212 protein-coding genes, 10 tRNA genes and 11 pseudogenes (2 of these 233 only partly in view) are annotated in these 229,469 nt (G+C 58.5%); 85 read left to right on the top strand and 148 right to left on the bottom strand.

Annotated elements, in window-relative coordinates:
* The 20 genes from ACA051_RS12000 to ACA051_RS11905 all read right to left on the bottom strand — a co-directional run.
* On the bottom strand, positions 1-504 hold the 5' portion of the coding sequence (locus ACA051_RS12000; protein WP_497309971.1) for a CsgG/HfaB family protein. The gene continues 363 nt to the left of window position 1, outside the view; the window shows 504 of its 867 coding nt (coding positions 1-504); its start codon is at positions 502-504; the stop codon falls past the left edge of the window.
* A gap of 31 nt (positions 505-535) precedes the next feature.
* Positions 536-955 (bottom strand): curli assembly protein CsgF, encoded by a 420-nt coding sequence (locus ACA051_RS11995; protein WP_403105729.1) that lies wholly within the window; start codon positions 953-955, stop codon positions 536-538.
* Positions 952-1,344 (bottom strand): curli production assembly/transport protein CsgE, encoded by a 393-nt coding sequence (gene csgE, locus ACA051_RS11990; protein WP_497309969.1) that lies wholly within the window; start codon positions 1,342-1,344, stop codon positions 952-954. Before csgE ends, ACA051_RS11995 begins: the two co-directional genes overlap by 4 nt.
* A gap of 4 nt (positions 1,345-1,348) precedes the next feature.
* Positions 1,349-1,888, bottom strand: coding sequence for a type II secretion system protein (locus ACA051_RS11985; protein ID WP_497309967.1), 540 nt, complete (start codon positions 1,886-1,888; stop codon positions 1,349-1,351).
* The gene (locus tag ACA051_RS11980) at positions 1,863-2,237 is read right to left on the bottom strand and encodes a type II secretion system protein (RefSeq protein WP_042932745.1); all 375 of its coding nucleotides are present in this window, start codon (positions 2,235-2,237) and stop codon (positions 1,863-1,865) included. The genes ACA051_RS11985 and ACA051_RS11980 overlap by 26 nt, the downstream gene beginning before the upstream one ends.
* Positions 2,238-2,240: 3 nt before the next feature.
* Positions 2,241-2,714 carry a type II secretion system protein gene (locus ACA051_RS11975; protein WP_497374898.1) on the bottom strand — a complete coding sequence of 158 codons (474 nt, stop codon included), beginning with the start codon at positions 2,712-2,714 and terminating at the stop codon, positions 2,241-2,243.
* Positions 2,715-2,716: 2 nt separating this feature from the next.
* Positions 2,717-4,549, bottom strand: a complete 1,833-nt coding sequence (locus ACA051_RS11970; RefSeq protein WP_497374896.1) for a type II secretion system protein GspD — start codon at positions 4,547-4,549, stop codon at positions 2,717-2,719.
* Positions 4,546-5,064, bottom strand: a complete 519-nt coding sequence (locus ACA051_RS11965; RefSeq protein WP_497309961.1) for a hypothetical protein — start codon at positions 5,062-5,064, stop codon at positions 4,546-4,548. Before ACA051_RS11965 ends, ACA051_RS11970 begins: the two co-directional genes overlap by 4 nt.
* Positions 5,064-5,612, bottom strand: a complete 549-nt coding sequence (locus ACA051_RS11960; RefSeq protein ID WP_497309959.1) for a GspMb/PilO family protein — start codon at positions 5,610-5,612, stop codon at positions 5,064-5,066. The genes ACA051_RS11965 and ACA051_RS11960 overlap by 1 nt, the downstream gene beginning before the upstream one ends.
* Positions 5,599-6,144 carry a PilN domain-containing protein gene (locus tag ACA051_RS11955; protein WP_497309957.1) on the bottom strand — a complete coding sequence of 182 codons (546 nt, stop codon included), beginning with the start codon at positions 6,142-6,144 and terminating at the stop codon, positions 5,599-5,601. Before ACA051_RS11955 ends, ACA051_RS11960 begins: the two co-directional genes overlap by 14 nt.
* Before the next feature lies 1 nt (position 6,145).
* Positions 6,146-6,949, bottom strand: a complete 804-nt coding sequence (locus ACA051_RS11950; RefSeq protein ID WP_497374894.1) for a hypothetical protein — start codon at positions 6,947-6,949, stop codon at positions 6,146-6,148.
* Entirely contained in the window at positions 6,930-8,636 is a 1,707-nt protein-coding gene (locus tag ACA051_RS11945; protein ID WP_497309953.1) for a GspE/PulE family protein, read from the bottom strand. Before ACA051_RS11945 ends, ACA051_RS11950 begins: the two co-directional genes overlap by 20 nt.
* 84 nt (positions 8,637-8,720) lie before the next feature.
* Positions 8,721-9,254 (bottom strand): response regulator, encoded by a 534-nt coding sequence (locus ACA051_RS11940; RefSeq protein ID WP_497309951.1) that lies wholly within the window; start codon positions 9,252-9,254, stop codon positions 8,721-8,723.
* A 219-nt stretch (positions 9,255-9,473) separates the two neighbouring features.
* Positions 9,474-10,427 (bottom strand): peptidylprolyl isomerase, encoded by a 954-nt coding sequence (locus ACA051_RS11935; protein ID WP_497374892.1) that lies wholly within the window; start codon positions 10,425-10,427, stop codon positions 9,474-9,476.
* A 14-nt stretch (positions 10,428-10,441) separates the two neighbouring features.
* Entirely contained in the window at positions 10,442-11,989 is a 1,548-nt protein-coding gene (locus ACA051_RS11930; protein ID WP_497374890.1) for a cytochrome c/ABC transporter substrate-binding protein, read from the bottom strand.
* A gap of 9 nt (positions 11,990-11,998) precedes the next feature.
* Positions 11,999-12,619 (bottom strand): SCO family protein, encoded by a 621-nt coding sequence (locus ACA051_RS11925; protein ID WP_497309945.1) that lies wholly within the window; start codon positions 12,617-12,619, stop codon positions 11,999-12,001.
* Positions 12,616-13,272, bottom strand: coding sequence for an SCO family protein (locus tag ACA051_RS11920; protein ID WP_497309943.1), 657 nt, complete (start codon positions 13,270-13,272; stop codon positions 12,616-12,618). The genes ACA051_RS11925 and ACA051_RS11920 overlap by 4 nt, the downstream gene beginning before the upstream one ends.
* A gap of 13 nt (positions 13,273-13,285) precedes the next feature.
* Positions 13,286-15,238: a cytochrome D1 domain-containing protein gene (locus ACA051_RS11915; protein ID WP_497309942.1), complete on the bottom strand. Its 1,953-nt coding sequence runs from the start codon at positions 15,236-15,238 to the stop codon at positions 13,286-13,288.
* 180 nt (positions 15,239-15,418) lie between these two features.
* A complete protein-coding gene (gene mnxG / locus ACA051_RS11910) occupies positions 15,419-21,238 on the bottom strand; it encodes a manganese-oxidizing multicopper oxidase MnxG (RefSeq protein ID WP_497374888.1) in 5,820 nt (1,939 codons plus the stop codon).
* 205 nt (positions 21,239-21,443) lie between these two features.
* Positions 21,444-22,052 carry a lytic transglycosylase domain-containing protein gene (locus ACA051_RS11905; RefSeq protein WP_497309939.1) on the bottom strand — a complete coding sequence of 203 codons (609 nt, stop codon included), beginning with the start codon at positions 22,050-22,052 and terminating at the stop codon, positions 21,444-21,446.
* Between the two features lie 195 nt (positions 22,053-22,247).
* On the opposite strand from ACA051_RS11905, the gene gspG reads away from it, so the two are divergent.
* The 3 genes from gspG (at position 22,248) to ACA051_RS11890 (ending at position 24,610) form a co-directional block, all read left to right on the top strand.
* Positions 22,248-22,682 carry a type II secretion system major pseudopilin GspG gene (gspG, locus tag ACA051_RS11900; protein ID WP_497309937.1) on the top strand — a complete coding sequence of 145 codons (435 nt, stop codon included), beginning with the start codon at positions 22,248-22,250 and terminating at the stop codon, positions 22,680-22,682.
* 14 nt (positions 22,683-22,696) lie between these two features.
* Complete coding sequence (locus ACA051_RS11895; RefSeq protein WP_497309935.1) at positions 22,697-23,884, top strand: type II secretion system F family protein; 1,188 nt, start codon at positions 22,697-22,699, stop codon at positions 23,882-23,884.
* Positions 23,885-24,034: 150 nt separating this feature from the next.
* Positions 24,035-24,610, top strand: coding sequence for a hypothetical protein (locus ACA051_RS11890; protein ID WP_497374886.1), 576 nt, complete (start codon positions 24,035-24,037; stop codon positions 24,608-24,610).
* A gap of 147 nt (positions 24,611-24,757) precedes the next feature.
* Here the strand turns inward: ACA051_RS11890 and ACA051_RS11885 are convergent, their stop codons facing one another.
* Entirely contained in the window at positions 24,758-25,654 is an 897-nt protein-coding gene (locus ACA051_RS11885; protein WP_497374884.1) for a LysR family transcriptional regulator, read from the bottom strand.
* Positions 25,655-25,815: 161 nt separating this feature from the next.
* On the opposite strand from ACA051_RS11885, the gene ACA051_RS11880 reads away from it, so the two are divergent.
* The gene (locus ACA051_RS11880; protein ID WP_497374882.1) at positions 25,816-26,835 is read left to right on the top strand and encodes an alpha/beta hydrolase; all 1,020 of its coding nucleotides are present in this window, start codon (positions 25,816-25,818) and stop codon (positions 26,833-26,835) included.
* A 232-nt stretch (positions 26,836-27,067) separates the two neighbouring features.
* Positions 27,068-28,504 (top strand): mechanosensitive ion channel domain-containing protein, encoded by a 1,437-nt coding sequence (locus ACA051_RS11875; protein WP_497309927.1) that lies wholly within the window; start codon positions 27,068-27,070, stop codon positions 28,502-28,504.
* A 209-nt stretch (positions 28,505-28,713) separates the two neighbouring features.
* On the opposite strand, the gene ycaC is transcribed toward ACA051_RS11875, so the two are convergent.
* The 8 genes and pseudogenes from ycaC to ACA051_RS11835 form a co-directional block, all read right to left on the bottom strand.
* Positions 28,714-29,340: an isochorismate family cysteine hydrolase YcaC gene (gene ycaC, locus ACA051_RS11870; protein ID WP_010455729.1), complete on the bottom strand. Its 627-nt coding sequence runs from the start codon at positions 29,338-29,340 to the stop codon at positions 28,714-28,716.
* Between the two features lie 68 nt (positions 29,341-29,408).
* Positions 29,409-31,246, bottom strand: a pseudogene (locus ACA051_RS11865) (amidohydrolase).
* On the bottom strand, positions 31,243-31,836 hold the full coding sequence (locus ACA051_RS11860; RefSeq protein WP_497374880.1) for an antibiotic biosynthesis monooxygenase: 594 nt from the start codon (positions 31,834-31,836) through the stop codon (positions 31,243-31,245). Before ACA051_RS11860 ends, ACA051_RS11865 begins: the two are co-directional and overlap by 4 nt.
* The gene (locus ACA051_RS11855; protein WP_497374878.1) at positions 31,829-32,245 is read right to left on the bottom strand and encodes a DoxX family protein; all 417 of its coding nucleotides are present in this window, start codon (positions 32,243-32,245) and stop codon (positions 31,829-31,831) included. Before ACA051_RS11855 ends, ACA051_RS11860 begins: the two co-directional genes overlap by 8 nt.
* Positions 32,246-32,457: 212 nt before the next feature.
* Positions 32,458-34,224 (bottom strand): hypothetical protein, encoded by a 1,767-nt coding sequence (locus tag ACA051_RS11850; protein WP_497309919.1) that lies wholly within the window; start codon positions 34,222-34,224, stop codon positions 32,458-32,460.
* A 177-nt stretch (positions 34,225-34,401) separates the two neighbouring features.
* Positions 34,402-34,761: pseudogene (locus ACA051_RS11845) on the bottom strand (DUF6124 family protein).
* A gap of 938 nt (positions 34,762-35,699) precedes the next feature.
* On the bottom strand, positions 35,700-36,620 hold the full coding sequence (locus tag ACA051_RS11840) for a LysR family transcriptional regulator (RefSeq protein ID WP_497309917.1): 921 nt from the start codon (positions 36,618-36,620) through the stop codon (positions 35,700-35,702).
* A 47-nt stretch (positions 36,621-36,667) separates the two neighbouring features.
* A complete protein-coding gene (locus tag ACA051_RS11835; protein WP_497374876.1) occupies positions 36,668-37,654 on the bottom strand; it encodes an MBL fold metallo-hydrolase in 987 nt (328 codons plus the stop codon).
* 208 nt (positions 37,655-37,862) lie between these two features.
* On the opposite strand from ACA051_RS11835, the gene ACA051_RS11830 reads away from it, so the two are divergent.
* Positions 37,863-38,279: a helix-turn-helix domain-containing protein gene (locus tag ACA051_RS11830; RefSeq protein WP_497374874.1), complete on the top strand. Its 417-nt coding sequence runs from the start codon at positions 37,863-37,865 to the stop codon at positions 38,277-38,279.
* Positions 38,280-38,477: 198 nt separating this feature from the next.
* Here ACA051_RS11830 and ACA051_RS11825 read toward each other — a convergent pair whose 3' ends face one another.
* From ACA051_RS11825 to ACA051_RS11815, 3 genes and pseudogenes are all read right to left on the bottom strand, one after another.
* The gene (locus ACA051_RS11825; protein ID WP_497374872.1) at positions 38,478-39,920 is read right to left on the bottom strand and encodes a catalase; all 1,443 of its coding nucleotides are present in this window, start codon (positions 39,918-39,920) and stop codon (positions 38,478-38,480) included.
* A gap of 75 nt (positions 39,921-39,995) precedes the next feature.
* Complete coding sequence (locus tag ACA051_RS11820) at positions 39,996-40,820, bottom strand: alpha/beta fold hydrolase (RefSeq protein WP_497374870.1); 825 nt, start codon at positions 40,818-40,820, stop codon at positions 39,996-39,998.
* A 32-nt stretch (positions 40,821-40,852) separates the two neighbouring features.
* Positions 40,853-41,428 (bottom strand): annotated as a pseudogene (locus tag ACA051_RS11815) (flavodoxin family protein).
* A gap of 475 nt (positions 41,429-41,903) precedes the next feature.
* Here ACA051_RS11815 and ACA051_RS11810 point away from each other — a divergent pair.
* A complete protein-coding gene (locus ACA051_RS11810) occupies positions 41,904-44,756 on the top strand; it encodes an ATP-binding protein (protein WP_497374868.1) in 2,853 nt (950 codons plus the stop codon).
* On the opposite strand, the gene ACA051_RS11805 is transcribed toward ACA051_RS11810, so the two are convergent.
* Both ACA051_RS11805 and ACA051_RS11800 read right to left on the bottom strand, forming a co-directional pair.
* Positions 44,721-46,205, bottom strand: coding sequence for an ATP-binding protein (locus ACA051_RS11805; protein WP_497374866.1), 1,485 nt, complete (start codon positions 46,203-46,205; stop codon positions 44,721-44,723). The two genes, ACA051_RS11810 and ACA051_RS11805, sit on opposite strands and share 36 nt — an antisense overlap.
* A 185-nt stretch (positions 46,206-46,390) precedes the next feature.
* Complete coding sequence (locus tag ACA051_RS11800; RefSeq protein WP_497374864.1) at positions 46,391-47,341, bottom strand: GlxA family transcriptional regulator; 951 nt, start codon at positions 47,339-47,341, stop codon at positions 46,391-46,393.
* A 339-nt stretch (positions 47,342-47,680) separates the two neighbouring features.
* Here ACA051_RS11800 and ACA051_RS11795 point away from each other — a divergent pair, with 339 nt between their 5' ends.
* Together ACA051_RS11795 and ACA051_RS11790 are read left to right on the top strand one after the other, a co-directional pair.
* Positions 47,681-48,403: a pirin family protein gene (locus ACA051_RS11795; RefSeq protein ID WP_497309901.1), complete on the top strand. Its 723-nt coding sequence runs from the start codon at positions 47,681-47,683 to the stop codon at positions 48,401-48,403.
* Between the two features lie 298 nt (positions 48,404-48,701).
* Positions 48,702-50,033, top strand: a complete 1,332-nt coding sequence (locus tag ACA051_RS11790; RefSeq protein WP_497373144.1) for an IS110 family RNA-guided transposase — start codon at positions 48,702-48,704, stop codon at positions 50,031-50,033.
* A gap of 169 nt (positions 50,034-50,202) precedes the next feature.
* On the opposite strand, the gene ACA051_RS11785 is transcribed toward ACA051_RS11790, so the two are convergent.
* The gene (locus ACA051_RS11785) at positions 50,203-51,078 is read right to left on the bottom strand and encodes a LysR family transcriptional regulator (RefSeq protein ID WP_497374862.1); all 876 of its coding nucleotides are present in this window, start codon (positions 51,076-51,078) and stop codon (positions 50,203-50,205) included.
* Positions 51,079-51,190: 112 nt separating this feature from the next.
* On the opposite strand from ACA051_RS11785, the gene ACA051_RS11780 reads away from it, so the two are divergent.
* The 3 genes from ACA051_RS11780 to ACA051_RS11770 all read left to right on the top strand — a co-directional run bounded on the left by ACA051_RS11780 (position 51,191) and on the right by ACA051_RS11770 (position 54,603).
* Positions 51,191-52,432, top strand: a complete 1,242-nt coding sequence (locus ACA051_RS11780) for a YbfB/YjiJ family MFS transporter (protein WP_497374860.1) — start codon at positions 51,191-51,193, stop codon at positions 52,430-52,432.
* A gap of 112 nt (positions 52,433-52,544) precedes the next feature.
* The gene (locus ACA051_RS11775; protein WP_497309895.1) at positions 52,545-53,543 is read left to right on the top strand and encodes an NAD(P)H-quinone oxidoreductase; all 999 of its coding nucleotides are present in this window, start codon (positions 52,545-52,547) and stop codon (positions 53,541-53,543) included.
* Between the two features lie 106 nt (positions 53,544-53,649).
* Positions 53,650-54,603 (top strand): alpha/beta hydrolase, encoded by a 954-nt coding sequence (locus ACA051_RS11770; RefSeq protein WP_497374858.1) that lies wholly within the window; start codon positions 53,650-53,652, stop codon positions 54,601-54,603.
* On the opposite strand, the gene ACA051_RS11765 is transcribed toward ACA051_RS11770, so the two are convergent.
* The 3 genes from ACA051_RS11765 to ACA051_RS11755 form a co-directional block, all read right to left on the bottom strand.
* On the bottom strand, positions 54,575-56,389 hold the full coding sequence (locus ACA051_RS11765) for an ABC transporter ATP-binding protein (protein WP_497374856.1): 1,815 nt from the start codon (positions 56,387-56,389) through the stop codon (positions 54,575-54,577). The two genes, ACA051_RS11770 and ACA051_RS11765, sit on opposite strands and share 29 nt — an antisense overlap.
* 189 nt (positions 56,390-56,578) lie before the next feature.
* Positions 56,579-56,938 carry a DUF6124 family protein gene (locus tag ACA051_RS11760; protein WP_497309889.1) on the bottom strand — a complete coding sequence of 120 codons (360 nt, stop codon included), beginning with the start codon at positions 56,936-56,938 and terminating at the stop codon, positions 56,579-56,581.
* A gap of 401 nt (positions 56,939-57,339) precedes the next feature.
* On the bottom strand, positions 57,340-58,353 hold the full coding sequence (locus tag ACA051_RS11755; RefSeq protein WP_497309887.1) for an AraC family transcriptional regulator: 1,014 nt from the start codon (positions 58,351-58,353) through the stop codon (positions 57,340-57,342).
* Between the two features lie 165 nt (positions 58,354-58,518).
* On the opposite strand from ACA051_RS11755, the gene ACA051_RS11750 reads away from it, so the two are divergent.
* The 5 genes from ACA051_RS11750 to ACA051_RS11730 all read left to right on the top strand — a co-directional run bounded on the left by ACA051_RS11750 (position 58,519) and on the right by ACA051_RS11730 (position 61,859).
* A complete protein-coding gene (locus ACA051_RS11750; RefSeq protein ID WP_497309885.1) occupies positions 58,519-59,370 on the top strand; it encodes a 3-hydroxybutyryl-CoA dehydrogenase in 852 nt (283 codons plus the stop codon).
* Positions 59,357-59,962, top strand: coding sequence for a TetR/AcrR family transcriptional regulator (locus ACA051_RS11745; RefSeq protein ID WP_497374854.1), 606 nt, complete (start codon positions 59,357-59,359; stop codon positions 59,960-59,962). Before ACA051_RS11750 ends, ACA051_RS11745 begins: the two co-directional genes overlap by 14 nt.
* Before the next feature lie 143 nt (positions 59,963-60,105).
* Positions 60,106-60,519: a VOC family protein gene (locus ACA051_RS11740; protein ID WP_497309881.1), complete on the top strand. Its 414-nt coding sequence runs from the start codon at positions 60,106-60,108 to the stop codon at positions 60,517-60,519.
* A 116-nt stretch (positions 60,520-60,635) separates the two neighbouring features.
* Positions 60,636-61,064: a YajG family lipoprotein gene (locus ACA051_RS11735; RefSeq protein ID WP_497309879.1), complete on the top strand. Its 429-nt coding sequence runs from the start codon at positions 60,636-60,638 to the stop codon at positions 61,062-61,064.
* Positions 61,065-61,097: 33 nt separating this feature from the next.
* Positions 61,098-61,859: a bestrophin-like domain gene (locus tag ACA051_RS11730; RefSeq protein ID WP_497309877.1), complete on the top strand. Its 762-nt coding sequence runs from the start codon at positions 61,098-61,100 to the stop codon at positions 61,857-61,859.
* A 129-nt stretch (positions 61,860-61,988) separates the two neighbouring features.
* On the opposite strand, the gene ACA051_RS11725 is transcribed toward ACA051_RS11730, so the two are convergent.
* The 3 genes and pseudogenes from ACA051_RS11725 to ACA051_RS11715 form a co-directional block, all read right to left on the bottom strand.
* Entirely contained in the window at positions 61,989-63,215 is a 1,227-nt protein-coding gene (locus ACA051_RS11725) for an RtcB family protein (protein WP_497374852.1), read from the bottom strand.
* Between the two features lie 52 nt (positions 63,216-63,267).
* A pseudogene (locus ACA051_RS11720) lies at positions 63,268-64,014 on the bottom strand (ABC transporter substrate-binding protein); the annotation flags it as partial.
* 168 nt (positions 64,015-64,182) lie between these two features.
* Entirely contained in the window at positions 64,183-64,398 is a 216-nt protein-coding gene (locus ACA051_RS11715) for a TOBE domain-containing protein (RefSeq protein WP_027921432.1), read from the bottom strand.
* Positions 64,399-64,728: 330 nt separating this feature from the next.
* Here ACA051_RS11715 and ACA051_RS11710 point away from each other — a divergent pair, with 330 nt between their 5' ends.
* The 3 genes from ACA051_RS11710 (at position 64,729) to ACA051_RS11700 (ending at position 66,189) form a co-directional block, all read left to right on the top strand.
* Positions 64,729-64,932, top strand: coding sequence for a hypothetical protein (locus ACA051_RS11710; RefSeq protein WP_497309873.1), 204 nt, complete (start codon positions 64,729-64,731; stop codon positions 64,930-64,932).
* Between the two features lie 163 nt (positions 64,933-65,095).
* Positions 65,096-65,803 (top strand): metallophosphoesterase, encoded by a 708-nt coding sequence (locus ACA051_RS11705; RefSeq protein ID WP_497374850.1) that lies wholly within the window; start codon positions 65,096-65,098, stop codon positions 65,801-65,803.
* Between the two features lie 113 nt (positions 65,804-65,916).
* The gene (locus ACA051_RS11700) at positions 65,917-66,189 is read left to right on the top strand and encodes a hypothetical protein (RefSeq protein WP_497309871.1); all 273 of its coding nucleotides are present in this window, start codon (positions 65,917-65,919) and stop codon (positions 66,187-66,189) included.
* Positions 66,190-66,210: 21 nt separating this feature from the next.
* Here the strand turns inward: ACA051_RS11700 and ACA051_RS11695 are convergent, their stop codons facing one another.
* The 11 genes from ACA051_RS11695 to thrS all read right to left on the bottom strand — a co-directional run bounded on the left by ACA051_RS11695 (position 66,211) and on the right by thrS (position 74,975).
* Positions 66,211-66,417 carry a hypothetical protein gene (locus ACA051_RS11695; RefSeq protein WP_497310575.1) on the bottom strand — a complete coding sequence of 69 codons (207 nt, stop codon included), beginning with the start codon at positions 66,415-66,417 and terminating at the stop codon, positions 66,211-66,213.
* Between the two features lie 439 nt (positions 66,418-66,856).
* Positions 66,857-67,279, bottom strand: a complete 423-nt coding sequence (locus ACA051_RS11690) for an RDD family protein (protein ID WP_497374848.1) — start codon at positions 67,277-67,279, stop codon at positions 66,857-66,859.
* A gap of 240 nt (positions 67,280-67,519) precedes the next feature.
* Positions 67,520-67,596: transfer RNA gene (locus ACA051_RS11685), tRNA-Pro, on the bottom strand.
* A gap of 89 nt (positions 67,597-67,685) precedes the next feature.
* Positions 67,686-68,042, bottom strand: a complete 357-nt coding sequence (locus tag ACA051_RS11680) for a MerR family transcriptional regulator (protein ID WP_003179985.1) — start codon at positions 68,040-68,042, stop codon at positions 67,686-67,688.
* Entirely contained in the window at positions 68,023-68,325 is a 303-nt protein-coding gene (gene ihfA / locus ACA051_RS11675) for an integration host factor subunit alpha (RefSeq protein ID WP_002553164.1), read from the bottom strand. Before ihfA ends, ACA051_RS11680 begins: the two co-directional genes overlap by 20 nt.
* A 3-nt stretch (positions 68,326-68,328) precedes the next feature.
* Positions 68,329-70,710 carry a phenylalanine--tRNA ligase subunit beta gene (gene pheT, locus ACA051_RS11670; RefSeq protein ID WP_497309868.1) on the bottom strand — a complete coding sequence of 794 codons (2,382 nt, stop codon included), beginning with the start codon at positions 70,708-70,710 and terminating at the stop codon, positions 68,329-68,331.
* 26 nt (positions 70,711-70,736) lie between these two features.
* Complete coding sequence (gene pheS, locus ACA051_RS11665) at positions 70,737-71,753, bottom strand: phenylalanine--tRNA ligase subunit alpha (protein WP_007905876.1); 1,017 nt, start codon at positions 71,751-71,753, stop codon at positions 70,737-70,739.
* A 109-nt stretch (positions 71,754-71,862) separates the two neighbouring features.
* The gene (rplT, locus tag ACA051_RS11660; RefSeq protein WP_007905879.1) at positions 71,863-72,219 is read right to left on the bottom strand and encodes a 50S ribosomal protein L20; all 357 of its coding nucleotides are present in this window, start codon (positions 72,217-72,219) and stop codon (positions 71,863-71,865) included.
* A gap of 27 nt (positions 72,220-72,246) precedes the next feature.
* Positions 72,247-72,441: a 50S ribosomal protein L35 gene (gene rpmI / locus ACA051_RS11655; RefSeq protein ID WP_008145659.1), complete on the bottom strand. Its 195-nt coding sequence runs from the start codon at positions 72,439-72,441 to the stop codon at positions 72,247-72,249.
* A gap of 60 nt (positions 72,442-72,501) precedes the next feature.
* Complete coding sequence (infC, locus tag ACA051_RS11650) at positions 72,502-73,053, bottom strand: translation initiation factor IF-3 (protein WP_176469887.1); 552 nt, start codon at positions 73,051-73,053, stop codon at positions 72,502-72,504.
* Positions 73,053-74,975 (bottom strand): threonine--tRNA ligase, encoded by a 1,923-nt coding sequence (gene thrS, locus ACA051_RS11645; RefSeq protein ID WP_438661801.1) that lies wholly within the window; start codon positions 74,973-74,975, stop codon positions 73,053-73,055. The genes infC and thrS overlap by 1 nt, the downstream gene beginning before the upstream one ends.
* A gap of 373 nt (positions 74,976-75,348) precedes the next feature.
* On the opposite strand from thrS, the gene ACA051_RS11640 reads away from it, so the two are divergent.
* Both ACA051_RS11640 and ACA051_RS11635 read left to right on the top strand, forming a co-directional pair.
* Positions 75,349-75,651: a hypothetical protein gene (locus tag ACA051_RS11640; RefSeq protein WP_497309866.1), complete on the top strand. Its 303-nt coding sequence runs from the start codon at positions 75,349-75,351 to the stop codon at positions 75,649-75,651.
* A gap of 290 nt (positions 75,652-75,941) precedes the next feature.
* Positions 75,942-76,154, top strand: coding sequence for a cold-shock protein (locus tag ACA051_RS11635; RefSeq protein WP_007905882.1), 213 nt, complete (start codon positions 75,942-75,944; stop codon positions 76,152-76,154).
* Between the two features lie 72 nt (positions 76,155-76,226).
* Here the strand turns inward: ACA051_RS11635 and ACA051_RS11630 are convergent, their stop codons facing one another.
* On the bottom strand, positions 76,227-76,547 hold the full coding sequence (locus tag ACA051_RS11630; protein ID WP_497309864.1) for an I78 family peptidase inhibitor: 321 nt from the start codon (positions 76,545-76,547) through the stop codon (positions 76,227-76,229).
* A 167-nt stretch (positions 76,548-76,714) separates the two neighbouring features.
* A complete protein-coding gene (locus ACA051_RS11625; RefSeq protein ID WP_497309862.1) occupies positions 76,715-77,020 on the bottom strand; it encodes a hypothetical protein in 306 nt (101 codons plus the stop codon).
* Between the two features lie 132 nt (positions 77,021-77,152).
* Here ACA051_RS11625 and ACA051_RS11620 point away from each other — a divergent pair, with 132 nt between their 5' ends.
* Positions 77,153-77,365 carry a hypothetical protein gene (locus ACA051_RS11620; protein ID WP_094471650.1) on the top strand — a complete coding sequence of 71 codons (213 nt, stop codon included), beginning with the start codon at positions 77,153-77,155 and terminating at the stop codon, positions 77,363-77,365.
* A gap of 32 nt (positions 77,366-77,397) precedes the next feature.
* On the opposite strand, the gene ACA051_RS11615 is transcribed toward ACA051_RS11620, so the two are convergent.
* From ACA051_RS11615 to ACA051_RS11580, 8 genes are all read right to left on the bottom strand, one after another.
* Positions 77,398-78,426 carry a nucleoside hydrolase gene (locus ACA051_RS11615; RefSeq protein ID WP_497374846.1) on the bottom strand — a complete coding sequence of 343 codons (1,029 nt, stop codon included), beginning with the start codon at positions 78,424-78,426 and terminating at the stop codon, positions 77,398-77,400.
* A gap of 44 nt (positions 78,427-78,470) precedes the next feature.
* Positions 78,471-78,875, bottom strand: coding sequence for a D-ribose pyranase (gene rbsD, locus ACA051_RS11610; protein ID WP_497309858.1), 405 nt, complete (start codon positions 78,873-78,875; stop codon positions 78,471-78,473).
* A complete protein-coding gene (gene rbsK, locus ACA051_RS11605) occupies positions 78,872-79,789 on the bottom strand; it encodes a ribokinase (RefSeq protein WP_497374844.1) in 918 nt (305 codons plus the stop codon). The genes rbsD and rbsK overlap by 4 nt, the downstream gene beginning before the upstream one ends.
* 24 nt (positions 79,790-79,813) lie before the next feature.
* The gene (locus ACA051_RS11600) at positions 79,814-80,833 is read right to left on the bottom strand and encodes a LacI family DNA-binding transcriptional regulator (protein ID WP_497374842.1); all 1,020 of its coding nucleotides are present in this window, start codon (positions 80,831-80,833) and stop codon (positions 79,814-79,816) included.
* Positions 80,834-80,836: 3 nt separating this feature from the next.
* On the bottom strand, positions 80,837-81,814 hold the full coding sequence (locus ACA051_RS11595) for an ABC transporter permease (protein ID WP_497309853.1): 978 nt from the start codon (positions 81,812-81,814) through the stop codon (positions 80,837-80,839).
* A complete protein-coding gene (locus tag ACA051_RS11590) occupies positions 81,811-83,364 on the bottom strand; it encodes a sugar ABC transporter ATP-binding protein (protein WP_497309852.1) in 1,554 nt (517 codons plus the stop codon). The genes ACA051_RS11595 and ACA051_RS11590 overlap by 4 nt, the downstream gene beginning before the upstream one ends.
* Before the next feature lie 55 nt (positions 83,365-83,419).
* The gene (locus ACA051_RS11585) at positions 83,420-84,376 is read right to left on the bottom strand and encodes a sugar ABC transporter substrate-binding protein (RefSeq protein ID WP_497374840.1); all 957 of its coding nucleotides are present in this window, start codon (positions 84,374-84,376) and stop codon (positions 83,420-83,422) included.
* Positions 84,377-84,564: 188 nt separating this feature from the next.
* The gene (locus tag ACA051_RS11580) at positions 84,565-85,002 is read right to left on the bottom strand and encodes a hypothetical protein (protein WP_497374838.1); all 438 of its coding nucleotides are present in this window, start codon (positions 85,000-85,002) and stop codon (positions 84,565-84,567) included.
* A 346-nt stretch (positions 85,003-85,348) separates the two neighbouring features.
* Between ACA051_RS11580 and ACA051_RS11575 the strand changes: the two genes are divergently transcribed.
* The 3 genes from ACA051_RS11575 to ACA051_RS11565 all read left to right on the top strand — a co-directional run bounded on the left by ACA051_RS11575 (position 85,349) and on the right by ACA051_RS11565 (position 87,591).
* Complete coding sequence (locus ACA051_RS11575) at positions 85,349-86,437, top strand: asparaginase (RefSeq protein WP_497309847.1); 1,089 nt, start codon at positions 85,349-85,351, stop codon at positions 86,435-86,437.
* A gap of 169 nt (positions 86,438-86,606) precedes the next feature.
* Entirely contained in the window at positions 86,607-86,897 is a 291-nt protein-coding gene (locus tag ACA051_RS11570) for a DUF1654 domain-containing protein (RefSeq protein WP_497309845.1), read from the top strand.
* A 4-nt stretch (positions 86,898-86,901) separates the two neighbouring features.
* A complete protein-coding gene (locus ACA051_RS11565) occupies positions 86,902-87,591 on the top strand; it encodes an endonuclease (RefSeq protein ID WP_010455967.1) in 690 nt (229 codons plus the stop codon).
* A gap of 58 nt (positions 87,592-87,649) precedes the next feature.
* On the opposite strand, the gene ACA051_RS11560 is transcribed toward ACA051_RS11565, so the two are convergent.
* Positions 87,650-88,561, bottom strand: coding sequence for a siderophore-interacting protein (locus tag ACA051_RS11560; protein ID WP_497374836.1), 912 nt, complete (start codon positions 88,559-88,561; stop codon positions 87,650-87,652).
* Between the two features lie 101 nt (positions 88,562-88,662).
* Positions 88,663-89,028, bottom strand: coding sequence for an SPOR domain-containing protein (locus ACA051_RS11555; RefSeq protein WP_497374835.1), 366 nt, complete (start codon positions 89,026-89,028; stop codon positions 88,663-88,665).
* 250 nt (positions 89,029-89,278) lie between these two features.
* Here ACA051_RS11555 and csrA point away from each other — a divergent pair, with 250 nt between their 5' ends.
* Positions 89,279-89,473, top strand: a complete 195-nt coding sequence (gene csrA, locus ACA051_RS11550) for a carbon storage regulator CsrA (RefSeq protein WP_007938114.1) — start codon at positions 89,279-89,281, stop codon at positions 89,471-89,473.
* A 192-nt stretch (positions 89,474-89,665) separates the two neighbouring features.
* Here the strand turns inward: csrA and ACA051_RS11545 are convergent, their stop codons facing one another.
* From ACA051_RS11545 to ACA051_RS11535, 3 genes are all read right to left on the bottom strand, one after another.
* Positions 89,666-90,121 carry a DUF2214 family protein gene (locus ACA051_RS11545; RefSeq protein WP_497312458.1) on the bottom strand — a complete coding sequence of 152 codons (456 nt, stop codon included), beginning with the start codon at positions 90,119-90,121 and terminating at the stop codon, positions 89,666-89,668.
* 414 nt (positions 90,122-90,535) lie between these two features.
* Positions 90,536-90,730, bottom strand: coding sequence for a hypothetical protein (locus tag ACA051_RS11540; RefSeq protein WP_010455982.1), 195 nt, complete (start codon positions 90,728-90,730; stop codon positions 90,536-90,538).
* 81 nt (positions 90,731-90,811) lie between these two features.
* Complete coding sequence (locus ACA051_RS11535; protein WP_497374833.1) at positions 90,812-91,669, bottom strand: class I SAM-dependent methyltransferase; 858 nt, start codon at positions 91,667-91,669, stop codon at positions 90,812-90,814.
* Positions 91,670-92,092: 423 nt separating this feature from the next.
* Between ACA051_RS11535 and ACA051_RS11530 the strand changes: the two genes are divergently transcribed.
* On the top strand, positions 92,093-92,932 hold the full coding sequence (locus ACA051_RS11530) for an acyltransferase family protein (RefSeq protein ID WP_497374831.1): 840 nt from the start codon (positions 92,093-92,095) through the stop codon (positions 92,930-92,932).
* A gap of 303 nt (positions 92,933-93,235) precedes the next feature.
* On the opposite strand, the pseudogene ACA051_RS11525 reads toward ACA051_RS11530, so the two are convergent.
* Positions 93,236-93,425 (bottom strand): annotated as a pseudogene (locus ACA051_RS11525) (integrase core domain-containing protein); the annotation flags it as partial.
* Between ACA051_RS11525 and ACA051_RS11520 the strand changes: the two are divergent.
* Positions 93,400-93,864, top strand: coding sequence for a hypothetical protein (locus ACA051_RS11520; RefSeq protein WP_497374829.1), 465 nt, complete (start codon positions 93,400-93,402; stop codon positions 93,862-93,864). The pseudogene ACA051_RS11525 and the gene ACA051_RS11520 overlap by 26 nt on opposite strands.
* A 19-nt stretch (positions 93,865-93,883) precedes the next feature.
* Here the strand turns inward: ACA051_RS11520 and ACA051_RS11515 are convergent, their stop codons facing one another.
* Together ACA051_RS11515 and ACA051_RS11510 are read right to left on the bottom strand one after the other, a co-directional pair.
* Entirely contained in the window at positions 93,884-94,414 is a 531-nt protein-coding gene (locus ACA051_RS11515; protein WP_497374827.1) for a hypothetical protein, read from the bottom strand.
* Positions 94,415-94,541: 127 nt separating this feature from the next.
* Positions 94,542-95,237 (bottom strand): hypothetical protein, encoded by a 696-nt coding sequence (locus ACA051_RS11510; protein ID WP_497374825.1) that lies wholly within the window; start codon positions 95,235-95,237, stop codon positions 94,542-94,544.
* A 261-nt stretch (positions 95,238-95,498) separates the two neighbouring features.
* Here ACA051_RS11510 and ACA051_RS11505 point away from each other — a divergent pair, with 261 nt between their 5' ends.
* The 5 genes and pseudogenes from ACA051_RS11505 (at position 95,499) to ACA051_RS11485 (ending at position 98,483) form a co-directional block, all read left to right on the top strand.
* Positions 95,499-95,798 (top strand): phiTE_072 family protein, encoded by a 300-nt coding sequence (locus ACA051_RS11505; RefSeq protein WP_497374823.1) that lies wholly within the window; start codon positions 95,499-95,501, stop codon positions 95,796-95,798.
* Positions 95,746-96,525: pseudogene (locus ACA051_RS11500) on the top strand (DNA-methyltransferase); the annotation flags it as partial. The gene ACA051_RS11505 and the pseudogene ACA051_RS11500, both read left to right, overlap by 53 nt.
* Positions 96,526-96,580: 55 nt before the next feature.
* Positions 96,581-97,075: a hypothetical protein gene (locus ACA051_RS11495; protein ID WP_497374821.1), complete on the top strand. Its 495-nt coding sequence runs from the start codon at positions 96,581-96,583 to the stop codon at positions 97,073-97,075.
* Between the two features lie 35 nt (positions 97,076-97,110).
* Positions 97,111-97,344 carry a hypothetical protein gene (locus ACA051_RS11490; protein ID WP_497374819.1) on the top strand — a complete coding sequence of 78 codons (234 nt, stop codon included), beginning with the start codon at positions 97,111-97,113 and terminating at the stop codon, positions 97,342-97,344.
* Positions 97,344-98,483 (top strand): tyrosine-type recombinase/integrase, encoded by a 1,140-nt coding sequence (locus tag ACA051_RS11485; protein WP_497374817.1) that lies wholly within the window; start codon positions 97,344-97,346, stop codon positions 98,481-98,483. Before ACA051_RS11490 ends, ACA051_RS11485 begins: the two co-directional genes overlap by 1 nt.
* 8 nt (positions 98,484-98,491) lie before the next feature.
* On the opposite strand, the gene ACA051_RS11480 is transcribed toward ACA051_RS11485, so the two are convergent.
* A complete protein-coding gene (locus tag ACA051_RS11480; protein ID WP_497298494.1) occupies positions 98,492-98,875 on the bottom strand; it encodes a Rap1a/Tai family immunity protein in 384 nt (127 codons plus the stop codon).
* A gap of 315 nt (positions 98,876-99,190) precedes the next feature.
* Between ACA051_RS11480 and ACA051_RS11475 the strand changes: the two genes are divergently transcribed.
* The 6 genes from ACA051_RS11475 to ACA051_RS11450 all read left to right on the top strand — a co-directional run bounded on the left by ACA051_RS11475 (position 99,191) and on the right by ACA051_RS11450 (position 103,904).
* A complete protein-coding gene (locus tag ACA051_RS11475; RefSeq protein WP_465918617.1) occupies positions 99,191-100,147 on the top strand; it encodes a tyrosine-type recombinase/integrase in 957 nt (318 codons plus the stop codon).
* Positions 100,148-100,443: 296 nt separating this feature from the next.
* Positions 100,444-100,713 carry a hypothetical protein gene (locus ACA051_RS11470; RefSeq protein WP_497374815.1) on the top strand — a complete coding sequence of 90 codons (270 nt, stop codon included), beginning with the start codon at positions 100,444-100,446 and terminating at the stop codon, positions 100,711-100,713.
* 8 nt (positions 100,714-100,721) lie between these two features.
* Positions 100,722-101,132 (top strand): hypothetical protein, encoded by a 411-nt coding sequence (locus ACA051_RS11465; RefSeq protein WP_497374813.1) that lies wholly within the window; start codon positions 100,722-100,724, stop codon positions 101,130-101,132.
* Complete coding sequence (locus ACA051_RS11460; protein ID WP_497374812.1) at positions 101,132-101,422, top strand: hypothetical protein; 291 nt, start codon at positions 101,132-101,134, stop codon at positions 101,420-101,422. The genes ACA051_RS11465 and ACA051_RS11460 overlap by 1 nt, the downstream gene beginning before the upstream one ends.
* Positions 101,409-102,866, top strand: coding sequence for a DEAD/DEAH box helicase family protein (locus ACA051_RS11455; protein ID WP_497374810.1), 1,458 nt, complete (start codon positions 101,409-101,411; stop codon positions 102,864-102,866). The genes ACA051_RS11460 and ACA051_RS11455 overlap by 14 nt, the downstream gene beginning before the upstream one ends.
* Positions 102,867-103,553: 687 nt before the next feature.
* Positions 103,554-103,904: a hypothetical protein gene (locus ACA051_RS11450; RefSeq protein WP_339494595.1), complete on the top strand. Its 351-nt coding sequence runs from the start codon at positions 103,554-103,556 to the stop codon at positions 103,902-103,904.
* A 1,682-nt stretch (positions 103,905-105,586) separates the two neighbouring features.
* On the opposite strand, the gene ACA051_RS11445 is transcribed toward ACA051_RS11450, so the two are convergent.
* Positions 105,587-105,663: transfer RNA gene (locus ACA051_RS11445), tRNA-Val, on the bottom strand.
* Between the two features lie 183 nt (positions 105,664-105,846).
* Here ACA051_RS11445 and ACA051_RS11440 point away from each other — a divergent pair.
* On the top strand, positions 105,847-107,130 hold the full coding sequence (locus tag ACA051_RS11440) for an NAD(P)/FAD-dependent oxidoreductase (RefSeq protein ID WP_497374807.1): 1,284 nt from the start codon (positions 105,847-105,849) through the stop codon (positions 107,128-107,130).
* 120 nt (positions 107,131-107,250) lie between these two features.
* Here the strand turns inward: ACA051_RS11440 and ACA051_RS11435 are convergent, their stop codons facing one another.
* The 5 genes from ACA051_RS11435 to ACA051_RS11415 form a co-directional block, all read right to left on the bottom strand.
* Positions 107,251-108,222 carry an XdhC family protein gene (locus ACA051_RS11435; RefSeq protein ID WP_497374805.1) on the bottom strand — a complete coding sequence of 324 codons (972 nt, stop codon included), beginning with the start codon at positions 108,220-108,222 and terminating at the stop codon, positions 107,251-107,253.
* Position 108,223: 1 nt separating this feature from the next.
* Positions 108,224-109,459 (bottom strand): c-type cytochrome, encoded by a 1,236-nt coding sequence (locus ACA051_RS11430; protein ID WP_497374803.1) that lies wholly within the window; start codon positions 109,457-109,459, stop codon positions 108,224-108,226.
* A 2-nt stretch (positions 109,460-109,461) separates the two neighbouring features.
* Positions 109,462-110,001 carry a (2Fe-2S)-binding protein gene (locus ACA051_RS11425; RefSeq protein ID WP_010455997.1) on the bottom strand — a complete coding sequence of 180 codons (540 nt, stop codon included), beginning with the start codon at positions 109,999-110,001 and terminating at the stop codon, positions 109,462-109,464.
* The gene (locus ACA051_RS11420) at positions 109,994-112,825 is read right to left on the bottom strand and encodes a xanthine dehydrogenase family protein molybdopterin-binding subunit (protein ID WP_497374802.1); all 2,832 of its coding nucleotides are present in this window, start codon (positions 112,823-112,825) and stop codon (positions 109,994-109,996) included. The genes ACA051_RS11425 and ACA051_RS11420 overlap by 8 nt, the downstream gene beginning before the upstream one ends.
* 184 nt (positions 112,826-113,009) lie before the next feature.
* On the bottom strand, positions 113,010-113,951 hold the full coding sequence (locus tag ACA051_RS11415) for a LysR family transcriptional regulator (RefSeq protein WP_497309818.1): 942 nt from the start codon (positions 113,949-113,951) through the stop codon (positions 113,010-113,012).
* 125 nt (positions 113,952-114,076) lie between these two features.
* Between ACA051_RS11415 and ACA051_RS11410 the strand changes: the two genes are divergently transcribed.
* The 4 genes from ACA051_RS11410 to aldA are packed head-to-tail and all read left to right on the top strand — an operon-like array spanning position 114,077 to position 118,842.
* Positions 114,077-115,372 carry an MFS transporter gene (locus ACA051_RS11410; protein WP_497309816.1) on the top strand — a complete coding sequence of 432 codons (1,296 nt, stop codon included), beginning with the start codon at positions 114,077-114,079 and terminating at the stop codon, positions 115,370-115,372.
* A gap of 16 nt (positions 115,373-115,388) precedes the next feature.
* Positions 115,389-116,573, top strand: coding sequence for an L-rhamnonate dehydratase (rhmD, locus tag ACA051_RS11405; protein WP_497374800.1), 1,185 nt, complete (start codon positions 115,389-115,391; stop codon positions 116,571-116,573).
* A gap of 14 nt (positions 116,574-116,587) precedes the next feature.
* Positions 116,588-117,388 carry an aldolase/citrate lyase family protein gene (locus tag ACA051_RS11400; protein WP_497374798.1) on the top strand — a complete coding sequence of 267 codons (801 nt, stop codon included), beginning with the start codon at positions 116,588-116,590 and terminating at the stop codon, positions 117,386-117,388.
* 20 nt (positions 117,389-117,408) lie between these two features.
* A complete protein-coding gene (aldA, locus tag ACA051_RS11395) occupies positions 117,409-118,842 on the top strand; it encodes an aldehyde dehydrogenase (RefSeq protein WP_497374796.1) in 1,434 nt (477 codons plus the stop codon).
* A 118-nt stretch (positions 118,843-118,960) separates the two neighbouring features.
* Here the strand turns inward: aldA and ACA051_RS11390 are convergent, their stop codons facing one another.
* From ACA051_RS11390 to leuC, 22 genes and pseudogenes are all read right to left on the bottom strand, one after another.
* A complete protein-coding gene (locus ACA051_RS11390; RefSeq protein WP_497309808.1) occupies positions 118,961-121,384 on the bottom strand; it encodes a TonB-dependent siderophore receptor in 2,424 nt (807 codons plus the stop codon).
* Positions 121,385-121,451: 67 nt separating this feature from the next.
* A complete protein-coding gene (locus ACA051_RS11385; protein ID WP_497374794.1) occupies positions 121,452-122,402 on the bottom strand; it encodes a FecR domain-containing protein in 951 nt (316 codons plus the stop codon).
* Positions 122,399-122,908 (bottom strand): sigma-70 family RNA polymerase sigma factor, encoded by a 510-nt coding sequence (locus ACA051_RS11380; protein ID WP_497309805.1) that lies wholly within the window; start codon positions 122,906-122,908, stop codon positions 122,399-122,401. Before ACA051_RS11380 ends, ACA051_RS11385 begins: the two co-directional genes overlap by 4 nt.
* 248 nt (positions 122,909-123,156) lie before the next feature.
* A tRNA-Asp gene (locus ACA051_RS11375) sits at positions 123,157-123,233 on the bottom strand.
* Between the two features lie 105 nt (positions 123,234-123,338).
* Positions 123,339-123,415, bottom strand: a tRNA-Asp gene (locus tag ACA051_RS11370).
* Between the two features lie 55 nt (positions 123,416-123,470).
* A tRNA-Val gene (locus tag ACA051_RS11365) sits at positions 123,471-123,546 on the bottom strand.
* Positions 123,547-123,728: 182 nt separating this feature from the next.
* Positions 123,729-124,505: pseudogene (locus tag ACA051_RS11360) on the bottom strand (SDR family oxidoreductase).
* A complete protein-coding gene (locus tag ACA051_RS11355; protein ID WP_497309801.1) occupies positions 124,502-125,713 on the bottom strand; it encodes an O-succinylhomoserine sulfhydrylase in 1,212 nt (403 codons plus the stop codon). The pseudogene ACA051_RS11360 and the gene ACA051_RS11355 overlap by 4 nt, the downstream one beginning before the upstream one ends.
* Positions 125,714-125,884: 171 nt before the next feature.
* Positions 125,885-127,390: an amidophosphoribosyltransferase gene (gene purF, locus ACA051_RS11350; protein WP_123425738.1), complete on the bottom strand. Its 1,506-nt coding sequence runs from the start codon at positions 127,388-127,390 to the stop codon at positions 125,885-125,887.
* A 41-nt stretch (positions 127,391-127,431) separates the two neighbouring features.
* A complete protein-coding gene (locus ACA051_RS11345) occupies positions 127,432-127,992 on the bottom strand; it encodes a CvpA family protein (protein ID WP_219095883.1) in 561 nt (186 codons plus the stop codon).
* A 283-nt stretch (positions 127,993-128,275) separates the two neighbouring features.
* Positions 128,276-128,947, bottom strand: coding sequence for an SPOR domain-containing protein (locus ACA051_RS11340; RefSeq protein WP_497374792.1), 672 nt, complete (start codon positions 128,945-128,947; stop codon positions 128,276-128,278).
* Positions 128,931-130,238 carry a bifunctional tetrahydrofolate synthase/dihydrofolate synthase gene (folC, locus tag ACA051_RS11335; RefSeq protein ID WP_497309798.1) on the bottom strand — a complete coding sequence of 436 codons (1,308 nt, stop codon included), beginning with the start codon at positions 130,236-130,238 and terminating at the stop codon, positions 128,931-128,933. Before folC ends, ACA051_RS11340 begins: the two co-directional genes overlap by 17 nt.
* Positions 130,235-131,155 carry an acetyl-CoA carboxylase, carboxyltransferase subunit beta gene (gene accD, locus ACA051_RS11330; RefSeq protein WP_038980081.1) on the bottom strand — a complete coding sequence of 307 codons (921 nt, stop codon included), beginning with the start codon at positions 131,153-131,155 and terminating at the stop codon, positions 130,235-130,237. Before accD ends, folC begins: the two co-directional genes overlap by 4 nt.
* 208 nt (positions 131,156-131,363) lie before the next feature.
* The gene (locus ACA051_RS11325) at positions 131,364-131,987 is read right to left on the bottom strand and encodes a phosphoribosylanthranilate isomerase (RefSeq protein WP_497309795.1); all 624 of its coding nucleotides are present in this window, start codon (positions 131,985-131,987) and stop codon (positions 131,364-131,366) included.
* A gap of 63 nt (positions 131,988-132,050) precedes the next feature.
* The gene (gene truA / locus ACA051_RS11320; RefSeq protein ID WP_497374790.1) at positions 132,051-132,905 is read right to left on the bottom strand and encodes a tRNA pseudouridine(38-40) synthase TruA; all 855 of its coding nucleotides are present in this window, start codon (positions 132,903-132,905) and stop codon (positions 132,051-132,053) included.
* 166 nt (positions 132,906-133,071) lie between these two features.
* Positions 133,072-135,714 (bottom strand): FimV/HubP family polar landmark protein, encoded by a 2,643-nt coding sequence (locus ACA051_RS11315; RefSeq protein WP_497374788.1) that lies wholly within the window; start codon positions 135,712-135,714, stop codon positions 133,072-133,074.
* Between the two features lie 209 nt (positions 135,715-135,923).
* The gene (locus ACA051_RS11310) at positions 135,924-136,934 is read right to left on the bottom strand and encodes an aspartate-semialdehyde dehydrogenase (protein ID WP_497309792.1); all 1,011 of its coding nucleotides are present in this window, start codon (positions 136,932-136,934) and stop codon (positions 135,924-135,926) included.
* A gap of 269 nt (positions 136,935-137,203) precedes the next feature.
* A complete protein-coding gene (gene asd, locus ACA051_RS11305; protein ID WP_054052925.1) occupies positions 137,204-138,316 on the bottom strand; it encodes an aspartate-semialdehyde dehydrogenase in 1,113 nt (370 codons plus the stop codon).
* A gap of 69 nt (positions 138,317-138,385) precedes the next feature.
* Complete coding sequence (gene leuB / locus ACA051_RS11300; protein WP_497374786.1) at positions 138,386-139,468, bottom strand: 3-isopropylmalate dehydrogenase; 1,083 nt, start codon at positions 139,466-139,468, stop codon at positions 138,386-138,388.
* Between the two features lie 65 nt (positions 139,469-139,533).
* Complete coding sequence (locus ACA051_RS11295) at positions 139,534-140,301, bottom strand: class I SAM-dependent methyltransferase (RefSeq protein ID WP_497374784.1); 768 nt, start codon at positions 140,299-140,301, stop codon at positions 139,534-139,536.
* Between the two features lie 138 nt (positions 140,302-140,439).
* Complete coding sequence (gene leuD, locus ACA051_RS11290; protein WP_219095872.1) at positions 140,440-141,084, bottom strand: 3-isopropylmalate dehydratase small subunit; 645 nt, start codon at positions 141,082-141,084, stop codon at positions 140,440-140,442.
* Positions 141,085-141,095: 11 nt separating this feature from the next.
* Positions 141,096-142,514 carry a 3-isopropylmalate dehydratase large subunit gene (leuC, locus tag ACA051_RS11285; RefSeq protein ID WP_010456043.1) on the bottom strand — a complete coding sequence of 473 codons (1,419 nt, stop codon included), beginning with the start codon at positions 142,512-142,514 and terminating at the stop codon, positions 141,096-141,098.
* Between the two features lie 142 nt (positions 142,515-142,656).
* Here leuC and ACA051_RS11280 point away from each other — a divergent pair, with 142 nt between their 5' ends.
* Both ACA051_RS11280 and ACA051_RS11275 read left to right on the top strand, forming a co-directional pair.
* Complete coding sequence (locus ACA051_RS11280) at positions 142,657-143,547, top strand: LysR family transcriptional regulator (RefSeq protein WP_497374782.1); 891 nt, start codon at positions 142,657-142,659, stop codon at positions 143,545-143,547.
* A gap of 65 nt (positions 143,548-143,612) precedes the next feature.
* A complete protein-coding gene (locus ACA051_RS11275; protein WP_497374780.1) occupies positions 143,613-146,891 on the top strand; it encodes a PAS domain S-box protein in 3,279 nt (1,092 codons plus the stop codon).
* A 50-nt stretch (positions 146,892-146,941) separates the two neighbouring features.
* Here the strand turns inward: ACA051_RS11275 and ACA051_RS11270 are convergent, their stop codons facing one another.
* The 10 genes from ACA051_RS11270 to gltX all read right to left on the bottom strand — a co-directional run bounded on the left by ACA051_RS11270 (position 146,942) and on the right by gltX (position 153,005).
* Positions 146,942-147,385, bottom strand: a complete 444-nt coding sequence (locus ACA051_RS11270) for an Hsp20 family protein (protein WP_497374778.1) — start codon at positions 147,383-147,385, stop codon at positions 146,942-146,944.
* A 133-nt stretch (positions 147,386-147,518) separates the two neighbouring features.
* Positions 147,519-148,478 carry a tRNA dihydrouridine synthase gene (locus ACA051_RS11265; protein ID WP_219095870.1) on the bottom strand — a complete coding sequence of 320 codons (960 nt, stop codon included), beginning with the start codon at positions 148,476-148,478 and terminating at the stop codon, positions 147,519-147,521.
* Between the two features lie 172 nt (positions 148,479-148,650).
* Positions 148,651-149,088 carry an acyl-CoA thioesterase gene (locus ACA051_RS11260; RefSeq protein ID WP_017337624.1) on the bottom strand — a complete coding sequence of 146 codons (438 nt, stop codon included), beginning with the start codon at positions 149,086-149,088 and terminating at the stop codon, positions 148,651-148,653.
* A 48-nt stretch (positions 149,089-149,136) separates the two neighbouring features.
* On the bottom strand, positions 149,137-149,970 hold the full coding sequence (locus ACA051_RS11255) for an alpha/beta fold hydrolase (protein WP_497309782.1): 834 nt from the start codon (positions 149,968-149,970) through the stop codon (positions 149,137-149,139).
* Between the two features lie 31 nt (positions 149,971-150,001).
* Positions 150,002-150,541: a TetR/AcrR family transcriptional regulator gene (locus ACA051_RS11250; RefSeq protein WP_008151286.1), complete on the bottom strand. Its 540-nt coding sequence runs from the start codon at positions 150,539-150,541 to the stop codon at positions 150,002-150,004.
* Between the two features lie 183 nt (positions 150,542-150,724).
* Positions 150,725-150,800, bottom strand: a tRNA-Glu gene (locus ACA051_RS11245).
* Between the two features lie 80 nt (positions 150,801-150,880).
* Positions 150,881-150,956 (bottom strand) — tRNA-Ala (locus tag ACA051_RS11240).
* Between the two features lie 53 nt (positions 150,957-151,009).
* A tRNA-Glu gene (locus tag ACA051_RS11235) sits at positions 151,010-151,085 on the bottom strand.
* Positions 151,086-151,164: 79 nt separating this feature from the next.
* Positions 151,165-151,240 (bottom strand) — tRNA-Ala (locus tag ACA051_RS11230).
* Between the two features lie 283 nt (positions 151,241-151,523).
* On the bottom strand, positions 151,524-153,005 hold the full coding sequence (gene gltX / locus ACA051_RS11225; protein WP_497309780.1) for a glutamate--tRNA ligase: 1,482 nt from the start codon (positions 153,003-153,005) through the stop codon (positions 151,524-151,526).
* 220 nt (positions 153,006-153,225) lie between these two features.
* Here gltX and ACA051_RS11220 point away from each other — a divergent pair, with 220 nt between their 5' ends.
* Positions 153,226-154,275, top strand: coding sequence for an HlyD family secretion protein (locus ACA051_RS11220; RefSeq protein ID WP_497374776.1), 1,050 nt, complete (start codon positions 153,226-153,228; stop codon positions 154,273-154,275).
* Positions 154,265-155,815: an MDR family MFS transporter gene (locus tag ACA051_RS11215; RefSeq protein WP_497309776.1), complete on the top strand. Its 1,551-nt coding sequence runs from the start codon at positions 154,265-154,267 to the stop codon at positions 155,813-155,815. Before ACA051_RS11220 ends, ACA051_RS11215 begins: the two co-directional genes overlap by 11 nt.
* 147 nt (positions 155,816-155,962) lie before the next feature.
* On the opposite strand, the gene uvrB is transcribed toward ACA051_RS11215, so the two are convergent.
* Positions 155,963-157,978 carry an excinuclease ABC subunit UvrB gene (gene uvrB, locus ACA051_RS11210; RefSeq protein WP_497309774.1) on the bottom strand — a complete coding sequence of 672 codons (2,016 nt, stop codon included), beginning with the start codon at positions 157,976-157,978 and terminating at the stop codon, positions 155,963-155,965.
* Between the two features lie 336 nt (positions 157,979-158,314).
* Here uvrB and ACA051_RS11205 point away from each other — a divergent pair, with 336 nt between their 5' ends.
* Positions 158,315-159,511 (top strand): amino acid aminotransferase, encoded by a 1,197-nt coding sequence (locus tag ACA051_RS11205; RefSeq protein ID WP_497309772.1) that lies wholly within the window; start codon positions 158,315-158,317, stop codon positions 159,509-159,511.
* 224 nt (positions 159,512-159,735) lie between these two features.
* Positions 159,736-159,936, top strand: a complete 201-nt coding sequence (locus ACA051_RS11200) for a hypothetical protein (RefSeq protein ID WP_010456060.1) — start codon at positions 159,736-159,738, stop codon at positions 159,934-159,936.
* On the opposite strand, the gene ACA051_RS11195 is transcribed toward ACA051_RS11200, so the two are convergent.
* Positions 159,933-160,163, bottom strand: a complete 231-nt coding sequence (locus ACA051_RS11195) for a hypothetical protein (protein ID WP_010456061.1) — start codon at positions 160,161-160,163, stop codon at positions 159,933-159,935. The genes ACA051_RS11200 and ACA051_RS11195 overlap by 4 nt on opposite strands.
* A gap of 227 nt (positions 160,164-160,390) precedes the next feature.
* Here ACA051_RS11195 and ACA051_RS11190 point away from each other — a divergent pair.
* Positions 160,391-160,466 (top strand) — tRNA-Asn (locus ACA051_RS11190).
* A gap of 120 nt (positions 160,467-160,586) precedes the next feature.
* On the opposite strand, the gene ACA051_RS11185 is transcribed toward ACA051_RS11190, so the two are convergent.
* Entirely contained in the window at positions 160,587-162,104 is a 1,518-nt protein-coding gene (locus ACA051_RS11185) for a nucleobase:cation symporter-2 family protein (RefSeq protein WP_497374774.1), read from the bottom strand.
* A gap of 228 nt (positions 162,105-162,332) precedes the next feature.
* On the opposite strand from ACA051_RS11185, the gene ACA051_RS11180 reads away from it, so the two are divergent.
* Positions 162,333-162,644: a BrnA antitoxin family protein gene (locus ACA051_RS11180; RefSeq protein ID WP_497374772.1), complete on the top strand. Its 312-nt coding sequence runs from the start codon at positions 162,333-162,335 to the stop codon at positions 162,642-162,644.
* A gap of 103 nt (positions 162,645-162,747) precedes the next feature.
* The gene (locus tag ACA051_RS11175) at positions 162,748-163,200 is read left to right on the top strand and encodes a hypothetical protein (RefSeq protein WP_497374770.1); all 453 of its coding nucleotides are present in this window, start codon (positions 162,748-162,750) and stop codon (positions 163,198-163,200) included.
* Between the two features lie 67 nt (positions 163,201-163,267).
* On the opposite strand, the gene ACA051_RS11170 is transcribed toward ACA051_RS11175, so the two are convergent.
* The 3 genes from ACA051_RS11170 to ACA051_RS11160 all read right to left on the bottom strand — a co-directional run bounded on the left by ACA051_RS11170 (position 163,268) and on the right by ACA051_RS11160 (position 167,671).
* Positions 163,268-164,095 (bottom strand): arylamine N-acetyltransferase family protein, encoded by an 828-nt coding sequence (locus ACA051_RS11170; RefSeq protein WP_497374768.1) that lies wholly within the window; start codon positions 164,093-164,095, stop codon positions 163,268-163,270.
* Between the two features lie 112 nt (positions 164,096-164,207).
* On the bottom strand, positions 164,208-165,002 hold the full coding sequence (locus ACA051_RS11165; protein WP_497374766.1) for an exodeoxyribonuclease III: 795 nt from the start codon (positions 165,000-165,002) through the stop codon (positions 164,208-164,210).
* A gap of 98 nt (positions 165,003-165,100) precedes the next feature.
* A complete protein-coding gene (locus ACA051_RS11160; protein ID WP_497374764.1) occupies positions 165,101-167,671 on the bottom strand; it encodes a bifunctional diguanylate cyclase/phosphodiesterase in 2,571 nt (856 codons plus the stop codon).
* Positions 167,672-167,820: 149 nt separating this feature from the next.
* Between ACA051_RS11160 and ACA051_RS11155 the strand changes: the two genes are divergently transcribed.
* Complete coding sequence (locus ACA051_RS11155; protein ID WP_497310573.1) at positions 167,821-168,405, top strand: GNAT family N-acetyltransferase; 585 nt, start codon at positions 167,821-167,823, stop codon at positions 168,403-168,405.
* Between the two features lie 243 nt (positions 168,406-168,648).
* Positions 168,649-168,987, top strand: a complete 339-nt coding sequence (locus ACA051_RS11150) for a hypothetical protein (protein WP_497310572.1) — start codon at positions 168,649-168,651, stop codon at positions 168,985-168,987.
* 71 nt (positions 168,988-169,058) lie between these two features.
* On the opposite strand, the gene ACA051_RS11145 is transcribed toward ACA051_RS11150, so the two are convergent.
* From ACA051_RS11145 to ACA051_RS11130, 4 genes and pseudogenes are all read right to left on the bottom strand, one after another.
* Complete coding sequence (locus ACA051_RS11145) at positions 169,059-169,622, bottom strand: DUF1254 domain-containing protein (protein WP_497374762.1); 564 nt, start codon at positions 169,620-169,622, stop codon at positions 169,059-169,061.
* A gap of 142 nt (positions 169,623-169,764) precedes the next feature.
* Positions 169,765-171,336 carry a diguanylate cyclase gene (locus ACA051_RS11140; protein ID WP_497309761.1) on the bottom strand — a complete coding sequence of 524 codons (1,572 nt, stop codon included), beginning with the start codon at positions 171,334-171,336 and terminating at the stop codon, positions 169,765-169,767.
* Positions 171,337-171,401: 65 nt separating this feature from the next.
* A pseudogene (locus ACA051_RS11135) lies at positions 171,402-171,899 on the bottom strand (aldolase); the annotation flags it as partial.
* Between the two features lie 50 nt (positions 171,900-171,949).
* Positions 171,950-172,200 (bottom strand): annotated as a pseudogene (locus ACA051_RS11130) (HAD hydrolase-like protein); the annotation flags it as partial.
* 72 nt (positions 172,201-172,272) lie between these two features.
* Here ACA051_RS11130 and ACA051_RS11125 point away from each other — a divergent pair.
* Positions 172,273-172,740 (top strand): hypothetical protein, encoded by a 468-nt coding sequence (locus ACA051_RS11125; protein ID WP_497374760.1) that lies wholly within the window; start codon positions 172,273-172,275, stop codon positions 172,738-172,740.
* A gap of 80 nt (positions 172,741-172,820) precedes the next feature.
* Here the strand turns inward: ACA051_RS11125 and ACA051_RS11120 are convergent, their stop codons facing one another.
* On the bottom strand, positions 172,821-174,569 hold the full coding sequence (locus ACA051_RS11120; protein ID WP_497309757.1) for a L,D-transpeptidase family protein: 1,749 nt from the start codon (positions 174,567-174,569) through the stop codon (positions 172,821-172,823).
* Between the two features lie 81 nt (positions 174,570-174,650).
* On the opposite strand from ACA051_RS11120, the gene ACA051_RS11115 reads away from it, so the two are divergent.
* From ACA051_RS11115 to ACA051_RS11075, 9 genes and pseudogenes are all read left to right on the top strand, one after another.
* Entirely contained in the window at positions 174,651-175,355 is a 705-nt protein-coding gene (locus ACA051_RS11115) for a murein L,D-transpeptidase catalytic domain family protein (protein ID WP_497374758.1), read from the top strand.
* 160 nt (positions 175,356-175,515) lie between these two features.
* A complete protein-coding gene (locus tag ACA051_RS11110) occupies positions 175,516-177,216 on the top strand; it encodes a copper resistance system multicopper oxidase (protein ID WP_497374756.1) in 1,701 nt (566 codons plus the stop codon).
* A gap of 10 nt (positions 177,217-177,226) precedes the next feature.
* Entirely contained in the window at positions 177,227-178,114 is an 888-nt protein-coding gene (locus ACA051_RS11105; protein ID WP_497374755.1) for a copper resistance protein B, read from the top strand.
* A gap of 54 nt (positions 178,115-178,168) precedes the next feature.
* Positions 178,169-178,540: a copper homeostasis periplasmic binding protein CopC gene (copC, locus tag ACA051_RS11100; protein WP_497374753.1), complete on the top strand. Its 372-nt coding sequence runs from the start codon at positions 178,169-178,171 to the stop codon at positions 178,538-178,540.
* A gap of 3 nt (positions 178,541-178,543) precedes the next feature.
* Entirely contained in the window at positions 178,544-179,476 is a 933-nt protein-coding gene (gene copD / locus ACA051_RS11095) for a copper homeostasis membrane protein CopD (RefSeq protein WP_497374751.1), read from the top strand.
* 86 nt (positions 179,477-179,562) lie between these two features.
* Positions 179,563-179,955 carry a hypothetical protein gene (locus ACA051_RS11090; protein ID WP_497374749.1) on the top strand — a complete coding sequence of 131 codons (393 nt, stop codon included), beginning with the start codon at positions 179,563-179,565 and terminating at the stop codon, positions 179,953-179,955.
* A 100-nt stretch (positions 179,956-180,055) separates the two neighbouring features.
* Entirely contained in the window at positions 180,056-180,463 is a 408-nt protein-coding gene (locus ACA051_RS11085; RefSeq protein ID WP_497309745.1) for a hypothetical protein, read from the top strand.
* Positions 180,464-180,561: 98 nt separating this feature from the next.
* A complete protein-coding gene (locus ACA051_RS11080) occupies positions 180,562-180,831 on the top strand; it encodes a heavy-metal-associated domain-containing protein (protein WP_497309743.1) in 270 nt (89 codons plus the stop codon).
* Positions 180,832-180,990: 159 nt separating this feature from the next.
* Positions 180,991-181,488 (top strand): annotated as a pseudogene (locus tag ACA051_RS11075) (transporter substrate-binding domain-containing protein); the annotation flags it as partial.
* 33 nt (positions 181,489-181,521) lie between these two features.
* On the opposite strand, the gene ACA051_RS11070 reads toward ACA051_RS11075, so the two are convergent.
* Positions 181,522-182,747, bottom strand: a protein-coding gene (locus ACA051_RS11070; RefSeq protein WP_497303223.1) for an IS3 family transposase whose coding sequence is annotated in 2 segments (ribosomal slippage) — positions 181,522-182,396 and positions 182,396-182,747 — 1,227 coding nt in all. Because the reading frame shifts where the segments join, the coding sequence is not laid out codon by codon here.
* A 54-nt stretch (positions 182,748-182,801) separates the two neighbouring features.
* Here ACA051_RS11070 and ACA051_RS11065 point away from each other — a divergent pair.
* Together ACA051_RS11065 and dusA are read left to right on the top strand one after the other, a co-directional pair.
* A pseudogene (locus tag ACA051_RS11065) lies at positions 182,802-183,095 on the top strand (type 2 periplasmic-binding domain-containing protein); the annotation flags it as partial.
* A 126-nt stretch (positions 183,096-183,221) separates the two neighbouring features.
* Positions 183,222-184,217, top strand: coding sequence for a tRNA dihydrouridine(20/20a) synthase DusA (gene dusA / locus ACA051_RS11060; RefSeq protein WP_497374747.1), 996 nt, complete (start codon positions 183,222-183,224; stop codon positions 184,215-184,217).
* Between the two features lie 53 nt (positions 184,218-184,270).
* Here the strand turns inward: dusA and ACA051_RS11055 are convergent, their stop codons facing one another.
* Positions 184,271-185,101: an undecaprenyl-diphosphate phosphatase gene (locus tag ACA051_RS11055; RefSeq protein WP_497309657.1), complete on the bottom strand. Its 831-nt coding sequence runs from the start codon at positions 185,099-185,101 to the stop codon at positions 184,271-184,273.
* 500 nt (positions 185,102-185,601) lie between these two features.
* On the opposite strand from ACA051_RS11055, the gene ACA051_RS11050 reads away from it, so the two are divergent.
* The 4 genes from ACA051_RS11050 (at position 185,602) to ACA051_RS11035 (ending at position 189,596) form a co-directional block, all read left to right on the top strand.
* Positions 185,602-186,342 (top strand): winged helix-turn-helix domain-containing protein, encoded by a 741-nt coding sequence (locus ACA051_RS11050; protein ID WP_497309655.1) that lies wholly within the window; start codon positions 185,602-185,604, stop codon positions 186,340-186,342.
* A gap of 28 nt (positions 186,343-186,370) precedes the next feature.
* Positions 186,371-187,120 carry an EAL domain-containing protein gene (locus tag ACA051_RS11045; protein WP_497374745.1) on the top strand — a complete coding sequence of 250 codons (750 nt, stop codon included), beginning with the start codon at positions 186,371-186,373 and terminating at the stop codon, positions 187,118-187,120.
* 30 nt (positions 187,121-187,150) lie between these two features.
* Complete coding sequence (locus tag ACA051_RS11040) at positions 187,151-187,840, top strand: winged helix-turn-helix domain-containing protein (RefSeq protein ID WP_497374743.1); 690 nt, start codon at positions 187,151-187,153, stop codon at positions 187,838-187,840.
* Between the two features lie 361 nt (positions 187,841-188,201).
* On the top strand, positions 188,202-189,596 hold the full coding sequence (locus tag ACA051_RS11035; protein WP_497374741.1) for an undecaprenyl-phosphate glucose phosphotransferase: 1,395 nt from the start codon (positions 188,202-188,204) through the stop codon (positions 189,594-189,596).
* 262 nt (positions 189,597-189,858) lie between these two features.
* Here ACA051_RS11035 and ACA051_RS11030 read toward each other — a convergent pair whose 3' ends face one another.
* The 6 genes from ACA051_RS11030 to galE all read right to left on the bottom strand — a co-directional run bounded on the left by ACA051_RS11030 (position 189,859) and on the right by galE (position 195,966).
* Positions 189,859-191,937: a YjbH domain-containing protein gene (locus tag ACA051_RS11030; protein WP_497374739.1), complete on the bottom strand. Its 2,079-nt coding sequence runs from the start codon at positions 191,935-191,937 to the stop codon at positions 189,859-189,861.
* Complete coding sequence (locus tag ACA051_RS11025) at positions 191,934-192,680, bottom strand: capsule biosynthesis GfcC family protein (RefSeq protein WP_497374738.1); 747 nt, start codon at positions 192,678-192,680, stop codon at positions 191,934-191,936. Before ACA051_RS11025 ends, ACA051_RS11030 begins: the two co-directional genes overlap by 4 nt.
* 11 nt (positions 192,681-192,691) lie before the next feature.
* A complete protein-coding gene (locus ACA051_RS11020) occupies positions 192,692-193,357 on the bottom strand; it encodes a YjbF family lipoprotein (RefSeq protein WP_094471565.1) in 666 nt (221 codons plus the stop codon).
* Positions 193,358-193,371: 14 nt separating this feature from the next.
* Entirely contained in the window at positions 193,372-194,481 is a 1,110-nt protein-coding gene (locus tag ACA051_RS11015) for a polysaccharide biosynthesis/export family protein (RefSeq protein WP_497309644.1), read from the bottom strand.
* Between the two features lie 86 nt (positions 194,482-194,567).
* On the bottom strand, positions 194,568-194,810 hold the full coding sequence (locus ACA051_RS11010) for a hypothetical protein (protein ID WP_497309643.1): 243 nt from the start codon (positions 194,808-194,810) through the stop codon (positions 194,568-194,570).
* A 139-nt stretch (positions 194,811-194,949) separates the two neighbouring features.
* Positions 194,950-195,966 (bottom strand): UDP-glucose 4-epimerase GalE, encoded by a 1,017-nt coding sequence (gene galE / locus ACA051_RS11005; RefSeq protein ID WP_497374737.1) that lies wholly within the window; start codon positions 195,964-195,966, stop codon positions 194,950-194,952.
* Positions 195,967-196,276: 310 nt separating this feature from the next.
* Between galE and galU the strand changes: the two genes are divergently transcribed.
* Together galU and ACA051_RS10995 are read left to right on the top strand one after the other, a co-directional pair.
* Positions 196,277-197,110: a UTP--glucose-1-phosphate uridylyltransferase GalU gene (galU, locus tag ACA051_RS11000; RefSeq protein ID WP_109629047.1), complete on the top strand. Its 834-nt coding sequence runs from the start codon at positions 196,277-196,279 to the stop codon at positions 197,108-197,110.
* Positions 197,111-197,137: 27 nt separating this feature from the next.
* A complete protein-coding gene (locus ACA051_RS10995) occupies positions 197,138-197,545 on the top strand; it encodes a mannose-1-phosphate guanylyltransferase (RefSeq protein WP_497374735.1) in 408 nt (135 codons plus the stop codon).
* A 4-nt stretch (positions 197,546-197,549) separates the two neighbouring features.
* Here ACA051_RS10995 and ACA051_RS10990 read toward each other — a convergent pair whose 3' ends face one another.
* The 8 genes from ACA051_RS10990 to ACA051_RS10955 form a co-directional block, all read right to left on the bottom strand.
* Positions 197,550-198,701: an SGNH/GDSL hydrolase family protein gene (locus ACA051_RS10990; protein ID WP_497374733.1), complete on the bottom strand. Its 1,152-nt coding sequence runs from the start codon at positions 198,699-198,701 to the stop codon at positions 197,550-197,552.
* 37 nt (positions 198,702-198,738) lie between these two features.
* Positions 198,739-199,776, bottom strand: coding sequence for an acyltransferase family protein (locus ACA051_RS10985; RefSeq protein ID WP_497374731.1), 1,038 nt, complete (start codon positions 199,774-199,776; stop codon positions 198,739-198,741).
* Between the two features lie 12 nt (positions 199,777-199,788).
* On the bottom strand, positions 199,789-200,892 hold the full coding sequence (locus tag ACA051_RS10980; protein WP_497375539.1) for a hypothetical protein: 1,104 nt from the start codon (positions 200,890-200,892) through the stop codon (positions 199,789-199,791).
* Positions 200,892-202,112 (bottom strand): MATE family efflux transporter, encoded by a 1,221-nt coding sequence (locus tag ACA051_RS10975; protein ID WP_497374729.1) that lies wholly within the window; start codon positions 202,110-202,112, stop codon positions 200,892-200,894. Before ACA051_RS10975 ends, ACA051_RS10980 begins: the two co-directional genes overlap by 1 nt.
* Complete coding sequence (locus ACA051_RS10970; protein ID WP_042932696.1) at positions 202,109-203,221, bottom strand: polysaccharide pyruvyl transferase family protein; 1,113 nt, start codon at positions 203,219-203,221, stop codon at positions 202,109-202,111. Before ACA051_RS10970 ends, ACA051_RS10975 begins: the two co-directional genes overlap by 4 nt.
* Before the next feature lie 14 nt (positions 203,222-203,235).
* Positions 203,236-204,318, bottom strand: a complete 1,083-nt coding sequence (locus ACA051_RS10965) for a glycosyltransferase (protein WP_497374727.1) — start codon at positions 204,316-204,318, stop codon at positions 203,236-203,238.
* A gap of 95 nt (positions 204,319-204,413) precedes the next feature.
* Positions 204,414-206,642: a polysaccharide biosynthesis tyrosine autokinase gene (locus tag ACA051_RS10960; RefSeq protein WP_497375538.1), complete on the bottom strand. Its 2,229-nt coding sequence runs from the start codon at positions 206,640-206,642 to the stop codon at positions 204,414-204,416.
* Between the two features lie 44 nt (positions 206,643-206,686).
* Positions 206,687-207,127 carry a low molecular weight protein-tyrosine-phosphatase gene (locus ACA051_RS10955; protein ID WP_042932693.1) on the bottom strand — a complete coding sequence of 147 codons (441 nt, stop codon included), beginning with the start codon at positions 207,125-207,127 and terminating at the stop codon, positions 206,687-206,689.
* A 306-nt stretch (positions 207,128-207,433) separates the two neighbouring features.
* On the opposite strand from ACA051_RS10955, the gene ACA051_RS10950 reads away from it, so the two are divergent.
* Both ACA051_RS10950 and ACA051_RS10945 read left to right on the top strand, forming a co-directional pair.
* A complete protein-coding gene (locus tag ACA051_RS10950) occupies positions 207,434-208,399 on the top strand; it encodes a glycosyl hydrolase family 5 (protein ID WP_497374725.1) in 966 nt (321 codons plus the stop codon).
* Between the two features lie 102 nt (positions 208,400-208,501).
* A protein-coding gene (locus tag ACA051_RS10945; protein WP_497303223.1) for an IS3 family transposase occupies positions 208,502-209,727 on the top strand; the annotation gives its coding sequence in 2 pieces (ribosomal slippage) (positions 208,502-208,853 and positions 208,853-209,727; 1,227 coding nt in all).
* Between the two features lie 24 nt (positions 209,728-209,751).
* On the opposite strand, the gene ACA051_RS10940 is transcribed toward ACA051_RS10945, so the two are convergent.
* Positions 209,752-210,120, bottom strand: a complete 369-nt coding sequence (locus tag ACA051_RS10940) for a hypothetical protein (protein ID WP_497374723.1) — start codon at positions 210,118-210,120, stop codon at positions 209,752-209,754.
* Between the two features lie 340 nt (positions 210,121-210,460).
* Here ACA051_RS10940 and tal point away from each other — a divergent pair, with 340 nt between their 5' ends.
* Positions 210,461-211,387 (top strand): transaldolase, encoded by a 927-nt coding sequence (tal, locus tag ACA051_RS10935; RefSeq protein WP_462049292.1) that lies wholly within the window; start codon positions 210,461-210,463, stop codon positions 211,385-211,387.
* 70 nt (positions 211,388-211,457) lie between these two features.
* On the opposite strand, the gene rssC is transcribed toward tal, so the two are convergent.
* Positions 211,458-211,940, bottom strand: a complete 483-nt coding sequence (gene rssC, locus ACA051_RS10930) for an anti-sigma factor antagonist RssC (RefSeq protein ID WP_007935262.1) — start codon at positions 211,938-211,940, stop codon at positions 211,458-211,460.
* Entirely contained in the window at positions 211,940-213,121 is a 1,182-nt protein-coding gene (gene rssB / locus ACA051_RS10925) for a two-component system response regulator RssB (protein ID WP_010456296.1), read from the bottom strand. Before rssB ends, rssC begins: the two co-directional genes overlap by 1 nt.
* Before the next feature lie 276 nt (positions 213,122-213,397).
* On the opposite strand from rssB, the gene ACA051_RS10920 reads away from it, so the two are divergent.
* Entirely contained in the window at positions 213,398-213,697 is a 300-nt protein-coding gene (locus ACA051_RS10920; RefSeq protein WP_497309624.1) for a PilZ domain-containing protein, read from the top strand.
* Positions 213,698-213,758: 61 nt separating this feature from the next.
* Here ACA051_RS10920 and ACA051_RS10915 read toward each other — a convergent pair whose 3' ends face one another.
* On the bottom strand, positions 213,759-214,448 hold the full coding sequence (locus tag ACA051_RS10915; protein ID WP_497309622.1) for an MlaA family lipoprotein: 690 nt from the start codon (positions 214,446-214,448) through the stop codon (positions 213,759-213,761).
* A gap of 200 nt (positions 214,449-214,648) precedes the next feature.
* On the opposite strand from ACA051_RS10915, the gene pcrP reads away from it, so the two are divergent.
* The gene (pcrP, locus tag ACA051_RS10910) at positions 214,649-215,269 is read left to right on the top strand and encodes an HAD superfamily inactivated hydrolase PcrP (RefSeq protein WP_497309620.1); all 621 of its coding nucleotides are present in this window, start codon (positions 214,649-214,651) and stop codon (positions 215,267-215,269) included.
* 109 nt (positions 215,270-215,378) lie between these two features.
* The gene (locus ACA051_RS10905; protein ID WP_497309618.1) at positions 215,379-215,642 is read left to right on the top strand and encodes a DUF4404 family protein; all 264 of its coding nucleotides are present in this window, start codon (positions 215,379-215,381) and stop codon (positions 215,640-215,642) included.
* Between the two features lie 174 nt (positions 215,643-215,816).
* Here the strand turns inward: ACA051_RS10905 and queF are convergent, their stop codons facing one another.
* Positions 215,817-216,647, bottom strand: a complete 831-nt coding sequence (gene queF, locus ACA051_RS10900; protein ID WP_497374720.1) for an NADPH-dependent 7-cyano-7-deazaguanine reductase QueF — start codon at positions 216,645-216,647, stop codon at positions 215,817-215,819.
* A 61-nt stretch (positions 216,648-216,708) separates the two neighbouring features.
* The gene (gene copI / locus ACA051_RS10895) at positions 216,709-217,233 is read right to left on the bottom strand and encodes a copper-resistant cuproprotein CopI (protein ID WP_497374718.1); all 525 of its coding nucleotides are present in this window, start codon (positions 217,231-217,233) and stop codon (positions 216,709-216,711) included.
* Between the two features lie 155 nt (positions 217,234-217,388).
* Here copI and ACA051_RS10890 point away from each other — a divergent pair, with 155 nt between their 5' ends.
* Both ACA051_RS10890 and ACA051_RS10885 read left to right on the top strand, forming a co-directional pair.
* Positions 217,389-218,069, top strand: coding sequence for a heavy metal response regulator transcription factor (locus ACA051_RS10890; RefSeq protein ID WP_497309613.1), 681 nt, complete (start codon positions 217,389-217,391; stop codon positions 218,067-218,069).
* Positions 218,069-219,418, top strand: a complete 1,350-nt coding sequence (locus ACA051_RS10885) for a heavy metal sensor histidine kinase (protein WP_497374716.1) — start codon at positions 218,069-218,071, stop codon at positions 219,416-219,418. The genes ACA051_RS10890 and ACA051_RS10885 overlap by 1 nt, the downstream gene beginning before the upstream one ends.
* A gap of 106 nt (positions 219,419-219,524) precedes the next feature.
* On the opposite strand, the gene ACA051_RS10880 is transcribed toward ACA051_RS10885, so the two are convergent.
* The 3 genes from ACA051_RS10880 to ACA051_RS10870 form a co-directional block, all read right to left on the bottom strand.
* Positions 219,525-220,769, bottom strand: coding sequence for a lipoprotein-releasing ABC transporter permease subunit (locus ACA051_RS10880; protein ID WP_497374714.1), 1,245 nt, complete (start codon positions 220,767-220,769; stop codon positions 219,525-219,527).
* Between the two features lie 65 nt (positions 220,770-220,834).
* The gene (gene lolD / locus ACA051_RS10875) at positions 220,835-221,518 is read right to left on the bottom strand and encodes a lipoprotein-releasing ABC transporter ATP-binding protein LolD (RefSeq protein WP_167362278.1); all 684 of its coding nucleotides are present in this window, start codon (positions 221,516-221,518) and stop codon (positions 220,835-220,837) included.
* A gap of 7 nt (positions 221,519-221,525) precedes the next feature.
* Positions 221,526-222,776, bottom strand: coding sequence for a lipoprotein-releasing ABC transporter permease subunit (locus ACA051_RS10870; protein ID WP_497374712.1), 1,251 nt, complete (start codon positions 222,774-222,776; stop codon positions 221,526-221,528).
* Between the two features lie 94 nt (positions 222,777-222,870).
* Between ACA051_RS10870 and ACA051_RS10865 the strand changes: the two genes are divergently transcribed.
* Entirely contained in the window at positions 222,871-223,449 is a 579-nt protein-coding gene (locus ACA051_RS10865) for a PilZ domain-containing protein (RefSeq protein WP_497374710.1), read from the top strand.
* A 14-nt stretch (positions 223,450-223,463) separates the two neighbouring features.
* Positions 223,464-224,186 (top strand): glycerophosphodiester phosphodiesterase, encoded by a 723-nt coding sequence (locus ACA051_RS10860; RefSeq protein WP_497309603.1) that lies wholly within the window; start codon positions 223,464-223,466, stop codon positions 224,184-224,186.
* Between the two features lie 42 nt (positions 224,187-224,228).
* Here ACA051_RS10860 and sthA read toward each other — a convergent pair whose 3' ends face one another.
* Together sthA and ACA051_RS10850 are read right to left on the bottom strand one after the other, a co-directional pair.
* Entirely contained in the window at positions 224,229-225,623 is a 1,395-nt protein-coding gene (gene sthA / locus ACA051_RS10855) for a Si-specific NAD(P)(+) transhydrogenase (RefSeq protein WP_007907752.1), read from the bottom strand.
* 207 nt (positions 225,624-225,830) lie between these two features.
* Positions 225,831-226,775 carry an FAD:protein FMN transferase gene (locus ACA051_RS10850; protein WP_497310566.1) on the bottom strand — a complete coding sequence of 315 codons (945 nt, stop codon included), beginning with the start codon at positions 226,773-226,775 and terminating at the stop codon, positions 225,831-225,833.
* 448 nt (positions 226,776-227,223) lie between these two features.
* Here ACA051_RS10850 and ACA051_RS10845 point away from each other — a divergent pair, with 448 nt between their 5' ends.
* Entirely contained in the window at positions 227,224-228,531 is a 1,308-nt protein-coding gene (locus tag ACA051_RS10845) for an MFS transporter (RefSeq protein ID WP_497374708.1), read from the top strand.
* A gap of 182 nt (positions 228,532-228,713) precedes the next feature.
* On the opposite strand, the gene ACA051_RS10840 is transcribed toward ACA051_RS10845, so the two are convergent.
* Positions 228,714-229,469 carry the 3' portion of a glyceraldehyde-3-phosphate dehydrogenase gene (locus ACA051_RS10840; protein ID WP_219096444.1) on the bottom strand. It continues 708 nt past the right edge of the window, so only the last 756 of its 1,464 coding nucleotides appear in the window; its start codon lies off the right edge, out of view — the gene reads right to left on this strand; it ends in the stop codon at positions 228,714-228,716.

Here is a 229,469-nt window from a genome sequence, read left to right as displayed (position 1 = left end):
AATATCGATCCCCAAGTAGCGCGCCCCTTCCCCGCCACTGCGCACATTGGTGTCGTAGGCGATGATCCCGCCTTCGAGCATCATGTTCGCCGCTTGCAGCGGTGGCAGTTCACCCTGGATGTTCACCGGCGTATTGGCCTTCTTCTGCGAGGCGCGGATGATCTTGCGCTCGGTCAGCAAGTTCTGCAGCCCTTCACGTTCCAGCACCACAAACCAGCCACTGGCCTGCAACGCATCCATCAACATGCTCGCCGCGCCCTGGGTCACGCTGGTCGAAAACGAACTGGCCGGGGTCGGTTTGTACTGCCCGGTCTGATCCCGGAAGCCGTACACCACCGCCATCAACCGGCCCTTGGGTCGCGGCATGTTGATCAAGTCGTAATAGGTCGACGCCCGAGGTGTCAGGGTCGGTGATTCGGTGTCCTGCTCGGCACCCACGTTCTCGCGCAAACTACACCCTTGCAATGCCGCCAACATCAGCCCCAGCGCAATTATTTTTTTCATGTCCGTCTCTCCCCATCGACCCGAATCCCCGTCAAGGGGCGAGGCCATTCACCTGGATTTCCGAAATTTCACCGGTCGCTCGGTCGGTCACTTCAATGGTCAGTGCGCCCGAGTCGTCGACGACGTTGACGATAAAAGCATCGGTAGACAGGCTCCCGGTATTGCCCGTGGAGATGTTGTCCAGCAACTGCCCCAGCAGCCGTGATTGCAACTGGCTGGTGAAGCGTTCGAGGGCCGAAGTCCCGGCCACCGACGTGCGGTTTTTCAGGTCAGGATCGTCGTAATCGTTTTGCGCCTGGGCGTTGTTCAGCAACCAGGTACCGTTCAACGGGTTGCCGCCGAACGAGGGGTTGATGGGCGTGTAAACCAGCTCCGTGGCCTGCACCAGGCTGCAACTTCCCAGCCCGATCAACCAGAGCCCGAGGTTCCGTGAGACAGTTTTCGTTTTCATAATTCGTCCCTCTCAAGGTCCGTAGTGTCCTGTAACAAGGCTTCCAGCTTGCGCTGAACAATCTGCCCGCGAACCCAGTCGGCGGCGTCATAAGCCTCGTCCTTGAGTTCCACGGTGTTCGGCGGCAGGAAGCGCCGATAAACCAGTCGCTGCTGATATTCCACGGTCACCAGGCTGCCCCAGCGCGCCGAAGGTCGTTCGCGTACCACCAGGTTGAAATCCATCGGGCTGGTGGCGCGCAAGCGTTCACTGAACGAGTAGTAAAAGTCGTGGCCGATGTGCGAAATCGTGTCATCGACGATAAAGCCCAGCATCTCGTCCTCCTCGCCGGCACTAGCGAAGGACGCTACACACGCCAGGATCAAGGCCGGCAGCCAGTGTCTGTTCAAGGCATCACCGTTCCAGTGCCTGAGGCGTGGAGGACTGGTTTTTCGCCGGGCCCGAAGCGCCATCCAGGAAGGCCTTCTCGGCCACAAACTGCCAGTCCTTGTAGCTCGCCATGCCGGTGAAATCCGACCACTGGCTGGGAAAGTCCGACTGCTTCAGCGGCGTGTCCGTAGAGGGGCTGTTGATGCCTGTGATGCGTCCGTCGAAACCGCGCATCAGCGTCCATTCACCGCCACCGATCGGGTCCGGGTACAACTGGCGAATATGGTGTTTGGCGTTAGGAAAACGCTCGTCCTGCAACAGGTCTTCAAGCTCTTTCGGGTACTGCGCCAGGCCCGGCGAACTGCGGTAATAACTGCGCAACGCCTGGGCGTATTGGGTGCCGACCCAGAGCAACTGGCGCTCACGGTCACGGCGCGAGGCGGTCGACCACAATTCGCCGGCACTGGCCAGGCCCATGCCCATCAACATGATCAGGAAGAGCACGCCCAGGTAAGTGAACCCGGCCTCGTTGGCGGGCTTACCACTCGGAATAAAGGCTGCCATCACGCGCCCTCCCTGTGGCACCGCTTTTGATATCGGCGACCCCGCCCGGTACGCCGTCAGGCGGCGCGACCAGCACCCAGAGGTCCTTGCGTTCGGAAATCGGGTCCATCGGCGGGTTGCGCAGGTAACGCTGCTCCACCAATTGTTCCAGGGAATCGGGATAGCGTCCGGTGTCGCCGTAGTAGTGATCCAGAGCCTCGCGCATGGCCGACAGGCTCTGGCGCAGTGTGGTTTCTTTCGAGGCCTCGAGGCTGTTGAAATAGCGTGGCAAGGCGATGGTCATCAGGGTCGCGATGATTGCCATGACCACCATCAGTTCCAGTAGGGTAAAACCCTTTTCCCGACGCATGATTCACCACTCCTTGTACGCGATGCCGTTGAGACCCTTGCCGCGTGCATGGGAGTAAACGTCGAAGACGTCTACGCCCTCCCGCGGGTTTTGAGCCGTGCTGTCGTAGGAGCGCAAGCCCCAGCCACCGTCGTCGTCACGCTTGACCGGCGTCAGCGGGTCATGGGGCACGCGCCGTAAAAAGTAGAACTTGGCACCCTTGGCGCTGCGCACATCACGCACGCCTTCCACCAGCACTTGCAGGTTCGGTGGATAGCCGCTGCTGTTCAGCGACTTCTCGATGTAGCCGGCATCGAAGGCGCGTTTGTAGGCGTCGATGGCGTCGCGGATCTGGTACAGCGCCGTGCGCAATTCCTGTTCTTTGCCCCGGCGCACCACGGTCTCGGTCAGCGGCGCGGCCATGCCGGCCAGCAGGCCGATCAGGGCCAGCGTCACCACGACTTCGATCAAGGTAAAACCACGTTGCGAGGCGTTCATGATCAAGGCTTCTCGATAACGACTTGGGTGGTGGAAGCGACCGGCCGATCGATGTGTTCATTCTGAATCGGCGGCTGCATCCGGCGGTCAGGCGCCTGGATGTGCATGCTGGTTTCGGTGCCGGTGGGGAATTCCATGTCCGACGGGCTTTGGTACGGCAGGTTGCGCACGATCCGCGGCGTGATCGACAACACCAGCTCCGACTTGCCGACAGTGTCCTTGTTGCTGCCGAACAATCGACCAAGACCTGGAATGTCGCCAAGGCCCGGAATCTTGTTGCCGGTGGCGCCATGGTCGTTACGCACCAGGCCAGCAAGGATCTGGGTTTCACCGTCATGCAAACGCAGCGTGGTCTGGGCGTTGCGGGTGTCAACCTGAACCGGAATCGTGCCCTGGCGAGTCGGCTCCAGTGGTGTGGCGTTACTGACTTCGAGTGCGATCTTGATCGCCACTTCGTTGTTCAGATGGATGGTCGGCTGCACTTCGAGCTTCAGACCGACGTCCAGATAGGTGACGCTTTCGGTGATCACCGGACCTTGGGTCGACGGCACGGAGGTGGCGCTGATGATGGGCACACGCTGTCCAATGTGGATGCGCGCCTGTTCACGGTTGCTGACGCGAATCACCGGGCTGGCCAGGGTGTTGATGTCATTGTCCTGAGCGTTGATCTTGGCCTGAGGCGACGGCGAGATGGTGATCCGGCTGGAGTTGATGCCTTTTAGTTGATCGAGCAGGGTCACGGCCGAGCCGTCGCTGTTGACCACGCCAAAGGTGTTCGGCCATTGCAGACCCAGGTCGAGAATGCGTTGGGTGGCGACTTCCATCACCTCCACTTCCAGCACCACTTCCGGGTTGGACTGGTCCTGGGATTGCAGGAGTTTCTCGGCCATGCGCACGGCGTCTTCGGTGTCGCGCATGGTCAGGGTGTTGAGGCGTTCATCGACGAACACGTCACGGGTCTTGAGCATGGTTTTGATCATGTTCAGCGCGGTGTTGGCGTCGATGCTGGTCAGGTAGAACGTGCGCATCACCAGCTCTTGATAATCCTTGAGCTTTTGCGGCGAGTCGGGGTAGATCAGCAAGGTGTTTTCGTTCACCACTTTCTGATGCAACTGGTTCTGTTGCAGCAGCAATTCCACGGCGTCTTCGATGCGCACGTCACGCACGAAGATGGTGGCTTTCATGTCCGGGCGCAGGTCCTTGTCGAAGATGAAGTTCAAACCGGCGACCTGGGACAGCACTTCGAAGATGGTTTTCAGGTTGGCGTCGCGAAATTCCAGGGTCACCGGCCGGTCGAGGCGGGTGCGCAGTTGCGGATAAGGAATCACGTTGCGGCTTTGCACCAGACGGATATTGTCTTGCAACTCCAGGGCGCCGCCATTCTTGGGGTCCAGTTCGAGGATCTGTTTCACCTGACGGTCGGCGCCGTAGATGTCGCCGCGACGCAGGTCACCCCGGGCCAGTTCAAGTTTGTCATCGAGACTGCGCATGTGCTCAAGTTGGCGCATTGAATCCTGGGCGCGGCGGTTGTTGGGTTCGATGGTCAACACCCGGCCATACTCCAGGCGTGCCGAAGCGAAATCACGCTGGGCGCGATCCATGTCGGCCTGGGTCAACAATGCCGTCACCGCACGCGCACGGCCGCTGGTCAGGGCCAGGTGCAGTTCGGTATCCCGAGGGTTTTCCTTCAGCCCTTCCTCAATGCGCGCCAGGCCGGCTTCGTACTGCCCCGACTCCATCAGGTCGGTTGCTTCCTGCTTGGCGACCTGCGCCGAACTGCACGCAGCCAGCCCTACGCATATACAAAGGTTCATCAACAAACGGGAACTGTTCATTGCGTGCTCCCCACAGACAAGGTCTGGGACAAATGCAGAGGCAGGTAGACAAAGCTGAGTTCCACATCGGAAATCCCTTCGATCCGCCAGGTGTCGTCGATCACATCCCCTTTGCGCACGACGTATATTTTTTCGCCGTTCTGCAAAAACACTTGCAGGTCAGAACGGTCATTCAGCTTGCCGACGAACTGGAAAGGCATCGGCGGTGCGCTGGGGACTTGCACCACCGGGGTCTGGTTGACGGGTTGTTCGGTGACGCTGGCAAGCTTGGGCGCCACCTTCCAGCTGCGGGCCGCGAACAGGTCGCCGGACGGGGTCAGGTCTTTGATCACGGCGGGTTTGCCAGTGGCCGCGGCGGCTGGAAGCGCGCCGCGGATTTTGCTTTTGGCGGGCGTTGCCACGGCCGCGTCTGAAGCGTCGCCGTCGTCCGCCGGCATGAAGTAATCAGGCCCCCAGGTCAGCGCCGCGGCCACGCCGAAGAACGCCACCCAACCCACTACGCGCTTGGTATTCATCATGACCTCGACAGGTAAAGGGTCATGCGGATCCGCCCGGTCAGGTCGGTGTCGGCGATTTTTTTACGCTGAAACTCCACGTCCTCCACCACCACGGCCGGCAACTGGCCGAGCAACGCGTGCAGGAAGCGCCGCAGTTGCGGGTAGCTGCCACGCACCGGCAGCAGAATCTGATAACGGGCCAAGTGGGTCTTGGGGTCGATGCCCAGCGAGTATTCACCGCGCGCCAAGGTGATGTGCTCCTGGGCCGCCAGCGCGTAGATCTTGTCGATGGCCACGGTGGCTTGGGGCTGCGACGGAAGCTTGCTGCGGAAGTCGTCGAGCTGACGTTGCGGCACCACCGGGGCGGCGACACTGCCGTCTTCAACCTTGGCCAGGTACTCACCGGCTTCGCGGGTCTGCTGGCTGAGGGTTTGCAACGAATTCCAGTCCGGCATCAGGCCACCCAGGGCCCAGGCCAGCGCCAGCAGCAACATCGCCAAGCCAGCCAGGCCGGGCACGCCCAGGCCTTGGAGGTATTCGTGGACGATCAATCTAGGGATTTGCATCGCCGATCTCCCAGCTAGCCGACAGGTTGAATTGCACCGGTTGTTCCGGCGATTTCACGACAATTTCGTGGCTGAGCAGCGACACATCGGAGAGCTCGTCGCTGGCTTCAAGACGGCGGTGGAAGTCGAGCATCGCTTCCAGGTCCCGTGCTTCGGCGCTGATGCGCACCTGGCCCTTGCGGGCATCCGGGGTCAGGGTCAGCAAGGCGATGTTGTCTCGGGGCATCGCTTCGAGCATGGCGAACAGACGTTCCCAGGGCCGGCGCAGTTGCTGCGAGACCTTGCGCATTTCCGCCAGGTTCTGTGCCTGTTCGCGGGTTTCGGCTGGGCTCAGGGTGACTTTGCTGCCGGTATCGCCGGTGAGTTCGCGCTGGGCGTTTTGCAAATGGCCTTGCTGTTGCGAGGCCTGTTCGGCTACGTGCTGCTGGGCGACAAAACAGGTCACGACCAGCACCACGCCACCGGCCAGCAGGCTCCAACCCAATGGGCCCGAGCGGCGGCGTGGCTGGAAGTCGAGCGTCAGGGCGCGCAAGTCAGGCCACCGCCCGAGACATCACGTACAAACAATCGTGTACGGCTGTCCGGTCTTCTTCGAGGGTGCGCAAGTGCACACCGGGTACGTCAGGCTGCACCTCGATGCGCGCCGGTGCGTGCAAGTAAACGTTCAGCGGCCGCTCGCTGGTGGAGGCCTGCAACTGGTTTTCCCGGCCGATCAGCGCGGTCAGTGCGGCATCGCTGTCGCTGCTGCCCACCGAACGCACCGAGGTCCAGCGCCCTTCCCTGGCCAGCAGCAAGACACTGCGCACCGGCTCGGCGACCACGAACAGGAAGTCACCGGCGTCGAGGCTTTTATCGAAGTGATTGAACGCCGCCATCAGGTACGGCTGCACCGAACGAAGGCGCAGGCCGCGACCGCTGACCAGGCTGCGCAGACGCGTCAGCAAGTCTTGCGGCAGCGCGGTGGCGATCCGGTCGTAGCCCGCAGGTTCGGCCGACAGCACCATGCTCCAGGGTTGGGACGGCACGCCGTAGAGGTCTTCGAAACACAGTTGGGCAAACCCGAGCAATTCGTCGGGACTGCTGATTTGTTCGCTCCAGGGCACCAGGCAGAAGCGGCTGAAGTGACCGGAGACCACCACACTCAATTCCGCACCGGCTGGCACGTGTTCGCCCAGCAAGCGGTCGAGGGTTTCGAGGGCGACGGTCCAGGCATGGAAGCCTTCGTCGATAAAGCCGACGCTGCCCAGCCACAAGGTGTCGCTACCCTTGCGCTGTCCCAGGCCGACACCACTGGCGCCGAGCACGGCGACATAACGATCACGAGACAAAAGTGACACGATTGATCTCCTCGAGCGTGGTCCGCCCCTCAGCAACCAGTTCCAGCGCCGACTCGCGCAACAAGCGCAAGCCACGTTTGCAAGCGTGTGCCTTGATTTTCGCAACGGGTTGGCGCTCGACGATCATTTGCCGCAGTTCGTCGTCCAGGTGCAGCAGCTCGGCAATCGCGGTCCGCCCGCGATAACCGGTGCCCCGGCAATGGCCACAGCCTTTGCCGTGAACGAAGTGGTAATGATCGACCTTCTGCGGATCGAGCCCGGAGAGGCGCAGCTCTTCATCGGTCGGGTTGCTCGGCGCGCTGCAACTGGCGCACACCAGGCGGATCAACCGCTGGGCCAGTACGGCATTGAGTGCAGAGACGAGACTGTAAGGGTCGATTTCCATCTGGGTGAACCGACCGATTACGTCGAACACGTTGTTGGCGTGAATGGTGGTGAACACCAGGTGCCCGGTCAGGGCTGATTGCACGGCGATCTGCGCGGTGTCTGGGTCGCGGATCTCACCGACCATGATCTTGTCCGGGTCATGGCGCAGGATCGAGCGCAGACCACGGGCAAAGGTCAGGCCTTTCTTTTCATTGACCGGGATTTGCAGCACGCCCGGCAGTTGATATTCCACCGGGTCTTCAATGGTGATGATCTTGTCCACGCCGTGGTTGATCTCGGTGATCATGGCGTAGAGCGTGGTGGTCTTGCCGCTACCGGTCGGGCCGGTCACCAGGACCATGCCGTAGGGTTCGGCGGCCAACCGGCGCAGCTGGCGCAGGGTGTCTTCTTCAAAGCCCAAGGCCTGCAATTGCACGCCGCTGACCTTGTCCGCCAGGTCCTGTTTGTCGAGCACTCGCAGCACCGCGTCTTCGCCAAAAATGCTCGGCATGATCGAGACCCGGAAGTCGATCTGCCGGCCGCTGATGCCGATCTTGAAGCGACCGTCCTGAGGCACGCGTTTTTCGCCGATGTCCAGTTCGGCCATGACTTTGACCCGGGAAATCACCTGCTCGGCGAACTCGCTGCCCTGAATTTTGCTGATGTTGTTCAGCACGCCGTCGATCCGGTACTTGATCACCAGGCCGCTGCCGGTGGTGCCCAGGTGGATGTCGCTGGCGTGCATTTTCAGCGCGTCGTAGAGGGTCGAGTTGACCAGTTTGACCACCACGCTGGCGTCTTCGCTGATGCTGGTCAGGGATAGGCTTTGCAGGGTATCGATTTCGACATTGGCGTCGGCCTGGGCGTTGAGCGATTCCACCGCGTGGAAGCTCTCTTCATGACGGGCCAGGTAGGCTTTCAGGTCGTCGGCGTGCACCAGATACAGCGGCGCGCCGTGCAGGCAGTCGTCGATCCAGGCCAGACGAGCCGTGTCGAACGGGTCGGCGAACACGCCAATGACCGCATCGTCGTGACGCAGCAGGATGAATTCGCGCTTGAGGCATTGGGCCAGGGTGACCCGGTCGAACACCGGGGTGGCTTGAAACAGGGTGTCGGTGTCGAGCACCGGATAATACAGGGTAGCGCCGAGGCACTGGATGAAGGGCATGGGGGCCAGTTCGCACAACACCCCGAGGGCCTCCAGAACCCGCTCGCCGGTACTGGTTGCCCGGGCCCGGGCCTGGGCCAGTTGTTCACTGGAAAAGCGAGACGGTACACATTCCAACAGCGCCGGTTCTACGGCAAGGGATAGACGGTCCATGGCATGCTCTCCAACGCCGGGGGCTTTGAGCCCTGTCGACGCGGCAGGCCATTGCGGCGTATGCCGGAACGTCTTGTCGCGCCACTACTCCCCGGTGAGCAATTGCTGGTCGTCTGGTGCCTTGGAGGTCGATGAACTTCGTCGACGATCTGCCAGCACCCAACTGCCGTCGTACAACTGCAGCGGGAAGCTTTCGGTCCTGCTCTGGCGTCGTTCGACGAATCCTTCGGATGGGCTCGCGCCTGCTCGGTATTCGCGCTTCATCCCTAGAAGATCACAGACTGCACGGGCCAATTCCGCCAACGGAAACGGTTTGAACAGGATATGGCTGACGCCCAGTTGCCGGGCCCGCTCACAGACTTCAGCGGTTGGGTGCCCGGTAATCAGCACAAAATGGCACTTCCTGTTCTGGCGGACGGCATCGAGCACCTGAAAGCCTTCCATATCGGGCAAGCGGTAATCGAACACCATCACATCGGGTGAAAAACGTTCGGCTTCGCCGATGGCTGTTTCACCGTTGTGAGCTATCCGGACTTCCAGCGCTTGCGCCTGCAGGTAACCCTGGAGGTTTTCCGCAAGAAGCTGTTCGTCTTCAACAACCAGTACTTTGTTTAACAAGGTGGACTCCTTGAAACCGCAGGTCCGATATTCGTGCCTGGGAGTACGCGCCTCACTTAGGCTAACGCACACTTCATGCCAGACTGAGCGCCGGTTTTCGACCGCTTCATCTCTATGATTTTCATGAAAAAATCTTTTCGTTCAGGAACCCCGTCCCCCAAAGGCGGGGAAGCGTCCGGATTTGCCCTGAAGCTTTCCCCACATTTGGGGGGGGAACCTTCAATCGTCGTCAATCCGCTCGATTCGATTGCTTGATCGCAACTGCCCCAGAACCTGTAGACGAGCCTGGGACTTTTGCTGTCGGGCAAGGTAAGCCCGAACCATTTCAAGTTCCTGAACTTCTGAGACATCGGCAGCCTCCTGGTGGTTCTGCAGGTAAATCAAATGCCAGCCCAACGGTGTGCGCACTGGCGCGCTGACGGCCCCCGGCGTCAGGGCAAACGCCACTGCTTCGAACTCCGGCATCATGCGCCCACGAGGAAAATAGCCCAGATCTCCGCCTTCGGCGGCGGAGGCATCTTCGGAGCCGGCCCGGGCAACGCTGGCAAAGTCCTCGCCCCGGCTGATTTTCACCCGCATCTCTTCTAAGCGTAGCCGGGCTGCTTCAACTGTGGCGGCATCGGCCCCCTGAGGCACTTTGACCAGGATGTGCCGCGCCTGGATCTGCTCAGGCCGGTTCATCTCGGCACGGTGTTCCTCGAAGAACGCGCGGACCTGTTTTTCGTCCGGCTCAGCGACATTTACGAGGTCGGCAAAGACTTGCTGGGCGGCGAGCTCGCGGCGTGTGTACTCGGTAAAACTGGCTTCATCGAAACCGGCGTCTTCGAGCCGGCGGGCGAACACTTCGGCACCGCCAATCGCTTGCCGGGTCTGCTCGACCTGGCTTTTTACCACTTCATCGTTGATCACCACCCCGCGCTTGACCGCTTCCTGCCACAGCAACTCCTTGTCGATCAGCACGTCGAGTGCTTTCTGGCGCAATTGCTTGTACGCCGTGGGATTGCGAATGCTACCGACTGCGCGGCCCTGGTCCTCCAGGTATTCGGCGAAATAGCGCTCGAGGCGGAACTCGGAAATTTCCTCGCCATTGACCCGCGCGGCAGCCGGACCGTTGTTGCAGAAGGCCACGGGGACCCACAACGTCAACAGGATCAGCAGTGTCTTGAGTTTCATTATCAAGTCTCCCGTCAGGGTGTCGCGGCAATGGGTTTGTACGGTGCGACCAGAAAGAAGCGCTGGTCGGGCAAATCTACGGTGACGATATGGGCACCTCTCAAGCCCAGTCGGCGGCCCGGACCGAAGCTGAGCAGCGGGGTCAGCCCGGTGTCGAAATCGTGCAAACCTTCGAGGGCACTGATGAGTTTTTCGCGGCTGGCGTCGCGTCCGGCCTGCTTCATGCCTTCGCTGAGCAGCAGCATCGAACTGTAGGCGCCGACTTGCAGCACCGCGTGCTCACCACCGAGCCCCTGGTGCTCGCGCAGTTGCGTCAAGGCCAGGCGCCCGGCCAGCGTCCAGTCACTGGGGACGAACGGATAGGCCAGAAACACCCGCCGGGAAAACCCGCTGGGCAATTGAAACAGGTCGCCTGCCACCTGATTCGACGCGGCGAACAGGTAAGGCACCTGCCCCGCCGTTTGCAGGCGCTCGGCGAGGCGACTGAAACCGACGCCGCTGCCCAGGTAAAACACCGATCGCGAGCCCAGCGGCAACTCGTCCTGCACCAAGTTGTAGGCCTGCAGGCGCACTTGCTGCCAGGCGTTCTCTTGCAGGTACTGGCCGAGGTTCTGCGCCGCCAGCCGTTGGCCCGGTTCGTCCGGGTAGACGATCAGCGTCGGTCCCTGGAGCAAGCGCAAATTGGCGGCACCGTAGTCGGCCAAGGCAATCAGTTGCTCGCGCAGCCCTGACAGCGGTTCGAAAATCTGCCGGCTGGCCGGGGCCATGCCCTGCAGCGAGAGCGGCCCGATCAGCGGAATACCGGCGCGTTCCAGCCGCGTGACCAGCTCCGTGTCGAGCGCAGGTGCCAGTGGTGCGATCAGGGCGAACACCTGTTCCTGCTCAATCAAGCGGTCCAGCGCCTGTTCGGCACTGGCGCGGTCCGGGCCCGGATCGAGGATGGTCAGGCGCAATTGCCGACCATGAATCCCACCCGCCTCGTTAATCCGCGCCACGCTGCCCTTGAGCACCGCCGCCATCGTGGCGCCCTCCGTACTCAATGGTCCCTGTCTGGGCAACAAGGTGCCCAAGTGCAGGCTGTCGGCGGTCAACCCGGGGTCGCGGTCATCGGCCACGCGTTTGAGGTAGGCCGTGAGGTTGCGCTGATCATTCATCGACAGCACGAACCGGGGCATCGCCGGGTCGAGCCGATTATTCGCCGAATCGCGCCCCTCCTGGATCGCCCGGGCCAGTGTGCCCTCCGTGTAGGCCGGGTAATTGCGACCGTTGATCTGCTGACCGTAACTGCTGGAGAGCCGCGACCAGCTGATGTCCGGCGGCCGTACCCCGCCTTCGGGTCGCCCTTGGGCATCGGCGCCATGGCAATTGGCGCATGGCAGGCTGGTGGCGGGCAGCAGCATGTCCGCCGCGCCCACCCGAGCCATGACCGGCTCGCCGCTTGCGGACACGCCCTCGCGATACAACCGTTTACCGGCGCTTTCGCTGGGGCTCAGCGGCAACGCATTAGCGGTGAAGCTGATGCCGCCTATCAGTAGCAGGCCGAGGACGAGGGCAATTTTCATGGCGCGTGCTCAACGACCGGCCACGGGCATTGTCAGCAACTGCAAGCGCTGGGCAATGGCGGCGGCCGGTGCATCGGGACGGATCTTGCTCCAGCGCTTGTTGGCCACGTCACCGACAATCAGCTGCGTCGAGTGCTGCTCGGGGGTCGGCACAATCTGGCCGATGCGCCCCAGTACAAGGTCCATTTGCGCCTTGTCGCCGGTGAGAAAAAGCCAGTGGGGGCCATCGACGCCCTGCTTCAAGGTGTAAGCCTTGAGTACCGCCGGCGTATCGCGCAGCGGATCACTGGTAAGGGAAATAAAGGTAATGCCATCGGCCTTGTCGCCCAGCACTTCACGGACTTCCTTGAGCTTTTGGGTGATCAGCGGGCAGGCATCGTTGCAACTGGTGAAAATCACGTTCAGCAGCACCACGCGGTTTTCCAGCGCGTCACTGTAAAAACGCAGCGTGTTGCCGTTCTGGTCCTGCAACGGTGTGTCGGTGAACCAGGTTTTCGCATCCCGGGTACCGGTTGCCGGTTGCGCGGCGGCCACGGTAGGTGCGGGCTCTGTGTGGCCTTCATGGGAAAACGCCATGAAGCTGATCACACAAAAACACATCGTAAGGAAGATCAAGGCGAGCGCTTTCATGGCTGGTGCTCCATGGCAATGGCGGTGCGTTTGGCGTGGGCGTTGCGCTGGCCGCTGAGTTTCTCGACCTGGCGGGTCAGCACGGCCGGATCGGTGAAGCCGTAATAGCGAGTCCAGTGGCGGCTGTTGCCGTCCCCCACCAGAATCAGCGGTTGATGACTTTTGAAGTCACCGCTGAACGAACCGAGGCCCTTGAGGGTTTCGTTGATCGACTGCGAGCTGCCGGTCAGCCAGCTCCAGCCCGGCCCCTTCTGGAAACTGCGGGCGTAGTCATTGAGGCGCTTGGCGTCGTCGCGCTGCGGGTCGATGCTTATGGATACCAGCTGCACTTCGTCACCGACCCGGGCGCCGAGTTGCTTCTGCACCTTGCCCATGATCGAGGACACCACCGGGCACACCGTGGTGCAACTGGTGTAGATGAAACTCATGACTACGATCTTGTTAGTCACCAGGTCCTTTTCCAGACGCACCGGCTTGCCATTCTGGTCCACCAGCGCGACGTCGGCGAATTTGACCTGGGTGCTCTCCGAACTGGCGCTTTTGGCCGGCATGTCGTGCCCGGCGTGTTCATCCGCCGAGTGCGCCAGGGCTTGGCCGATGCCGACGGCCAACAGGCAGAACGTCAGCAGTCCACGGTGTGCGAATCGGTTCATGTCGGTTTCCTCTTCAGTGGGCATCGCCGGGAATCACCCGAACGCTGGCAAAGGTCTTGTCATCGAAACTCGCGCCAAGGGACGCCGCGCGAACGTGCAGGTACCAGGCGCCGTTCTGGTCGAGGGTCACCGGGGCTTCATAGATGCCGTTGCCCACTTCAAGGGCCGCGACCTGTTGGGCCCGGGAAGTCGGGGCGCGGAAGTAGCGCACCTGAACGTCCTTGACCCCGCTGCGCTGTGCCTTCTGTTTGCCCTGGACGATGCGAAACCGCACGGTGTAGGGGCTGCCGAGGGCGGCCGTGGATTTATCGAGCATGAACTCGACCTTGGGCACGCCGGGAAGCGTGGCAAGGTTCGGGTCCGGCTCAACCAGCGCCGTGAAGCAATGGATGATGTTCGGCTGGTTGAGCAGGAACGCCACGTCGAAACGCCCGGCGGCTGGCAGCTTGATCCGCGAACTGTAGAGCCCTGGCTCGACCTCGCGCAGGCTGCGGTTAATGACCATGGCCGCCCGCGCCACCTGTCCGCGATTGGGGTAGCCGGACATCGGCGCGTTCATGCCTTCGGCGTAGAAATAGGTGGTGTTGTCCACCGGGTTGACCACGAACACCGCGTTGTCGTCCCGCGACACCGCCAGGCTCGAGGCCAGCGGCAAATCACCGGCCAACCGTGGCACCTGAGGCCCGGCCTCGAAGCCCTGGCTGATCGGCGTGCGGCCTGCCCCCAATGACGACAGGTTAATCATGGTGACCTTGGCCGAGGCCAGTCCGCGTATGTAGGCGTAGGCCTTGGTGAACACCACTTGGTAGGGTTCGGCGGACACGTCCAGCTCGTGGATCATCGAATCGGTGGCCGCGTCGATCACCGCCACCTGGTTTTCCAGGGTATTGAGGACGATGCCAAAACGCCCGTCCGCGCTGAACCCCATCGGGCCCAGGCCCTGTTTCATCTTGATCACCCGCCGTACCGCGAGGCTGGCGGTATCGATCACGGTCACGCTACCGTCCTTGCCGTCGGCGACATACACCGCCTGTGACAGCGGCGAGTACGCCACCGACAGCGGGTGCGAGCCGGTCTTGAGTTGCTTGCTGATGGTCAGGCTGGCGATGTCGATGATGCTCAGGGTGCCGTCGTCGCGGTTGCTGACGAAGGCAAAACGGCTGTCTTTGCTGAAGGCGATTTCATGGTGCCCGGCCCCGGTGGCCAGATGTTTGAGTGGTTTAAGGCTGCGGGTGTCGATCACCGTGACCCCGGACTGCTCGGCGGTCTTGGCATTGTTGCCGACCCACAGCAGGCGCTCGTCCGGTTGCAAGGCCACGCGCACCGGGTTGCTGCCGGCGGCGACCGAGTCGACCAGTTTGAACTGCTCGCTGTCGATCACCGCCACTGCATCGGCGGTCGGCATGGAGACGAACACCCGTTTGTTGTCCTTGGGCGTGACCCAATCCATCGGCGGTTGCTTGATGTCAATCCGCGACATGGTGCTGGTAATGCCGCCCACCGAAACCGACGGGTCGACCACCGAGACGCTGGCGTCGCGGTTCATCACCAGCAGGAAGTAGCTGTTCAGATCCAGCATTGGCCGCGCGCCGATGCTCGATTTCAGGAAGACCCCGACCCGGGATTTGCAGCTTTTCTCCCGACCCTGGGCCTGGTCGGCGGCAATGGTTTCCGGGTCCAGCCAGGCGCCGGGATTGATGCCCGACAACGGCTGACCTGAAGCACTGTCGCTGACGCGGAACTGCACGTCGGCAAACTCGCCTTCACGCAACACGCCGTCCTGGGCCAATGACTTGACCTCAAGCGCCACCGAAATCCCGTCACGGGAGAGGTTCTGACTGCTCCAGGTGTCCGGCAGTGCGACTTCGCTCAGCAGGTTGGGCGGCGCGGTGCGCCAGACGCCGAAGCTGATGAGTGCCACCGCAACGACCAGCGCGCAACCGGCGATTTTTGTAGTCCTGCTCATAACCCTCTCCCCTTACAGATCTGTGCCTGCCTTGTCCCTTGTAGGCGCGAGCGGTGCGGCGATCCGACTTGCCCGCGAAGGCGTCATCTGTGACACCACCTACACCGAGGTGAACCCTTCGCGGGCAAGCCTCGCTCCTACAGGGATTGGGGGGTGTCAGCCACCCCCCAATCCCTGGCTTTACGGTGCCGGTGCCGGTTCTGGCTCGTTGGTTACCCGCAGCAACCCCCAAAGCCCGGCGGTGTTGCCGTAGGCGCCGTAGTCGCGGAACAGGTAGTCGCCCGGTATTGCGTTGCTGCCCCCGGCGCTCGGGAGCATGAAGCTGAAGTGCGCCGCCGGCAGGATGCTTTCACGAGCGCCGATGTACATCGACATCGGGTTGTAGCCGAACCGCACCGACCCCACCCCAGGCGTGGCCATCGGGTAACCGCCGGTATCGCTCTTCTCCGACTGGAACGGGTTGACCGACCAGACGTGACCGTCCAGCTGGAAGGTCGTGCCGCGACTTCCACCGGTCGGCATCAGAATGTGCGTGCGGAACGGTTGCCCCGGTTTCACATACAGCACCGGTGTCTGAGGATCGCCCCCGATCAGCGCATTGCTGTACGCCATATGCGCGTTAGGCACGTCCCCGTAACCGGCGCCATCGGCGTGCCCGAACGGCGCATCCGGCGCCAACCCGAAGCGGAACCAGATCGGCTCGGCCTTGTAGTTGATGGCCATGCTCGAGTTGTCCTGCGGATCGGTCGGTACACCAAAGCCTTCGGCGGCAATGCCTTCCACCGGCCGACCGTTGGCCCAGCGGATGTTCAACGCTTTCTGCCAGACCATCGCAAAGTCGCGGTAAGTGGTCTGCCCTGGCGCCGTGACCGTTGCGTTGGTTTTACGCGCATCCTCAACCCAGGTCGCGCCGGCTGGCAGGATGGTCATCGCCCCACCCAAGCCTTTCTGCGGTTGTTTGATGAGGTCCGCCGGCGTGATATTCAGTCCGCCGAACTCCACCGCCGTGGCGTTGATGTTGTCGACACTGCGGCCCAGTTGCGAGATCGGTTTGCCTTCACGCTCCAGGTGCCCGGCGTAGTACTGATAGGTACGCGTCGGGTACGCGCCGACATTCCCAACACGCGGTGGCACGGTCTGGATCGGGTTGGCGCCGACGTTGGTGCCATCGGATTTGGTGATGTCATACGCCAGCAGTTGCGCATGCAGACCAACGTGGCTCGACGGCCGCAGCAGGTTGTTGGTGAAGATGGTCGAGCCCTGGCCATTGTTGCGATCTCGCTTGACCAGCCCTTGCATCACGGCAGTCTGGGTCAGGTCGGGCATGATCACAGGCAAGCGGTTTTCCAGGGTGACGTTGATGCAGTCACCCGCCGCCGCGCGCAATACCAGCGGCTCTACCGGTACACCGGGTTTCATTTTTCCGGTGACCGGATCGAGGTCGGATTTGCGCACGTACAGGATCGCAGTCGGATCATGCAACGGGCCGCTTTGACCGCCGATGGTAATGGTTTCGCCATCTTCAGGATCGACCACGGTGACCTGAGGGATATTCACTGGCCGCGAGTTGAACACCAGGGTGCCACCCGCCGGATTCAACGGCCCACCCACGTGTTGCCCGATACCGGCCGGATCGCCGATGGTCAGGTTCAACGGATTGCGCAGGATGTCGTTGGCCAGCGCCGCAACCACTTCATAGTTGCGTTGCACGGTCGGCCGGGTGCCGATGCCGTTGGGGTTGGCACTGATCCGTGGGCAGGAGCCATCGAATGCCACGGTATTGCGCATACCCATCGGCTTGGGGTTGTTAGGCACGGCGAACAGATCGCTGCGCTGGGCCGTGTAGTTGCGCATCACGCCCCAGATACCGTTCCAGTAACCTTCAATCGAAGCGTCCATCGAGTACAGGTAATCCCCCGTGGTCGCCGCCGAACTGGAGAGCATCGAGACCGGCGCGTTGAAGCCCATCTGTTCGGAGATACCGACCATCTGCGACGAGCGCCAGCCGGAGTTGGAGCTGTTGCCGAAGCCGGAACCACTTTGCAGCCATTTCACGCCGTGCAGGGTCACGTTGTGCTCTTCTTCGTGACCGCCGGCATGCACCCGCAGCCGCACGTTATCACCGGTGTAAGTGCGCAACATTGGAGTGAACGGGTCACCCGGTTCCGCGCCGCCACGGTTGACGTGTGGCGGGAACAGCGTGGTGCCGCCGGTTGGACCGGTGGCCGAGGTGACCAGGTTAGGTGCCAGGTTCATCGCCGGGATGGCGCGGTCGGTACGGCTTTGCATGGCATACGCCAGGTCGCCGCCGAGGCCGTCGGCCTGCATGCCGCGCTTGCCGTCCGGGCCGACCTTGTTCGGGTCGTACACCCGCAGGGCCAGCGGTTCGTTGCGGTAGTTGACCACGAACATGCCAGGGTCATCGACCGAGATCGCCTGTGGGCATGGCCGAGTCGGACAACCCGGCACCATGCCGCCCTGCACTTCAATGATGCCGTCGAGCAAGGTGCTGGCGTTGTTGCGTACCGGTGGGTTGATTGCGTAGCGGAAGCTGTCGGCGGTGGCCGGGAAGGCTTGCGGATTAGGCACGCCGTTAGGACCGGCGCCCACATACACCCCGGCTTCATAGGCGTGCTGGAAGTCGCTGTATTCGAGGAAGAACTCACGGAAGCTGTCGTTCTTGCCGTCGCCGTCGATGTCCCCGGTGGACACCACCGCCTGCCACGAAGTCGGCCCGCCGTCCTGGCGCGCGCCGCTGTACAACGGCTCGCCGGTTTCAGCGTGGAACCAGGTGGAACCGGCCGGTTCAGCCAGCACGGTGGCGTACAGGCCAATCTGCTGGTGCGTCGATGGGCCCAGGTGGTCGTGGGTGAAAATGGTCCCCAGGCCACGGTCGACACCTTTGGCGTTCACCACCGGATCGACGAACCAGCGCTGCATCGCCGTGCGCGCCCCGACCCAATCCGCCCGGCCAAACTGACCGAAGTACGGGTGATTCTTGGCTTTCGGGCAGGCCGGTGTGCCGTCCCGTGGGTCGGTGCCTTCGCACTGGTTGAACTCGCGAATGGCGTGGATGCGTTCTTGCACGGCACCTGGGGAGAGGACGCCGTCTTCGTAGTTCCAGCCGTTGGAAGAACCGTCGGCAGACACCAGGTCCCATTTCGGCAGGTGAATGTGCTGACCGATCACGTCGGTCGGCGTGCGCACCTGATAGTCGTCCATCTCATAGATGGCCGGCACCAGGTTGGTTTGCTGGTACTGCACGCAGTCGAAGGTATTCATGCGCATCACCAAAGGCTCTGGCGGACGCTGCTTGGTGATGACCGGCCAGGCGTCTTCCCACAGGGCGAGGATGCGCGCTTGCGGGAAGTGGTAGCCGACCTTGTTGTACACCGCATCGAACTGGATGTTCGCCGCTTTGTAGACCCGTGGACGGTCGGCGGTGAAGGTCGAGGAGCCTTTGTAGGACATGCCGTCGATGCGTTCACCGCTGGCGAACTCGCCGGTGCCGGCGCTGCTGGTCAGGCGTTTTTGCCGGTCATCCATGCAAGGTTCGAAGTAAGGCGCGCCAGCCGTTGGCAACGCGCCGTTGGTGCGGAAGTTACGCGCCACGATTTGACTCCCGGGCAGCACCGCGAAGCTTGGGTGGTCTTTTTTGGCATGGAAGGCCATGGCCGCCTGTTCGACTTCGGTGCCTTCTTCCGGCATGTAAATCGGTTTCGCCCGGGTCACTTCTTTGGAAAAATCCAGAGACGTAGTAATGGTATTCGCCGCGCCACCAGCGGAGACGCCGTCCAGGGTATGGCGTCCCAGGCCGCCGTCCCAGCCACCGGACTGAGCCGGGTCGAGATTAGCCCACAAGGCATTGCCGCTGGACTTCAAGGCCTGAGCCTTGGCGGCGTCGAGCATGTCCAGAGGCGGGGTTGGTGGACGTTGGCCGACCGAACTTTCCATGCCGCCAATCCAGAACGGGTAGCCAGGGTTTTTCAGGCTGCCGTCGGCATTGCGGTTGGCTTCGCTACGATCCACCAGTGCCAGGGAACCGATGGCCTGAGCGCCGCCGTTACCGCTGTCATCATCGTCATCGTCATCGTCACCACCACCGGCCACCAGGGTTTCGCCGATTTTCGGTACGACCGCGACTTTGCCTGGCATCGGTGCCATGGCCTTGCCCGGCAGCGGCACGACAGCGGGAATTGGTGTGCCTGCAACGATCTCGCCATCGGGTAAGGCCCGCGCACCGGCTGCCGGTTTACCGCTGCGTAGCGCGTAAGGCTCACTGTGGAAACCGTCGGCGCCCTGTTCGGAAACCTCAAGTCTGGTGCCTTCTTCAAACACGTCGTGCACCCGCCACATGCTCCACATACCTTGTGCGAAGTGCGGATAGAAGTGGCAGTGGTAAATCGCATCGCCCGCTACGCGGTTGCGGTTGCCCGAACCACCATTGGCGATTTCATAGGTGTAACCGGCGCCCGGGCCGATGCCTTGGGCATCCACATAGTCGGAGTTGTCGTCGTTGGGGTTGAACAACCATTGATGGCCGTGCAGGTGAAAGACGTGCTGCTCGTGGCCGTTGTGGGTGTTGCGGAACTTGATGAAGTCACCGATGTAGCTGTGATTGACGTTGGACGGCTCGGACGGATACAGCGCCATGGTCGCCTTGACCCCGATCTGATCGGCGCGCGGTACCTGCCCTGGAAGAATGCCTTCCAGACCGGCGTTGGCCGGCACGTCCACCAGCATCGCCACGTCGCCGACGGTGTGCGAACTGAGGAAAAATTCTTCATAGGCGCAGGACAGGCAATCGTGCATCGGCCCGACGCCCAGCCGGTTGGCCACCACCTCGGCGCCCATGCCGCCGGAGCCATAGTTGATCATGAACGAGTCGCGGGTCGGCTCCAGCACATGGGCCATCACCGGGTCTGCCCAATAAGCGGGGAATGCCTGGGTCGCGGCGGTTTCATCCTGGAACTGCGAGGCGAAATCGCGGAACGGTTCCAGCCGGTTCGGAATCGCCGGGTTGCGTTTACCGATGGCTTCCAGCGGATAGGTCGACGGAGGGAAGCTGCCGTCGGCGTTGCTGCCCATCACGATCGCGTCGCTTTCGCTGGAGATGATTTCATTGCCGTCGACCATGTTGATGATCGGTGTGCCGGCCTTGCCTTCACGGATCCATGGTTCGCGTTGCGGGTAGCGTGCCTGGTAATCGACGATCGGTTGACCGGCCGGGGTGCGGCCGGCGCTGGCCAGGCGCATTTCTTCTTCGGTTATGGTGTTGCGGTAGCTGCGCCCGCCCTTGGGCACCACCACGACCTGACCGAACAGGCCATTGGCAACGTTGCCCGCATCGCCTTCGCCGCCGAAGGTGGCGCCACGGCTGCTGGCGGCGAACGCCCCTTCGCGCTCGGCGAACAAGGTGTAGGAACGGGTGCCGCCGGGGGCGACCAGCGAATTGCCGTTGCGCCCGGTGTACGAGGCGATGTCGTCGATGCTGTTGACCGCTTGCAGGCCGTTGACCTGGAAGCCGACATGGCGGTCGGTGACCTGCTCATCGACTTTGAATTCGTCCACGTTTCCGATTTCGACTTCACCCTCGATCTCGCCCTCTTCTTCCTCGCCATCGTCGTGCGAGCCGGGGTTAGCCTGATACGCCAACAGGTTCTGCAGGTTGATCGTCAGGCAGTCACCGGCGGCAACCCGCAACACCAAGGGGCGCGGACGCTTGTCGGGCCGCAACGAGACTTTGCCCGGCACTGCCGCGCCGCCCTGGGCCAGGGACACATTGTGGTCGTCGACCACGTCGCGGCGCAGGGCGAACATCATGCCGTTAACGTTTTGCGCGCCGAGGCGGTTGAACATCAGCGGCTGATCCAGCGCTACGACGTTCGCCACCAGATTGCGCTCACAGCGCACGGCCGCCTCGGCCATCTCGATGCCGAACATCGACACCACCAACAGCGCAAATTTAAACAAGGACGACGCGTAAGGTATGCCGGTCATTATAACGGGCCTCGCTGTGGGTGCTCACAGGGAACAATTCTCGACAAATCCCCTTGAGCAATCCGCATGCCATAAAAAATTCAGTTAGTTTTCAGCCGCTTGAAGCAACCATTTAATAACTCGGGGGATATTCCCCACTTATTCCCCACTTTTCGGCCCAGTCTTTGTTGCCCCACTATTGGGGGACGTTCCCCACACTCGCCAATCACAGCGGTGCATCCACGGCCAGCCCCTGCAAGCGGCGGTATTGGCGTAAGACACTGGGCACATAACGCTGGGTTTCAGCGAACGGAGGGATCACCCCGCCACGGCTCAACACCGCTTGTGGCCCGGCGTTGTAGGCCGCCACGGCGAGGGTGATGTCGTTGTCGAATAGGGTCAGCAGGCGCTTGAGGTATTTGGCACCACCCTGGATGTTCGCCTTGGGGTCATAGACGTTTTTCACTCCCATCTCCCGCGCGGTATCGGGCATCAATTGCATCAGCCCACCGGCGCCTTTAGGGGACGTCGCATCCGAGTTGTAGCGGGACTCTTCGCGGATGACAGCGTGCAACAGCGCCGCCGGCAATTCATTGGCCGTGGCGGCCGCCGACACCAGCTCTGCATAAGGTTGCCTGGCAATCATCTGGGGCTGCTGATCAAGGCCGACCAGCGAGGATTGGGGCTCGTGAATGACCCGTTCATAGGTGCGGCCGGGACGGTGAACATTGGACAGTACGTAGCTGCCCTTGGCGTCCACGGATACGAACACATCGGCCTGTGCGACGCTCGTCAGCAGCAAACAGCCGAGCAGTCCTGTGGTGAGTGTTTTCATTATTGTGCCTCCCCTGCCCGGCCCCGAAAAATGGGGGTAATGCCCCAATGGCCGGTAGTAAACAAGCCATACGCAAGCACTGTGCCGGAAGCGCAAAGGCCCGCAATACAGGGGTTGTGGAAGAATGACTGGGGGTGAGCATGGCAATTGCATACGCCTTCAGGGCGACCCTTCTGCCGACTGTGTGAGGTCATCATGAATCAGCGTTTGTGTTCCGCCCCGCGTACTCAAAGCGGGTTCACCCTGCTCGAACTGTTGGTGGTGCTGGTGGTGCTGGGGCTGTTGGCCGGCATCGTCGCGCCGAAGTACTTCGCCCAACTGGGCCGCTCCGAAGTGAAGGTGGCCAAGGCGCAAATCGAAGGCCTGGGCAAGGCGCTCGACCTATACCGCCTGGAAGTCGGCCATTACCCGTCGACCGAACAGGGTTTGCAGGCGCTGGTCACTGCGCCAAGCGATGAAACCAAATGGACCGGTCCTTATTTGCAGAAAAAACTGCCGCAGGATCCGTGGGGCCGCAACTACAACTACCGCTACCCCGGCGAAAACGGCGAATACGATCTGCTGTCCATGGGCAAGGACGGCCAACCCGGCGGCGAAGGCGAAAACGCCGAAGTCACCAGCTGGCAATGACGGGGGTGGCGACCATGCGCTTTCATCTCAAGGCAGTGGGCAAGGCCGGCGTGGTCTCGATGACCGTAGAGGCCCCCGGCCACAGCGAAGCCCGGCGCATCGTCGAAGACCAGGGTTTGCGCGTGGTCAGCCTGCACGTCGAGCGGCACTGGCGCGCGTTGCGTTTGCAGAAGCGCGAGACCTTCAACCTGGTGTTGTTCAGCCAGGAACTGACCACCTTGCTCAATGCCGGCCTGCCGTTGATCGATGCGCTGGAAAGCCTGGCGGAAAAAGAGAACGCGCCACAGGCCCGTAAAACCTTGAGCGAACTGGTGCGCCTGCTTTATGAAGGCAAATCGTTCTCCCAAGCGCTGGCCCAGTTGTCGGCGGTGTTCCCTCCGCTCTACGTGGCGCTGGTGCAATCCAGCGAGAAGACCGGCGCCGTGGGCGATGCCCTGGGCCGCTATGTCAGCTATCGCCAGCGCATGGACGAGGTTCGGCAAAAAATCGTCAGCGCTTCGATCTACCCCCTGCTGTTGCTGGTAGTGGGTGGTGGCGTGGTGTTGTTCCTGATGGGTTATGTGGTGCCGCGCTTCAGCCTGGTGTTCGAAGGGCTGGGGTCGAATCTGCCGTGGCTGTCGCAAGTGCTGATGAGCTGCGGGATGTTCCTTCACGCTCACCAGGGTGAATTCTTCGGCACATTGGCGGCGATCATCGTCGCCCTCGGCTTTCTTCAGCGACAACCGGCCTTTCGTCGGGGCGTCGACCGTGTGATCGAAAAACTCCCGGCGGTCCACCAACGCATCTTCATGTACGAACTGGCGCGCTTCTATCGCTCCCTGGGCATCCTGCTGCAGGGCGGCATCCCCCTCGTCACCGCCATGGGCATGGTCCGCGGCCTGCTCACCCCCGCCTCCCGCGTGCGCCTGGACCAGGCCTGCGAACGGGTACGCGAGGGGCAATCGCTGTCGACCGCGCTGGAACTCAATCACCTGGTGACCCCGGTGTCCCTGCGCTTGCTTCGAGCGGGCGAACAGTCCGGCAACCTCGGCCAGATGATGGAGCGCAGCGCTGACTTCTACGACGAAGAAATCAGCCGCTGGATCGAATGGTTCGTGCGGCTGTTCGAACCCTTGCTCATGACCTTCATCGGTCTGCTGATCGGGGTCATCGTGATCCTGATGTACATCCCGATTTTCGAGCTGGCCTCGAGTATTCACTGACCTTCTGGAACAGGGTCGAGTTGTACCGTTCATCGTTCATCCACGTTGCACCTGAATTAATCAGCGCGCTGCGGTGTTCACCCATTGAATCGAGCAGCAAGTTGCATTGTTCATCAACGTTCCAACCTGAGTAACAAGACGGAGAACGACATGCACATCAACAAGCTTTTACTTGCAGTAGCTATTGGCGCAGTTCTGTCGGCGTCTACCGTATTGATTCCGGACAGCTTTTCCGGGGTATCGAGTGCCCAGGCCAAGGATGGTGGTAGTGGTGGCGGCGGCGGATCGGGCGGCGGTGGGGGTGGTTCTGGCGGTGGTGGTGGCGGTTCTGGCGGTGGCGGCGGCGGTTCTGGTGGCGGCGGCGGTGGTTCCGGTGGCGGAAGCGGTGGCGGCGGCAATGGCGGTGGTCACGGTGGCAGCGGCGGCGGTAGCAATGGCGGCGGCCATAGTGGAAACGGCAGCGGCGGCAACAGCGGCAGCGGTCACAGCAGCGGCGACCATGGTTCGGGACACTCCGGCAGCACAGCCTCCTCCGGACGCAGTGGCACTCACGCCGAACCCGGTGACGACCACGGCGTGCATCGTTCCGGCGAAATCGGTGATGACCACGGCGTACATCGCTCCGGCGAAATCGGCGACGACCACGGCGTACATCGCTCCGGCGAGATCGGCGACGACCACGGCGTGCATGTCGGTGGCGAGCCAGGCGATAACAAAAGAACCTGACAAACACTAACCTCAAAAACGCCACAAATCCCTTGTAGGAGCGAGGCTTGCCCGCGAAGGCGTCGTATCAGTCAACGCTTGTTTTGAATGTCACGACGCCTTCGCGGGCAAGCCTCGCTCCTACAAGGGATGGTGGGAGCCGGTGTGCTACAACCCACACTCAACCCGATCCAGCCGATCGCGCAAAAACTCGATCAACGCCTGCACCGGCCGCGAACTCTGGCGATGCTGCGGATACACCGCCGACAACGTCAGCGGTTGAGGACGAAACTCATCCAGCACCGGCACCAGCCGACCCTCCTTCAGCGCCGAACCGACAATGAACGTCGGCAAATACGTAATCCCCATCCCGGCCACCGCCGCGTCCTTGAGCAACTCCCCGTTATTGACCCGCATCCTGCCCGTCACGTTGACGCTCAGCGGCTTGCCCTGCCCTTCGAAACGCCATTGCACCTGACGACCGTGGCCATAAGGCAGGCAGTCATGATTGTGCAAATCTTCGGGTTTGAGTGGCGTACCACGCTCGGCCAGATAAGCCGGGCTAGCGCAGTACACCCGCTGGATGGAGGCGATGCGGCGGGCGATCAGGGTCGAGTCCTCCAGGATGCCGATGCGCAACGCCAGGTCGTACCCCTCGCTGAGCAAGTCCACTGGCCGATCGCTCAAGTCCACTTCCACCGTGACATCGCGGTAGCGCTGTAAAAACAGCGGCAGCAGACACCCCAGGTGCGCCAGCGCAAACGACAACGGCGCACTCACGCGAATGGTGCCGCGCGGCTCGGTGGTCTGGCCGGCGATGCCCTGCTCCACTTGCTCGACTTCACTGAGCAAGCGTAACGCCGACTCGTAATAGCTCTGACCCAGCGGCGTGACGTCCAGCCGGCGGGTCGAACGGTTGAGCAAACGCACGCCCAGACGCTCTTCGAGTTGCATCAGGCGACGGCTGACGAACTGCTTGGACAGGCCCAATTGATCGGCTGCCGAGGTGAAGCTGCCGGAGTCCATGACCTGGCAAAAAATACGCATATCTTCGAACGGGTTCATTGTCACGCCTTGGTTGACAGTCAGACACTTTATAGCCGCTTTTTCCCTTTGTGGCGACCTATTAATCTGTGTCCACGGTGTTGCTGAGGCCTGGACCCCAGCGCCAGCAGCGACCCGACCTCAGGTCATAAAACGCTAATTAATTAAAAAGGATTTGCCCCATGAACATCGTCAACAAAACCCTGACCGCGTCCCTTCTCGCCCTCTCCATCGGCAACGCATTCGCCGCCGGCAGCCCGGGTGTCGAACACACCACCCAGGCTTTCCTCGAAGCCCTCGCCGCCGGCGGTGGCAAGCCGCTTGAGCAGTTGAGCCCGAAGGATGCCCGTGCGGTACTGACCGGAGCGCAAAACTCGGTGAAGGTTGATCTGTCGGGTGTAGACGTCAGCGACCGTGCGATCAAGGTCGATGGGCAAACCATCAACTTGAAAATCGTCCGGCCGGCCAAGGTCAAAGGTGAATTGCCGGTGTTCATGTTCTTCCACGGTGGCGGTTGGGTGTTGGGCGATTACCCGACTCACCAGCGTCTGATTCACGACCTGGTGGTGGGCTCCGGCGCGGTCGCGGTGTATGTCGATTACACGCCATCGCCGGAAGCGCACTACCCGACCGCGATCAACCAGGCTTACGCCGCGACCCGTTGGGTGGCCGAGCATGGCAAGGACATCGGCGTCGATGGCCAGCGCCTCGCTGTGGCCGGCAACAGTGTCGGCGGCAATATGGCGGCGGTCGTCGCGTTGATGGCCAAGGAACAGAAAACCCCGGCGCTGCGCTTCCAGTTGTTGATGTGGCCGGTGACCAATGCGCAGTTCGACAGCGGCTCGTACCAGCAATTTGCCGAGGGCCACTTCCTGACCAAGGGCATGATGAACTGGTTCTGGGACAACTACACCACCGACCAGGCTGAGCGTGCGCAGATCCATGCTTCGCCGCTGCAAGCCAGCGCCGAACAGCTCAAAGGCCTGCCCGCCGCCCTGGTGCAAACCGCCGAATTCGACGTGTTGCGTGACGAAGGCGAAGCCTATGCCCGCCACCTCGACGCGGCCGGTGTGCCAGTCACTGCGGTGCGTTACAACGGCATGATCCACGACTTCGGCCTGCTCAACCCGCTGAGCCAGATTCCGGAAGTGAAAGCGGCGGTTCGCCAGGCGGCACTGGAGCTCAAGACTCACTTGAACTGAGTCACCTCGCCTCGCCACACAACCAAGTGTGGCGAAGCTGCTTGCCCTTGTAGCAGCTGTCGAGCCCCGGCGAGGCTGCGTTCGGCTGCGAAGCAGTCGTGAACCCTGTAGGCGTGATTTTCCTGAAAAAACGCATCGCCTGATTTTACGACTGCTTCGCAGCCGAACGCAGCCTCGCCGGGGCTCGACAGCTGCTACATGAATCGAAAGTGATCCTTAGTCGGAGTTCCCCATGTCCTTTGTCCTCGCTCACCTGCTGTCCTGGAGTGCCCTGCTGCTGGTGATCGACGCCGTGCTCTGGCACCTCGCGCCGTTCAAGCATCGCGTCACGCGGGTTGGCGTGCGGTTGACGCTGTTTGTGATGTTCAGCGCACTGGTCATCAATGCCGGTGTGAGCCCGTTGCAGGCGCCGCTGTTCGCCGAGGATCGCGTCGCGCAATTGGGCGCCACGGCGTTGGGGATTCTCTGGTGGCTGTACGCCGCGCGGGTGCTCACCGAAGTCATCGGCCTGGTGCTGATGCGCCGCATCGGTCACAGCGGTCGCTTGTTGCAGGACGTCATCGGCGCGCTGGTGTTCCTGATCGCCATCGTCGCGGCGGCCGGTTACGTGCTGGAGCTGCCGGTGAAAGGCTTGCTGGCGACATCCGGTGTCGTGGCCATCGTCGTCGGCCTAGCGCTGCAAAGCACCTTGAGCGACGTGTTTTCCGGGATCGTGCTCAACACCACCAAGCCGTATCAGGTGGATGACTGGATCATGATCGATGGCGTCGAGGGCAAAGTGCTCGACATTGACTGGCGCGCCACGCACCTGCTGACCAGCGCCGGCAGCACCGCGGTGGTGCCGAACTCGGTGGCGGCCAAAGCGAAGATCGTCAACCTCAGCCGGCCGACCAACATGCACGGCGTGTCGATCAGCATTCAAGTGCCCAACCACATTCGCCCGCGTCGGGTGCTGGATGCGCTGGAGCGCACGCTTCAAGGCAGCAGCAGTTTGCTGCTCACCCCTGCGCCGAAAGTGGTGCTCAAAGAGGCTGGCGAAACCCTGTCCGAATACGTGGCCAGCGGTTTTATCGCCGAGCTCGGCAAGAAGAGCGACGTGCGCAACCAGCTGTTCGACCTGGCGCACCGGCACCTCGAAGCGGCGGGGATATCTCGGCAGATCGATGGTGTGATTGAACCGACGACCCGTGCGCGGGCGTTGCTGGATGAAGTGAAGGTCTTCCGTTCCTTGAGTGAGGACGAGCGCGATCAAATGGCTCAGTCGATGGTGGCGCAGCAGTACGCGGCCGGCCAGGTGGTATTGGGATTGGGCGAAGTGCCGGACAGCCTGATGGTGATTGCTACGGGGGTGGTCAGCGCTACCGTGCCCGACGGCACCGGGCAAACCGAAGCCGGGCGCATGGGGCCGAGTGAGGTGATGGGTGAACAAAGCATCCTGACCGATACGCCGTCCCAGGCGACGTTCACAACGCTGACCTCGTGCATCATTTACCGGATCGACAAAACCCTGACCCGTGGTTGCATGGAGCAACGGGTTGAAGTGGGTCGGGCGTTGAACAAGCTTCAGGCAGTGCGGCAGCAGAACAGCCGGTTGGCGTTGATGGCCAAACCGGTGCAAATCAAGAAAAGCGGCTTCCTCAGCTGGCTGCAGAAGCGCCAACAGGCCTAGTTTTTGTGGCGGCCTGAATGTTGTGGTGGAGTGCTTTTGTGGCGAGGGAGCTTGCTCCCGCTGGGCTGCGAAGCAACCCCTTTTTGGTGAGCGCTGCGCGCTCAAGCGGGAGCAAGCTCCCTCGCCACAAAAAACCTCACCACAAAATGGTGTTGTGCCAGACAAAAAAATGCCCGCACAGTCGCGGGCATTTTTATGGATCGCCGAGCTTACTTCGAAGTCAGCGCCACGTAGCTGTTCATCAAGTTGCGATAGTTCGGAATGCGCGGCGACAGCAGGTTCGCCAGGCCTTCCATGTCGTTGCGCCAGTCACCCTGCAGCTCGCACGCCACCGAGAACCAGTTCACCAGTTGTGCACCGGCCGCCGACATGCGTGCCCAGGCCGCTTGCTGCACGGTTTCGTTGAAGGTGCCCGAGGCATCGGTCACCACAAACACTTCAAAGCCTTCCGCCAGTGCCGACAGCGTCGGGAAGGTCACGCAAACGTCGGTCACCACACCGGCGATGATCAGTTGCTTGCGGCCAGTGGCTTTAACGGCTTTGACGAAATCTTCGTTGTCCCAGGCATTGATCTGGCCTGGACGCGGGATGTACGGCGCGTCTGGGAACAGTTCCTTGAGCTCAGGTACCATCGGGCCGTTCGGGCCGTTTTCGAAACTGGTGGTGAGGATGGTCGGCAGTTTGAAGAACTTGGCCAGGTCCGCGAGGGCCAGCACGTTGTTCTTGAATTCGTTCGGCGAGAAATCCTGGACCAGCGAGATCAGGCCGGTCTGGTGGTCGACCAACAGGACTACGGCATCGTCTTTGTTCAGGCGTTTGTACGGAACGTTGCTCATGTGAAACTCCTCGATGGATGGGTATTACGCAAGGCGCCGACGCGGTACATCGGCGCGTTTTGTGATCGTCAGAACGCGAAGCACGAACAACCGAACGCACCCCAGAAACCCGCAAAATCACTGACCGGCGCGTTCGACAAACGGGCCTTTTCATGGCTGTGGGCATGCACGCCGCACGGCCCGCTGCAATGGTGGACCTGCGCCTGCATCGGCGACGTCGGACGCCAATGACCCGGCACCTTGACCACCGGCGACCAGTCCGGCAGCACCGGCACGCTGGCTGGTCCGAGTTTTTCGAAATCACCGGCGGCGTACACCACCTTGCCGCCGACCACGGTCAACACTGACTCGATCCACTTGATCGCTTCCTCATCGACGCTGAAAAAGTCCGCGCTGAGCGCCGCGACATCCGCCAGTTGGCCGACCTTGATCATGCCTTTTTTGCCCTGTTCGGAAGAGAACCAGGCGCTGCCGTGGGTGAACAGCTCCAGCGCGGTCTGCCGGGACAGGCCCTCGGCGTGCAGTTCCAGGCCGCCGACGGTGCGACCGCTGACCATCCAATACAACGAGGTCCATGGATTGTAGCTGGACACCCGCGTGGCATCGGTGCCGGCGCCGACCGGTACACCTTCGGCCAACATGCGCTTGATCGGCGGCGTCGCTTCGGCCGCTTTGGCGCCGTAACGCTCGACGAAATACTCGCCCTGAAACGCCATGCGATCCTGAATCGCGATACCGCCCCCCAGCGCCCTCACCCGCTCGATGTTTTGTGGCGTGATGGTTTCAGCGTGGTCGAAAAACCATGGCAAACCGTTGAACGGAATGTCGCGGTTGACCTTCTCGAACACGTCGAGCATGCGGCTGATGGATTCGTTGTACGTGGCGTGCAAGCGGAACGGCCAGCGCTGCTCGACGAGGTGACGGACCACCGGTTCCAGCTCGTCTTCCATGGTTTGCGGCAGGTCTGGACGCGGCTCGAGGAAATCCTCGAAATCTGCCGCCGAAAACACCAGCATTTCCCCGGCGCCGTTGTGTCGCAGGTAATCGTCGCCCTGATGCAGGGTCACGCTCGACGTCCAGTTTTTGAAGTCGGTCAGCTCTTCTTTCGGCTTCTGCGTGAACAGGTTGTAGGCGATGCGAATGGTCAGCTGCTGGTCCTTGGCCAACTGCTCGATCACCTGGTAATCGCCGGATAATTCTGGAAACCGCCGCCGGCATCGATGGCGCTGGTCAGGCCGAGGCGGTTGAGTTCGCGCATGAACTGGCGCGTTGAATTGACCTGATACTCCAGCGGCAACTTCGGCCCCTTGGCCAGCGTCGAGTACAAAATCATCGCGTTGGGACGCGCCACCAACATGCCGGTCGGCTCACCGTTGCTATCGCGCACGATCTCGCCACCCGGCGGATTCGGCGTGTTGCGGGTGTAACCGGCCACGCGCAAAGCGGCGCGGTTGAGCAAGGCGCGATCGTACAAATGCAGGACAAACACCGGGGTATCCGGCGCAGCCTGGTTGAGTTCTTCCAGGGTTGGCATGCGCTTCTCGGCGAACTGGAATTCGTTCCAACCACCGACCACCCGCACCCATTGCGGCGTGGGCGTGCGATCGGCCTGATCCTTGAGCATGCGCAAGGCATCGACCACCGACGGTACGCCTTCCCAACGCAGTTCGAGGTTGTAATTCAGACCGCCGCGAATCAGGTGCAAGTGCGAGTCGTTGAGGCCGGGAATGACGCAGCGACCCTTGAGGTCGATGACCTGCGTGCCCGACCCGCGCAGGGCCATGGCTTCGGCGTCGGTGCCGACCACGACGAAGCGACCTTCGCTGATCGCCACCGCGCTGGCGCGTGGGTTTTCACGGTCAACGGTATGAAATTGGCCATTGAATAAAATCAGATCGGCGTTCATCGCGTTTCCTTGGACGGAGTGGAATGGGACAGCCAGGGCGCGAACAGACGCGTCGCCATCGGCATGAACAGGTACACCACCGAGAGGACGATGGTCAGCGTGATCAGGAACGTGGCGACCACGTAATTGGACAGGATGGCGTTGAGTTGCAGCAGCGGGCCCCAGAGCAGCGGCACCAGCAAGGTGTGCGGCAGAATCACCAGCAACGTCACCACGGCCTGCTTCCAGCGCGGTGGTGGCGGCGAAGCGGCGTCGGCTTGCGGCGCGAACCAGAATTCGTTGACCGGGTTGACCTCGGTCTGGTCGCCATCGGCGAGCATCGGCGTGGCTTCGTTGACCAGAACTTGCCGTTGCGGCGAGTCGAGCCAACGCTGCATCGCGTCAGTCGAGCAAAAGCGCAGCACGCAGGTGTACATGTCCAGGCCAGCGTTTTTACCGCGCATCACGTCCACGCCCAAGTGCCCGTCCTGCTGCCCGGCGATGCTGACAATGTTGCGCAACCAGGCTTCGTAGGGCACTTCAAAACCGGCCTTGACCCGGTGCTTGATCACCAGGGTCACGACTTCCTCGAAACGATTGGATTCAGGCATAACGCAAAGCTCCGGCAAGTCGGACATTGAGCGCCAGCCGTCCCGGCCCGGCGATAAGAAGGCTGGTGAACACAATCAACAGCAGCCAACCGAACTGCCCTTCATCGAGACTCCATTGCACGTGCACCACCAGCAGCGCAATCAACAGCACCGCCAAAATCGGCAGGCACGCCAGACGCACCAACACCCCGGCGATAATCAGCAACGGGCACAGCACCTCGGCAAAAATCGCCAGCATCAGCGTGACGTTCGCACCCAGGTGAAATGGGTCTTCGATGACTTGCAGTTGAGCGCTGTAGTTAAGCAGCTTCGGCAAACCGTGCACCCACAGCAGAAACACACCGCCACTGACCCGCAAAAACAACAGTCCGAGATCCTGCGCCCGCTCATCCCATCGCGACGTATTCATGGGCTACCTGCACAAATGAAAAACCACCGGCGTTCATGCGGCGGGACCTGGTTTGATAGTGCCGGGACCGGAGCGGGGGAAATTGGATGTGTGTGCTGTTTTTGTGGATGAGCCGGATCTTCATCGTTCGGCAGATTTATGCCGGGCACAAAAAACGGCCTCAATAGAGGCCGTTACTTATCATCTAATCCATGGCCGTGATGCTGGCCCCTTCAAGGCGTGGCCCGGACGATATATTCACGGACATCAAAGACCACCACCCTCGCGGGATCAGGGACCTGATCCATATTGATCCGGAAGCGAATGGACAATGTGCTGCCATCCCTCAAGTGCTGCAGATAGCTGTACGCAATAGTGAGGCTGTAGCTATTGGACGTGGCCCAACTTCGGTAAACCGTGTTGTTTGTGCCGATCCATGGGGTGAGATTGTGACTGGTGCCGCTGCCGTTTTCGCCCTCCAGATCCAGCCAGACTCGCTGTCCAGTGGCAATATGCGGCCAGCCGCCGAACAGGAGAGTCGCCCCGGCCATTACATCTTGCAGAATCAAAACGTTTGTCCCGTTCGCCTGGGTTATCACCGGAGCAATGAACACAGCAGCCGGGAGAGGCCGCACATTAATAGGAAACGGTTGTGAGGTCACCGGAGGCGATACCCCACGTTCATAGGTGTAGGTAATTTCCACCGTTTTACCCAGACTAAACGCCACCAGTGGAACGCGCAGCGCTATTTCTATCGGCCCGGTGCTGACGGCCACGAAGGTGTTTGTCGTCTGCGAACCCGCCGCTGGCGTGCCTTGCGCAGCAGTCCAGGTCACCCTGATCCTGTCGTTGACTCGAATGTCGTAATTCACGATGGCGGTCAGACTTCGCGTTACTGCCAGAGGATCCAGATCGATGTTATCGAGCGCTTCTTTGATCCTCAACTGTCGATCGTCCCTCAACACGTTGATCGTCCATCGGTTGGACACATCACCATTGCCGTACAAGGCTTGGGCCTTGAATTCGTGTGATCCTTCAGTCAATGCGGCCACTCGGTATTCCCAACGGCCGGCATCGGCCCTGACCGTACCTATGGGTGTTTGCCTGTCAAAGACTTCCACCTCTTCACCCTCCATGGCGGTACCGTCGATCGTCACGGTGGTGTGCACGGTGTCCTGCCCATCGGCAATGTCCTGACCGAGTGGATTTTTCACTGACTTGATCAGGGGTGCTTCCGGCGTGATCGTTGAGTCTGTCCTGACGATGTAATGTCGCGGAGCAAACCTCATTGCGACCGCTTCATCCTGACTTCGACCCAGTGTCGCCATAAGCTCTAACGTCAGAATACTGAGATTCCTCAGCCCCTTGAGTGGGGCGGCGTCATGGTTTTGCGCATGAAAGCCTCTCAAGATAAAGGACTCGTCGACAACGATGCCTGGCCAATACATGACTTCGAAAGCACTGCCGTTGGCATTAGTCCCTCTGAGCCGTAACCAGAAGGTTTGATTGTAAGCAATCAGAGGCCATCCGTTTATTCGCAGGGTGAATTCGGTCAGATTATTCACATCCAATTTCAAACCTTCACCACCGTTGTCCGCCTGCGGGATAAACGGTCTGGGCAAATCACCTTGCGCCAATGGCAGCACATACAAAATCAGTGGTTGCGAGGTTTTGGGCTCCAAGTCGCCGCTGATGACGGTGTAAGTCAGCGTAATCGTTTGGCCCAGATTGTATGTCACCAGCGAATTGGGGATTCTCAGCTCCACAGGGCGCGCATTACCGACCAGGACGAAGTCCGAGGTATATGAACCCTCCGCCGGCGTCCCCGGCGCCCCCTGCCACTTCACGCTAAAACGGTCCGTGGGTTGCATTTCATCGTTCAGGACGACAGTAAGGGTATGCCTGACCGGTACTGGATTCAGGAGGGTGAAGGCCGGGTTTTCCTTGATATACGGGGGCGGCAGGTCGTCGGTGACTAAGCTAGACGGACTCTTCATCATTCGCTCTCTGTGCGGGATTGACCTAGCCCCCGCTTTCGGGGGTGCGAGCCTATCTCACATCGGATAGAGAACAATGGCTACTGTCAGAACTTACAGGTCGACAGCTTTTACAGACGAATGGCATGTGTGCCAGACATAAAAAACGGCCCCTGCCGAGACCGTTTTCAATCGACGAAGCTACCGCGGATCAACACCGTCCAGCGCCCGATTCACCGCCAGCTCGGCCAGCATGATGACCTGCTGAATCGCCAACACCGTATGCCGCTGCGGACCCTCCAGATGCCCGGCAAAATCACTGGTCAGCACACTCGCCGATGCCAGGGATTAGCAAGCGTGGGCCAGCAGGCTTTCGTTATCGATATCAGGGGCGACGATGAACATTGTGCTGGGCTTGCGGATGACGGGGGCTTTGAGGGCAGTCGGATTGAGGTAGTGATCCAGTGCGCGGTCGGCGGCTTTGTGAAGCTTTTTCGGATCGAGGGGATCGTAGGGGGAAACGTCGTCGGCTTCCGCGGGATTGGGTGTGGCTTTGAACAGGGTGAATCTGCGTTATACCTGATGGAACCACCAGCACCTGTCGCTAAACAAGTAAGGGTGGCGGCTGTACGCAGGTTAGCGAACCGAGAGGTATAAGACCCGGCAGACCCGAGGGTCTCCCGCGCACAGCTACCCTATCGAAACTGCAGACATGCGCCTGCAATAAAGATGGAGCGTTGTTGCGCTTATACCTGATCAGGTCGCTAAACCCGATCGCTGATTGGCAGCGATGCGGAAACGATAAAGACCAGGGTCAAAGCGCACAAGCCGGCGGATTCTGGCGCAGTCGTAGGCAACGGCGCAAGGATCTGTAGCCTTCAGGAAGTAACGTTAAACACTATAAAACACACCCCTCACATCAACACACGTTCCCCTTGTGGGAGTGGGCTTGCTCGCGAAGGCGGTGTGCCATTCAGCATTGATGTTGACTGGCACTCCGCCTTCGCGAGCAAGCCCGCTCCCACAGTGGAATGATGTGTACCAGCAAGAGACTGGTCGGCTGTCAGGCCGCCTTCGCGGGCAAGCCTCGCTCCTACAGGGATCAGCGTGCACCATCCGCTTCTCACCACTCATCAGGCCGAGCGTTAGCTCGCCTGCTCTTGATCTACCCGCCCCTTCGGGAGGCTGAGTGGAGGCGTTCATCTGGGGGGTAGGCGCGAAGCGCCGTGCGGCGAAGCCGCACACATCGAGAGGAGGTCGAAGCGAAGCCGACCGGAGGCGATGCCCCCAGATGAATGCCGGAGCGAGGGTACGCCGAGCCTAGGCGAGGGTACGCCGAGCCTAGGCGAGGGGCCGGACGTTGGGGCGAAGACCTTTGCTTCCTTTGGGGCGTTTGCCAAAGGGAGTCGCCGTAAGGGCGAAACCATAAGCAGCCGTTACCGCAGAAATGGATATGTACACAACCACCAAGAACCTGGTCGGCCCGAAGGCCGCCACGTTCAAGCCGAAACCGGCAAAGGCCTCGACATGAACTCACTGATCCGCGACCGCAACCACCGCTCCGCCGGATCATTGTCATGCACCCCGCTCCAGGCCATCGACAACTGCGCCGCATCAATGGGAAACGGCGGATCCTCCGCCCGCAACGCACACCCCTCAACCAGCGCACACGCCGCATAATCCGGCACCGTGGCAATCATTTCAGTACCGGCCAGTAACGCCCGCAAGCCACTGAATTGCGGCACGCCCAACACCACCCGGCGGCTGCGGCCGACTTTGGCCAGATCCAGATCGATGTTGCCGCTCAAGTCGCCGGAAAACGACACCATGGCATGCGGTCGTTCGCAATACTCGTCGAGCGTCAGTGTCCCCGGTCGCTTGTCCCCGCGCAGCACTTTGCAGGGGATGTCCCGCAACTTCTTGCACTTGGCATTCGCCGGTAAATCCGTGGTGTAGCTCACCCCCACGGAAATTTCTCCCGACGCCAACAATGCCGGCATCAGCAGATAGTTGGCGCGACGCACCACCACGACGATCCCCGGCGCCTCTTCCTGCAGTTGCCGCAACAACGGCGGAAACAAACCGAACTCGGCATCGTCCGACAGCCCGATGCGAAACACGTCGCAGCTGGTCGAGGGATCAAATTCCTTGGCCCGGCTCACCGCCCCGGAAATCACATCCATCGCCGGTTGCAGCTCCTTGAGAATCGCCAGTGCCCGCGCCGTCGGCTCCATGCTACGGCCATTGCGCAGCAGCAACGGATCGTCGAACAGATCCCGTAACCGCCCCAGCGCCGCACTCACCGCCGGTTGCCCCATGAACAATTTTTCGGCCACACGGGTGAGATTCTTCTCGAACATCAACGCTTCGAAAATCACCAGCAGGTTCATGTCGACACGGCGCAGATCGTTACGGTTCATAGGCACGGTTTCCTTGTGTGTACAGCCAGGCATGAGCGCTTGAGACTTTACTCGATCAAAGGCACTTTAGCCGCACGTTTGTAAGGCCCGTATTCGACCGGCACCCACTGGAAGTGCTTGCCCTCTGCTGCGATGTGACCGATGCCCGGAAACGGCAAGTGCGCCGCCGTCACCCAGGTCTTACTCGCCGCCGCCTCACTGAACACCTTGGCGCGACTCTTGATCGCCTGCTGGCTGTTGACGTCAAAACCGATCGACACTTGCGGGTGTTCGAATTGCACCGCGAGGTTATGCACCAGATCGCCCATGAACAGAATGCTTTGCCCCTGCGAGGTAAAGCGGTAAGTAGTGCTGCCCGGCGTGTGCCCGGGTTCCAGCGCGGCATCGACCACACCCGGCACGGGTGACTGACCGGCGGCGAAAGTCTTGAAACGGCCTTCGGCCACATACGGTGCGGTCGAGTCCTGGGCAATTTTGAAATACGGCTTGGCGCCCTCGGGCGCCTTGGCCAGGGCTTGCGGATCAAGCCAGTAATCGGCCTCTGCCTTCGCAGCAAAGACCGTGGCGTTGGCGAAAACCGGCTTCTGCTGGCCGTCGACCAGCCCGCAGACGTGGTCCAGGTGCAAGTGGGTCAACAGGATGGTGTCGACTTGCGCGGGCTCATAACCGGCGGCTTTCATGTTGTCCGAGAGCTTGCCGGCCGTTTCGCCGATGCACTGGCCGGCGCCGGTATCCACCAGGATCAGTTGCTTGCCGGTGTTGATCAGAAACGCGTTGAACGCGGTCTGCACCCCCGGTGTTTCAATCGATCGACGGGCCAGCAGCGCGCGGATCTGACTCTGGGTCAGGCCCTTGAGCAGTTTGGGCGACAGGTCGTTGTAGCCATCGAACAGTGCCGTGACTTCGTAATCGCCCACCGCCAGGCGGAAGTAGCCCGGCACTTGTGTGCCGATCTGCGCCGGTGCCTGCGCCGAGGCAATACCGGACGCCAGCGCGACCGCGAGCCCCAGTGTGCAAACCAGAGAATGTTTCATGCCTTCACCCTTGATCGAGTCAGAAAAGCGGCGATGTAAAACGCCGCCCGATGCCGTCGATTGTGCACGGGGCGTGGCCATGGAAATTGCAGCAATGTGCTGAGTTAGCGCTGTGGTCACCCCTGCGCGCCGATGGAATTAACAACGTTTAACTCGCCTGCCAGAGCCCTGCGCCCAAGAATGAAGCTCACCGACACGGACATCTGTCATGGCCTCTTCTCAGCAAAACCTCGCCTGCGCGACTGTCACTGAAACGCGAAAGAAAACCACCGGCGGCCTGACCCCGTGGCGCGAAAGCCTGGTCAAGCAACTGATCCTCGAACGCCTTGGTGAAACCGTTGAAGTGGCCGAACTGGCCCGCGCCTGCGCCCTGTCGCGCAGTCATTTCTCCCGCGCATTCAAGTGCAGCACCGGGCTTTCGCCGCAAGACTGGATTCGCCACCAACGCATCGCCCGGGCCAAGCAGTTGATCCAGAGTACCGACCTGACACTGACGCAAATCAGCCTCGAATGCGGCTTCTGCGATCAGGCGCATTTCTGCCACATCTTCACCCGCAGCGAAGGGATCAATCCGTTTGCCTGGCGTTGCCGTGCTGTGCGCGCCCTCTCTCGCGGGCCGTTGTAGCAGCGAGCGGTGCGGCGATCCGACTTACCCGCGAAGGCGCCCGTAAAATCGTCTTCGCCGGCAAGCCTGGCTCCTACAAGTCTCATGTGAATCCACACCTCGCCCCCCCCAAAAACCTGTAGGAGCGAGGCTTGCCCGCGAAGGCGTCCGTAAAATCGCCTTCGCCGGCAAGCCTGGCTCCTACGGATCGCAGGGATTTCAGCCCAACGGGGTCAGGCGCTCCAACGCCTCGGCCACGCCAAACCCATACGCCGGATCAGCCTTGGTGCAGTTGTCGATATGGCGCTGACGAATCGCCTGCGGTACGCCGTTCATGGCCCGCGCGGTGTTGTCGAACAGCAGCTGTTTGCGCACCGGGTCGAGCAAGCGGAACAGGTTCCCCGGCTGCTCGTAATGGTCCTCTTCCAGCCGATGATCATAGTGCTGCGCGAAGCCTTCCAGCGGCAGCGGCGGCTCGGCCAATTCCGGTGAATCCTGCCACTCGCCCAGGCTGTTGGGGAAGTAACTGGCGGTGCCTCCGAGGTTGCCGTCGGTGCGCATGGCGCCGTCGCGGTGGTAGCTGTGAGCCGGGCAGCGCGGTGCGTTGACCGGGATGTGATTGAAGTTCACCCCCAGGCGATAGCGCTGGGCATCGCCATAGGAAAACAGCCGCGCCTGAAGCATGCGGTCCGGCGAGAAGCTCACCCCCGGCACGACGTTGGCCGGCGAGAACGCCGCTTGTTCGATTTCGGCGAAGTGGTTTTCGGCGTTGCGGTTGAGCTCCATGACGCCAACTTCGATCAGCGGAAACTCGCCGTGCGGCCAGACTTTGGTCAGGTCGAACGGGTTATGCCGATAGTTGAGCGCCTGCGCTTCTTCCATCACCTGGATGCACAGTTTCCAGCGCGGAAAATTGCCCTGCTCGATGACTTCGTAGAGGTCGCGCAGATTGCTTTCGCGGTCCTTGCCAACCACCGCGGCAGCCTCGGCGTCCGAGAGGTTTTCGATGCCTTGCTGGCAGACAAAGTGAAACTTCACCCACACCCGCTGGTTGTCACTATTGATCAGGCTGAAGGTGTGGCTGCCGAAGCCGTGCATGTGGCGGAAACTGGTGGGAATCCCGCGATCGCTCATGACGATGGTCACCTGGTGCAGCGCCTCCGGCAGCAGGGTCCAGAAGTCCCAGTTGCTGGTGGCATTGCGCAGGCCGGTGCGCGGGTCGCGCTTGACCACGTGGTTGAGGTCGGAGAAACGCAGCGGGTCGCGGAAGAAAAATACCGGCGTGTTGTTGCCGACAATGTCCCAGTTGCCTTCGTCGGTGTAGAACTTCACCGCGAAGCCACGGATGTCGCGCTCGGCATCCGCCGCGCCGCGTTCGCCGGCCACCGAAGAAAAGCGCACGAACAACGGCGTTTGCTTGCCCACTGAACTGAAGATATCGGCTTTGGTGTAACGCGTGATGTCATGGGTGACGCTGAACGTGCCGTAGGCGCCCGCGCCCTTGGCGTGCATGCGCCGCTCCGGGATCAGCTCGCGGTCGAAGTGGGCGAGTTTTTCCAGCAACCAGATGTCTTGCAAGAGCGCCGGCCCACGAGGGCCGGCGGTCTGGATATTGAGGTTATCGACCACTGGGGCGCCAGTGGCGTTGGTAAGCTTTTTCATGAACTGGACCTCGACGGTTATCGGCGCTCATCAGGAACAAAAACCGGCGCGGATCTATGCCCGCGCCGGGGAACATCAACCCTTGAGAAACGCCAGCAGATCAGCGTTGAGCTGATCCTTGTGAGTATCAGTCAAGCCGTGAGGGGCGCCGGGGTAGACCTTCAACGTAGAACCTTTCACCAGTTTGGCTGAGGCGATGCCTGCCGCTTCGAACGGCACCACCTGGTCCGCATCGCCGTGCACCACCAGTGTCGGGATGTCGAACTTCTTCAGGTCTTCGGTGAAGTCGGTTTCCGAGAACGCCTTGATGCAGTCGTAGGCGCTCTTGTGACCGGCCATCATGCCTTGCATCCAGAACCAGTCGATCATGCCCTGGGACGGCTTGGCGTCCGGTTTGTTGAAGCCGAAGAACGGTCCGCTGGCGAGGTCGATGTACAGTTGCGAACGGTCGACCAGGGACGCCTGACGAATGCCATCGAACACTTCGATCGGCAGTCCGCCAGGGTTGGCTTCGGTCTTGAGCATCAGCGGCGGCACTGCGGAAATCAGCCCGGCCTTGGCCACGCGGCCGGTGCCGTGGCGACCGATGTAGCGCGCCACTTCGCCGCCGCCGGTGGAGAAGCCGAACAGCACGGCGTCTTTGAGGTCGAGCAACTCGATCAACTGCGCCAGGTCATCGGCGTAGGTGTCCATGTCGTTGCCGCTCCACGGCTGACTGGAGCGGCCATGACCACGACGGTCGTGGGCGATCACCCGGTAGCCTTTGGAGGCCAGGAAGATCATCTGCGATTCCCAGCTGTCGGCGTTCAGCGGCCAGCCGTGGCTGAAGACGATGGGTTGGCCGGTGCCCCAGTCCTTGTAGTAAATCTCGGTGCCGTCTCGGGTCGTGAACGTACTCATGCGATGTCTCCTTTGCGAGTGTTGGGGGTGTATCAAAGCGGTGAAGGGTTCATTCGTTCAGCCAGCCGCGCCACCCGCTCGCCCAGGTGCGCGGCGGTGCAACGGTCTTCGGCAGGTGGGGCGAGGTCCGGGGTCTGTTCGACATTCGACTGGGCCATGGCGCCGAGTGAACTGCCGAGGCGATTCATTTGCCCGTCGAAGGCGCCGATGCTGGAGCGCGCCGGCAGCAGGTCGAGGCCGACCCAGATCATCGAGTGCTACGCGGCGAACACCGCCATCTGCAGCAAGGTGTTGAGTTTGTCGCCGCACAGGCAGCCGGAATTGGTGAAGCCGGCGGCCAGTTTGTCGCGCCACGGCTGGGCGAGGTAGAACGCCGCCGTGGACTCCATGAAGCCTTTGAACGGTGCAGACGCGCTGCCCATGTAGGTCGGCGCACCGAAGATGATGGCGTCGGCGCTGTGCAACCGTTCCCAGTGCTGGTCCACTTCATCGACCGGAACCAGCAGGCAGGTGCTGCCCACGTGCCGTTCCACACCCAGGGCCACGGCTTCGGCCATGACCCGGGTGTGCCCGTAGCCACTGTGATAGACCACCACCACGTTGCTCATTGCGGTGTCCTCATGACAAGTTGATCCCTTTGCAACACCGCCGCCCTCTGTAGGAGCGAGCCTGCTCGCGATGGCGGCGGCACATCCAACATAGATGCAAGCTGACCCACCGCTATCGCGAGCAGGCTCACTCCCACAGGTTTCGTGGCACATTCAATTTCGATGCAAGCTGACCCGCCGCCTTCGAGAGCAGGCTCGCTCCTACAGACCAGCGGGTGTTGAAGCAGCAGAGTTTTGGGCGTAGACCAGACGCAGGACGAGTTAAACGTTGTTAATTTTCATTGGCGCGCCAAAAGCCTGAACACCTGCTTTGCTACGGTTGCACCCAGTAAACACGGCACCCGCCCGTGGCGCCGGGTGCGGGCAGTCGCCGCGAACACCCGACAGTCACTCGAACCCTCGTTGCGTTGCCGGAAAAACCTGACGAATATGCTCGAAAACCGCGAACCAGACGGCTGCAAGCAGGAGCGACACGTTGACCCTTTCCCCCGAGCAGGCCATCCATTTCGGCCCCTACCGGATCTATCCCGGACAACGCCTGGTACTGGAGGCCGACCAGCCCCTGCGTCTGGGCCGGCGCGCCATGGATATTCTGCTGATCCTGCTGGAGCACGCCCCAAACGTGGTCAGCAAACAGCAACTGATCGCCGGGGTCTGGCCCAAAAGCGTAGTCGAAGACATCAACCTGCGCGTGCACATGGCGGCGCTGCGCAAAGCCCTCGGCGACGGCCAGGCCGGCCAGCGCTATATCGTCACCGTCGCCCAGCGCGGCTACAGTTTTGTCGCGCCCTTCTCGCTGGAACCGATCCATCAGCACCCCACGAGCGAGAGCCTAGAGCCGAGCGCCCATAACCTGCCCATCCGCCAGACGCGCATGATCGGCCGTCAATCGCTGGTCGAGAGCCTGGTCACGCAGCTGCCACGCCAGCGCTTCATCACCCTCGTCGGCCCCGGTGGAATCGGCAAGACCACCGTGGCGTTGCGCGTCGCCGAACTGTTGATCGGTCGCTATCGGGACGGCATTCGCCTGCTGGACCTCGCGCCGATCAACGACCCGTCGCTGATCACCGCCCATCTGGCGACGCTGCTGGATTTGTCCCTGCACGACGCCGAACCGATGAGCAGCCTTGCCGCGTTCCTGCCCGAGCGGCGGATGCTGCTGGTGATCGACAACTGCGAGCACCTGATCGACGCCGTCGCGCTGCTCTGCGAAAGCATCCTACGCGCCGCGCCGCACGTGCACATCCTGGCCACCAGCCGCGAGAGCCTGCGGGCCGAAGGTGAGTTCGTCCAGCGTCTGGAATCGCTCGATTGCCCACCGCCCATCGCTGTTCTGGACCGCGCTCAAGCGCTGACCTTTTCTGCGCTGCAACTGTTCGTCGAGCGGGCCATGGCCAGCCATGACAGTTTCGAGCTGAGCGATCACGAACTGCCGCTGTTGATTGAAATCTGCCACCGTCTGGACGGCATTCCGCTGGCCATTGAACTGGCGGCAGCGCAAGTCGGCCACTTTGGCCTGAGCGGGTTGCTGACCCAGCTGCAAGGCAGTTTTCGCCTGCTCACCCAGGGCTGTCCGTCGACGCTGGGCCGACACCAGACCCTGCGCGCAACGCTCGACTGGAGTTTCGAACTGCTGAACGCCTGCGAGCAAACCTGCCTGCGCCGACTGGGCGTGTTCAGGGGCGGCTTCACGCTGGAGTCGGCCGCGGCGGTGATCGTCGGCGAGCACATCGAGCCCGGCGAGGTGTTCGGATCTATCACGCAACTGGTGGCCAAGTCGCTGCTGAACGTGGAAGTGGGCGACGAAGCAGTGTTCTACCGCTTGCTCGACACCACCCGCAGCTACGCCCTGGAAAAACTCGACCAGACCGTGGATCTGCCGGACACGCGAAAACGCCACGCTGAACGTTGCCTGGCCTTGATGCACCAGGCGCAAACCGACTGGGAGCTGATTTCCACGGGCCTGTGGATCGAGCGTTACGCCCGCAGTCTGGATGACATTCGCTCGGCCCTCGACTGGGGCTTGAACGCTCAAGGCCCGCAGGCGCTGGCGATCCGGCTGACCGCGACCTCGACGCCACTCTGGCAGGAATTGTCGCTGCTCAAGGAGCATGGCGTTTACGTGCGCAAAGCGCTGGCCTTGCTTGAGGCAGCCCCCACGCCCTGCACTCACTTGCAGATGTCCCTCAAGCTCGCCCTTGGCAGTTCCTGCTACCACACCCAGGGCGGCACGGACGAAACCATCGCCGCGTTCGTCAGCGCCAGAACCCTGGCCAGGCACAACAACGACATGGCCGGTCAACTGCGGGCGGTGTCGGGGCACATGGCGGTCAACCTCAGTTGCGGCCATTACCAAATGGCACTGGAGCAGAGCCAGCTGTTCGACCGTCTGGGTGCAGAGGGTGACGCCGTGTTGTCGCTGAGCACGCATCGCTTGCGCGTCCTGGCCCTGCACTTTGCCGGCAATCAGCAACTGGCCCGGGTGAATGCCGAACAGGTCATCCAGCGCATGGCCCACAGCGGACACCTCAACCGCTTCACCCACGGTTTCGGCGTGCAATACGATCAGAGCGTGGCCGCCCTGACGATTCTGGCGCGCATCCTCTGGCTGCAAGGTCACCCGGAACAAGCCTGGCGCACCGCCCGACAGGCACTGGACATCGCGCTCCAGATCAACCACGGCACCTCCATTTGCTACACCCTGGCGCTGGCCGGCTGCCTGATCGCCCACTACAACGGCGACAACAAAACCGCCCGCAAGCTTTTACGGCTGCTGCTGGAGCAGGCGCAGAAACATTCGGTGCTGCTGTTTTATACGTGGGCGCAACACTATGCGCAGGTGATTGACCAGGCTGAAGCACCGTCAGCTCCACCACCGGGCGCCGGGCTGATCAAGGAAATCATGGTCACGCTGGACACCGCGTTCGTCGATGAAGCCTTGTTGCAACGGGCCGATACGGGGGCGGCGGGATGGAGCACGGCGGAGATATTGCGGGCCAGGGCTGATGCGTTGCTGGCCGATGACAATCCGCCAGAGGTGGATTGTTTGAGCGGACGCTATCGCGAGCAGGCTCACTCCCACACAAGCGCGGTGGCGGAAGAAGTATTGGTTCGGGCGTTGAATGTGGCCAGGCATCAGGGCGCCCTGGCTTGGGAACTGCGCAGCGCCACCTCGCTGGCGCAACTGTGGCAGCGCCAGGGCTTGTACCGGCAAGCCCATGAACTGCTGGCGCCGATCTACAACCGGTTCACCGAAGGTTTTGCCACGCCGGACTTGAGCAAAGTCCGTTGGCTACTCGACGAGCTCCATGGGCAACTGCACGCCTGAGAGCCAGCGCGCACGGCTGATGTAATGCGAGTAGCGCCGCTCGAACGTGCGCAGGTGGCCGCTGTGCTCGAGCTTCTCCAGCGCATAGGTGCGCGTGGTGTTGAGCAATCGATAACGCGTCGTGCCGTTGACCTGATCCATCGAGAGCAACGACTTGGCGACCAGCCGCTGTACCAGCGTCGCCAGTTGATTGGGCTTGAGCACCTCGCAACTGCTCACGCCAATCGCCGCTTCGAGGGTGAAGGACATCTTGAAGACCGAGAGGCGCTGCAACACGATTTGCTCCAACGGGCTCAGCCGTTCATAGCTCCAGTCCAGCGTCGCCTTGAGGGTTTGATGCCGGGGCACGGCCGTGCGCCGGCCCTGGGTCAGCAGTTGAAAACAGTTATCCAGTTGAGCCTGCAAACCGACCAGCGCCAGCGCATCGATCTGCGCCGCTGCCAGTTCAATGGCCAGCGGCAAGCCGTCGAGCCGACGGCAGATTTCCCGCACCGCCTTGAGGTCCTGTTCGCGCAAGGCAAACCCTTGTTGAAGGGCTCGGGCGCGACTGACGAACAACTGCACCGCCGAGTAGCCCATGGCCTCGGCCACGCTGTGCAACGCCGACCCGGGTGGCACGGCCAGGGACGGCAAGCGCTGAACCGTTTCCCCCGTCGCCATGAGCGGTTCACGACTGGTGACGAGGATCGACAGCCGAGGCGCCGACGCCAGCAAATCGTCGACCAATGTCCGGCAGCGTTCCAACAGGTGTTCGCAGTTGTCGAGCACCAACAACATATGCCGATTCGCCAATACATCCAGGGTCGTGCCGACTTCCAGCTCAAGGGTTTGAGTCAGATGATCGACCACTTGCGCGGGGTCATCGAGCGCCGCGAAATCAACCAGCCACACGCCATCCTGATAGTGCTGCAACAGCAGTTCGGCCACGCGTAGCGCCACGGTGGTTTTGCCGATACCGCCGGGACCGACCAGGGTCATGAGGCGCCGAACCGGCAACTGCCGGACCAGGCTGCCGACCATCGAGTCTCGACCGGTCACGGGGGTGAGCCGTGCCGGCAAATTGTGTTGATTTTTTTGTGCGCTCTCAAGCGAGACCAAAGTACCCGCAGGCACCCGCTCCACCGGGGCAATAAAGCTGTAGCCGCGCTGGGGAATGTTGACGATGTAGCGCTCACCATCCTGGCCGTCGCCAAGGGCCCGACGCAGCGCCGCAATGTGCACGCGCAGGTTGATTTCTTCGACCACGGACGTCGGCCAGACATGGGCAATCAACTCGTCCTTGCTGACCACATGGCCGGCGCGCTCGACCAGCACCTGGAGGATATCCAGTGCCCGACCGCCCATGCGCAGCGGCCGATCACCGTCCAGGATCAGCCGTTGCCGCTGGTGGAATGCGTAGGGGCCGAACCGCAGCACCGTATCGCTGTTTAAATCTCTGAGGCTGTTCATGCACGTTTGCGTGCTGAAAACCTGGCTCGGCTCACAGTGCAGAAATATCCATCGCACCCACCTTCCAGGCTCCCGCACCTCCATTGCAAAGAGTTCATGGCTATCTTGGCAGGCCTCGGTGACGGTACAACTGCCATGGGGGGAGCGTCACGGCCATTGCGGTGCGCACCACGGCCAAGAACGCTCTAACTGAACTGTTCGCGGTATTGCGTCGGGGTCAGTCCGAGCTTTTCGGCGAACAGGAATCGCATGTGCCGCACGCTGCCAAAGCCACTTTTGAAGGCCACGGTCTTGAGTGGCAAGTCGCTGGTTTCCAGCAGATTCCTGGCGCAATCGATGCGCGCGCTTTGCAAAAACTCCATGGGCGTCATGTTCACGTCCCGGGCAAACATCCGGGCGAAGTGCCGCGTGCTCATGTTCGCCAGACTGGCCATGCGTTCGATGCTGAAGGCTTCGTCGAGGTGTTCGAGCACATGTTTCTGCACGCGGGTGATCGGCGTTTCATGCGGCGCGACAGCGGCCATCAACGGGCTGAACTGCGCTTGCCCGCCCTGGCGCTTCATGACCACCAGCAACACCTTGGCCACGTCCTGGGCAACTTTCTTGCCGTGGTCTTCAGCGACCACCGCCAGTGCCAGGTCGATGCCGGCGGTGACGCCGCCGGAGGTAATGAGGTTGCGGTCCTGAACGTAAATCTGATCGATTTCCACCGTCGCCTTGGGGAAACCTTTGATCAGTCGCTCGGTGTAATGCCAGTGGGTGGTGACGCGATAGCCGTCCAGCAGACCGGCATGCCCCAACACGAACGCGCCGGTGCAAATCGAGCCGTAGCGCCCGGCGCGATTTACAGCGTCTTTGAGCCAACACAGCAACGGTGGATGTTTTTCGTTGTAGGCACCCGGGCCGCCCGGTACGAGCAACAGGTCATAAGCTTGATCGGCCTGATCGATGTGCAGATCGGCCTGCACGCTGACGCCGTTGGAAGCGCGCAGTGCGCCATGCTCAGTGCCAATGGTCGCCAGCTCATAACGGTCATCCGCTGCCAGGTATCGATTGGCGATGGAAAACACTTCCATGGGCCCGGCCATGTCGAGCAGCAGAAAGTCCGGAAACAACACCATAGCCACGGTTTTCATGGGTTCACAATCACTGAAGTCAAAAGAAGATCCATCTGCCAACACCCATCCCTGTAGGAGCGAGGCTTGCCCGCGAAAGCGGCGTGTCAGTCAGCATAAATGTTGAATGTAATGACGCCTTCGCGGGCAAGCCTCGCTCCTACAGGGTTTGGTGCAGGCAGCGTATGCATTATGGCCAATGTACGGCGCCAGCGTCGTAGAAGATTACCTGATTACACGCCCAGCACTGTCAACCCATACGAGACAGTATTTCAATTTCCATCTACTTATTGCACCAGCCAGTAACCATTAACCTTCTCCTCACTCGGACGAATCAACGTCCCCACAGGAGATTTCATCATGCTGACCCTTCGCAAAGCCTCGGATCGCGGCGCCGCCAATCACGGTTGGTTGAAGTCGTTCCACACCTTTTCCTTCGCCAATTACCGCAACCCGAAAGAGCAGGGTTTTTCCGACCTGCTGGTGATCAACGATGACCGCGTGGCGGCCGGTAAAGGTTTTGGCCAGCACCCGCACCGCGACATGGAGATTTTCTCCTACGTGCTTGAAGGTGCGCTGGAACACAAGGACACCCTGGGCACCGGTTCGGTGATCCGTCCCGGCGACGTGCAATTGATGAGCGCCGGCAGCGGCGTGGCCCACAGCGAGTACAACCATTCGGCCACGCGGCCGGTGCACTTCCTGCAAATCTGGATCGTGCCGGAAGTCAGTGGCGCCAAACCGCGTTATCAGCAAGAGCATTTCAGCACCCAGAAAAAACGCGGGCGCCTGCAACTGATCATCTCGCCCGATGGGGCCAAGGGATCGCTGAAGGTGCGTCAGGATGCTCGGGTGTATGCCGCGCTGATCGACGGCAAGGAAAGCGCCACCCTGGAACTGGCCGCCAACCGCTACGCCTATGTGCACGTGGCCCGTGGCAGCGTCGAACTCAATGGTGTGCAGCTGCAAGAAGGCGATGGCGTGCGGGTTCGTGATGAGCAGGTGCTGGCGTTGAGCAACGGCGTGGATGCCGAAGTGCTGGTGTTTGACCTGCGCCCGCAGGAACTGCCGGAAATGCCATGACCGTGAATGACCTGGGGGCTTCTGCCCTCAGGATTTCCTGTGGCGAGGGAGGCCCCGCGCCGTCTTCGACGCCGCGCTGTCGCGCAGCAAACAGGTTCATCGTAAAGTTTGAAGAACGCGCGCGGGGCAAAGGCCGTAACCAGCACTGGTGTGACAGCACCCGAGAGGGAGAGTGGCCTGCACGGTATCGGCGTGGAGTCGCTGACGGCATGGCGTAAGCCATGACCTCGTATAAGAGAGTGAATCCGTTCGCCACCGTGTACCCCGCGCGCGTCGTTCAATCCTGCGAGGAATTGTCATGGCGCGCAAGAACCAGAAGCGTTTTGAGATTATCCATCATCACTGTGCCGGCATTGATGTCGGCCTTCGCGAACACTGGGTCGCCGTGGATTCAGGGCGATGTGATCCGCCTGTTCGTCAATTCTCCACCTTCACCGACGACTTGATTGCTTTGGCCGACTGGCTCCAGTCACTGAACATCAACGTGGTGGCCATGGAGGCGACGGGGGTCTACTGGATCCCCCTTTTCGAAGTGCTGGATGCACGCGGATTCGAGGTTTACCTCGTCAACTCGCGCGCCACCCGGCAGACCTCAGGTCGCAAGTCCGATGTGCTCGACTGCCAGTGGATTTGGCAGCTCATGACCCATGGCCTGCTCAGCGGTGCGTTTCGCCCTTCGGATGAAATCTGCTCAATGCGCTCTCTGGTCCGTCAGCGAGCCAATAAAGTCTGCGATCAAGCCAAGTCCATCAATCGCATGCAAAAAGCCTTGAGCCAGATGAACATCCAGCTGGCCCAAGTCATCAGCGATATCACCGGGGTGACGGGCCTGAAGATTTTGCGGGCTATTGTCGGCGGCGAGCGTAACCCTGAACAACTCGCAACGATGAAAGACGGGCGCATCAAGGCAGATCAGGCGACCATTGCCCGCAGTTTGCATGGCAACTGGCGAGCCGAGCACTTGCATGCTCTGAGTCAGGAATTGGCCTGCCATGACTTTCTGGAAACCCAGATCGCCGAGTGTGACCGGGCCATCGCCCAGGCACTTGAGCGACTACCGGTTCTTGAGCATGAACCAGTGGCACCCGGCAAGCCGCTGCGCAGCCCGCACCGCTCGACCGACCAACAGCAAGCGTTGCACCGGGCATTGAACAAGGTAATGGGTGTGGACCTGACGGCTATCCCCACCATCGGGATTGATACGGCGCTGGTATTAGCCAGTGAATTGGGGCCGGATTTGTCACGTTTTCCCACCTCTCAGCACTTTTGCTCCTGGCTGGGCGTGGCACCGCCTACGCGGATATCAGGAGGTAAACCGCTTCCAGGGAAAGCACCGAAAATCATTAATCGAGCAGCTCAAGCGCTTAAGCAAGCGGCTTCCAATGGGCGACAGGACAAAAGTTTCATCGGCGCCAGCCACCGCGCCCGCCTGACGCGGATGGACACCAGTTGCGCGATCAAAGCCACCGCACACCAATTGGCGCGGCTGATCTACGCCATGCTGACGAAGGGGCAGCCCTATGTTGAGAAGGGAATTGAAGAGTTTGAAGAAAAAAGCCGCAGCCGACAGCTGCGCGCTCTGGAGCGAAAAGCACGCAAGCTAGGCATGCAACTGGTCAAAGCAGCATGATTTTTCAAGAGCAAAAACAATGGGTTATTTTTTGTTTGATAAGAGCTTGCTCCCGCTGGGCTGCGGAGCAGCCCCCTATCTGACTGAAGAGAAGGGGACTGCTTCGCAGCCCAACGGGAGCACGCTCCCTCGCCACAGGGGTTGTGTTAGTTCTTCGGTTAGCGGCGACTCACTCGCCGGTACCGGAAAACACCGCGACAATTTCATCGATGACCGCACGGACCCTGGCGGTGTGCCTCAAGTCCGCGTGGGTCACCAGCCAGACGTCATACGGCACCGGTCGTGTGCGCTCCGGCCATAGCCTGACCAGCCCGTCCCTCTCCCCCATGTACACCGGAATTTCCCCGACCCCAAGCCCCGCCGCGATGGATCGGCGCACCAGCAGACTGGAACTCAGACTCGCCACAATCCGCCCGCGCCCCAACGGTTCCGAGACCAGGGTCATGTCTTTGTTGCCTTGCAGATATGGCTGATACACCACCAGATCATGCCCTTCGAACGCCGAGCCTGGCGCTGGCACGCCATGGGCATCCACGTAATCCCGAGAAGCAAACAAGCCCACCGGCCAGCGTGCGATGCGACGGGCGATCAGGTCCGGGTTGTCCGGCCGGGTGTTGCGCACGGCGATGTCGGCTTCGCGTTTGGCCAGGCTGAGGATCTGCGTGGAGGCGTCCAGTTGCACGCGCACGTCGGGGTGCTGTTCATGCAAGTGGGCCATGGCCGGGATCAGAAAATCGATGGCCAGGGAATCGGTGGTGCTGACCCGCACCAGCCCGGTCAGTCGATCGTCGAGCCCTTGAATCCGCCGCTCCAGCTCCATTGCTGAATGCTCCATTTTTTCCACGGCCGTCAGCGCCGCCTCCCCCACTGCCGTCAGCGCATAGCCTTCAGAAGTGCGCAGAAACAGCGTCGCACTCAATGACTTTTCCAGCGCCGTGATCCGTCGGCCGACCGTGGCCTGATCGACCCCCAGCACCCGCGCCGCGCCCCGGAGCGTCGACGCTCGGCACACCGCCAGAAACACCCGTGCGTCATCCCAATTCATACCGCCCCCCACTGATGCACAATTGCATCACCATAGCGCAAACTCGCTGCGTTATTACATCAACTGATCGGGATAGTCTTGAGGCCAGCGTAAACCTTTCAGGACCTTTCCCATGCACAGCACATCGACCACCCCGCGCAGCGCGATCTGGCTGCCGATCTTCGCCGGCCTCAGCGCCAGCCTGGTCAGCATCGGCCTGGCGCGGTTTGCCTACACGCCACTGATTCCCTCGTTGATCCAGGCGCACTGGTTTTCCGCCAACGACGTGGTTTACCTCGGCGCCGCCAACCTCGTCGGTTACCTGATCGGTGCGCTGATCGGCCGGCCATTGGCCAACCGCACCTCGAACAAAACCGCGTTGCGCCTGATGATGCTGGCCGTGACCTTGTCGTTTTTCGCCTGTGGTTTTCCGTTGTCGGTGAGCTGGTTCTTCGGCTGGCGCTTGCTGTCCGGCGTTGCCGGCGGCGCGATCATGGTGCTGGTGGCGGCGACGGTGTTGCCCCATGTGCCGACGTCCCGCCGAGGTCTGGCCAGCGGTGCGATTTTCCTGGGCATCGGCCTGGGCATTGCCGGCTCGGGGACGATTGTGCCGCCGCTGCTGAGCCTTGGCCTGCAGCAAACCTGGTTTGGCCTGGGTCTGCTGTCACTGCTTCTGACGGCCACGAGTTGGTTCGGCTGGCCAAAAGAGGCGCATCATCAAGCGGTTGAGGTATCGATCGAGCAAACCACCACGCCGACCGACGCAGGGGTTTACCTGCTGTTCGCCCAATACGCCTTCATGGCCGCCGGGCTGGTGCCGGCCATGGTGTTTCTGGTCGATTACGTGGCCCGCGGGCTCGGCGCCGGGCCGCATGTCGGCGCGCTGATCTGGGTGATATACGGACTGGGTGCGATCATCGGGCCGGTGAGTTACGGTTTTCTGGCCGATCAACTCGGTGCGAAATTGAGCATCCGCCTGGTGCTGGTGGTGCAGGCGATTGCCGTTGGCCTGCTGTCGATTTCCAGCTCGTTCACGGCGCTGGCCTTGCTGGCCGTGATCCTCGGTTCGTTCCCGCCGGGCATCGTTCCTCTGGCGCTGGCCCGGGTTCACGAACTGCTGCCGAACCATCACCAGCAGCAGATTGCCTGGAGCCGCGCGACGGTGTCGTTCGCCACGTTTCAGGCGATCGCAGGGTTTGCATATTCGGCGTTGTTCAATGCCAGCGGCGGTCAGCATGGGTTGTTGTTTGTGATTGCGGCGGGCGCCATTGTGGTTGCACTGTTGCTGGAACAGGCCATTCGGTTGCTGAACAAATCAAACAATGTGCGGGCTTGCTCGCGAAGACGTAGGCAGATCCAGCATCAATGTGGCTGACACACCGCTATCGCGAGCAGGCTCACTCCTACAGGGGGTCGGTGGTTTGGACTGAATTATTGGTTCACTGATGCGATCCCATTTACAGATGCTTTCCCGACAGGACTCCGACATGACGTTGCCCCACACCATGACCCTGATTGAAATCACCGAACCCGGCGGCCCTGAGGTGTTGAAGCCGCGCCAGGAACCGGTGCCCACGGCCGGCGCAGGCGAAGTGCTGATTCGTGTGCACGCCGCCGGGGTCAACCGCCCCGATGTGATTCAACGCGCCGGCAAGTACCCGATGAAACCCGGCATGAGCCCGATTCCCGGGCTGGAAGTGGCCGGTGAAGTGGTCGCCATCGGCACCGGCGTCAGCGAATTCATCGTCGGCGACAACGTCTGTGCGCTGACCAACGGCGGCGGTTACGCGCAGTATTGCGTCGCACCGGCCAGCCAGACGCTGCCGATCCCTGAAGGCATGGATTGGGTGCATGCAGCGGCCGTCCCGGAAACGTTCTTCACCGTGTGGGCCAACCTGTTCGATATAGGCGGCGCCAGCAAAGGCCAGCGCGCGTTGATCCACGGCGGCACAAGCGGCATCGGCACCACGGCGCTGATGCTCTGCCGCGAGTTCGGCGTCAAGGCCTTCGCCACGGCGGGCAGTGAGCAAAAGTGCGCGGCGATTCGCAAACTGGGCGCCGAGGCGATCAACTACCGCGACCAGGATTTCGTCCAGGTCATCCAGGAAAAAACCGCCGGCAAAGGCGTCAACGTGATCCTCGACATCATGGGCGGCTCGTACCTGAATCAGAACATCGCGGCCCTAGGCATGGAAGGTCGCCTGGTGATGCTCGGCTTCCTCGGCGGTGCCCGTGCCAACGATGTTGACCTGATGGCGATCATGGGCAAACGCGCGACGATCACCGGCTCGCTGATGCGCTCGCGCACCCGTGAAGAAAAAGCCTCGATCGCCGAACAGCTGCGCGAGTACGTGTGGCCGGTACTGGCTGCCGGGCGTTGCCTGCCGATGATCGACAAGGTTTACCCGTACACCGACGCGGCGCAGGCCCACGCACGAATGGAAGCCGGCGATCACATCGGCAAGATTGTGCTGCGCATGGACTGATCCCCTGTGGGCGCGAGCAAGCTGGCTCCCACAGGTCGAAAAGATTCCTGTCCGCACCACGCGTCTGTTAAAAACCGAGCTTAAGTTTTTTCGGCGAACGACACAAATGCCCGCTCCCCTTCTCACTCGCCTGCGCCGTCGCTGGCTGCCGCTGCTGTGCATGGCCGCGCTGGTCGTCGGCTTGCCCGTGGGTTGCGGCGTCCTCAAATACAAAGAGCGCGAATTGTTGTTCCGCATCGAGCCGGGCACCGCCGGCTGGTATCGCGGTTTGCCGAGGGACGTTCAGGAGTTCGATATCAAGCCTGCCAGCTTCAAGGCCGGGCAAAACCTGCATGCCTGGTGGTGGCCGGCCGCGCGTCGCGATGCGCCGTCGATCCTGTATTTGCACGGTGTGCGCTGGAACCTGACCGGCCAGGCGTTCCGCATCGAGCAGTTGCGGGCCATGGGTTATTCGGTGCTCGCCATCGACTACCGTGGCTTCGGCCAGAGCAAGGGTGATCTGCCGTCGGAAGCCAGTGTCTACGAAGACGCCCGCGTCGCCTGGGAGCGCTTCAAGGCGATGCAACCGGACGCCAACAAGCGCCTGATCTATGGCCATTCCCTGGGCGGCGCGGTGGCCATCGACCTCGCCGCAGACCTGGCGGCGCAGGCGAAAAAGGACCACAGCGCGATACCGGTGCGCGGTCTGGTGATCGAGTCCACCTTCACCTCGCTGGGCGATGCCGTGGCGCAAGTGGCCGACAGCAACCTGCCGGTGAAATGGTTACCGGTGCGCTGGCTGCTGTCGCAGAAATTCGACTCCATCGACAAGATCGTCGACATCGACATGCCGCTGCTGGTGGTCCATGGCCTGGCCGATCCGCTCATGCCCTCGCGGTTCAGCCAGCAACTATTCAATGCCGCCAACGAACCCAAGCGCCTGCTGTTGATACCCGGCGGTACGCACAACAACAGCATGAGCCTGGGCGGCAGCCAATACCGTCAGGCCCTCGAAAGCTTGATGAAGGGCAAACCAGCGCAAATCGCCGGGCCTAGCGGTAACCCCGGGCTTGCAGGTTGAACAGCTGCGCATAACGCCCGCCCGCCGCCACCAGACTGTCGTGATCGCCGCGCTCGAGGATCGCTCCCTGATCCAGCACGATGATGTGGTCGGCATTGCGCACGCTGGAAAACCGGTGCGAAATCAGCAACGTCATGCGGCCTTCGGTGTGCTCGCTGAAATGCTCGAACACCGCCGCTTCCGCCGCCGGGTCGAGTGCCGAGGTCGGCTCGTCCAGAATCAGGATGTCGGCGTTACGGCGCATGTAAGCGCGAGACAGGGCGATCTTCTGCCACTGCCCGCCGGACAACTCCTGGCCACCGGCAAACCAGCGCCCCAATTGCGTGGCGTAACCTCGATCCAGCCCCTCGATGAACGGCGCGGCCATGCCTTCGGTGGCCGCTTCCTTCCAGCGTTGTTCATCGTTGAACGCCAGCGTATCGCCGACGCCGATGTTCTCGCCGACGGAGAACTGGTAGCGGATGTAATCCTGAAAGATCACGCCGATGCGCCGGCGCAGCGCGTCTTCTTCCCAGGCCTGCAAATCGCTGCCGTCGAGCAGGATACGACCCTGATCGGGCCGATACAGACGGGTCAGCAACTTGATCAGCGTGGTCTTGCCCGAACCGTTCTCCCCCACCAGCGCCATACTGCGCCCTGGCACCAGGTGCAAGTCGATGCCTTCAAGAGCCGCTCGGCTTGCCCCCGGATAACGGAAGCCAACGTTCTCGAATCGTAAACCGTCACCCGGCACCGCCCCCACCGTGAGATGCCCGGCATCGGCCACCACCGGTTCGGCCAGATATTCGTAAAGGCTCGACAGGTACAACCCATCCTCGTAGAGACCGCTGATGGCGCTCAAACTGCTGCTCACCGCCGTCTGCCCCTGCTTGAACAGCACCAGGTACATGGTCATCTGCCCGAGGCTGATTTGGCCGTGGACGGTATCGACCACCACCCACGCATAGGCCAGGTAAAACGCGGCAGTACCGAGCAACCCAAGGACAAATCCCCAGCCATCGCGGCGCAAGGTCAGGCGCCGGTCCTCGGCATAGAGACGGGCAAACGTCTCGCGATAACGCTTCAACAGCAGCGGCGCGAAGCCGAACAGCTTGACCTCTTTGATGTAGCCCTCGTGGGAGAGCAGCGTCTCGATGTAATTCTGCTGCCGACTCTCCGGCGCCCGCCTCGTGAACAGCCTGAACGCATCCCCGGAAAAATGCGCCTCGGCGAAAAACACCGGCAGCGCCCCCACCACCAGCAGCACTAGGGCCCACGGCGAAAAATGCACCAGCAACACGCCGAAGCTGATTAAAACGATCAGGTTCTGGATCAACCCCAACGACTTCATCACCAACGCCAAAGGCCGCGTCGACGCCTCGCGCCGCACCCGCACCAACTTGTCGTAGAACTCGGAATTCTCGAACTGCACCAGCGACAACGTCTGGGCCTTCTCCAGAATCATCGTGTTGACCTTCTGCCCCAACTGCACCCGCAACAAAGACTGCTGAACCGACAACGCCCGCTGCGTCCCGGACAGCAACGCCAGCACGCCAGCCTCGAACAGCACGTAACGCACCACCGGCCCCAACGGCGCACTGCCCTGCTGCGCGTGCAATTGCATGGCCAAAACCACTGCGTCGACGATGCGTTGGCCCAACCACGCGGCCAGGGCCGGGAGGACACCGGCGATCAGGGTGGCCAGGACCAGGCCGAGAAACAAACCGCGAGAGGTGCCCCAGACCAGGAGCAAAGCGCGTCGGGCCTGGTCGAGTAGTGAGGTGAAACGGGATAGTGCCGCAGGCATGGATTGATGAACTCGGCAGATGAGGGTCGCTAATCACGACAACGTCGTCATGGTACGTCAGCCGGAAATTCCACAGGCGAGAAACAACTGTGGCGAGGGAGCTTGCTCCCGCTGGGTCGCGCAGCGGCCCCAAAAAAGGCACTGCTGCACACCCAACATCGGTTACCCACTCACCCCAGCAATCCGCCCCTACTCGGGCAAATCAATCTTATCCAACACCCGGTTCGCCGTGATCTCCGCCATCATGATGCTGTTGGAAATACCCAACAGCGCATAACGCGACTCACCTTCCAAATGATCCACCAACTGGTGAACCATCACATCGACCGAGGCCAGGGTCTCGACCAGATAAACCGCCAGGGTTTCGGCCGTGGCCTCGGGGTCTACGGAAAACAGCGTGCTGCGTGTTCGCGGAGTGGCTTTGATGTCGGCATTTGACGGAAAGTGGAAGTCGAGCGCGCGCTCGGCGGCTTCGTTGAGCTTCTTTGAATCGAGTTCGTAGGGGGAGACCGGATCGGTGTCCGGTGGGTTGGGCGTTACCTTGAACATTGGCTCTAACCTCATCTATGAGTGAGGCTGCAACCTGTTCGCGACTAAACGAAATGGAGGCAGCTGTGCACAGGTTAGTCGACCGATGAGCCAAGAAATCGGCGCGCCCGAAGGCGCCCTGCGCACAGCCACCATCAGGAGCAGGATGGGATACCCGACTGATAGAGACATCGTGCGACTTGACTACAACGGGCGACTAAACCCGACCACTGATGAGCAGTGGCAGGGAAACGATAGAGTCCGGGGTCAAACCGCACAAGCCGGCGGATTCTGGCGTAGCCGTAGGCAACGGCGCAAGGTTTTGTAGCTTTCAGGACGTAACGTTGATGGGTTTTAAACAAGCACCCTTTCATGGTTAAACAGCCGAGTCAGGTCGCTCACAAAATGCCCGCTCAAAACCCTCACTGAGAATCCTGAAACCGTGCCCGATATCGCCCCGGACTCTCCCCCGTCCACTTCTTGAACGCCCGATGAAACGCACTCGGCTCCTGAAACCCCAGCTGTTCAGCAATGTCACTGATACTCGCCCGGCTCTCACGCAACTGCTCAAACGCCACCCCGCGCCGCACTTCGTCCTTGATCTCCTGATACGAGCACCCTTCCCGCTCCAGTTTGCGGCGAAAGGTGCTGGGGCTCAGGTGTTGTTCCAGGGCGAACGCCTGCAAGGTTGGCCATTGGCTGTAATGGCTGTTGCGCAGGCGCTGATGGACTTGCGACGCCAGGCCGTGCTGGTTGCGAAAGCGGATCACCAGCCATTGTGGTGCCGTGCGCAGGAATACTTTCAGTGAGGCCAGGTCCTGGACCACCGGCAGGCGCAGGTAGTGGCTGGCGAATTCGATTTCGGTGCGCTCGGCGCCGAAGGTCAGGTTGGGGCCCCAGAGCAATCGGTCGTCGCTGAGGGAAACACGCTCATGGCGAAAGTCCGCGCGGTCGATGGGAATGCGCCGCCCGCCGAGCCAGCACAGCAGGCTGATCATCAACACCAGGAACGTCTCTTCACCGAAACGGCTTGCGTCTTCGTTTTGCGCGTGGGTGTCCAGGCTGATGATCGCGCGTTTGCCGCGCACGGTCAGCGTGCCGCGAAAGTCGCGCAGGAACAGGGCGAAGTTGGCCAGGCACTGGCGCATGGCTTTGTGCAGGTCGGGTTCCTGGATCAAGCCGCGACAGATCAGCGCGAAGCTACCGGGCGGCATGCCGTGGGAGTCGAGGCGGAAAAATTCATCGTTCATTTCGCGGATCTGAATCAGCCATAGCGCAGCAAACGCGCTGGCCGGCACGCGTGCGGTCGGCTGCTCGATCAATGCCGGGGCGATGCCCGCTTCTTCCAGCGCAGCTCGCGAACGCTGCGGATTGTGCCCTTGCCCATGGATCATTGCCTGCACGAAGTAGGCCGCCACCGAGTCCTTTTCCCGCATTTGAACGCTTCTCTCCCCATCGCCCGAATGGCAAAAAACACCAGCACCGTTGAACAGTTGCGGCATAGAACAACCGCACTGCCGGTTCTAGACTCGCGGCCAATAGTACGCCTTCGGCCGTTGCGGCGGCCAAGGTATCGCGGGGTTTGATCGGAAGGACGGAACATGAATCTGCAAAACATCGGCGTGATCGGCGCGGGCACCATGGGCAACGGCATTGCGCAAGTCTGCGCCTTGTCCGGCTTCAACGTGACCTTGATCGACATCTCCGAGAGCGCGCTGCAAAAGGCCCTGGCCACCGTTGGCAAAAACCTCGACCGGCAGATTGCCAAGGAAACCCTGACCGAATCGCAAAAGCTCGACGCCCTCGCCAGGATCCGCACCAGCACCGACTACAGCAGCCTGCACAACGTGCAGCTGGTGATCGAAGCCGCCACCGAAAACCTCGACTTGAAACTGCGCGTGCTGCAACAGATTGCCGCGCAGGTCAGCGCCGAGTGTGTGATTGCCTCCAACACTTCGTCGCTGTCGATTACGCAACTGGCCGCCAGCGTCAGCCAGCCTGAGCGTTTCATCGGCCTGCACTTCTTCAACCCGGTGCCGGTGATGGGCCTGATCGAAGTGATTCGCGGCCTGCAAACCAGCGACGCGACCCACGCCCTGGCGCTGGCCATGGCCACCACCCTCGGCAAAACCGCGATCACCGCCGGCAACCGCCCGGGCTTCGTGGTTAACCGGATTCTGGTGCCAATGATCAATGAAGCGATTCTGGTATTCCAGGAAGGCCTGGCCAGCGCCGATGACATCGACGCCGGCATGCGCCTGGGCTGCAACCAGCCGATCGGCCCGCTGGCGTTGGCCGACCTGATCGGTCTGGACACCGTGCTGGCGATTCTCGAAGCCTTCTACGACGGCTTCAACGACAGCAAATACCGCCCCGCTCCGCTGCTCAAGGAGATGGTCGCCGCCGGCTACCTGGGACGCAAGACAGGACGTGGCTTCCATGCCTATGCCTGAGCGTTGCTCGCGCTTCGCCGAGTACCGGGACATCGTGCTGGAGTTGTTTGCCAGCAAGGGGTTCGGGCAGGTCGGCATGCGTGAGCTGGCAACGTGCCTGGGGCTGTCCCCGGGCTCGTTGTATCACCATTACCCGAGCAAGCAGCACTTGCTGTTCGACCTGATCGAGGAGTTCTACGAAGAACTGCTGTCGACCCTGGGGCGCATCGATCAAAAGGCCTCGGCGAAACGCGACAAACTGCCCAACCTGATCCGCGCTCACCTGAATCTGCACCGGGAAATGCCTTGGCATTTTCGCCTGGCGGAGCGCGACAGCGGCTGCCTGAACGACGAGCAACAAGCGCGTGTTCAACAATTGCGCGAGCAATACGAGCGCACGCTGCTGAAGATGCTCGGCGCCCCATCCCGCCTCGGCGAACAGGGTTTGATGGCCGCCGGACACGCCATCGCCAACTTGCTCAACAGCGCACCCGGCTGGCTGGCGCAACATCCACTGGATGAAGCGCAACGCGATGAGCTGCTGGAAAACCTGGTGACCGGCGCCGTCGAGCGCTTGCTGCGCCCGTCGCCTGCCATGCGTGCGGTGGCCTGAGCTTTCAAGCAATAAGCCCCGCCCCTCCCATAAAAAAAACGTCTAAACAAACCCGGCACGAGCCCACGTCTAACGCTTTGCTACTTGGAGTCCATTCATAGACCAATGTGGGCCTCCAGTCCCACGGTTACCGGGAGCAAAAAATGAAAATCAATCCCTACCTCATCTTCAACGGCGACTGCAAAGCCGCCTTCACTTTCTATGAGCAAGCCCTGCAAGGCCAGATCGAAATGATGATGACCTTCGGCGAAAGCCCGGCGCGCGAGCACTTTCCCTCGGACTACCACAACTTGATCATCCATACCCGTCTGGCCGTGGGCGATCAGGCGATCATGGGCTCGGACACCACACCGGATCGCCCCACGGATGACATGAGCGGTTGTTCGGTCTCGCTGAACGTCGACAGCATTGCCGAAGCCGAGCGCGTCTTCGGCGCGTTATCAGAAGACGGCAACGTGCAAATGCCACTGGAAAAAACCTTCTGGGCGGCGCGTTTCGGAATGCTGGTGGATCGGTTCGGTGTGTCGTGGATGGTGAACTGCGAAAAGGATCAGTGACCTTTCAGGTGTAAAAAGCCCGGCCTGAAAGGGATGGGCTTTGTGGAAACTCCCGGACCGTCTGCTACCGTCAACAAGCAACCCCGCCTAGCAGCGACCCTTTGGAGGAAACCACCATGCCTGCTCATGACGCGCTCTGGTCCACCCGTTTGAAACTGTCACTGCTGGCGGCAGGGCTGACCGCCACCCTGCTGGCGCTGAGCGGTTGCGCCACTGTCGATGCGCAGACCACCGCGTATGTGGGCGTCGAGCATCCTGCGCCGACGCTGGCCAGCGAAGTCGTGGTGTTGCGTACTGAACCGCTGCGTCCGCACATTCGATTGGGGGAAGTGCTTATTGATGCGAGCGTCGACCCCGCCCCGCCAATTACCGACGTAGAGCAAAAACTCCGGGAGGAATCTGCCAAACTCGGTGGCGACGCGGTGGTGGTGGTTTATGACCATATTCAGCCGGTGGCCGCCTATGTCAGCGGACCGTTGTGGAGTCGTGACATAGAAACCATTCAGGGCCGAAAACTCAAAGGAATTGTCATCAAATACCAGTAATAACCGCCTCCCAGATGACAATGGAGACTGAACTTGACTGACTTGGTCGTTGCCCTGATCGTGTTCGCTTGCCTGTTCGGCGCCGCCTTACTTGGCTCTTACGTGCGGGAGCGATTGCCCAGTCAACACCTGAGCGATGACTCCATCGCCGTCGTAAAGCTCGCCACCGGCCTGATCGCAACCATGTCGGCGCTAGTTCTGGGTCTGCTCGTCTCGTCCGCCAAAAGTACTTTCGACACGGCCAACGCCGAACTGGAGGGCGCAGCGGCCGAGGTAGTTCAGTTCGATCGGGTGCTGGCCCGCTATGGACCGGACACTCAAGAGATCCGCACTCGTCTTAAGCACAATTACGCTGAAGTCGTGCAAATGCTTGCCTCGCGCAACCGAACTCAATTGGAAAAACTCGACGCCCCCGAAGCGATAGCCCGCTCTGAGGCGCTGCAACGCCAAGTGGAAGCACTCTCTCCCACGACCGACAGCCAGCGTACACTCAAGGCGTCCGCCTTGCAGATCATGGATACTGTGTTCGCTGCACGCTGGCTGACCCTGCTTCAGTCCAATCAATCGATCCCGCCTGTCATGCTGGTTATTCTGACGTCATGGCTGGCGATAATCTTCGGATCATTCGGGTTGTTCTCTCCGCGCAATGGCACGATTGTCGTGGTGTTGCTGTTATGTGCGCTGTCGACCGCTGCGACGATTCTGCTGGTTGAAGAGCTGAATCGACCATTGGATGGGTTTATCAGTGTGTCGCTTGATCCGATGGGGCATACGCTGAATCGACTTGGACAATAAGCAGGTGCGGCGCTGGAAGAGAACCTTCGCACTCGAATCTCGGCCCATAGCCTTGCGCGTTGTCATCGAGGGTCACCTGACGTTCAGTTCAATCGCTGGCTGTTTCATCTTCATTCTTACGCGCAAAACCTAACCCTTCACGCAAACCACCTGGCGCAAGGTGTGCACGACCTCAACCAGTTCGCGCTGGGCGTACATGACGTGGTCGATGTCTTTGTAGGCCATCGGGATTTCATCGATGACGGACGCATCCTTGCGGCACTCGACGTGGGCGGTAGCGCGGATCTGGTCTTCGACGGTAAACAGGTTTTTCGCTTCGGTGCGGCTCATGACGCGACCGGCGCCGTGGCTGCAGGAGCAGAACGATTGCTCGTTGCCGAGCCCGCGAACGATGAAACTTTTCGCCCCCATCGATCCCGGAATGATCCCCAACTCGCCCTTCTGCGCCGACACCGCGCCCTTGCGGGTGACCAGAATATCCTGACCAAAGTGCCGCTCTTTCTGCACATAGTTGTGGTGACAGTTCACCGCCTCCAGGGCGACTTCGAACGGCTTGCTGATCACTTTGCGTGTCGCCTGAATCACCGCGTGCATCATCAGCGCGCGGTTCTGTCTGGCGAAATCCTGGGCCCAACCGACGGCTTCGACGTAATCATCAAAATGCCGGCTACCTTCCTCGAAGTAGGCCAGGTCGCGGTCCGGCAGATTGGCGATGTGCTGGCGCATGTCGGCCTGAGCCAGTTGGATAAACAGGTTGCCAATGGCATTGCCGACCCCGCGTGAACCGCTGTGCAGCATGAACCAGACCCGGTTGGTTTCATCCAGGCACACCTCAATGAAGTGGTTACCACTGCCCAGCGTACCCAGGTGCCCGCGATTGTTGGTGCTGGCGAGTTTCGGGTATTTGTCGGTGATCGCCTTGAACCGTGGGTCCAGCGCAGCCCAGGCCTGATCGGCCTGCTTGGGGACGCTGTCCCAGGCACCTTTGTCCCGCACTCCACGACCAACGGTGCGGCCATGGGGCACCGCTTTTTCGATTGCGCAGCGCAATCCATGCAGATTGTCCGGCAAATCAGCGGCGGTCAGAGACGTGCGCGTGGCGATCATGCCGCAGCCAATGTCCACGCCGACAGCGGCGGGAATGATCGCGCCCACCGTCGGAATCACACTGCCGATGGTCGAGCCCTTGCCCAGGTGCACGTCGGGCATCACCGCCAGGTGTTTGAAGATGAACGGCATCTTCGCGGTGTTGATCAATTGCTGCCTGGCTTCGTTTTCTACCGGGACGCCTTCGGTCCAGAGTTTGATCGGTTTGCCGTGGGCGACTTCCAGCAGTTGGTAGCTCTGCTTTTGCATGATGTCCGGTCTTTTCTCAACTGCCTGCACCGCCATGTGCTTCCTCAAAAAATTAATCTTTCCAGCTGTCTGCCTTGTTTTTCAGCACGCCCAGTTGCTGGAGTTTCTCGGCGCAGATAAAGGTGCGTTGTGGTACTACGGTAAAGTCGATTTCGGGGTCTGCGACAATTTTCTCTACCCACGGCAAGGATAGTTTCGATTGCTCCACGCGGATATAGGTCTGCGCAGCGGCGGGCTTGTCGGCCTTGATGATTTGCTCGGCCTCGGCCAGCGCCGCGTAAAACGCTTTGTAGGTTTTCGGGTTCTCGTCGTGGAATTTCTCGCTGATGTACAGCACGTTGAACGTGGCCTGACCACCCAATACGTCGTAGGAACTCAGCACCTTGTGTACGTTGGGGCTTTGCAATTCCTGGTACTGAAACGGCGGGCTGGAAAAATGTGAGTTGATCTCCGAGCCGCCGGCAATCAGCGCTGACGTCGCATCCGGGCGGGCGAGGCTGATCGAGATGTCGTCAAACTTTTTGTAGTGTTCAGCGCCGAACTGCTTGGCCGTCTCGATCTGCAACGTGCGTGACTGGAAACCTACCCCCGCCGCCGGCACCGCGATGCGATCTTTTTCAGTGAAGTCTTTGAGGCTCTTCACGTTTGGATTATTGGTCAGCAGGTAATTGGGCATCGACCCGAGCGATGCGATGGCCTTGACGTTCTGCTTGCCCTTGGTCCGGTCCCAGATGGTCAGCATCGGCGGCACGCCGGCCGACACCACATCCAGCGCGCCGGCCAGCAGCGCCTCGTTCAGAAGTCAAAACACAGAACCTGTAGGCGCGAGGCTTGCCCGCGAAGAACGATGACGCGTAACACCTGAAAAACCTCGGTGCATTCTTCGCGGGCAAGCCTCGCTCCTACAGGATTTTCGTCGTTACCGGCATTAGCCGAGGCCACAGATGTTGGATTTCGAACGGGTTCTTCAGAGCTTGGCGATCGACACCTCGGTGGATTTGACGAAGGCAATCACTTCGCTGCCCACTTTCAATTCAAGGTCGCGCACCGAGCGGGTGGTAATCACCGAGGTAACAATGCCGGACGCAGTTTGCACGTCGATTTCGGACACCACTTCGCCCTGTACGATTTCCTTGATGACGCCTTTGAACTGGTTGCGGACGTTGATCGCTTTGATGGTCATGTTGAGGCTTCCTGTCTGGTATCGGACACATCCGCATGGATGCGCAGGCCTTCAAAGTGCACCAGCCAAACAAACTACAAAAGGAATATATAATTATCTATTTATATCCATATGGAATATATAGCGCGTGGCGTCGTGTATTTGCGCGTCTATGTCTGGAGCAACCAATAACTCCGTGACAACCATTCGTCGCCTATGAAATCCGGCGCACAAAAGGCGGCCCTGTCTGGCTTAGCGATTGCACAAGCCGGTCTTGTAGCCCCAGAACGACGTAATTCTGACGCGGCAGCAATCTAATCAACGCTTGGTCAGTCCCCCCGGAGATGTAACGTGTCAACTCTCAATGAAATCGCAGCGAACCACGCGAGAAAAATGGCTATGGCAAAGGCAGAAGAGTCGACTGGACTGAGTGAGCGACACCTTCAAATCGTCGGTAGTGTCGAAATTCGCACCCCTGATGAACAACCACACCTTCCACTGCACTTCATCACCGTGGCGCAGGACAACCACCTCGCCCAAGTGGCCGGCTACTAACACTGCCCCTGACGATAAAAACCCGGCGCAATGCCGGGTTTCCTTTAATTCCTTGTCATCAACCCGAAGTCCTATCGCTAAAGCCTTGCCCGCGATTTGCGCCGACGCGGCCTAAACTCAACTGAACACGAACTCGCCGGCGATTGGCGGATGAGGCACTGCCATGTTCGAAATCTCAGAGGTGACGCGGGTGAAGCACTTCGCCGCAAACACGGTTGGCCGAGATTACGCAGTCGGCGACGTACACGGTCACTTCACTCGGTTGCAGGCTGCTCTGGATGCAGCCAGATTCAACTCCAAGGTCGATCGCCTGTTCAGCGTTGGCGATCTGATTGACCGCGGCCCCGAATGCCGCGCCGCGCTCGATTGGCTGGACAAGCCGTGGTTCCACGCAGTGTGCGGCAACCATGACGACTACGTGGTTCACTTCGATAGCTGTGACGTTGATAGCTGGATCTTCAACGGCGGCTTATGGTTTACGGGCCTGTCGCTGTCCGAGCAGAAACAGTTCGCCACGAAGTTCGCCGAGTTGCCTATCGCAATTGAAGTCGAAACAGCACAAGGACTTATTGGGATCGTGCATGCCGATTGTCCGTTTCCATCATGGGGGCAGTTGGTCGGTGAATTGGAATCGCCAGAGAGCAGCCCGCGCCTGATGCAGGTGCGGAACCGTTGCATGTGGTCACGAAGCCGGCTCGAGCAGAGGGAGAGGCAGGGCGTTGAGGGATTGCGCGCGCTGATTGTCGGGCATACGCCCATTCGTAAGCCCGTCAGGCTTGGCAATGTGATGCTTATCGACACGGCTGGGTGGAGGCCGGATGTGGGTTACTTCACCCTTTTGGATCTCGATACGCTGGAAGCCGCGGCTTGACGTTTTTTTGTCAATTCAAGTGTCCCTCCCTTGTACCGCTCGTCCTGGCATCAGCACCTTCATCATCCGCGCTCTTCAAATGCATACATCCACTCGCACGGTAGGCGCAAACCATGAATAGCAAAATTGCCGCTCTTACACTCGCAAGCCTCCTGTCGGTCTGCTCGCTTTACACGCTCGCGGCCGAGAAGGTCACGGAGGACGCCACTATTCCACCAAGTGCTCTTCCGGGGCTTAACCAGGGGGGTGAGTCCAACAAGGAAAAGGCCGACAAAAAGGGTGAGGAAGCTGCGGGGTCTAATTCTGGTGCGGAGTCGGAGGAGATCGAAAAAGATGCGGCTAGCTCGAGTGGCTCGGGCGATGAGAAAACAAAGCCGGAGCAGTAAGCGGTGAGCCCCTAGTCCGTATTAGTGGAGCGTCGCAACCCTGCGACTTTCGCCAATCCTGATTCGGTCCAGTGCCCGGTTTAGCGAATCCAAGGCATCGAGGAGGGCTTTCGCCTCAACTTCCCGGCCTTCACCCCAAAGGCGTTCTGCCATTTTGTTCAGGGCCTGGATGGAGCGCTCGATTTCAGCAGCAGTCGCTGCTTTGTTTTCCGGCTGTTTCTTCAACATTGAGTAACCCTTCTGCAGGGCAGTGCTTGCTTCAATTGCCAGCTCAAGCGAATCGGTCACGGGAATACATTGATCTGATCCGTTGAGCCTATAACGCCAGCCACGGTTGTCTTTCCGCTCTGGTGCAGCTTATCGCGATCATACGCTGGTAGAGGGCTATGGCCCGCGAAGGCTCCCGAGACTGGAACAGTGACGAAACCCCCATCGTATCGCCAGAGCCCAGCAACTCGAAAAGATACATGTTGCTGAGGTTCTTGCATTGCTCCAGGCGGTCAGCTTCGGTCGTGGGCATTGGCACCGCATCGACCTGCTTCTCAAATTCTGTCTTTTCCTTTGGGGCACTGCTACAACCAAAGAGAAACGTCGCCAGCAAGAGACTCGCAATGTGAGGTATGCATATCTTCAATTCCATTTGAGTCCGGCGCCGATGCATTAATCTTTATTTGGACCGAATAACGATCGTCGATGCGAGCATGTCACCCAATCGTTTCCGCGAGCCAAAAAAAATGAATATCCAGTCAAAAATACTCAGGAAAGGCGTCGTGATGTTTCGCATGAAAGATTGATAGAGATTACAACTGAGGTAGCTGCGCTCATCAATCACTGACATGCCCAACAACTTTTTGCCAAGGCTTTGGCCGTTCGGTATTGCATCGGAAAACAGGTAATACGCCACGCCCGAGCCGAGAGCGAGCGCGCCGACCACAGTAGACGGCAAGCCAACAAAATCGGCGGATCGCCCTATGAAGAAAAAGAGGAAAACAGTGATCATGGAGTCAATCATCTGTCCTCCCCATCGACGCCCCAGACCGGCCAGGTTCTTGGGCTTCTGATACTCGCCTTGGGTATTGCTCACTTCCATGCGCTGGCACTCCGTTGGTATATGGATCAGAGATATCGGCACCGTCCGAAAAATATTTAGCGCACCCAAACGAAGCGCTGAAAAACCTTGGGCCAAGTTTGGTATCAGCAACCGATTCGCGTGGACCGGTCCTTACAATCTTGAAGAGGAAGCAGGCGTGAAAAATCCAGGAGCCACACAAATCTTACGCACATGAAAAAGGCCAGTGCTGTTAACACTGGCCCAAGTCATTGAAAAATATGGTCGGGACGGAGTGATTCGAACACTCGACCCCTAGCACCCCATGCTAGTGCGCTACCGGACTGCGCTACGCCCCGACTAGGCGTGAAACTCGTTCCTCATCTCGAAGAACGCTCAAGAATATATCGCAAGCTTTTGAAAACTGGAAGTATTCAAATGCAGGAAATTATTTCTTGAGAACAACCAACACATCTTCCAACTCAGCAATCATCTGCCGAATCATCTGTTTGTATTGAGTGGTGTCGTCTTTGGCTTCATCACCGGACAAACGCAAGCGTGCGCCACCGATGGTGAACCCTTGATCGTAAAGAAGCGCACGGATCTGCCGGATCATCAGCACGTCTTGTCGCTGATAATACCGGCGGTTTCCGCGGCGTTTGACGGGGTTGAGTTGAGGAAACTCCTGCTCCCAATAGCGCAGCACGTGCGGTTTTACGGCACACAGCTCGCTGACTTCACCAATGGTGAAGTAGCGTTTGCCTGGGATGACGGGTAGCTCGTCGTTATGACTTGGTTCCAGCATAAGCCTCAACTCGGGCCTTCAACTTCTGCCCTGGACGAAAGGTGACCACACGGCGAGCAGTGATCGGGATTTCTTCACCCGTTTTCGGATTGCGGCCAGGCCGCTGGCGTTTGTCCCGAAGGTCGAAATTGCCGAAACCGGACAATTTGACTTGTTCGTTGTCTTCAAGAGCGTGCCTGATTTCTTCAAAAAACAGTTCGACCAATTCCTTGGCCTCCCGTTTGTTCAGGCCCAGCTCTTCATACAGACGTTCCGCCATCTCAGCTTTCGTCAGAGCCCCCATACGTCACTTCCTTAACGTGGCGTTCAACCTTTGTTCGAGCGAGGTGAGGATGTTTTGCGTCGTCGTATTCACCTCATCGTCATTAAGAGTGCGCGATGGATGCTGCCAGGTCAAGCCGACTGCAAGGCTTTTTCTATCAGGATCAATACCTTTACCCTGATACACGTCAAATAGCCTGAGGTCTGTGAGCCATTCGCCTGCATTTTCACGGATTACGTCCAGTACGGCACTGGCCGCAACGTCCGTGGCCGCAATCAGTGCCAGGTCACGACGCACTTCAGGAAAGCGCGATAACTCCTGGAATTTAGGCATTTTTCCCAATGCCACTTCGGCCAGAACCAGCTCGAAGACAAAAACCGGGCGGTCGAGACCGAGGGTTTTCGACAATTCAGGGTGGATAGCGCCGACGAAGCCGACCAGGCGACCTTCACGCTCGATGCGCGCGGTTTGACCCGGGTGCAACGCAGGGTGTTTGCCCGGCACGAAATTGAACGAACCCAGTGCACCGGCAAAGCCCAGCACCGCTTCCACGTCGGCTTTGACGTCGAAGAAATCCACGACATCGCGACCCTGAGCCCAGCCTTCCGGCAGACGGCTACCGCAAACAACACCCGCAATCATCGGCTCTTGCTTGAGGCCTTCCAGCTGACCAACGAAACGCAGGCCGCTTTCGAACAGACGGACGCGATCCTGTTGACGGTTCAGGTTGTGCTGAAGCGCCTTGACCAGACCGGGCCACAAGGACGAGCGCATGGCCGCCATGTCGTTCGAGATCGGGTTGGCCAGCAGCAGCGGCTCTACACCCGGATTAAACAACTCGAATTGTTTCGGATCGATGAAGCTGTAGGTGATCGCTTCCTGGTAACCACGCGCCACCAGCAGGCGACGCAGTTCAGGCAGATCGCTACGCGCTTCGGCTTTGGCTTGCGGTGCCAGGCGAGCTTGCGGGTAGCGAACCGGCAGACGGTTGTAGCCGTACAGACGGGCCAGCTCTTCGATCAGATCGACTTCCAGGCTGATGTCGAAGCGGTGGCTTGGCACTTCAACGCGCCACTGCCCTGCCCCATCGGCAGCAATCTTCAGGCCCAGGCCGCTGAGCAGACGCTCGACTTCGGCCGACTCCATTTCCATGCCCAGCATCTGAGTGATGCGCTGCGCACGCAGGGTGACCGGAGCAATCTTCGGCAGGTGCTGTTCGCTGACGGTTTCGATGATCGGGCCAGCTTCGCCGCCAGTGATTTCCAGCAGCAGGCCAGTGGCGCGCTCCATGGCTTCACGGGCCAATTGCCAATCCACGCCACGCTCGTAGCGGTGCGAGGCATCGGTGTGCAGGCCGTAGGAGCGGGCCTTGCCAGCGACGGCAATCTGATCGAAAAACGCGCTTTCGAGGAATACATCGCGAGTGGTCGCGGTGTTGACGCCGCTGTGCTCGCCCCCCATAACGCCGGCGATCGCCAAGGCGCGGGTGTGGTCGGCAATCACCAGCGTATCGCTACGCAGATTGACTTCCTGACCATCAAGCAGCACCAGCTTCTCGCCTTCTTCGGCCATGCGCACACGGATGCCGCCATTGATTTCGGCGAGATCGAACGCGTGCAGCGGTTGACCCAGTTCCAGCATCACGTAGTTGGTGATGTCGACGGCCGCGTCGATGCTGCGCACGTCGCCACGACGCAAGCGTTCGACCATCCACAGTGGCGTAGGCTTGGACAGATCAACGTTACGGATCACACGACCCAGGTAACGCGGGCAAGCGGCTGGCGCCAGCACTTCGATCGAACGCACTTCGTCATGCACGGCTGGCACGACAGCAACCACCGGGCGGGTGACTTCAGCGGCATACAGCGCGCCGACTTCACGAGCCAGACCGGCCAGGGACAGGCAGTCGCCGCGGTTCGGGGTCAGGTCGACCTCGATACTGGCGTCGTCCAGGCTCAGGTACTCACGAATGTCCAGACCGACCGGAGCATCCGCCGGCAACTCCATCAGACCATCGTTGCCTTCGCCGACTTGCAGCTCGGCTTGTGAGCACAACATGCCGTTGGACTCAACGCCACGCAGCTTGGCTTTCTTGATTTTGAAGTCGCCCGGCAGTTCGGCACCGATCATGGCGAACGGGATCTTCAGGCCCGGGCGCACGTTTGGCGCACCGCACACAACCTGGAAAGTCTCCGAGCCATTGCTGACCTGGCAAACGCGCAACTTGTCGGCATCCGGGTGCTGCTCGGTGCTCAGCACCTCGCCCACTACCACGCCGCTGAATTCACCGGCGGCCGGCGTAACGCTATCGACCTCAAGACCGGCCATCGACAGACGAGCAACCAGCTCGTCGCGACTTACCTGCGGGCTTACCCAGCCACGCAGCCATTGTTCACTGAATTTCATCCTGCTCTCCTAAGAATTCGTTACGACTAGCGAAATTGCGCGAGGAACCGCAAGTCGTTGTCGAAGAACAGACGCAAGTCGTTCACGCCGTAACGCAGCATGGCCAGACGCTCAACGCCCATGCCGAAGGCAAAGCCCGAAAACTCTTCCGGGTCGATCCCGGACATGCGCAGCACGTTCGGGTGAACCATCCCGCAGCCCATCACTTCCAGCCAGCCAGTCTGTTTGCAGACGCGGCAGCCTTTACCGCTGCACATCACGCATTCCATGTCGACTTCAGCGGACGGCTCGGTGAACGGGAAGTACGAAGGGCGGAAACGCACCGCCAGTTCTTTTTCGAAGAACACGCGCAGGAACTCTTCGATGGTCCCTTTGAGGTCGGCGAAGTTGATGTCGCGATCGACCAGCAGGCCTTCGACCTGATGGAACATCGGCGAGTGGGTGATATCGGAGTCGCTACGGTACACACGGCCCGGGCAGACGATGCGGATCGGCGGTTGTTTCGATTCCATGGTGCGGACCTGTACCGGCGAGGTATGAGTGCGCAGCAACATGTTGGCATTGAAATAGAAGGTGTCATGCATCGACCGGGCCGGGTGATGGCCTGGGATGTTGAGCGCTTCAAAGTTGTGGTAGTCGTCTTCGACCTCAGGGCCTTCGGCGATGCCGTAGCCAATGTGGGTGAAGAACTGTTCGATACGTTCCAGAGTACGAGTAACCGGATGCAGACCACCCGAGGTCTGGCCGCGGCCAGGCAGGGTCACGTCAATGGACTCGGCAGACAGTTTGGCGGCCAGATCGGCCTCTTCAAACAGTGCCTTGCGGGCATTGAGAACCTCTGTGACACGCTCCTTGGCGACGTTGATCAGGGCGCCGACTTGCGGACGCTCTTCTGCCGGCAAATTCCCCAGGGTCTTCATCACCTGAGTCAATTCACCCTTCTTGCCAAGGTAGTGAACCCGGATTTGCTCCAGGGCATTGATATCTTCAGCGCTTTGCACAGCCTCTAGTGCTTGAGAGACGAGCGCGTCCAGGTTTTCCATGTACAGACTCCAGATACAAAATAGGGGAAGAGCTTGAAGGCTCTTCCCCTATTTATGACGTTTAACACCTGGCCTCACAGAGGTGAGGCCGGGTGACTGTCGGGGGTACTTAAGCCAAGGTGGCTTTAGCTTTCTCGACAATCGCAGCAAACGCCGCTTTTTCGTTCACTGCCAGATCAGCCAGAACCTTACGGTCGATCTCGATGGACGCTTTTTTCAGGCCGGCGATGAAACGGCTGTAGGACAGACCGTTGATACGTGCACCAGCGTTGATACGAGCGATCCACAGAGCGCGGAACTGACGTTTTTTCTGACGACGGTCACGGTAGGCGTATTGGCCTGCCTTGATTACCGCTTGCTTGGCAACACGGAATACGCGCGAGCGAGCGCCGTAGTAGCCTTTAGCAAGTTTCAGAATTTTTTTGTGACGTTTACGGGCAATGACGCCACGCTTTACACGAGCCATGAGTTACTTCCTCTATTCTTGACTAAATTAACGAAGGCGCAGCATGCGCTCGACTTTTGCCACGTCACACGGTGCCAGCAAGCTGCTACCGCGCAGTTGACGCTTACGCTTGGTCGACATTTTAGTCAGGATGTGGCTCTTGAAAGCGTGCTTGTGCTTGATACCGTTAGCAGTTTTCAGAAACCGCTTAGCAGCACCACTTTTAGTTTTCATTTTTGGCATGTTCGGATACTCCGCATTCAGTTGATAAACATAATCAGAAGGCCTGCCGTGCCCTATTGATTACTTCTTCTTTTTCGGGGCGATGACCATGATCAGTTGGCGTCCTTCCATCTTAGGATGCTGTTCGACCGAACCGTACTCGAGCAAGTCACCTTCAACTCGCTTGAGGAGTTCCATCCCCAGCTCCTGGTGGGCCATCTCACGGCCGCGGAATCGCAAGGATACCTTGGCCCTGTCCCCATCACTCAGGAAACGTACCAGGTTGCGCAGTTTTACCTGGTAATCCCCTTCCTCCGTCCCTGGACGAAACTTGATTTCTTTAACCTGAATCTGCTTCTGGTTTTTCTTGGCTGCGGCAACCTGCTTCTTCTTCTCGAAGATCGATTTGCCGTAGTCCATCAGTTTGCAAACAGGGGGTACTGCATCGGCGGAAATTTCCACCAGATCCAGTTTGGCCTCTTCAGCCTTAAGAAGCGCGTCTTCAATTGACACAATCCCAAGCTGTTCACCTTCAGCCCCAATTAACCGAACCTCGCGTGCCGAGATATTCTCGTTGATCGGGGCTTTCGGTGCAGCTCGTTTATCTTGTCTCATTTCACGCTTAATAGTAATTACTCCGAATCTGGGCGACCACGCCGGGAAACCGCTTGCGCGAGAAACTCAGCGAACTGGGCGACGGGCATCGAGCCCAGGTCAGCACCTTCACGAGTACGCACAGCGACAGTCTGCATCTCGACTTCCCGATCTCCGATAACCAAGAGATAAGGAACCTTGAGCAAAGTATGCTCGCGGATTTTAAAGCCGATCTTTTCATTTCTCAAGTCAGACTTGGCACGAAATCCGCTTTCGTTGAGGGTTTTTTCGACCTCGGCGGCAAAATCGGCCTGTTTGTCAGTGATATTCATGATCACTGCCTGGGTCGGAGCCAGCCACGCAGGGAATGCACCCTCGTAGTGCTCGATCAGGATTCCGACGAAACGTTCGAAGGATCCGAGGATCGCCCGGTGCAACATTACCGGGTGCTTGCGACTGTTGTCTTCGGAGACGTATTCGGCTCCCAGACGGACAGGCAGGTTAAAATCGAGCTGAAGGGTACCACACTGCCAGACACGGCCGAGGCAATCTTTCAGCGAGAACTCGATCTTCGGACCGTAGAACGCACCTTCGCCCGGCTGCAAATCATACGGCAAGCCAGCGCTATCAAGGGCTGCAGCCAATGCAGCTTCGGCGCGATCCCACAGTTCGTCGGAACCAACACGTTTTTCCGGACGAGTGGACAGCTTCATTTCGACGTCTTTAAAGCCGAAGTCGGCATAAACGTCCATGGTCAGCTTGATGAAAGCGGCGGATTCGGCCTGCATCTGCTCTTCAGTGCAGAAGATGTGGGCGTCGTCCTGAGTGAATGCACGCACACGCATGATGCCGTGCAGTGCACCCGATGGCTCGTTACGGTGGCAAGCACCGAATTCGGCCAGACGCATCGGCAACTCGCGGTAGCTCTTCAGGCCCTGATTGAACACTTGCACATGGCAAGGGCAGTTCATCGGCTTGATCGCGTAGTCGCGGTTTTCCGACTGCGTGGTGAACATGTTGTCGGCGTAGTTGGCCCAGTGCCCGGATTTCTCCCAGAGACTGCGGTCAACGACCTGCGGAGTCTTGATCTCCAGATAGCCGTTGTCGCGCTGAACCTTGCGCATGTACTGCTCGAGCACTTGATACAGAGTCCAGCCGTTCGGGTGCCAGAAAACCATGCCCGGCGACTCTTCCTGAGTGTGGAACAAGCCCAGGCGCTTGCCGATCTTGCGGTGATCGCGCTTTTCAGCTTCTTCGATGCGCTGAATGTAAGCCGCCAGCTGCTTCTTGTCTGCCCACGCGGTGCCGTAAACGCGCTGCAACTGCTCGTTCTTGGCATCGCCACGCCAGTAGGCGCCGGACAACTTGGTCAGCTTGAAGGATTTCAGGAAACGCGTGTTCGGCACGTGCGGACCGCGGCACATGTCGACGTATTCTTCGTGATAGTACAGGCCCATGGCCTGCTCGTTCGGCATGTCCTCGACCAGGCGCAGCTTGTAGTCTTCGCCACGGGCCTTGAACACTTCGATCACTTCGGCTCGCGGAGTGACTTTCTTGATCACGTCGTAATCTTTTTCGATCAGCTGCTGCATGCGCTGTTCGATGGCGGCCAGGTCGTCCGGGGTGAAAGGACGTTCAAAGGCGATGTCGTAATAGAAGCCTTCGTCGATGACCGGACCGATGACCATCTTGGCCGCCGGGTACAGCTGCTTGACCGCGTGGCCAACCAGGTGGGCGCAAGAGTGGCGAATGATCTCCAGCCCCTCTTCATCCTTTGGCGTAATGATTTGCAGCGTGGAATCGCTGTCGATGATGTCGCTGGCGTCGACCAGCTTGCCATTGACCTTGCCGGCCACGGTGGCCTTGGCCAGACCTGCACCAATGGATGCGGCGACCTCGGCTACGGAAACCGGGTGATCGAATGAACGTTGACTGCCGTCGGGAAGAGTAATAGTTGGCATGGCGCCTCCTCTCCTAGTGGTGACCCCTACCAAAGGTCACGTGGGTTGGGATGAGCCAGTACAAGATCCGATCCAGGCCATTCAATGACGAACGCCTGCCTTACAGCGGCAGGAGCCTTGCGGCCAACCGGAAAACCGAACCAGAGTGACTGGGATTCAAATCAGGGTTATTCGCGCCGTTGCCGCCACCGGGACTGAAGGTCATCCGGAGCCTGCAAAAGCCCGAGCGAGGCATGCTAGCACAGATGAACGGTCGTCGATGCAACGAGGCTTTGTGTCGGGGAAAATCATGCAATTTATGCCAGAGTGCTGAACTTGAACCCTGCTTTCCCTCTCAGATAACAAGACATTGACCCACAAGGAGCATCCCAGCATGCGTCTGAATCGTTTGTTCGCAGTAGTCGCCCCCATCGTTTTGCTGCTGCCACTGGCCGCCCATGCCGATTGGCCCAAGGGCGAGCGCGAGAAATACATGGCTCAGTGCACAGAAGCGGCCACTCCGCAGATCGGCGCTGCAGCAGCGAAGTCTCACTGCGCTTGCGGCGCTGATTCGATCAAGTCTTATCCGGCGGGTGACATCCAGGCATTGATGGACAATAAGGCCAGCCCGGAATTGCAGCAGAAAGCTCTGGGTCAGATAGCCAAATGCAAGGCCAATGTACCGGCGAAAAAGTGACAAAAAAGTCCTTTTGACTCGGCTTATCGCTGATAAAAAGCGCTGCATTTGAGCTTTTTCGTACAATTTATGCAGGTTTTACAGGTTTTTTTATCGTCTTTACTTTCGGCTGAAAGCCTTGTAAAACGGGGCCTTCAGCTACATCAAGCAGCAAACGGAACGCGACTGCAGGGCAAACAGCACGTCCGGGGGGCTCCCAAAGCGAACATTTCGACTATGATACCCCGGTGTGCCCAGTTGGCCTGAGCAGCACAGCACTACTGAAAATATATGTTTCTTGGAGATACACCATGTCTAATCGCCAAACCGGCACCGTTAAATGGTTCAACGATGAAAAAGGCTTCGGCTTCATCACTCCTCAAGGTGGCGGTGACGACCTGTTCGTACACTTCAAAGCTATCGAAAGCGACGGTTTCAAAAGCCTGAAAGAAGGCCAAACCGTTTCCTTCGTGGCTGAGAAAGGCCAAAAGGGTATGCAAGCTGCACAAGTCCGCGCTGAGTAATTTTCAGCCGCACTAAAAAAACCCCGTCCATGTGACGGGGTTTTTTATGGGCGAAGCAAAAGCCTGAAGCGATCAGCCGCAGTTGACGCGGGTAACCATCCGGCTGGCATCGGTGTTCAGGTTCAGGCGATCGGAGCGGTATTCCAGCGTCACCATATCGTTAGGCGACAGGAACCGTGCGTTCTGTGCGCCTGCACGGGTACGCGCCTGCTCCAGCAGTGCGGGCGAAGCCGCTTTGCCGATGGCGAATTCGGCTGCCTTAGCCTCACAACGGCTGTGACCTGTGTCAGTCGTCGCTTCAGGGTCTGCTGCCGACTCAGAGGACGTGCTGCTGCAACCAGCCAACAGAGTGACGGCGAACAAAGTACCCAATGATGCGAACTTCCAAGGCATGAAGCCTCCTTTTTTCCAATAGTTAAGCTGAGATCTTGCGACCGCCAATCCGGCATTTGGTTTCAAGGTGAGTGCCATCACCCTGCCCTCGAACCGCACGAGCGGCGAGTTTGCCTGAGCAGCGCCTTGTCGTTCATCACTCAATCGTGACTGAATATGAACGGCCTTCAATAGACGTCGATGTAATCGTAGAGCGGGTTCGGCCAGTTCTCTTTCAGCGCATTGAAGATCTGCATGACCCAGACCTCGTCGCTGGCCGCGACCAATCCTACATAACCGGAACCCTTGGCCCACGTCTCCAGACGAAACAGTAGCCCGCTGATATCGGTGCCGCCTACAACGCCCGATGAAATGTAGGCAATTCCGCCCTTGGTCACCCGCAGCTGCGTGTGTTCATCGTCACTGGCAGAGGCCAGCAGCTGGCGCACCGCCTCAAGGGTCAAGCCGTCGGGTGTGTTCAAATCGATCTGCACAGCGCGGTCCTTGAAAATTCGTCAAAGACCAAGTGTCGCATAGCGTTCTTCTCATGCCTAAGTCGGAGTGTCAAAAGCCGCGCAAAATGGTTAACTCGATACCCAGACTTTCCCGACTTCACGAGCGCCATCATGTCAACCATAAGCATCGACGCCAACATCACCGTCAAGTGGCCGCAGGGTCACAGCTCTTACAGCCCGGGTAGCCCGGAAGAGTTCGCAATCATCGGCATCGATCTATTGGTCAAGGAACTGGGAACCGAAGCAGCCAGGAAATTCATTGCACAGATATTCGAGAAATACCCCGCCGACTATATGGGCCTGACAGAGAACGAGCGGGCGTAAAACCCGCAGGCTGGCACCTGCGGGTGTGCAGCTTACTTCAGACGAGCCAGACGCTGGGTCAGCAGATCAAAGAAACCCTGGGCATCGCCGTTTTCAACCCAGAACGCGTTCTTCGGCGCTTTCAGGCCGTCATACCAGTCGACGATGGTTTGACCGAAGGTCGGGCCTTCGCGGCTATCAACGACCACATTAACCGAACGACCGGTGAACAATTCAGGCTTGAGCAGGTAGGCGATGACGGTTGCGTCGTGCACCGGGCCACCCGGGATGCCGTAGTGCTCCATATCACCCTTGACGTATTCATTGAGAATATCGCCTACGATCTTGCCGGCATTGTTGTTAAGCGCGGCAATCTGCTTCAGGCGCGCGTCGCTGGTGAGAATCTTGTGGGTCACGTCCAGCGGCAGATAGGTCAGCTTCACGCCGCTTTTGAGCACCACTTCCGCAGCCTGCGGGTCGGCGAACAGGTTGAACTCGGCCACTGGGGTGATGTTGCCGCCGTTGAAATGCGCGCCCCCCATGATCACCACTTCCTTGATGCCCTGAACGATTTCAGGTTCCTGGATCAGCGCCAGGGCCAGGTTGGTCTGTGGACCGAGCATCGCGATGGTGATGCTGTGGGGTTTGGCGGCCTTCAAGGTGTCGATCAGGTAATTGACCGCATTACCTTCGGCCAGGCCTTTCTTCGGCTCGTGCACGGTGACGCCCGACAGGCCCTCCTTGCCATGGATGTTCTCGGCATAGATCGGCGTACGCATCAGCGGCTTCGGCGCGCCCGCGTAGACCGGCACCTCCTCGCGCCCTGCCCACTCACGGGCCAGTCGCGCATTGCGCGAAGTCTTGTCCAGACGCACGTTGCCCGCGACGGTGGTCAGCGCACGGATACTCAATTCTTCCGGCGATGCCAACGCAAACAGCAAGGCGACGACGTCGTCGGCACCGGGATCAGTGTCGATGATCAAATCGATCTTTTCCGCCGCCTGGGCGCTCGTTGCAGTAATCAGGGACAAAAGCAGCAGACTCCGGAGCAGGTGGTGCAGTTTCTGAGCATAGCGGTGCATATCGCACTCCTTGTGCGTGGGGGAACAAATCTGTGTACAGCGGGTTAGAACGTCACCCCCGAGACCAGCACGATGTTGCAGTACGGCGCACATTCGCCGGTACGAACAATCGCTCGCGCCTGTCGGCTGAGGACTTTGAATTGCTCATGGCTGAGCAGCTCACGCTGGCCCAGCGCGCCTTTGGCATTCAGCTCATCCAGCGAGCTCAAGGCGGGGGGTTGTTTGTCCAGAATTTCCTGGGCCAGCACATGGTGCTCAACCTGCATTTCGCTGAGCACGACCTTCAAAGTGCTGACGAAATCCGGAATACCCTGGGTCAAGGCCAGATCGATCAGTTCAACGCCCGGCGGTACGGGCAGGCCGGCATCGCCGATCACAACCATGTCGCCGTGGCCTAGGGAGGCGATCAATCGAGACAGCGCGACGTTGAGCAAAGGTGTCTTTTTCATGGTGCTTTGAACGCCTGTACATCGGACAAGGTGGGAATCGAGGGTTGCGCGCCGGCACGAGTGACTGAAAGCGCCGCAGCGACCTGACCGAAACGGATTGCTTCAGCTTCAGTTTTACCGGATGCCAGCGCAGCGGCGAATCCACCGACGAAGGTGTCGCCAGCCGCAGTGGTATCGACAGCCTTCACCTTCGGTGCCGGGAAATGTTCGAAACCTGTGCCGTTGGCGAACATTGACCCTTGAGCACCCAGGGTGATGATGACCTTACTGGCGCCCAGCGCGATCAAACGGGTTGCGGCGGTTTCGGCGGACGCAAGGGAGTCAACCGGCAAACCGCTCAGAGCCGAGGCCTCGCTTTCATTGGGAATCAGGTAATCGATGGACGCATACCAATCCGCCGGCAGCGGACGACTGGCCGGCGCCGGGTTGAGGATCACGATTTTGCCCAGCTCATGGCCGCGCTTGAGGGCATGACCCACCGTGGCATCCGGCACTTCCAGCTGACAAATAATCACATCCGCCGCGTGCAACACTGCATCGAACCGGTCGATAACCTGTGGTGTCAGCGCACCGTTGGCACCGGCAACGATCACGATTGCGTTCTGGCTGTTGTCATCGACCACAATCAAGGCCACGCCGCTGGAGCCCTCGACAGTGCTGACGGCCTGGCAGTCGATCTGCTCGGCCAATAGGGCCCCGCGCAGTTCTTCACCGTAAGCATCGCTGCCGACACAACCGACCATCGACACCTGCGCCCCCAGCCGCGCCGCGGCGACCGCCTGGTTAGCGCCCTTGCCGCCGGAAACCGTGGCGAACGACTGCCCGATCAGCGTCTCACCGCCACGGGGCAACCGTGGAGCCCGGGTCACCAGGTCCATGTTCAGGCTGCCTATCACCACTACTTTTGCTGGCATACATCACTACTCGTCAATTCGGTTTCAGCGGTATTCATCGAACACACCGGCAAGCGGCGCAGTCGATTCTCGCAGGACAATACTGGGCGTCACGATCCGTTGATCGGTGGCCATGGCGGGTGACGCGATCCGACGCAACAGAACCTCGGCCGCCATCTCACCGAGCTGCAGGATCGATTGGCCCACGGTGGTCAGCGCCGGGTAGACATAACGGCTCATCTGGATATCGTCGAAGCCGATCACCGACAGTTCGGTCGGCACACGAACATTGCGCTCGGCAGCCGCTCGCAACACACCGATACCGATCATGTCGTTACCGGCGAAGATCGCGCTAGGCGGGTTCTTTTCCAGCAGAATCGCGGCGGCGTTGTAACCGCCCGTGCTGGTGAAGTCACTTTCAAGCATGCGTTCGGGATGCACTTCCACCCCCGCCTCTTTCAAGGCTCGGCAATAACCGGCCAGACGCATCTGCGCCACGCTGGTACCCGCCGGGCCGCCAATGGTGGCGATGTCCCGATGACCCAGCTCAAGCAGATGACGGGTGGCCAGGTAGGCGCCGTATTCGTGATCGATTCGCACCAGGTCGGCATTTACACCTTCCAGCCCACGGTCGACGATGACCATTGGCGTGCGCACGCCGGCGAGACCTTCTGCCAGCCCCGCGTCACCACCGGCCGAGGCTACGATCAACCCGTCGATGCGCTTTTCCAGCAGCACGCGCAGGTAACTGCGCTGTTTGTCCGGATTGTCGTCGGAGTTGCATAGGATCACGCAGTAGCCGTTACGCTCGCAGTAATCCTCGATGCCGCGCGCCAGTTCGGCGAAGTACGGGTTGAGGCTGTTAGGCACCAGCAAACCGATGGTCGCCGTGGTCTTGGCTTTCAATGAACGGGCCACTGCGCTCGGCACGTAGTCCAAGGTCTTGATCGCAGCCTCGACTTTGATCCGCACCTCTTCGCTGACCGGCCGGGTCTTGTTCACCACATGGGACACCGTGGTGTAGGAAATCCCCGCGAGCGCCGCTACATCCTTGATCGTTGCCATGACTCAGGTCCGCCGGCTTGCGCGCTGACTGCGATAAGTATCAAGCACCACCGCCACCACGATCACCGCGCCGGTGATGATACGTTTGGTCGGCTCGGTCGCGCCGATCTGCGCCAGACCCGCCGCCAGTACGGAAATGATCAGGACCCCAAAAAATGTGCTGATCACCGAACCACGGCCGCCCATCAGACTGGTGCCGCCGATCACCACCGCGGCGATCACTTGCAGCTCCAATCCGGAGCCGGCATTCGGGTCCGCCGCTTCCAGACGTGAAATCTGGAACAGCGCAGCAATACCGGCCAGCAGCCCCATCAGGCTGAATACCAGGATCTTGTAGGGTTTTGGATTGATCCCGGCCAGACGCACCGCTTCTTCGTTGGTGCCGATGCCGATCAGGTAGCGACCGAACACAGTGCGGGTCAGCACAGCCTGAGCAATGATGATGATCAGCAAGGCAATGATGAACGACGGCGAGATGCCGAAGGCAATCGGGTTGGACAGCCAGGCGAAGGCGTCACCGATGTAAGCCGTGCGCGAACCGGTCATCTGATACGCCACGCCACGGGCCATTTCGAGCACGCCGAGGGACACGATGAACGATGGAATTCGCCACGCCACGGTGATCGATCCGGTAATCGTCCCGGCCAATGCCGCGATCGCCATCCCGAGCAGCGCTGCAGGCAGGACACTCCAGCCCCAGCCGAGAATCGCCACACTGACGGCCGACGCCGCGAGCGCCAATACCGAGCCGACCGACAGGTCGATACCGCCGATGATCAGCACGAACGTCATGCCGACCGCCAGCACCATCAAATCGGGAATCTGGTTGGCCAGGGTGCTGAAAGTGTCGTAAGACAGGAAATGGCTGCTCAATACCGAGAACAGCGCAACCATCGCCAGCAAGGCACCGGCCAGGCCCAGATAGGTGCCCAGGCCGTAGAAATTGCCATTACGTTTGCCGGCAGAAGATGCAGTTTTCATGGAAGATCCCTAGGCGCTGCTTCGTTGAGCAACGCATCACGTTTTTGGTAGCCGGCGAACGCGGCGGCAAGCAAATCATCCTGGGTCCAGCTGTCGCGCTCGAAGGTGTCGATCAGACGCCCCGCCGACAACACGCCGATCCGGTCACAGATCAGCATCAGTTCACGCAGATCGCTGGACACCACCACCAGCGCTTTGCCCTGTCGGGTCAGCTCACCGAGCAGCGCATAGATGTCGAACTTGGCGCCCACGTCGATGCCACGGGTCGGCTCATCGAACAGCATTACCGAGCAGTCACGCTCCAGCCAACGTCCGATCACGACCTTCTGCTGGTTGCCACCTGACAGCTCGGAGACCAGTTGCGTCGGGCTCGAACTGCGGATGCGCATGGCGTCGATCTGACGTTGGGCCAGGGACATTTCGTCAGCGTTGTTGACGATGCCGCCACTGGAAATCACCGGCATGTTGCCCAGCGCGATGTTGGCGCTGATCGATTGAGTCAGCAGCAGGCCTTCGCCCTTGCGGTCCTCGGTGATCAGGGCGATGCCATGACCGACCGCATCGGCCGGCGAACGGATGCTCACCACCCTGGCCGGCGAACCCAGCGCGACGGTGCCGCTGTCCGCCGTGTCGGCACCGAAGATCAGGCGCAGCAACTCGGTGCGCCCAGCCCCGATCAATCCGGAAATCCCGTAGATCTCGCCGGCGCGGACTTCAAAGGACACATCGCGAACTTTGTCCGAGCGGGTCAGCCCTTTGACCGTCAAGGCGGGAGCGCCAATCTTGCGTGGCCCCAGGTCGATGTGTTCGCCGAGTTCACGGCCGACCATCAACGTGACCAGTTGCTCGCTGTTGTAATCGGCCATCGGCTCGACGCAGACCAGGTTGCCGTCACGCAACACCGCAATGCGCTGAGCCACTCGCGCCAGTTCTTCGAGGCGGTGGGAGATGTAGATGATCGACACGCCCCGAGCTTGCAGGCGGGTGATCTGTTCGAACAGCATCTCGACTTCACGGGCGGTCAGCATCGCCGTCGGTTCGTCGAGGATCAGCACATGGCAATCGCCGATCAGGTTGCGCGCGATCTCGACCATTTGTTGGTGGCCGATGCCGAGTTCGCCGACCAGCGTGTCCGGGTCGATCGCGTCAAGCCCGACCTGAGCCATGGCCTCGATCGCGGCTTTGCGCAGTTGCTTGCGGCTGATCCAGCCGCCATTGCTGGGCAGATTGTCGAGAAACAGGTTTTCCGCCACCGACAGGGTCGGCAACAGATTGAGTTCTTGCATGACCATGCGGATGCCCAGGTCTTCGGCCTGGGTGCGGCTGCCGGGGCGGTATTCCTGCCCCTGAAATTGCATCTGGCCGGTGGTCGGTGTGACCAGCCCGCCGATGATTTTCGACAGCGTGCTTTTGCCAGCGCCGTTCTCGCCGGTCAGCGCCAGCACTTCACCGCGCATCAGCGTCAGATCAATGCCGGTCAGGACGGGTTGGGCGTAGGTCTTGCCGATGCCGCTGACCGAGAGGACAGCGTTCGGGGCGCAAACTGACATAAAACTCTCCATGCGCTCGCCCGGACGGGCGAGCACCGTTGTGTCGGCAGAAGGGTTACTTGGTGACCAGCTCTACCGGAGTTTCGATTACGCCATTGGCGCCGCTGTCGACCTTCTCACCTTTGATGATTTTCAGCGCAGTCTCGATACCGAACACGGCTTGTCTGGCGGCAAACTGGTCAGCGGTAGCCAGGACCCGGCCGTCTTTCAACATCGGCTTGATGGCGTTGATGTTGTCGTAACCGACCACTTGCACCTTGCCGGCCTTGCCTGCCGCACGCACGGCGGAAACGGCACCGACGGCCATGCTGTCGTTACCGGCCAGCAGGGCTTTGACTTCCGGGTATTCGCTGAGGATCGAGGCGGCAACCTTGTTGCCCTTGTCGATCTCCCAGTCACCGGACTGCAACGAGACAACCTTGATCTGCGCCGCTTCCATCGCGTCCTTGAAGCCTGCGGTGCGGGCCTGAGCGTTGGTGGTGGTGGACACGCCTTCGATGATGCCGACTTCGTCACCGGCCTTCAGCTGCTTGGCCAGGTACTCGCCAACCAGACGCGCACCTTTGCGGTTATCCGGGCCTACGAACGGGACGGTGATGTTCTTGCTTTTGACCACGGCCGGGTCGAGCTGGTTATCGATGTTGATCACGGTGATACCGGCATCGATGGCTTTCTTGATCACGGGAACCATGGCCTTGGAGTCAGCCGGCGCGATGACCAGCGCATTGACCTTGGCCAGAATCATTTGCTCGACGATGCGCGTCTGGCCAGCAGTATCGGTTTCGTCCTTGATGCCGTTGGAGATCAATTCGAAATCGCCGGAATGGTCTTTCTGATACGCCTTGGCACCGTCTTCCATGGTCAGGAAGAACTCGTTGGCCAGGGACTTCATGACCAGCGCGACTTTGGGTTTTTCAGGGGTCTCGGCGAATGCCGAATAGACAGGCAGCGCGGCGGATGCGGCGGCCAGCATAGCGACAGCAAGAAGACGTCCAGCGAATGGCAGCTTCATGGGTTCACTCCGATCTTATGATTATTGTGAGCAACGCTTGCGCTGGCGTAAGCTTCATTGCGTCCGTCAATGGACCGAGCCATCAAGAACAGCGCGCAAACGTTTGCGTAGACCGAACTATGCGAACCCTGCCGTGATTTGTCAACGACCTGTTTTGTGTCTCGGTTGGCAAAACCCAACCCTCCACATCACGCGGTCGTGCTGACCAGACCACCAGTGCTGGAATCCTTAGCCAGTTCTTTCACCAGATTCCCGGTGACTTGCGCCAGCGCGCCATTGGTATCGGCGATCTGCCCCTGGATCGACATGACGGCCGTGGCTTTGGCCTCCTCGGTGGGATAGGACGCTGCCTGAGCGGCCGCCAATTGCTGCTGTTGTTCGCGCAGCTGCTGTTGCAGTTCCTGCATGCGCTTGAGCAACACCTGAACCGCAATACTCTGGCTGCTTTTGCTCTCGGATTTGCTTTCGTCCTGAGCAGCCCCTCCGGTTCTGACCTGGTTTTCTTCTTTTCCAGTCAGCGGTGTCGACGCCTCTTCCGTCGCTTCGCTCAAGGCATTGATCGTCGACGGAGTCTTGCCACCGATGGTGATTGCGCCCGCATTTGGAAAACCGACAGAAAAAGACATGTGCACTCCCGAAAAAAAAATCCTTGAAGGGGCATCGACCTGTGCGCGGGTTTCTTTAGCACTGATTTTCTATCTGGCAAGGAGATGAGTTCACCAGAGGTCGTAGGCCTTTTCGGAGAGCCGAACGCGAAACCTAAACTTATTCGGAAACCCGGACACAGGGATGTTTAACGCCGGTAATCCACTGGGTAAATATTGATATAAATCATCATGTTAAAAGTTTTTCTAATTCAACGTATGGGTGGTACAGATCCTGCTCTTCACCTAGACCCCAAGCGTTCAGATCTGCCTGGGGCGTATCTAGATGAACTTGCATCAGCACCGTCTCACTACTAGAGAGAAAATAATGAAATCTGCCTTCAACACCTTTATTCCGGGCGCTTTGGCCCTCCTGCTGCTCCTGCCTACCGCTCTTCAGGCAAAAGAAGTCGAAACCCAACAGAAACTGGCCAACGTGGTGATCCTCGCCACCGGCGGCACCATTGCCGGCGCCGGCGCGAGCGCTGCTAACAGCGCGACCTACCAGGCGGCGAAAGTCGGTATCGAGCAGTTGATCGCCGGGGTTCCAGAGCTCAGCAAGTTGGCCAACGTTCGCGGCGAACAGGTCATGCAGATCGCCTCGGAAAGCATCACCAACGACAACCTGCTGCAACTGGGTCGTCGCGTCGCCGAACTGGCCGACAGCAAAGACGTCGACGGCATCGTGATTACCCATGGCACCGACACCCTGGAAGAAACCGCGTACTTCCTGAACCTGGTGGAAAAAACCGACAAGCCAATCATCGTCGTCGGCTCCATGCGCCCGGGCACCGCGATGTCGGCTGACGGCATGCTGAACCTGTACAACGCCGTTGCCGTCGCCAGCAGCAAAGAGGCACGCGGCAAAGGCGTCCTGGTGACCATGAACGACGAGATCCAGTCGGGTCGCGATGTCAGCAAAATGATCAACATCAAAACCGAGGCGTTTAAAAGTGCCTGGGGCCCACTTGGTATGGTGGTTGAAGGCAAATCTTACTGGTTCCGCCTGCCGGCCAAGCGTCACACCATGGACTCGGAATTCGACATCAAAACCATCAAGAGCCTGCCTGACGTCGAAATCGCCTACTCCTACGGCAACGTCAGCGACACGGCCTACAAGGCGCTGGCTCAATCCGGCGCCAAAGCGATCATCCATGCCGGCACCGGCAACGGTTCGGTCTCCTCGCGCGTGGTCCCTACCCTGCAAGCCCTGCGCAAGGACGGCGTGCAGATCATTCGTTCGTCCCATGTCAATGCCGGCGGTTTTGTCCTGCGTAATGCCGAACAGCCTGACGACAAGTACGACTGGGTCGTGGCACATGACCTGAACCCGCAAAAAGCCCGCATCCTGGCCATGGTCGCGCTGACCAAGACCAACGACAGCAAAGAGCTGCAACGGATGTTCTGGGAATACTGATTCGCCCTCGCCCGACCGATTCCGGTCGGGCACTGCATTCACCACTCGCCAGCCTGGGCGAGTGGTTCATACCCTGTCCGATACTCCGATAAAAATTTTCCCCTCTTCCTACACCAAACGGAAAAAACTGCTGTCAGAGGATTTTCTTGAATTTTAAGCAGTTGCGAAAATGCCTACAGTTAAATACTGTATGCACGTACAGCTTAATAAGGATAATCCCGTGGCCACCACCCCTGCTTCTCCTGATGCCTATCAACGCATGGGCATTCGCGTTCAAAAAATCATCAACTCCCCCACCGCTCAGAAAGCCAAAGCCGCACTGATCTTCCGCCTACCGGACGAACCTGTGGATGAGTGGGAGCAATTGCTCGAAGAAATCGATGAGAACGACAACGTCACCCTCGCCTATCGCGACGATGGCGGTGTGCAGATTTTCTGGGTTGTGCCGAAGGAAGATTGAGTCAATGAGTGTCCGCTGGTTTGCTTTGCTGTTTCTATTCATCACCCTCGGCGCCCAGGCTGGCGCCCCTCGCACCTTCAACGAAGCCAAGAAAGTCGCCTGGAAGCTGTACGCGCCGCAATCCACCGAGTTCTATTGCGGCTGCAAATACACCGGCAACAAGGTGAACCTCGCAGCCTGTGGGTATGTGCCGCGCAAGAACGCCAAGCGCGCTGCCCGCATTGAATGGGAGCACATAGTTCCCGCCTGGCAGATCGGCCATCAGCGTCAGTGCTGGCAAGAAGGCGGGCGCAAGAACTGCACGCGCTACGATCCGGTCTATCAAAAGGCCGAGGCTGATCTGCACAACCTGGTGCCGAGCATCGGCGAGGTGAACGGTGATCGCAGTAATTTCAGTTTCGGTTGGCTGCCGGTGCAATCGGGACAATATGGCTCGTGCCTGACCCAGGTCGACTTCAAGGCGAAGAAAGTCATGCCCCGCCCTTCCATTCGCGGCATGATCGCCCGGACGTATTTCTACATGAGCAAACAGTACGGTTTGCGCCTGTCGAAACAGGACCGGCAACTGTACGACGCGTGGAACAAGACCTATCCGGTTGAAGCCTGGGAACGTCAGCGCAACCAGAGCGTCGCGTGCGTGATGGGTCGCGGCAACGAGTTTGTCGGGCCCGTGGACATGAAAGCCTGCGGCTGATCGACCGCGAAAAACCAAAAAGGCCTCGGGTATTTATGCCCGAGGCCTTTTTACGTTTCTATCCGCCGCTTTTGTTGTAGCGCCAGTAACCCATCAGATTGAGTGACTCCCGAGCGATGCCGCGCTCCTTGATCAAGTACTTGCGCAGGCTCATCACGGCCACCGTTTCCCCGGCGATCCAGCCGTAGAAACCGTTACCGGTAGAGCCGGAGGTTTCCCAGAGAATCTCTTCGTCGACATCGACCTCGGCCAGTTCCACTGTTTCGTGAGTCTGCGAAGAAGTAACCGGCAGCTCCGCACGACGGACCGCTTCGACCATCAGCGCACCAGCCGCCTTACCGCCGGAATGATCCCGGACCAGCCACCGCACTGATAGCCCTGGCCATTCAGGAACCGGCAATGCGTCTTCTGCACTGTCCACCTCGAAAAATGCCTGAGTCGTCGGCGGCTCGGCCAAGGCAGCCATCTCGTCCAGAATGCCAAGAGCAGCGGGCAATGCCGTGGCATCGGCCACCAGCAACAGATGCTTGAGCGTGTGAGGCGGCTTCCATTCGAAACCTCCCGCGTCTTGCGCTGAAAACTGACGATCAGGTGCAACAATCTGGATGGGCTCGCCCGCTACCGACCGGATTGCCCAACGGGAGGCCGGACCGGTTTCACCGTGCAACACGAAGTCGATGTCCACTTCGCCTTGCTCGGCCCGCAAATGCCGGATGGTGTAAGTGCGCATTGCCGGACGCTGGTTGGCCGGCATAGAACGGTAGCGCGCATACCAATGCTGGTCATGAGCCAGTCTGGCAGGCGACCCGTCTTCGGCTGGAAAGAACAGTTTTACCCGCTGATCCGGCGCCCAGGTGGCCATTTCGGTGACCATCGGACCGGCCAGGGTCACGCGCATTAAATGCGGGCTGAGGGTCGTTTTGTGCGCCAGGACCGCGTCGAAGATTTTGTAAGGGGTGGCGGAGGCCATGGAGAGCTCCTTCTGGGAATCGACAGTGACTACGCTCAGAGACGAGTCAATGTGGATCCCCTTTAAGGTGCTTCGACAAACGGCTCCCACGAAAAGAACTGTTACTGGGCTACGGGACGCTCAAGCACCAGCAATTCGATGTTCTGCTTCTTCGCCCGGGTAATCGCTGCAGCGACCTCGGCCTGCTTGGCTTCGGCTTCGGCTTTCGAATTGAATGGACCGAGCAGAATCCGGGTCTTGCCGTTTTCCTTGACGACGCTGGACATAAAACTGTGTTCGATCAGCCAGCCGCTCAGGTCGCTGACAGCCTGTGGCGTTTCGCCTCGCACTTCGAGATCCCATTGCGGACCGGTGGCCGCCGCCGGTGCGGAAACGATTGCCGGCTTCGGCTTTTGAGCGTCAACGCCCTTACCTTGATCGCACCCAACCAACGCCAGTACTGCGATTACCAAGACCATTTTGCGCACAACGTGTCCCTCTGAATGCTGAAAGCGGCGATTTTACCATTCATGAATACTTCCCGAGTGCCGCAAAATGGGCGCAAAACAACGAGAATGATGGTTGCGGCCTCTGTATAGTTACGCCTTGGGAATTAATGCAGCATCTGCGCGTCAGAAAGAGGCACCCAAACCGTGAGACTTCGCACTAATCTATACATACCACCGACCTCTGCACTGTTCGAATCAGGTGCCCTACAAAGCAATCAAGGAGAAGACCATGCTGATACTCACCCGCAAAGTCGGTGAAAGCATAAATATCGGTGACGACATTACGATCACCATTCTGGGCGTGAGCGGCCAGCAAGTCCGCATCGGCATCAACGCGCCGAAAGACGTCGCAGTGCATCGCGAAGAAATCTACCAACGCATTCAGGCTGGCCTGACCGCCCCGGACAAGCCACAAACTCCCTGAATCCTGTTGCAGTCAGTAGCCAGCCCGTTCAGCCCTGAACAACGGCTGGCTAAAGATTCAAGCCTCGTGTCGCCATACGTTCATCCGTTCGCCCCTTCCTGCCAAAACCGTGAGCCGATATTAACGGCACGCCCCCTGCCCTGACTGTCAGACGTTTCGGATTAATCCCGAGGAAGAACGCGATCGGACTCGTTAACCAAACGTCACACCGCGCGCCATGCCCGTGGCAGCCACGACCATCAGCAGCACCAACAGCCCCTCGACATGACTGATCCGTGCAAACAGCTTCGCACGCCCGGTATTGATCGGCGCGCCACGGCTCAGCGCGATCCGCCATTTGATCAGCGTGATCATTGGCGCGACCTCAAGCAGCAGGATCAGAACGAAGAGCGTCATCTTGAGATGGAACAAGGGTTGGTGAAGGTAGTAGTCAGTCCCTTTTTCATACCCACCGAAGGCCCGCATCCCACCGGTGACCAAGAGCAGGACGGCAGAGATGCCCCACAGGTTATCGGCCATCAACACGCGACGAGCCTCCCCCGCTCCGGCAGCCAGTTGGCGAAATGCCGTGCCCCGCGTCAGTACCGCCCAGAACCCCAAGGCAAAAGCCAGCAGGTGAATTGCCGCAAGCGACCAATGAACCAGCATCGATAGACTCCCATCAGACTGAGTTTGAGTTTGGCCAGTCAGTAGTAGTCTAAAAAAAAGGAATGCGCTTGAGTTGGAGACGGTGTTTTCGGGGTAGAGGAGGAACAGCGGGAGCCGCACAAGGGACGCTTAAACGTCGGGGGACAAATTTCAGGCAAAAAAAAATCCCAAGCAGCTGATGGAAGCTTGGGACTTAAAAATGCATAAACCGTGGTGGTGAACGCGAAGCAATCTTACCTAAAACCGACACTTGTAACAATATATTTTGGGGACCGTTCGGTTAATAAATTTCCTAAGTGATTCAATATCCACACTATTTTTGTGGGTCTTGATCAAACCCGCAAAGACCAGTGTCGCAACTGACATTTTTTCAGAGCGCCAAACAGAGAACCCAGCACGAAGGCTGGGCTCTGGTTATTTTCTGTTTTCCATCATCTTGTCGGCGAGCGCCTTGGCTCTTTCGATCAACAGGTTCTGCCTGTCCTCGTGAGTAGCCCCTCCTACAACCGGGGCCGTCAGGTTGCTTTCCGCAATCAACGCAGCGCAGAAGTATTGATCCCAAACAGCCTTGCCCTCAGACGCCTGTTTGTTCATTTGGTCGGCGATCATATGCGGCTCCTTTTGGTGAGGTAGCACCGCCAGTTTACGCCTGAATGGCCACTATAAGCGCGAAGGAATTCTCACGACGATCTACGCTTTCTTGGCGACGACGTACACAATATCGCTCGGCAAAAGACGCAAAATTGGCAACGCAGCAGCGACCGCGCAGTAAATCAAAACTTTCGAGGCCACCCCCAACTTTCCGGTATAGGAGATTCTGGTGTAGAGGCCAGCCAGTCCTAGTGTCGCTAGCGAGCCTGATTTAATAGGGGTGAAGCTATTTTTCTTTAACAGGTCTGAAAGGTTCTGGCTATTAAAGTAATGAACATGCGGTGACGGCAACCCCTTCTGCCACAACCTTTCAAAAAAACCAAGCCTGCCAGCTCGAATGAAAAGCCTGGAGAGTCTGTAAAATAATCCATCGCTGCTTGGCAAATTAAGAACTAACAGCCCTCCCGTATTCAAACGGTCATGACAAGCCTCAAGTACTTCACTGATACTTGGTATATGCTCAATAACATCATTAAACACAATCACGTCAAACGTTTCTGCGGGCTTCAACGCATTAGGAAAATAGCCTTTTCGAACTGGAAGGCCTTTAGCGGCGGTAGATATAAATACAGCTTCGTCCGGCTCTATTCCAAGCACATCAAATTTCGTCATGGCAGTTTCAATAAACCACCCATGAGCGCAACCAACATCGGCAAGAGAACCACCGCCAGGTTTAAACGACTCAATGACGTCAATCAGCTTCCTGAAATTACCTAATCGTAATTCACGAAGCCCGGTTTCCCTCTCAGCTTCATCGATAAGCTCATGCGCCAGCGAATCATTAATTGTAGGCTGGAGATCGCCTTTTTCGTAACCGCAAGTATTACACGCGTAGTGCCAATCCTGGAGCCCCCGAGAAAGAACGCCACTACAAACAGGACAAGTAAAATCGTTCATGTACGCCCTAAACACCCATATTTATTGGGTGAGAACGTACTACACCACTTTTCGCCTGTCCAACCCTAACCGCACGTGCGTTTAACCTTGCATCTGAATTCGCGCTTCAAATCTTCGATTTCACGTCAGTCCAGACGCGATCGACATCACCACTGAGTGCCGCCAGACGCCTACAAATCGAACCATTGCATCAACCAACGTCACGGCAGGAGCGGAATGGCGCGGCATAGGGTTCACGCATCCCTGCGATGACATGATTGTAACTCGGTCCTGACTGATTCCACCTGGCAAAAAAAACCGCTAAATGGCAGTAATGCTTGGTCCCAACCAGTCGAAAAACAAATGGAGGACGAGTATGATCGCGCGGCCTCGCCTGGAGTGATGGCAAGACGCCCACCTTGTGAGATTTCAAAGGACACAGCTGTGACCGCACCCAATAAAAATCGCATCATTTTCTTAGACTACATGCGCGTATTTGCTTTTGTAAGCGTGCTGATCGGGCACAAATTCTTCAGTTATTTAACTGATCTTGTAAATGATGCGAGTCAGCATGTCACCGTCCGAGCAATTGCTGAAGCCCTGATACCCCTGTGCCAAGGCGGCGCGGCAGGTGTAGTGGTATTTTTCCTGACGTCGGGATACATCATTACCCACGTCTTGCAAAAAGAAGTCGCAGCGGACTTTGTCATAAAACGTATTTTCCGAATTTACCCGCTTTACATTGCCGCAATTTTTCTAGAAGCGGCATTCAAGAACTTGTACTCTGGAGTTGCACTGCCCGATCTCAGTGTATTTATACAGCGAGCCCTTCTTATCGGTGATTTCTACGCCACGCCCTATGCATTAGATGGTGTCGAGTGGACACTAAGGATTGAGATTATCTTCTACGCCTACATGTTTTCAATGAAGATGATCGGAGCCTTCAACTTTCAGAAATACATTCCAGCCATCTATATGGCCACCGCATTTATCCTTTATATGATGCCCGCCTTTCCGGGACAGGGAATCTGGACTCAGGGTTATTACAATGCATACCTTCCTTTCCTGCTTGCCGGCTCCTTGCTTTACTTGGCTCAGAAGCGGCTTGCTTCTCGTCTGGTTTGCACTTTTTCACTGATAACTCTTCTTTTTATATCAATGAGTGTAATTACCAACTACCAACCAGTTTGGAAAGCCAGTCACTATGCAATTTTTGCAACCGCAATTTTTTTAATAGCCATTTTTTCCAAGACAGGCTTGCGGACAGCAAAGGTCTGCGCCTGATGTCGGACCTTACCTATTCTGTCTATCTGTTTCACAATTGGGCGTGGGACTATATCGCTATTCCATTCAAAGCCATGGGACTGAGAGGCATGTGGGAGCAGGCCGCAATCACCATGACACTTTTGGGGTTTTGTTACGTCATGCACCGGACAATTGAAATGTACGGGATTCGTCTCGGCTACCCCGTCCTCAACTTGATCCGGCGAATTATGGTGCGCAACCCACTCCTGTCGCTACGACCCGGCGTTACTGCCACTTCCCCACAATCGTAACTAGAAGCGAGCAACCTTTTTACGTCAGTGTCTAGTCCTGAAATAGGTTTACACCTGTTTCTCCCCAACGCCCGATGCATTGCATCGGGCGTTTTGTATTTCAACGACAGGTGCGGACGCTCGCGGTTGTAGATCGATACCGACTCGCTCACCATCTTCTTCGCCAGCGTTAAATCCTGTGGTCGCTGGAGCAAGTTGACCCGCTCTGCCATGGCATTTTGCTTCCTCTGTCCGAGTGATGAACCAGTGGCTGAAGGTTTGACGGTGTTTCACCGCCCGGCGCAGCGCCAGGCCATGGCCGAAGAACAGGAGCTGACGGCGGAAGCCAAAAAGCAGCGCAAGAAGCGCGAGAAGGACGCGGCCAAGAAGGCAGCGTTGGGCGTCGAGAAGTTTACGGTTGAAGTCGCCGGCGTGTTCAAGCCCGGTATCAAGCGCCTGATGAAAGAACACGGCTTCAACAACCAGCAGGAGGTGTATCAGAACCTCCTGCGCAATGTGATCGCCGCCGACTTCGATACCGCCGCCAAGATGCTTCGCTGTATCACGACACTTTATGAGACTAGCGAAAAGATGTCACGAGCATTTCGAACCGAAAGCTTGCGAGAGTTACATGGTATGCCGAGGGATCCAGAAGACGAAATCTCCGAACCATCAGCATAGTTACAAGTTAATTAAAGCCTCAACTAAGTTTAATCTTTTCAACAAAGTGCTTATCTAAATCAGATCCTATTTTATGGACCTTACTCTCAGCCATATCAACTTCAGCCTGACATTTTTCTGCAAATGCATTCGCTTTTTCTGAAGCTATTTTTGCAAGCTCACCGATGTTACCACCGACCAGCGATCTCTTAGATGCTTCTGCGCTATCCGCATACGCCTGGTCAAGCTTGTTTGCCGCATCATAAAGATCGATGAAGGCTTCATAAAACTGTTCAAGCTCATTCGATATAGACTCGTCCACATACAACTTTGCTGTTTTTATGTGAACCGTGAGCCTGGAAAACTTACCTACATCAGTGTGGTGACCATGCTTCTGAAATAAGTGCAACGCATCCAAAAACGCCTCATATAACTTCCGCTGATATTCGTGAATGCTAATTCTGTTTGCCAGTTTGGCTTCACGCGCTGCTTTCCAAGAAATAGCAGCTGAAACAACCGCCACAGCAAATGCGGTTCCCGCGATTAAATTTGCCCACGACGCAGCATCCATAAGCATGACCTCCTTTCGCCTCATACCGGGCCGAACACAAATACCCCACTTCAACGAATCACGCCAGCCGGCGAGTTACCGTTTGCACATTTGATAAGCCGCTCTGATGTCGTGTCTTAAGTGAACATTACTTCATTATGAAAACGACCCTTGTTAATTGGATCGGAAAGATAAATTTCGGAAAGATCAAAAACAGGCCCTTCGACAACTTCAAATATTGAGAAACGATTTCCGTGTACATATCGAATACTCCTACTCCGAACTGCGCCACCTGCATTACGTGTAGCGCCGCTGCTGCCTGTAAAACGCTTTCTAATGTACCATAAGGAAAATTGACCTCGCGATCATGTTTAACTTTGTTATAAGCGTCATACCAAGGCAAAGAAAAAATAGGTAATAGCAGATTCCAATAGCGGAAAGGTTGAAAATCAATGAGACGGTAATCTTTGAGTCTTACTTTCCACTCTGTAAGCCTTAGCGGATCGCACACATGGATGTAGTTTTTCGTAGTGAAGCGACCTCTCGCCTTGGTCTCCATGCCATTTGCTTTGAGAACACCTGCCCAGTAGGCTTCAATTTCTGTACAAAGAAGTATTAGCAGCTCGCGAATTTTGTGCCCATACGAGCTGAAATTTTCTATTTCGGGCTCGACGACCCTAAATAGTTCCTTTACTTCAGAGAATAGACTTTCGGCGGCAACAATCGAGCGTGTATATGTTTGAGCGTATACGCTAAGAGGATTCAATCTGTCGCAACCGTTAAACCCACGCCGATATGCTCCTCGCCATATCCTCGGATGGTACTGACCGGGCTGGAGGCGCATTCTCCCTCCTTTCCCTATAACTTGTACTAAATTTTTTGCCATGCAGTTCCGAACAGAAACCAACTCATCAACTTCTTCATCAACAGGATGCTTCGTTTCTTACCAACTACCGTACTGAGGAATAAAACATATTACTTCGTTGCCATTGTGTATCGCCCATGCAAGCTCCCCGTTCACAGTGTTGAACCCGAAAGTCTAAGTCATATAAATCCACAATCCATCCATGAAATATCACCTGGATCATAACGCCGGAGAACAATCATGCCCACAGAAAACAAACCGGCCGAGCCGCTGAAGGTTGAGCGCTCGACAGTGACGAAGCTGGTGATCACCGGCGCGGCGAACCTCGATCCAATCAATGTCTTCCTTGAGGACCTGGCGCCCCGTAAGGGCAAGATCACCGTCAGCTGCTGGGACAAGAGCTGGCACGCCTACTGGGGCGGCATGTGGGACGGTCTCACCATCGGCCAGTTCTTCTGCCGCCTCGATGAGCACTACATCATCGGCTATGGGCGACAGCTACGCGGGAAGCTGGGGCGCTCAAGGCAGGCCTCAAGGTGAAGGCCAGATGTCCGGACGTAGCGTCACGTCGGCTCGACAGATCAACGAACACCCCCGTTTCAAGTCCGGTACCGGTGTGCGCGGCCGCGAAATGGGGATGAAGTCGAAAGACCTGATGGGCATGCCGTGGCGTCTCGCCTTCGCGCTGCAGGACGATGGCTGGTATCTGCGGCAGGACATTATCTGGAACAAGCCGAACCCAATGCTTGAGAGCGTGCGAGACCGGTGCACGAAATCGCATGAATATGTGTTCCTCCTGAGCAAATCGAAAAAGTATTACTTTGATCAGAGTGCCATCGCAGAGGATGTAATTGAGCCGCGAGGCCCTGGCAACGTATCGCCGATAGTAGCCCTACCTGGCGAACGATCGACGGAAAATTCGAATATCCGGGGCTCGCTCCACAAAATCGGCCCTCGCTTCACCCGCAACAAGCGCAGCGTTTGGACTGTGGCCACACACAGGTTTAAAGGCGCCCACTTCGCCACTTTCCCGCCAGACCTGATCCGGCCATGCGTTTTGGCCGGGGCTCCCCGTGGCGGTGTGGTGCTGGACCCGTTCGGCGGTGCCGGTACCACAGCGGTGGTCGCGATGCAGGAAGGCCGCAAGTCGATCCTCTGCGAACTCAATCCCGACTAAGCCGCCATGGCTGAACGCCGGATAGCAGCGGCCTGGCTCGACGGCGCGGCGCAGATGGACGTGTTTCACGATTCAGTGCCAGCCGCATAACCCCAAACCTTACAACTCAACCAACCTGCCGGTGTACGGCGGGCGAGGATCATTCATGTCCGCATTAAACCGCTTCCACGAAACCGCGAGCGATGCACTGGAGAAGATCAGCGCCAGCTTGCCCGCCGACGCGAAAATCTGCCTGGCCATCTACACCCCCGAAAAGCCAGAGCTCGACATCGTCCTTCAAGACAAAGGCTTGAGCCTCGACGAGGTGGTCTCAACCTTGCATCGCCGCGGCCTGAGCATCGACGGCGACAACGCCTACAAGCGCGACCTGTGCGACTCGATTGTCGGCGCGATGGTTTTCGGTGCGCAAAACAACAACCCGCCGCCTCCCGGCCAGTGGCAGCAACGTTTCTGGGACATCGCTCGAGGCGAAGCCGCTGCCCGCGATGAGCTCGTCGCAGCCCTGAAGCTCAACCGCGAGAACCTGCGCGCCTGCCAAGCAACCATCCACCTGTGCGGCGGATTCGATCCGGCTTACGTGAACGACGCCCAGGCAGCGATGAAGATCGCGGACACCGCGCTCGCCAAGTTCGCCCATTAACCACCTTCTGCCGCCACGCGGCGCGGAGCATCATCATGGCAAAAGTCATTGCCTACATTACGGCCAGGCTGCCGCGCCTCATGGAGGTCTGCGAATACAGGAAGCTGCGCTACGCCGGCGGCAAGCCGAGTCTGCAGCAGTTGAAAAAATGGATTGAGGATGGCGAAGTGATAGTAGAGGTAAAGGGCGGGATGTATTTCGTGGACTTGCAGGCGGCCGAGATTGGATCGAACGATCCGTTGCTCGCCAAGATGTTGGAGGTAGGCTGATGGCACCTCCGCGCGCCAGGACTATAAAGAACCGGGACCTGCCAGCGAACCTGTACCCAAACGGGAAATATTGGCAGTACAAGAATCCGATCACCGGCAAGAAGACCAGCATCAATAAGCCGATGGCTGAGGCCATCAGGCTGGCCAATGCCGCCAACGCCAAACTGCTGCCGCTGCTGGCTGATGACGGCTCGCTGCTGGCCATGATCACCGGTGACGCCGCGCCGAAGTTCAGCGGTTGCCTGGAGCGTTTCGAAAAGGAATGGCTGACCACCAAGACTTACGCAGCAAGCACCTTGAAGGAAATCAAATTCAAGCTGGCTCGGTACCGCGAGGACCTGGGCGACTTGATGATGGGGCAACTGGATGTGCTGACGGTGGCTGAGTACCTGGATGGTTTCGAGAACAACGCCTACACGAAGCACCGGGGGCTGCTAGTTCAAGTGTTTGCGTTCGCCGTGGCCAAGGGCCTGTGCGATCGCAACTCAGCCGAATTGACCCTGGTCAAAAAGGAGGCCGAGAAGAAGCGCCAGCGCCACACAGTCGAGGGGTTGAACAAGATTTTGGAGTACGAAGGGACGCCGGTCTGGCTGAAACGCGCCATCAGGCTGGGGTTGCTGAGTCTTCAGCGGCGGGAAGATATCGTGGAGTGGCCGAAGTCGGCCGTGGACCTCGAGCAGAACACCATCAAGGTGTCGCCCGGGAAGACGCAGAACTACGATAAGCCCGTGCACCTGGAAATTGTCATGGGCCAAGCGCTGCGGGAAGTGGTCATGGAGTGCATGCGGTCGCCGGTCGTCTGCCCGTACCTGATCCACTATTCGCCGAAGGCGCGGAAACGGACTCAGCTCGACGCGAAGTTGCACTGGAACGCAGTGACGGCGGATTACCTGACCAAGTCTTTCGCTCAGGCGCGGGATGATTCGAACGCCTATGAAGACGTGCCTACCGGCGAGCGACCCACCTTCCACGAGATCCGCGCACTCGGCGCATGGCTGTACGAGCAGCAGGGTTTCGCACAGGAATACATACAGGGCTTGATGGGTCACGCGGATGTGAAGATGACCGAGCACTACCAGGCAGGGCACGGCGATGACGCGGTGGTTTACATGAAGGTCAAAGCCGACCTGAAGGTGTAGCGCCGCGACTATTTACAGGGATATGCAGAACGGAGCGCAAGCATAGTTATAGTCACATCCTTGTGCGTCAACTTATCAGGATGCTCACCAAGGTACTTAACGACGGCCCTAACCCCCGCCTGCTCCATGTAATCTTCAGGAAGGCATACTCGTAAATGTCCGTCTTTTAATTCACTGCCAAGGATTTGCAACGTACTACGGACACCGTGAACCACCCCCACGCAGTAGCCCATAGCACCTGCATCGTAATTTGCCTCTGATGGCTTCCCGTCCCAGAAATTAAGCAGACCTTTGCAGGAACTAAAAAACTTCGCCCCACCATCATCAGCGAGAGCAGTTACGTTTGCCGTTAAACCACAAATCACTGCCGCCGCTACTATCCATGTCTTCATGATTACCTCCCTAAATGAGCTACCGTGAAATGTTTTTAGGCGGCCCGATCGATTGTGGTGGATCTAGCCATTACTTAGAACCCAGTGGTCGTTTGCCCAAAATATTCCCAAAGTTTGCCCAAACACCAGACAACAAAAAAGGGCCCACCTTTCGGTGAGCCCTTCTAGACCGCCCAGCAGAGCGGATTTTGTTTGGTAGGCGCGATTGGACTCGAACCAACGACCCCCACCATGTCAAGAGCCACCATGCTAGGCGCTAAGCCACGAAGCTTAAGGCCCTAAGAGAACGCCCATTCACATTATGAGGCGTCAACAATGGCTAATATCCGCTCACTACCGTCAGGAAACTGGAACGCTCAGGTGCGTCTGAAAGGGAAACCTGCTCAGTCCAAAACCTTCCCTACTCAAGCACTGGCCCAAGCATGGGCTGACCAGCTTGAAGCTGTCACCAAGGAACACCAAACCCATACGCTTTACACCTTGGGCATGACCTACTGTGAAACCCTACTCAAAGGTAAGGGCAGCTATGACCATGCAATCAAGATCGTTGACCAGCTCTTTGCTGCGTTCCCTCAGTCAATCCATGACATCACCCCTCAGCTAGTCAATGACTTCAAGCTGAAGCGTCTACAGACGGTCAAGCCTGCTACCTGTCGTATTCAGTTAGCGTTCATGTCCCGTTTCTTCAGGTTCGCTAAGCGTGGCCTGCTCATCGACATACACAATCCCGTAAGTGACATAGCCCTACCGAAGCCAGATAAATCTAGCGACAAGGTAATCAGTGCTGGCGAGCTTAGACAATTGCTCAACAAGCTATCCCCCACCATGGCTCTCATCGTAGAGCTTGCCTATGAAACGGCTATGAGACGCTCAGAAATACTCAAGCTCACGACTCACTGTCTTCACCTGGATGAACGTATTGCGGATGTGATTGATGGGAAGAATGGCACTAGGTCTGTGCCTCTAACCATCAGGGCCATAGAGTTATTGAAAGAAGCTCAGCGACTGGCACTAGCAGACAGAGCACACAAGGGAAGACTGTTCACTGTGACGCCTCATAGCGTCTCACAGGCTGTCAGATTGGCAAGGAACAAAGCCGGCTTAGACAATAGCGTCAGGCTTCACCAGTTAAGACATACACGCATTACCAACGTAGCCAAGAAAGGGTTTAACAACGCTCAGATAATGATTGTGTCGGGACACAGGGACACTAGGTCTGTAGCTAGGTACTCTCATTTGAATGCTAAGGATGTACTTCATCTTATTGATTAAAGGCCCTGTAAGCTCACAGGAGCGACGACAACTAGTTAGCGCACACCAGCATGACCATGTAGTCCTATAGCCCCCCACAGGGGCTTACAGGAATAACGAGTAATGGAATGATGACTACTGAGAGTTACCCTTAGAAAATAATTTGGGGTACCGTTGTAGTCTTTCCTCTCAGATCTGAGTATATATTAGTATCTAGCAATAGTTTCATCACACCTATGTTTTCCATGACCAATGGAACTTAGGAGAAGTGGACCTCACTTCAGCATTGCTAGCCCGACAAAATAAATGAGAATCCAATGACCACTACATTAGAAGACATTGTGGCGTTGCATCATGCACGCCTAAAAACCCTCACACGCAAACTAATTTACCTGATGATTCGCAACGGACACAAGGATGAAGGTTGGGCAACAATCTCAGTAGCTGAGTTCGGAAAGGCAACCGCCCTTACTCGTCGAGCTGTAGATTACATCCTTAAAGACCTACTCGACGCTGGTGTTATTGAACGTCGCAAATCAAATGAATCACACACAGCCACATATCAATACAAAATTATAGAAGCCTAAGGATCAACATGAAAACTATCACTATGTCTGAAGTTAATGAACTAGCACGACGCACAGGCAATACCCCTATGGGAGTCCTGACGGAACTGATTGAGCAGGGCTACCAGCTTACAGAGGAAACACCTCAACCGAAAGGTAAGCCCCTCAGTTCTGCCAAAGACGCACTTTCACTGTGGAAAGAATCTAAGCAGCGTGTAGCTGATGAAATGTACAAAGGTGATCCTTTAGTGCGGCAACTGATGGACGCTGACAACGCATCTAAAAGCTTCGCTCCTCAATCTCAGAAGACCATCCTTCAGCGTGATGAACAAGGCAACGTGACAGGTACGTCTAAGAGCATGCTAACTGGTGCAACTATGAGAGAGCAAGCTGAGCTAATGGCCGCTATCCGTGCCACTTACAATCAAGGAGATAACTAATGGGCAATACATATCTAACTGAAGCAGAACAACAAGCCCTACAGGAACGACGCTCTGAGCTAGGCGCAATGGATTGCAGCATTGAGCAAAAGAACCGAATCATCTCAGGCATACGTGACTACAAATTCGTAGAATACGGCATGAGCCAGTATGGTTACTATCAAGTTCTAGGCATCAAAGGTAGCGAGTCTATTCCTCATGAGCTTACAGGAAACTTCACCCATCCTAGCTACATTATCAAACTGGTAGACAACCTACTTAAAGAAGGGAAACTGATTGAGCCCAAGTGAGTCAAGGGTTATATACGTAGCAGAAGCTACACCGGGCACAGGCAAGACAGAGCAATTCATCAGAGAGCTAGATTCCGACCCTTATAAACGCTATCTCTATGCTGTACCTACCAAGGTACTGTCAAAGGATGTCGTTAGACGCATCCAAGCAATCGGCATTAATCACATTTGCGTAATCAATAGTGACACTCACAAGCATGTCACTGACACCGTAGAATGCACGCTGCTTGAAGATGAACCTAAGGTCCTTATCATCACGCATAAGACCTTACTAGACCTTGATCCTTGCTACCTGCAAGATTGGATTGTGGTCATTGATGAAGTCCCATCGGTCGCTAACAATCTCACCCGAGATATCGGCGATCACGCTTACACCAACTTCCTAGAGAAATTCATTGAGATTGATAACGACTCGACCAAAGCGTCTATCAAACGAGGAATGACTAAGGAAGCAAGAGCAACCTATTCAGATGTAATAGATGACAAGGGGATGTCAACTATTACTACTTGCCTAGGGGCACTACTCAGGGGCAAGGCTGATGTATTCATCAAGGAGTATCTAAGCAAGAAAGAAAGTAAATGGAAGTGGCAAGTCAGGGTGATTGATTACTTTGACTTAAGCGGAATCTATGAGCACGCCTCTGAGACACACATCCTTGGAGCCAACGTCACAGGCACCCTCGCCTATCAACATGCCCTCACCAAGGGTTACACCATTGCAGCGTCTAAATTCACACCGGAGTACAGACGTTATAAATTTGATAGTTACATCTACCCATTAATTGGGGGCAGTAAGGTTAGCAAGACCATGCTTCTTACGCTCCCTGATGGTGCTGTAGCTGAAGAATGGAACGATAGGGTCTATGGGCATACGCTGTTACGTGACGCAATAGAATTCGTGCAAGGCGAACCCCTCCTTGTCCAGGTTCACGAGTGGTGCAAGTACCCTTTCGACGATCACCCTAATGTAATACGCATTCCTTTTGATGCGAGGGGATTGAATGGATACTCAGACGTACACAATACGCTGTCACTAATCCACGGCAACCCTAATCCTATTGACGACCAGAACAACTCTGAGATGCTAGAGAAAATGGCTATCTCTTCAGCAATAGGCAAGCAAGCCCTGCGCAATGAACGCTATAGAGAACTAATATTTCAAGCTGCTACACGCAGTAGTATCAGGACTTTCAGCAACGATAGACCTACAGTTCACTTTGTACCTACAGAGGAATCAGGATTGCATTTAGCATTTGATCTTAGGGGGTGTCACCACATCTTAAAGGATCTAACTAGACCAGCACCTTGCACCCACTCAAAAAGCAAGCTAGAAGAAAACATCCTAATCGCCAAAGAGTTGTCATCAGATGGTTTATCAGCACGGAAGATTGCTAGCCTAATGGGAGTTAGCAATTTCACTGTCTCAAAGTGGCTAAAGCCATAACCGGAAGACTGTGAGTATTTCCTTAAAGATACTCTAAGAGAAACCTCACACTCAACCTTGCATGTGTAAATTTACTTAAAGACACTCTAAGGGATTTTACACACTTTATACTTAACAATAAGATCAAGAGCAAAAGCAACGTCGGCAAAGCCGACAAAGAGCACGCATTAAAGAGAGAATCAAAAACAAGACATCTACTAGTATTCCGCTCTTGATCTTTCTTATTTGCGTATGCCACTACGTGGCGTGCTCTTGCTCTTGCTTCTGTCACGCAGTGACGTTAAGACATACCCACCAATGGATATCAAGAATGTCCGATACAGACATAATTAGAATACCTAGCTTCACCTCATTCACAATCAAAAATATAGTTATCTCAAGGGGTTTAGCCAAAGAGATCATTAACAAGCGTAACGATCATCAAGCGTTATACGCTATTTCTCTTAATAACCGTATCACCCTACAATCCGTAGGTTACATCTCCAGATGCAGACTGCAAGAAATTGAGGAAGCGTCAGCTATTTAAATTGTGACCTACCTACTAACCCTCCTGCTATGCCTTCAGTACACTCAGCTATTAATCTTACAGATAATGCAGAACTACAGCATTCTAGCCATAGCCCTAAATATCATCTGCTATTCACTCACCCTGATAATTACAATCCAACATACAAGACAGAGATCACCATGAACCTTACAGATAAAGACAAAACCGAATACATTGAGACTAATTCACACTGTGACCTGGCTAAACGCTTAGGTGTAACCATGCTCACTTTAGATACTTACGCAGAGGAACAAGGATGGAAGGAGGAACACCGTATCTATTGGCATGATAAGTCAATTGAGATATTGAAACAGGAACTAGTCAATGGGAACATTGCAGCAGTGAAGGAGATGCTTAAGGTAACTGGTAGCGTAAGACCAGTAGGACGCCCAAGGAAAGCAGATGTAGAGCGTGAAGTGGCGATTAGTAAGCGGATTGCTGACGAATATGAAGCTGACGTACAGAGACTTAGCCTTGTAGGCGGCAAATAGAATAATTATTTATTAAAACAGAGGGAGTGTATTGAGTTTTAATGCAACCGACCAGATTAGCGGTACTTCCTAACCAGATACAGCCTGAGTAACGACATTATCAAAAACCGAATAATCAACGCTACAACTACAAAAATAACAGCACCCATGATCTTGCTTTTGAATACCGCGATACATAACGCAGAGATTAAGACAGAAACCATCAGCACGTTACATATCAAACCTACGGGATGAAGAGACGCAGTGACTTTTATCAATGAGGCCAAGCGTGCCCGATCATCATCCATTGCAAACACCATCCATTTTTAAAACATAGCAAGGACTAGCTGAGCGTTCCGCTCTACGCCTAGCATCTCCTAGGTGCCCCTTGGGGGTGCTCAATGCGTTACCACACTGGCCGTTCTTCACAGAGGCTTACGCCTGCTGTGCCTGATAGTTCAGCTACCAGTAACCTGCCCTCCTAACAACGCCAGAAGGGGTAAGCGTTCCACCTCTGAGGGTGGCATCTCGGCCTGTCTACAAACCACCGGCTCGGTCTTCCGAGCGTTCACATCACCACTACACCATCGAAGGTTCGCTATGACGCTACTGACGTTGAAGCGTCTCACTCTCTGAGACGTACAGTTCAGCGTGTGCTAGGCCCGTTTGCCGTGATGATTTTTATCTCGGTTCGTAACTGGCGGTCAAGGCTTAGCCTTTAATTTTGCAAGTAATCGCTGCCATTCTCTTTGCACTAACCGAACTGTCACCACCATTCTGAGCGACAAACCCATTGACGCATTCCCGGTAAGGAAGGGTGATGGCGTATGACATCAGTACCGCTGAAAACAATATCGACGCTGCTATCCATCTCATCTGAAGTTAATCCTTACAGATCGTCCAATAATCCTAGCTTACGCCTGATGCCAAAATGAAATCATTGACTACGCTTTGACAGCAATCATGAGATTGCCATTTCAGAAAATATGGAGCAAACAAATGGCTAAGGCACCAATTGGCACTACAGGGACCACCGGTCAGAGCTGTCCAGAAAGCGGAATTTGGAAGGTCGTCGGAACACCTACCACTACTGCACCGATCGCAAAAGGGAACCGCTTTCCTCCTTACGGCAACAAAGCTGTAACCTGGAAGCTCACGCAACACGCTTGATGATAGACCGGGAGTAGGATTCGCTCTGCTCCCACCACAGCGTGTCTGACCGAAAACAACCATTTGGGCTAGAAATTCACAAGCGACATTGCATACATAAGCACCCCACCCCCAACCCCCTTCCCCACCCCGTTAAACAAACCCTCACAGGAATTCCTACAGGCTCATTCAAGGCGTCCATGATTCAACACACCGCGTTGGGGTATAGAGCGTGGCCGATAGGCGTCTATCGCCTCACAGCAGGCACGTAGCTCAGTTGGTTAGAAGCCTGCCCTTGTGAGGGACGAACAACGGGCAAGGGAGTGAGCTTGCGAACGTACCACCACCTAGACAAGAAAGGGCTCTAGCCATACGTATCAATAGGTTAGGGAGAGTCGTTCACAATTCTGAGTGTGAACAGAGGCAGGCATGAATGTACGTTCACATTGCCTTGTGTGAACGAAGCCTATAATTTGTGAACGTTTTCTTAGGCAAAGAAAAAGGGGAACCCTTTCGGATTCCCCTTTAGACCGCCCAGCAGAGCGGATTTTGTTTGGTAGGCGCGATTGGACTCGAACCAACGACCCCCACCATGTCAAGGTGGTGCTCTAACCAACTGAGCTACGTGCCTGCTGTGAGGCGGCATTCTACGGAATTCCGGAGGGGTGTCAACACCTTTTTTCGAGCTAACCCTATGAATATGCAAAATATTTAATTTCGCTGCGGCAAAGAAGATTTTCCGGTGGCTGGCGGTCGATTTTTAACTCGGGTAGGATCGATGCACTCGTAAAATATATTAAACAGAGGCAGCCGGATGGCGAACACCCCCTACCCCGAATCCTATTATGCCGCGTCGGCCAATGCGGTTCCGCCGCGCCCGGCGTTGCAGGATGACGTAGAGACTGATGTCTGTGTGATCGGTGCCGGTTACACCGGCCTGTCCTCTGCCCTGTTTCTGCTGGAGAACGGTTTCAAAGTCACGGTGCTGGAAGCCGCCAAGGTGGGTTTTGGCGCGTCGGGCCGTAACGGTGGGCAGATCGTTAACAGTTATAGCCGCGACATTGATGTGATCGAGCGCAGTGTCGGTCCCAAGCAGGCTCAGTTGTTGGGGCAAATGGCGTTTGAAGGCGGGCGGATCATTCGTGAGCGGGTCGCCAAATATAATATCCAGTGCGACTTGAAGGACGGTGGCGTGTTCGCTGCCATTACCCCCAAGCAGATGGGGCATCTGGAAGCGCAGAAACGTCTTTGGGAACGGTTTGGTCATACGCAGCTTGAGTTGCTGGATCAAAAGCGTATCCGTGAAGTGGTGGCCTGCGATCAATACGTGGGCGGCATGCTCGACATGAGCGGCGGGCACATTCATCCGCTGAACCTGGCGTTGGGCGAAGCGGCTGCGGTCGAGTCGCTGGGCGGTACTATTTATGAGCAGTCGCCAGCGGTCCGCATTGAGCGCGGCGCGAATCCGGTGGTGCATACGCCACAGGGCAAGGTCAGGGCCAAGTTCATTATCGTGGCCGGCAATGCTTATCTCGGCAATCTGGTGCCGGAGTTGGCGGCCAAGTCGATGCCTTGCGGGACTCAGGTCATCACCACCGAGCCTTTGGGCGATGAATTGGCCAAGCGCCTGCTGCCGCAGGATTACTGCGTCGAGGACTGCAATTACTTGCTCGATTACTACCGCCTGACCGGCGACAAGCGTCTGGTCTTCGGCGGCGGTGTTGTCTATGGCGCGCGGGATCCGGCGAACATCGAAGCGATTATCCGGCCGAAGATGCTCAAGGCATTCCCTCAGCTCAAGGACGTGAAGATCGATTACGCCTGGACCGGCAATTTCCTGCTGACCCTGTCGCGCCTTCCTCAGGTCGGACGAATCGGCGACAACATCTACTATTCCCAGGGTTGCAGCGGCCATGGCGTAACGTACACGCACCTGGCGGGCAAGGTGCTGGCCGAAGCGCTGCGTGGCCAGGCAGAGCGTTTCGACGCGTTTGCCGATCTGCCGCACTACCCGTTCCCCGGCGGACAATTGCTGCGCACACCGTTTGCGGCGTTGGGCGCCTGGTATTACGGGTTGCGGGACAAGTTCGGGTACTGATCGACACTGCAATAACTTGTAGGAGCGAGCCTGCTCGCGTGAAGGCGGAGTGTCAGTCAACTCAATGTTGAATGTCAGGCCCTCATCGCGAGCAGGCTCGCTCCCACATTGGAAAGCGGGTCAAAGCCGATCCCGCGCGATACCGCTACGGATTCGCAGGATGTCGGCGAGTACTGCCAAAGCAATTTCCGCCGGTGTCTTGCTGCCCAGGTTCAGCCCGATCGGCGCATGAATCCGCGCCAATTCCGTGTCCCCCAACCCACCAATCCTGCGCAACCGCTCGAAGCGCTTTTGCGAGGTCTGCATGGAACCCATCACACCGATGTAAAACGCCTCGGTGCGCACCGCCTCCATCATCGCAAGATCGTCGATCCGCGGATCGTGAGTCAAAGCCACCACCGCGGTGTCGCGGTGGCAGCCGCCCTCAGCGATAAACACCGACGGTAATTGACGGCGAACCTCGACGTTTTCCAGCACGACCCCTTCCAGCACGTCGTCCCGTGGATCACAGAGAATCACCTCGAAACCGAGGCCAACCGCAAACTCCGCACACGCCTGGGCGACGCTGGAATACCCCGCCAACAGCAAACGCTGAGCCGCGCCGATCCGCACGCGCACCCGGTCAATCTCACGTTCGATACGCACGCCCTGTTCACGGTCAGTGAACAAACTGCGTGCACCGCTGGCCAGATCAACCTCGCGGATCAGCCGGCGCTGGCCCAGCAACGCCGACTCCAGTTCCCGTAGATGAGCCTGAACCTCGCACTCGGGTTCAAGCGTCTCCACCAGCACATCAAGCACGCCGCCGCAGGGCAGACTCACGCGCGAACGCGGATCGTCGCCTTCGCCATAACGGACCACGCTGACGGCATCAACAAACGCGCCCTCGGCGACGCGTTCGAGAAAGTCCTCCTCGACGCAGCCGCCGGACAGCGAGCCGATCCAATGCCCGTCGCTGTTCACCGCCAACAACGAGCCCGGCGCGCGCGGCGCCGAGCCATACGTAGCGAGCACCGTGCACAGCCAGATGCGCTGCCCGGCCAGCGACCATTCCAGCGCCCGACGCACGACTTGCAGATCGAGATGCTGCATGTCAGTGCGCCTTGTGCTCGAGCGGCGGCGCATCGGCCCGCAACGTCTGCACGTCGTTCACCGCCAGATCACCCGTCTGACCACCCCACCCTTGACGCAGGTAGTTCAGCAGATCGGTGAGTTGCTCGTGGCTGAGCTTCTCGGCGAACCCCGGCATCGGTTGCATGTGTTCGAACCCGGCGAATTTCTGCTCACCAATGCCGTCGTCGATCACTCGCACCAGGTTGCGTGGATCTTCCAGGCGCAGCGTGGTGTTGCCGCGCATGGCCACGGCGATGTGCGGCTTGCCCTCGCCGCCGACCGCGTGGCAACCGGCGCAGACGTTCAGGTAATCCTGACGACCCCGTTGGGCGCTGGCACTGAGCTTATCCAGCGGCACGTCGGTCAGTACCTTCGCGGCCGGTGGTTGATCGCCGAGCAGGAAGGTCGACATCGCCGCCAGGTCCGGGTCATTGAGGCCTTGGGTGCTGTTGTGGAACACCGGGTACATCTCGTTGAACATCGTGCCCTGGGCGCTCATGCCGTGTTTGAGGAACGAGCTCAGGTCCTGATGATTCCAGCCGCGAGCCGCCAGGTCATTGGCCAGCAGGCTTGGCGCCAGGTAGCCGTTGAGCAGGCCGCCGGTCATGCGTTTGTCCTGCTGCATCGCGCCCGGCAAACCGCGCGGGGTGTGGCATTCGCCGCAGTGACCGAGCACATCGACCATGTACTGACCGCGCTTCCAGGCGTCGCTTTTACCGTCGGCCGGTTCCAGCTTCACGTCCTTGCCGTAGAGCATGTTCCAGCCCGTCAAGCCCAGGCGCACGTTGAACGGAAAGCTCAGGCTCGTGACCGGCGCTGCACGTTCGATGGGCTCGACGGTTTTCAGGTAGGCGTGAATTGCGTCGGAATCTGCGCGCGGCATCAAGTGATACGAGGTGTACGGCATCGCCGGATACAGGTTCGCGCCATCACGACGCTTGCCCTCGGTGAGCGCGGCGAAGAATTCGTCATCGTTGTACAAACCGATGCCGTGCTCTTTGCTCGGCGTGATGTTGGTGCCGTAGATCGTGCCAAACGGCGAGACAATCGGCAGGCCACCCGCATACGGCGCGCCACCCGGCGCGGTGTGGCAGGCCATGCAATCCGCCGCACGGGCAAGATAGGCGCCACGGACGACTTGATCATCCGCGTGAGCCAGCAACACAGGCGCAGCCAGACCAGCCGCCAACGCCAGGCGGGACAGTAAATGCTTCATGCTCAACCCTCCTTGACCAGGCCGAGATCAGTCAGCACGTTGCGCGTCGCGCTGTAATAACGCACGTAACCAGTGCAGCGGCAGATGTGGTGACCGAGGCTGTCCTCGATGACTTTTTCCAGCTGGCTTTTGACGATGGGCTGACGCTGCAGCTTCTCTACCAACACCGTCGCGGCGTTCACGAAACCCGGTGCGCAGTAGCTGCACTGGAAAGCGAATTCATCGACGAAGCGCTGTTGAATTGGATTGAGTTCGGTGACCTGGCCCTGCTCATCGCGGGTCGCATGGCCCTCGATGGTCCGAACTTTTTTGCCTTCGAAATAGTGCGCACCGGTGATGCAAGTGCGCACTTCTTCGCTGGTGCCGTCCGGGTTATCGACGATCACCACGCAGGCGTGACAAATGCCCTGGCCGCAGCCCAGACGCGAGCCGGTGAGGTTTTTGTATTCGTGCAGGTAGTCGATCATCGGCAGGTCATCAGGGATGTCCACCGGGCCGACGGATTGACCGTTGAGGGTCAGTTGAAGCGGGCGGTTAGCCATTGAGGGCCTCCTTGATGCGTGCAGAAGTGATAGGCAGGTCGCGGACCCGTTTGCCGATGGCGTGGGCCACGGCGTTACCGATGGCGCCGACCACCGGGATCATCACCACTTCGGCGATGCCCTTGGATGGATCGCTCGGCGACAGCGGCGGCAGGATCTCGGCCGTCTGTTTCCACACCGCCACGTGGCGCGCCATCGGCAAGCGATAGCGGTTGAAGTTCCAGTCACCCTCCCCCGGCCCGCCTTCGTACAGCGGCATCTCTTCCATCAACGCATGGCCAATGCCCATGGCGATTCCGCCTTCGAGCTGGCCCTTGACCAGTTCTTCCACCAGCACCCGACCGCACTCGACCCACGAGTGGTGGTTGAGCACTTGCACTTCGGCGGAGCCCTTGTTCACTTTCAATTCCACCAGCGTCGCGACCGGGCTGTAGTAAGTCACGGCTGCGTTGTTCAACTGGGTGTCCGGGTAATGCACGTTCTGGCGATCCAGCAAATGGAAACCGGCGCTGTTCATCTGCGCCTTTTTCACGCTCGGCGCTCCGTCGCCGTACTTCACCGCCAGGCCATCCAGCGGCAGACGTTCGCGCACGCCGTCGATGCTGAACTCGGCCTCGGCCCAGCTCCAGCGGTTGAAACCGTGCACGGTCGCGCCGGTCACCAGGCCTTTTTCGTGGGCGTGTCTGGCCAGCTGTTCGAAGCTCAGCGGCTGCATGCCGTTGGCGGTGAGTCGGCCGTCGACCCAATGCGCATCTTCACGGCGCACCACATACGGGTTGGCCTGGCCGCCGTAAGGGCCCTGGCCCCAAATCTGCAACGCCGCCGGCCACAAACCGTGATTGAACAGCACGCGCGCCGCTTCGCGGGTGGCGTGGCTGAAGTAGTAGGCGGAGTTGGTCGCCGATGAGGCCGAGGCGAGTTTGCCGACCCAGCGCGGATTGCGCAGCACATTGTCCTGCTCGGCCTGGCTCATGAGGTAAGGGTTGCCACCGGTGATCAGCTGCAACTCTTTCCACTCGGTCTCGCCGGTCTTGACTTCAGTCGCCGGGACGCCAAGGAAATCCGCCACGACCAAGGCTTGAGAGGTGGACATGCCGGTGCCGATTTCGATACCGATGTGGCGCAGGGTGATGTGCCCATCAACGGTGAATTCGATGCTGGCCATCGGTGCTTCGGAACCGGTGCCGAAGTCTTTCTGGCAGATGGCAAAACCGACGCCGTACCAGTTGTCCGGGTCCTGGGCTTCGCGCTGCTTTTTGATCGCGTCGCGGTTTTTCCAGACTTCGTGCACGGCCGCTTTGTCGAGTATCTCGTGCAGGCGCAACGCACCCGCCGGCACTGCGCCCTGGGTGTTTTTCATGCCCGAGACCATGGCGTTTTTCTTGCGCAGATCAATGGCGTCGATGCCGAGGCGATCGGCAATTTCATCAACCATCATCTCGGTCGAAGCCATGCTTTGCAGCGTGCCGTAACCGCGCATCGACCCGGCTTCAACGGCGCGGGAATGGTAGGCGGTGACCTGCAAGTCGTTCTGCGGCATGTAGTAGATTGACTGCGCCGCCGTGGCGCCAACTGCCGCTACTGAAGGGCTGTAATTGATCCGTCCGCCGCCGTCGACGTTCATCTCGGCGCGAAAAATCTTGAAGCTGTGATCGGTCTTGTCCACCGCCAGTTGATAGCGGATATCGAACGGGTGACGCTTGATGCCGCTCTGGAACTGCTCGTAACGATCGTTGGCCAGACGCACCGGCACGCCGGCGCCGTACAACGCCGCAAGCGCCGCGTAGTACACGAAAATGTTGTGATCTTTGGAGCCGTAACCGACGGTGTAGCCCGGGTGCATGTTCAGGTTGGCCAGGCCGAAACGCGACGGCGCGATCATCTTCGCGGTCTCGGTCGCGGTTTCCAGCGGGCACTGGGTGGCCACGACGAAATGCAGGGTCTTGGTCGCGGGGTCGTACCAGCCGTTGCCGTTGTCCGGCTCCATCGCGGCCGGTTCGATCGACGGGGTTTTGTAACGCTCGTCGAACACCAGCCAGTTGTCTGGCGGCGTGTCGATTTGTTGCTTCATGCGCTCGGCGTAGAACAGGCCGCGCTCGGTCAGGTTGCCGTGCAGGTTCGGTTGGGAATTCCACACCGGGCGACGGTTTTTCAGCATCGGGAACAGGATCGAATCCTTGAGGCTGGCGAATTCGTCTTCGTCCGCCGAGGTCGCCCCGCCGACGCGCACGTAGCGGAAACTGCCGTAGGGATCGCCTTCGTAGAACGGCACTTTGTCGCCGTAACGAATCGCTTTGTCATTGAATTTGAGTTTGGCCTTGGCCTGGCGGAAACGTTCGAAGTCGTTCCAGATCAGGATCGCCACAGGATGGCCTATGAACATTGGCACCTTGCCTTCCGGCAGCAGCGGATCGGGTGCGTGTTCTTCCGGGAAGGCGATGCCGTCCTTGTCCAGGTCGGCGGCGGTGACGATGCGGTCCGGCTGCAATTCGGCGCCGAGCCACGTCAGATCGTAACCGGCGTAAATGCGATCGGCCTTGGTGGTTTTCAGCAGCATGGCGTGGCCTTGTTGCTGCGGCCAGCCCGGCATGTCCTTGGCGCGGATGTCGCGGGCAAACACTTTGCTGCCGCAGACCTTGGACAAGGCATCGTTACGCGAGCGCGCCTTGCCGTTGTTGCCGAGCCATTGCTCGGACGGCACGGTCACGCTGTTTTCCATCAAGGCCGCCAGCGCTTGGGTGCTGAGCGGGGTAAGCGTCACGCTCACACCCGCCACCAGCCCGCCCTGAAGGAACGAGCGCCGGGATATTTCACGGTTGGACATGGATCATCCTCTGGGCGGTTATGGGTCCGCCCTTCTGGTTATGTTCTGGGGATCTCGAGTCTTGCAGAAGCCCTTTTTGACGAGGCAAAGGGCTGTGTTGACAGTGCAAAGCTGACCGAAAGGTTAACTTTATAGATTTATGCGCTTTTAGAAAACAACGGGTAACAAAAATCTGACCAAAGAATCAAAAAGCCGCCGCTTTTCGACGGAGCAAATCGATGAACAAACCCAACTCTCGGCTGATGTGTTCGCCCTTGCGCAGCAGCAATCCGAACGGCGCCAGCTTCACATCCAGCTCTACGGGAAGCGCCACCACCAGACCCATTTTCAGGTAGTCGCGCAACGCGGTTTCCGAGAGCACCATGATTGCGTCGGTCAGTTGAATCAGTTGCTGCATGGAATACACCGAGCTGCATTCGATGATGTCGGCGGGCGTCGGCAAGGCCAGTCGTTGCAAGGCTTGATCCAGCCCGATGCGCGCCGGACTGGTTTCCGGCTGCAGGATCCACGGCCAGCCGCTGACCAGTTCCGAGAGTTCGAGTGTTTCCCGTTGCACCAAGGGATGACCGGCGTGAACGACAACCAACAACCGTTCGTTGCCCAGCTGTTCGAACTCGTAATGTTCGCTGTCGGTGGCGGCGTTGCGACGGGCAATGGCGAGGTCGATGCGGCCCTGTTCCAGGAGCTGGATCACCTGGTCGCTGGTGTCGCCCATGATGCGGATGCGCAACTGCGGATTGAGCGCCTTGATTTCAGCGATCGAGTCCATCACCAGGTCCGGCGCAGCGCCCATGATGGTGCCGATGGACAGATACCCGTAACCGCCCTGCTGCCGCGCGATCAGGTCTTCGGCGCAGCGGTCGAGGCCGCTGATGGCGGATTCGGCGAAGCGAATCAACTCACTGCCCAGCGCCGTCGGCCGCATGCCGCGCGGCAGGCGCTCGAACAGGTCGCAGCCGAACATGTCTTCAATCTCATGCAGCATCCGGGTCGCCGCCGGTTGCGACATGTTCAGGCTTTGCGAGGCGCGGTGCAGATTCTGACTGCTGCTGAGCGTCACCAGCATGTGCAAATGCTTGTAGCGCAGGCGGTTGAGCAGGCTGCGGGAGATGATCGGCGTGGTCATGACGGGCCTTTTGTATCGATACCTTGAAGGTATCAGTTGTGAGCTAGATTCGATTTGTAACGCATCGATCCACGGCCGTACAGTCTTTCCCATAAGAACAAATGCCCTACCAAAGGAAAACTGCGATGAAGACTCTACCCGCGCCTCTGCTCGCCAAAATTTCCTGGCGGCTGCTCCCGTTTCTGCTGCTGATGTACATCATGGCCTTCCTCGACCGCGCCAACGTCGGGTTCGCCAAGCAAGCCTTTCAAGCTGACACCGGTATCGGTGACGCCGCCTTCGCCTTCGGCGCCGGGGTGTTCTTCGTCGGTTACGCGCTGCTTGAAGTGCCGAGCAATCTGATCCTGCACCGCGTCGGCGCCCGTCTGTGGATGTGTCGGATCATGGTCACCTGGGGCCTGGTCTCCGCCGCCATGGTCTTCGCCCACAACGAAACCACTTTCTACGTCCTGCGCTTTTTGCTGGGGGTAGCCGAAGCCGGTTTCTTCCCCGGGGTCATCCTCTACCTCACTTATTGGTTCCCCAGCGCCGCTCGCGGCAAAGCCATGGGCTTCTTTTACTTCGGCGCGCCGCTGGCGTTCATCTTCGGCAGCCCGTTGTCCGGCCTGCTGCTGGAAATGGATGGCTTTGCCGGTTTCCACGGCTGGCAGTGGCTGTTTGCGGTGGAAGGCTTGATGGCGACGGTGGTGGGCGTCTGGGCCTATTGGTATCTGGACAATCGCCCGGCCGACGCGAAGTGGCTGACGGTTGAAGAACGCCAGCAAGTGCAAGGCATCCTCGATCAAGAAGACAGCCACAAACAGAATCACGGCCGCAGCCTGCTTAACGTTCTGTGCCAACCCTCAGTCCTGTACTTGTGCCTGATTTATCTGCTGATTCAGGCCAGCGTCTACGGCGTGGTGTTCTATCTGCCCACCCAGGTCGGCGGACTACTGGGCACCAAAGTCGGGTTCATGGTCGGACTGGTCACGGCGATTCCATGGATCTGCGCGATAGTCGCGGCGTACCTGATCCCCGGCTACAGCGACCGCACCGGCGAACGTCGCCGCACCGCCTGCCTGACTTTGCTGATGTCGGCAGCCGGGATCGCCTGCTCGGTGACCTTCGCCAGCCCGTTCCTCGGCATCGTCGCCCTGTGCTTTGCCGCGTCCGGCTTCATCGCCGTGCAACCGGTGTTCTGGACCTTCCCTTCCAGCTACCTCGCCGGCAGTGCCGCTGCAGCCGGGATTGCGTTGATCAACTCGTTCGGCGCCCTCGGCGGCTTCATCGCCCCGGTCCTGAAAAACTGGGCCGAAGGCGCCTTCCATTCACCGGCCGCCGGTTTATACGTGCTGGCCGGCACCACCGTCATCGCCGCGTTGCTGGTGCTGGGCATCCGTTCACCCGTCCAGAAGCCTTCCAACACACCGGCCACCGTTTAACCTGAGGAGTCACACCATGGGCATTCCAACCATCAAACACGTCCGCGCCTTCACGTTGAGAGGCGGCGGCGCGGATTATCACGATCAGGCGGACGGCCACTGGATCGACGATCACATTGCTACGCCAATGAGCAAATACCCCGAGTACCGCCAGAGCCGCCGCACCTTCGGCATCAACGTGCTCGGGACCCTGGTGGTCGAGATCGAAGCCAGCGACGGCACAGTCGGTTTTGCCGTCACCACCGGTGGCGAGCCTGCCGCGTACATTGTCGAAAAACACTTGGCGCGTTTCCTCGAAGGCGCTCGGGTGACCGACATCGAGAAAATCTGGGACCAGATGTACCAATCGACCCTGTATTACGGCCGCAAAGGGATCGTGATCAACACGATCTCCGGCGTCGATCTGGCGTTGTGGGACTTGCTCGGCAAGATCCGCAAAGAGCCGGTGCATCAATTGCTCGGCGGTGCGGTGCGCGACGAGTTGCAGTTCTACGCCACCGGCGCCCGTCCGGACCTGGCGCAGAAAATGGGCTTCATAGGCGGCAAGATGCCCTTGCACCACGGCCCGGCCGAAGGCGAGGAAGGCCTGCGCAAGAACCTCGAAGAACTGGCGACCATGCGCGAACGGGTCGGCCCGGACTTCTGGCTGATGCTCGATTGCTGGATGAGCCTGGACCTCAACTACGCCACCAAGCTTGCGGTCGGCGCCCACGAATATGGCTTGAAATGGATCGAAGAAGCCCTGCCGCCGGACGATTACTGGGGTTACGCGGCCCTGCGCAATAACGTGCCCAAAGGCATGTTGGTGACCACCGGCGAACACGAAGCGACCCGATGGGGTTTCCGCATGCTCCTGGAAATGGGTTGCTGCGACATCATCCAGCCGGACGTCGGCTGGTGCGGCGGGATCACCGAACTGGTGAAGATTTCCGCCCTGGCCGACGCGCACAACGTATTGGTCATTCCTCACGGTTCCTCGGTTTACAGCTACCACTTCGTCGCCACCCGGCATAACAGCCCGTTCGCCGAGTTCCTGATGATGGCGCCAAAGGCCGACGAAGTGGTGCCCATGTTCCACCCGCAATTGCTCGGCGAACCGGTGCCGGTGAAGGGCCGCATGCGCCTGTCGGCACTCGACCAGCCAGGTTTCGGCGTGACCCTCAACCCGGAATGCCAACTGCATCGGCCGTATAACCGCTGAGAAAGGACACCGCCATGAACATGCCTCACAACGCTTTCAAGGCCGCGTTGAAAAACCCGGCGACCCAGTACGGTATCTGGGCCGGTTTCGCCACCGGCTACGCCGCCGAAATCGTCGCCACCACCGGTTACGACTGGATGCTGATCGACGGTGAACACGCGCCAAACACTGTGCCCGGCGTACTCGCGCAATTGCAGGCGGTGGCGCCCTACTCCACGGCGCCAGTGGTGCGTGCGGTGACGGGCGATGCCAACCTGATCAAGCAACTGTTGGATATCGGTGCGCAGACGCTGATGATCCCGATGGTCGAAACCGCCGAACAAGCGGAGGCGCTCGTCCGCGCCATGCGTTACCCGCCCCATGGCATTCGCGGGGTCGGCGGCGGCTTGACCCGCGCCACGCGCTGGGACGGCGTGCCGGACTACCTGAACACCGCCCATGAGCAGTTGTGCCTGATTGTTCAGGTGGAATCGCGAATTGGCGTGGAAAACGTTGAAGCGATCGCCGCCGTCGATGGCGTCGACGCGGTGTTTATCGGCCCGGCGGATTTGTCTATCGGCCTCGGCCATGCCGGCAACCCGGGTCATCCTGAAGTTCAGGAACGCATTCAGCACGCAGTGAAAGCAACGCTCGCAGCCGGCAAGGCTTGCGGCATCCTCGCGCCGAACGAAGAAGACGCACGTCGCTATCAAAGCTGGGGCTGCCAGTTCATTGCCGTGGCCATCGACATCAGCCTGCTGCGCCAAAGCGCCACGGCCACCCTCGCCCGTTACCGCGCACCGTCCACCGAACACGCGCCGTCGCGCACTTACTGATCAGCCAAGGAGTCGCCCCAATGTCGTCCGTGCCTGTGTACGAAAACTTCATCAACGGCCAGTTCGTGGCCAGCGCTGCCCATCTCGATGTGATCAACCCGGCCACCGGTGTCGTGCTGTCGAAAGTCCCGGCCTCGATGGCCGAAGATGTCGACCGCGCCCTTGCCGCCGCGCGCGCCGCGCAAAAAGACTGGTCGCGCAAACCGGCGATTGAACGCGCCGGGCATCTGCGCCGGATCGCCGCCAAGCTGCGGGAGAACGTCCAGCACTTGGCACGCACCATCACGCTGGAACAAGGCAAGATCAGCAGTCTGGCGGAGGTCGAGGTCAACTTCACCGCTGACTACCTCGACTACATGGCCGAATGGGCCCGGCGCATCGAAGGCGAAATCATCACCAGCGACCGGCAGAACGAAAACATCTTTCTGTTTCGCAAACCACTGGGCGTGGTCGCCGGGATTCTGCCGTGGAATTTCCCGTTTTTCCTGATCGCCCGCAAGATGGCGCCGGCCCTGCTGACCGGCAATACCATCGTGATCAAACCCAGTGAAGAAACCCCGAACAACTGCTTCGAATTCGCCCGGCTTTTGGCCGAAACCGATCTGCCGCCCGGCGTATTCAACGTGGTCTGCGGCGATGGTCGAGTGGGCGCGGCGCTCAGTGCGCACAAGGGCGTGGACATGATCAGCTTCACCGGCAGCGTCGACACCGGTTCGAGAATCATGGCCGCCGCGGCACCGAACATCACCAAACTCAATCTGGAACTGGGCGGCAAGGCGCCGGCCATTGTGCTGGCGGATGCCGACCTTGATCTGGCAGTAAAAGCCATTCGCGATTCGCGGATCATCAACAGCGGCCAGGTGTGCAATTGCGCCGAGCGGGTGTACGTCGAACGCAAGGTCGCCGATCAGTTTATTGAACGCATCGCAGCGGCAATGAGCGCCACCCGCTACGGTGATCCGATTGCCCAGCCAGAGGTGGAAATGGGGCCGCTGATCAACCGTCAGGGCCTGGACAGCGTCAACCGCAAAGTACGCACAGCGTTGAGCCAGGGCGCGAGCCTGATCAGCGGAGGGCAGATTGCCGACCTACCGAACGGCTTTCACTTCCAGCCCACGGTATTGGCCGGTTGCAGCGCTGACATGGAAATCATGCGCGAAGAGATTTTCGGCCCGGTGCTGCCGATCCAGATTATCGACGACCTCGACGAAGCCATCGCCCTGGCCAACGATTGCGATTATGGCCTGACCTCGTCGATCTACACTCGCGACCTGAGTAAAACGATGCAGGCGATGCGCGAGCTGGATTTTGGCGAGACTTACGTCAACCGGGAGAACTTCGAGGCCATGCAGGGCTTTCATGCCGGGGTACGTAAATCCGGGATTGGTGGGGCGGATGGCAAGCATGGGTTGTATGAGTACACCCATACCCATGCGGTTTACTTGCAAGGCTGAGTCTTGCATTGAACCTGTGGCGAGGGAGCTTGCTCCCGTCTGGGTGCGAAGCACCCCCTAAGGGGCCTGCTGCGCAGTCCAGCGGGAGCAAGCTCCCTCGCCACAAGTTGCTCTGCGCTTAAAAGTCGACCGTTGCCGAAAGCAGGTAGGTCCGCGGCGTCGAAAGCGTCAACCCAGGCTCGCTGTCATCCGACGCACCGGCCGAACTCCAGTAGCGTTTGTCGGCCACGTTCTCGATGTTGGCGCGCAATGTGATGTTCTTTTCCTCGACCTTGAACGCGTAGCGTGCGCCCACGTCGAATCGCTCCCACGAGTCGATCTCCTTGTTGTTCGACTGATCCAGGTATTGCGAACTGGAATAGATGCCGCGGCTGGTGAGGGTCAGGCCCTGCACGGTCGGCACGTCCCACTCGGCGCCCAGGTTGACGTTGTATTTCGGCGTGGCCGGCGCCCGGTTGCCGTCGAAGGTGCCATTGGTGGTGCTGGTCAACTCGCTGTCGATGTACATGACACCGCCAAGCAGGCGGAAACCCTCGAGCGGTTCACCGAACACGCTCAGCTCCACACCCGTGTTCTCACGCTTGCCGTTCGGACCGAAGACCCGCGTTGTGGCGTTGGTCTCGTAGGCCGGCTGCTTGATCCGGAACACCGCCGCGGTGAGGGCAAACGCGCCAGCGTCATACTTGGCGCCGACCTCGACCTGGCGGCTGATGAACGGCGGGAAAATCTCGTCTTCGTTGATCGAGGTCGACGGCGCGATTTTGCCCTGGCTCAGGCCTTCCATGTAGTTGGCGTACAGCGACAGCTTATCGGTGGCCTTGAACAGGATGCCGCCCGAGGGTGAGACCTTTTCCTCGTCGTAGGCGGTGTCGCCTTTGACGTTATCCGACCAGTCGTCAACCTTCACCCGCTGCCAGCGCGCGCCGAGAGTCAGCAGCAGCCGGTCATCGAAGAACCCCAGGGTGTCGGACAACGCCACGCCGCTGAAGCGGTTTTCGGTATAGACCTTCGGATCCTGTCGCGTCGGCCTCACCGGCGTCGGTGTTTCCACGGGGTTGTAGAGGTTGCTGGGGGCCGCCGCGTAACGTGCGCCGCCATTCTCGAAGTCCATGTAGAAATAGCTGGCCGCCAGGTTGACCTCATGACTCACCGGGCCGGTATGAAACCAGTTGCGCACCCCAGCCGTGGCCGTCCGGACGTTTTCGTCGCGGGTGAAATCACGGGGTTGAACGCTGAAATCGCCCTTGTCGTTGGTGACCGCCACGGCATGCCGGAGGAAGTCATGATTGCTTTTTCGCGCGCCCACACCGCCATACAACATGACGGAATCGCTGACATCGAATTCGCCGTTCACCGTGCCGAAGGTGTCGTTGGTGCTCGCCTTGCTCCACGGCTGCGCATAGTTGTTGCGCACATCACTGGCACGCGGAACCTGCGCGTTGGCGTTGACCTGCACGCGTTCCTGCGGCGCATCGGTATCACGCTCGGTGCGGCCGATGTCCGTCGAGAGACGCAGGCGTTCACCGCGAAAGTCCAGGCCCAGAACGGCCATCTCGCGGTCGACATTCTGCTGATCCCATTCGGTGTCGCCGGACTGCTTCACGCCGTTGAAGCGAATGCCGAATTTGTTGTCTTCACCAAAGCGCCGGCCGACATCCACGGCACCGCCGACCTGGCTGTCGGAAGCGTACATACCGGTAAACGAAGTGATGGGCTTGTCGGTGGCGCGCTTGGGCACCACATTGATCCCGCCACCCACGCTGCCCCGCGGCGAGATGCCGTTAATCAGCTGGCTCGGACCTTTGAGGACATCGACACGATCGGCCATCTCCATGTCGATCGTATAAGTCGGCAACACGCCGTAGAGACCGTTGTAGGCAACATCACTGTTGAACAGGCTGAGCCCGCGAATGGTGAACTGCTCGTAGCGCCCACCCGCCGGGTTGGTGGCGCGAACCGACGGATCGTTGGCGATCAGGTCGCCCAAGGTCCGCGCCTGTTGGTTCTTGACCACCTCGCTGGTGTAGGTGGTCATGCTGAACGGCGTTTCCATGAAATCCTTGGAGCCCAGCAAGCCTTGCGAACCGCGACGCGCGACCTGGCCGCCGGCATACGGATCGCCATCCACCGGGTCGATGGACCCGAGAATCGAGGTCGCGCCGAGTTGCAGACCGCTGCCTTCGGGTGCCGGGGTCAGGATGTAGGCCTGCTCGCCCACCGGTTGCAATTGCAGGCCGGAACCCTGCAACAGCCGGGCAAAGCCCTCCTCCACGGCGAATTCGCCGGACAGACCAGGGCTGTTACGACCGCTCACCAGCGCCGGGTCAACCGAAAGGTTGACGCCGGCCAGACCGGCAAAACGGGTCAGTGCTGCACTGAGGCTGCCTGCCGGCACCTGATAACTGCGTCGTGGCGCGTCTTCGGCCCAACCAGCGGTGATGAACAACGGACAGGCACTGAGGCTCAGCAACAGACTCAAGTGCATTAACGGGCGCAGGCGGGATGAAGCCAGACGCGGACTCGATGGGAACACTGCGGGCATTGAAGAAGCTCTCTTATTTCGTTCACTTGCCTTGAATGACAAGCGACGCGAAAAAAGGGGACACACTTCAAACACTATTTTTGCGCGGCAGCAGCGTGACCCAATAACGAGTACGCGAATGCACCTCCAGCGGCAAGCTGGCCGCAAGCAGCGCCAGGATACGATCAGTGTCTTCCAGGCGAAAACTGCCGGTGACGCGCAGGGATTCCAGTTCTGGCTCCCAGCGCAGCACGCCTGGGCGATAGGTGCTGAGTTCGCGTAAAAAATCCCCCAGCGGTTGGTTCTGTGCCATCAACACACCGTCTCGCCAGCCTGGAGCAAGCACGTCGAAGGGTTCCACAGCGCCGGCACCTGCCGCCTGAAGGCTGACTTGCTGGCCTGCGCGCAATGAAAGGACCGATCCGCGCAAAGGCTGCAACTGCACCGCGCCGTTGAGTACCGACACCCGGCAACCCGTCTGCCACTGGCGAACACACACTTCGCTTTGACTGACGACCACCTGGCCGAAGTGGGTCTGGATTGTCAGCGGCGACGTACCGGGGACTTTCAAGGCTATTTCGCCCTCCACGAGCTTCAATAGCCGATTATTCAGATAGATATCGACGGCGCTCGCGGTGTTCATTTGCAGCGAGCTGCCATCGGCCAACCGGACCTTCTTGCCCTCCCCGGTCGCCGTCCTGAGGTCGGCGCCCCAGACATCCAAAGGCAACTGCCGACTGATCAGCCAAGCGGTCGGCACCAACGCCACCGCTCCCACGGCGCGCTTGAGCACCGTGCGCCGGCTCGGCTGCGGCCGATCCAGACTGGCCATCGCCAATGCTGACGGCAGGTCGGCGAAGCGTTGACGCAAGAGTTGCGCTTTCTGCCAGGCTTGTTCGTGGCTGCAATGGGTGTCGCGCCAACTCTGCAACTCGGCACGGTCCCGCTCATTGGCAGTACCCGACTCCATGAGCGCCAGCCATTGCGCGGCAGCCCGTATGACTTGGCGAGCGTCGGCCGACAGTGCGGAACGGCTCATAGCGCCACCAACAGGCAGTGCTCGTAGGCTTGGGCCATGTAGCGCTTGATCGTGCGCTCCGAGACTTGCAGGCGTTCGGCGATCGCCTGGTAACCCAGGCCTTCCAGTTGGCTCCAGAGAAACGCTCGTCGAACCGGGGTCGGCAACCCATCGAGCAATTCGTCGAGGGCCTGCAGGGTTTCCAGCAGGATCCAGCGCTGCTCGGGGGACGGCACGCAGTCTTCAGGCAGCAACGCCAGTGCATTGAGGTAAGCCTGTTCGAGGCTGCGGCGCTTGTAGAAGTTGGTCAGCAGCCGTTTGCCCACGGTCGCCAGGTAGGCGCGGGGCTCTTGCAGATCAGCAATGTGCTGGGAACTGGCGAGCACGCGCACAAACGTATCCTGGCTCAGGTCCGCGGCATCGTGACCATTGCTCATGCGCTGTCTCAACCAGCTTTCGAGCCAGCCGCGATGGTCGCGGTACAAGTCATGGAAGGTTTGCTCCTCCGGCATCGCTGCATCGCTCATGTCAAGAAGCCCTGTGCCAAGGAGTTATCGTAAATGAGAGTGATTCTAATTAATGTCGGACGTGTGAAGGAAGCCCTTTATGCATCGGCTGAGCAGAAAGGTTTGATTGGGGGGCATGGAGGGAGGAAAAGCCAAATCGCAGACACAAAAAACCCCGGTCTTTCGACCAGGGTCTTTGCTATCGACTCGAAGATTGCCAGCGGCTTTCTTCGTAGCTCCAAGGCGTTCAGTGGGCCTTGGGGCAGATATGGCGCAGCGGACGGGACTCGAACCCGCGACCCCCGGCGTGACAGGCCGGTATTCTAACCGACTGAACTACCGCTGCGTATCGCTTTGAGCTGACGCTCAATTAACTCGTCTGATTGAAAGCTCCGAGACTTTTCAATCTCTCTTTCAATCTCGAATCAGGGCAAGCCTGACTCGGAAAATATGGCGCAGCGGACGGGACTCGAACCCGCGACCCCCGGCGTGACAGGCCGGTATTCTAACCGACTGAACTACCGCTGCGCGTCGGTGGAGGCTTTTAAAGGCTTCCATCTTGCTTTCGCAAGACTCTCGGATTTGGTGGGTGATGACGGGATCGAACCGCCGACATTCTGCTTGTAAGGCAGACGCTCTCCCAGCTGAGCTAATCACCCGTTTGCATCTCCGAGGCCGCGAAATTTACGCAGGTAGCGAACCTAAGTCAATAGCAGGATTGAAGTTTTTCTGAAAAAGACAGAATCGTGTCATTCGGCACCGGTGTTGCAAACCGTCAGGCCGCCTGCTCGCGAAGGCAGCGGCACACTCAACCTCAATGCCGAAGACAGCCCCTGCCCCGTTACTCGCTGTAAATCATCTTCTTGGTCATGCCGCCATCGACCACAAACTCCTGGCCCGTGACGAAACCGGCATTCTTCGACAGCAGCCACGCCACCATCGCCGCAACGTCTTCGACAGTCCCTACCCTGCCCGCCGGATGCTGGGCATGGTCGGCATCGGTCAGGGGTTCGGCACGCCGTGCCGCCGGGTCACGCGCATCGATCCAACCGGAGCTGACCGCGTTAACGCGGATTTCCGGCCCAAGGCTGATGGCCAACGCGTGAGTCAGGGCCAACAGGCCGCCCTTACTTGCCGCGTAAGCCTCTGTGTCCGGCTCGGACTGCCCGGCACGGGTCGAGGCCAGGTTGACGATCGCACCGCTGTGAGCGCGCAGATACGGTGCACAGTGTTTGGCCAACAGCATCGGCCCACTGAGATTGACCGCCAGCACCCGATTCCGTTAAGCCAGGTCGAGGCTTTCCAGGGTGATGTTGTGCGGGTCGGCCACCGCCGCGTTGCACACCAGCGCATCCAGGCGCCCGAATTGCCCCAGCACCTCGGCGACGCCCAGCGCCACTTGCCCCTCGTTAGAGACGTCCATGGCGATGAACCAGGCGTTTTCGCCCAGCACTTTAGTCACTTTCGAACCACGCTCTCGATCAAGGTCGGCCAGTACGACCTGCCAGCCTTCGCTGATCAGCCAGGCCGCGATCCCCAACCCTATGCCGCGTGCGGCACCGGTGACCAGCGCAACGCGGCCATGGGTGCCGGTACCCGGCGTCGCCAACTCGATCACAAGGCCGCCAACCCGCGTGCCAGATCGGCTTGCAGGTCAGCGACATCTTCCAGACCGACCGCGATGCGGATCAGGCTGTCACGAATGCCCGCCGCTTCACGTTCTTGCGGTGCCAGTCGGCCGTGGGAGGTGGTGCTCGGGTGCGTGATCGTGGTTTTGCTGTCGCCCAGGTTGGCGGTGATCGAAATCAGACGGGTCGCATCGATAAAGCGCCAGGCGCCCTCTTTACCACCCTTGACCTCGAAACTCACCACGGCACCGAAACCTTTCTGCTGGCGCAGGGCCAGCTCATGTTGCGGATGGCTCTTGAGGCCGGCGTAATGGACTTTCTCGATGCCGTCCTGCTGCTCCAGCCACTCGGCCAGTTGCTGAGCGTTGGCGCAATGCGCCTTCATGCGCAGGCTCAGGGTTTCGAGCCCCTTGAGGAAGATCCAGGCGTTGAACGGGCTCAGGGTCGGCCCGGCGGTGCGCAGAAAGCCCACCACTTCTTTCATCTGCTCACTGCGACCGGCGACAACGCCACCCATGCAACGGCCCTGGCCGTCGATGAACTTGGTCGCCGAGTGCACGACGATGTCCGCGCCCATCTTCAGCGGTTGCTGCAACGCAGGGGTGCAGAAGCAGTTGTCGACCACCAGCATCGCGCCTTTGGCGTGAGCGATTTTCGCCAGCTCGGCGATGTCCACCAGCTCTGCCAATGGATTGGACGGCGACTCGACGAACAGCAATTTGGTGTTGGCCTTGATCGCCGTGTCCCAGCCGGACAAGTCCGCCAAAGGCACGTAATCAACTTCGATGCCGAAGCGCTTGAAGTATTTTTCGAACAGGCTGATGGTCGAGCCGAATACGCTGCGCGACACCAATACGTGATCGCCGGCGCTGCACAGGCTCATGACCACTGCCATGATCGCCGCCATGCCGGTGGCCGTGGCTACCGCCTGCTCGGCGCTTTCCAGCGCGGCAATCCGCTCTTCGAACGCGCGCACGGTCGGGTTGGTGTAGCGCGAGTAAACGTTGCCCGGCACTTCACCGGCAAAGCGCGCGGCCGCGTCGGCGGCAGTACGGAATACGTAGCTGGAAGTGAAGAACATCGGATCACCGTGTTCGCCTTCCGGCGTGCGGTGCTGACCGGCGCGAACGGCCAGGGTATCGAACGCTACGCCTTCGAGGTCGCTGTCCAGCCGACCGGCATCCCAATCCTGACTCATGCTGTCACTCCTTGCCTTGCTCGGTAGTAGATACAAAACCGGCCTTGAGGCAGGACACCATTGTAGGAGCGAGGCTTGCCCGCGAAGGGGTCGTCACATTCAACATTATTGTTGCCTATGACACCGCCTTCGCGGGCAAGCCTCGCTCCTACAGTACAGGCCGGTTCTTACTCAGTTGTTATACAGATCGATGATCGCGCTGACTGCCTGCGTCTTGACCTTGGAGGCATCGTTACGGGCCTGCTCGATCTTGTTCAGGTAAGCCTCGTCGACGTCGCCGGTGACGTACTTGCCGTCAAACACCGCGCAATCGAAGTTTTCGATCTTGATCTTGCCGCCACCGACCGCTTCGATCAAGTCAGGCAAGTCCTGATAGATCAACCAGTCAGCGCCAATCAGATCAGCAACGTCCTGGGTCGAACGGTTGTGGGCGATCAGCTCGTGAGCGCTCGGCATGTCGATGCCGTAGACGTTCGGGTAGCGAACGGCCGGGGCTGCAGAGCAGAAGTAGACGTTTTTCGCGCCGGCTTCACGGGCCATCTGGATGATCTGCTTGCAGGTGGTGCCGCGAACGATCGAGTCGTCCACCAGCATCACGTTCTTGCCGCGGAATTCCAGTTCGATGGCGTTGAGCTTCTGGCGCACGGATTTTTTCCGCGCCGCCTGGCCCGGCATGATGAAGGTCCGGCCGATGTAGCGGTTCTTCACGAAGCCTTCGCGGAACTTGACACCCAAGTGGTTCGCCAACTCCAGCGCTGCGGTGCGGCTGGTGTCCGGGATCGGGATGACCACGTCGATGTCGTGTTCCGGACGCTCGCGCAGGATCTTCTCGGCGAGTTTCTCACCCATGCGCAGACGGGCCTTGTAAACCGACACGCCGTCGATGATCGAGTCCGGACGCGCCAGGTAGACGTGTTCGAAGATGCACGGGGTCAGGGACGGGTTGGTCGCGCACTGACGGGTGTGCAGCTTGCCGTCTTCAGTGATGTAGACCGCTTCGCCCGGTGCCAGGTCGCGAATCAGGGTGAAACCGAGCACGTCCAGGGAGACGCTTTCAGAGGCGATCATGTACTCGACGCCTTCGTCGGTGTGACGCTGGCCGAAGACGATCGGGCGAATGCCGTGCGGGTCGCGGAAACCGACGATGCCGTAACCGGTCACCATCGCCACGACCGCATAACCACCGACGCAACGGTTGTGCACGTCAGTCACCGCGGCGAACACGTCTTCTTCGGTAGGCTGCAACTTGCCGCGCTGGGCCAGTTCGTGCGCGAACACGTTGAGCAGCACTTCCGAATCGGAGTTGGTGTTGACGTGGCGCAGGTCAGATTCGTAAATCTCCTTGGCCAGCTGTTCAACGTTGGTCAGGTTACCGTTGTGCGCCAGGGTGATGCCGTAAGGCGAGTTGACGTAAAACGGTTGAGCTTCGGCCGAGGTCGAGCTGCCCGCGGTCGGGTAACGCACATGGCCAATGCCCATGTGACCGACCAGGCGCTGCATGTGACGCTGATGGAACACGTCACGCACCAGGCCATTGTCCTTGCGCAGGAATAACCGGCCATCATGGCTGGTCACGATACCGGCAGCGTCCTGGCCGCGGTGCTGGAGGACGGTTAGCGCGTCATACAGCGCCTGATTGACGTTCGACTTACCGACGATACCGACGATGCCACACATGCGACGCAACCCCTACTTAATGGATCTGAACTGAACACAACTCACTGAGGCGTTTTGGCCGTCGGCAAGAGGTGCTCCTTGAACGGTATCTCAGCGGGTACGCTGATACCGCTGGCAAGCCACTGACTGCTCCACCCGAGGATCAGGTTTTTGGACCAGTCTGCGACCAATAGAAATTTTGGCACGAGCTGTGACTGTTGCCACCACCCGTCCTGCTGTACCGGCCCCAGGCTCAACAGCCCGACCGCCACGACCACCAGCAGCACGCCACGTGCGGCGCCGAAGGCCATGCCGAGGAATCGATCGGTCCCGGACAACCCGGTGACGCGAACCAACTCGCCGATAAGATAATTGATCATTGCGCCCACGATTAAGGTGGCGACAAACATGATGGCACAGCCCGTGATCACACGAGCCGATGGCGTTTCGATGTATCCGGCGAGGTACTCGGACAATGAACCACCGAACATCCAGGCGACGACTCCTGCGATGATCCAGGTCACCAGCGATAATGCTTCTTTGACGAAGCCGCGGCTCAGACTGATCAATGCGGAGATGGCGACGATTGCAACGATCGCCCAGTCAACCCAGGTAAATGGCACAGTGCAGCCTACAGACGGATAAGGCGGCGCATTTTAGCAGAGCGCATGGCTATCGGTAAGCTGCGATTGTCAGTGCATTTCAAATCGGGGCGATAGTTTTACGCCTATCGAAGCTGCACCCGCCCCTGTAGCAGCTGGCGAAGCCTGCGTCCGGCCGCGTAGCGGCCGTAAAATCAGACAATTCGGTCTATCCGGCACACCGTGCAAGCAGGGTTTGCGGCCGCTTCGCAGCCGGACGCAGCCTCGCGGGCTCGGCAGCTGCTACACGGCGCCGATTGATTCGTTAGTTGCGCTCAGGCTGGAAACGCACCACAAACCCCTTGAGGTTCTTCTGGCGGCCCAACAAGTCGCGCAGACGATCGGCTTCGGCGCGCTCGATCAGCGGTCCGACAAACACCCGATTCTTGCCATCGGCTGTGCGGATATAGGCGTTATAGCCCTCACTGCGCAGGGTTTTCTGCAGGCTTTCGGCACTTGCACGGCTCGACAGGCTGGCCAGTTGCACTGACCAACTGACCGACAGGCCATTGGCATCGACGCGGCTTTGAGTCGTGTCCGGTTTGCCCGGTGCAGCCGTAATTGGCTGGGCAGGCGGCGTAGTCGGTGTGGCAGGCTTGGCGACAGGTGCGGGAGCGACCGGCTTGGCAGCAGGAACAGGCACAGGCACCACTGGCGCACTCGGTGCAATCGGCGTGGACGGCGCGGCTTCTTGCTGAGCGATTTCATCATCACTCGGCACAGGTTCCTGAGGCAGCGCTTGTGGCTCGGGCACCACCACTGGCTCGACCTGCACTGGCGGCACCGAGGGTGCTTGCGGCGCAGCCGGCGCTTCGACCGTCACCTGACGCTGCTCATCCTGACGGGAAAACAGCATCGGCAGGAAAATAACCGCCAGCGCCACCAGAACCAGGGCGCCAACCATGCGCTGTTTGTATGCCTTATCCAGCAATGCCATTTGCCGCTTCCTCCGTGGAGCGCCGGGCCAGCCATTCAAGGGCCTCGGCGACACAATAAAATGATCCGAACAACAGAATCTCGTCGTCGCTCGTCGCCAGTGCGCACTGCCCTTCCAGGGCAGCGGCCACACTGTCATAGGACGTTACCGCAGCGCCAAGGTTCTGCAGCGCCGCCTGCAAATCGGCCACCGGGCGCGCACGTGGTGAATCCAGCGGCGCGACAGCCCATTGCTGGACACTAGCATTCAACTCACTGACAACACCATCCAGATCCTTGTCCGCCAACAATCCAAACACTGCCAGACGCTTGCCGACCGGCGGACGGCTGGCCAGACGGCGTGCCAGATACTCGGCCGCATGCGGGTTATGACCCACATCCAGCAACAAGTTCAGACGTTTGCCCTGCCAGTCGAACTGACGGCGATCAAGACGACCGACCACCCGCGTTGCTGTCAGCGCATTAACAACTTGCGTATCGACCCACGGCAAACCGAGCAACAGGTAAGCCTGCAAGGCCAGTGCGGCGTTTTCCATCGGCAGATCGAGCAACGGCAAATCGTGCAGCTCGACCACACGCCCTTGAGCGTCCACACCACGCCATTGCCAATGGTGATCGGTCACACCGAGGTCAAAATCGCGCCCACGCAGGAAGAACGGGCAATTGAGCTCGCGGGCTTTATCCAGCAGAGGTTGCGGAGGATTCAGGTCACCACAGAGCGCAGGCGCGCCCTGGCGGAAGATGCCGGCTTTCTCAAAGGCCACGGATTCGCGGGTATCGCCCAGGTAATCGGCGTGATCGACGCCAATACTGGTGACCAGCGCCATGTCGGCATCGACCACGTTGACCGTGTCCAGACGCCCGCCCAGGCCGACTTCCAGCACCACGGCATCGAGCCCTGCCTGTTGAAACAGCCAGAACGCCGCCAGGGTGCCCATTTCGAAGTACGTCAGGGAAGTATCGCCACGGCCCGCCTCGACCGCAGCAAAGGCTTCGCACAACTCGGCATCAGTCGCTTCGACGCCGTTGACCTGCACCCGTTCGTTGTAACGCAGCAGGTGAGGAGAATTGTAGACACCAACGCTCAGGCCCTGCGCCCGCAGCAACGAAGCCACGAATGCACAGGTAGATCCCTTGCCGTTGGTGCCGGTGACCGTGATCACCCGAGGCGCCGGCTTGCCCAGTCCCATGCGGGACGCTACCTGTTGCGAGCGCTCCAGGCCCATGTCGATGGCCGAAGGGTGCAACTGCTCAAGGTAGGCGAGCCACTCGCCAAGGGTACGTTCGGTCATAGGTTGGCAGGTACCGGTGGAACCACGATCGGCTCGATGGGTGCGGCAACGAATTTCGGCGTCGGCAGGCCCATCATTTGTGCCAGCAGGTTACCCAGGCGCGGACGCAGTTCCTGACGGTGAATAATCATGTCGATTGCACCGTGTTCCAACAGGAACTCGCTGCGCTGGAAGCCTTCCGGCAGCTTTTCACGCACGGTCTGTTCGATCACGCGTGGACCGGCGAAGCCGATCAGGGCTTTCGGCTCACCGACGATCACGTCGCCGAGCATGGCCAGACTGGCGGAAACGCCGCCGTAGACCGGATCGGTCAGCACGGAGATGAACGGAATGCCTTCTTCACGCAGACGCGCCAGTACCGCAGAAGTCTTGGCCATTTGCATCAGGGAGATCAGGGCTTCCTGCATCCGCGCACCACCGGAAGCGGCGAAGCAGATCATCGGGCAACGGTTTTCCAGCGCGTAGTTGGCGGCGCGGACAAAACGCTCACCCACGATGGCGCCCATCGAACCACCCATGAAGGAGAATTCGAAGGCCGACACCACCACCGGCATACCCAGCAGGGTACCGCTCATGGAGATCAGCGCGTCTTTTTCGCCGGTCTGCTTCTGGGCAGCGGTCAGGCGATCCTTGTACTTCTTGCCGTCGCGGAATTTCAGACGGTCAACCGGCTCCAGGTCCGCGCCCAGTTCGGCACGGCCATCGGCGTCGAGGAAGATGTCGATGCGCGCACGGGCGCCGATACGCATGTGGTGGTTGCACTTGGGGCAAACGTCCAGGGTCTTTTCCAGTTCCGGACGATACAGCACAGCCTCGCAAGACGGGCATTTGTGCCACAGACCTTCAGGCACCGAGCTCTTCTTGACCTCGGAACGCATGATCGAAGGGATCAGTTTGTCTACTAACCAGTTGCTCATGCTTTCTTTCTCCAGTACCGGCGGCCCGAACGCTCTGGTTCGCAGCCCCGCGTATGCCCTTGAGCTAAATTCATGTGTGTGGCGATGATCGGTGGATGGCCGGGTCAGTGAACGTGACCTGCGTACAACCCCTCGATCCTCAGCCGTGCCTGCTTTGTGCAGCGCAGTGCATTTTGGGACGGCGGCAGTCTGCCAGCCGTCACATCAACTACGTGCTACTACGTACCGCCTTGATGAATGCCTGAATCTTTGCGTGATCCTTGATGCCCTTGCTCGCCTCTACCCCGCCGCTGACGTCCACCGCGTAAGGCCGAACCCGGGCGATTGCCTCAGCCACGTTATCCGGCGTAAGGCCGCCGGCGAGGATGATCGGTTTGCTCAAGCCTTGCGGTATCAGAGACCAGTCGAACGCCTCACCGGTTCCGCCGGGAACACCTTCGACATAGGCATCGAGCAGGATACCGCTGGCACTTGGAAAAGCATCGCAGGCTGCCGCGATGTCGTCGCCGGCCTTGACCCGCAGCGCCTTGATGTACGGGCGGTGCCAGCCTTCACAATCGGCTGCGGTTTCGTCGCCATGGAACTGCAACAGGTCCAGCGGCACGGCGTCGAGCAGTTCGCCCAACTCGCAGCGGCTGCTGTTGACGAACAACCCCACGGTGGTCACGAACGGCGGCAGCAACTTGATAATGTCGCGCGCCTGCTGGAACGTCACCGCCCGCGGACTCTTGGCGTAAAACACAAACCCGATGGCATCCGCCCCGGCCTCGACCGCCACCAACGCATCTTCTATGCGGGTAATCCCACAAATCTTGCTGCGAACGGCTGACATGTCGATAAAACCTCAGGGCAAATCCGAGAAAGTCCCGGATGGTAACAAATGCGTTCGAGGGCGTCAGCCGTCAAGTTCAGAGAAGCCGGTGAGGAAGTGTGGGCCGATGTAACGCTCGGGCAATTGAAACTCGTCGCGATACTCGACCTGCACCAGGTACAGGCCGAACGGGTGCGCCGTCACCCCTCCAGAACGACGGATCCGGCTCTCCAGCACTTCTTTCATCCATTCCACCGGGCGCTCGCCGGCACCGATGGTCATCAAGACACCGGCGATATTGCGCACCATGTGGTGCAGGAAGGCACTGGCGCGGATATCCAGCACGATCATCTTGCCGTGACGCGTGACACGCAGGTGATGCAATTCCTTGATCGGCGACTTGGCCTGGCACTGACCGGCGCGGAAAGCGCTGAAATCGTGCGTGCCGACCAGATACTGGGCAGCCTCGGCCATGCGCTCGACGTCGAGCGGACGGTGATTCCAGGTGATTTCTTCGTTGAGGTGCGCCGGGCGGATCTGATCGTTGTAGATCACGTAGCGATAACGGCGGGCGATGGCCTTGAAACGCGCATGAAAATGCGCCGGCATGACCTTGGCCCAACTGACGCTAACGTCGTGGGGCAAGTTGATGTTGGCCCCCATGACCCAGGCCTTCATCGAACGCTCGACCGGCGTATCGAAATGCACCACTTGGCCGCAGGCATGCACGCCCGCGTCAGTGCGCCCGGCGCAGAGCAGCGACACCGGTGAATCGGCGACTTTGGACAAGGCCTTTTCGAGAGTTTCCTGCACGGTGAGCACACCGGAGGCCTGGCGCTGCCAGCCGCGGTAACGCGAACCTTTGTATTCAACGCCCAACGCGATCCGGAAAAAGCCGTCGGCCACCAATTCGGCGGCCGGGTTATCTATATTTGCCAAGGAGTCACAGCCTGCTGATGTGCGCAAAGGCGGGCATTATAAGGCCGCCGCAACGGGACGCCAGTGCAACAGTCGATACGGTGCTGAATGTGACGCCCCATCGCACACCCAGAAAAAAAACGGCAGCCTCACCGGGCTGCCGTTCTGTTTATTGCCTACCGATCACTCAAGCCAGATGCGAAAGCATCTCCTTGGCTTCACTCTTCTGGCCCGCATTCCCCTCGGACACCACCTCGTTGAGGATGTCCCGAGCGCCATCGTTGTCGCCCATGTCGATGTAGGCCTGGGCCAGATCGAGTTTGGTGGCGACTTCGTCGGTGCCGGAGAGGAAGTCGAAGTCCGGCTCGTCCGCTGCAGAAGCCATAGCGTCTTCCGCAGTGAAGGTCGGCTCACTCATGCTCTGGGACAGACGATCCAGCTCGGCGTTGACGTCATCCAGCTCAGCGGCAAAGGCGTCCTTGACCTCAGGTTCGGCCGGGGTGGCATCCATTTCATCGGCCAGCGACAAGTCGAAATCCGCGGGCAACTCCAGGTCGTCCTGCGGAGCTTCAGGTTTCACAGGCTCAACAGGCAAGTCCTTCACGCCTTCGTCGAGATCCAGCAGGAAGTCATCTTCCGCGAGCATCGCCGGTGACGGGTCTGCCCCCAGATCCATGTCCAGGTCGAAGTCCGACAGGTCGTCGAGGTTTTCCTTGATTTCGGTCTGCTCTTTCAACACCGATTCGAAGCTCAGGTCGTCGTCCAGCGGGAATTCTTCAAGGTCAGCGACAGATTCCGGTTCTGTTGACACCACCGCCGGAGAAGCATTTTCCAGATCATCCAGGCTCAGGTCGAAGGCACTGTCCAAGTCATCGGCCGGTGCTTGCGGCTCGTCCAGCAGCAAGTCCTTGACGTACTGCGCGTCCAGCTCGGCAGCGATGGCGGCGGCAGCAAGACCACCGGCAGCCGCGACAGCCATTGCAGGGAAGCGGGTTTTCAGCTTTTCGACCTGGGCGAAGTTGTCACCGTTGGCGACCAACTGACGCTCCTGGGCAACAAATGCATCGCGATCGCCCTGCTGACCGTAGACTTCCATCAGCTTCAGGCGCAGGTCGCTGCGTTGTGGCTCTTGTTTGATGCCGTCTTCGAGCAGCGCAGCCGCCTGGTTCAGACGACCGGCGGTGATGTGCGACTGAGCCTTGGTCAGTACGTCGTCATCGCGCTCGGCAGCTGGCGATACCAGCGGCGCGGCGATTGGCGTCGTCATTACATCCGGAACTGGAGCTGGGGCTGGGGCAGGCGCAGGGGGTGGCGTTGGTATCGGCGCGGTGGCGAGCTTCACACTCGGCGGCGGCACTTCCAAACCTTCGAAGCTGCTTTCCGGCAGGTCCTGCTCAGCGGAGAATTCCTTCTCTTCTTCCAGGGCTCGCGCCATGCGCAGGTGTTTCTCGGCTTCTTGCTGGGCCTTGCGGCGACGCGCCAGCAACAGCAGCAAGAGCAGCAGAACCACCGCACCACCGCCTACCAGGCCCAGCAGGACCGGATTAGTCAGCAGTTCATTGAATTTCTGATCGTCAGCGGCGACTGGCGTCGGCTCGACTGCCGGCTCGGCAGGCACGGGTGCCGGAGCGGCTTCAGGTGCCGCCGCCTCGGGCGCAGGCGCTGCCGGAGCAGGAACCACTTCAGTCGGTGCCGCCGCAGGGTTGGCGGCCAGTTCAGCAGAGATTGCCGGAGCGGTCGCTGCTGGAGTCGAAGCCGGTGCTCCCGCTGCGCCTTCAGCCTGCAACTTGGCCAGTTGATTATTCTTCAGCTCGATCAGGCGTTGCAGCTTATCCAGCTGACTTTGCAGATCGGTCATGCGGCTTTTCAGTTCGGCGTTGTCACGACGGGTCGTGTCGAGGCTTTCCTGGGTGACTGCCAGCTTGTTGTTCAAGGCCTTGGCATCACCTGCCGCACCTTTGCTACCGCCTTTACCGGTTTCGGCAGAGACCAGGCTCAGGTTGTCTTTCGCCGCTTGCGACGGCGCGGCGTCAGCGCGGCCACGCTTGGTGGCATCGAGTTGCTGCTGCCCGGTGCCGGGCTTCGCCACATAACGACGACCCTGGCGCCATGCGGTGTTCTGCGCAGCGACTTCAGCGATTGCCTTGGGTTGCGGCAGGTTGGTGCTCTGCGCCTGATCCGGCATGCGCAGCACCTGACCGGTTTTCAGCCGGTTGATGTTGCCGTCGATGAAAGCATCCGGGTTCAGCGCCTGGATGGCCAGCATGGTTTGCTGGACCGACCCGCCATTACGCGCCTTCTCGGCGATTTCCCACAGGGTATCGCGCGGCGTGGTGGTGTATTGGGACGGCTTGGCGGCACCGGTCACCGGCGCAGTGACCGTTTGGGTCGGTGCAGGCTGCGCAGCCGCTTCAGCGGTCTGCGGGGAGAATTTGGACGGATCGAGCAGCACGCTGTAATCGCGCAGCAGACGACCGTTGGGCCACATCACCTGAACCAGGAATTTCACCATGGGTTCGGACAGTGGTTTGCTGGACGTTACACGCAGGATGCTTTTGCCGCTGGCGTTGAGCACGGGCGTGAAGGTCAGGTCGTTGAGAAACGCCTGGCGATCGACACCGGCCTTGGCGAAATCTTCGGGCGAAGCCAGGCTCGGGACCACTTCTGCGGCGGTGAGGTCCTTGACGTCGAGCAGCTCGATTTCCGCCACCAAAGGTTGGTTCAGCGTCGACTTCAGGGTCAATTCCCCGAGCCCGAGGGCATGCGCCATACCGGAGGACAGCGCCGAGGCGGCCGCTATTGCTAACACCAGTTTGCGAACTTGAACCATAGCCTCATCCTTTGTTTGAACATTCCTCGGCCAGCGAGAAGGTGTTGATAGCCGCTGCCGTAAGGCATTGCGCGCGGCGACGAAGGGTCGTCACGCGCGATCATTTCATTGATGCCCCGGAAAGCCCCGAAGGGTGGCTCACCATCAGCAATCCGGCCAAGCATAGCGCTCGACCGGACTCATTCGAAAAAATTGTTGCCAAGTATCTTTTACAGCAGGTCTTTTATCAACAATTCAGCCACCTGCACAGCATTGAGCGCGGCGCCTTTACGCACGTTATCTGACGTCAGCCACAAATTAAGTTCCGACGGGTCGTCTATTCCGGCGCGAACCCGACCAACGTAGACCACGTCCTGCCCTACCGCATCGCCTACCGCCGTCGGGTAATCGCCGGCTTCCACCAGTTCGATACCCGGTGCGTCTTCCAGCGCCGCGTTGACTTTCGCCAGGTCCACAGCGCTCGCCGACTGCAAGGTCACGCTAAAGCTATCGCCAAAAAACACCGGGGCTTGAATGCAAGTGACCGAAATCTTTAATAAAGGCAGCGCCATGACCTGACGCAGCTCACGCACCAGGCGTTTTTCCAGCAGCGTATGACCCTGCTCATCAGGCTTGCCGACCTGAGCCAACAGGTTGAAGGCCATCTGCCGATCGAAGAAGGTCGGCTCCAGCGGACGCACGTTGAGCAGCTCGGCGGTTTGCCGAGCCAGTTCGGTCACGGCTTCTCGGCCCTGAGCGGAGACGGCCAGGCTGGCGGTCAGGTTGATGCGTTGCAGGTCGAGCAAACCGAGCAACGGCGCCAATACCACGGCCAGCGTTGTGGCCGACGGGCTTGGGCTGCTGACCTGGAATGGTTTTTTCAAACCGGCCAAAACGTCGGCGTTGGCTTCCGGCACCACTTGGGGCGCCTGATCGGCCGGCAAGGCGCCGGACAGGTCGATCAGCGAGCACCCGGCGGCGGTGGCGCGCGAGGCGAAACTCAAAGTCACTGCCGGACCGGCAGCGAAGAACACCAGCTGAACCTTGCTGAAATCGAATTCGTCGACTTCACGCACCCGCACGTTCTTGCCGCGAAACGGCACCGAATGCCCGGCGGATTCGCTGCTGGCCAACAGGTGCAGGTTGCCGACCGGAAAGTCGCGTTCTTCGAGAATCTGCACGAGCGTTTCGCCGACAGTACCGGTGGCGCCGATCACGGCAATATCAAAGGACTGGCTCATGGTTCTACCTCTGGCGAAACGGGGGGGAGCGGCACTTTACCGGGTGGTGGGCATGCAGGCAATTCGGCCGGGATTTGGGGCGCCTGTGCCGGCCTCTTCGCGGGCAAGCCTCGCGCCTACGGGTTTTGTGTCGGTCGCGAAATTTTGAAACAACCGCGATACCTGTAGGAGCAAGGCTTGCCCGCGAAGAGGCCCTTCCTGACAACACACCGGGCATAAAAAAACCCGCACCTCTTTCAAGGCACGGGTTCTTTCATCGCTTCAATCGATCAACGCTCAAGCAGGATCCGCAGCATGCGACGCAGCGGCTCGGCCGCGCCCCACAACAGTTGGTCGCCGACAGTGAACGCGCCGACGTACTGCGTGCCCATGTTCAGCTTGCGCAGACGGCCAACCGGTACGTTCAGGGTGCCGGTGACTTTCGTCGGGCTCAGTTCCTGAATGCTGGCTTCGCGGTTATTCGGCACCAGCTTGACCCAAGGGTTGTGCTGGCTGATCAGCCCTTCGATGTCGGCAATCGGCACGTCTTTGTTCAGCTTGATGGTCAGCGCCTGGCTGTGGCAGCGCATGGCGCCGATGCGCACGCAGATGCCATCGACCGGGATCGGGCTCTTGAAGCGACCGAGGATCTTGTTGGTCTCGGCCTGGGCCTTCCACTCTTCGCGGCTCTGACCGTTCGGCAGTTCCTTGTCGATCCACGGGATCAGGCTGCCGGCCAACGGTACGCCGAAGTTTTCGGTCGGGTACGCGTCGCTGCGCATGGCTTCGGCCACACGGCGGTCGATGTCGAGGATAGCGCTGGCCGGGTCGGCCAGTTGATCGGCGACAGCGGCGTGGGTCGCGCCCATTTGCTTGATCAGTTCACGCATGTTCTGCGCGCCGGCACCGGAGGCCGCCTGATAAGTCATGGCGCTCATCCACTCGACCAGACCGGCTTCGAACAGACCGCCCAGGCCCATCAGCATCAGGCTGACGGTGCAGTTGCCGCCGATGTAGTTCTTGGTGCCCGCGTCGAGCTGCTGGTCGATGACCTTGCGGTTCACCGGGTCCAGCACGATCACCGCGTCATCCTGCATGCGCAGGCTGGAAGCGGCGTCGATCCAGTAACCCTGCCAGCCGGCTTCGCGCAGTTTCGGGAAGACTTCGCTGGTGTAGTCGCCACCCTGGCAGGTCAGAATCACGTCGAGGGTTTTCAGCTCTTCAATGCTGTAAGCGTCCTTGAGCGGAGCAATGTCCTTGCCCACGGACGGGCCTTGGCCACCGACATTGGAAGTGGTGAAAAACACCGGCTCAATAAGATCGAAATCCTGCTCTTCCAGCATCCGCTGCATGAGCACGGAACCGACCATACCGCGCCAACCGATCAGACCTACACGTTTCATCGCAACTACACCTTCTTTAAAAAGTGGGCCGCTGCTTTCAAGAGTGAAAGTTGCAGCGGGCCGGAGAGATTACAGATTCCGCAGCGCGGCGACTACTGCATCGCCCATTTCCTGCGTACCGACTTTAGTGCAACCGGCCGACCAGATGTCGCCCGTGCGCAGGCCCTGGTCCAATACCAGACTGACGGCTTTCTCGATGGCATCGGCCGCATCCTGCAGGTTGAAGCTGTAACGCAGCATCATCGACACCGACAAAATGGTCGCCAACGGGTTGGCAATGCCTTTGCCAGCGATGTCCGGCGCCGAACCGTGGCACGGCTCGTACATGCCCTTGTTGTGGGTATCCAGGGATGCCGACGGCAGCATGCCGATGGAACCGGTGAGCATCGATGCCTGGTCAGACAGAATGTCGCCGAACAGGTTGTCGGTGACGATCACGTCGAATTGCTTCGGTGCACGCACCAGCTGCATGGCGGCGTTGTCGACGTACATGTGGCTCAGTTCGACTTCAGGGTAATCCTTGGCCACTTGCTCGACGATTTCACGCCACAGTTGGCTGGACGCCAGGACATTGGCCTTGTCCACCGAGCACAGCTTCTTGCCGCGCACCATGGCCATGTCGAAACCGACACGGGCGATGCGGCGGATTTCGCTCTCGCTGTACGGCAGCGTGTCGTAGGCCTGACGCTCGCCGTTTTCCAGGGTGCGGGTGCCGCGTGGTGTACCGAAATAGATGCCGCCGGTCAGCTCACGGACGATCAGGATGTCCAGGCCCGAAACGATTTCGGGCTTCAGGCTCGACGCCTCGGCCAGCTGCGGGTAGAGGATCGCCGGGCGCAGGTTGCCGAACAGGCCCAGTTGCGCACGAATCTTCAGCAGGCCGCGCTCTGGGCGGATGTCACGCTCGATGGTGTCCCATTTCGGGCCGCCCACGGCGCCCAGCAGCACAGCGTCGGCTGCGCGCGCACGGTCGAGGGTTTCGTCCGCCAATGGCACGCCGTGCTTGTCGATGGCGGCGCCGCCGATCACGTCGTGGCTCAGTTCGAAGCCCAGGCTGTACTTGTCGTTGGCCAGTTCCAGAACCTTGACGGCTTCGGCCATGATTTCCGGGCCAATACCGTCACCTGGGAGAATCAGAATCTGCTTGCTCATGCTTTCCTCATGTCATCAGTCGGTGCGCCCAAGGGCGCACCCGGAAAAATTCTATCGTCCGGAGCCTATCGTTCTGCAATCAGCACCAGCACATCGGTACTGAACGAACCATCGGCCTCAATCTCAAAATATTCGCGCACTTCATTGCCCATCGATTGCTGCAACTCGCGGATCGCCGCGCGCATCACTTCTGGCGTGCGCATGCGCTCGACCCAGGAGTTGTACTCCAGCCGCAAACGTTGACGGGTGGTGCTGCGGGTATGCAACCCCGCTTCGCTGACCTGACGCAACCACTCGCTGGCGGAATAATCGCGCACATGGCTGGTGTCGCGCAGCACTTCGACGCTTTGCAGGTAAGTGTCAAACAACGGACTGCCCGGTGACAACACGTCAATGAACGCCGCCACCCCACCCGGTTTCAGTACCCGGCGAACTTCGCGCAGGGCCTGGCCGAGGTCGCTCCAATGGTGCGCCGAGTAGCGACTGAAGACGAAGTCGAACTCACCATCGGCAAACAGCAGGCGCTCGGCGGCACCGTTGACCGTGGTCACATTGCTCAAACCACGGTCGACAGCGGCGGCGCTAACCACGTCGAGCATCTGCTGGGACAGGTCGTAGGCCACCACTTCCTTGACCAGCGACGCCACGTGAAAACTGACGTGACCGGCGCCGCAACCCAGGTCCAGCACCCGTGCATCGCCCTGCCCGGCCAGTTCGGCCTGTAGCAGCGCGAATTCGGTGCCTTGAGCGTGTACGGCGCTGCTCAGATAGGCCGAGGCCTGTTCACCGAATTGCTTTTGGACGACCTGGCTGTGCTGGGCGGTGCGGGTCATGGGGACTTCCTTTTTGGGGTGAGTCTTGGGGTGTATGGGCGGGCCTCTTCGCGGGCAAGCCTCGCTCCTACAGGGGGTCGCATTTCAACCGTAGGAGCGAGGCTTGCCCGCGAAGGCGTCATCACGCCTTACGCAAACTTACGCATCGCGAAACAACCACGGCTGGCTCGCCCGATGCTTGGCTTCAAACGTCGCAATCGCCTCATGGTCCATCAACGTCAGGCCGATATCGTCCAAGCCGTTGAGCAGGCAATGCTTACGGAAGGCGTCGATTTCAAAGCTCAACACCTTGCCATCCGGACGGGTCACGGTCTGGGCTTGCAGATCAACCTGCAACTGATAACCCGGGGTCGCTTCCACCTGCTGAAACAGCTCATCCACTTCAGCGTCGCTCAAGATGATCGGCAGCAAGCCATTCTTGAAGCTGTTGTTGAAGAAGATATCGGCGTAGCTCGGCGCGATGATGCTACGGAAACCGTATTCTTCCAGCGCCCACGGCGCGTGTTCACGGCTGGAACCGCAACCGAAGTTTTCTCGGGCCAGCAATACGCTGGCGCCTTGATAACGCTCGGCGTTGAGGACGAAGTCCTTGTTCAACGGGCGCTTGGAGTTGTCCTGATACGGCTGCCCGACATCGAGGTAGCGCCACTCATCGAACAGGTTCGGGCCGAAACCCGTGCGTTTGATCGACTTCAAGAACTGCTTCGGGATGATCTGGTCGGTGTCGACGTTGGCACGATCCAGAGGCGCGACAAGACCAGTGTGCTGGGTAAAAGCTTTCATGCTGCGCTCCTTTAGATCAATTCACGGACGTCGACGAAACGACCGTTCACCGCAGCGGCGGCGGCCATGGCCGGGCTCACGAGGTGGGTACGACCACCGGCGCCCTGACGGCCTTCGAAGTTGCGGTTGGAGGTCGAGGCGCAATGCTCGCCCGACTCCAAACGGTCCGGGTTCATCGCCAGGCACATCGAGCAACCCGGCTCACGCCATTCGAAACCGGCGTCGAGGAAAATCTTGTCCAGGCCTTCCGATTCAGCCTGGGCCTTCACCAGACCCGAGCCCGGCACCACGATGGCCTGCTTGATGGTCGAAGCGACTTTGCGGCCTTTGGCGATTACTGCCGCAGCACGCAAATCTTCGATCCGCGAGTTGGTGCAGGAACCGATGAATACGCGGTCCAGCTGGATATCGGTGATCGCCTGATTGGCGGTCAAACCCATATATTTCAAGGCGCGTTCGATGGAACCACGCTTGACCAGGTCCATTTCCTTCGCAGGGTCCGGCACGTTCTGATCCACGGCCAACACCATCTCGGGCGAAGTGCCCCAGCTGACTTGCGGCTTGATCTGGGTGGCGTCGAGTTCGACGACGGTGTCGAACGTAGCGTCTTCATCAGTCACCAGATCTTTCCAGGCTTCGACGGCCAAGTCCCATTCCGCGCCTTTCGGAGCGAACGGACGGCCCTTCACGTAGGCCACGGTTTTTTCGTCAGCGGCCACCAGGCCTACGCGAGCGCCAGCCTCAATGGACATGTTGCAAATGGTCATGCGGCCTTCGACCGACAGATCACGAATCGCGCTACCGGCGAACTCGATGGCATGGCCGTTACCGCCAGCAGTGCCGATCTTGCCGATCACGGCCAGGACGATGTCCTTGGCGGTCACGCCGAACGGCAATTTGCCTTCGACCGACACCCGCATATTCTTCATTTTTTTGGCGACCAGGCACTGAGTAGCGAGGACGTGCTCGACCTCGGACGTACCGATACCGTGAGCCAAAGCGCCGAACGCGCCGTGTGTCGAAGTGTGGGAATCGCCGCAGACCACAGTCATACCCGGCAAGGTCGCGCCCTGCTCCGGGCCGATGACGTGGACGATGCCTTGGCGAACGTCGTTCATCTTGAATTCGACAATGCCGTATTCGTCACAGTTGTCGTCGAGGGTCTGGACCTGCAAACGCGAGACCTGGTCGGCAATGGCTTCGATGCCGCCCTTGCGTTCCGGGGTGGTCGGTACGTTGTGGTCCGGGGTCGCGATGTTGGCATCGATGCGCCAAGGCTTGCGCCCGGCCAGACGCAGGCCTTCAAAGGCTTGCGGCGACGTCACTTCGTGAATGATGTGACGATCGATGTAAATCAGCGCGGAGCCATCGTCGCGCTGTTTGACCAAGTGCGAATCCCAGAGCTTGTCGTAGAGCGTTTTGCCGGCCATCAGACGGTTTCCTCATCAGCTTGTTTCTATGCCCCGGGCCGTTTGCATAACCCTTTGGCTTGTGAGGTCGATCCTAGGGGGTTACATTAAATAACTCAAATTCATATTTTTCATGCTTTGGATAACCAACTGGAATACCGCAATGGACCTCGCCAACCTCAATGCTTTCATCGCCATTGCAGAGACCGGAAGCTTCTCCGGCGCGGGAGAACGCCTGCACCTGACGCAACCGGCGATCAGCAAGCGCATCGCCGGGCTGGAGCAGCAATTGAAGGTTCGGCTTTTTGATCGCCTGGGTCGTGAAGTTGGCCTGACCGAAGCCGGTCGCGCCCTGTTGCCACGGGCCTATCAGATTCTCAATGTGCTGGATGACACCCGCCGCGCCTTGACCAACCTGACCGGCGAAGTGACTGGGCGCCTGACCCTGGCCACCAGTCACCACATTGGCCTGCACCGTTTACCGCCCTTATTAAGGGAGTTCACCCGACGCTACCCACAAGTTGCGCTGGATATTCAGTTTCTCGATTCGGAAGTGGCCTACGAAGAAATCCTCCATGGCCGCGCGGAACTGGCGGTGATCACCCTCGCCCCGGAACCTCATACCTTGGTCAAAGCCACGCCGGTGTGGGACGACCCCCTGGATTTCGTGGTCGCCCCGGAGCATTCGCTGATCAGCAACGGCCCGGTCAACCTGGCGGACATTGCCCTGCATCCGGCGGTGTTTCCCGGCGGCAACACGTTCACTCATCACATCGTTCAGCGCCTGTTCGAGGCTCAGGGACTGACGCCGAACATCGCCATGAGCACGAATTATCTGGAAACCATCAAGATGATGGTCTCGATCGGCCTGGCCTGGAGCGTTTTGCCGCGAACGATGCTCGATGATCAAGTTGCGCGAATACCCTTGCCGGGCATACAACTGACTCGCCAGCTAGGCTATATCCTGCACACCGAACGGACGCTGTCGAATGCGGCACGGGCCTTCATGGCCTTGCTGGATGCGCAAATCGATCTGCCAGGGACTCTCGGCTAAGCTGTGCTACTTCTATAGAGCCTCGAGTCACTGAACCTGACACCTCACTCAGCCAAGGCTTGCCAATGCCGAAATCTGTTGACCGTATTCCGCCGATGCCACGTATACAGGCGCTTGACCCGAAACGGTCCGAGCAGAGCTGGGAAAGCGCGCCGCAGTTGCTGGCAGCCCTTAACGGCGCGCGTCTGGGCGCCTGGTATTGGGACATTGAGCGCGGGCAGATCAGTTGGTCGCGGGGTACTCAGGCGTTGTTCGGCTTCGATCCCCGGCAACCGCTGCCGGCGGATCTGGAATACCTCGACTTGCTGCCGCCAGAGGATCGGGCGAAAACCATTCGCGCCTTCGACGCGGTGATCGCCGGCGCCCCGCTCGAACAGGCGATGCACCACCGCATCCGCTGGCCCGACGGCAGCCTGCACTGGCTGGAGATCAACGGCAGCCTGCTGCCGGATAAAGACGGCCGGCCACGGATGATTGGGGTCATTCGCGAAATCACCCATCAGCGCCAGCGCGAACAGGCGCTGAGCAGCTCGGAAAAGCGCTTTGCCACGCTGTTTCACTTGTGCCCGAACATGGTGCTCCTGACCCGCCAGGAAGATGGCCTGATTACCGAAGCCAATCAGTATTTCGAAAGCCTGTTCGGCTGGCCGGTGCAGGACGCGATTGGCCGAACCACCGTCGAACTGGGCCTCTGGGTGCACCCGGAACAACGGGACGTGCTGGTCAAGGCGACCAAGGCCAAGGGCGAACTGACCAGCATGGAGGTGCAGTTTCGCGCCAGCAATGGCCAGATCCACGACGGCATCCTCAGCGCACAAAAGGTCGAACTCGAAGGCCAGCCGTACCTGCTGAGCACTTTCCTCGACACCACGGAACGCAAAGCCGCTGAACACGCGCTGAAAGACAGCCAGGAACGCCTCGACCTGGCACTGGATTCGGCGCAACTCGGCACCTGGGACTGGCACATTCCCAGCGGCATGCTTTACGGCTCGGCGCGGGCCGCGCAGTTGCACGGACTGGAAGCCAAACCCTTCCATGAGTCCTTCGACGCGTTTTTCGAAGGTGTGCCCGACGAAGAGCGCGGCAGCATGCGTGACGCTTACCGCAGCCTGCGCGAAGGGCCCGCCGGCAATTATCAGCTGACCTATCGCGTGCAGCTACCGGACGGCAGTTCACGCTACCTGGAAAGCCGTGCCCGCCTCTACCGAGATGAAAACGGCACGCCGCTGCGCATGGCCGGCACCTTGCTGGACATCACCGATCAAGTGGAGCGCGAACAACGGCTGGTGGCCTCCGAGGAGAAATTCGCCACGCTGTTTCAGGTCAGTCCTGACCCGATTTGCGTCACGCGCCAGGACACTGGCCAGTTCATCGAGATCAACTCCAGCTTTACCCAGACCTTTGGTTGGACCGCCGCCGAAGTCATTGACCGCAGCGCCGACGAAATCGGCCTGTGGGACGCGTCGGCGAAAAGCCAGCAACGGATCGAACAGGTCATCCGCGAACAGGGGCTGAGCAATGTCGCGATCGTCGCCCAGCACAAAGACGGGCAGTCTCTGACCTGCGTGATTTCCAGCCGGCAGATCAGTGTCGGCGACGAGCCGTGCATCGTCACGACCCTGCGCGACATTACCCAGCAGCAACGCTCCGAAGCGGCACTCAAGGCCAGCGAAGAGAAATTTGCCAAGGCGTTCCACTCAAGCCCCGATGCGATCACCATCACCGAGCGTGACACCGGGCGCTACCTGGAGGTCAACGATGGTTTCTGCCGCCTGACCGGCTACCGCGCCGACGAAGTGGTGGGCCGCACGGTGTATCAGGTCGGCATCTGGGCTGAAGAAAAACAACGCTCGGCGCTGCTGGCCGAGTTGCAACTCAAGGGCCGGGTGCACCATCAGGAGATGCTCGGCCGCAATAAGCGCGGCGAACTGCTGACCGTCGAAGTCTCCGTGGAGCCGATTACCCTCAACGAGACCGCGTGCCTGCTGCTGACCGCCCGGGACGTTAGTCTGCTGAAAAATGCCGAAGCGCAGATCCGTCATCTGGCCTACCACGACCCGCTGACCAACCTGCCGAACCGCGCGCTGTTGATGGATCGCCTGAGCCAGCAGATCGCCCTGCTCAAGCGCCACAACCTGCGCGGTGCGCTGCTGTTCCTGGACCTCGATCACTTCAAGCACATCAACGATTCCCTCGGTCACCCGGTGGGAGACACGGTGCTGAAAATCATCACGGCGCGCCTTGAAGCCAGCGTGCGCATGGAAGACACCGTCGCGCGCCTGGGTGGCGATGAATTTGTGGTATTGCTCAGCGGCCTTGAGGGCTCGCGTAACGAAGTCAGCGCCCAGGTTCGAGAGTTGGCGGACACGTTGCGTGAACTGTTGTCGGAGCCGATGTTCCTCGACGGCCAGCGCCTGCAAGTGACGCCGAGCATCGGCATCGCGCTTATTCCCGACCACGGCTCGACCCCGACCGACCTGCTCAAACGCGCCGACATTGCGCTTTACCGCGCCAAGGACTCGGGCCGCAACACCACGCAGATGTATCACAACACCATGCAGAAGGCCGCCAGCGAACGCCTACGCATGGAAACCGATCTGCGCCTGGCCCTTTCCCGCGGCGAGTTTCATGTGCATTACCAACCCCAGGTCGACGCCCGGGGCAACCGCATTGTCGGCGCCGAAGCACTGGTGCGCTGGAACCACCCGGAACTCGGCCCGCAATCGCCCACCGAGTTCATCAAGGTGCTGGAGGACAGCGGGCTGATTCTGGAAGTGGGCACCTGGATCATCGACGAAGCCTGTGGGGCCTTCAAAAAACTGGTTGCCAAGGGCCTGGTGAACCCGCTCAGCTTCAGTCTCTGCGTCAACATAAGCCCGAGGCAATTTCGTCAAAACGATTTCGTCGAACGCATCGAACACAGCCTCAGTAGCCACGGCCTGCCCTGCTCGCTGCTGAAACTGGAAATCACCGAAGGCATCGTCATCCAGAATCTGGAAGACACCATCAACAAAATGCGTCGCCTGAAAAAGCTCGGCGTGAGCTTTGCGATGGACGACTTCGGCACCGGCTACTCCTCGCTGACCTACCTCAAGCGCCTGCCGGTCGACACGCTGAAAATCGACCAGTCGTTCATCCGCGATGCCACCACCGACCCCAACGACGCCGAAATCATCCGCGCCATCGTCGCCATGGCCCGCAGCCTGGAACTGAAAGTGATCGCCGAAGGGGTGGAAACGCCGGAGCAGCTGGAGTTTTTACAGGGGCTGGGGTGCCATTTTTATCAGGGGTATTTGCACAGTCGGCCGTTGCCGGTGGAGGAGTTTCAGAAACTCCTCAAATAGCGGGTACAAAAAAGGGCACCGAATGGCGCCCTTCTCATGGCCCTGACTCGTTACTGCAGAGCGGGTTTTTGCGTCCCGTTGATCGGGATGCGTTTGGCTTTTGCCTCTTCCGGAATCACCCGCAACAGGTCGATGCTCAACAAACCGTTGCTCAGGCCGGCGGCCTTGATTTCGATATGGTCCGCCAGACGGAAGGACAGTTTGAAGGCGCGCTGTGCGATGCCTTGATGCAGGAAGGTCACACCTTCGGTGGCGTCGCGTTTGCCGCCACTGATGGTCAGCACACCCTTCTCGACTTGCAGATCCAGGTCTTCTTCCTGGAAACCGGCTGCCGCCACGACGATGCGGTATTGGTCATCACCGTTTTTTTCAACGTTGTAGGGTGGGTAGGTGCTGCCTGGCTCGTTGCGCAGGGCGGTTTCGAACAGGTCGTTGAAACGGTCGAAGCCAACCGAGGAACGGAACAGCGGGGCCAGGGAAAATGCAGTAGTCATGGTTCAAATCTCCTGAAAACAATCAGCAAGGTTTTTTGTCTCCGCGACCCGAATTCGGCATCGCGTAATCCCTAGATAGGGATCGCCGATTGCATTTCAAGAGATTATTTTCAGATTTTTTTTCAGTTTTTTCTCAGGCCGCTTCCGACACCTGTAGCCCCAACAAACGCGAAACTTGATCCAGTTCAGTCTCTCGACGCAACACGGTAAATAGCTCCACGGCCTCAGGATAATTGCGGGTCAGCATCGCCAGCCATTGCTTCAAACGACCCGGCGATTGGCGTGCTGTCATCTGCGCCTTGGCTTGCAGCCAGAAGTCCTGGATCAATGGCAGCAACTCGGCCCACGTCATCTCGACCACTGCTTCACCGGCCCGCGCAGCTGCGATTTGCCGAGCCAGGTCCGGACGCGACACCAGGCCGCGACCGAGCATGATGTCTTCCACGCCGCTGATCTCGCGGCAACGGCGCCAGTCTTCAACGCTCCAGATGTCGCCATTGGCGAACACCGGAACCTTGACCACTTCCTGCACGCGGGGGATCCATTCCCAATGAGCAGGTGGCTTGTAACCGTCGGTTTTGGTCCGCGCGTGCACCACGATGTGCGCCGCGCCGCCCTCGGCCAGCGCTGTTGCGCAGACCAGCGAACCGTCCGGACTGTCGAAGCCCAGGCGCATTTTCGCGGTGACCGGAATGTGCGCCGGCACCGCGCGGCGGACGTGCTCAACGATTTCGTTGAGCAGCTCGGGTTCTTTAAGCAGGACGGCGCCGCCACGGGACTTGTTGACCGTCTTGGCCGGACAGCCGAAGTTCAGGTCGATGACTTCGGAACCTAGCTCGCAGGCCAGCGCGGCGTTTTCTGCCAGGCACACCGGATCGGAGCCGAGCAACTGCACCCGCAGCGGTACGCCGGATGCAGTGCGGGCGCCGGTCAGCAATTCCGGGCCGAACTTGTGGTAATAGGCAGGCGTGAGCAGTTGATCGTTGATCCGAATGAACTCGGTCACGCACCAATCGATACCGCCCACACGAGTCAGCACGTCCCGCAGGATGTTGTCGACCAACCCCTCCATGGGCGCCAAAGCAATTTGCATGAAAAACACACTCGACGAAAAACGTGCGGCAGTTTACTGGATTCTCTGTCGAAAGACTTGCATCTGCCTCTGTGGCGAGGGAGCTTGCTCCCGTTAGAGTGCGTAGCACTCTCCATTGCAAGGGACCGCTTCGCACTCCAGCGGGAGCAAGCTCCCTCGCCACAGGATCGCGTCAACTTGGAACTTGCAACGCCGGGCCGTAGCCTTCAATGAACTCGGCCGGCATGCGCTTGGGCTTGCCCGTGGACAGTTCGATGCAGACGAAGGTGGTTTGCGCACGCAGCAACGTGGTGTTGTCGCTGGGGCGCTTCAACTGGAAGTGGCGGGTCATTTTCAGGCGCTGATCCCAATCGACAATCCAGGTCGCCAATTGCAATTCATCGCCCTCATAGGCGGCGGCCAGGTAATCGATCTCGTGCCGCACCACCGCCATCGCCCGATCCAGCCGACGATATTCGACCAGGTCCAGGCCAAGCCGTTGCGAGTGGCGCCAGGCACAGCGTTCGAGCCAGGTCACGTACACCGCGTTGTTTGCGTGCCCCAGCCCGTCGATGTCCTCGGCGCCGACTTCCAGATCAATGATAAATGGCGTTGCCCGATCCCAGCCCATGCCCCACTCCCGGTCAGATGATGTCGACCGGGGCAGTGTAACGGATGCTTAGGCCGATTGGCGCGATTGCAGGCTGCGACCGGCCAGCAGTGATAACACGCCATCAATCACCCGAGGATCGGCCAGCACCCGCTGATGACCGCCCCTCTCCAGGCGCAACAAACGGCTGTCGAACCAGGCTTCGTTGATCAGCTGCGATTCCTTGACCGGGACATAGCAGTCATCTTCGGCGTGGACGATCAGCCCCGGCATGTCGAGCTGATAGTGCGCGACATCCAGCGTTGCAGCGCGCATGCCGACGTCTTTCTCGACCTGGCGAATAAACGCGGAACGCGCTTTGGGCGGCAGCCGCACGTAGCGGGCAAAACCGCGCAACACCCCGAGAATCCGCGCCGGTGCGGCGATGGTGACCAGGGTTTCGGTGCGTAAGCCCAACTGAACGGCGAGCATCGCACTGGCACCGCCCATGGAGTGGCCAATGACGGCTTGCAGCGGCGGCAACTCGGCGGCCGCTTCGAGCATGGCCCGGGCAAACAGCACGACATTCGCTTCGCTGCCCGGTGAGCGACCATGAGCAGGACCGTCCAGCGCTACGACGGTGTAGCCGGCATCGACCAGCGCCGTGATGAGACTCGCAAACTGCGTCGGCCGCCCTTCCCAACCGTGCATCAGCAGCACGGCCGGACCTTGCCCCCAGCGCAGCGCCGAGAGGCCGAAGCGCAAGGTGATCCGTTCGGATTTCGCCAGCAGCGGCAATTCCCAGTCACGCGGTGGTAGCTCTCGCGGCGTCATGAACGCCAATCGCATTTTGCTCGCGACCAGTTTCGGTGCGAACCAGCCCAAGGTGCCATTAACGCCACGAACCCACTTCAACGTGCTCATCGCTCTCACTCCTCAGGCCAATGCCTTCAGGTCATAGCACCGCCGACTTGGCAGCGCGCAGCAATCGATCGGACAACTCTCCTGGCCCCAGCGCCCGCGCCAGAGCCAGACCACCGACCATCAAGGCCATGTCGGCCAAGGCTTTGTCGGTGTCTTCCGGGCTGGCCGCCAACTGCGCGACCATCATTTCCACATGCTCATTCAACGCCACGCGAAACGCGTCCGGCAGGCGCCCCAACTCACCGACAGACGCCGGGATCGGGCACGCTGAATCCGAGGAATCACGGTGTTTGCGTGACAGGTAAAACGCAGCCACCAACGCGCGACGCTCTTCGCCGGTCAATTCGGCGTCCATGTCGGCGATCAAGCCACGGCGGTGACCGAGCAGTTGCTTGAACGCTTCCAGCATCATGGCGTCCTTGCTTTCGAAGTGCGCATAGAAGCCGCCAACCGTCAGGCCGGCTGCGCCCATCACTTCGCCCACGCTCGGTTCGGCCGGGCCGCGCTGAATCAGCGCTGCGCTGGCGGCCTTGAGAATGCGTTCACGGGTTTGAGCTTTTTTATCGTTCATCGTTGCCTCCGAATATTACGACTAGAATATTATTCTCATAATAATTTTACGCAAGTCGTGGACGTGACCGCTGGTCTGAAGAACAGTTTGAAAGAATTAGGTGATTTGGCCAAACGCCAGACAAACAAAAGGGCCATTCAATAATTGAATGACCCCTATAAAATCCCGCAGAGCGGGTAATCGTGGCGTCCCCTAGGGGACTCGAACCCCTGTTACCGCCGTGAAAGGGCGGTGTCCTAGGCCACTAGACGAAGGGGACGCAAAACCTTCTATACAACTGATCAGTGCTGAGAGCTGATCGATTCAAGGCCGGTGTGGCCAGACCTTGAACTGTAAAATTGGTGGAGCTAAGCGGGATCGAACCGCTGACCTCCTGCATGCCATGCAGGCGCTCTCCCAGCTGAGCTATAGCCCCGGATTTTTCGCCTCGCGGCGGAGCGACATCTTGCAACATCGCTTCTGTAAAACTGGCGTCCCCTAGGGGACTCGAACCCCTGTTACCGCCGTGAAAGGGCGGTGTCCTAGGCCACTAGACGAAGGGGACGCAAACCCTTCTATACAACAGATCAACGCTGAGTGTTGATCGCTTCAAGGCCGGTGTGGCCAGACCTTGAAGTGTAAATTGGTGGAGCTAGACGGGATCGAACCGTCGACCTCTTGCATGCCATGCAAGCGCTCTCCCAGCTGAGCTATAGCCCCTCATCGCTGAGGACGGGGCGAATCTTAATGGCGCTTCGGAAAGCTGTCAAACTTATTTTTAAAATATTTCAAAGTTTTTTGCCGACATAACAATCACTTACCGCCAAACCCCGTAAATCCGAGGCTGTATCCGTTCCTGTAGCAGCTGCCGCAGGCTGCGTTCGAGTGCGCAGCACTCGCGATTCAGCCACCCCGCCCTTTCAGACAGATTGTGTTGCTGCCATAAGGGGCTGCTGCGCAGCCCAACGCAGCCTTCGGCAGCTGCTACAGAGAACAGTGGGAATCAGGCGATATTGCCCAGGAGTTTTTCCCACTCCTTGTTTTCCTTCTTCGACACACCGCCCAGCAGGTCAATGGCCTGACGCAGACGGAAACGCGTCAGGTCCGGACCGAGGATCTCCATCGCATCCAGCACAGACACCGAGCTGGCCTGGCCAGTGATCGCAGCAAACATCAGCGGCATGGCGTCACGCAGCTTCAACTCAAGGGATTCGACCACGGCTTGAATCGTCGCAGTGATGCTGTCTTTCTCCCACTGACGCAGGCTTTCCAGCTTCCACAGAATCAGTTGCATCAGCTGACGCACCTGGTCGCCCGAGAGTTTCTTCGACTCGAACAGCTTTGCGTCCGGGTTCACGCCACCGGCGAAGAAGAAACCGGCCAGCGGTGCAACCTGGCTGAAAGTTTCGACGCGGCCCTGCACATGCGGGGCGATCTTCATCATGTATTCAGGATTGAGGGCCCAGGTTTGCAGGCGCGAAGCGAACTCTTCCACCGGCAAATCACGCAGCCATTGGCCATTGAGCCAAGACAGTTTTTCGATGTCGAAAATCGGCCCGCCGAGGGACACGCGGCTCAGGTCAAAGTGATCGACCATTTCCTGCAGCGAGAACTTCTCGCGCTCGTCCGGCATCGACCAGCCCATGCGGCCGAGGTAGTTGAGCATCGCTTCCGGCATGAAACCCATGCGCTCGTAGAACGTCACCGAGGTCGGGTTCTTGCGCTTGGACAGCTTGCTCTTGTCCGGGTTACGCAGCAGCGGCATGTAGCACAGCTCCGGTTGTTCCCAGCCGAAGTATTCATAAAGCAGGATCAGTTTCGGCGCCGATGGCAGCCACTCTTCACCGCGCAGAACGTGGGTGATGCCCATCAAGTGGTCGTCGACCACGTTGGCCAGGAAGTACGTCGGCAGGCCGTCGGTCTTCATCAACACTTGCATATCCATGCGATCCCACGGGATCTCCACGTCGCCACGTAGCATGTCCGGCACTACGCAAACGCCTTCACTCGGCACTTTCATGCGGATCACGTGCGGTTCGCCGGCGGCCAGGCGGCGCGCGACTTCATCCGCAGACAGCAACAGCGCACGACCGTCATAACGCGGGGTTTCGCCACGAGCCATTTGCTCGGCGCGCATCTGGTCCAGCTCTTCGGCGGTGCAGAAGCACGGGAAGGCGTGGCCCATCTCGACCAACTGCTGGCAGTACTTCTGGTAGATGTCGCCGCGTTCGCTTTGACGATACGGGCCGTGCGGGCCGCCAACGTCCGGACCTTCGCTCCAGTTGATACCCAACCAGCGCAAGGCGTCGAAAATCTGCTGTTCGGATTCCCGGGTCGAACGCAACTGGTCGGTGTCTTCGATCCGCAGGATGAACTCACCGCCATGCTGCTTGGCAAAGCAGTAGTTGAACAAAGCGATGTAAGCGGTACCTACGTGGGGGTCCCCGGTAGGCGATGGCGCGATGCGCGTGCGGACGGTGGTCATGGCAAGTCTCGAAATGAAGATAAAACAAAGGGCGAATGGTAACAGGCGACACCCGCCCGGCTCCAGTCAGCAGGGCATTTAAGCCAAGGTTGCGCCTACAACGGGCCTGAGCCGCGATGAATGACGGATTATCAGCCGATGGCATTTACCCACCATGGACTGTATGCCAGATTCATCTGCTGATAACTTTCCTTACAATTTCTCGACTACAGTCTGCCCCATGCCTGCCCAACTCAAGCGACGCCTGTCTATTTTCCTGCTGATCGTCCTGCTGATTGCCGGGGGCTTTTTTGCCCAATGGTTCTTCAAGGGGCGGTTTTATGAAAGCACCGACAACGCCTATGTCCAGGGCGAGATCACCCGTGTCTCAAGCCAATTGGGCGCGCGCATCGATCAGGTGCTGGTGCAGGACAATCAGCACGTCGAGAAAGGTCAGTTGTTGATCAAGCTCGAAGGCGATGACTTCCACCTCGCCGTCGACCGCGCCAATGCCACCCTCGCTACCCGACAAGCCGAACGTTTGCAGGCACAAAGCAAGCTGACCCAGCAAGCCAGCCTGATCGCCGCCAGCGAGGCGCAAGTCGCCTCCAGCCAGGCGAGCCTTGGGCGTTCGCAGATCGACTTGTCCCGCGCGCAAACACTGCGCAAACCCGGTTACGTCTCGGAAGAGCGGGTGACCACCCTCTCCGCCGACAACCACATAGCCCGCTCGCAAGTGACCAAGGCCCAGGCCGACGCACAAAGTCAGCGCCAACAAGTCAACTCCCTGAGCGCCGAAATCAAGCGTCTCGATGCCATGATCGCCAACGCCAAAACCGACCTCGCCCAGGCCGAACTGAACCTGACACGCAGCGAAATCCACGCCCCCATCAGCGGCCTGATCGGCCAGCGCGCCGCTCGCCAAGGCCAATACGTGCAGGCCGGCGCTTATCTGCTGTCGATCGTCCCGGACCAGGACATCTGGATTCAGGCCAACTTCAAGGAAACCCAGATCGGCCACATGCAGCCCGGCCAGAAAGCCACGCTGACCTTCGACGCCTACAGCGACACACCGATCAATGCACGGGTCGACAGCCTGTTCGCCGCCTCGGGCGCGCAGTTCAGCCTGCTGCCGCCGGACAATGCCACAGGCAACTTCACCAAAGTCGTACAACGGATTCCAGTCAAACTGACCTTCGCCGCGGACAACCCGCTGCACGGCAAGATTCGCCCAGGGATGTCGGTCACCGCCAAAGTGAACATCGAAGACGCCCCTGACGATGGCCGGTGACCAACTGATCCGCCCGATTGGCGAACCGACCCGACGCGACTGGATTGCGGTGATGAGCGTGATGCTCGGCGCCTTTATGGCCGTGCTGGATATCCAGATCACCAACTCGTCGCTCAAGGACATTCAGGGCGCATTGTCGGCGACCCTGGAAGAAGGCTCGTGGATTTCCACCTCCTACCTGGTGGCGGAAATCATCATGATCCCGCTGACCGCGTGGCTGGTGCAGCTGCTGTCGGCGCGACGCCTGGCAGTCTGGGTTTCATTGGGATTTCTCGCCGCCTCCCTGCTCTGCTCCATGGCCTGGAGCCTGGAGAGCATGATCATTTTCCGCGCGTTACAGGGCTTCACCGGCGGCGCACTGATTCCGCTGGCATTTACCCTCACCCTGATCAAACTCCCGGAACACCACCGCGCCAAAGGCATGGCGATGTTCGCCATGACCGCGACGTTCGCGCCCTCGATCGGCCCGACGCTGGGCGGCTGGCTGACGGAAAACTGGGGCTGGGAGTACATTTTCTACATCAACATACCGCCAGGCCTGATCATGATCGCCGGCCTGATGTATGGCCTGGAGAAGAAAGAAGCGCACTGGGAATTGCTGAAAAGTACTGACTATATGGGCATCCTCACGCTCGGCGTCGGCCTCGGTTGCTTGCAGGTATTCCTGGAGGAAGGCCATCGCAAGGACTGGCTCGAGTCGAACCTGATCGTGACCCTGGGCAGCATCGCGCTGGTCAGTTTGATCACCTTTGTGATCGTGCAGTTTTCCAAGCCCAATCCGCTGATCAACCTCAGCATCCTGGGTAATCGCAACTTCGGTTTATCGAGTATTTCCAGCCTCGGGATGGGCGTCGGCTTGTACGGCTCGATCTTCCTGCTGCCGCTGTACCTGGCGCAGATCCAGAACTACAACGCCCTGCAAATCGGCGAAGTGATCATGTGGATGGGCGTGCCGCAGCTGTTCCTGATTCCGCTGGTGCCAAAGCTGATGAAATACGTGTCGCCGAAATGGCTGTGCACGCTGGGCTTCGGGCTGTTCGGGTTGGCGAGTTTTTCTTCGGGAGTGCTGAACCCGGACTTTGCCGGGCCGCAGTTCAATCAGATCCAGATCATCCGGGCGCTGGGCCAGCCGCTGATCATGGTGACCATCTCGCTGATCGCCACCGCTTACATCCTGCCGCAGGACGCGGGGTCGGCGTCGAGTCTGTTCAACATCCTGCGCAACCTCGGCGGCGCGATCGGCATCGCCCTCCTCGCCACGTTGCTGGATGCACGGACAAAGACCTATTTTGACTACTTGCGCGAATCCATCGTGCCGAGCAATCCGCAGGTGGCGGAGCGAATGGCGTCGATGACGGACCGGTTTGGCAGTGAGACGGCGGCGCTGGGCAAGCTGAGCGAGATTGCGCATCAGCAGGCCTCGATCATGGCGTACAACGATGCGTTTCATTTTGTCGGGATTGCGCTGGGAATCAGCATGATTGCGGTGTTGTTGACCAAGGCGTTGCCGGCTGGGCTCAAGGCTGGCGAGGCGCACTAGCCCCGATTGCGGTGGTGATCTTTCGGTCGCCTTCGCGGGCAAGCCTTGCTCCTACAAGGTTTGTGGCGCGCCCGCGAAATGTGAACGACGCAAAACCTGCAGGAGCGAGGCTTGCCCGCGAAGAAGCCCGCACACTCACTGCAAATCTCAGACAGTAATCAACCGATCCCGCAACTTGCCAATCTCATCGCGCATCTGCGCCGCTGCTTCAAACTCCAGATCCCGCGCCAGCGCGTACATCTTCTCTTCCAGGGCTTTAATGCGCTTGGCGATCTCGCCCGGCGAGCGCAATTCGGCTTCGTACTTGGCGCTTTCCTCGGCGGCCTTGGCCATGCCTTTGCGCTTCTTGCTGCGCGAACCCGGCACGGTGGCGCCTTCCATGATGTCGGCCACGTCCTTGAACACGCCTTTGGGCGTGATGCCGTTGGCCAGGTTGAAGGCGATCTGCTTGTCGCGACGCCGCTCGGTTTCACCAATCGCCCGCTCCATGGAACCGGTGATGCGATCCGCATAGAGAATCGCTCGACCATTGAGGTTGCGCGCCGCCCGGCCAATGGTCTGGATCAACGAGCGCTCGGAGCGCAGGAAGCCTTCCTTGTCCGCATCGAGGATCGCCACCAGCGACACCTCCGGCATGTCCAGGCCTTCACGCAGCAGGTTGATCCCCACCAGCACATCGAACGTGCCCAGACGCAGGTCGCGAATGATTTCGACCCGCTCCACCGTGTCGATGTCCGAGTGCAAGTAACGCACCCGCACGCCGTGGTCGGCCAGGTAATCGGTCAAGTCTTCGGACATGCGCTTGGTCAGGGTCGTGACCAGCACCCGCTCCTCCAACGCCACGCGCTTGCCGATCTCCGAGAGCAAATCGTCGACCTGGGTCAGCGCCGGGCGGATTTCGATTTGCGGGTCCACCAGGCCGGTTGGGCGCACCAGTTGCTCGACCACGCGACCGGCGTGTTCCGCCTCATAGTTGCCCGGTGTGGCTGAGACAAAAATGGTCTGCGGGCTGATGTTTTCGAACTCGTCGAAACGCATCGGCCGGTTATCCAGCGCTGACGGCAGGCGGAAGCCGTATTCCACCAGTGTCTCTTTACGGGAACGGTCGCCCTTATACATCGCGCCAACCTGCGGCACGCTGACGTGGGATTCGTCGATCACCAGCAAGGCGTCGGCCGGCAGGTAGTCGAACAACGTCGGCGGCGCCTGGCCGGAATCACGACCCGACAGGTAGCGCGAGTAGTTTTCGATACCGTTGCAATAACCCAGCTCGAGGATCATCTCCAGGTCGAAACGGGTGCGCTGCTCCAGGCGCTGGGCCTCAACAAGTTTATTGTTGGAACGCAGGTAATCCAGGCGCTCCTGCAATTCGACCTTGATTCCTTCGACGGCGCCCAGCAGGGTTTCCCGTGGCGTCACATAGTGGCTTTTCGGGTAGAAGGTGAAACGCGGCAACTTGCGGATCACTTCGCCGGTCAGCGGATCGAAGGCCGACAGGCTCTCGACTTCGTCATCGAACAGTTCGATGCGGATCGCTTCGAAGTCGGATTCCGCCGGGTGGATATCGATCACATCGCCGCGCACCCGGAAGGTCGCCCGGGCAAAATCCATGTCGTTGCGGGTGTATTGCAGGTCCGCCAGGCGACGCAACAACGCGCGCTGATCGAGCTTGTCGCCGCGATCCACGTGCAGCACCATCTTCAAATAGGTTTCCGGACTGCCCAAACCGTAGATGCACGACACCGTGGTGACGATGATCGCGTCCTTGCGTTCCAGCAGCGCCTTGGTCGCGGACAGCCGCATCTGCTCGATGTGGTCGTTGATCGAGGCGTCTTTCTCGATGAAGGTGTCCGACGACGGCACATAGGCTTCGGGCTGGTAGTAGTCGTAGTAGGAAACGAAGTATTCGACGGCGTTGTTCGGGAAAAACGCCTTGAACTCACCGTACAACTGCGCGGCCAGGGTCTTGTTCGGCGCCAGCACCAGAGTCGGGCGCTGCACCTGGGCAATCACGTTGGCGATGCTGAAGGTCTTGCCCGAGCCGGTCACACCGAGCAACGTCTGGTGCGCCAGCCCGGCTTCGATGCCCTCGACCATCAGGCGGATGGCTTCCGGCTGATCGCCGGCGGGCTCGAAGCGGGTGACTAGCTGGAATTCAGACATGTATACCTCTGATATCGCGCCAGCGCGGTCAAACCGGCAGCAACGAGAAAGGCCGCAAACGACTGACGTCGCCCGAGGAAAAAACTGGATTGTGCTCAATGTGGAGCCGATTGCCTGCGCTTTCAAGGCAAACGTCCTACATCCCTTGAAGTCTTTGATGCCGACATTCGACTAACGGTCGAAAAATAATCGAAAAAACTTCACCTAAAAGCCGAATCGTCTGTCGCCATCAATCGCAGATGGCCTCTATACTAGCTCCCCGTTTGTGCACCGCTCTAGTGCATTCGGCTGGAGCGCGACACGTCCCTCCATACTCCATTCAGAGCCGCCGCAAAAATGAGCCTGTTCTCCGCTGTCGAAATGGCACCACGCGATCCAATCCTGGGCCTCAACGAAGCATTCAACGCCGATCCACGTACCACCAAGGTCAACCTGGGGGTCGGTGTTTATTGCAACGAGGAGGGGCGAATTCCACTCCTGCGCGCCGTTGTCGAAGCCGAGACGATTCGCGTCGCTCAACACGCGTCCCGTGGCTACTTGCCGATCGACGGCATTGCTGCCTACGACCAGGCCGTACAGAAACTGCTGTTTGGCAATGACTCGCCACTGATCGCCGCTGGCCGCGTCATCACCACCCAAGCCGTTGGCGGCACGGGCGCCCTGAAAATCGGTGCCGACTTCCTCAAGCAACTGCTGCCGAACGCCGTCGTGGCAATCAGCGACCCGAGCTGGGAAAACCACCGCGCCCTGTTCGAAACCGCCGGTTTCCCGGTGCAGAACTACCGCTATTACGACGCCGCGACCCACGACGTCAATCGTGCCGGCCTGCTCGAAGACCTGAACGCCCTGCCGTCTGGCTCCATCGTTGTGCTGCACGCCTGCTGCCACAACCCGACCGGCGTGGACCTGAGCCCGGCGGACTGGAACAACGTCCTGGACGTGGTGAAAGCCAAAGGTCACGTGCCGTTCCTCGACATGGCCTACCAGGGTTTTGGCGATGGCATCGACGAAGACGCCGCTGCCGTGCGCCTGTTCGCTGAATCGGGCCTGACGTTCTTCGTTTCCAGCTCGTTCTCAAAATCCTTCTCGCTGTACGGCGAGCGCGTTGGCGCCCTGTCGATTGTCAGCGAATCGAAAGAAGAAAGCGCGCGCGTGCTGTCGCAAGTCAAACGCGTGATCCGCACCAACTACTCCAACCCGCCCACCCACGGTGCAAGCATCGTCGCCGCCGTGCTGAACAGCCCGGAACTGCGTGCTCAGTGGGAAGAAGAACTGGCGGAAATGCGCCTGCGGATTCGCGGCATGCGCATTCAGATGGTGGACTTGCTGGCGAAAAACGCACCACAGCGTGATTTCAGCTTCGTCGGTCGTCAGCGCGGCATGTTCTCCTACTCCGGCCTGACGGTTGAGCAAGTCACTCGTCTACGCAGCGAGTTCGGCATCTACGCCCTGGATACTGGCCGCATCTGCGTGGCGGCGTTGAACCAAAGCAACATTGATGCAGTGACCAAGGCCATCGTTGCGGTGATCTGAGTCTCGCGCGGTATGAAAAACGGGAAGCCTTGGGGCTTCCCGTTTTTTTATTTGTCGCTGATAAGTGTCAAAGCGCTATCGGCGCCCTCTAAACTCCACACAACGATGCACCTGTAGAAGCGAGGCTTGCCCGCGAAGCTTTTAGCGTCAGTGATGACGCCTTCGCGGGCAAGCCTCGCTCCTACAGATTATGTGTACACCCGAGAATTCTGAAGAGAGCCCACATGAAAAACGATGACCTACGCGCCGACCGTGACGAGCTGGACCATTTCGTCCCTCGCACACCGGCCAAACGCGGTAACAACCTGGTGCTGCAAGTGGCCGCTGGCGTATTTCTCGGCGGCCTGGCCTTGTGGCTGGTGCAACTGGCCGCCACGATGCTGTACGCCAAGCTGATGCTCGCCACGGTCACCTTCGGCGGTTAAGCCAGTTCGGTCGCACGCTGACTGGCGGCATCGTCATAGGCGACGTAGAGCGATTCAGCGACCTGACTCTTGATCGCTTTGGCGCTTTCCAGACCAAGAACAAAGCCTTCAGCCTTGCCGCCCGCGCGGTTCAAGTCATCAGCGGTGCTGGCCTGAGTGATTGCGTCAAACAGCTTCTCGGCGTGCGGGCCGACACCTTTGGGCAAGCTGATCTGAGCGATGCTCATGCGAACACCCCGTTGTTTGGAGAGGTGAGGACTGGGTGATTCATGGCACGTACCTTTTCGGCGAATGGCCGGCAGCGCGTGTAACCACTTCCGGGCGGCCATGGTAGACCTCTGAGGCGATTCTGGTAACCGCCCGGGGTCGATAAACCACCGTCCGTCCCCATGAATTCATCAAGTTGCCAAGGGATGCTTGACTTCTCTTTTTGAATCAGTAACATACACGCCATTCCGCGATAGCTCAGTTGGTAGAGCAAGTGACTGTTAATCACTGGGTCCCTGGTTCGAGTCCAGGTCGTGGAGCCAGACAAGCAAAATCGAAAAGCCCCTGAATCGAAAGGTTCAGGGGCTTTTTTGTGGGTTGTGGAAAAGCAAAAGGCCGATCTGTCTATTCAACAGATCGGCCTTTTTTAGCAGGTGAGGCCGTTAAACATGCTCACTGCTTTTGGTGTGAGCCGCTCGATGCTCACCCGAATCATGCGCCGCTTCCACCACCGGAATCTCGTTCCCGTCGCAGTCACGCAGTTTGCCTTCGCTGAAGTAATCCCCTTCACGCAAGGCCGCCAGATCCTGGTAACGCAGAACCCGCTCGGTACCGGCCGCAAACACCGATTGCTGATCCGAGTTACCGGCAGTGAGGTGGTTGAAAGTCAGGTTGAGCACGATGGCCATGATCGCCGAGGAGCTGATGCCCGAGTGGAAGATGGTCGCGAACCAGCTGGGGAATTGGTCGTAGAAGTTGGGTGCGGCGATCGGGATCATGCCGAAACCGATGGAGGTGGCGACGATGATCAGGTTGACGTTGTTGCGGTAATCAACCTTGGACAGCGTGCGGATGCCGCTGGCGGCCACGGTGCCAAACAGCACGATGCCGGCGCCACCCAGTACCGAGGTGGGTACCGCAGCGATGACCCGGCCCATGAACGGCAGCAAACCGAGTATCACTAGGAACAAGCCGCCGGTGGCGACCACGAAACGACTCTTGATGCCGGTCACGGCCACCAGCCCGACGTTCTGGGCGAAGGCGCTTTGGGTGAAGGAGCCGAAGATCGGCGCGATCATGCTCGACAGCATGTCTGCGCGCAGGCCGTTGCCCAGGCGTTTGGAGTCGACCTTGGTGTCGATGATTTCACCGACGGCGAGGATGTCGGCCGAGGTTTCCACCAGGGTCACCATCACCACGATGCACATCGACAGGATCGCGGCAAAGTGGAACGTCGGCATGCCAAAGTGGAACGGCGTCGGGAAGCCGAACATCGGGCCTTGCGTGACCGACGAGAAGTCCGCCATGCCGAGGAACACCGCGATGATCGTGCCGATCACCATGGCCAGCAGGATCGACAAGCGGGAGATGGTCGCGCTGCCGACCTTGCTCAGCAGCAGCACCAGCACCAGCGTCACCGCGGCCAGACCGATGTTGGCCATGCTGCCGAAGTCCGGGGCGTGGCTGTTGCCGCCCATGGCCCAGCGCGCGGCCACTGGCATCAACGTCAGGCCAATGGTGGTGATCACGATGCCGGTTACCAACGGCGGGAAGAACTTGGTGATTCGCGAGAACACCGGCGTGATCAGCAAACCGATCAACGATGCGGCAATCACCGCCCCGAGAATCGACTGAAAGCCGCCCTCCCCGCCGCTGCTGACAATCGCCACCATCGTCGCGACACCGGAGAAAGACACACCCTGTACCAGCGGCAACTGACACCCGAAAAACGGTAAACCGAGGGTTTGCAGTAATGTCGCCAAGCCCCCCGCAAACAATGAAGCAGCAATCAACAAACCGATGTCCGCCGGCGACAGCCCGGCCGCCTGGCCAATGATCAAAGGCACCGCGACGATGCCGCCGTACATGGTCAGAACATGTTGCAGGCCGTAAGCCATATTCTCGCCGACCCCGAGGTTTTCGTCCTCAGGCCGTTGGTGTGAAACATGGGGCGTTTTCATGGTTGGGGGGTTCCCTGGTTTTTGTTATGCGCACACTGTATGCAAGACTCAGGACAAATGTCTATAGAGTTGTATACAACTAATCAGTCAGATAATGGACATATGTCCATAGCGCCCTTTTGCTGCGCGGGTTCCCCCCCTAAAAAATCTTGAAATACATCTACTTTCGACATGCATATTAAAGATGCATAGCTGCGCCTTTCGACATCTTGTCTCGAGGCCGTACCGATGAAAGACCAATACGATTTCAGCACCTCCGAACGTGGAGCGGTTGCCTCCAGCAAAGGCAAAACCCGGATTACCATCATGTTAGATGATGCCGTTATTGAGGCGGCTCGATCGCTGGCCGAAAGCGAGGGATACGGTTATCAGACAGTGATCAATAACACCCTGCGTCAAACACTTCTAAGCCATAAAGTCAGTGTGGTGGGTGTCGGAAAAATCAAAAAAGGGATTACAGCCTCCGAGCTGAAAACGCTGGAGGAAAAACTGCTCGAGGTCGCCAGCGAAATCCACCGCATGATGGAACCTGAAATTTGACTCGGGCAACTTTGATATCCCTTTCAGAGTCGCTCTGCACGGCACCTGATAGACTGCGCCGAACCGGCCACTCTGTCGGTGTCGGACATGGATGCCTACCCACTTGATCAGCGAATCAACACTCAACCACCTTTGGCAGACCTTCATCCTGGCGTACCGCGCATTTCGCAATGTCGTGGCCGTGCAAGCATTCATCATTGCGTTGTATTTTGTTTGGGGTATGCCTGAACTGACGGTAGCGCTATGGCTCTGGCTCGGTGTTTTTGCATGTTTTATCGTCGGCGGGGTCTGGTTCGGAGCGTTGCCATTGGTCTTGGGCTTTACGCCTCTGTACGCCTGGCTCAGTGCAAAGGGATATGCGAACTGGATCACCGGTCTATTGGCAGGATTGGCGATTGCCGGCCTCGCCTGTCTTCACCCAAAGCTGCGACTGCTCTGGTATTTCTGGATGGTCGATGGGGCGCTGGTCGGACTGCTTACTCACTGGGCCTGGCGGGCAAACGCAACAGAGCAAACTGACGAACTCAACCTGCGCCAGACATCGTCACCGCCCTGAAAACAATCGAGCAACTCACGTTTTACCCTGCATCGAGGGCAAGATGCCGACACGGATATCTCAGCCTTCAGGCTGACTCAATCAACCGCCCAAGCACCTGCCTCAACCCCGCATGTTCCGGCACCCGAACCCCGAACTCACGCGTCAGCAACCCAATCAATTCCTCCACCTCCGTCACTTGCTGCCGTTCGCTCTCGGCGCCCACCCGGTGAATTGCAAAACTGCCGTTGTTCAACGTGCGCCTCCAGCCATCACCGGTGCGCGCGACCATCAGTTGCTTGGTAAACGACGATTCGGGATGGGTCGAGACGTACCAGTTACCAACGGTGTAATCGATGTCTTCCTGGCGTTGCAGGTCGAAGATGTACATCGGCCGCCACTCGCCGCTGACGTTGGCACGCAAGGTGTAGCCGTCTGCATGGCGCTCGATGCGATACGGCTCGTGAGGAGTGCGCTGGGCAACATCGGTGTCGAGCATCAACGGAGCGGTGGGCACCATGCCGCCGAAGCCGACGTCGGTGATGTAGCGCACGCCGTCCAGCGTGACCAGGCTCAAGCGGTGCGTGCGGGCAGTCCAGGCGCCTTCGGGCTGACCCATAACGACTCGGCCGGTAATGCCGCGTGCGTCAAAACCCAATTCCTGAAGCAAGGCTAGAAACGCGTAGTTGAGCTCGTAGCAATAACCGCCGCGCCCTTCGTGCAGGATTTTCTGTTCGATGGATGGCAGGTCGATGCGTACCGGTTCGCCAGAGAGCGTGTTGAGGTTTTCAAACGGGAAGGCCCCGGTGTGGCGCAGCTGAAGTTGGCGCAAGGTGTCCAGGGTCGGCGCCGGGGGCGCGTCGAAACCCAGGCGTTGCAGGTATAACGCACGGTTCGTCAGGCGTGGCTCGCTCATTGCTCGGTCCTTCTGCAGGGGGCCGCGGATCTCTCCGCCGATGGGCGCCATGTATAAGGGATAAAGCGGTTCGACTGACAATTGATTTAGCCAATCGCCCACCCTCTGAACATCAACGCCGTTTGCGCGAACTCAAGCGAATCCACGTCGGCGCATGGTCACTGGCGTGCGGTTCGTTGCGCACCCAGGCATCGACCCCGGCCTCGTGCAGATAGGGGCTCAGCGCCGGGTTGAGTAGCAGGTGATCGATGCGCAACCCCGAGTTCTTCTGCCAGTGCTGCCGAAAATAATCCCAGAAAGTGTAGAGCCGATCCTCCGGGTACAGATGACGCAGGGAATCGGTCCAGCCCTGATTCAGCAAGCGCTGGAAACACTCGCGACTTTCCGGTTGCAGCAACGCGTCCTTGAGCCACGAGCGCGGGTTGTAGATGTCCAGGTCGGTGGGCACCACGTTGTAGTCGCCGGCCAGCACCACCGGGTGTTCGCTGTTTTGCAGGTCCTTGGCATAAGCAATAAGCCGCTCGAACCACGCCAGTTTGTAGTCGAACTTCGGCCCGGGTTGCGGATTGCCGTTGGGTAAATACAGGCAGCCCACCAGAATCCCGTGCACCGCAGCTTCCAGGTAGCGACTGTGCGTGTCGGCGTCATCTCCCGGCAGACCTCGCCGACTCTCCAAAGGTTGCGCATCACGAGCCAGAATCGCCACCCCGTTCCACGACGACTGGCCTTGCCAGATGGCGCCATAGCCAATGGCCTCAAGCTCGGCGGCCGGGAATGCGCTGTCGACCGACTTGAGCTCCTGCAAACAGGCAATGTCCGGTTTTTCTCGCTCAAGCCAGGCCAGCAGATTCGGCAGCCGGGCACGCATGCCGTTGACGTTGAAAGTGGCGATTTTCAGGTTTTTCATAGGCCGGGGCTCGCAACGGATGGACGATATCCAGTTGTGACCGGAGGGCGCCATGGCAGTTGCGACGACAACCGACACAGGCGACTAAAGGTCCCCCCTTACAACGGATGCTCATCACGCGATGCCTTGAGCAATGGCAGCAGCGCCTGGTTTTCCATCGGCCGGCTGAGGTAGAAACCCTGCACCTCATGGCACTCGTCCGAGATCAGGAAGTCCAGTTGCTCCAGGGTCTCGACGCCCTCTGCGGTCACCGTCAGCCCCATGGCCTTGCCCAGGTTGATGATCGCCTGCACCACCGCACGGTCGTTACCGGTGCCGCTCATGGACGAGATGAAGCGCTTGTCGATCTTGATCCCGTCGAACGGATACGTGCGCAGGTAACCCAGCGACGAATAACCGGTGCCGAAGTCGTCCATGTTCAGGCGCACACCCAGCTCCTTCAGCGAGTTCATGGTCGCGAGAGCGCCGTCGACATCGTTGAGCATCACGTTTTCAGTGATCTCCAGTTCCAGTCGACTGGCCGGCAAACGGCTCTGGATCAACGCTTCCCTGACATCCTCGACCACGTCACTGCGGACAAACTGCACGGGTGACAGGTTGACCGACACCATCAGCTCACCCGGCCAGGTCAGTGCCGTCTCGCACGCTTCACGTAAAACCCAGCGCCCCAAGGGCACGATCAGATCGGTCTGCTCGGCCAACGGAATAAACGCATCGGGGCCCAGCAACCCCTGCACCGGATGCTGCCAGCGCAGCAACGCTTCGACCGAGACAATCTGCTTGCCATCGACGTGATAACGCGGCTGATAGTGCATCACGAACTCGTTGTTCTTGATCGCCTGGCGCAGGTCGTTTTCGAGTCTGCGGCGATGCTGGATCTGATCGTTCATGTGCGGCTCAAAGTAGCACCAGGTTTTCTTGCCGTCGGATTTGGCCTGATACAGCGCGATATCGGCACACCGGATCAGCTCCTCCGGCCTGTGCCCCTGACGCCGGCTCAAGGCGATGCCGATGCTCGCACCGATGTGCAGCGTGTGATGGTCATAGTGGATCGGCTGGTGCAGGCTTTCGAGGATACGTTCGCATATCCGGTCGATTTCCGTGTGGATGTCCATGCCATTGAGCACCAGCACAAACTCGTCGCCACCCAGTCGTGCGACCAGGTCAATGTCCCGTGTGCACTCACGCAAACGGGTGGCCACCTCCAGCAATACCGCATCGCCGGCCGGGTGGCCGAGGGAGTCATTGATCGGCTTGAAGTTGTCCAGGTCGATCATCAACAACGTCAGCGGCGCCGAATGCTCCTTCAGCACCAAAGCGTCTTCGAGGTAACGCGCCAGTTTGTTGCGATTGGGCAGGCCGGTCAGCGCGTCGTGCAATGACAGATGCTGGATCTGCGCATGGGCGGCGACTTCATCGGTGATGTCACTGGCCGTGCCGCGGTAACCCAGCACCGCGCCTTTGCTGTGGATCGGCCGCGCCGACACCCGGCAGACACGTTGCTGCCCCGACTGGTCGCGATAGGAACAACGCAGGTGACTGACGCTGTACTCCTCGTCGAGCTTGTTCAGCCACTGCGACAACGGCGTAGTGTCGCAATACAACAATTGCTCGATGTCCTGCCCCAGCCATTGCTGATCGGAAAAACCGGTGACGGCGCCGAAACGCCCCGACAGGTACGTGATGCGATGCTGGTCATCGATTTCCCAGATCCAGTCGGAAGCGGCCTCGGCCACTGCACGAAAACGTTCTTCACTGGCCTCCAGTGCCTGGTTCGATAAATCGAGATTGATGTAACTGGCATCCACGTGCCCCGACGTGCGTAACACATAACGAAAGAAGTAAGCCGTCAACAACGCGAGAATCAATAGCGCGCCGCCTAGTGGCGGCAGCAGTGACCAAAGCAGCTGATGGCCTGGCTGCTCGAGCCGCGACACCAGGCTATAACCGGTGCCCGTGAGTGCCACCGCGGGCTGACCGGGAGCAAGGGTGTTGTCAGGTGCGAGGCTCAAGTCATGCAAACCGTAGTCGGCACTCAAGGCGCTGAGCTTCTCCGGACTCAGTTGATCGACGAACACCAGCACTGACGTGCTTTGGGGATCGACCGCCGGCCTTTCGTCATTGGGCTCGATCGCCGCCGCCGTCAACAGCGCGGGCTGGCCCTCGAAGAGCGTGAACCGGCTGATGGGGACAAGCAGGCTTTCCTGGCCCTGCACTTCCTTGATCAGTGCCGCCATTGCTATTGACAGCCGGGCCGCTGCGTCGTCCTGGACCTGAAGGCCGCGCACCACGGCGTATTTGGTTCGCTGATAGTCGACCACAAAAACGCCGTCGTAATGATCCATAGTGAACAGGGTTTTACCCAAGTTCTGCTCAGCGTAAGCCCACCGCGCATCGACTTCGCCATTCAAATGATCGTAGGCGGTCGTCCAGGTTGCATAACTGGCGACGTAGTTTTTCGAGGCTGAGATGCGGTTTTCCAGCGCACGCTGGGTGTAGAACGTGGTCTTGGCCAGGTCCTGGGCATCGAGCCGGCCAGCAATGTTGAACAAGGCAACCAGGGCAATCAGCACCCCCAATACAAATACCAGCCCGACGGACCAGACCAGGTTCCGTGTGATCGGCGTATGGCGCGCTGGTGCGGCAGTGGTCGTGGCGGTCAATTCCATGCATGGGATCCTGTCAATCGATTGCCTGCGTCCATTGACCATAGCAGCCAGGGTCCAACATCGCGCCACGACTATTGCCAATCGGCAGCCGCTACCCTGTAATGGCGCGCATCACCCGCGAACCTTTTTATGCCGAGAACCTCTCGCTCATGGACACCCTGGACGGTCAACGAATCACCCTGCGCGCCCTGCAACCCAGCGACGCCGATGCGCTGGTCAACGCCGCCCGGGATGGCGAATTGTGGAACCTGACGGTCACCGTCGTGCCCTCCCCGACCACCATCGACAGCTACCTGAAAAAGGCCCTCGACGGTCGCGAGGCGGGAACGGTCCTGCCCTTCGTCATCGTGCTCAAGGACACGGGCGAGGTGATTGGTTCGACACGTTTCTGGAAAATCGACCGCCTCAACCGCAAGCTTGAAATCGGCAGTAGCTGGATCTCTGCGCGCTGGCAGAAAACGTTCGTCAACACCGAGGCCAAATACCTGATGTTGCGTTACGCCTTCGACGAACTGGACTGCGTGCGGGTGCAATTCACCACCGATGAAAACAACCAGAAATCGCGCAACGCGATCTTGCGACTCGGCGCGCAACAGGAAGGCATCGTGCGCCACGAACGGATCATGCCGGATGGCCGCAAACGCAACTCGGTGCGGTTCAGCATCATTGATGAGGAATGGCCGTTGGTGCGGGAGAATCTTGAGAAGAAACTGGCCGAATACAACCTTCGCTGACACCTTAAACCACTGAGGGAGCGGGCTTGCTCGCGAAGAGGGAGCATCATTCAATATTCATGTCGCTTGGTATACCGCTTTCGCGAGCAAGCCCGCTCCCACAGTGATTGATGTTGCACGCACTTTCAGTGATCGGCGCACCAACCCCAAGATCAACGCATCGACCATTCGTCACCCCGCCAACACCCATCGCCCTCCTCATCACACCATCTTCAGGTAACGACTCATTGTTGGAGACGTGCGCTGATGAACATCAAAATCACCACGCTGTTGTTGCTCGGTTTGCTGGCCGCGGCAATAGGCACCACTTTCGCAGCCTCCGGCGATAACGCTGACGCGACAGAGACCAGATTCTGGTATGGCGGAGGCTCAAACATGGCGCCCGACAACTATCCCGACCAACCCTCGCACCGATATACCCCCGATCGGGGCAAAGGCGGATATGGTTCATCGAGAGAGGGCAATGGTGGAAATGCCGGAAACAGTGGCTCGGGTGCGGGCGGTGGCACGGGCGCTGCCGGTGGGGGCACCGGCGGTGCAGGAGGAGGGACCGGCAGCTGGACACGTAGAAGCAGCCAATGAGGTGAAATCGTCAGCAGTTTTCTATTGAGTGCACTTAACGTAATTGCCCTGAACGCCGATGGTATCGGCGCTCATCGACCCGCCGTGACCACAGGAGCATGGATGGCAACCGGCCCGGCTTTTTTGCCGATCTGCGACAACCGCGTCACGGTGTAGCCCGCCTGAATCCTGTTCACCGTCGCATAGTCCACTGCCCCGCTGACCTCAGTCCTACCAATGATCCAGACGAAGGACGCAGGCGCCGGCAATTGACTCAAGCCCGCCGGCACCGCTTCGGTCCATCCTGGCGGGGTCACCAGAAACTGACTGGCTTGTGTACCCGTCGCATACCCACCCGGCGAGGCAAACACATCGCTCCACATGTCGAGCATCGGCAACACGTAAAAACGCCCGGCGGTGTCTGGCGCGGTAATCACCAGTGGCTCCTTGGTCAAATCGAGCCAGGCAATGGAATACAACGAGTCGACGTTCGACTGCACCACGTCTTTGAAATCTTCGGAGGGGTACTGCGGCACAGTCACAAAGGCGTTGGCTTCTTGCGGTGTGGCTGCCGATTGAGCCTGGCTGGCCTGCGGCAAAACAATGGAAACAGCGAGGGTTAGAGCAACGGCTGTCAATGCTTGAGGTATCAACATTTTGGCGATCGTCCGTGCTGTGGGGAGCCCCGTCGGGTTCGACAGGGCTATCGGAACTCTAGACGATGAAAACAGAAGGATCTCGCAGGTAGACAGACGGACAAGCGACTGTTGCAAGGCTGAAACAACGGCACAAATCGTCTCAACGATCTGAGCGCATCAACGCCTCCACGCCGCCCTCCAGCGACAACACGGCTGCACGGTTTCGACCGGAGTGCTTGGCCTGATACAACGCCGCGTCCGCTCGCTCGATGAACACTTCGATGCTGTCGCGCCCGGTCGGCACAAATGCGTAACAGCCAAGACTGACCGTCACATAACCCGTGGGTGAACCGCTGTGGGTGATGTTCTTGTCCATGACGCTACGGCGGATCTGTTCGGCAATCACCAACGCACCGTGAAGGTCGGTGTCAGGCAGCAATACCGCAAACTCCTCACCGCCATAACGCACCGCCAGGTCGGATTTGCGGTGACAGCAACTCTTGATTGCCCGTGCCACTTCAGCCAGGCAGTGGTCACCTGCCACGTGGCCGTAGGCATCGTTGTAGCGTTTGAAGTAATCGATATCAAGCATGATCAGGCTCAGCGAACTCGACTGCCGGGCGCCTCGGCCAAACTCGATGTCCAGCGCCTGCTCGAACAGTCGGCGATTGGCCAGGCCCGTCAGGCTGTCGTGAGTCGCGATCAGCTTCAGGGCTTCCTTGGCCTTGCGCAAATCGGCCTCGACCCGCTCACCGACGCGCACCTGGCGAACAAACACCCAACCGAACAGGCCCACACCCAACACCACCAGGGCAACGATGACGCTGGATTGAAACGCGGTGCCGTACCAATCCTTGAGAATAGATTCCCTGGACGATGCCGCCGAGACCACCAGCGGATAGGCATCGAGTTGACGGTAGCCATACAAACGCACAACGCCATCGATCACCGAGCTGATCATCGCGTTGCCGGCGGGCGCGTTGGGCAAGAATTTCTGAAAGATTTCGCCCTTGGCCAGGGACGTGCCGATCAGCGACTCCACGAAAGGCCTTCGCGCGAGCAACGTGCCGTCGGTCAACGCCAAAAACATCGAACCGTTGTCATCGATGCTGAAGCTTTTGAAGAACTGATCGAAATAGGCCATTTTGATTCCGGCCAACACCACGCCCTGGAAGTTGCCGTTCTTGTCGTTCACCCGTTTGGACACCGGAATGATCCACTCGCCATTCTCCCGACTGCGAATTGCCGGCCCGATGTGCGCGAGGGTGGACGCGTTCTGCTGGTGGAACGTGAAGTACTCTCGATCCGACACGCCCGGACTGCGGGTCAAATCATCGAACGAAGTCACGACCCACTGCCCTTGCTTGTCGAACAGAAAGATCCCGTGCAACTGCTCCAGCGCCTGAACCCGCCTGGCAAAGGTTTTCTGCAAGCGTGGCTTTTGTGCCGGGCCGTAGCCATCAACCTGAATCCAGTCCACGAGACCGGTCAACACCAGGTCGGCTTTCATGAAGGTGTCTTCGGCCTGCTGTGCCATGGCGCGAGCCAGGTTCGAAGACGCGACTTGCGCCACGTCCAGCGCGTGGCGCCGAGATTGCTCCAGTTGCAGATAAAGCAGACCACAGAGACAGAGGCACACCGTCGCAATAAACAACACCGCTGCCCTGAGCAGAGATAACCGTTTCAAAGCGTCGCCCGGAATTTGCTGCGGGTCTTGAGTGTGGATAGGCAAAAGCTCGTCCTGTAAGGGCAAGGCATGGGCAAAGGCCCAAAGCCCTTATTTTTTGTGAGCTTAGTCTACGCGGGGGTGAGGGGCAATTGTCCTTTGGCTAGCCGCCGCATTGCCCTGTGCAAATGCGCCCGCGCGCTTTCGGCATCGCCCAAACGCATTTGCTCGTAGGCCCGCTGGGCAACTTCGTGGGGCACCGGCTTGAGTTCGCGCTGGGTCGCCATGGCCATCAGCTGCACTTGTGCGGCACGCTCCAGGTAATACAAATCACCCCAGGCTTCGGCGATGGTCGGCCCGGCGACAATCACCCCATGGTTCTTCAGGAACAGGATGTCGGCATTGCCCATGACACTGGCAATCCGGTCGCCTTCGGATTCATCGAGGGCCAGGCCGTTGTATTCCTCGTCCACCGCCGTGCGGCCGTAAAATTTCAGCGCCGTCTGGCCCAACCACAGCAGCGGCGGACCTTGCAGCAAGCACAACGCCGTGGCGTGAGGCATGTGGGTGTGGAACGCCACTTTCACCCTCGGCAGCTGTTTATGCAGCCGGGCATGGATGTAAAACGCGCGGAACGCGAACGGCCTGCTAGGGTGTGTGCCATGACGAGGTCTCCTTTTTACCAGTCGAGGGATGTGAACAAGGGCACGACCTGACCCAGCGTGCTCACAATATCGCGTCCGGCTGGTAATCCGGCAGCAATTGCCGACCCGTGCCGCGGTCGATCCATATGCAGCGAAAGTACATGTCGCGGGCGGCGGTGTGATCCAGCGTCGGGCTCGCGCAGATATGGACCACTTGATCACGGCTGACGCCGAGCTGCTCTTGAGCGTAGTCAAACAGTCGCGGATTCGGCTTGTAGGCACCGGCCTATGACGCAGGGCAAAACCAGGATGGCTTTCAGGAGCTACGATTACTCTTACATCACGACAGGGAATCGAAATGAGTAAGGCAGACGAACTCGCGGCGAAGCTGAAACAGACCCGGCCTACCAGCGCGGAGCAGATGATCGACAGTTGGCCCGGCCAAGTCTACGAGTTGTATGAGCAGATCGAGGCATGGCTGCTGCCAGTGACCGAGGTAGGCCTGATTCTGCGGCGCAATCCCACGCATGTCTTCGAGTGCGATTCAGAGGGTGCGACTTACGACTATGCGATCGACCAATTACTGATCGAAGGCAATGACCACAGCCTCATCTTCGACCCTGTTGCGCGCTTCACTGAAGATGGCGCCGGGCGTGTCGAGATCCACTCGAAAGGCAAAGAACTCGCGCTGCTGCGCACGGTGGACAAGCATGGCGAGACGCATTGGTGGTTGCAGGTGATTGAGCAGGCCGCACAACAACTGGATGCAGTTGCGTTGACGGAAAACAATTTACTTTCGGTGGTGCAGGAAGGTCTGCAACTTTAACACCCGGACGAACAACGAAGGCAGATCACCAAAACCGGAAAGCGGAAAGGGGACGGACTTATTAAATCAAGCCCACTCCCCTACTGCCGCGCCGGCCCCGCCGCCACCGACCCCACTGCCGTATGCAAATCCAGCACAGGCACCGGCGACGGCCGATTCAGCGCCCGCAACACCGGCGCATCGTAACCATACACATCAGGCTTGAACGCCACTCGCCCGTCACTGCCCAAATCCACGGTCCAGTACGCCAGCAACACCGGCACTTTCACCGGAAGCCGAATGTTCTCGGTCTTGCCGCTGGCCAACTGCTTTTGAATGCCTTCGCTGTTCCACCGGACCGGGTCGTTGAACAACAACTCCACAAGCTGCAGCGGATTCTCTACCCGAATGCAGCCCGAGCTGGTCGCTCGGACCGTTTTGGCAAACAACTCGCGGTGCGGTGTGTCGTGGAGGTAAATCGCATAGTCGTTGGGAAACCGGATCACCACCTGGCCGAGGGAGCTTTCTGGACCGGCGTCCTGACGCAACGTGAGGCCGCGCGGGTTGGTCCAGTCGACGGTCGACGGGTCGAGCACATTGCCTTCCCGATCAAGCACTCGAATTCGGTTGGCGGCGAGGTAACCGGGATTGCTCTGAACCTTTGGCAACATATCTTCCTTGAGGATCGTCGGCGGCACCGTCCAGGTCGGGTTAAACGTGATGTAGGTAATCTGCGCCTGGAAGACCGGCGTATTGCGAGCCGTTTTACCGACCTGCACCCGGGATCGCCAAATCGGCAGGCCATCGCGGTACATCGCCACCTTGTAGCCGGCAATATCGACGATGACGAACGTGCCCTGAAGCTTGTAGAGCAGCCAACGCGCGCGCTCCATGTTCACTCGTACCTGATCGATGCGCGCGTCAACGGGCACGTTCAGCGCCGCCAATGTTGTCGCCCCTGCCATGCCGTCCGCACCCAGGTATTGCTCGTTTTGATACTTTTTCACAGCCGCGGTGACGGCGCCGTCGTACTTCGTGCCATGGATCAATCGTGGATCGAGGAAACCTGCCGCGACCATCCGCGCGCGCAACTGCGCGACCGCCGGTTCGTCCATGCCCGGTTTGAGCGAATGGTCGACCACCACTTTCGGCCAACCGCCCCGGTCCCGAATGCCGCGCAGTTGCGCCAGGGCCTGACGCAAACCGACGTACACCGCTTCTTGCGGCGGCGCCTGGGCAAACGCCTTGGCCACGTCGTGACTGTCAAGCGCGGCGAAGAAAGCATTGACGTCGTCCCGTGGATCGACGTCATTCGAATCAAAATTCCAGTGAATGTCGAGCCGCGAAGGGTCGACCTTGCCCCGCCGCAACTGCAGCAGCGCGGTGATAAAAGTATGGGTGGTCGCCAAATCAAAAGCTGCCCGCTGCTCGGGCGTGACCGGTGTCGTCTGCATCGTGGTCTGCGACCGGACCAATTCATCAATATGAAAGTCCGCCGGGGTCAAGCCATCGGCTTGAGTCGCGTTCAGGCTGGCGATCAATTGCGCGACATCACTTTCATTCGTCCACGCCGCGCGATAGGCACGATGTGTATAAAAATCCATGACCAGACGGCTGACGTCCACCCGCCGATTGCGTGGCGCAGTGAGCAATGGTGGAAACGCAGATTTCAGCGGTTCAAGCGAGGCCTGAATCGCTTGACCGACGTTATCGTCCGCTGCGGCCTCGATAATGGAGGTAGGCGCATTTAGCGGCTCGATCGACGACGTTTCCGCAAGTGCTGTGCCGCTGATCAGAAAGCCCATAAAAAATACGCGGCTTATGACGAATAACCTTGTTAAAAGCACCATGAATAATCCTTAATCCCCCGCATTCAACGCCCGGCTTGCAACGCACTGCTAGACTCGAACTTAACATGATGAGACATCTATATGGCGCCACTACGTTTTGGCTATCTACTTTCGGCCCTGCTACTGACGGCAATGTCTGTACCGTCAGCCTACGCCGATTCGCTCGCGGCCGCCCTCATCAAAGCGGCCCCGAAAGCTAACGCCAACGTCATCAACCTCGCCGTTCGCGCCTCGCAATGCAGCATCGCTCAAGGCAAAGCACCTGTCCAAAGACTGGCCGTCATCGACTATTCCCTGCCTTCGACCGAACAACGTTTGTGGGTGTTCGATTTAAAGAAGCGCAAATTGCTGTTTCATGAACTGGTGGCTCACGGTCGAAACAGCGGCGAGAACATGGCGGTCAACTTTTCCAATCAAAACGAAAGCTTCGCTACCAGCCTCGGTTTGTACCGCACACAGTCAAGTTATGTCGGGCAGAACGGTTACTCGTTGCGCATGGAGGGCCTGGAGCCGGGTTTCAATGACAACGCGTTTGACCGGGCCATCGTGATTCATGGCGCGCCTTATGTGAGTCCGGTCCTGGCCCGTGCGAATGGGCGGATTGGCAGAAGCCTCGGTTGCCCGGCGGTCAGACCGGCGGTTGCTCGTCGACTGATTGATTCGATGAAAGATGGGCAGCTGTTGTTCTCTTACTATCCAGATCAGCGTTGGCTGAAGTCTTCTTCGTATATCAATTGCGGCGGCTCCACCGTGGCTGATACGTCCGAGCCCAAAAAACACCTTTAAGAAAGGGCGCCCGCTCAGTGAGCGCCTCTCTCCAGTTTCACCGCGCCTACACCCGCGAAACTGACAAAACTGTAATCTTAGCCTCAGCCTTCTGAAAGCCGCCGCCCGTTAACCTCGTCGTCAAGCTAGCTCCAAGCTGACGGATGGGGAACACAACGGCATGCATTCCAACACTACAAGACGCACCTTCGTGAAAGGGCTGGCTGCGGGCGGGCTGCTTGGCGGCCTCGGCTTATGGCGCACGCCGGTCTGGGCAATCACCAGCCCTGGCGAACCTCAGGTGTTGGCGGGCACCGATTTCGATCTGTCGATCGGCGAAACCCCGGTCAACATCACCGGCAACCCGCGCACCGCCATGACCATCAACGGCGGCATTCCCGGCCCGCTGCTGCGCTGGCGTGAAGGCGATACGGTGACGTTGCGCGTGAAGAACAAGCTCAAGGTCGACACGTCCATTCACTGGCACGGCATCTTGCTGCCGGCCAACATGGACGGTGTACCGGGCCTGAGTTTTCACGGCATCGAACCGGGCGGTCTGTACGTTTACCAATTCACAGTCCGGCAGAACGGCACCTACTGGTATCACAGCCATTCGGGCCTTCAGGAGCAGTCCGGCGTTTACGGCCCGTTGGTCATCGATGCCAAGGAGCCAGAGCCGTTCCAGTACGACCGCGATTACGTGGTGATGCTGACCGACTGGACCGACGAAGACGCCGTCAGCCTGATGAAGACGCTGAAAAAACAGTCGGATTACTACAACTACAACAAGCGCACCGTGGGTGACTTCATTCACGATGTCAGCGAAAAAGGTTGGGGGGCCACGGTCGCGGATCGAACGATGTGGGCCGAGATGAAGATGAACCCCACGGACATCGCCGACGTCAGTGGCGCCACTTATACCTACCTGATGAACGGCCAGGCACCCGACATGAACTGGACCGGTGTATTCCGCCCCGGCGAGAAGCTGCGGCTGCGGTTTATCAATGGTTCCGCCATGAGCTACTTCGACGTGCGCATCCCCGGGTTGAAAATGACGGTGGTCGCAGCCGACGGTCTGCACATCAAACCGGTGAGCGTCGACGAGTTTCGCATCGCGGTGGCAGAGACGTTTGACGTGATTGTCGAGCCGACCGAAGCGGCTTACACGCTGTTCGCGCAATCGATGGATCGCACGGGTTTTGCACAGGGCACGCTGGCAACGAAGCCTGGTTTGTCGGCGCCAATCCCTGCCCTGGACCCTCGACCGTTGGTGACCATGGATGACATGGGCATGGGCGGCATGGACCACGGCAGCATGGGTGATATGGCGGGCATGGATCACAGCAGCATGGCCGGCATGCAGTCTCATCCGGAGACGGAAAAGGACAACCCGCTGGTGGACATGCAAGCCATGACCACCTCGCCCAAGCTCGACGATCCCGGACTGGGCCTGCGCAACAACGGACGCCGAGTCCTCACCTACTCTGACCTGCGTAGCTCCTTCGAAGACCCGGACGGCCGCGAACCCGGCCGCACCATTGAGCTGCACCTCACCGGCCACATGGAGAAATTCTCCTGGTCGTTCAACGGCGTGAAATTCTCCGACGCCGAGCCGCTGCGCCTCAAGTACGGCGAGCGCGTCCGGATTATGCTGGTCAACGACACGATGATGACCCACCCCATCCACCTGCACGGCATGTGGAGCGACCTCGAAGACGAGAACGGCGAGTTCATGGTGCGCAAACACACCATCGACATGCCGCCGGGCACCCGGCGCAGCTATCGGGTCACCGCCGATGCGCTCGGCCGCTGGGCCTATCACTGCCATCTCCTGTACCACATGGAAATGGGCATGTTCCGTGAAGTTCGCGTGGAAGAATGAGGCGCATCCCATGACCCGATTGACTCCTATCTCTTTGACACTCGTAACCGTGGCCCTGACGCTCTCTTCGACAATGGCCGCCACTGACGACATGCAGGGCATGGACCATAGCCAGATGACCGGCATGGACCACAGCCAAATGCAAACCATGGATGAGGGCCAGATGCAGCCCGCCGCACCGACTGAAAGCCGCACGCCGATCCCGACGCTGACCGATGCCGACCGCGCCGCCGTGTATGCCAGCCCGACCGGCCACGGCGTGCATGACACCGCACTCAACTATTACTTCCTCGCCGATAAACTCGAATGGCAGGACGCGGACAACGGCAGCGTCCTGGCCTGGGACTTATCAGGCTGGGTCGGCGGTGACCTCGACCGTCTGTGGCTTCGCTCCGAAGGCGAACGCACCAACGGCAAGACCGAAGACGCCGAAATCCAGGCCCTGTGGGGCCATGCGATCTCCCCGTGGTGGGAGGTGGTAAGCGGCGTGCGCCAGGACTTCAAACCCGGCGCCCCGCAAACCTGGGCCGCCTTCGGTGTGCAAGGCATGGCGCTGTACAACCTTGAGACCGAAGCCACAGCCTTCATCGGCGAAGGCGGCCAAACCGCTGCACGACTTGAGGGCGACTACGACATCCTGCTGACCAATCGGCTGATTCTGCAGCCGACTGCCGAACTCAACTTCTACGGCAAAAACGACCCTCAACGAGGAATTGGTTCGGGGTTATCCAACACCGAGGCCGGCCTGCGGCTGCGCTACGAAATCCGCCGGGAGTTCGCGCCTTACATCGGCGTGACCTGGAATCGCACCTACGGCAAAACCGCCGATTACGCCAACGATGAAGGCGAGGATCGCAGTGAAGCGCGCCTGGTCCTCGGCGTTCGGCTGTGGTTTTAAACGCGTCAACTCAAAAACCAAAAACCAACCGTTTAAAACGGTAAGAGGCCTCGCATGCGCATGATCAAAACCACCGTTATTGCCCTGGGGCTGCTGATGAGCGCACTCGCTCAAGCCCATCCGAAACTACTGTCCTCCACCCCCGCTGAAGGTGCAGACGTCGCAACACCCGCCAAAATCGAACTGCACTTTTCTGAAAACCTCATGACCCAGTTTTCCGGCGCGAAACTGGTCATGACCGAAATGCCCGGCATGGCCCACGCCCCCATGCCAATGAAAGCCAAAGTCTCCGGCGGCAGCGACCCGAAAACCATGGTCATCACCCCACTCTCGCCACTGCCCATCGGCACCTACAAAGTCGAATGGCGAGCGGTGTCTTCGGACACTCACCCGATTACCGGCAACGTTACGTTCAAAGTGAAGTGATTAATGAGCGACTCGATCGGCATTGCCCTACGGTTTGGCTTGTACGTGGATTTGATGCTGCTGTTGGGCTTGCCGCTGTTTGGGTTGTACAGCCTTAAAGGACAGGAACGCGTGTCGGGCGCTGTGTTGTCATTTCGGTTGATGATGGCGGGGACGGCGGCGCTTGGGGTGCTGTTGTCTGTCGCAAGCATGGTGGTGATGGCGAGCGCAATGAGCGGTGAAACGGACTTTGCCGAGTTGCGTCCACACATCGAGATGATGGTGCTGGAAACGGGCGTGGGGCTGGCCTGGGTCGTGCGTATTGTCGCACTGGTTGTTGGCGGATTGGCGGTGACGCTAAACCATCGCGCCCCTGATGTTAGCTTGCTGGTTGCGTCGATTGCTGGCGGTATCGCCCTCGCCTCTCTCGCCTGGAACGGACATGGGGCGATGGATGAAGGCATCCGCCGTGTCTGGCATTTCACTACCGACATCCTGCACTTGCTGGCTGCAGGAGTGTGGCTGGGAGCGCTGGTGGCGCTCGCGTTGATGGCGAAAAATGTTCTGCTAACCGAAGAGCGCATCCGACTGCTGGCCCGCGCAGTGAAACGATTTGAATCGGTGGGCGCGTTGATTGTGGTCGTCATCACCGTCACGGGTGTTGTGAACTATCTCTTCATCGTTGGGCTGAAGCTTGATGAAGTATTTCAAAGCACCTACGGGATTTTGCTGTTTATCAAAGTCGCCTTGTTTGCGGGGATGCTGGTGCTCGCCGCGTTGAACCGGTTTCACCTTGGACCGTTTTTGCAGAGGTCGTTGTGCAACGGGCAGTATCGGGTAGCGGCGAATGCACTGCAGCGCAGTGTGGTGATGGAGTTGGTTGCGGCCGTCCTGATTGTGGGGCTGGTGGCCTGGCTGGGGACCTTGAGTCCAGAGATGGAAATGGGCGTGGAGTAACGTAAAGGAGCGCCACTTGATATAGATCAACGACAGTCACCTACACAGCGCTAAGCTCAAGATAACCCTCAGATCGGATACCAGACATGCACGGGTTCCGCACCCATCTACCGCTGCTGATCCGCCAAGTGCTCGCACTGTGGCTGTTAGCCTTTGCGGTAGCGGCGAGCCAGGGTTGTCTTAGCCTGCCGCCTCATGATCTGAACGCCGCCCATGAAATCACCAGCAGCGCTGGCCATGACGACAGCCATGAGCAGCATGCCAGCGGCTGCCTGCAATACTGCGGAAACCGCACCAACGCGTTGAACCCCGCACTGAACCTGCCCACCTTCGAACACGCCCTTTGGGCCGCCCTGCTTCTGCTGCCCGTCGTGTTTCTGAGTGCCCACTCCCCGACGCCGTTCGCGTTCCTCGCCTTGCACCGTCCAGCGCCGCCCAGACCGCCCGTCCGTCTGAGCTTCGTTCGTTTCAACGATTAAAACCTGCCCGGCATGCCGGGTGTCCGGCCGCACGCTTTGGCTGCGCATCTTCAGCGCAGCTCGCTACTTCCTGCACGTCCCTGACTTCCTGGAGATTGCCATGCACAAGCACCTTAAAACACTCGTTGCCGCACTGCTCATCAGCAGCCCATTGGTTGCCCTGGCCGTCGACGAACATCACCCCGACACACCACCCACCGCACCGGCCACCACCCAGACCCAGCCCAAACAAGACAAGGCCATGAGCGAACAGATGCAAAAAATGCAAACGTCCCACGAAAAAATGGCCGCCGCCAAAACCCCGGCCGAACGCCAGGCCGCCATGCAAGAAGGCATGGCTACGATGAAGGACAGCATGGGCATGATGCACAACCATTGCCAAGGCATGGGCATGGGCATGGGCAAAGGCATGTCCGGCGACAAGGACAACTCAGAACAGATGATGGGCATGATGATGAAAATGATGGATCAGCAGTCGAGCATGATGAAGATGCCGATGGCGCAGTAACCGCCTGAAAGAAGCGCTTGACCTTGCCATCGTGGCAAGGTCAACCCTCGAACCCTGTCATCACACCACCGCCACTCACGGCGAAAGAGGTTCACGCAATGAACGGTACAGAATTGCAAGTCGAAGGCATGAGCTGCGGCAGCTGCGTCAAACACATCAATGCTGCATTGCAACCGATCGCCGGGGTGGGTGAGGTGACTGTCGATCTGGCGTCCGGCCGAGTCAAAGTGACCGGGGACACCGACAGCAATGCCCTGTTATCGGCACTGAATGAGGCAGGGTACCCAGCAAGCGTGTTGACAGGAGAAATCCCCGACAGTATCAAGAAAAAGTCGGGGTGCGGCGGCTCCAGTTGCTGCTGTCACTGAGTCCGAACGGTCAGGATGACATCGAGGCCAGACCGCATTTTGCAAACACAAAAATGGGCGCTCCCACAATGAGCGCCCTTTTCGTCGTGGATAGCAGCCGAGAAACTGTTCCACTACACTCCATTTTCTTCAAGTCCCCCCTCATAAAAGCCCGCAAAAATGAAAACCATAAAATGCACACTGATGCTCGGTGGCCTGCTCGCGATCTCCTGCGGCGCTCAGGCACAGGACGGCCCTTCGCATCTGGACAGCATCATCCAGCAAGGCCAACTGCGCGTGTGTACGACGGGAGACTACAAACCCTATACCTACAAAGCCGAGGACAGCGAATACTCGGGCATCGACATCGCCATGGCCCGCTCATTGGCCGACAGCCTGGGCGTCAAGGTTGAATGGGTGCAGACCACATGGAAAACGCTGATGCCCGACATGCTGGCCGGCAAATGCGACATCGGCGTCGGCGGCATCTCGGTCACCCTGGAACGCCAGAAAAAAGCCTTCTTCAGCACCACACTGGATGTCGACGGCAAAATCCCCTTAGTGCGCTGTGAAGATCAGGCGCTGTACCAGACCGTCGAACAAATCAACCAGCCTTCGGTTCGTTTGGTTGAACCGGCCGGAGGCACCAACGAAGCGTTTGTTCACGCGATTCTGCCCAATGTCTAGTCCTGAAATAGGTTTACACCTGTTTCACCCCAACGCCCGATGCACCGCATCGGGCGTTTTGTATTTTAAGGACAGGTGCGGGCGTTCCTGGTTGTAGATCAGGATCGCTTCTCGCACCATTTGCTCCGCTTGCGCCAAGTCTGTCGGCCGGTGGAGTAATAGTTCTGTTTTCAAGATGCCGTTGACCCGCTCTGCCAAGGCGTTTTGGTAGCAGTCGTAGCCATCCGTCATCGAACACGTGATGCCATGCTTGGCGTGGAGCTTTTGATACAGCGCCGAGCAGTACTGGACTCCTCGATCCGAGTGATGGACCAGTTTCTGACGTGTTCGACGTGTCTTTAACGCCATGCGTAAGGCTTGGGCCACCGAGTCGGCATGCAGGCTGCCATGCACGTGATAACCGACAATTTTTCTTGAGAAGGCATCTGTGACCAGGCTCAGGTAGACCGGATCGTCACGCTGGGTGGACAGGTAAGTAATATCGGCCACCCAGACCTGTTCCGGACCGGTTGCAACGACTTGCTGCGGGCCTGGCTTTAGCAGATTGGGATGGCAGCGAAAGTGATGATGGCTGTCGGTCGTCTTGTGATACGCCCGTTTCCTGCGAACCAACTGCCGGTGCTCGCGCAGCACTTCAAACAAGCGATCCCGGCCAACATGCAACTCAGGTTTCTCATGCTCCGCGTGCATCAATGACTGGAGCTTGCGTGCGCCAATGCAGGGTTGGCGCACTCGGATTGCCTGCACAAACTTGATGAGTTTCTGATCTTGATCGACTCGCGCCCGATAGACGCGATCACGCTTGTAAAAGGCTTGGCGACTGATCCCCATAAACTGGCAAGCCCTGCTGACACTCAGGGTTTGGGTTTGCGCAACGACTTGCCGGGCCGCTTTTTTACAATGGATACGCCGTAGTCATTCTTCAGGACATCAACCACATCTTCAAAGAATTTGGCTTTCTGATTTGCTAGTGCCAGTTGCTCCTCAAGCTCTTTGATTCTCTGCTCGGGGGTCAAAGGCAAAGTTGGCTCGTCCATCGGTCGAGTCCTCTGCGTACGAATGGAGGCGCCTTGGCTCCAATCTTGTCGACCATGCTTGCGTAACCAGACCAACACCGTCGACCGACCTTGAATCCCATAACGCCGCTGAGCCTCTTTATAACTCAACTCGCCTTTTTCTACTTGGTCGACAACCGACAATTTAAAAGTCAGCGTGTAATCGCGCTGACTACGTTTTGCGCCCGTATCCATTGCACCTTCCTGATAAAAAGCCAGAAGGTGTAAACCTTATTCAGGACGAGACACAAGGCGCAATTAAGCCTTCACGACAACGTGACCATCTTTCAGGAACTGTTGGATAAGAAAGCCGATGTGATGATTACCGACGCGTCGGAAGCGCTGTATCAGCAGAAACTTAAACCCGGGTTGTGCGCGGTTAACCCGAGCCAATTCATGCAATACGGTGAGAAGGCCTACTTGCTTCCACGCGATGACATGACCTGGAAGTTATACGTCGACCAATGGCTGCACCTCGCCAAGGTGACCGGCAACTACCAGAAAGTCCTGAGCCAGTGGATAGCAACGCCCGCCCCCAAATAACCGCCACATCCCATAAAAACAGGTCCACTAACTCCGAGCACCTTTGCAACAGGACTCGCCTCAAGCCTCGAGGCCTCATTCCTGATAAACTCCCGCCCTTCGCCCCACCTATTCCCAGACGCCCCAATGCCCCCAATCACCACCACACCCGCCCCGCTCTCTCGCCGCTTCTCCGTGGCGCCCATGATGGATTGGACTGACCGCCACTGCCGTTTTTTCCTACGTCTATTATCGAAAAACGCCCTCCTCTACACCGAAATGGTCACCACCGGCGCACTCCTCAACGGTGATCACGAACGCTTCCTCCGTCACAACGAAGCCGAACACCCGCTGGCCCTGCAACTCGGCGGCAGCGTCCCTCTCGACTTGGCCGCCTGCGCCCGCATGGCCCAGGACCACGGTTACGACGAGGTGAATCTGAATGTCGGCTGTCCGAGTGATCGGGTGCAGAACAATATGATCGGCGCGTGCCTGATGGGGCATCCGCAGTTGGTGGCGGATTGTGTGAAGGCGATGCGCGATGCGGTGTCGATTCCGGTGACGGTGAAACATCGGATCGGGATTAATGGGCGGGACAGTTACGAGGAGTTGGTTGATTTCGTCGGGACGGTTCGGGATGCCGGGTGCACGAGTTTTACGGTGCATGCGCGTATTGCGATTCTGGAGGGGTTGTCGCCGAAAGAGAACCGTGACATTCCGCCCCTGCGTTATGACGTGGCGGCGCGGTTGAAGGCGGATTTTCCAGAGCTGGAGATTGTTCTTAACGGCGGGATCAAGACGCTGGAGGCCTGTCACGCGCATTTGCAGACGTTTGACGGTGTGATGTTGGGCCGCGAGGCGTATCACAATCCTTATGTGATGGCCGAGGTGGATCAGCAATTGTTCGGCAGTACGGCGCCGGTGATTAGCCGGGCGGAGGCACTGGCGCAGTTGCGGCCTTATATTGCGGCGCATATTGATGCGGGCGGTTCGATGCACCATATCACCCGGCATGTGTTGGGGCTGGGCACCGGTTTTCCGGGGGCACGCAAGTTTCGGCAGTTGTTGTCGGTGGATATCCACAAGGCTAAAGAGCCTTTGGCGTTGCTGGATCAGGCAGCTGAGTTGCTTGAAGGGCGTTGATCCGTTTTATCTTTTAAATACCAGGCTGGTGGGTCCGCAGCCTGGTTCAAGTGTCAGAGCGCTGCTTCAGTCCAGTTAACCCAACCGAATGCCCATGTGGCCAGGATCACCAGACCGAATGCAATTCGGTACCAGGCGAACGCGGCGTAGCTGTGGCTGGCGATAAACTTGAGCAAGCCGCGCACGGCGATCATGGCGAAGAAGAACGCGGTGACGAAGCCCAAGGCGAAGACTGGCAGGTCGCCGGCCTGGAACAGATCCCTATACTTGTAGCCTGAGTAGACGGCGGCACCGACCATGGTTGGCATGGCCAGGAAGAACGAGAACTCGGTGGCCGCCTTGCGCGACAGTCCGAATAGCAACCCACCGATAATGGTCGATCCAGAGCGTGAGGTGCCCGGTATCATCGCCAGGCATTGAGCGAAACCGACCTTTAACGCGTCGGTCCAGCGCATGTCGTCAACATGGTCGACATACACCACATGTTCGCGCCGCTCAGCCCACAACATAATGATGCCGCCCACTACCAATGCCACCGCCACGGTGATTGGATTAAACAGATACTCGTGGATCTTATCGGCGAACAATACACCCAGGACAACGGCAGGCATAAAGCCGATCAATAAGTTCAAGGTAAACCGTTGCGCATTGCGTTGGGTTGGCAAGCCTGTGACGATCTCGAGAATCTTGCGCCGAAACTCCCAGACCACGGCCAGGATGGCCCCCAGCTGAATGATGATATTGAAGGCCATCGCACGCTCACCGCCGAAGCCGAGCAGGTCCGCAACAATGATTTGGTGCCCTGTACTTGATATGGGTAAAAACTCTGTCAGTCCTTCCACCATGCCTAAAATCAATATCGTTACGGTAGTCCAAAAATCCATTAATCCCCCTCATCCACAAAAGCAAATCTGCTGACGAACTCACGGTTTTATCGCCAACGAGTCAGTAAAACGCATTCAGCCCTGGATTTAAACTCAACGTTAACAAATGTCATAACCTCCCCCCATGAGCCAGGACGTTATATAACAAGAAATATCAGTTAGTTCGAAACTAAAGACATACTCAAACTAGCACTTAAAGCAGCCTAATTCTGGCAACTCATACGCTCCCCATAAAAAATCCAACTACGGCGGCTTCAGCCACCCACCCAGGCTTATTGAACTGGAAAAGCGGGACATTGCGCGAAAAGATGGCACAATGATGCCCCTTTGCCACCGTGCATGCCAAGCATCCCGAGCACAAAGGATCTCGCCAGATTGGCCAACAATGTTAAAAAAATTGTGACGTCTGCTTGAAAACCCGGGAAATGTTACCAATTGTCAGTCACAAATGAGAATTGGTGCATTAACATCCAAATGTCAGCACCCAGCCGAGTCAAAGCATGATGCTTACAGGGAAATTAACGAATACCAGCCACAGCCACACAAAGGAGGTGACGGGCATTCTCACCATTGGGCGGACCCATAGTTTAGCTGAGGGTTTCAGGACATTAGTTGCAAACTATGTCGCGCATGATATACCCGTTGACACTACGTGTTACAACAACTTGTATAGAAAGAACAAGGACTCCCATTCATACCGTGCAGTATTCATTGTCATTGACAGCCCTCGGGTGTTTGATGAAAGCATCGCCTTGGTGGAAAATATGCGTGCCGACAACCAGGCCCTTATTATCTTTGTAGCCATCACCGGCAAAGGCACCTACAACAAGATGAAATACTATCTTGCCGGCGCCGACCACTGCATTAAATTCAGTACGTTTCCTGAAGATAACCCGGACGTACTTTCCGAGTTTTTTAATAGCGCAGAATGGCACAAGCAGCACAATCTGCTCTTGGACCCGATGCGTATGTGCCTGATTGGAGACTATAAAAAGCTGGATGTATCGTTTCCGGAAATGAAAATTCTTGAAGCATTTTCCGAAACAAGAAACCAAATATTGAGCCATGATGAAATCGCCAGAATCATGGGTCTGAATATAACTTTTTATGACCCAAGAGCTTTGGAAAAATCTATCAGCCGCCTTCGCGGCAAGATAAAAGGCATGTATGGCACCAACGCCATTCAAAGTATTCGTGGGCATGGATATCGTCTTGTCAGGGGTCTGATCTCGACCGCCTGATAATTAATATGCAGGGAGTTATCGCATTATGAGCGCAACGATGAGCGCGTCACACATCTATCGTGCGAGTCATTATCTGTCTCGACAATTGATCCTAACTCGTGACGACTGCCCATTTGGCAGCGAAATCAGAATTCAGTTTGACGACAGTCAGGCTCATGCATCCTTTGCTGCACCGCAAGAGATGAGCGGCATTTACAGTGAAGTGCTCATGCAGACCCGGCTGATTGCCTTTTCGCTAAAAGATCAAAACATATCCATTAAAAACAAATACTTAAGTCGCAGATTTGTTTGCGTTGGACAACCAGACCTCACCGATTCCGCACTGACGGAAGAATTGATACAGTCCAGCGACGCCCTGCGCAATTTTGGCCAGACACTGGTTATCGCTTTCAATGAACTACCCCTTTCGGCGGTCAGCTTCATTGATAAAAAGAAAATCCTCAACAACGTATATCTGCTGAAGGATCACGGCGTAGAAATCGCATTCGATGGTTATAACATCGAAGATGAAAGTATCGAAATATTTACAACCCTGAATCTTTTCGACTATATAAAGATCCCCCTTTCAGCCCTAGACTTGAGCCTTAAACTGACAGGCAACCCCGATTTATTCAACCGACTCCACGACCGCATGACCATGCTGACTCACACCACCAAAGTCGCCTTTATAGCCGACCGAGTAGAGCATGCTGCTAGCCATATACTGGCACGCGCGCTGCCATTTGATTACTTTCAAGGGAGCCATTACTCCCCTGCCGACAACCTATTAAATTAAAAACCGAGTGTGCCCCTTCAGGAGAGAGACATGGAAAGCAGTACACCCCTCCCCAGAAAATATTTTGTCGTCGTTACTCATAGTCCGGCATTACAACTTGAGCTTGAAGCATTACTATCGAGCGCGCGCTATAACTCATTCGGTACGCCACAGGCAAAGATGTTTGTCGAAGGTGTTGCCCTACCCTCTTCCGCCCCCAAACTCATGGAGTTTATTTCCCCTCACCTGGACAGGATTGTCCCTCCTGTTATCAGGAATGATACACAGCGCATACTCTCGACATTCGAATCCGAGTGGCGAGCGGCCCAGTCCGATACACGGTGCAATAATATTTCCTCACTGGCAGATGAAGATCGGGATGACACCAGGGATTCACTCTCCAACGTGGCGGCGAGACCACACTATCCTTATTCCGAAGCCTGGCGACTGAGCAATGCCAATGGCGCTTTGATTAAAGATGATGTCGAGATTATATTGACTGGTCTTGAAGCCACACTGGTAAAAAAGATGCTGCACCATGATGACCGGGTAGTCAGCAAAGATGACCTTATTCGGAGCATTGGCAGAGAACCCGAACATTATCGAGGCCTGGAAATGTGCCTGAGCCGGCTACAGGAAAAGTTTAAAAATGCCAGTAATGGCGAACGTCTTTTCCGAGCAGTCAGAAATCGTGGTTACTGCCTGATTCAAAAAATCATACGGGGGAAAAGTCTCACCTGAGTTAATGAAATGCCACCAATGGTAGTGCATACAAAAACAACAAAAGCACCCCACCATTTCACCCTCCAGCGCGTCCCGCGCCCTCAGACAAACCCCGCCCTCCTCACCCTTGAATCAACTTAAATTATCGACCTTTTCTAACACCTCGCCATCTCAACATAATCGCCAGATAAACAAACCACTCGTTAAAAGTCGTCAGACACCTTTCTGCCCAATAAATTAATCTATTCACTGACGAGCGCGCCGCACAGTGGCGTTTCGACCGTCAATGTTTTGCCCTCTTATAAAAATAATAATGTTTGTTACATCAACTTGGCTCTTGTCTGTCGACACGCGAATGGACGTATTTTGGGGATATCGCATGGTTAACAATCTTCGTATCAATCGAAATACCCACCTCAAAGGATTGACCTTCTGGGGACAATGGGCACTGGGTCAGGGCTTTGTTGTGGCCCTGTTGTTTCTATTGGTTTATTACCAGACCGGAACGGTAGAGTTCTATTATCGGGTGTGCGCAATTCTTGCGGTACTTGCCTCGGTGCCCGCCTATACATGGTGTGGCGTCTATGCGAAGAAAGATAACTACCTTGAGGGATTGGGACGTTTGTTGATGGGCTGGACAATGACCCTGGCGGCATTGGCCTGTGTGGCGTTCATCTGCAAGGCCGATGAACTGTTCTCCCGTCAACTGATCCTGGTATGGGCAGCCTGCGGTTACCTCGGGCAGGCACTGTTGTACGTTCCGCTGCACGGTTTCTCGCAATACTATCAACGCTCACTTCAAAGCGAGCATAAAACCCTGATCGTCGGTACGGGTGAGTTGGCGTTGGGACTCGCCAGGAAGCTGCGTAGCCTGGAACACTTCCCGCTGGTGGGGTTGGTCAGCACCGACACCACGCTCCCGCTGGCGATGGGCTCACCGCCAATCGTAGGCCCGCAGGAGCAGTTGCTGGAGTTGATCAAGGCCCATGACATCCGACGTTTGTACATCACGCTGCCCCTGAGTGAAGCGGCAAAAATCGAAGCCATGTATGTCGATTTGCTGGGGGCCAACGTCGATGTGGTCTGGGTGCCGGATTTGAACAGCCTGACGCTGCTCAATCACTCGGTAAGGGTCGTGGACGGCTTGCCGGCGATCTACTTGAATGAAAGCCCGTTGACCAGCCAGCCAACCGCCGCGCTGAGTAAAAGCTTGCTGGAAAAGAGCGTGGCGCTATTGGCCATTGTTCTTCTAAGCCCGCTGCTGTTACTGATTGCCCTGGCCGTTAAACTCAACTCCCCAGGCCCGGTGTTCTTCAAACAGGACCGTCACGGCTGGAATGGCAAGGTGATCCAGGTCTGGAAGTTTCGCTCGATGCGCGTGCACGACGACCTTGAGGTCAAGCAGGCCAGCCGAAACGATTCGCGGATCACTCCGGTGGGACGCTTTATCCGCCGCACTTCGCTCGACGAACTGCCGCAGTTGATCAATGTGCTGCAAGGCCATATGGCCCTGGTCGGACCACGTCCCCACGCCGTTGCACACAACGATTACTACTCCGGGAAGATTCTCGCCTACATGGCTCGCCACCGAATCAAACCGGGGATTACCGGGCTGGCTCAAATCAACGGTTGCCGCGGCGAGACCGACACCATCGACAAGATGCAAAAGCGTGTGGAGATCGATCTCAAATACATCAATAACTGGTCGTTGTGGCTGGATCTGAAGATCCTGGTGAAGACACCTTTTACCTTGCTGTCAAAAGACATCTATTGATCGCTTGAATGCCAGGCATCGCGAAATGACAAGGGGACGCAAGTCCCCTTTTTCATGGGCGTCTATTGGGCGCTGAGTCGCACTCACGGCCCTGCCACACCAGGCCCCCTGATACGCGGCAACACCTGTTCAAGCCGGGAGCTGAGTCAGCCCCCGGCTTATTGTTGCAAGTGTGTCGGTTTAACGCAGAGAACCCTGCGCAAGATGGCGCTGCTCACTAAAAGACCTTCCAGGTAGTCCCCTTCCGGTCGACCGCGCGCCTTCACTCAGTGATCTTGTCGAAGTTACGGTAGAACAAGTCGCTGTCACGGCTATCGGTCATCGAGTGCAGCCAGTAACTGCGATTGAGCCGTGCACCGCCGTCCCGGGTCAGCGGCGACCAGACGATATTGGCCCGACGCATGGTCGACATGCTCATCAACTCGTCGAAAGGAATGGAGATGTAGATGCCCTTGTCGAAACTGCCTTCACCGTATTCCGCTTTTGTCGCGGTGGTGAGCGTGGCCCAGGCACCGAATCGCACACCATTGCGGAACTCCCGCGACAGGTCGACTGTGGCGCCCCAATCCCGCGCCAGGTAACGCCCGACACTGACGGCTGCCTGGGTATCGAAAGGCAAGTCGGTATAACCGGTAATGTGGCCGGTCACGGTCGAGTAATCGCGCAGGCCAAAGCCCTGGTTGAACTCGCGCTGACGCACGTAGTTCAGGTCTGCACCCACCGACCAACGCTGGCCTGCCGGACGGAACAGCACCTCACCGCCCACACCGGCAAACATCGACTCCAGATAGCCGCCGTAGACCATCCCATACAGGTCTTTATCCAGTTGCTCGGCGTGGCTGAGCTGGAACGTGGGCATGGTGACGTCAGAGGTCGTCAGGTACTTGCGCAGGTCCGTCCGCACCCGGGGCAAGCCACTCGGTGCATCGTAGGTAAAGTTGTCGTAGTTGTTCACCAGATTGGCGCTGAGCAGGCCGCTCCACCAGGTGTTGCGCGTGAAGCGATACTCGGCGTCCGCATCGGCGCTCAACTGATAGAGCAAACCATCAGGGCCACCGACGTTCTGTTTGTAGCCCAGTCCGAAGCCATAGTTGAAGGGATCGCGTGTCGCCGTATAGAGCGTAGTCTCGGTGTGCGGCATCGCACCGTTGACCTCAGTGGTGCGGTGCAAGGTTTGCAGCGGCTCCTCGTTGTTGACCACTTCGCGAAAGGTCTCGCGAGGCACGCTGGTTTCTTCCAGCGGCATGTCGTAACGCTTGTTCACCAGGGTGAACCAGTCGATATCATCGCTGACGCTGTTGTCCAGAATCCGGCTGGCGCGGCCGACGGCTTTTGCCGAATGGAAATAATTCGTCTGCTCGCCGTACACAAACAACTCGGGGCCGCGCTGAGTAATGCGCTCGACTTTATAGCCCGCATTTTTCTGCAAGCGTTGCGATACGTTGGCCCAATTGACCTGGTCCGGCGGTGTGGCGGGTGCCTGTGTCGGTAGACGCTCCGCTGGCGGATCGTAAGTCTTGGCTGGTGCCTTTCGGTTGACGAAGTTGGTGTGCAGGGTGATGCCGAACATCGCGGTATTGCCGCGCTCCCAGCCAGCGCTGAGATCCACCGAATCGGTCAGCTTGAACACTGCACCGATGTTGATAGGCGAGTCTTGCTTGATGGCGTTGTCTTTCGGCTCGTTTTTATAGTCGTTGCCTTCGTACTCGAGCTTCAGGCTGAGCGGGTCCCACGGTGTCTGGTAGGTCACGCCGCCAAACAATGAAGGTCGTCCACGGAAATAAGCATTGGTATTGACGTCACCGGTGCCCTCGCCGTCCGGCCGGGTCTTGAAGCGATCCGCCGCCCAACCCAACGGGTTGTCGAAATCGCCTCGATTGCCGATGTATCCCCAGGCAATACCCGCGCTGAAATCAAAGTCGTCATAGCGTTTGTTGGCGACCAGGAATTCGCTGGAGAACAGACCGGTACCCCCGACATCGCGAAAACCCAGGGCCAGTTCAGGCGCCCAGTGGCTTTCTTGCCACAGGCGGACCTTGAGGTCCACGGCCTTGTCTTTATAACTCTGGTCGCCGCTCAACGACTCCGGGCCATACCGGCGGTTGGTGATCGCGGTATAGCGAAACGAGCCTTCCAGCCATTCAAATGGCTGCAATGAAACGCTGTAACGGGTGTAGGGATCGGTTCGACTGGCATTCACACTCAACTCGCCAGCCGGCGCCATTCGGGCCGTCGGCGTTTGCATCAAGCCCACGCCGCCGAAATCATTTTGAGTCAATCGCGGCTCTGCGTGAGCCAAACCACACGGCAACAACAACACTGCAGCAAAACGTAAATTCAAGGAACCACCTCAGCCAGTTGCGTGGCAATAAATTCGGCCAACTGCTGATTCAGTTCAGGTATAGGCGGATTAAGATCATCGGTTTTGACAGGCACCAGGATTTTGCTGCCCGCGGCTGGCACCTGCCCGCTTTCGCGATTCCACGGCGCAATGCCGACCCGGCGCGTAACGCCATCGGGCTGAACGATCCAGAGGTAATCGGCTTCGGCATCGGCCAGCGGTGAACACCCTTGCAGGTAATCCCGCGCCTCTTGCAGCGGGCGATAGGCGAGCCGGCACGGTTCGGCGACAGCGCCCAGCACTTCAACCACATCGGAACGCATCGGGTAGATCAGGCTGTCGCCGTCATCGAGGCGGAAGTTGCGAGCGAGCCCGACCTCTACCGCGATCGGATCAAGGACCACCACCTGGCGTCCTGTAACCGGCATGCGGCTGACTTGCTCGTACAACTGCAACGCCAATGCCGCCCGGCTGGGGCGATCGAAGAGCAATGCGGTGCGTTGCAGCACCTTCAGATCGAACAAGACCCCAGCCTTGAGCCGAGTCTGCTCCTCAAGCAATGTTTGTCGCAGCCAGGCGGCCGCCAGCCAGTAACCTTCAGGATTGGGTTGCGCCAAACGCATCACGTCCAGCACGCGCCCCCCGGGTTGCAACTCGACCGCCCCCGGACTGCGCACATCGCCGCTGACGTTAACTGCCGCATTCACGCCACCGGAGATCAACAACAGGCACGTCCATAACATCTTGGGAAACTTCAACGGACAGCCCTGCGCTCAGAGGTCAACTGCACGATCTTCACCCTGAGTTGCCCTGTCAGTTGCTGTTCACTCTGGAGGATGAAACCGTTATCCGGATCGACCCAATAATGATTAGTCGCGCGCAGGCCAATAGCCGGTGCTTCTATCTGCTCATCGACACGCAGCACGGCGTATTCCTTGTCCAGGATCCTGAGGGTTTCCATGGGTTTGCGGGTGAAGCGGCTGCTCACGGCAACACCCACTTCGTAACCTCGATAGAGATCGATCCAGCGCTGGCTGGTGTATCCGTCGGGCAGTCGGTGAAGGCCTTGCTTGAACGGCGATTGCGCTTCGATACGGGTCCCGTCCAGGTCACCCTCGAAGCCCAGTCCGACAGTGCGAACCGCCAGGCCGTCGCGCAGCAACAGCACCTGCTTGCCGGACGCGACCCAGTACTGCAAGTCGCCTCGCTCACGCACCATCGCCAACACCCCTTCGCCGGAAGGGGTCGTCAACTTGAGTTGCGGATACTGAACCTCGGCCACTTGCGCCGGGGTCAATTCCAGATCGTCTGGCCCGGTGACCACGGCTTTGAAGTTCGCCAAGGTGGCCTTCATCAGCGGATTACATCCACACAACAGCAAGGCCGCCATCAAGCAGACGCTAACTTTCAACGTTCTCACAGTGGGACCAGACCTTATCTGCTGTTAGCTTCGCTTAAGTTGTTTTGTGCCGCCGCGCCCATACCGAGAATCGAGGCCGATGGCACCAATTGACTGATGAAGCGGTTCCAGCGGGTGACGTTGGCAGGGCCCACGTAAACAATGTCCTGGGGACGAACATCGAAGTGAGTGGCAAGCGCCATGGCCGAAGGCGATTCGGCTTGCAGTTGATAGATTTTGGCGGGTTCTACATCGAGGTTTTCCACGCCCCGGATGACGTACACGGCGTTGCCGTTTGAAGTGGTCTGGTTCAACCCGCCTACAGAGCCAATGACGTCGGAAAGATTCATGGTGCGGGTCTTGAACGTCAATGCACGCGGCTGATTAACCTCGCCCATCACGTAGATCTTCTTGCTGTCGTTGTACGGCAAATACAACTGATCGCCGCCTCTGAGATAGACCTTCTGCAACTCGGCATGCTGTTGATTGAGCGCGTCGAGATTCAAGGGATAAACCCGCCCGTTTCGCGTCAACAGCAACCCGGACAAGTCCGCATTCAGCGGATCGACACCGGCCGAACCCAAGGCTTCAACCACGTTGAGCGGGTTGGTGGAAATCGCTTGAGGGCCTGCTCTCAATACGGCGCCCGACACCACCACTTTCTGACTGGCAAAGCGCAACACGGCGACGTCCACTTGCGGGTCCGAGATGAAGGTCGACAACTTCTCGGCAATATCGGATCGCAGTTGCTGGATAGTCTTTCCGGCGGCCTGGACTTCTTTGATGTAGGGGTAATAAAGCGTGCCATCGGACCGAACAAGACGGCCGTTTGCATCGATTTGCTGTTGCGCGCCAGAAGGTGCGGTCAGCTCGGGGTGATCCCATACCGTGATGTACAAGACATCGTTGTTACCAATGCGGTATTCGTCGGGCGTGGTCAACAATTCCGGGGGCAATGACTCATGTACCTGAGTGGCCCTGTCCATGGCGATGAGCTTGGGGGTGATCGGAATAAGCTCAACCCGACTGTTTTCGCTGGCGCCTTCGCGAGTGATATCGCTGGTGCTCATATGTTGACCCGGCGAAAACATACAACCTTGCAAAGCAATACTTGCCAGCATTAAAAAAGGAACACTACGAATCATAATGGCACTACGCTATTCAAGGGCAAACCCAAAACAAGATCGCCCAGTGTTAGCCGGGCAATCTTGTGTGACACCTGCGGTATTTCTCAGTTCGTGCCGGTGGTCCCGGTAGTGCCAGTAGTCCCGGTACTTCCGGTTGTTCCACCATTGGAACTTCCACCGCTGCTGGAGGCAGCCACTGCACCTGAGACCAGCGCGGTGCTGGCCAATGCAGCTTGTGCCGCCGTTACATCACCCAGTACTTTTGTATCCAGTGAAAGAGGTGCTTCTACTGCGAAAGCCCCGCTGCTCATCATCGACAACACGGCAATTACCATCATCTTTTTCATATCAAACTCCTTCCTGCGTGTTCTTTATATCTACGGACTTGCGGGACGGGTTTCCAGTCAATTTTCCCGACCATAATTAACATCGCGTCCTGATATAACAGTTCAGCAGAAAACCCAGGGGCTGGAGCTCCCACAAGCCTTAGTCGAGGTAACCCTTGGGATGATTCGATTGCCAACGCCAGGTGTCCATCATCATCTCCTGCAAATTCCGCGTGGCCTTCCAGCCGAGCTCATTCGCCGCTTTGGAAGGATCGGCCCAACACTCGGCGATGTCGCCCGAGCGTCGTGGCATTACCCGATAAGGCACTGGCCGCCCCGAGGCCTGTTCAAATGCCCGCAGTACCTCCAGAACGCTGTAACCGTCGCCCGTGCCCAAGTTCCAGATATTGATTCCGGTGCGCGTCGCGATCGACTGCAACGCCTTTAAGTGCCCGTCCGCCAGATCCACCACGTGGATGTAGTCGCGCACACCGGTGCCATCGACGGTGGGGTAATCGTCACCAAATATCGACAGTTCCTGCAGACTGCCGACGGCCACCTGGCTGATGTAAGGCACCAGGTTATTGGGAATCCCGCTGGGGTCTTCGCCCATGTGACCACTGGCGTGAGCACCAATCGGGTTGAAATAACGCAGCAGCGCGATGCTCCAGCGCGGCTCTGCCGCACACAGATCCTGCAGCACGTTTTCGATGAACAGCTTGGATTGCCCGTAAGGATTGGTCGGCGTGCCTGTAGGAAAATCTTCACGAATCGGCATCTGCTCGGGCGCGCCGTACACCGTGGCCGATGAACTGAACACCAGGCGGAATACGCCGGCCGCGGACATCGCCTGACACAGCGTAATGCTCCCGCAAACATTGGCCTCGTAATACTCAAGCGGCTTGCGCACGCTCTCGCCTACGGCCTTGAGCCCGGCAAAATGCAGGACAGCATCGATGGAATGTTCCTGAAAAATCCGGTCCAGCAATGCCCGGTCGCACACGTCCCCGCGAATCATTGACGCAGATTTTCCGCAGATGGCTTCAATGGCATGCAGGGACGCGTCAGAGCTATTGCAAAGGTTGTCCAGTACAACCACGTCGAAGCCCGCCTCAAGCAGCGCAAGTGTGGTGTGAGAACCGATATAACCGGTTCCACCCGTTACCAGAATCTTCATAGAGCGGTCCATAGTGGGGTATTGAAGTGCTCAATTACAGGTAATGTTAAATGCGCACATCACCCATTGACGCCAACACTTATTAGCACTTCAGAACAACCAACACTATTGACGGACACCGACTAAAATTAACTAAAAGCCATCAGCCCCGACAACTAATAACATTTACCCTGTTCTTCACTCGCTAATAATTGCCAATAAATCCCCACTCAGGTATTAAAGTACAACTTCCGCAATACATCAAAACTCACAGCCACGCTCGACACTGTTTTCCGTGCGGCTGCGAACAATGACTTTCCAGGATATATCTATGATTCGTAAATGCTTGTTCCCCGCAGCCGGTTATGGCACGCGCTTCTTGCCTGCGACTAAAGCCATGCCGAAGGAAATGCTGCCGATCGTCAACAAGCCTTTAATCCAGTACGCCGTTGAAGAAGCTCGGGACGCCGGTCTGCAGCACATGGCAATTGTGACCGGCCGGGGCAAACGTGCGCTGGAAGACCATTTCGATATCAGCTATGAACTGGAACACCAGATTCGCGGCACCGAGAAGGAAAAGTTTCTGGCCGGCACCCGGGAGCTGATTGAAACCTGCACGTTCGCCTACACCCGTCAGGTCGAAATGAAAGGCCTGGGGCACGCGATTCTCAGCGGTCGTCCCTTGATCGGCGACGAACCGTTTGCCGTGGTGCTGGCGGATGACTTGTGCCTGAACCTGCAAGGTGACGGCGTACTGGCGCAGATGATCAAGCTCTACAAAAAATTCCGTTGCTCGATCGTGGCCATTCAAGAAGTGCCCCGTGATCAGACTCACAAATACGGCGTGATCGCCGGCGAGTTGATTTCCGAAGGCATCTACCGGGTCAACAGCATGGTCGAGAAGCCGGCGCCCGAGGACGCCCCGTCCAACCTGGCGATCATTGGCCGCTACATTCTGACCCCCGACATCTTTGATTTGATCGCCGACACCCAACCGGGCAAGGGCGGCGAAATCCAGATCACCGACGCGCTGATGAAGCAGGCGCAAAATGGCTGCGTGCTGGCCTACAAGTTCGAAGGCATGCGCTTTGATTGCGGCGGTGCAGAAGGCTATATCGACGCCACCAACTTTTGCTATGAGCAGCTTTATCTCAACGGTCTTTGACCCACCCATTCACCCAGGCAGGCCACTATGACCACTGCAAAACGCTCGGTAGACATCGAACAGAAAGCGAGCAACGTCGGGGTGATGGCCTGGCTGTCAAAAACCCCGTCGTTATCCTGCACCTCGGTGGCCTGGTTTGGCGCAACCTTGTTGGTTGAGCGCATCGGGGTGTTCCCCTCTTCGGGCGATATCCATCGCCCGGTCAGGGACCCGTTTGCACTCTTGAACCATCTGAAAAATCTATACGCCCACCAGGCCCTGGATATCGATGAACGCGACGGGCTTAAAGTGATTTTCAATGATTGGCGATTCCGGGTTCGCGTGCGCTACAGCGACCCGGCAATCGTCATCAATATTGAAACGCGATGTGATCCTGATTTGATGCCTGTGAAAACCGCAGAGCTGCTGAGCCATCTGGAACGCTTTGAACGGTGAATGATTATTTCAAAGCGGAACCACACTGACCCGGCGACTCACTGACACCTGCGACAATCAGGCGATACACGTAATCGGCAATCAGCCGACCGCCCGAACCCGGGATGGGATGGATGTTGTCCGGGCCGATCATGGGGGTCGGCCCGCCACTGGCGTAGCGTTTGAAGTCTGGACCGAACGTGCATTGCAAACTCGAATACACAATGTTTTCCGATCGCGCCCAAGGCTCAAGTACCTGGGCGTACTCCGACATCGGATAAGCACTGGAGCGCGTTGTGTCCTGACGCAGGATGACGTTAATGCTCGCCGCCGGATGAACTTCGCGAATCATCCGCACCAACCCTTTCATGTTCTCCAGATAGTCCTTGGGCTTAACGCCAAATCCCTGATCATTACCGCCTAGCATGATCAGGTAAACGTCCGCCGGTATCTTTGAAACGACGGCCTTCCATTGGGTTTGCCATGGGGAATCGCTTTTATAAAAGTCACCTGAGGCGGCGCCAGAAGCGGCGAGTTTGGAGACCCTGACGCCGCCCTGATTATTGGCCAGCCACAGACCAAACAACGTCGGCGCACCTTTCACGACTTCGAGCCTTAACGACCATTCATCATTGGCGGGGACGCTAAGTTGCATTTCCTGAACCCCTGATCCGGCCATCGTCAAAGGATGCCAGGTGTCTGAAGGTGTCCACCGATAGCGCATCTCACTGGATTTGCCATTGCCCAGGTAAAGCAATTTGGCATGGGCGATAGACGTATCGATGGCAGTCGTTTCGTTGGAGTCCAGCTCAACATAAGCACCGACCTGGCCGGTAACAGTGCGGCTGTCCGGACTTGCCTGGCCAAGACTGGAAACGTCCCAATCCCCACCGAAGTACTTCTCGCTGCTGCGGGTGTATTTGAAATTCGTACCGCCGAGCGCGGCACCGTGATTGAACCCGACATAACCAGGCCCGGCGAAACCAAAATCTTTCGCCAGGTGCTGAGTGAGGGCATTGAGATAAAAGTCCTGCCCCGCGCTGTAACTGTCGCCAATCACCGAGATGGCCAGCACCTCCCCCGCTTTACCCTTGGCCATTGCGGCAAGCCGCTCGCGTGAACTTCTCACTTCGACAACGGGAGCAGGAACGGGGCGCACATCATCGACATCTACCATTGACTCATCCCTCTATCAGGAAGTCGGCTGAATGCGCTCAGGATTGAGGCACCTTCAACCCGACCTCTGGGGCCTTTTTGCGGGTAACACGCTCGCCCAAAAACAGAACGGAAGTCAGGGTGAAACGGCTGAAAACGTTCGACAACAGCACGGGCCCCAACAATCCACACAGCACGCCGCCTGCTACCAGAACGCTGTCGTCCGTGACGCCCAAACGCCCCAAGGCGAACCGCGAACTGGCGGCAAACAGCACGTGAAAAAGGAAAATGGCGTAAGAATATCCACCCAGCCAGATCAAGGCTTTCGAGCGCATGTCAGTCGACAGTAGCGCGACACAGGACATACAGCCAACGAGCAAACCGACAACGCTTCTACGATCGACAATAAGTTCGCGATCCACGGCGGCGATATACAGCAGCACAACCGATATCAAGACGAACACCACCGGACCGATCACTTTCAGCGATTGCTTCAAGGCACTGACCTTTTCGTGACAAATCATCCCCGTCACAAAAAACGGCAGCAAATAGACCGCGCCATTGATGCCAAACGCATCAACCGGAAAGACCGGCAACAAGAACACCAGCGCCGAAAATAAGAACAACAGATACAACCGCGTCGCCGTCTGCAACAGACCGCGCCACTGCAGAAAACCGACAAACACAAAGATGATGAAGACGGCCTGCAAAAACCAGAAATGGTTAACCGGTATGTAGAACGACAACAAGGCGTCGAGCAACCCGACCTCCTTGTTAACCCCAGGCCCTACAACCTGCAGCACCGAAAACGGAATACCGACAAAAAACAACGGCACGATCAACCTTCTCACCTTGCCAACGCAGTAAGCGGAGAAGTCATTGCCTCTGATTTTGTATATCGAATAGATGTAGCCCGATATGAAGGTGAACAGCGGCATCCTGACGTACACCATCGAATCCGCCAACACCCGAAAAGGTGACCCCAGGTCTATTTTCAGTCCGCCGCCCAGCGGCCCTATCACGTGATAGAGCACCAGCAGCAGGCATGCCAGGCCTCTGAGCGTTTCTATTTCCAACGATTTTTTCTTGCTTTGCATAAACCACAAACCTCAGCTCAAGACGCTTGATTCAACCGACTCAGGTTTCCTTGAGCGCAACTGCAATCCCAGGCCCAGAAACAGCACCGGCACCACCATGGAGAAATGTCGGGCAAACGAGCCGAAGTCAGGCTCGAACAACCCCTGCACCAATAAAAAGGACAGTGGGATCGCAATCAGCTCTTTGACTTTCGGCTCGATGGTTGAGCCTTTGTAATGACTCGACGTGATCATTTTGAACATCAATAACGAGGTCATCATCATCAGGACGACGAATATGATCTGCCCCAGGCCGGAGAGCAGGATCAACTCCACCGGGAAAGACAGCCTGAAAAAGATGCTCATCGAGTCCACGGCCTGCGACACGAAGTCACCGCCGTTAATCCACGAAACGATCAATGACTTCGAGCCTTCTTCACCCAAAGTCCGCTGTTCATTGTTACTGGCGCGAATGGACGAAACCGAATAGCCGACCAGCAACTGAATGGCCGTCGCGATCACCAGGTAGAACATAAACAACATCACGAAAAAGCTGAAACGCGACACATGCTTCTTCATCACGCACACGCCGACCCAGACCAGCGAAAACAATATCCAGTAGGGTCGGATCAGCACGCCATAAAACAGCGCAGAGAGGAAAAAGCCCGCGCGGTAGCGTTTCGAAAAGGAGAAAAACAGAATGGCGATCACCGCCACCGAGACAATGATCTCCTTGGTCAGGTTATCGAGGAAAAACGACCTGACCACCCCCCAAAGGCACAAGGTCAGGAAGAGCGTTATCGGTATTCTTTTGAAGATGAAGATCGGGATGGAGGTCAGAAACAGGTTGCACAACATCCCGTAGGCCCACGCATTGGTCAGGTTGATACCGGTGGGACGCAGCAGGTAGGCGGAGCACTCGTAAGAGGACCGGTCTGGTGAAAACGGATTCCAGAAATTGCAATTATCTGAACGAACGTATGACGTCCACAGGGTCATGGCATCCGGGCCAGGATCGCGGTGCATCAGCAGCGGCATCGCAATAGACAGAAAAAGACCACACAGCAGAATCAGGAATGAAATGGGCGAATCGAGTTTTCTTCCGCGAAACTCTATGGACGGTAGAGAGATGGCCATTACAAGGCCCCCTTCGACCGGGCAAATCTGGTCAGCAACGCAATGACGGCCAACTGCACCGTGATCGAAAAGACATTGCCCCACGCCGCGCCGTAAATTGAATAGTGCTTGATGAGCACATAACTGACGGGCAGTGAAATCGCCAGGCAGATCGCCGCACTGGCTAATGAGACCCGACTGTTCTTTGAGGCAATAAGACCTCCCCACACGATGTCGCCGACGGCGCGCAGGGCAAAAGAGAAAATCAGGATCGCTAAAATCCGGTTATCCGGGCGCGGGACTGCCGCGTCCACGTAATCGAGCAGGATGTTGAAGAAGGCATAAATCAGCACAGCTACCGCGCAGGAAACAATCAAGGAGCGCAGCACCCATTGATTAACGAACAATTGCCGAACCGTCAGCGCCTGCTGGTTATTTTTATAACGCTTGGCGAGCACGGGAATGCCCACCACTGCAACAACGGCGTAGGACAATGCTTGCAACGTGTTGGCGGCAGACCAGGAGTAAACGTATTTGCCGAGGCTGGCATACGGTTCAATGTCCAGAATCAGAAAACGTTCAGCGTACTGACTTAATGCGATCAGGCCGCCGCCCAGATAAAAGGGCAACCCTGCTCTCCAGACGGAAACCGTGGTAACGGCACTGACGTCCCGGCCCTTATGAACGTTAACCACAATGAAGTAACCGGCCACGATGACCAACAGGTTGGTGGCCACCCATAACCAAAGCACACTGGCGATGGTGGACACTACGCCCGCCATCAGTCCGCCCACGGCAAGGAGCGCCCAGAGGCCGGTCTTGATGAAAAACAACAACGCGCCCCAGTTGGCCTTTTGTGCGGAAAAGACAAACGAGTTTATTTCGAAGGACAGATGCTCGGTGAGCAGCAACAGCGTGACGCACGCGATCAACGCGGCACTCGCCTCAACATCGCTGAACAGTGAGTAAAGCGCGACCGTGACCACCGATAACAACAAACCAACGGCCAGGTACAGAATCAGTACCTTATCAACGACAAGCTTCGTACTGCCCCCCACGCTGATCAGCCGGTTGATTTCAGAACTGAACCCGACGCTGTAAAACTTCGAGGCGATCAACGAAGCGGCCACCACCACCCCGTAGAAACCCAATGCCTCGTAACCCAGGTAATGCGTGATGGCCAACACCAGCAAGAACTTTGCGCCTAATGCACCTCCGCGTAGCAACAGCCGAAATATCATCGAACAATCCCTTTGATAATCGTGTCCATCAGCTCCGTTTTGGCTTCGATTTCTTTGCAGGTGTCCGTCAGTTTTTTACCGAATCTGGACAACGCGTTCGGGGCGTAAACAGTGTCAATGATCGTGTCGACATTTATGTCCCCGCCGTTGATTACCCAATCTTCCACGCCCATATCCTGATAGGCGCCAAAACCTTTGCGTTCATAGCTGATATGAAACGCAGGTACGCCGGCGAGTAAAGACTCGATGGCTCCGTGCAGCCTTACGGAGATGACCAGGTCGGGCTGATACTTGGACAGGGTCGCCTTCAAAGGCAAGAGGTCCTCGGTAATGCCAAGTTCCCGATAGAACGCCCCGTCATCGTTGCCACGGACGGCGCTTTGAACAGCACATACCACTTTGCTTTTCGCCCTTAGTCTCTTCAAAAGAAGCTTCAAGTTGGCAACGTAGGCGATCTTTTTCTCTTTGCTCCATTCCGGCGGCTTGCGTAAAACCACGCAGACCACGGCCGGCGATGACGCGCAGCGGGTGAACTTGGGTTGCACCAGAATCTTTTTCGCCAACGCCTGGACCGCCAGGTCTGGCGCTCGATAAACATTTTCATTGGATTGGAAAATAGCCGACGACCTGTTGTCGCGGACAAACACCGCATCGGCACTGGCATAGTGTTTTACGATCGCGCTGCTCTCACCGTGGAACGGGCCGATACTTTGCGGCAGGTAAACCGACGGCACCTTGCTCAAGATCGCCGTTTCGAGCTGTTTGGCATGGCCCAGTTTCAGCTTGATGTGTTCAAAGGCGCTCTTTGACCGCATGTACCCACCGCCCACCCCGACGATCAGATCGCTGGTGCTCAAGAGGTCAGCGAGCGGTGCGTAAGACTGTTTAAGGAAAACCGCTTCCTTCACGCGTCCCAGTCCTTTAGCCGCCATGACCGGCGCGTCATACCGCTTATAGGGAAGGTAACTGAATGATTGGGGGTCTGATGCAACGACATTGATTAACGTGTCGGCACCGAAGTTTCGCAGCACCAAGGCAATTGCCAAATCCACCAGGAGGCCATCACCGGAATTGGATGCACTGTAGCCATGCAAAATAGTAACGTTCATATCTTGATATCTACTTAATAAGTTTGAGCGGAATACACGTCATAGGTTTGCTGGATCATCAGCGTTGCGCTGAACCGTTCGCGCACCCGCTTGCGGCTTGCGGTGCCGAGTTCCAGCAACTTTTGTTTCTTGATGTTCACTAAGATGTTGCCGAGCGCCTGGTGATCGCCCGTCGAAAATATGTAGCCCGTGACGTCGTGCGTAACCAGTTCAGGGAGCGAAGTGCAGTCACTGGCAATAACGGGCACGCCCATGGCCATGCCCTCAAGGGGAACCATGGCAAAACCTTCCCAGCGACTGGGGACAATCAGGGCATCGGCGGTTTTATAGAGAGCATTGACTTCGGCCGGGGTCACCCAAGGCAGGTATTCAACGGCGTCAATGACAGGGCACTCTACCGGCTCCTCATTCACCGCACTGCCGACCACCGTCAGTTTCAAGTCGGTGCGCTCGACTTCCGTGAATGCCTTGAGCAGGACATCAAAGCCCTTCTGGTAGTCCAGTCGACCCACAAATAAAAGTTGAATATCCGTGCACTGACTGGACAGGCTCTCATCGTTTTTATAATGAATGCCGTTGTAGATCAGTTTCATACGGTGGCGGTCGATACCGAACGAGGCCGCTTTATCCAGTTCATACTGGCTGACACAGATAATGACATCCGTGACTTTTTGCAAAAGCCGCTCAATCAGTGAATACACTTTCTGCTTGGCGGGAGAGCTTTCCATCAAGAACGAAAACGCGTGCGGGCAGTAGATGATTTTCGGTGACCGCCAAGGGCGCAAGATTAAACACACACATCGGCCAATGACCCCGGAAAACGTGCTGTGCAAGTGCACGACATCCGGTTTTTCCTTGAAGATCACTCGGACGAGTTGCCAGGCAAACCGCAGCAGGGAGACGACATCTCTCTTGTTTCGGGAGAAGGTCCTGATGTCTTTTTCATCAATACCATGCAGTTCTTTCTTCTGGTCGAACGGGATTAAATACACCAGTTCATACTGCTGGGCGTCGCCCTTGGGAGGGGTTGATATCGTCCGGATGACCGTCGCAACGCCACCTTTAATCGTTTCCGCCACATGTAGTATTTTTTTCACAGTTCACCCAACTCCATTATCGTAGTCGCAAGGCGACAGGGACCGGAGAATGGTTAGTCCACCCTCAGTCCATTACCTGGCAAATAGAACTCGCATTACGACTTGTCAGAGGCGTACTCGTAGTTGTAATAGCCATAACTGCCATTACCGTAATAACTGGACGCTCGTTTCTCGACACCGTTGAAAATCGCGCCTTTCAATTCGATGCCGTTTTGAGCAAACCGACGAATCGTCAATTCGATCTCTTTGGCTGGATTGACGCCGAAGCGCGTCACAATCAGATTAATGGCGGCTTCACGGCCAACGATGGCCGCATCTGTCACGGCCAGAAGAGGTGGCGTGTCGATGATTACCACGTCGTAGAGTTCGCTCAGTTCAGTTAGGAGTTCTCTGAAGTTGGCATGCATCAACAGCTCGGACGGGTTGGGCGGTACTTGTCCACGACTGATGAAATGCAGGTTATCGACTTCGAGTTTATTGATCGCTTGCTCGATACTGCAGCGCTTGGTCAACAGATCGGACAAGCCATTGCTGATCGGTGTCGCCAAGGTCTTGTGCAGATGACCTTTGCGCATATCGGCATCGATCAGCACGACCCTCTGCCCACTTTGAGCGATGACCGCGGCCAGATTAGAAGAGACAAACGTCTTGCCTACCTGAGGGCTCGGACCGGAGATCATGATCCGGTTATTGGTCGCATCCAGCCCTGCAAAATGCAGGCAGGTTCGCAGGCTACGTATCGATTCGATGGACAAGTCGGTGGGGTTACGCAGGGCCAATAGAAAAGACTGGCTGTCGGCGCTGTCGCCCAGCCGGACTTTTTTAGTGTCCTCTTCTTGTTGCAAAGTGCTGTAAGGAATGGAGGCATAAACCGGCAGACCCAGTTGCTCGATGGCTTCCGGCCCTTCGAGTCCTCTGCTCAGCGATTTACGCACTAACACCAGCGCTACACCGACAAAGCCACCCAGCAAAGTCGCCATCAGTACGATCAGGGCTTTACGCGGTTTGACCGGGGTGGTGATGTCGACGTCCGCCGTATCAATCAACCGTGCATTGCCGACCGCCCCTGCCCTGACGATGTCGAGTTCTTGGGATTTGTTCAGCAACTGGGTATAGATTTGTGTCGCCACTTCCACATCACGGGTCAGGTTCAACAGCTCCTGCTGTGTAGCCGGAAGCCCCTGGACTTTCTTTTCCAACCCCTGTCGCTGTTTGTTCAAATCCCCCATCTGCGCCATCAATGCGCGGTAGGCCGGGTGCTCCCGGGTGAACTTTCGATCCAAGTCCGCTTGCTGGAGTTTCAGATCCGAGATGCGCGTATCCAGCACCACCATCTGTTCCAGCACAGACTTGGTTTCGAGGGAGATGTTGACTGTGTTTCCGCGGGTCTGATAGCTGTTCAGTGCGTTGCTGGCTTTGACCAGATCGTCTTTGACTTGCGGTAATTGTGCCTGAAGAAACTCCAGACTCTGGGCAGCCTCGGCAGAAGTACGTTGCACATTCTGCTGCACATAAAGCCTTGAGATCTTGTTGAGAATCTTCACCGCCAGGGTGTAGTCGGTGCTGGCCAGAGCCAGACTGATGATGCCCGATTCTTTACCTTGCTCGGAGACATCGAGGGCGTCCTGGTAATTCTGAATGGTGACAATGCGTGGATTGCGCACGACTTCAAATTTAGTGCCCGGGTTCGCGGCCATGCTCGCGATAAGGACCTCGACACCCTCCTGCGCGATGGCTTCGCCTGTGGCGCCATCGGCCAACAAACCGCCGTTGTCATCGTAGAGTTTGAATCGATTCTGCTCTTCGGCAACCAGCATCAATTTCTTGCCCAATAATTCAGCCGGCAGATCAAGCTGTTCGATATCAAGGCGCTCGCCGCCCCATGCATAACTGTTCATGCCAAAGCGCGGTGGCGAGACACTTTCAGTGGGGCTGCTTTTATAGCGCCGAGCAAGAAAGCCGCCGACGACGGGAAAGGTGTTGGGCGTAATCACAATATCAAGATGCAGATCATCGACCGTTTTACCGATAACCGCGCGAGACTTGATAATGCCGATCTCGGTCGCCGCCGGTGATTGTCCACCGAGCATGCTGCTGATATCCGAGAATCCCAGCATGTCGTTCTTTTTCGGCTCGACCTGGACCAGGGCATTTGCCAGATACACGGGCGGCGATAAAATCGAATACGCGGCACCGGTCACCATGAACGCCCCGGTGATGGCACCTATTAACCATTTATGGTCAATCAATGTGCCTAATAAACCGAGCAGATCAATCTCGTCTCTGTCTTTATCCCGGGTGCTGATTACTGACGGTAACTGCATAAGGTCTATTCTTTTACCATTATTACTAATCTGAAAATCATCCATTAACGTCCGAGGCGCTGCGCCCATGAGCAAACGGCATCTTCAATCAATGCATGGGCATGGACAAACGCAGCTTTTCCTTGACGATACGGGTCCTTTATTTCGCGTTCACTCTGCCACTTCCCCAGAAGAAACACTTTGCCCCTGGCGTGTGATGCAATCTTTAGTACGCCCTGTACATGCTCTTTTTCCATGACCAGAATGAGGTCTGATTCATTGACAATGGCGGGCGTAATCTGCCGCGCTTTAAACCCTTGGTCTTCGTGCCCCTGTTCTTCAAGAACCCGAAGTGCGTCGGGTTCCATAGACTCACCCACCCGCGCGTTCAATCCCGCGGAGGTCACTGAGATACCCGAAGGTTGCAGCGCATGGCGTAGCAACAGTTCAGCGGTAGGACTTCGGCAAATATTGCCGACGCAAACCACAAGAATCTTTCTGAACAAGGCTACTCTTCCCGTGTAGTGTCGATTCAGCCCACGTATAGCGAGGATATAAGTGAGCCAACAAGACCGTCCCGCACTCTGAGAGGGATCCATCATGAAAATACTTTCGTATTAAATACCACGACACACAAAAAACGCCCAACCAGAAAACCGGACCATAAATAACACCTGCGCCAGGGAAGTTATTTATCCGACCAATATTAACAATGGGCGTCTGTGATGGAAGATTGATGGTATCGCTGTATTAATTGACTAATGATATTTTCCCCTGCCCCCTACCTGGGACGACTATAGGAATTGCCCGTTATGCCCTCCACGTGTTTTCGACTGATTGCCACTTCAACGCTATTTATACTTGGCGCCGTCGACCCTGTTTACGCCAGTCAGGCTTTTTCAGCGCTGGCTCAGGACAGCAAGACAATAGGCGTTCAGGTGAAGATCCAGAATTTCTCGACCGCTGACGCCCATCAGATCAAAGCCTCAGGGTTCGGCTTCGTGCGCCTTGGCGTATGGACAAACAGCCTGGGTAACCCGGCGTATCAACACCAGATCAATGAAGCCTTCGCTGCTGCCAAATCCGCCGACCTGCCAGTATTGATGACCGTTCGCTCCACTAAAGCGCTAACCCACAAAACGCAAAGCAGTGGCAGAGATCTCGCCGCTGCGGGAGATTCATTCGCCAACTCGGTCATCGGTCTGGAAAACGCCTTCAGTACGCAGCTTGTCGCCATTGAAATCTGGAATGAACCGGACTTGCCAAAATACTGGCCTACCCAGGATTTTGAAGTAACGTTTGTGCCGTTCATGAGCGCAGTGTGCAACGCGTTACAAAAGCGGGATCACTCAACCCCCCTGATCGGGTTTGGATTCGCGAAGGCCCCCACCAAAGACTCCAGGGCGACCGTCGCACTGACTGAAATCCTGAAGGAACACCCACAATGCCTCAGCGCTGTTTCTTATCACCCGTATGGCATGTCGGGCACCGAGATCAGCCGTGCTCAAGCGTTTATCCTTGATAACTTCCAAGTGCCGGGGGTGATTACCGAATGGGGAGTGCCATCGCTCAGTTCCATCGGAGGCACCGCCGGACAAGCATCGCGCATTACAAGATTCATCTCGGATGTCAAAAAACTGAATATACCGCTGACTTCCCTATACGAATGGAAAAACAGCGACTCTGGCAGTAATGATCGTGAGCGAAGTTTTGGATTAAAGTCGTCCGATGGAACATCAAAACCTGCGGAAGCCGCCGTCAAAATGTTATTGAAGTAACCTGTCGAATGACCGCGCACACCGTTAACAGGGGCTTTTATTAATCCATTGTCTCGTCCTGAATAAGGTTTACACCTTCTGGCTTTTTATCAGGAAGGTGCAATGGATACGGGCGCAAAACGTAGTCAGCGCGATTACACGCTGACTTTTAAATTGTCGGTTGTCGACCAAGTAGAAAAAGGCGAGTTGAGTTATAAAGAGGCTCAGCGGCGTTATGGGATTCAAGGTCGGTCGACGGTGTTGGTCTGGTTACGCAAGCATGGTCGACAAGATTGGAGCCAAGGCGCCTCCATTCGTACGCAGAGGACTCGACCGATGGACGAGCCAACTTTGCCTTTGACCCCCGAGCAGAGAATCAAAGAGCTTGAGGAGCAACTGGCACTAGCAAATCAGAAAGCCAAATTCTTTGAAGATGTGGTTGATGTCCTGAAGAATGACTACGGCGTATCCATTGTAAAAAAGCGGCCCGGCAAGTCGTTGCGCAAACCCAAACCCTGAGTGTCAGCAGGGCTTGCCAGTTTATGGGGATCAGTCGCCAAGCCTTTTACAAGCGTGATCGCGTCTATCGGGCGCGAGTCGATCAAGATCAGAAACTCATCAAGTTTGTGCAGGCAATCCGAGTGCGCCAACCCTGCATTGGCGCACGCAAGCTCCAGTCATTGATGCACGCGGAGCATGAGAAACCTGAGTTGCATGTTGGCCGGGATCGCTTGTTTGAAGTGCTGCGCGAGCACCGGCAGTTGGTTCGCAGGAAACGGGCGTATCACAAGACGACCGACAGCCATCATCACTTTCGCTGCCATCCCAATCTGCTAAAGCCAGGCCCGCAGCAAGTCGTTGCAACCGGTCCGGAACAGGTCTGGGTGGCCGATATTACTTACCTGTCCACCCAGCGTGACGATCCGGTCTACCTGAGCCTGGTCACAGATGCCTTCTCAAGAAAAATTGTCGGTTATCACGTGCATGGCAGCCTGCATGCCGACTCGGTGGCCCAAGCCTTACGCATGGCGTTAAAGACACGTCGAACACGTCAGAAACTGGTCCATCACTCGGATCGAGGAGTCCAGTACTGCTCGGCGCTGTATCAAAAGCTCCACGCCAAGCATGGCATCACGTGTTCGATGACGGATGGCTACGACTGCTACCAAAACGCCTTGGCAGAGCGGGTCAACGGCATCTTGAAAACAGAACTATTACTCCACCGGCCGACAGACTTGGCGCAAGCGGAGCAAATGGTGCGAGAAGCGATCCTGATCTACAACCAGGAACGCCCGCACCTGTCCTTAAAATACAAAACGCCCGATGCGGTGCATCGGGCGTTGGGGTGAAACAGGTGTAAACCTATTTCAGGACTAGACACATGCTGCATAACTCGCGGCGTCCATTGCCAGTGACTCCTCCACAAGCACCTCGAACAATACGGCTTGCGCTTCAAACCGCAGGTCATGTTTGGACTTCTGTGAGTCGTTCATTTGTTCCATCAACACGCGAGTGACTTGACTGGGCATGCTGTGTTTCACTCGATTTAGCCAGCCGGGAATTTTCTTTGCGGCTTTCACTCTTCCCATTTCAACCAGCCCCGTCATATTGTCCGGATGGTTCTTCTTTGATGCGGCCATCAGCTCTTCAAATACTTCGGTCAATTTCTTCAAGACATAACCGAGAATAAAGTCATCGAAGGCCTCCACAATTGCAGACACCCGCTCCCCTTGTGAAGTCATTTCCCAATCCAATACCTACATTTATCCACGCCACATTACACGCCATCCGAGTGGCACTAATTGACATCTTATAACGGGTGAACTTGACCATTTTTAACACCGGTTGGCGCCCGAATGCAGGCATGCCAGCTCAGGCGCCAGAGTTGCCACAGAGCCGTCAACGGTCAGTTGCTTTGAACCTGCGCGCGGTTTTGGCATCGTATTTACCGAGACCCGCGCCCCACCTTTCAAACATCCGTTCTCCGGTTGTTGCCAACGGGGCCACCGATACGTACATGCGCCCTTGAGTGGCTGTCAGCGCTCGGGTAATGTCATTAGACCCATAGGACAGAGCACGCCCATGACTTCCAAGCTGGAACAACTCAAACAAATGACCACCGTAGTTGCCGACACCGGCGACTTCGAAGCTATCGCTCGCGTAAAACCCGTCGACGCTACCACTAACCCTTCCCTGCTGCTGAAAGCGGCGGCCATTCCCGGTTATGCCGAGTTGCTGAACGCCTGCGTTCACGACTGCAAGGGCGATGTGGGCCTGGCCAGCGACCGCTTTGGCGTGGCGGTAGGCCAGGAAATCCTGAAGGTTGTACCGGGCCGCATTTCCACTGAAGTGGATGCGCGCCTGTCGTTCGACACTGACGCCGTATTGAAGCGTGCGCACCGTCTGATCGACCTGTACGACAAGGCTGGCATTGGCCGTGACCGTGTGCTGATCAAGATCGCTTCCACCTGGGAAGGCATCCGTGCCGCCGAGACGCTGGAAAAGGAAGGCATCCAGACCAACCTGACGCTGCTGTTCTCCTTTGCTCAGGCGGCGGCGTGCGCTGACGCCGGAGTGTTCCTGATTTCGCCGTTCGTGGGCCGCATTTACGACTGGTACAAGAAGGCCAATGGAAACGACTACACCGGTGCGGATGATCCGGGCGTGCAGTCGGTGACGCGTATCTACAACTACTACAAGGCCAATGACTACAAGACCGTGGTCATGGGTGCGAGCTTCCGCAACCTGAATCAGATTGAGCAGTTGGCCGGGTGTGATCGCCTGACCATCAGCCCGGACCTGCTGGAAAAGCTGGCGGCGGACACTGGCAAGCTGGAGCGCAAGCTGGCCCCGGGGCATGCGGGAGAGGCGCGTTTGAGCCTGAATGAAGCGCAGTTCCGCTGGTTGTCCAACGAGGATGCGATGGCGACCGAGAAACTGGCTGAGGGGATTCGTCAATTCGCTCGCGACCAGGAAAAACTCGAAGCACTGCTGCAAGCCAAGCTGTGATCTAGTTCAGCTCAATGCAAAAAGGGCGAACCCTTACAGGTTCGCCCTTTTTTGTGCGTCGCTTATGGAATCAGTGACGCTCGAGGGCGTTCACCAGATCATGAAAGGCTTCACGGTTGGAGTCGTTCAGGCCCATGAGGATTTTGTGTGCTTCGAGCACTTTGATCCGCACGACTTCCTCGGACTGATCCTGGTCTGGCAGGTCGGTCAGGCATTCAGGGCACGGGATCGGGCGGTCAACGATGTTGAACACTTGCTCGAAGCCCATGGACTGCAGCAGACGGGTGATGTCTTCGTGGGTGGTGACGACGGTCGGCAGCAGGCCGACCTTTTGCCGCGACAGGATCGACAGTTTGGCAAGCAAACCAAGGGTGGTGCTGTCGATGCTGCGGGTTTCGGTCAGATCGATCACGATCGCGTTGAAATTCAACGCGGTGAAGATCCGCTCAATAGTCGCATCCAACGCCGAACATAGGGTCAGGCGAACTTCACCGACGAACTTCAGGACGAAGGTGCCGTCCTGTTCGGCGAACTGGATTCTACCGGTACTCATTAAAGATTCCTGCTCAACACCAACAGGGCGATATCATCCGGCATCTCCCCTAGCGTGGCCAATCCAAAAACCTGCCGCAGACCATCCAGGCTGCCGCCCGCTGCTTTGACCCGTTGGGGCAAAGCCGCTTCTTTTTCTTTGAGTGTAGGTTCTGGCAAAAGGTCCAGAATGCCATCGGACATCAGCGTCAGGCTGAATGTTGGCGGCAGCTCCAGCACGTGGTCTTCATAGGTGGCTTCATTGAAGAGGCCCACCGGCAGACCACGCCCTTCCAGATAACGAACACTGTCTGGCGTGTACAACACAGGCAACGGCAAATGACCACCGATGCTATAGGTCAACAAACCTGTCTCCTCGTCGATGACACCACCGACCATTGTGACGTGTTTACCCAGCTTACAACTGATCAGGCCTCGGTTGATATGACCAAGGACCTCTGAAGGCTTGAATTCCGGCAATGTGCCGCTGCGCTTGGATTCGAACAGCAAGCGCGTGGTCATGAACTTTAGCAGCACGGTGACGAAGGCTGAAGAGGCGCCATGACCGGAAACGTCCGCCAGGTAAAAAGCTACCCGACGCTCATCGACCCGAAAGTAGTCAACGAAATCACCCGACAGGTACAGCGACGGGATGATCTGGTGGGCGAACTGGAACTCGTCGATGGTCCAGGGGCTGACCGGCAGCATGTTCATCTGCACCTGGCGACCGGCGTTCTGGTCTTCCTGGAGCAGGTTCAGGCTGGCGGCGAGCTCGCGGTTGGCCTTTTCCAGCTTCTCGCGGTAGCGCTGGTTTTCCAGCAGCAGGCGCGCACGATCCAGGGCACGGCGCACAGAGTGCTCGAGCACAGCCAGATCTTCGAGAGGCTTGATCAGGTAATCCGCCGCACCCAGGCGCAAGGCCTCGACCGCGTCGTTCATCACGCCGGCACCCGAAACCACGATCACCGGGGTTTGCGGCGACAGCTCGGTGACCTGGCGAATGAGTTCGAGTCCGCCCATCTGCGGCATGCGCAGATCGCAGATGACCAAGTCGGGCTTGTCTTGCTCGAATACCTGAAGACCCTGCTGGCCATTACTGGCCTGCAGGACACTGAAACCACTGTCTTCCAAGTAGGCCGCGAGGCTCGCGCGCACTACTTCGTCATCATCGATTATCAGCAACGTGGCACTGGTTTTTGGCATGTGGGCAAACGGCGCCAGAATTAGGTTGGCGTAGCAGGCAGGGGGTTTAGCCCGGCTCACACTACTGGATTCGCTTTCTAGCCTCTCTACTGCACTGTTATCGAGCGTTTGCCCTACACACAGGTACACCAGAGGTGCCCTTCTAAGGCGCAGACGGTACTCCCATCCGCGGGGCGTTTCAAGCTCACGCCGATGGTCGCTTGACGTCTTTACTTGTCAAATCACCGGGAGTTATAAGAACAGGCAAAACCGTAACCCAATGGAAGGATGAAGCCCATGAGTCAAACCGATCGGGACTACAGCGAAAAGCGCGATTTCATCCGCATGCGGGTCGATGCCGATGTGTCGCTGATTCACGAAGGCGATGAGGTGCCAGCCGTCTGCATAGACCTTTCCAGCAGTGGCATGCAGGTTGAGGCACCCAACCTGTTCAAGGTCGGTGACCGGCTCAGCGTGCGCATCGATTCCGATCACGTAGCGCTTAAAGGGCTTGAAGCCGACACCGAAGTTGTATGGGTGAAAGAACAGGACGATGGCAGTCAGAAACTCGGGCTTACAATCTTGAAGATGAAATAAGCTCGGATCCAATCGAAAGAAGGCGGCCGATTGGCCGCCTTCTTCATTTTACGGGTCGAGATCAAAAATCGTCTTCGACCTGGCCGTCTTTGACTTTGAACTCGCGGTTCTGCAAATACGCATTGCGGATGAAGGTGTATTTGTCGCCGCTGATCAACTTCTCGCTCGACAGCAGACTTGCGCGGGTGTCGACAATGTTCAGGCCGAAGATCGAGTTACGCACGGGCACGTCGTTGATATAGCGGTACGGGCCGGTGTAGCCGTCGACGTACCTGGATGGAGCATCGCGCAACGTGCTTGGGCCCAACAGCGGCAACATCACATACGGGCCGCTGCCCACGCCCCAGTAACCGAGCGTCTGGCCAAAGTCTTCGTCGCTACGATTCAGGCCCATTTTAGTGCCGACGTCGAAGAAGCCCAGCAGGCCGAAGGTGGTGTTGAAGATCAGACGCGCAGTGTCGACGCCAGCCGCGGCCGGTTTAGCCTGCAAGACGTTGTTGGCAAGGTTGGTGACATCACCGACGTTGCGAAACATGTTGTGAATGCCGTCTTCCAGAAACTGCGGCGTCACGAACTCGTAGCCTTGAGCGATTGGCTTGAGTGCATAAGTGTCGACGAAGTCGTTGAACTGAAAGATTGGACGGTTGACGCTTTCCCAAGGGTCTTCTTCCGTGGCAGCCTGGGCTGCGAACGGAACCACCAAAACGCTGGCACACACACAAAGCTGAGCTAGACGATTGCTCCAGCGCATAGAAAACTCCTTGGATTGTACTGGCATGGGCGCTTGGCCCAGGCGATAAGCTGGCTAGTATAAGACGGAAAAGCCGGTTTAGGGCAGCCTCGCGCGTGATGACCTACGGATGATTCGTCCTGACTGAGAGCACTTCACATCAGTGTCATGCAACTGTCACCGGCAGCACCTAGCCTTGCCGTTATTTCAGGGACGTTGATATGCCGCACGCCGAAGCCTTGCCCCTTGCCGCACCCAGCCTGACCGCCGTACTGTTCGGGCTCAGTGGTTGCCTGGTGGATTTCGGCGCCCGGATGCGCCAGCACGACACTCACACGGCCGAGCACGCCGAGGTCACGCCCGGCGCGCTGGACAGTCTGAACAGCTTGCAGCTCCAGCAGATTCCTTGCGCCTGGCTCGACGAGTTGCCCCCCGCCCTCACCCACTCCCTGGCCAGCGCGTTGCCTTCGTGGATCAAGCCTTCGCAACACCCAGCAACAATCAATCCGTGGCCGGCGCCGAACGCTTGCTGGCAAGCCTTGATGGCATTGAATGTCGAACAACTCGATGGTTGCGTGCTGGTCAGCGGCGAACCGCGATTGCTGCAATCGGGACTGAATGCCGGGCTGTGGACGATCGGTCTGGCGTCCTGCGGTTCGCTCTGCGGTTTGGCACCCGGTGAATGGCAGGCCTTGAGTCAAAAGGAGCGCGAACACCTGCGTGGTAAAGCGACCGTGCAATTGTTCAGCCTGGGTGTGCATTCGGTGATCGATCACCTCGGTGAGCTCGACACCTGCCTGGCGGACATCAGCCTGCGTCGGCTCAAGGGCGAAAAGCCCTGATCGAGATCATGCAGGCAAGACAGGAGTGGATTAATCTAAAGGGAAGCCATAGACCTTTGGCACGCTGCTGCTGTCTATGCCAGTGCCTATCGATAAAAGGAAGAACGCCATGCCTGCCCGCGAACTGCAACAACAACTCAATACTCTGCGCGAGCAATTGGAACAGAATCCGCCGCTGACGGAGGCCGAGCGCGAAGACCTGCACGCGCTGATGCAACAGATCGAACTCGAGCTTGAGCTGGAAACCAAAACCAAAGACTCCAACCTCGCCGACAATGTGAACCTGGCCGTCGAGCGCTTCGAAATCGAACACCCTACCCTCGCCGGCACCTTGCGCAACATCGTGCAAGCCTTGGCCAACATGGGGATCTGAACCCGCCAGATGCAAAAAGCCCTGCTATCGCTAGCGGGGCTTTTTTCATTTTTACAATTCGCAATGCAATCCCCTTGTGGGAGCGGGCTTGCTCGCGAAAGCGGTGTGTCAGTCGACATAAATAGCGCCTGACACTACGCTTTCGCGAGCAAGCCCGCTCCCACAGGGGGTACTTTATTGCCGGACCAGACGATGGTTCGGCAGTTGCATTTCTTCAGTACTGCGATACGGGTTGATGTCCAACCCACCGCGTCGCACATACCGCGCGTAGACCGTCAACTTCTCCGGTTTCAGCAACCGCTGCAAGTCGAGGAAAATCCGTTCCACGCACTGCTCATGGAAGTCCGAGTGCTGACGAAAGCTCACGATGTATTCCAGCAAACTCGCGTGATCCAGCGCCGCGCCACGGTATTCCACCGCCACGCTGCCCCAGTCCGGCTGACTGGTGACCGGGCAGTTGGATTTGAGCAAATGGCTGTGCACGCTCTCTTCGACAATGCGCGAATCATCGCAACGCAACAATTCCGGGCGCGGATGCTCGTAGTTACTGACGCTGATGTCCAGATCATCGATGCACACACCCGGCAACGCCACGACGCCTTCGCCTTCGACCTCCTTGAGGCTGCGAATCCGCACGCCAACCGGCTTGCCGGCAGCGGCCGACAGGTCTTTGACCAGCGTCGCTTCAAGGGTCGGGGTATCGGCAAATGGCGTCTGATTCAACGAGTTCAGGTACAGCTTGAACGACTTCGATTCGATGATGTTCGGCGAATCCGCCGGGATGCTGAATTCGCCAATCGCCACCACCGGCTTGCCGGACGGCAACAGCCACGACAGCTCGAAGCAGTTCCAGAAGTCCACACCCTTGTAAGGCAGGGTTTGCGCCGTCAGGCCCAACTCCGCCCATTTCGCGGTGCGCGGGATCGGGAACAGCAAGGACGGCGTATAAGTGGCGATGTATTCGCTGGACTTGCCCAGCGGCGAGTGTTCGGCTGCGGGATGCATGGCGGAAACCTGACTGAATAATCAGTGGATTCTACCAGCCTTTGCACCCGCCTTTGAGTGCTTACTGACTGACAGTCAGTTTGCCGACCATGCCCGCCTGGTAATGGCCGGGAATGTTGCAGGCAAATTCCAGGCGGGTGGCCTTGCTGAAGGTCCAGGTCAGCTCGGCCGTTTTTCCCGGTTCGACGAGGACGCTGTTCGGGTCGTCGTGCTTCATCATCCCGTGGTCCATGCCAGCCATCGAACCGTGGTCCATTTCCTTCATGCCTGTAGGCGTCAGCATGCCGCTCTGCTGCATCTTCATCATTTCCTGCTGATGCCTGGTGTGCATCGCCGCGTCGCCGAGGTTGAATTCGTGCAACAACTGGTCTTTATTCACCAGCACAAAACGAACCGTCTCACCGGCTTTGATATCGATCGCCTTGGCCGTGAACGACATGTCACCCATCACCACCTCGACACTGCGAGTAGCCTTGGCCGCCGGGGCCGGCTGACCGAAATCGTAGGTATGCGCCGGCGCTGCCCACACCGGCAAGCTCAGAGCCAGCAAACACGCGGCCAGCCCCAGAGATTTGCGCAAAAACATAGTCGTACTCCAACAAGATAAGGTTCAGCCTGTGGAAAACTCTAAACTGTCACCACTGCCCGCAACCTGACATGCAGATTACAACTTTGTCAGGTTGACCTGTATTAACGCTGCCCACGGTATAAAGCGTTCGTTCCACTTGCCTCGAGTTGCCCATGAAACTGCTGATCGTCGAAGACCAACCGAAAACCGGCCACTACTTGCGCCAGGGCCTGACCGAGGCCGGTTTCAACACCGAGCTGACAGCCGACGGCAGCACCGGGCAACAACTGGCTTTGAGTGGTGACTACGCGTTGTTGATCCTTGATGTGATGCTACCCGGTCGCGATGGCTGGCAAATCCTGCAGGCGGTGCGTGGCGCCGGCCTCGATACGCCAGTCCTTTTTCTGACGGCGCGAGATGCGGTGGAGGACAGAGTCCACGGCCTCGAACTCGGTGCCGACGATTACCTGGTCAAGCCGTTCGCCTTCTCCGAATTGCTGGCTCGGGTCCGCAGCCTGTTGCGACGCGGCAACGCTTCGCCTCAGGAAACCAGCCTGCAACTGACCGACCTGCGCCTGGACTTGATCCGCCGCCGGGTGGAGCGCGGCGGTCGACGCATCGACCTGACCGCCAAGGAGTTCGCCCTGCTGGAAATGCTCCTGCGGCGCCAGGGTGAGGTGCTGCCCAAATCACTAATCGCCTCCCAGGTCTGGGACATGAATTTCGACAGCGACACCAATGTTATCGAGGTCGCGATCCGCCGTTTGCGCCTGAAGATCGACGATGAGTTTCCCAACAAGCTGATTCATACCGTGCGCGGCATGGGTTATGTCCTTGAAGAGCGCCCTGCCTGATGCGTCGACTCTCGCTGAGCAGTCGTCTGGCGCTGCTGTTTGCGGCCTGTACCGCCGTGGTTTCACTCTTTGCCGGGGTATTGTTCAGTCGCGCCAGCGAGGCGCATTTCATCGAGCTCGATCAGCAATTGCTGGACGGTAAATTGATGAGTTTGCGCCGCGTACTGCATGACGTTCAGTCGAGTGAGAGCGAAATCAAACTGGCTGACGAGCTGAGCCGGGAGGCGGACCTGTCGCTGCGAATCACCGGCAGCGATGGCCAGCGCTGGTATGACAGCTCGGCGCGCCTTCCGGTAAAGCTCCCGCAAAAAACGGGCTTATCCAAGCTGAACGACAACGGCACCGATTATCGCGTGCTGAATGCGCCGTTGTTTGTCGACCGGCCTGACTCACCGCAACTGACCTTGCTGCTGGACATCACCCATCACCAGCACTTTCTGCAACGCATGCAGCGCCTGATATGGCTGACCGTCGGCTTGTCCGCCCTGGCCACCGCGTTGCTCGGTGCGTGGGCGGCACGCAGTGGTTTACGCCCGTTGCGGCGCATGAGTGCGATCGCCAGCGGCGTTTCGGCGCAATCGCTCAATGCCCGGCTGCCCGAAGAGAATATGCCGTCGGAACTCACGGAATTGGCCGACAGCTTCAACGCTATGCTCGGACGCCTGGACGACTCTTTTCAACGGCTCTCGGCGTTTTCCGCTGACATCGCCCACGAACTGCGCACGCCGTTGTCGAACCTGCTGACCCACACCCAGGTCACCCTCACCCGCCCTCGGCCTATCGAAGATTACCGTGAAGCGCTGCACAGCAACCTCGAAGAGCTGCAATGGATGGCGCAGTTGGTCAACGACATGCTTTACCTGGCCAAGGCCGACCATGGGCTGCTAACGCCCAAGCGGGAGTCGCTGGAACTGGCCGCAGAAGTGGATGTGTTAATGGAGTTTTTTGCGCCGCTGGCGGAAGACGCCCGGGTGACATTAAGTAGTGAGGGCAGCGCGCGGATGGAGGGTGACCGCAGCATGTTGCGGCGGGCGCTGTCCAACTTGCTGGATAACGCGCTGCGGTTTACGCCCGCTGATGGCGAGGTGCGGGTGCGGATTGTTGATCAGGTCAAAGGCTTGAGTTTGACGGTCGAGAACAGTGGGGACGGCATTGACGGGCCGTTGCTGCCGCGTGTGTTTGATCGCTTCTACCGGGCTGATGCAGCGCGACAGGAAGGCAGCAGTGAACATGCGGGGTTGGGGTTGGCGATTACTCAGTCGATCATCCGCGCCCATGGCGGGCAGATTCGTTGCGAATCGAATGATGGGTGGACGCGGTTTGTGATTGAGTTGCCGAGGGGGGATTGAGGCCAGCAGGTCTGGCCCCTTCGCGAGCAAGCCCGCTCCCACATTGGATCTAAGTCAGCTCGGTCAAGTGTGGGAGCGGGCTTGCTCGCGAAGGCGGCATCAGGGCTTACGAATACCGCAACGCGTGAGCCGGCTCGATCTTCGCCGCACGCCAGGCCGGGTAGACCGTCGCCAGGAAGCTCAAGATGAACCCGGCGGAGCAGATCAGCAACACATCCCCTCCCTGCAATTCCGATGGCAAGTTACTGACGAAATACACATCCGAACTGAAGATGTGCTGGCCACTGACCCGCTCCATCCAACCCACCAGCTCACTGACGTTCAACGCCGCAATCACGCCGAGCACGCCACCGATCAAGGTACCGACAACGCCGATCACCGTGCCCTGCACCATGAAGATCGCCATGATCTGTCGCGGTGTGGCGCCGATGGTGCGCAGAATCGCAATGTCCGCGCCCTTGTCGTTCACCACCATGATCAACGTAGCGATGATGTTGAACGCCGCCACGGCGACGATCATCAGCAACAGCAGGCCGATCATGGTTTTTTCCATCTTCATCGCACTGAACAGACTGCCCTGGGTGTGGGTCCAGTCGTCGGCCCGGTAGGCGGTGCCAAGACCCGAAGCCACATCGCTCGACACCTTCGGCGCCGCGTACAAATCCTTCACGGCCAGGCGCACGCTCTGCACCTGGTTCGGAGCCCAGTGCTGCATCTGCGCGGCATCGGCGACGTGGATCAGCGCCATAGAGCCATCCAGCTCGGCGCCGACCTTGAACACACCCACCACATTCAGCCGCTGCATGCGCGGGGTAATGCCGCCGGGTGCACTGCTGACTTCCGGCACGATCAGGGTGATCTTGTCACCGACATTCAAGCGGAAACGCCGCGCGGTGATCTCGCCGATCACCACGCCGAACTCGCCCGGCTTCAACGCATCGAGACGGCCCTGAACGATGTGCTGGGCAACGATCGACACCTTGCCTTCCAGTGCGGGATCAACACCGCTGACCTGAATCGGCTGCATCGTACCTTTATAGGAAAGCATGCCTTCCATCTCGGTGAACGGCACGGCGGCGGTGACTTCCGGGTTTTTCATCGCCGCGGCGGCCACGGGCTGCCAATCGTCGATCGGGTTCACGCCGACGATGGTAGCGTGCGGCACCATGCCGAGGATCCGCGAGCTCATTTCGCGCTGGAAGCCGTTCATCACCGACAGCACCACGATCATCGCCAGCACGCCGAGGGCGAGGCCGATCATCGAGGTCATCGAGATGAAGGAAACAAAGCGATTGCGGCGCTTGGCGCGGGTATAGCGCGTGCCGATAAAGATCGATAACGGTCTGAACATTCGCTGGGGCACCGTATAAAAATAAAAGACCCGACGTACTGTTCAGCACGCCGGGTTTCGGCCAATCAGATGGGCGTCAGGCAACCTTCCTGCAAATGCAGGACGCGATCCATCTGGCGAGCCAGGTTCATGTCGTGAGTCACCACCAGGAACGCCGTGCGCATCGAAGTGCTGAGTTCGAGCATCAAATCCTGAATGCCCTGGGCGGTGTGGGAGTCGAGGTTGCCGGTCGGCTCGTCGAGCATCACCAGGCCTGGCTTGTTCACCAGGGCGCGGGCGATGGCCACACGCTGACGTTCGCCGCCGGACAGCTCCGAAGGCTTGTGCTCCAGACGATGGCCCAGCCCTACCCGCTCCAACAATGCCGTCGCACGCTGACGCGCTTCCGGGATCGCGGTCTTGCCGATCAGCAGCGGCATGCAGACGTTTTCCAGCGCGGTGAACTCAGGCAGCAAATGGTGGAACTGGTAGACGAAACCCAGTGACCGGTTGCGTAAAAGGCCGCGTTTTTTCTCGCTCAACGCCGACAGCTCCTCGCCGTCGAGCCAGACGCTACCCTTGGTTGGCGTATCGAGACCACCCAACAGGTTGAGCAAGGTACTTTTGCCCGAACCCGAGGTGCCGACAATCGCTACGCGCTCACCCGGGTGCAGCTCCAGCTGCAGACCGGCCAGGACTTCTACCGACTCCGGGCCTTCCTCGTAGGATTTGCCCAGGTTGCGGCAGCTCAAGATTGCTTTATCACTCATACCCAACTCACTCATAACGTAGCGCCTCCGCAGGCTGGGTGCGCGCGGCACGCCAGGCTGGATACAGGGTGGCGAGGAAACTCAGGATCAACGCCGCAGAGCAGACCATCAACACGTCCTGGCTCTGCACTTGCGACGGCAGGTAATCGATGAAGTACACGTCGGCGTTCAGGAACTTGTGGCCGATCAACCCTTCGAGGGCCGAGATCGCCGCGCTGACGTTCAACGCAGCGAAGATCCCGAACACAGCGCCGATCAGCGTACCGATCACACCGATGACCGTGCCCTGGACCATGAAGATGGCCATGATCTGCCACGGCGTGGAGCCCAGGGTGCGCAGAATCGCGATATCGCCCTTCTTGTCATTCACCACCATCACCAGCGTGGAAATGATATTGAACGCCGCGACGGCGACAATCAGCAGCAACAGCAGGCCGATCATGGCTTTTTCCATGCGGATTGCCTGATACAGGTTGCCGTGGGTGCGCGTCCAGTCACGGGCATAGAAATGGTCTTCGCCGAGCTGCTGGGCGATATTCCACGCCGTGCGGGGGGCCTGGAACAGGTCGTCGAACTTCAGGCGGATGCCCTGGACCTGATCCGGCTTCCAGCGATGCAGCTTCGCCAGGTCCTGCAGGTTGGTGACGCCCAGATACCCGTCGATCTCACCGGCGCCGACATGGAAGATGCCGACCACGGTAAAGCGCTTCATGCGCGGGAACATCCCGGCCGGGGTCACCGTGACTTCCGGCGCCACGAACGTCAGCTTGTCGCCGATGGCCGCGCCGAGTTTGGCGGCTGCCTTGTCACCGATGACAATGCCGAAGCTGCCGGGGGTCAGGTCGTCGAGTTTGCCCTGCTGCATGAAGTTATCAATGATCGAGACCTGGCGTTCCAGCGCAGGGTCGATGGCATTGAGCAGGACTTTGGAGACCTTGCCGTTGTTGGTCAGCAAGCCCTGCATCTGGGTAAACGGCGCAACAGCCGTCACCTGCGGGTTCTGCTTGACCTTTGTGGCCAGGCTTTGCCAGTCGCTGATCGGTTCACCGGACTCAATGGTCGCGTGGGGCACCATGCCCAGCACGCGGGTGCGCATCTCATGATCGAAGCCGTTCATGACCGACAGCACGACGATCATCACGACCACGCCGAGGGCGAGTCCGATCATTGAGGTCAGGGAAATGAACGACACAAAATGATTGCGACGCTTTGCACGGGTATAACGCGTGCCAATAAATACGAAGAGAGGTCTGAACATGTCGGGGCTTGTTCGGAGGGAAAAGGAACGTCCTTGTGGCGGGGGTCGATAACCAGCTTTACACTCAGACCACCGCCGCTACCATGGGTTCGCCATGTCGACATTAGATGAAGAAGATCGCCGCGAATACTACCGTATCGAGGACACGATCGCACTGGAAATTCGGCCCCTGTCCGCTCCCGAAGCCGCAGGCCAGGAAGTGTTGCAGGATGCTTCCCCTCTGTTCAACTTGCTCAGCGAACTGCACCTGAGCGAATTCGAGTCGCAACACCTGCTGCGCCAGATCAGTGAGCGTGACCGCAACCTCGCAGCGTTCCTGAAATCCCAGAACAAACGCATCGATCTACTGAGCCAGGTGATCGCAATCACCGTGCTCGGGCAGATCGGCGAGCCGCAGCCGGTGATCATTTCCGAAGGCGGCATCGACTTCCAGCACTCGACGCCCATCGCCGTGGGCGCGCACCTGTCGGTCAAACTGGTGCTGATGCCGCAAGCCCTCGGCCTGTTGCTGCGGGCTAAGGTCACGCATTGCGATCGCAAGGCGGGCGCCTACGACGTCGGCACCGAGTTCGAATACCCGACCGACGCCCAACGCCAATTGCTGGCCCGCTACATTTTGCAGAAGCAGGCCCAGGAACGACGTCTGGCCCGCGAAAACGAATCAGGCATCTAATTTAAGGAAGAACCGTGACCCTCATCTACGGCCATCGCGGCGCCAAGGGCGAAGCACCTGAAAACACGCTGACCAGTTTCCAGCAATGCCTCAAGCATGGCGTACGCCGCTGCGAACTGGACTTGCACCTGTCCATGGACAACGAGTTGATGGTCATCCATGACCCGACGCTCAAGCGCACCACCGACCGGCGCGGCAAGGTCGTCGAGCATACGGCGGCCGAGCTGGTGACCTACGACGCACGCAAGGGCGGCCCGGGTTCGATCAAGCCCTGCCCGATCCCCACGCTGGAAGAGTTGTTCGAGAAATGCGATTTCGAGCATTGGCAGCTGGAAGTCAAAAGCGCTTCTCGCACCCGTGCCGCGACGACCGTGCTGGCGATTCGCGAAATGGCTCAGCGTTTCGGCCTGCTCGACAAGGTCACGATCACGTCAAGTTCACGTGAAGTGCTGAAAGCCGCACTGGACCTGGTGCCGGACGTATCTCGTGGTCTGGTGGCTGAATATGCGTGGCTCGACCCGTTGAAGGTCGCCCAGAGTTATGGCTGTGAGATTCTGGCGCTGAACTGGACCCTGTGTACGCCGGAACGCCTGCAGAAGGCGCAGCGTCAGGGGTTGCATGTGTCGGTATGGACAGTCAACGAGCCCGCGCTGATGCGCAGACTCGCCGACTTCGGCGTTGACAGCCTGATTACAGACTTTCCCGGTTTGGCCAGCGCCACCCTCGAGAATTGCTGAAATCGGTCTCCCCGGCCGGCTCAGGCCACCGGCCGGAGCCACTCAAAAAAGCCGGTTGAGGCCATCGTAAGCCGCTACCCGATAGGCTTCGGCCATGGTCGGGTAGTTGAACGTCGTGTTGACGAAGTACTTCAGGGTGTTCAGTTCGCCCGGCTGGCTCATGATCGCCTGACCGATGTGAACGATCTCCGACGCCTGATAACCGAAGCAGTGAACGCCCAGCACTTCCAGGGTCTCGCGGTGGAACAGGATTTTCAGCATGCCCTGGGGCTCGCCGGCAATCTGTGCACGCGCCATGCTCTTGAAGAACGCCTTACCCACTTCATAGGGCACCTTGGCCTGGGTCAGCTCCTGCTCGTTCTTGCCGATCGAGCTGATCTCCGGGATGGTGTAGATGCCGGTCGGTACGTCGTTGACGAAGCGCCAGCTGTTGTTATCGACGATGCTGCCAGCAGCCGAACGACCCTGGTCGTGGGCGGCACTGGCCAGGCTCGGCCAACCGATCACGTCGCCAGCACCGTAAATGTTCGGCACGCAGGTGCGATAGGCTTCGTCGACTTCGATCTGGCCACGGCTGTTGACCTTCACGCCGATATTCTCCAGACCCAACTGATCGGTGTTGCCGGTACGACCGTTGCACCAGAGCAAGGCATCGGCCTTGATCTTCTTGCCGGACTTGAGGTGCAGGATCACACCGTTGTCCACGCCTTCGACGCGGTCGTAGTCTTCGTTGTGGCGAACCGTGATGTTGTTGTTGCTGAAGTGGTAGCTCAGGGCCTGGGAAATTTCCGAGTCCAGAAAGCTCAGCAACTGACCGCGGTTATCCACCAGCTCAACCAGTACACCCAGGCCACTGAAGATCGACGCGTATTCGCAACCGATCACGCCAGCGCCATAAACAATGAGTTTGCGCGGGGTGTGGCCGAGGCTGAGGATGGTGTCGCTATCGTAGATGCGCGGGTGATGGAAATCGATGTCCGCCGGGCGATAGGGACGCGAGCCGGTGGCGATGATGATGTGCTTGGCCACCAGTTTTTCGACCACGCCGTTGGCGCAGACCACTTCTATGGTTTGCTCGTCGGCGAAGCTGCCGGTGCCGAAGAACACGTCGACGCGGTTACGGGCGTAGTAGCCGGTGCGCGAGGCGACTTGTTTGGAAATGACTTTTTCAGCGCTTTTCAGCACGTCCGGGAACGAGAACCAGCGTGGCTCACCAATGGCCCGGAACATCGGGTTGGTGTTGAACTGCATGATCTGCCGGACCGAGTGACGCAGTGCCTTGGACGGGATGGTACCCAAGTGGGTGCAGTTGCCGCCGACCTGGCGACGGCTATCGACCATCGCCACCTTGCGCCCTGCTTTGGCGGCGTTCATTGCCGCGCCTTCTCCCGCTGGGCCGGAACCCAATACCACCACGTCGTAGTTGTAGACAGCCATGCGTACTCCTCAGAACAGGCCGCGGCGCCCTCGGCACCTGCGGCTAAATCACGCCGATCTGTGGCGTGAAGGAACAATTTGGGGCCAATGCAGAACCCGGACACAGTCTATAGAAGCGTCAACGCCGGGCACATTAACCCTTGGTCGCGTCGTAGGCTAGTTTTGCCTGCACTACAACGCCAGTCTTCAATGCGCGAACCGTCGCAATCATTCGGTTTTGCCGCCGCTGAGGCGTTCAAAAGCCTGATTGGTTCGTGTGACGAAACCTGTATCGGCACGGATCACGAAAAATGCGCCGATATCGTGTTTTTCTGCGTAGTCCCAACCGCGCTCCGGGCCGAGAATCAGCAACAGCGTCGATAGGCCATCGGCCATTAACGCTGAAGGATTAATCACCGTGACTGACGCCAGTGTGTGTAAGACCGGCGCACCGGTGCGGGCATCGAAGGTGTGCGAATAGCGCCGACCGTCCTGCTCGAAATAGTTGCGATAGTCGCCGGAAGTGGACAGTCCATAGCCGTCGACCGCGATGATTTTTTGCGCCACTTGCTGATCGTCCCGGGGCTCTTCCAGCGCGATCTTCCAGGCTGAGCCATCGAGTTTTTTGCCCGCGGCCTTGAGCTCGCCGGTGACTTCGGCCAGGTAGTTGCGGATGCCCATCGCTTCGAGTTTTTCGGCAATGGTATCGACGGCGTAACCCGCGGCGATGCTGTTGAAGTCGACTTCGACGGCGGCGTCCTTGCACAGCTGATCGCGGTCGATGCGCAGGTGTTGGTAGCCAACCCTTTGCCTGACTTCGGCAAGCGCCTGGGCCGCGGGGACTTTTTCCTCACGGGCCTGCGGGCCGAACCCCCAGAGGTTGAGCAGCGGTTCAACCGTCAGGTCGTAGGCGCCTTCGCTTTGTTCGGAAAGCTGCTCAGCGACGCGGACCAGTTTGAGGATCGACGCGGGCATTTTCTGACAGCGATGGGCGGGCAGATCGTTGAAAACCTCGATGTCCGAGTCGCTGCGGTAGGTGGACATTTGCTGATCGATGTCGGCGAGGATCTTTTCGGCCTGCACCTGGACTTCTTTTGGAGCAGGAAGACCGGGGTGGTGCACGTATTTGATTGAATAAGTGCTGCCCATGGTCGGGCCGCCGAAGGTTTCCATGGAGTCGCCGTTGCCGCAGCCCGACAACACGCCTATCAGAACCAAGAGAACGCCCCGCCGCCCTTTCAACAATTCCCACACTCCCCAGAGCAACCCCTGACACACCGCCAAGGCCAGCCATTATGCGATAGAAATTGTGGGAGCGAGCCTGCTCGCGAAGAGGGCGTGTCAGATGACATCGTTGTTGTCTGGCACGCCCTCTTCGCGAGCAGGCTCGCTCCCACATTTTGATCTGCGTTGTCCGTGGACTGTAATTCTCTCCAGTCCGCAATCCACACCGCGTAATGGCTACATCGTTTAAGCAGCAAGCTAACTAGTTGTTGCCTAACGATCTTCATACACATATCGTTACAAAACTGTTCGCCGAGGGAGACTGCCTTCATGGCGGCGGCGAGGACGCGTCTAATCCAGGGATTTCCGACAAGATAGCCACAGAGAGTACGAACAAATGTCCTCCAATACGGGCAAAGGCAAAGCGATTTTTCGCGTTGTCAGCGGTAACTTTCTCGAAATGTTCGACTTTATGGTCTACGGCTTTTACGCCACGGCCATCGCCAAAACCTTCTTTCCTGCCGACAGCGCTTTCGCCTCCCTGATGTTGTCGCTGGCCACCTTCGGTGCTGGCTTTCTGATGCGCCCGCTGGGCGCGATTTTCCTCGGCGCCTACATCGACCGTCATGGCCGCCGCAAAGGCTTGATTATCACTCTGGCGATGATGGCTGCCGGTACGGTGCTGATTGCCTGCGTGCCGGGTTACGCCACCCTCGGCGTGGCCGCGCCGCTGCTCGTGTTGTTCGGCCGCCTGCTGCAAGGCTTCTCGGCCGGCGTGGAACTGGGCGGCGTATCGGTGTACCTGGCAGAGATTTCCACACCGGGTCGCAAGGGCTTCTTTGTCAGTTGGCAATCCGCCAGTCAGCAAGCCGCGGTGGTGTTCGCCGGTCTGCTGGGAGTCGGTTTGAACCACTGGCTCAGCCCCGAAGAAATGGGTGACTGGGGATGGCGCGTTCCATTCCTGATCGGCTGCATGATTGTGCCGGTGATCTTCGTGATTCGTCGTTCGCTGGAAGAAACCCCGGAATTCCAGGCGCGTAAACACCGCCCTACCCTGCGGGACGTCGTCCGCTCGATCAGACAGAACTTTGGCATCGTCATCGCCGGCATGGCGCTGGTGGTGATGACCACGGTGTCGTTCTACCTGATCACTGCCTACACCCCGACCTTCGGCAAAGCCGAACTGCACCTGTCGGATCTGGATGCATTGCTGGTGACGGTCTGTATCGGTCTGTCGAATTTTTTCTGGCTGCCGGTCATGGGTTCCGTGTCCGACAAGATCGGGCGCAAACCCCTACTCCTGGCGGCGACCATTCTGGCGGTCCTCACGGCCTATCCCGCCCTGTCATGGCTGGTGGCGAACCCGAGCTTCAGTCATTTGCTGATCGTCGAATTGTGGCTATCGTTCCTGTACGGCTCGTACAACGGCGCCATGGTGGTGGCGCTGACCGAGATCATGCCGGTGGAAGTTCGTACCACTGGTTTCTCCTTGGCCTACAGCCTGGCGACTGCAACGTTCGGCGGGTTTACACCCGCGGCGTGTACGTACCTGATCCATGTGCTGGACAACAAGGCTGCGCCGGGGATCTGGCTCAGTGGCGCGGCGGTGCTGGGGTTGATTGCGACGCTGGTGTTGTTCAAAGGCAATCGGCATGAACTGCGGACTGCGCAGGCAGCGGTGGCAGCGGTGGCTGGCGGCGCCTGATCTATAGCCTTCGCGGGCAAGCCTCGCTCCTACAGGTCGTGTGCGATTTCAGAGTTGACGCATAACCTGGAGCGAGGCTTGCCCGCGAAGAGGCCTGCACATTCAACACACTTGCCACTGACAAACTGCACAAACAAAAACGCCCCGACCAAAGTCGGGGCGTTTTCATGTGCAGCTAAGGCTTAGCGCGGGAAGGCTGGCGGGTTTACACCGGCCATGTCTTCCATCACGCGAACCACCTGGCAGCTGTAACCGAACTCGTTGTCGTACCAAACGTACAGAACAACGCGGTTGTCTTGGGTGATGGTTGCTTCAGCGTCCACAACGCCTGCGTGGCGCGAGCCAACGAAGTCGGTGGAAACCACTTCCTGCGAGTTGACGTAGTCGATTTGCTTGTGCAGATCGGAGTGCAACGCCATGTAGCGCAGGTAATCGTTCATCTCTTCACGGGTGGCGGCTTTCTCAAGGTTCAGGTTGAGAATGGCCATCGACACGTTTGGCGTCGGAACGCGGATCGCGTTACCGGTCAGCTTGCCGGCCAGCTCAGGCAGGGCCTTGGCAGCAGCGGTGGCCGCACCGGTCTCGGTGATCACCATGTTCAACGCGGCGCTACGGCCACGGCGATCGCCTTTGTGGAAGTTGTCGATCAGGTTCTGGTCGTTGGTGTACGAGTGAACCGTTTCAACGTGACCGTTGATGATGCCGAACTTGTCGTTGACGGCTTTGAGCACCGGCACGATGGCGTTGGTAGTGCAGGAAGCAGCCGATACGATCTTGTCATCAGCGGTGATTTCACCGTGGTTGATGCCGTGAACGATGTTCTTCAGCTTGCCTTTACCCGGCGCGGTCAGAACAACGCGATCGATACCCGGGCAAGCCAGGTGTTGGCCCAGGCCCTCGGCATCACGCCATACACCGGTGTTGTCCACCAGCAGCGC

Source organism: Pseudomonas sp. LBUM1669, assembly GCF_059695705.1.
The sequence above is the reverse complement of the archived record's forward strand: the minus strand, read 5'-3'. Positions and strand labels throughout refer to the sequence as shown.

Excerpts from the sequence above, each read along its gene's own strand:
- ACA051_RS11630 (WP_497309864.1), bottom strand. The coding sequence starts at position 76,547 with ATGCCTTGGAAGTTCGCATCATTGGGTACTTTGTTCGCCGTCACTCTG.
- ACA051_RS11855 (WP_497374878.1), bottom strand. The coding sequence starts at position 32,245 with ATGAATACGTCGCGATGGGATGAGCGGGCGCAGGATCTCGGACTGTTG.
- ACA051_RS11480 (WP_497298494.1), bottom strand. The coding sequence starts at position 98,875 with ATGAAGACATGGATAGTAGCGGCGGCAGTGATTTGTGGTTTAACGGCA.
- ACA051_RS11545 (WP_497312458.1), bottom strand. The coding sequence starts at position 90,121 with ATGCTGGTTCATTGGTCGCTTGCGGCAATTCACCTGCTGGCTTTTGCC.
- ACA051_RS11615 (WP_497374846.1), bottom strand. The coding sequence starts at position 78,426 with ATGCACCGCTATGCTCAGAAACTGCACCACCTGCTCCGGAGTCTGCTG.
- rbsD (WP_497309858.1), bottom strand. The coding sequence starts at position 78,875 with ATGAAAAAGACACCTTTGCTCAACGTCGCGCTGTCTCGATTGATCGCC.
- ACA051_RS11785 (WP_497374862.1), bottom strand. The coding sequence starts at position 51,078 with ATGAATTGGGATGACGCACGGGTGTTTCTGGCGGTGTGCCGAGCGTCG.
- ACA051_RS11890 (WP_497374886.1), top strand. The coding sequence starts at position 24,035 with ATGCACATCAACAAGCTTTTACTTGCAGTAGCTATTGGCGCAGTTCTG.
- ACA051_RS10845 (WP_497374708.1), top strand. The coding sequence starts at position 227,224 with ATGTCCTCCAATACGGGCAAAGGCAAAGCGATTTTTCGCGTTGTCAGC.
- ACA051_RS11960 (WP_497309959.1), bottom strand. The coding sequence starts at position 5,612 with ATGCAAATCCCTAGATTGATCGTCCACGAATACCTCCAAGGCCTGGGC.
- ACA051_RS10960 (WP_497375538.1), bottom strand. The coding sequence starts at position 206,642 with ATGCAGTTACCGTCAGTAATCAGCACCCGGGATAAAGACAGAGACGAG.
- ACA051_RS11515 (WP_497374827.1), bottom strand. The coding sequence starts at position 94,414 with ATGGATGCTGCGTCGTGGGCAAATTTAATCGCGGGAACCGCATTTGCT.
- ACA051_RS11340 (WP_497374792.1), bottom strand. The coding sequence starts at position 128,947 with ATGGCATTGCTGGATAAGGCATACAAACAGCGCATGGTTGGCGCCCTG.
- ACA051_RS11850 (WP_497309919.1), bottom strand. The coding sequence starts at position 34,224 with ATGATGAAGAGTCCGTCTAGCTTAGTCACCGACGACCTGCCGCCCCCG.
- ACA051_RS11315 (WP_497374788.1), bottom strand. The coding sequence starts at position 135,714 with ATGGTTCAAGTTCGCAAACTGGTGTTAGCAATAGCGGCCGCCTCGGCG.
- ACA051_RS11585 (WP_497374840.1), bottom strand. The coding sequence starts at position 84,376 with ATGAAGCTGCCATTCGCTGGACGTCTTCTTGCTGTCGCTATGCTGGCC.
- ACA051_RS11600 (WP_497374842.1), bottom strand. The coding sequence starts at position 80,833 with ATGGCAACGATCAAGGATGTAGCGGCGCTCGCGGGGATTTCCTACACC.
- galU (WP_109629047.1), top strand. The coding sequence starts at position 196,277 with ATGATTCGTAAATGCTTGTTCCCCGCAGCCGGTTATGGCACGCGCTTC.
- ACA051_RS11390 (WP_497309808.1), bottom strand. The coding sequence starts at position 121,384 with ATGCCCGCAGTGTTCCCATCGAGTCCGCGTCTGGCTTCATCCCGCCTG.
- ACA051_RS11705 (WP_497374850.1), top strand. The coding sequence starts at position 65,096 with ATGTTCGAAATCTCAGAGGTGACGCGGGTGAAGCACTTCGCCGCAAAC.
- ACA051_RS11055 (WP_497309657.1), bottom strand. The coding sequence starts at position 185,101 with ATGGATTTTTGGACTACCGTAACGATATTGATTTTAGGCATGGTGGAA.
- ACA051_RS11265 (WP_219095870.1), bottom strand. The coding sequence starts at position 148,478 with ATGCAAATTGCTTTGGCGCCCATGGAGGGGTTGGTCGACAACATCCTG.
- ACA051_RS11155 (WP_497310573.1), top strand. The coding sequence starts at position 167,821 with ATGGACACCCTGGACGGTCAACGAATCACCCTGCGCGCCCTGCAACCC.
- ACA051_RS11875 (WP_497309927.1), top strand. The coding sequence starts at position 27,068 with ATGTCCTTTGTCCTCGCTCACCTGCTGTCCTGGAGTGCCCTGCTGCTG.
- ACA051_RS11430 (WP_497374803.1), bottom strand. The coding sequence starts at position 109,459 with ATGAAGCATTTACTGTCCCGCCTGGCGTTGGCGGCTGGTCTGGCTGCG.
- ACA051_RS11115 (WP_497374758.1), top strand. The coding sequence starts at position 174,651 with ATGGCGCCACTACGTTTTGGCTATCTACTTTCGGCCCTGCTACTGACG.
- ACA051_RS11380 (WP_497309805.1), bottom strand. The coding sequence starts at position 122,908 with ATGAGCGATGCAGCGATGCCGGAGGAGCAAACCTTCCATGACTTGTAC.
- ACA051_RS11800 (WP_497374864.1), bottom strand. The coding sequence starts at position 47,341 with ATGAAAACCGTGGCTATGGTGTTGTTTCCGGACTTTCTGCTGCTCGAC.
- thrS (WP_438661801.1), bottom strand. The coding sequence starts at position 74,975 with ATGCCAACTATTACTCTTCCCGACGGCAGTCAACGTTCATTCGATCAC.
- ACA051_RS11040 (WP_497374743.1), top strand. The coding sequence starts at position 187,151 with ATGGAAAGCAGTACACCCCTCCCCAGAAAATATTTTGTCGTCGTTACT.
- ACA051_RS11770 (WP_497374858.1), top strand. The coding sequence starts at position 53,650 with ATGCCCGCTCCCCTTCTCACTCGCCTGCGCCGTCGCTGGCTGCCGCTG.
- ACA051_RS10975 (WP_497374729.1), bottom strand. The coding sequence starts at position 202,112 with ATGATATTTCGGCTGTTGCTACGCGGAGGTGCATTAGGCGCAAAGTTC.
- ACA051_RS11120 (WP_497309757.1), bottom strand. The coding sequence starts at position 174,569 with ATGGTGCTTTTAACAAGGTTATTCGTCATAAGCCGCGTATTTTTTATG.
- ACA051_RS11755 (WP_497309887.1), bottom strand. The coding sequence starts at position 58,353 with ATGCGGGAAAAGGACTCGGTGGCGGCCTACTTCGTGCAGGCAATGATC.
- ACA051_RS11640 (WP_497309866.1), top strand. The coding sequence starts at position 75,349 with ATGCGTCTGAATCGTTTGTTCGCAGTAGTCGCCCCCATCGTTTTGCTG.
- ACA051_RS11220 (WP_497374776.1), top strand. The coding sequence starts at position 153,226 with ATGCCTGCCCAACTCAAGCGACGCCTGTCTATTTTCCTGCTGATCGTC.
- ACA051_RS11105 (WP_497374755.1), top strand. The coding sequence starts at position 177,227 with ATGACCCGATTGACTCCTATCTCTTTGACACTCGTAACCGTGGCCCTG.
- ACA051_RS11980 (WP_042932745.1), bottom strand. The coding sequence starts at position 2,237 with ATGCGTCGGGAAAAGGGTTTTACCCTACTGGAACTGATGGTGGTCATG.
- ACA051_RS11085 (WP_497309745.1), top strand. The coding sequence starts at position 180,056 with ATGCACAAGCACCTTAAAACACTCGTTGCCGCACTGCTCATCAGCAGC.
- ACA051_RS11295 (WP_497374784.1), bottom strand. The coding sequence starts at position 140,301 with ATGACCCGCACCGCCCAGCACAGCCAGGTCGTCCAAAAGCAATTCGGT.
- ACA051_RS11510 (WP_497374825.1), bottom strand. The coding sequence starts at position 95,237 with ATGCGCCTCCAGCCCGGTCAGTACCATCCGAGGATATGGCGAGGAGCA.
- ACA051_RS10880 (WP_497374714.1), bottom strand. The coding sequence starts at position 220,769 with ATGTTCAGACCGTTATCGATCTTTATCGGCACGCGCTATACCCGCGCC.
- ACA051_RS11760 (WP_497309889.1), bottom strand. The coding sequence starts at position 56,938 with ATGTTCAAGGTAACGCCCAACCCACCGGACACCGATCCGGTCTCCCCC.
- ACA051_RS11125 (WP_497374760.1), top strand. The coding sequence starts at position 172,273 with ATGAGTAAGGCAGACGAACTCGCGGCGAAGCTGAAACAGACCCGGCCT.
- tal (WP_462049292.1), top strand. The coding sequence starts at position 210,461 with ATGACTTCCAAGCTGGAACAACTCAAACAAATGACCACCGTAGTTGCC.
- ACA051_RS11945 (WP_497309953.1), bottom strand. The coding sequence starts at position 8,636 with ATGGACCGTCTATCCCTTGCCGTAGAACCGGCGCTGTTGGAATGTGTA.
- ACA051_RS11215 (WP_497309776.1), top strand. The coding sequence starts at position 154,265 with ATGGCCGGTGACCAACTGATCCGCCCGATTGGCGAACCGACCCGACGC.
- ACA051_RS11485 (WP_497374817.1), top strand. The coding sequence starts at position 97,344 with ATGGCACCTCCGCGCGCCAGGACTATAAAGAACCGGGACCTGCCAGCG.
- ACA051_RS10985 (WP_497374731.1), bottom strand. The coding sequence starts at position 199,776 with ATGCAAAGCAAGAAAAAATCGTTGGAAATAGAAACGCTCAGAGGCCTG.
- ACA051_RS11590 (WP_497309852.1), bottom strand. The coding sequence starts at position 83,364 with ATGTCAGTTTGCGCCCCGAACGCTGTCCTCTCGGTCAGCGGCATCGGC.
- pheT (WP_497309868.1), bottom strand. The coding sequence starts at position 70,710 with ATGAAATTCAGTGAACAATGGCTGCGTGGCTGGGTAAGCCCGCAGGTA.
- ACA051_RS11985 (WP_497309967.1), bottom strand. The coding sequence starts at position 1,888 with ATGGCAGCCTTTATTCCGAGTGGTAAGCCCGCCAACGAGGCCGGGTTC.
- ACA051_RS11110 (WP_497374756.1), top strand. The coding sequence starts at position 175,516 with ATGCATTCCAACACTACAAGACGCACCTTCGTGAAAGGGCTGGCTGCG.
- ACA051_RS11580 (WP_497374838.1), bottom strand. The coding sequence starts at position 85,002 with ATGTCTTTTTCTGTCGGTTTTCCAAATGCGGGCGCAATCACCATCGGT.
- ACA051_RS11560 (WP_497374836.1), bottom strand. The coding sequence starts at position 88,561 with ATGGCCTCCGCCACCCCTTACAAAATCTTCGACGCGGTCCTGGCGCAC.
- ACA051_RS11010 (WP_497309643.1), bottom strand. The coding sequence starts at position 194,810 with ATGAAAAAGATGATGGTAATTGCCGTGTTGTCGATGATGAGCAGCGGG.
- ACA051_RS11035 (WP_497374741.1), top strand. The coding sequence starts at position 188,202 with ATGGTTAACAATCTTCGTATCAATCGAAATACCCACCTCAAAGGATTG.
- ACA051_RS11090 (WP_497374749.1), top strand. The coding sequence starts at position 179,563 with ATGCACGGGTTCCGCACCCATCTACCGCTGCTGATCCGCCAAGTGCTC.
- ACA051_RS11025 (WP_497374738.1), bottom strand. The coding sequence starts at position 192,680 with ATGTTATGGACGTGCCTGTTGTTGATCTCCGGTGGCGTGAATGCGGCA.
- ACA051_RS11195 (WP_010456061.1), bottom strand. The coding sequence starts at position 160,163 with ATGAGCATCGCTCAGATCAGCTTGCCCAAAGGTGTCGGCCCGCACGCC.
- folC (WP_497309798.1), bottom strand. The coding sequence starts at position 130,238 with ATGACCGAACGTACCCTTGGCGAGTGGCTCGCCTACCTTGAGCAGTTG.
- ACA051_RS11385 (WP_497374794.1), bottom strand. The coding sequence starts at position 122,402 with ATGAGCCGTTCCGCACTGTCGGCCGACGCTCGCCAAGTCATACGGGCT.
- ACA051_RS11255 (WP_497309782.1), bottom strand. The coding sequence starts at position 149,970 with ATGAGCACGTTGAAGTGGGTTCGTGGCGTTAATGGCACCTTGGGCTGG.
- ACA051_RS11425 (WP_010455997.1), bottom strand. The coding sequence starts at position 110,001 with ATGGCTAACCGCCCGCTTCAACTGACCCTCAACGGTCAATCCGTCGGC.
- ihfA (WP_002553164.1), bottom strand. The coding sequence starts at position 68,325 with ATGGGGGCTCTGACGAAAGCTGAGATGGCGGAACGTCTGTATGAAGAG.
- ACA051_RS10905 (WP_497309618.1), top strand. The coding sequence starts at position 215,379 with ATGCCTGCCCGCGAACTGCAACAACAACTCAATACTCTGCGCGAGCAA.
- ACA051_RS11680 (WP_003179985.1), bottom strand. The coding sequence starts at position 68,042 with ATGCTGGAACCAAGTCATAACGACGAGCTACCCGTCATCCCAGGCAAA.
- ACA051_RS11635 (WP_007905882.1), top strand. The coding sequence starts at position 75,942 with ATGTCTAATCGCCAAACCGGCACCGTTAAATGGTTCAACGATGAAAAA.
- ACA051_RS11450 (WP_339494595.1), top strand. The coding sequence starts at position 103,554 with ATGAACCTTACAGATAAAGACAAAACCGAATACATTGAGACTAATTCA.
- ACA051_RS11795 (WP_497309901.1), top strand. The coding sequence starts at position 47,681 with ATGCTGACCCTTCGCAAAGCCTCGGATCGCGGCGCCGCCAATCACGGT.
- sthA (WP_007907752.1), bottom strand. The coding sequence starts at position 225,623 with ATGGCTGTCTACAACTACGACGTGGTGGTATTGGGTTCCGGCCCAGCG.
- ACA051_RS11355 (WP_497309801.1), bottom strand. The coding sequence starts at position 125,713 with ATGAGTCAGGATTGGGATGCCGGTCGGCTGGACAGCGACCTCGAAGGC.
- accD (WP_038980081.1), bottom strand. The coding sequence starts at position 131,155 with ATGAGCAACTGGTTAGTAGACAAACTGATCCCTTCGATCATGCGTTCC.
- ACA051_RS11565 (WP_010455967.1), top strand. The coding sequence starts at position 86,902 with ATGAGTGTCCGCTGGTTTGCTTTGCTGTTTCTATTCATCACCCTCGGC.
- ACA051_RS11805 (WP_497374866.1), bottom strand. The coding sequence starts at position 46,205 with ATGAACAGCCTCAGAGATTTAAACAGCGATACGGTGCTGCGGTTCGGC.
- ACA051_RS11015 (WP_497309644.1), bottom strand. The coding sequence starts at position 194,481 with ATGATTCGTAGTGTTCCTTTTTTAATGCTGGCAAGTATTGCTTTGCAA.
- uvrB (WP_497309774.1), bottom strand. The coding sequence starts at position 157,978 with ATGTCTGAATTCCAGCTAGTCACCCGCTTCGAGCCCGCCGGCGATCAG.
- rssB (WP_010456296.1), bottom strand. The coding sequence starts at position 213,121 with ATGCCAAAAACCAGTGCCACGTTGCTGATAATCGATGATGACGAAGTA.
- aldA (WP_497374796.1), top strand. The coding sequence starts at position 117,409 with ATGTCGTCCGTGCCTGTGTACGAAAACTTCATCAACGGCCAGTTCGTG.
- ACA051_RS11840 (WP_497309917.1), bottom strand. The coding sequence starts at position 36,620 with ATGAACCGTAACGATCTGCGCCGTGTCGACATGAACCTGCTGGTGATT.
- ACA051_RS11250 (WP_008151286.1), bottom strand. The coding sequence starts at position 150,541 with ATGAACGATAAAAAAGCTCAAACCCGTGAACGCATTCTCAAGGCCGCC.
- ACA051_RS11165 (WP_497374766.1), bottom strand. The coding sequence starts at position 165,002 with ATGAAAAACCTGAAAATCGCCACTTTCAACGTCAACGGCATGCGTGCC.
- ACA051_RS11995 (WP_403105729.1), bottom strand. The coding sequence starts at position 955 with ATGAAAACGAAAACTGTCTCACGGAACCTCGGGCTCTGGTTGATCGGG.
- ACA051_RS11495 (WP_497374821.1), top strand. The coding sequence starts at position 96,581 with ATGTCCGCATTAAACCGCTTCCACGAAACCGCGAGCGATGCACTGGAG.
- ACA051_RS11935 (WP_497374892.1), bottom strand. The coding sequence starts at position 10,427 with ATGAAACTCAAGACACTGCTGATCCTGTTGACGTTGTGGGTCCCCGTG.
- ACA051_RS11160 (WP_497374764.1), bottom strand. The coding sequence starts at position 167,671 with ATGGAATTGACCGCCACGACCACTGCCGCACCAGCGCGCCATACGCCG.
- mnxG (WP_497374888.1), bottom strand. The coding sequence starts at position 21,238 with ATGACCGGCATACCTTACGCGTCGTCCTTGTTTAAATTTGCGCTGTTG.
- pcrP (WP_497309620.1), top strand. The coding sequence starts at position 214,649 with ATGCCGCACGCCGAAGCCTTGCCCCTTGCCGCACCCAGCCTGACCGCC.
- copC (WP_497374753.1), top strand. The coding sequence starts at position 178,169 with ATGCGCATGATCAAAACCACCGTTATTGCCCTGGGGCTGCTGATGAGC.
- ACA051_RS10885 (WP_497374716.1), top strand. The coding sequence starts at position 218,069 with ATGCGTCGACTCTCGCTGAGCAGTCGTCTGGCGCTGCTGTTTGCGGCC.
- ACA051_RS11475 (WP_465918617.1), top strand. The coding sequence starts at position 99,191 with ATGGCTAATATCCGCTCACTACCGTCAGGAAACTGGAACGCTCAGGTG.
- ACA051_RS11695 (WP_497310575.1), bottom strand. The coding sequence starts at position 66,417 with ATGTTGAAGAAACAGCCGGAAAACAAAGCAGCGACTGCTGCTGAAATC.
- ACA051_RS10870 (WP_497374712.1), bottom strand. The coding sequence starts at position 222,776 with ATGTTCAGACCTCTCTTCGTATTTATTGGCACGCGTTATACCCGTGCA.
- ACA051_RS11700 (WP_497309871.1), top strand. The coding sequence starts at position 65,917 with ATGAATAGCAAAATTGCCGCTCTTACACTCGCAAGCCTCCTGTCGGTC.
- ACA051_RS11920 (WP_497309943.1), bottom strand. The coding sequence starts at position 13,272 with ATGAACCGATTCGCACACCGTGGACTGCTGACGTTCTGCCTGTTGGCC.
- ACA051_RS11825 (WP_497374872.1), bottom strand. The coding sequence starts at position 39,920 with ATGAAAAAGCTTACCAACGCCACTGGCGCCCCAGTGGTCGATAACCTC.
- ACA051_RS11460 (WP_497374812.1), top strand. The coding sequence starts at position 101,132 with ATGGGCAATACATATCTAACTGAAGCAGAACAACAAGCCCTACAGGAA.
- csrA (WP_007938114.1), top strand. The coding sequence starts at position 89,279 with ATGCTGATACTCACCCGCAAAGTCGGTGAAAGCATAAATATCGGTGAC.
- leuB (WP_497374786.1), bottom strand. The coding sequence starts at position 139,468 with ATGAGCAAGCAGATTCTGATTCTCCCAGGTGACGGTATTGGCCCGGAA.
- ACA051_RS10920 (WP_497309624.1), top strand. The coding sequence starts at position 213,398 with ATGAGTCAAACCGATCGGGACTACAGCGAAAAGCGCGATTTCATCCGC.
- ACA051_RS11715 (WP_027921432.1), bottom strand. The coding sequence starts at position 64,398 with ATGACCATCAAAGCGATCAACGTCCGCAACCAGTTCAAAGGCGTCATC.
- asd (WP_054052925.1), bottom strand. The coding sequence starts at position 138,316 with ATGAAACGTGTAGGTCTGATCGGTTGGCGCGGTATGGTCGGTTCCGTG.
- pheS (WP_007905876.1), bottom strand. The coding sequence starts at position 71,753 with ATGGAAAACCTGGACGCGCTCGTCTCTCAAGCACTAGAGGCTGTGCAA.
- ACA051_RS11490 (WP_497374819.1), top strand. The coding sequence starts at position 97,111 with ATGGCAAAAGTCATTGCCTACATTACGGCCAGGCTGCCGCGCCTCATG.
- ACA051_RS10890 (WP_497309613.1), top strand. The coding sequence starts at position 217,389 with ATGAAACTGCTGATCGTCGAAGACCAACCGAAAACCGGCCACTACTTG.
- ACA051_RS11895 (WP_497309935.1), top strand. The coding sequence starts at position 22,697 with ATGCGCTTTCATCTCAAGGCAGTGGGCAAGGCCGGCGTGGTCTCGATG.
- ACA051_RS11050 (WP_497309655.1), top strand. The coding sequence starts at position 185,602 with ATGATGCTTACAGGGAAATTAACGAATACCAGCCACAGCCACACAAAG.
- ACA051_RS10990 (WP_497374733.1), bottom strand. The coding sequence starts at position 198,701 with ATGGTAGATGTCGATGATGTGCGCCCCGTTCCTGCTCCCGTTGTCGAA.
- dusA (WP_497374747.1), top strand. The coding sequence starts at position 183,222 with ATGCCCCCAATCACCACCACACCCGCCCCGCTCTCTCGCCGCTTCTCC.
- ACA051_RS11400 (WP_497374798.1), top strand. The coding sequence starts at position 116,588 with ATGAACATGCCTCACAACGCTTTCAAGGCCGCGTTGAAAAACCCGGCG.
- lolD (WP_167362278.1), bottom strand. The coding sequence starts at position 221,518 with ATGAGTGATAAAGCAATCTTGAGCTGCCGCAACCTGGGCAAATCCTAC.
- ACA051_RS11775 (WP_497309895.1), top strand. The coding sequence starts at position 52,545 with ATGACGTTGCCCCACACCATGACCCTGATTGAAATCACCGAACCCGGC.
- purF (WP_123425738.1), bottom strand. The coding sequence starts at position 127,390 with ATGTGTGGCATCGTCGGTATCGTCGGTAAGTCGAACGTCAATCAGGCG.
- ACA051_RS11905 (WP_497309939.1), bottom strand. The coding sequence starts at position 22,052 with ATGAAAACACTCACCACAGGACTGCTCGGCTGTTTGCTGCTGACGAGC.
- ACA051_RS11735 (WP_497309879.1), top strand. The coding sequence starts at position 60,636 with ATGCCTGCTCATGACGCGCTCTGGTCCACCCGTTTGAAACTGTCACTG.
- ACA051_RS10950 (WP_497374725.1), top strand. The coding sequence starts at position 207,434 with ATGCCCTCCACGTGTTTTCGACTGATTGCCACTTCAACGCTATTTATA.
- galE (WP_497374737.1), bottom strand. The coding sequence starts at position 195,966 with ATGAAGATTCTGGTAACGGGTGGAACCGGTTATATCGGTTCTCACACC.
- ACA051_RS11745 (WP_497374854.1), top strand. The coding sequence starts at position 59,357 with ATGCCTATGCCTGAGCGTTGCTCGCGCTTCGCCGAGTACCGGGACATC.
- ACA051_RS11260 (WP_017337624.1), bottom strand. The coding sequence starts at position 149,088 with ATGGGCTGGGATCGGGCAACGCCATTTATCATTGATCTGGAAGTCGGC.
- ACA051_RS11420 (WP_497374802.1), bottom strand. The coding sequence starts at position 112,825 with ATGTCCAACCGTGAAATATCCCGGCGCTCGTTCCTTCAGGGCGGGCTG.
- rbsK (WP_497374844.1), bottom strand. The coding sequence starts at position 79,789 with ATGCCAGCAAAAGTAGTGGTGATAGGCAGCCTGAACATGGACCTGGTG.
- ycaC (WP_010455729.1), bottom strand. The coding sequence starts at position 29,340 with ATGAGCAACGTTCCGTACAAACGCCTGAACAAAGACGATGCCGTAGTC.
- ACA051_RS11415 (WP_497309818.1), bottom strand. The coding sequence starts at position 113,951 with ATGACCACGCCGATCATCTCCCGCAGCCTGCTCAACCGCCTGCGCTAC.
- ACA051_RS11280 (WP_497374782.1), top strand. The coding sequence starts at position 142,657 with ATGGACCTCGCCAACCTCAATGCTTTCATCGCCATTGCAGAGACCGGA.
- rssC (WP_007935262.1), bottom strand. The coding sequence starts at position 211,940 with ATGAGTACCGGTAGAATCCAGTTCGCCGAACAGGACGGCACCTTCGTC.
- ACA051_RS11965 (WP_497309961.1), bottom strand. The coding sequence starts at position 5,064 with ATGAATACCAAGCGCGTAGTGGGTTGGGTGGCGTTCTTCGGCGTGGCC.
- ACA051_RS11205 (WP_497309772.1), top strand. The coding sequence starts at position 158,315 with ATGAGCCTGTTCTCCGCTGTCGAAATGGCACCACGCGATCCAATCCTG.
- ACA051_RS11505 (WP_497374823.1), top strand. The coding sequence starts at position 95,499 with ATGCCCACAGAAAACAAACCGGCCGAGCCGCTGAAGGTTGAGCGCTCG.
- ACA051_RS11750 (WP_497309885.1), top strand. The coding sequence starts at position 58,519 with ATGAATCTGCAAAACATCGGCGTGATCGGCGCGGGCACCATGGGCAAC.
- queF (WP_497374720.1), bottom strand. The coding sequence starts at position 216,647 with ATGCATCCCGCAGCCGAACACTCGCCGCTGGGCAAGTCCAGCGAATAC.
- ACA051_RS11620 (WP_094471650.1), top strand. The coding sequence starts at position 77,153 with ATGTCAACCATAAGCATCGACGCCAACATCACCGTCAAGTGGCCGCAG.
- ACA051_RS11275 (WP_497374780.1), top strand. The coding sequence starts at position 143,613 with ATGCCGAAATCTGTTGACCGTATTCCGCCGATGCCACGTATACAGGCG.
- ACA051_RS10970 (WP_042932696.1), bottom strand. The coding sequence starts at position 203,221 with ATGAACGTTACTATTTTGCATGGCTACAGTGCATCCAATTCCGGTGAT.
- ACA051_RS11765 (WP_497374856.1), bottom strand. The coding sequence starts at position 56,389 with ATGCCTGCGGCACTATCCCGTTTCACCTCACTACTCGACCAGGCCCGA.
- ACA051_RS11540 (WP_010455982.1), bottom strand. The coding sequence starts at position 90,730 with ATGATCGCCGACCAAATGAACAAACAGGCGTCTGAGGGCAAGGCTGTT.
- gltX (WP_497309780.1), bottom strand. The coding sequence starts at position 153,005 with ATGACCACCGTCCGCACGCGCATCGCGCCATCGCCTACCGGGGACCCC.
- ACA051_RS11180 (WP_497374772.1), top strand. The coding sequence starts at position 162,333 with ATGAAAGACCAATACGATTTCAGCACCTCCGAACGTGGAGCGGTTGCC.
- ACA051_RS11915 (WP_497309942.1), bottom strand. The coding sequence starts at position 15,238 with ATGAGCAGGACTACAAAAATCGCCGGTTGCGCGCTGGTCGTTGCGGTG.
- leuC (WP_010456043.1), bottom strand. The coding sequence starts at position 142,514 with ATGGCCGGCAAAACGCTCTACGACAAGCTCTGGGATTCGCACTTGGTC.
- ACA051_RS11145 (WP_497374762.1), bottom strand. The coding sequence starts at position 169,622 with ATGTTGATACCTCAAGCATTGACAGCCGTTGCTCTAACCCTCGCTGTT.
- ACA051_RS11170 (WP_497374768.1), bottom strand. The coding sequence starts at position 164,095 with ATGAGCGAGCCACGCCTGACGAACCGTGCGTTATACCTGCAACGCCTG.
- ACA051_RS11975 (WP_497374898.1), bottom strand. The coding sequence starts at position 2,714 with ATGAACGCCTCGCAACGTGGTTTTACCTTGATCGAAGTCGTGGTGACG.
- ACA051_RS11575 (WP_497309847.1), top strand. The coding sequence starts at position 85,349 with ATGAAATCTGCCTTCAACACCTTTATTCCGGGCGCTTTGGCCCTCCTG.
- ACA051_RS11780 (WP_497374860.1), top strand. The coding sequence starts at position 51,191 with ATGCACAGCACATCGACCACCCCGCGCAGCGCGATCTGGCTGCCGATC.
- ACA051_RS10915 (WP_497309622.1), bottom strand. The coding sequence starts at position 214,448 with ATGCGCTGGAGCAATCGTCTAGCTCAGCTTTGTGTGTGTGCCAGCGTT.
- ACA051_RS11185 (WP_497374774.1), bottom strand. The coding sequence starts at position 162,104 with ATGAAAACGCCCCATGTTTCACACCAACGGCCTGAGGACGAAAACCTC.
- ACA051_RS11570 (WP_497309845.1), top strand. The coding sequence starts at position 86,607 with ATGCCTACAGTTAAATACTGTATGCACGTACAGCTTAATAAGGATAAT.
- gspG (WP_497309937.1), top strand. The coding sequence starts at position 22,248 with ATGAATCAGCGTTTGTGTTCCGCCCCGCGTACTCAAAGCGGGTTCACC.
- ACA051_RS11325 (WP_497309795.1), bottom strand. The coding sequence starts at position 131,987 with ATGTCAGCCGTTCGCAGCAAGATTTGTGGGATTACCCGCATAGAAGAT.
- ACA051_RS10995 (WP_497374735.1), top strand. The coding sequence starts at position 197,138 with ATGACCACTGCAAAACGCTCGGTAGACATCGAACAGAAAGCGAGCAAC.
- ACA051_RS11200 (WP_010456060.1), top strand. The coding sequence starts at position 159,736 with ATGAAAAACGATGACCTACGCGCCGACCGTGACGAGCTGGACCATTTC.
- ACA051_RS11880 (WP_497374882.1), top strand. The coding sequence starts at position 25,816 with ATGAACATCGTCAACAAAACCCTGACCGCGTCCCTTCTCGCCCTCTCC.
- ACA051_RS11595 (WP_497309853.1), bottom strand. The coding sequence starts at position 81,814 with ATGAAAACTGCATCTTCTGCCGGCAAACGTAATGGCAATTTCTACGGC.
- ACA051_RS11830 (WP_497374874.1), top strand. The coding sequence starts at position 37,863 with ATGGCCTCTTCTCAGCAAAACCTCGCCTGCGCGACTGTCACTGAAACG.
- rplT (WP_007905879.1), bottom strand. The coding sequence starts at position 72,219 with ATGGCTCGTGTAAAGCGTGGCGTCATTGCCCGTAAACGTCACAAAAAA.
- ACA051_RS11270 (WP_497374778.1), bottom strand. The coding sequence starts at position 147,385 with ATGACTACTGCATTTTCCCTGGCCCCGCTGTTCCGTTCCTCGGTTGGC.
- ACA051_RS11465 (WP_497374813.1), top strand. The coding sequence starts at position 100,722 with ATGAAAACTATCACTATGTCTGAAGTTAATGAACTAGCACGACGCACA.
- copI (WP_497374718.1), bottom strand. The coding sequence starts at position 217,233 with ATGTTTTTGCGCAAATCTCTGGGGCTGGCCGCGTGTTTGCTGGCTCTG.
- ACA051_RS11080 (WP_497309743.1), top strand. The coding sequence starts at position 180,562 with ATGAACGGTACAGAATTGCAAGTCGAAGGCATGAGCTGCGGCAGCTGC.
- copD (WP_497374751.1), top strand. The coding sequence starts at position 178,544 with ATGAGCGACTCGATCGGCATTGCCCTACGGTTTGGCTTGTACGTGGAT.
- ACA051_RS11820 (WP_497374870.1), bottom strand. The coding sequence starts at position 40,820 with ATGAGTACGTTCACGACCCGAGACGGCACCGAGATTTACTACAAGGAC.
- ACA051_RS11440 (WP_497374807.1), top strand. The coding sequence starts at position 105,847 with ATGGCGAACACCCCCTACCCCGAATCCTATTATGCCGCGTCGGCCAAT.
- rpmI (WP_008145659.1), bottom strand. The coding sequence starts at position 72,441 with ATGCCAAAAATGAAAACTAAAAGTGGTGCTGCTAAGCGGTTTCTGAAA.
- ACA051_RS11790 (WP_497373144.1), top strand. The coding sequence starts at position 48,702 with ATGGCGCGCAAGAACCAGAAGCGTTTTGAGATTATCCATCATCACTGT.
- ACA051_RS11725 (WP_497374852.1), bottom strand. The coding sequence starts at position 63,215 with ATGCAAAAGCAGAGCTACCAACTGCTGGAAGTCGCCCACGGCAAACCG.
- ACA051_RS11860 (WP_497374880.1), bottom strand. The coding sequence starts at position 31,836 with ATGCCTGAATCCAATCGTTTCGAGGAAGTCGTGACCCTGGTGATCAAG.
- ACA051_RS11690 (WP_497374848.1), bottom strand. The coding sequence starts at position 67,279 with ATGGAAGTGAGCAATACCCAAGGCGAGTATCAGAAGCCCAAGAACCTG.
- ACA051_RS11045 (WP_497374745.1), top strand. The coding sequence starts at position 186,371 with ATGAGCGCAACGATGAGCGCGTCACACATCTATCGTGCGAGTCATTAT.
- ACA051_RS11410 (WP_497309816.1), top strand. The coding sequence starts at position 114,077 with ATGAAGACTCTACCCGCGCCTCTGCTCGCCAAAATTTCCTGGCGGCTG.
- ACA051_RS11470 (WP_497374815.1), top strand. The coding sequence starts at position 100,444 with ATGACCACTACATTAGAAGACATTGTGGCGTTGCATCATGCACGCCTA.
- rhmD (WP_497374800.1), top strand. The coding sequence starts at position 115,389 with ATGGGCATTCCAACCATCAAACACGTCCGCGCCTTCACGTTGAGAGGC.
- ACA051_RS11535 (WP_497374833.1), bottom strand. The coding sequence starts at position 91,669 with ATGAACGATTTTACTTGTCCTGTTTGTAGTGGCGTTCTTTCTCGGGGG.
- ACA051_RS11885 (WP_497374884.1), bottom strand. The coding sequence starts at position 25,654 with ATGAACCCGTTCGAAGATATGCGTATTTTTTGCCAGGTCATGGACTCC.
- ACA051_RS11435 (WP_497374805.1), bottom strand. The coding sequence starts at position 108,222 with ATGCAGCATCTCGATCTGCAAGTCGTGCGTCGGGCGCTGGAATGGTCG.
- ACA051_RS10940 (WP_497374723.1), bottom strand. The coding sequence starts at position 210,120 with ATGACTTCACAAGGGGAGCGGGTGTCTGCAATTGTGGAGGCCTTCGAT.
- leuD (WP_219095872.1), bottom strand. The coding sequence starts at position 141,084 with ATGAAAGCTTTTACCCAGCACACTGGTCTTGTCGCGCCTCTGGATCGT.
- ACA051_RS10850 (WP_497310566.1), bottom strand. The coding sequence starts at position 226,775 with ATGGAAACCTTCGGCGGCCCGACCATGGGCAGCACTTATTCAATCAAA.
- ACA051_RS11930 (WP_497374890.1), bottom strand. The coding sequence starts at position 11,989 with ATGAAAATTGCCCTCGTCCTCGGCCTGCTACTGATAGGCGGCATCAGC.
- ACA051_RS11740 (WP_497309881.1), top strand. The coding sequence starts at position 60,106 with ATGAAAATCAATCCCTACCTCATCTTCAACGGCGACTGCAAAGCCGCC.
- ACA051_RS10865 (WP_497374710.1), top strand. The coding sequence starts at position 222,871 with ATGTCGACATTAGATGAAGAAGATCGCCGCGAATACTACCGTATCGAG.
- ACA051_RS11970 (WP_497374896.1), bottom strand. The coding sequence starts at position 4,549 with ATGAACAGTTCCCGTTTGTTGATGAACCTTTGTATATGCGTAGGGCTG.
- ACA051_RS11835 (WP_497374876.1), bottom strand. The coding sequence starts at position 37,654 with ATGAAACATTCTCTGGTTTGCACACTGGGGCTCGCGGTCGCGCTGGCG.
- ACA051_RS10980 (WP_497375539.1), bottom strand. The coding sequence starts at position 200,892 with ATGGCCATCTCTCTACCGTCCATAGAGTTTCGCGGAAGAAAACTCGAT.
- ACA051_RS11310 (WP_497309792.1), bottom strand. The coding sequence starts at position 136,934 with ATGAGCCAGTCCTTTGATATTGCCGTGATCGGCGCCACCGGTACTGTC.
- ACA051_RS11925 (WP_497309945.1), bottom strand. The coding sequence starts at position 12,619 with ATGAAAGCGCTCGCCTTGATCTTCCTTACGATGTGTTTTTGTGTGATC.